The organism is Pedobacter sp. AC212, assembly GCF_979258625.1.
In genome coordinates, this window is record NZ_OZ409870.1 from 2,422,205 (window position 1) to 2,652,890 (window position 230,686).

Annotated in this window: 210 protein-coding genes, 1 pseudogene and 1 riboswitch (2 of these 212 cut by a window edge); of the genes and pseudogenes, 130 read left to right on the forward strand and 81 right to left on the reverse strand. The window is 38.6% G+C overall.

What is annotated here, in order from left to right:
• Positions 1–363, reverse strand: partial view of a 3'-5' exonuclease gene (locus tag ACZZZC_RS10475; RefSeq protein WP_463487122.1) — the 5' portion only. 351 nt of this gene lie to the left of the window's left edge; 363 of the gene's 714 nt are visible here — the first part of the coding sequence; it begins with the start codon at positions 361–363; its stop codon lies beyond the left edge, outside the window.
• Between the two features lie 109 nt (positions 364–472).
• Here ACZZZC_RS10475 and ACZZZC_RS10480 point away from each other — a divergent pair, with 109 nt between their 5' ends.
• A complete protein-coding gene (locus tag ACZZZC_RS10480) occupies positions 473–970 on the forward strand; it encodes a DUF1579 domain-containing protein (RefSeq protein WP_463487123.1) in 498 nt (165 codons plus the stop codon).
• A gap of 36 nt (positions 971–1,006) precedes the next feature.
• Here ACZZZC_RS10480 and ACZZZC_RS10485 read toward each other — a convergent pair whose 3' ends face one another.
• The 5 genes from ACZZZC_RS10485 to ACZZZC_RS10505 all read right to left on the reverse strand — a co-directional run bounded on the left by ACZZZC_RS10485 (position 1,007) and on the right by ACZZZC_RS10505 (position 4,744).
• On the reverse strand, positions 1,007–1,903 hold the full coding sequence (locus tag ACZZZC_RS10485) for a DUF72 domain-containing protein (RefSeq protein WP_463487124.1): 897 nt from the start codon (positions 1,901–1,903) through the stop codon (positions 1,007–1,009).
• A gap of 1 nt (position 1,904) precedes the next feature.
• Positions 1,905–2,270 (reverse strand): DUF5615 family PIN-like protein, encoded by a 366-nt coding sequence (locus ACZZZC_RS10490; protein ID WP_463485897.1) that lies wholly within the window; start codon positions 2,268–2,270, stop codon positions 1,905–1,907.
• Positions 2,251–2,463, reverse strand: a complete 213-nt coding sequence (locus ACZZZC_RS10495) for a DUF433 domain-containing protein (protein ID WP_463487125.1) — start codon at positions 2,461–2,463, stop codon at positions 2,251–2,253. Before ACZZZC_RS10495 ends, ACZZZC_RS10490 begins: the two co-directional genes overlap by 20 nt.
• Positions 2,464–2,576: 113 nt before the next feature.
• A complete protein-coding gene (locus ACZZZC_RS10500; protein ID WP_056850254.1) occupies positions 2,577–3,965 on the reverse strand; it encodes an arginine decarboxylase in 1,389 nt (462 codons plus the stop codon).
• Between the two features lie 416 nt (positions 3,966–4,381).
• Complete coding sequence (locus ACZZZC_RS10505) at positions 4,382–4,744, reverse strand: hypothetical protein (RefSeq protein WP_463487126.1); 363 nt, start codon at positions 4,742–4,744, stop codon at positions 4,382–4,384.
• Positions 4,745–4,925: 181 nt separating this feature from the next.
• On the opposite strand from ACZZZC_RS10505, the gene ACZZZC_RS10510 reads away from it, so the two are divergent.
• The gene (locus ACZZZC_RS10510; RefSeq protein ID WP_056850252.1) at positions 4,926–5,159 is read left to right on the forward strand and encodes a hypothetical protein; all 234 of its coding nucleotides are present in this window, start codon (positions 4,926–4,928) and stop codon (positions 5,157–5,159) included.
• A 3-nt stretch (positions 5,160–5,162) separates the two neighbouring features.
• On the opposite strand, the gene ACZZZC_RS10515 is transcribed toward ACZZZC_RS10510, so the two are convergent.
• Positions 5,163–6,110, reverse strand: coding sequence for an ion channel (locus ACZZZC_RS10515; protein ID WP_463487127.1), 948 nt, complete (start codon positions 6,108–6,110; stop codon positions 5,163–5,165).
• 282 nt (positions 6,111–6,392) lie between these two features.
• Here ACZZZC_RS10515 and trpD point away from each other — a divergent pair, with 282 nt between their 5' ends.
• The 4 genes from trpD (at position 6,393) to trpA (ending at position 10,255) form a co-directional block, all read left to right on the forward strand.
• Positions 6,393–7,379 (forward strand): anthranilate phosphoribosyltransferase, encoded by a 987-nt coding sequence (gene trpD / locus ACZZZC_RS10520; protein WP_463487128.1) that lies wholly within the window; start codon positions 6,393–6,395, stop codon positions 7,377–7,379.
• Positions 7,379–8,011 carry a phosphoribosylanthranilate isomerase gene (locus ACZZZC_RS10525; RefSeq protein ID WP_463487129.1) on the forward strand — a complete coding sequence of 211 codons (633 nt, stop codon included), beginning with the start codon at positions 7,379–7,381 and terminating at the stop codon, positions 8,009–8,011. The genes trpD and ACZZZC_RS10525 overlap by 1 nt, the downstream gene beginning before the upstream one ends.
• A 185-nt stretch (positions 8,012–8,196) precedes the next feature.
• Positions 8,197–9,378, forward strand: a complete 1,182-nt coding sequence (gene trpB / locus ACZZZC_RS10530; protein WP_200926404.1) for a tryptophan synthase subunit beta — start codon at positions 8,197–8,199, stop codon at positions 9,376–9,378.
• Between the two features lie 109 nt (positions 9,379–9,487).
• Positions 9,488–10,255, forward strand: a complete 768-nt coding sequence (gene trpA / locus ACZZZC_RS10535; protein WP_463487130.1) for a tryptophan synthase subunit alpha — start codon at positions 9,488–9,490, stop codon at positions 10,253–10,255.
• Between the two features lie 567 nt (positions 10,256–10,822).
• Here the strand turns inward: trpA and ACZZZC_RS10540 are convergent.
• A complete protein-coding gene (locus tag ACZZZC_RS10540) occupies positions 10,823–11,296 on the reverse strand; it encodes an N-acetyltransferase family protein (RefSeq protein WP_463487131.1) in 474 nt (157 codons plus the stop codon).
• A gap of 394 nt (positions 11,297–11,690) precedes the next feature.
• Here ACZZZC_RS10540 and ACZZZC_RS10545 point away from each other — a divergent pair, with 394 nt between their 5' ends.
• The 4 genes from ACZZZC_RS10545 (at position 11,691) to ACZZZC_RS10560 (ending at position 18,252) form a co-directional block, all read left to right on the forward strand.
• Positions 11,691–12,296: a TetR/AcrR family transcriptional regulator gene (locus tag ACZZZC_RS10545; protein ID WP_463487132.1), complete on the forward strand. Its 606-nt coding sequence runs from the start codon at positions 11,691–11,693 to the stop codon at positions 12,294–12,296.
• Positions 12,297–12,434: 138 nt separating this feature from the next.
• Positions 12,435–13,565 (forward strand): efflux RND transporter periplasmic adaptor subunit, encoded by a 1,131-nt coding sequence (locus ACZZZC_RS10550; protein ID WP_463487133.1) that lies wholly within the window; start codon positions 12,435–12,437, stop codon positions 13,563–13,565.
• Positions 13,566–13,661: 96 nt separating this feature from the next.
• Entirely contained in the window at positions 13,662–16,859 is a 3,198-nt protein-coding gene (locus tag ACZZZC_RS10555) for an efflux RND transporter permease subunit (protein WP_463487134.1), read from the forward strand.
• Positions 16,846–18,252, forward strand: coding sequence for a TolC family protein (locus ACZZZC_RS10560; protein WP_463487135.1), 1,407 nt, complete (start codon positions 16,846–16,848; stop codon positions 18,250–18,252). Before ACZZZC_RS10555 ends, ACZZZC_RS10560 begins: the two co-directional genes overlap by 14 nt.
• 214 nt (positions 18,253–18,466) lie before the next feature.
• On the opposite strand, the gene ACZZZC_RS10565 is transcribed toward ACZZZC_RS10560, so the two are convergent.
• On the reverse strand, positions 18,467–19,984 hold the full coding sequence (locus tag ACZZZC_RS10565; protein WP_463487136.1) for an ATP-binding protein: 1,518 nt from the start codon (positions 19,982–19,984) through the stop codon (positions 18,467–18,469).
• Positions 19,985–20,239: 255 nt separating this feature from the next.
• On the opposite strand from ACZZZC_RS10565, the gene mnmE reads away from it, so the two are divergent.
• Both mnmE and ACZZZC_RS10575 read left to right on the forward strand, forming a co-directional pair.
• A complete protein-coding gene (mnmE, locus tag ACZZZC_RS10570; RefSeq protein ID WP_463487137.1) occupies positions 20,240–21,598 on the forward strand; it encodes a tRNA uridine-5-carboxymethylaminomethyl(34) synthesis GTPase MnmE in 1,359 nt (452 codons plus the stop codon).
• 263 nt (positions 21,599–21,861) lie between these two features.
• Complete coding sequence (locus tag ACZZZC_RS10575) at positions 21,862–21,954, forward strand: DUF4172 domain-containing protein (RefSeq protein WP_463487138.1); 93 nt, start codon at positions 21,862–21,864, stop codon at positions 21,952–21,954.
• Positions 21,955–22,215: 261 nt separating this feature from the next.
• Here ACZZZC_RS10575 and ACZZZC_RS10580 read toward each other — a convergent pair whose 3' ends face one another.
• The 3 genes from ACZZZC_RS10580 to ACZZZC_RS10590 form a co-directional block, all read right to left on the reverse strand.
• Positions 22,216–23,019, reverse strand: coding sequence for an SDR family NAD(P)-dependent oxidoreductase (locus ACZZZC_RS10580; protein WP_463487139.1), 804 nt, complete (start codon positions 23,017–23,019; stop codon positions 22,216–22,218).
• A gap of 161 nt (positions 23,020–23,180) precedes the next feature.
• Positions 23,181–23,762, reverse strand: a complete 582-nt coding sequence (locus ACZZZC_RS10585) for an arylesterase (RefSeq protein WP_463487140.1) — start codon at positions 23,760–23,762, stop codon at positions 23,181–23,183.
• 3 nt (positions 23,763–23,765) lie between these two features.
• Complete coding sequence (locus ACZZZC_RS10590) at positions 23,766–24,734, reverse strand: SDR family oxidoreductase (protein WP_463487141.1); 969 nt, start codon at positions 24,732–24,734, stop codon at positions 23,766–23,768.
• A gap of 78 nt (positions 24,735–24,812) precedes the next feature.
• On the opposite strand from ACZZZC_RS10590, the gene ACZZZC_RS10595 reads away from it, so the two are divergent.
• The gene (locus ACZZZC_RS10595; RefSeq protein WP_463487142.1) at positions 24,813–25,181 is read left to right on the forward strand and encodes a DUF3253 domain-containing protein; all 369 of its coding nucleotides are present in this window, start codon (positions 24,813–24,815) and stop codon (positions 25,179–25,181) included.
• Positions 25,182–25,285: 104 nt separating this feature from the next.
• Here the strand turns inward: ACZZZC_RS10595 and ACZZZC_RS10600 are convergent, their stop codons facing one another.
• The 7 genes from ACZZZC_RS10600 to ACZZZC_RS10630 form a co-directional block, all read right to left on the reverse strand.
• Complete coding sequence (locus tag ACZZZC_RS10600; protein ID WP_463487143.1) at positions 25,286–27,523, reverse strand: xanthine dehydrogenase family protein molybdopterin-binding subunit; 2,238 nt, start codon at positions 27,521–27,523, stop codon at positions 25,286–25,288.
• A gap of 17 nt (positions 27,524–27,540) precedes the next feature.
• Positions 27,541–28,560 (reverse strand): FAD binding domain-containing protein, encoded by a 1,020-nt coding sequence (locus ACZZZC_RS10605; RefSeq protein ID WP_463487144.1) that lies wholly within the window; start codon positions 28,558–28,560, stop codon positions 27,541–27,543.
• Positions 28,553–29,068, reverse strand: coding sequence for a (2Fe-2S)-binding protein (locus ACZZZC_RS10610; RefSeq protein ID WP_463487145.1), 516 nt, complete (start codon positions 29,066–29,068; stop codon positions 28,553–28,555). Before ACZZZC_RS10610 ends, ACZZZC_RS10605 begins: the two co-directional genes overlap by 8 nt.
• Positions 29,069–29,217: 149 nt before the next feature.
• Positions 29,218–31,344: a xanthine dehydrogenase family protein molybdopterin-binding subunit gene (locus tag ACZZZC_RS10615; RefSeq protein ID WP_463487146.1), complete on the reverse strand. Its 2,127-nt coding sequence runs from the start codon at positions 31,342–31,344 to the stop codon at positions 29,218–29,220.
• Between the two features lie 9 nt (positions 31,345–31,353).
• Positions 31,354–32,340 (reverse strand): FAD binding domain-containing protein, encoded by a 987-nt coding sequence (locus tag ACZZZC_RS10620; RefSeq protein ID WP_463487147.1) that lies wholly within the window; start codon positions 32,338–32,340, stop codon positions 31,354–31,356.
• A gap of 12 nt (positions 32,341–32,352) precedes the next feature.
• Complete coding sequence (locus tag ACZZZC_RS10625; protein ID WP_463485921.1) at positions 32,353–33,135, reverse strand: (2Fe-2S)-binding protein; 783 nt, start codon at positions 33,133–33,135, stop codon at positions 32,353–32,355.
• A gap of 342 nt (positions 33,136–33,477) precedes the next feature.
• Positions 33,478–34,479, reverse strand: a complete 1,002-nt coding sequence (locus ACZZZC_RS10630) for an SDR family oxidoreductase (protein ID WP_463487148.1) — start codon at positions 34,477–34,479, stop codon at positions 33,478–33,480.
• Between the two features lie 475 nt (positions 34,480–34,954).
• Between ACZZZC_RS10630 and ACZZZC_RS10635 the strand changes: the two genes are divergently transcribed.
• From ACZZZC_RS10635 to ACZZZC_RS10645, 3 genes are all read left to right on the forward strand, one after another.
• Positions 34,955–36,031 carry a calcium:cation antiporter gene (locus ACZZZC_RS10635; RefSeq protein WP_463487149.1) on the forward strand — a complete coding sequence of 359 codons (1,077 nt, stop codon included), beginning with the start codon at positions 34,955–34,957 and terminating at the stop codon, positions 36,029–36,031.
• Between the two features lie 123 nt (positions 36,032–36,154).
• A complete protein-coding gene (locus ACZZZC_RS10640) occupies positions 36,155–37,345 on the forward strand; it encodes a glycosyltransferase family 2 protein (protein WP_463487150.1) in 1,191 nt (396 codons plus the stop codon).
• 1 nt (position 37,346) lies between these two features.
• Positions 37,347–38,162 (forward strand): glycosyltransferase family 2 protein, encoded by an 816-nt coding sequence (locus ACZZZC_RS10645; protein ID WP_463487151.1) that lies wholly within the window; start codon positions 37,347–37,349, stop codon positions 38,160–38,162.
• Here ACZZZC_RS10645 and ACZZZC_RS10650 read toward each other — a convergent pair.
• The 4 genes from ACZZZC_RS10650 to ACZZZC_RS10665 are packed head-to-tail and all read right to left on the reverse strand — an operon-like array spanning position 38,159 to position 42,765.
• Positions 38,159–39,208, reverse strand: a complete 1,050-nt coding sequence (locus tag ACZZZC_RS10650; protein WP_463487152.1) for a glycosyltransferase — start codon at positions 39,206–39,208, stop codon at positions 38,159–38,161. The two genes, ACZZZC_RS10645 and ACZZZC_RS10650, sit on opposite strands and share 4 nt — an antisense overlap.
• On the reverse strand, positions 39,208–40,539 hold the full coding sequence (locus ACZZZC_RS10655) for a PIG-L family deacetylase (RefSeq protein ID WP_463487153.1): 1,332 nt from the start codon (positions 40,537–40,539) through the stop codon (positions 39,208–39,210). Before ACZZZC_RS10655 ends, ACZZZC_RS10650 begins: the two co-directional genes overlap by 1 nt.
• Complete coding sequence (locus ACZZZC_RS10660) at positions 40,532–41,677, reverse strand: acyl-CoA dehydrogenase family protein (RefSeq protein ID WP_463487154.1); 1,146 nt, start codon at positions 41,675–41,677, stop codon at positions 40,532–40,534. Before ACZZZC_RS10660 ends, ACZZZC_RS10655 begins: the two co-directional genes overlap by 8 nt.
• Positions 41,674–42,765 carry a glycosyltransferase family 4 protein gene (locus ACZZZC_RS10665; RefSeq protein WP_463487155.1) on the reverse strand — a complete coding sequence of 364 codons (1,092 nt, stop codon included), beginning with the start codon at positions 42,763–42,765 and terminating at the stop codon, positions 41,674–41,676. Before ACZZZC_RS10665 ends, ACZZZC_RS10660 begins: the two co-directional genes overlap by 4 nt.
• A gap of 183 nt (positions 42,766–42,948) precedes the next feature.
• Between ACZZZC_RS10665 and ACZZZC_RS10670 the strand changes: the two genes are divergently transcribed.
• Entirely contained in the window at positions 42,949–43,284 is a 336-nt protein-coding gene (locus ACZZZC_RS10670) for a hypothetical protein (protein WP_463487156.1), read from the forward strand.
• A 9-nt stretch (positions 43,285–43,293) separates the two neighbouring features.
• Positions 43,294–45,006 (forward strand): ArnT family glycosyltransferase, encoded by a 1,713-nt coding sequence (locus tag ACZZZC_RS10675; RefSeq protein WP_463487157.1) that lies wholly within the window; start codon positions 43,294–43,296, stop codon positions 45,004–45,006.
• Here ACZZZC_RS10675 and ACZZZC_RS10680 read toward each other — a convergent pair.
• Together ACZZZC_RS10680 and ACZZZC_RS10685 are read right to left on the reverse strand one after the other, a co-directional pair.
• Positions 44,984–45,490: a CinA family protein gene (locus tag ACZZZC_RS10680; protein ID WP_463487158.1), complete on the reverse strand. Its 507-nt coding sequence runs from the start codon at positions 45,488–45,490 to the stop codon at positions 44,984–44,986. The two genes, ACZZZC_RS10675 and ACZZZC_RS10680, sit on opposite strands and share 23 nt — an antisense overlap.
• 34 nt (positions 45,491–45,524) lie before the next feature.
• A complete protein-coding gene (locus ACZZZC_RS10685) occupies positions 45,525–45,701 on the reverse strand; it encodes a hypothetical protein (protein ID WP_463487159.1) in 177 nt (58 codons plus the stop codon).
• A gap of 218 nt (positions 45,702–45,919) precedes the next feature.
• On the opposite strand from ACZZZC_RS10685, the gene ACZZZC_RS10690 reads away from it, so the two are divergent.
• The 3 genes from ACZZZC_RS10690 to ACZZZC_RS10700 all read left to right on the forward strand — a co-directional run bounded on the left by ACZZZC_RS10690 (position 45,920) and on the right by ACZZZC_RS10700 (position 49,694).
• Positions 45,920–46,180: a hypothetical protein gene (locus tag ACZZZC_RS10690; RefSeq protein ID WP_463487160.1), complete on the forward strand. Its 261-nt coding sequence runs from the start codon at positions 45,920–45,922 to the stop codon at positions 46,178–46,180.
• Between the two features lie 5 nt (positions 46,181–46,185).
• Positions 46,186–47,901: an alpha-amylase family protein gene (locus tag ACZZZC_RS10695; protein ID WP_463487161.1), complete on the forward strand. Its 1,716-nt coding sequence runs from the start codon at positions 46,186–46,188 to the stop codon at positions 47,899–47,901.
• Between the two features lie 158 nt (positions 47,902–48,059).
• On the forward strand, positions 48,060–49,694 hold the full coding sequence (locus ACZZZC_RS10700) for an ABC-F family ATP-binding cassette domain-containing protein (RefSeq protein ID WP_463487162.1): 1,635 nt from the start codon (positions 48,060–48,062) through the stop codon (positions 49,692–49,694).
• A gap of 97 nt (positions 49,695–49,791) precedes the next feature.
• Here ACZZZC_RS10700 and ACZZZC_RS10705 read toward each other — a convergent pair whose 3' ends face one another.
• Positions 49,792–50,568, reverse strand: a complete 777-nt coding sequence (locus ACZZZC_RS10705; protein ID WP_463487163.1) for a hypothetical protein — start codon at positions 50,566–50,568, stop codon at positions 49,792–49,794.
• Between the two features lie 382 nt (positions 50,569–50,950).
• On the opposite strand from ACZZZC_RS10705, the gene ACZZZC_RS10710 reads away from it, so the two are divergent.
• The 26 genes from ACZZZC_RS10710 to ACZZZC_RS10835 all read left to right on the forward strand — a co-directional run bounded on the left by ACZZZC_RS10710 (position 50,951) and on the right by ACZZZC_RS10835 (position 73,774).
• On the forward strand, positions 50,951–51,472 hold the full coding sequence (locus ACZZZC_RS10710) for a hypothetical protein (protein WP_463487164.1): 522 nt from the start codon (positions 50,951–50,953) through the stop codon (positions 51,470–51,472).
• Between the two features lie 15 nt (positions 51,473–51,487).
• Complete coding sequence (locus tag ACZZZC_RS10715) at positions 51,488–52,126, forward strand: hypothetical protein (RefSeq protein WP_463487165.1); 639 nt, start codon at positions 51,488–51,490, stop codon at positions 52,124–52,126.
• Positions 52,127–52,283: 157 nt separating this feature from the next.
• Complete coding sequence (locus ACZZZC_RS10720) at positions 52,284–53,048, forward strand: energy transducer TonB (protein ID WP_463487166.1); 765 nt, start codon at positions 52,284–52,286, stop codon at positions 53,046–53,048.
• A gap of 16 nt (positions 53,049–53,064) precedes the next feature.
• The gene (locus ACZZZC_RS10725) at positions 53,065–53,613 is read left to right on the forward strand and encodes a hypothetical protein (protein ID WP_463487167.1); all 549 of its coding nucleotides are present in this window, start codon (positions 53,065–53,067) and stop codon (positions 53,611–53,613) included.
• Positions 53,614–53,652: 39 nt separating this feature from the next.
• Positions 53,653–53,976, forward strand: a complete 324-nt coding sequence (locus ACZZZC_RS10730) for a hypothetical protein (protein WP_463487168.1) — start codon at positions 53,653–53,655, stop codon at positions 53,974–53,976.
• Positions 53,966–54,724, forward strand: a complete 759-nt coding sequence (locus ACZZZC_RS10735; protein WP_463487169.1) for a hypothetical protein — start codon at positions 53,966–53,968, stop codon at positions 54,722–54,724. Before ACZZZC_RS10730 ends, ACZZZC_RS10735 begins: the two co-directional genes overlap by 11 nt.
• A 99-nt stretch (positions 54,725–54,823) precedes the next feature.
• Positions 54,824–55,456: a hypothetical protein gene (locus ACZZZC_RS10740; protein ID WP_463487170.1), complete on the forward strand. Its 633-nt coding sequence runs from the start codon at positions 54,824–54,826 to the stop codon at positions 55,454–55,456.
• A 165-nt stretch (positions 55,457–55,621) separates the two neighbouring features.
• On the forward strand, positions 55,622–56,758 hold the full coding sequence (locus ACZZZC_RS10745) for a hypothetical protein (RefSeq protein ID WP_463487171.1): 1,137 nt from the start codon (positions 55,622–55,624) through the stop codon (positions 56,756–56,758).
• Between the two features lie 286 nt (positions 56,759–57,044).
• Entirely contained in the window at positions 57,045–58,067 is a 1,023-nt protein-coding gene (locus ACZZZC_RS10750) for a hypothetical protein (RefSeq protein ID WP_463487172.1), read from the forward strand.
• 377 nt (positions 58,068–58,444) lie between these two features.
• Positions 58,445–59,320 (forward strand): hypothetical protein, encoded by an 876-nt coding sequence (locus tag ACZZZC_RS10755; RefSeq protein WP_463487173.1) that lies wholly within the window; start codon positions 58,445–58,447, stop codon positions 59,318–59,320.
• Between the two features lie 114 nt (positions 59,321–59,434).
• The gene (locus ACZZZC_RS10760) at positions 59,435–59,764 is read left to right on the forward strand and encodes a hypothetical protein (protein WP_463487174.1); all 330 of its coding nucleotides are present in this window, start codon (positions 59,435–59,437) and stop codon (positions 59,762–59,764) included.
• Between the two features lie 72 nt (positions 59,765–59,836).
• Positions 59,837–60,427, forward strand: coding sequence for a hypothetical protein (locus ACZZZC_RS10765; protein ID WP_463487175.1), 591 nt, complete (start codon positions 59,837–59,839; stop codon positions 60,425–60,427).
• 5 nt (positions 60,428–60,432) lie between these two features.
• Positions 60,433–61,041 carry a hypothetical protein gene (locus ACZZZC_RS10770; RefSeq protein WP_463487176.1) on the forward strand — a complete coding sequence of 203 codons (609 nt, stop codon included), beginning with the start codon at positions 60,433–60,435 and terminating at the stop codon, positions 61,039–61,041.
• A 381-nt stretch (positions 61,042–61,422) separates the two neighbouring features.
• A complete protein-coding gene (locus ACZZZC_RS10775; RefSeq protein WP_463487177.1) occupies positions 61,423–63,207 on the forward strand; it encodes a hypothetical protein in 1,785 nt (594 codons plus the stop codon).
• A gap of 21 nt (positions 63,208–63,228) precedes the next feature.
• A complete protein-coding gene (locus ACZZZC_RS10780) occupies positions 63,229–63,693 on the forward strand; it encodes a hypothetical protein (RefSeq protein ID WP_463487178.1) in 465 nt (154 codons plus the stop codon).
• 8 nt (positions 63,694–63,701) lie between these two features.
• Positions 63,702–64,844: a VanW family protein gene (locus ACZZZC_RS10785; RefSeq protein WP_463487179.1), complete on the forward strand. Its 1,143-nt coding sequence runs from the start codon at positions 63,702–63,704 to the stop codon at positions 64,842–64,844.
• A 64-nt stretch (positions 64,845–64,908) separates the two neighbouring features.
• Positions 64,909–65,757: a hypothetical protein gene (locus ACZZZC_RS10790; protein ID WP_463487180.1), complete on the forward strand. Its 849-nt coding sequence runs from the start codon at positions 64,909–64,911 to the stop codon at positions 65,755–65,757.
• A gap of 218 nt (positions 65,758–65,975) precedes the next feature.
• Entirely contained in the window at positions 65,976–66,959 is a 984-nt protein-coding gene (locus ACZZZC_RS10795; protein WP_463487181.1) for a hypothetical protein, read from the forward strand.
• A gap of 10 nt (positions 66,960–66,969) precedes the next feature.
• The gene (locus ACZZZC_RS10800) at positions 66,970–68,625 is read left to right on the forward strand and encodes a hypothetical protein (RefSeq protein ID WP_463487182.1); all 1,656 of its coding nucleotides are present in this window, start codon (positions 66,970–66,972) and stop codon (positions 68,623–68,625) included.
• 312 nt (positions 68,626–68,937) lie between these two features.
• Positions 68,938–69,420 carry a hypothetical protein gene (locus tag ACZZZC_RS10805; RefSeq protein ID WP_463487183.1) on the forward strand — a complete coding sequence of 161 codons (483 nt, stop codon included), beginning with the start codon at positions 68,938–68,940 and terminating at the stop codon, positions 69,418–69,420.
• Positions 69,417–69,950 carry a hypothetical protein gene (locus tag ACZZZC_RS10810; protein WP_463487184.1) on the forward strand — a complete coding sequence of 178 codons (534 nt, stop codon included), beginning with the start codon at positions 69,417–69,419 and terminating at the stop codon, positions 69,948–69,950. The genes ACZZZC_RS10805 and ACZZZC_RS10810 overlap by 4 nt, the downstream gene beginning before the upstream one ends.
• A gap of 32 nt (positions 69,951–69,982) precedes the next feature.
• On the forward strand, positions 69,983–70,270 hold the full coding sequence (locus ACZZZC_RS10815) for a hypothetical protein (RefSeq protein WP_463487185.1): 288 nt from the start codon (positions 69,983–69,985) through the stop codon (positions 70,268–70,270).
• Between the two features lie 10 nt (positions 70,271–70,280).
• A complete protein-coding gene (locus tag ACZZZC_RS10820; protein WP_463487186.1) occupies positions 70,281–71,033 on the forward strand; it encodes a hypothetical protein in 753 nt (250 codons plus the stop codon).
• A 160-nt stretch (positions 71,034–71,193) separates the two neighbouring features.
• Positions 71,194–71,907, forward strand: a complete 714-nt coding sequence (locus tag ACZZZC_RS10825) for a hypothetical protein (protein WP_463487187.1) — start codon at positions 71,194–71,196, stop codon at positions 71,905–71,907.
• Positions 71,901–73,022, forward strand: coding sequence for an outer membrane protein assembly factor BamB family protein (locus tag ACZZZC_RS10830; protein WP_463487188.1), 1,122 nt, complete (start codon positions 71,901–71,903; stop codon positions 73,020–73,022). Before ACZZZC_RS10825 ends, ACZZZC_RS10830 begins: the two co-directional genes overlap by 7 nt.
• 41 nt (positions 73,023–73,063) lie before the next feature.
• Entirely contained in the window at positions 73,064–73,774 is a 711-nt protein-coding gene (locus tag ACZZZC_RS10835; RefSeq protein ID WP_463487189.1) for a hypothetical protein, read from the forward strand.
• A 100-nt stretch (positions 73,775–73,874) separates the two neighbouring features.
• Here ACZZZC_RS10835 and ACZZZC_RS10840 read toward each other — a convergent pair whose 3' ends face one another.
• Positions 73,875–74,105, reverse strand: a complete 231-nt coding sequence (locus tag ACZZZC_RS10840; RefSeq protein ID WP_463485965.1) for a hypothetical protein — start codon at positions 74,103–74,105, stop codon at positions 73,875–73,877.
• 198 nt (positions 74,106–74,303) lie between these two features.
• Here ACZZZC_RS10840 and ACZZZC_RS10845 point away from each other — a divergent pair, with 198 nt between their 5' ends.
• On the forward strand, positions 74,304–74,489 hold the full coding sequence (locus ACZZZC_RS10845; RefSeq protein WP_463485966.1) for a hypothetical protein: 186 nt from the start codon (positions 74,304–74,306) through the stop codon (positions 74,487–74,489).
• Positions 74,490–74,534: 45 nt separating this feature from the next.
• Here ACZZZC_RS10845 and ACZZZC_RS10850 read toward each other — a convergent pair whose 3' ends face one another.
• Complete coding sequence (locus ACZZZC_RS10850) at positions 74,535–74,708, reverse strand: hypothetical protein (RefSeq protein ID WP_463485967.1); 174 nt, start codon at positions 74,706–74,708, stop codon at positions 74,535–74,537.
• A gap of 239 nt (positions 74,709–74,947) precedes the next feature.
• Positions 74,948–76,180: a PQQ-dependent sugar dehydrogenase gene (locus ACZZZC_RS10855; protein WP_463487190.1), complete on the reverse strand. Its 1,233-nt coding sequence runs from the start codon at positions 76,178–76,180 to the stop codon at positions 74,948–74,950.
• Positions 76,181–76,472: 292 nt separating this feature from the next.
• On the opposite strand from ACZZZC_RS10855, the gene ACZZZC_RS10860 reads away from it, so the two are divergent.
• On the forward strand, positions 76,473–76,934 hold the full coding sequence (locus tag ACZZZC_RS10860; RefSeq protein ID WP_265800575.1) for a PA2169 family four-helix-bundle protein: 462 nt from the start codon (positions 76,473–76,475) through the stop codon (positions 76,932–76,934).
• Positions 76,935–77,012: 78 nt separating this feature from the next.
• Here the strand turns inward: ACZZZC_RS10860 and ACZZZC_RS10865 are convergent, their stop codons facing one another.
• The 3 genes from ACZZZC_RS10865 to ACZZZC_RS10875 form a co-directional block, all read right to left on the reverse strand.
• Complete coding sequence (locus ACZZZC_RS10865; protein ID WP_463487191.1) at positions 77,013–78,671, reverse strand: carboxylesterase/lipase family protein; 1,659 nt, start codon at positions 78,669–78,671, stop codon at positions 77,013–77,015.
• Between the two features lie 77 nt (positions 78,672–78,748).
• A complete protein-coding gene (locus tag ACZZZC_RS10870; RefSeq protein WP_463487192.1) occupies positions 78,749–80,578 on the reverse strand; it encodes a tetratricopeptide repeat-containing sensor histidine kinase in 1,830 nt (609 codons plus the stop codon).
• Positions 80,579–80,584: 6 nt separating this feature from the next.
• Positions 80,585–80,881: a hypothetical protein gene (locus tag ACZZZC_RS10875; protein WP_463487193.1), complete on the reverse strand. Its 297-nt coding sequence runs from the start codon at positions 80,879–80,881 to the stop codon at positions 80,585–80,587.
• A gap of 629 nt (positions 80,882–81,510) precedes the next feature.
• On the opposite strand from ACZZZC_RS10875, the gene ACZZZC_RS10880 reads away from it, so the two are divergent.
• Together ACZZZC_RS10880 and ACZZZC_RS10885 are read left to right on the forward strand one after the other, a co-directional pair.
• Positions 81,511–82,233, forward strand: coding sequence for a LytR/AlgR family response regulator transcription factor (locus ACZZZC_RS10880; RefSeq protein ID WP_463487194.1), 723 nt, complete (start codon positions 81,511–81,513; stop codon positions 82,231–82,233).
• 191 nt (positions 82,234–82,424) lie between these two features.
• Entirely contained in the window at positions 82,425–82,793 is a 369-nt protein-coding gene (locus tag ACZZZC_RS10885; RefSeq protein WP_463485975.1) for a response regulator transcription factor, read from the forward strand.
• Positions 82,794–82,827: 34 nt separating this feature from the next.
• On the opposite strand, the gene ACZZZC_RS10890 is transcribed toward ACZZZC_RS10885, so the two are convergent.
• Complete coding sequence (locus ACZZZC_RS10890; protein WP_056850180.1) at positions 82,828–83,346, reverse strand: RNA polymerase sigma factor; 519 nt, start codon at positions 83,344–83,346, stop codon at positions 82,828–82,830.
• Positions 83,347–83,589: 243 nt separating this feature from the next.
• Positions 83,590–83,790, reverse strand: coding sequence for a hypothetical protein (locus ACZZZC_RS10895; RefSeq protein WP_265800564.1), 201 nt, complete (start codon positions 83,788–83,790; stop codon positions 83,590–83,592).
• Between the two features lie 66 nt (positions 83,791–83,856).
• Here ACZZZC_RS10895 and ACZZZC_RS10900 point away from each other — a divergent pair, with 66 nt between their 5' ends.
• Genes ACZZZC_RS10900 through egtD form a run of 7 tightly spaced genes read left to right on the forward strand, consistent with a single transcriptional unit; the run spans position 83,857 to position 90,899 of the window.
• The gene (locus tag ACZZZC_RS10900) at positions 83,857–84,351 is read left to right on the forward strand and encodes a DoxX family protein (protein WP_463487195.1); all 495 of its coding nucleotides are present in this window, start codon (positions 83,857–83,859) and stop codon (positions 84,349–84,351) included.
• 54 nt (positions 84,352–84,405) lie between these two features.
• Positions 84,406–84,822: a DUF805 domain-containing protein gene (locus tag ACZZZC_RS10905; RefSeq protein ID WP_463485977.1), complete on the forward strand. Its 417-nt coding sequence runs from the start codon at positions 84,406–84,408 to the stop codon at positions 84,820–84,822.
• Between the two features lie 58 nt (positions 84,823–84,880).
• The gene (locus ACZZZC_RS10910; protein ID WP_463487196.1) at positions 84,881–86,263 is read left to right on the forward strand and encodes a mercuric reductase; all 1,383 of its coding nucleotides are present in this window, start codon (positions 84,881–84,883) and stop codon (positions 86,261–86,263) included.
• A complete protein-coding gene (locus ACZZZC_RS10915) occupies positions 86,256–87,209 on the forward strand; it encodes an ABC transporter ATP-binding protein (protein WP_463487197.1) in 954 nt (317 codons plus the stop codon). The genes ACZZZC_RS10910 and ACZZZC_RS10915 overlap by 8 nt, the downstream gene beginning before the upstream one ends.
• Entirely contained in the window at positions 87,202–88,776 is a 1,575-nt protein-coding gene (locus tag ACZZZC_RS10920) for an ABC transporter permease/substrate-binding protein (RefSeq protein ID WP_463487198.1), read from the forward strand. Before ACZZZC_RS10915 ends, ACZZZC_RS10920 begins: the two co-directional genes overlap by 8 nt.
• A complete protein-coding gene (gene egtB / locus ACZZZC_RS10925; protein WP_463487199.1) occupies positions 88,773–89,921 on the forward strand; it encodes an ergothioneine biosynthesis protein EgtB in 1,149 nt (382 codons plus the stop codon). The genes ACZZZC_RS10920 and egtB overlap by 4 nt, the downstream gene beginning before the upstream one ends.
• Positions 89,922–89,924: 3 nt before the next feature.
• Positions 89,925–90,899, forward strand: coding sequence for an L-histidine N(alpha)-methyltransferase (egtD, locus tag ACZZZC_RS10930; RefSeq protein ID WP_463487200.1), 975 nt, complete (start codon positions 89,925–89,927; stop codon positions 90,897–90,899).
• Here egtD and ACZZZC_RS10935 read toward each other — a convergent pair.
• Positions 90,896–91,969, reverse strand: coding sequence for an aminotransferase class V-fold PLP-dependent enzyme (locus tag ACZZZC_RS10935; RefSeq protein ID WP_463487201.1), 1,074 nt, complete (start codon positions 91,967–91,969; stop codon positions 90,896–90,898). The two genes, egtD and ACZZZC_RS10935, sit on opposite strands and share 4 nt — an antisense overlap.
• Positions 91,970–92,046: 77 nt before the next feature.
• Here ACZZZC_RS10935 and ACZZZC_RS10940 point away from each other — a divergent pair, with 77 nt between their 5' ends.
• Together ACZZZC_RS10940 and ACZZZC_RS10945 are read left to right on the forward strand one after the other, a co-directional pair.
• Positions 92,047–92,523: a DinB family protein gene (locus ACZZZC_RS10940; protein ID WP_463487202.1), complete on the forward strand. Its 477-nt coding sequence runs from the start codon at positions 92,047–92,049 to the stop codon at positions 92,521–92,523.
• A gap of 46 nt (positions 92,524–92,569) precedes the next feature.
• Positions 92,570–92,947, forward strand: a complete 378-nt coding sequence (locus ACZZZC_RS10945; protein WP_463487203.1) for a VOC family protein — start codon at positions 92,570–92,572, stop codon at positions 92,945–92,947.
• A gap of 48 nt (positions 92,948–92,995) precedes the next feature.
• On the opposite strand, the gene ACZZZC_RS10950 is transcribed toward ACZZZC_RS10945, so the two are convergent.
• Together ACZZZC_RS10950 and pta are read right to left on the reverse strand one after the other, a co-directional pair.
• Entirely contained in the window at positions 92,996–94,192 is a 1,197-nt protein-coding gene (locus tag ACZZZC_RS10950) for an acetate/propionate family kinase (RefSeq protein WP_463487204.1), read from the reverse strand.
• Between the two features lie 8 nt (positions 94,193–94,200).
• A complete protein-coding gene (gene pta / locus ACZZZC_RS10955) occupies positions 94,201–96,288 on the reverse strand; it encodes a phosphate acetyltransferase (RefSeq protein ID WP_463487205.1) in 2,088 nt (695 codons plus the stop codon).
• Between the two features lie 149 nt (positions 96,289–96,437).
• On the opposite strand from pta, the gene ACZZZC_RS10960 reads away from it, so the two are divergent.
• Positions 96,438–96,716 (forward strand): Rdx family protein, encoded by a 279-nt coding sequence (locus ACZZZC_RS10960; protein ID WP_463487206.1) that lies wholly within the window; start codon positions 96,438–96,440, stop codon positions 96,714–96,716.
• Between the two features lie 3 nt (positions 96,717–96,719).
• Here the strand turns inward: ACZZZC_RS10960 and ACZZZC_RS10965 are convergent, their stop codons facing one another.
• Entirely contained in the window at positions 96,720–96,938 is a 219-nt protein-coding gene (locus ACZZZC_RS10965) for a DUF6965 family protein (protein WP_463485989.1), read from the reverse strand.
• Between the two features lie 208 nt (positions 96,939–97,146).
• Here ACZZZC_RS10965 and ACZZZC_RS10970 point away from each other — a divergent pair, with 208 nt between their 5' ends.
• Together ACZZZC_RS10970 and ACZZZC_RS10975 are read left to right on the forward strand one after the other, a co-directional pair.
• Positions 97,147–98,223, forward strand: a complete 1,077-nt coding sequence (locus tag ACZZZC_RS10970) for a PAS domain-containing sensor histidine kinase (RefSeq protein ID WP_463487207.1) — start codon at positions 97,147–97,149, stop codon at positions 98,221–98,223.
• 89 nt (positions 98,224–98,312) lie between these two features.
• The gene (locus tag ACZZZC_RS10975) at positions 98,313–98,963 is read left to right on the forward strand and encodes a response regulator (RefSeq protein ID WP_056850165.1); all 651 of its coding nucleotides are present in this window, start codon (positions 98,313–98,315) and stop codon (positions 98,961–98,963) included.
• A 111-nt stretch (positions 98,964–99,074) separates the two neighbouring features.
• On the opposite strand, the gene ACZZZC_RS10980 is transcribed toward ACZZZC_RS10975, so the two are convergent.
• A complete protein-coding gene (locus tag ACZZZC_RS10980) occupies positions 99,075–99,440 on the reverse strand; it encodes a response regulator transcription factor (RefSeq protein WP_463487208.1) in 366 nt (121 codons plus the stop codon).
• 198 nt (positions 99,441–99,638) lie between these two features.
• On the opposite strand from ACZZZC_RS10980, the gene ACZZZC_RS10985 reads away from it, so the two are divergent.
• Positions 99,639–99,920: a hypothetical protein gene (locus ACZZZC_RS10985; RefSeq protein ID WP_463487209.1), complete on the forward strand. Its 282-nt coding sequence runs from the start codon at positions 99,639–99,641 to the stop codon at positions 99,918–99,920.
• Positions 99,921–100,100: 180 nt separating this feature from the next.
• On the opposite strand, the gene ACZZZC_RS10990 is transcribed toward ACZZZC_RS10985, so the two are convergent.
• Both ACZZZC_RS10990 and ACZZZC_RS10995 read right to left on the reverse strand, forming a co-directional pair.
• Positions 100,101–100,460, reverse strand: coding sequence for a hypothetical protein (locus ACZZZC_RS10990; protein ID WP_463487210.1), 360 nt, complete (start codon positions 100,458–100,460; stop codon positions 100,101–100,103).
• 275 nt (positions 100,461–100,735) lie between these two features.
• Positions 100,736–101,356, reverse strand: coding sequence for a DUF4142 domain-containing protein (locus tag ACZZZC_RS10995; protein ID WP_463487211.1), 621 nt, complete (start codon positions 101,354–101,356; stop codon positions 100,736–100,738).
• A 304-nt stretch (positions 101,357–101,660) separates the two neighbouring features.
• Here ACZZZC_RS10995 and ACZZZC_RS11000 point away from each other — a divergent pair, with 304 nt between their 5' ends.
• A complete protein-coding gene (locus ACZZZC_RS11000; RefSeq protein WP_463487212.1) occupies positions 101,661–101,861 on the forward strand; it encodes a hypothetical protein in 201 nt (66 codons plus the stop codon).
• A gap of 34 nt (positions 101,862–101,895) precedes the next feature.
• Here the strand turns inward: ACZZZC_RS11000 and ACZZZC_RS11005 are convergent, their stop codons facing one another.
• Positions 101,896–102,420 carry an RNA polymerase sigma factor gene (locus ACZZZC_RS11005; protein ID WP_056850159.1) on the reverse strand — a complete coding sequence of 175 codons (525 nt, stop codon included), beginning with the start codon at positions 102,418–102,420 and terminating at the stop codon, positions 101,896–101,898.
• A gap of 415 nt (positions 102,421–102,835) precedes the next feature.
• On the opposite strand from ACZZZC_RS11005, the gene ACZZZC_RS11010 reads away from it, so the two are divergent.
• Positions 102,836–103,840, forward strand: a complete 1,005-nt coding sequence (locus ACZZZC_RS11010; RefSeq protein ID WP_463487213.1) for an LLM class flavin-dependent oxidoreductase — start codon at positions 102,836–102,838, stop codon at positions 103,838–103,840.
• Positions 103,841–103,848: 8 nt separating this feature from the next.
• Here the strand turns inward: ACZZZC_RS11010 and ACZZZC_RS11015 are convergent, their stop codons facing one another.
• From ACZZZC_RS11015 to ACZZZC_RS11035, 5 genes are all read right to left on the reverse strand, one after another.
• Positions 103,849–104,487, reverse strand: a complete 639-nt coding sequence (locus ACZZZC_RS11015; RefSeq protein WP_463487214.1) for a DUF421 domain-containing protein — start codon at positions 104,485–104,487, stop codon at positions 103,849–103,851.
• Positions 104,488–104,658: 171 nt separating this feature from the next.
• Positions 104,659–105,063, reverse strand: a complete 405-nt coding sequence (locus ACZZZC_RS11020) for a GlcG/HbpS family heme-binding protein (protein ID WP_463487215.1) — start codon at positions 105,061–105,063, stop codon at positions 104,659–104,661.
• Between the two features lie 145 nt (positions 105,064–105,208).
• Positions 105,209–105,403 carry a hypothetical protein gene (locus ACZZZC_RS11025; RefSeq protein WP_463487216.1) on the reverse strand — a complete coding sequence of 65 codons (195 nt, stop codon included), beginning with the start codon at positions 105,401–105,403 and terminating at the stop codon, positions 105,209–105,211.
• Between the two features lie 142 nt (positions 105,404–105,545).
• Entirely contained in the window at positions 105,546–105,746 is a 201-nt protein-coding gene (locus ACZZZC_RS11030; RefSeq protein WP_265800528.1) for a hypothetical protein, read from the reverse strand.
• A 177-nt stretch (positions 105,747–105,923) separates the two neighbouring features.
• On the reverse strand, positions 105,924–106,643 hold the full coding sequence (locus ACZZZC_RS11035; RefSeq protein WP_463487217.1) for a DUF481 domain-containing protein: 720 nt from the start codon (positions 106,641–106,643) through the stop codon (positions 105,924–105,926).
• A gap of 153 nt (positions 106,644–106,796) precedes the next feature.
• On the opposite strand from ACZZZC_RS11035, the gene ACZZZC_RS11040 reads away from it, so the two are divergent.
• Positions 106,797–107,621, forward strand: a complete 825-nt coding sequence (locus ACZZZC_RS11040) for an ion transporter (protein ID WP_463487218.1) — start codon at positions 106,797–106,799, stop codon at positions 107,619–107,621.
• Position 107,622: 1 nt separating this feature from the next.
• Here the strand turns inward: ACZZZC_RS11040 and ACZZZC_RS11045 are convergent, their stop codons facing one another.
• Both ACZZZC_RS11045 and ACZZZC_RS11050 read right to left on the reverse strand, forming a co-directional pair.
• Positions 107,623–107,862 (reverse strand): response regulator, encoded by a 240-nt coding sequence (locus ACZZZC_RS11045; protein WP_463487219.1) that lies wholly within the window; start codon positions 107,860–107,862, stop codon positions 107,623–107,625.
• Positions 107,853–107,984: a response regulator gene (locus tag ACZZZC_RS11050; protein WP_463487220.1), complete on the reverse strand. Its 132-nt coding sequence runs from the start codon at positions 107,982–107,984 to the stop codon at positions 107,853–107,855. Before ACZZZC_RS11050 ends, ACZZZC_RS11045 begins: the two co-directional genes overlap by 10 nt.
• Positions 107,985–108,158: 174 nt before the next feature.
• On the opposite strand from ACZZZC_RS11050, the gene ACZZZC_RS11055 reads away from it, so the two are divergent.
• The gene (locus ACZZZC_RS11055) at positions 108,159–108,842 is read left to right on the forward strand and encodes a DUF4142 domain-containing protein (RefSeq protein WP_463487221.1); all 684 of its coding nucleotides are present in this window, start codon (positions 108,159–108,161) and stop codon (positions 108,840–108,842) included.
• 41 nt (positions 108,843–108,883) lie between these two features.
• On the opposite strand, the gene ACZZZC_RS11060 is transcribed toward ACZZZC_RS11055, so the two are convergent.
• The 6 genes from ACZZZC_RS11060 to ACZZZC_RS11085 form a co-directional block, all read right to left on the reverse strand.
• Positions 108,884–110,119, reverse strand: a complete 1,236-nt coding sequence (locus tag ACZZZC_RS11060) for a hypothetical protein (RefSeq protein WP_463486004.1) — start codon at positions 110,117–110,119, stop codon at positions 108,884–108,886.
• A 19-nt stretch (positions 110,120–110,138) separates the two neighbouring features.
• Entirely contained in the window at positions 110,139–110,627 is a 489-nt protein-coding gene (locus ACZZZC_RS11065) for a DUF4625 domain-containing protein (RefSeq protein WP_463486005.1), read from the reverse strand.
• A 6-nt stretch (positions 110,628–110,633) separates the two neighbouring features.
• Positions 110,634–111,344, reverse strand: a complete 711-nt coding sequence (locus ACZZZC_RS11070) for a DUF4625 domain-containing protein (protein ID WP_463486006.1) — start codon at positions 111,342–111,344, stop codon at positions 110,634–110,636.
• Between the two features lie 33 nt (positions 111,345–111,377).
• Positions 111,378–113,771, reverse strand: coding sequence for a TonB-dependent receptor (locus ACZZZC_RS11075; RefSeq protein WP_463486007.1), 2,394 nt, complete (start codon positions 113,769–113,771; stop codon positions 111,378–111,380).
• 114 nt (positions 113,772–113,885) lie between these two features.
• Positions 113,886–114,230 carry a hypothetical protein gene (locus ACZZZC_RS11080; RefSeq protein ID WP_463486008.1) on the reverse strand — a complete coding sequence of 115 codons (345 nt, stop codon included), beginning with the start codon at positions 114,228–114,230 and terminating at the stop codon, positions 113,886–113,888.
• 272 nt (positions 114,231–114,502) lie between these two features.
• On the reverse strand, positions 114,503–114,838 hold the full coding sequence (locus tag ACZZZC_RS11085; RefSeq protein ID WP_463486009.1) for a hypothetical protein: 336 nt from the start codon (positions 114,836–114,838) through the stop codon (positions 114,503–114,505).
• A gap of 179 nt (positions 114,839–115,017) precedes the next feature.
• Between ACZZZC_RS11085 and ACZZZC_RS11090 the strand changes: the two genes are divergently transcribed.
• Positions 115,018–115,518: a hypothetical protein gene (locus ACZZZC_RS11090; protein WP_463486010.1), complete on the forward strand. Its 501-nt coding sequence runs from the start codon at positions 115,018–115,020 to the stop codon at positions 115,516–115,518.
• Between the two features lie 9 nt (positions 115,519–115,527).
• On the opposite strand, the gene ACZZZC_RS11095 is transcribed toward ACZZZC_RS11090, so the two are convergent.
• On the reverse strand, positions 115,528–117,645 hold the full coding sequence (locus ACZZZC_RS11095; protein ID WP_463486011.1) for an HRDC domain-containing protein: 2,118 nt from the start codon (positions 117,643–117,645) through the stop codon (positions 115,528–115,530).
• Between the two features lie 414 nt (positions 117,646–118,059).
• Here ACZZZC_RS11095 and ACZZZC_RS11100 point away from each other — a divergent pair, with 414 nt between their 5' ends.
• The 5 genes from ACZZZC_RS11100 to glgX all read left to right on the forward strand — a co-directional run bounded on the left by ACZZZC_RS11100 (position 118,060) and on the right by glgX (position 123,096).
• Positions 118,060–118,374: a hypothetical protein gene (locus tag ACZZZC_RS11100; RefSeq protein ID WP_265802069.1), complete on the forward strand. Its 315-nt coding sequence runs from the start codon at positions 118,060–118,062 to the stop codon at positions 118,372–118,374.
• An 11-nt stretch (positions 118,375–118,385) separates the two neighbouring features.
• The gene (locus ACZZZC_RS11105; RefSeq protein ID WP_463486012.1) at positions 118,386–119,192 is read left to right on the forward strand and encodes a competence protein CoiA; all 807 of its coding nucleotides are present in this window, start codon (positions 118,386–118,388) and stop codon (positions 119,190–119,192) included.
• Positions 119,193–119,239: 47 nt separating this feature from the next.
• The gene (locus ACZZZC_RS11110; protein WP_463487222.1) at positions 119,240–119,686 is read left to right on the forward strand and encodes a VOC family protein; all 447 of its coding nucleotides are present in this window, start codon (positions 119,240–119,242) and stop codon (positions 119,684–119,686) included.
• A gap of 30 nt (positions 119,687–119,716) precedes the next feature.
• Positions 119,717–120,853, forward strand: coding sequence for a serine hydrolase domain-containing protein (locus ACZZZC_RS11115; protein ID WP_463486013.1), 1,137 nt, complete (start codon positions 119,717–119,719; stop codon positions 120,851–120,853).
• 116 nt (positions 120,854–120,969) lie between these two features.
• Positions 120,970–123,096 carry a glycogen debranching protein GlgX gene (glgX, locus tag ACZZZC_RS11120; protein ID WP_463487223.1) on the forward strand — a complete coding sequence of 709 codons (2,127 nt, stop codon included), beginning with the start codon at positions 120,970–120,972 and terminating at the stop codon, positions 123,094–123,096.
• Between the two features lie 34 nt (positions 123,097–123,130).
• On the opposite strand, the gene ACZZZC_RS11125 is transcribed toward glgX, so the two are convergent.
• Positions 123,131–123,331 (reverse strand): hypothetical protein, encoded by a 201-nt coding sequence (locus ACZZZC_RS11125; protein ID WP_463487224.1) that lies wholly within the window; start codon positions 123,329–123,331, stop codon positions 123,131–123,133.
• A 9-nt stretch (positions 123,332–123,340) separates the two neighbouring features.
• The gene (locus ACZZZC_RS11130; protein WP_463487225.1) at positions 123,341–123,562 is read right to left on the reverse strand and encodes a DUF3606 domain-containing protein; all 222 of its coding nucleotides are present in this window, start codon (positions 123,560–123,562) and stop codon (positions 123,341–123,343) included.
• Positions 123,563–123,766: 204 nt separating this feature from the next.
• Here ACZZZC_RS11130 and ACZZZC_RS11135 point away from each other — a divergent pair, with 204 nt between their 5' ends.
• From ACZZZC_RS11135 to ACZZZC_RS11160, 6 genes are all read left to right on the forward strand, one after another.
• Complete coding sequence (locus tag ACZZZC_RS11135) at positions 123,767–123,940, forward strand: DUF3606 domain-containing protein (RefSeq protein WP_463487226.1); 174 nt, start codon at positions 123,767–123,769, stop codon at positions 123,938–123,940.
• 10 nt (positions 123,941–123,950) lie between these two features.
• Positions 123,951–126,650, forward strand: coding sequence for a DNA ligase D (gene ligD, locus ACZZZC_RS11140; RefSeq protein WP_463487227.1), 2,700 nt, complete (start codon positions 123,951–123,953; stop codon positions 126,648–126,650).
• Between the two features lie 51 nt (positions 126,651–126,701).
• Positions 126,702–126,998: a Dabb family protein gene (locus tag ACZZZC_RS11145; protein ID WP_463486018.1), complete on the forward strand. Its 297-nt coding sequence runs from the start codon at positions 126,702–126,704 to the stop codon at positions 126,996–126,998.
• 384 nt (positions 126,999–127,382) lie between these two features.
• On the forward strand, positions 127,383–127,577 hold the full coding sequence (locus ACZZZC_RS11150) for a hypothetical protein (RefSeq protein WP_463487228.1): 195 nt from the start codon (positions 127,383–127,385) through the stop codon (positions 127,575–127,577).
• Between the two features lie 62 nt (positions 127,578–127,639).
• Positions 127,640–128,800, forward strand: a complete 1,161-nt coding sequence (locus ACZZZC_RS11155; RefSeq protein ID WP_463487229.1) for a DUF3095 domain-containing protein — start codon at positions 127,640–127,642, stop codon at positions 128,798–128,800.
• A gap of 178 nt (positions 128,801–128,978) precedes the next feature.
• Positions 128,979–129,908 (forward strand): NADP-dependent oxidoreductase, encoded by a 930-nt coding sequence (locus tag ACZZZC_RS11160; protein WP_463487230.1) that lies wholly within the window; start codon positions 128,979–128,981, stop codon positions 129,906–129,908.
• Between the two features lie 66 nt (positions 129,909–129,974).
• On the opposite strand, the gene mgrA is transcribed toward ACZZZC_RS11160, so the two are convergent.
• Positions 129,975–130,964 carry an L-glyceraldehyde 3-phosphate reductase gene (mgrA, locus tag ACZZZC_RS11165; protein WP_463488235.1) on the reverse strand — a complete coding sequence of 330 codons (990 nt, stop codon included), beginning with the start codon at positions 130,962–130,964 and terminating at the stop codon, positions 129,975–129,977.
• Positions 130,965–131,191: 227 nt separating this feature from the next.
• Between mgrA and ACZZZC_RS11170 the strand changes: the two genes are divergently transcribed.
• The gene (locus ACZZZC_RS11170) at positions 131,192–132,364 is read left to right on the forward strand and encodes an aldose epimerase family protein (protein WP_463487231.1); all 1,173 of its coding nucleotides are present in this window, start codon (positions 131,192–131,194) and stop codon (positions 132,362–132,364) included.
• A gap of 48 nt (positions 132,365–132,412) precedes the next feature.
• On the opposite strand, the gene ACZZZC_RS11175 is transcribed toward ACZZZC_RS11170, so the two are convergent.
• Entirely contained in the window at positions 132,413–133,075 is a 663-nt protein-coding gene (locus ACZZZC_RS11175) for an HAD family hydrolase (protein WP_463488236.1), read from the reverse strand.
• Positions 133,076–133,283: 208 nt separating this feature from the next.
• Here ACZZZC_RS11175 and ACZZZC_RS11180 point away from each other — a divergent pair, with 208 nt between their 5' ends.
• Positions 133,284–133,892: a Crp/Fnr family transcriptional regulator gene (locus ACZZZC_RS11180; protein ID WP_463487232.1), complete on the forward strand. Its 609-nt coding sequence runs from the start codon at positions 133,284–133,286 to the stop codon at positions 133,890–133,892.
• On the opposite strand, the gene ACZZZC_RS11185 is transcribed toward ACZZZC_RS11180, so the two are convergent.
• Positions 133,889–134,536, reverse strand: coding sequence for a phosphatase PAP2 family protein (locus ACZZZC_RS11185; protein ID WP_463487233.1), 648 nt, complete (start codon positions 134,534–134,536; stop codon positions 133,889–133,891). The two genes, ACZZZC_RS11180 and ACZZZC_RS11185, sit on opposite strands and share 4 nt — an antisense overlap.
• A gap of 68 nt (positions 134,537–134,604) precedes the next feature.
• Entirely contained in the window at positions 134,605–135,114 is a 510-nt protein-coding gene (locus ACZZZC_RS11190) for a PPC domain-containing DNA-binding protein (RefSeq protein ID WP_463487234.1), read from the reverse strand.
• 76 nt (positions 135,115–135,190) lie between these two features.
• Between ACZZZC_RS11190 and ACZZZC_RS11195 the strand changes: the two genes are divergently transcribed.
• Complete coding sequence (locus ACZZZC_RS11195; RefSeq protein ID WP_463487235.1) at positions 135,191–135,709, forward strand: very short patch repair endonuclease; 519 nt, start codon at positions 135,191–135,193, stop codon at positions 135,707–135,709.
• Here ACZZZC_RS11195 and ACZZZC_RS11200 read toward each other — a convergent pair whose 3' ends face one another.
• Positions 135,710–136,060 carry a hypothetical protein gene (locus tag ACZZZC_RS11200; protein ID WP_463487236.1) on the reverse strand — a complete coding sequence of 117 codons (351 nt, stop codon included), beginning with the start codon at positions 136,058–136,060 and terminating at the stop codon, positions 135,710–135,712. It lies immediately after the preceding gene.
• Positions 136,061–136,193: 133 nt separating this feature from the next.
• Positions 136,194–137,168 carry a Gfo/Idh/MocA family protein gene (locus ACZZZC_RS11205; RefSeq protein ID WP_463487237.1) on the reverse strand — a complete coding sequence of 325 codons (975 nt, stop codon included), beginning with the start codon at positions 137,166–137,168 and terminating at the stop codon, positions 136,194–136,196.
• A 269-nt stretch (positions 137,169–137,437) separates the two neighbouring features.
• Here ACZZZC_RS11205 and ACZZZC_RS11210 point away from each other — a divergent pair, with 269 nt between their 5' ends.
• From ACZZZC_RS11210 to ACZZZC_RS11290, 17 genes are all read left to right on the forward strand, one after another.
• Complete coding sequence (locus ACZZZC_RS11210) at positions 137,438–138,019, forward strand: hypothetical protein (RefSeq protein WP_463487238.1); 582 nt, start codon at positions 137,438–137,440, stop codon at positions 138,017–138,019.
• Positions 138,020–138,093: 74 nt separating this feature from the next.
• Positions 138,094–138,525 (forward strand): hypothetical protein, encoded by a 432-nt coding sequence (locus ACZZZC_RS11215; protein WP_463487239.1) that lies wholly within the window; start codon positions 138,094–138,096, stop codon positions 138,523–138,525.
• A gap of 249 nt (positions 138,526–138,774) precedes the next feature.
• The gene (locus tag ACZZZC_RS11220; RefSeq protein ID WP_463487240.1) at positions 138,775–140,379 is read left to right on the forward strand and encodes a tetratricopeptide repeat protein; all 1,605 of its coding nucleotides are present in this window, start codon (positions 138,775–138,777) and stop codon (positions 140,377–140,379) included.
• Between the two features lie 262 nt (positions 140,380–140,641).
• Entirely contained in the window at positions 140,642–143,419 is a 2,778-nt protein-coding gene (locus tag ACZZZC_RS11225; RefSeq protein ID WP_463487241.1) for a TonB-dependent receptor, read from the forward strand.
• Positions 143,420–143,442: 23 nt separating this feature from the next.
• On the forward strand, positions 143,443–144,705 hold the full coding sequence (locus ACZZZC_RS11230) for a right-handed parallel beta-helix repeat-containing protein (RefSeq protein ID WP_463487242.1): 1,263 nt from the start codon (positions 143,443–143,445) through the stop codon (positions 144,703–144,705).
• 1 nt (position 144,706) lies between these two features.
• Positions 144,707–145,783, forward strand: coding sequence for a phytase (locus ACZZZC_RS11235; RefSeq protein WP_463487243.1), 1,077 nt, complete (start codon positions 144,707–144,709; stop codon positions 145,781–145,783).
• A 669-nt stretch (positions 145,784–146,452) separates the two neighbouring features.
• Positions 146,453–149,587, forward strand: a complete 3,135-nt coding sequence (locus ACZZZC_RS11240; protein WP_463487244.1) for a SusC/RagA family TonB-linked outer membrane protein — start codon at positions 146,453–146,455, stop codon at positions 149,585–149,587.
• Positions 149,588–149,599: 12 nt separating this feature from the next.
• A complete protein-coding gene (locus ACZZZC_RS11245) occupies positions 149,600–151,429 on the forward strand; it encodes a RagB/SusD family nutrient uptake outer membrane protein (RefSeq protein ID WP_463486035.1) in 1,830 nt (609 codons plus the stop codon).
• A gap of 8 nt (positions 151,430–151,437) precedes the next feature.
• Entirely contained in the window at positions 151,438–152,118 is a 681-nt protein-coding gene (locus tag ACZZZC_RS11250; RefSeq protein ID WP_463487245.1) for a DUF3823 domain-containing protein, read from the forward strand.
• Positions 152,119–152,179: 61 nt separating this feature from the next.
• Entirely contained in the window at positions 152,180–154,102 is a 1,923-nt protein-coding gene (locus ACZZZC_RS11255; protein WP_463487246.1) for a family 43 glycosylhydrolase, read from the forward strand.
• A gap of 15 nt (positions 154,103–154,117) precedes the next feature.
• Positions 154,118–156,604, forward strand: coding sequence for a sugar-binding domain-containing protein (locus ACZZZC_RS11260; protein WP_463487247.1), 2,487 nt, complete (start codon positions 154,118–154,120; stop codon positions 156,602–156,604).
• A 59-nt stretch (positions 156,605–156,663) separates the two neighbouring features.
• Positions 156,664–158,649, forward strand: coding sequence for a glycoside hydrolase family 97 protein (locus ACZZZC_RS11265; protein WP_463487248.1), 1,986 nt, complete (start codon positions 156,664–156,666; stop codon positions 158,647–158,649).
• A gap of 220 nt (positions 158,650–158,869) precedes the next feature.
• On the forward strand, positions 158,870–162,940 hold the full coding sequence (locus ACZZZC_RS11270) for a hybrid sensor histidine kinase/response regulator transcription factor (RefSeq protein WP_463487249.1): 4,071 nt from the start codon (positions 158,870–158,872) through the stop codon (positions 162,938–162,940).
• Between the two features lie 56 nt (positions 162,941–162,996).
• On the forward strand, positions 162,997–164,652 hold the full coding sequence (locus tag ACZZZC_RS11275) for an alpha-L-fucosidase (protein WP_463487250.1): 1,656 nt from the start codon (positions 162,997–162,999) through the stop codon (positions 164,650–164,652).
• Positions 164,653–164,707: 55 nt separating this feature from the next.
• Positions 164,708–165,049 carry an L-rhamnose mutarotase gene (locus tag ACZZZC_RS11280; RefSeq protein ID WP_463487251.1) on the forward strand — a complete coding sequence of 114 codons (342 nt, stop codon included), beginning with the start codon at positions 164,708–164,710 and terminating at the stop codon, positions 165,047–165,049.
• Between the two features lie 121 nt (positions 165,050–165,170).
• Entirely contained in the window at positions 165,171–167,744 is a 2,574-nt protein-coding gene (locus tag ACZZZC_RS11285) for a helix-turn-helix domain-containing protein (RefSeq protein WP_463487252.1), read from the forward strand.
• An 89-nt stretch (positions 167,745–167,833) separates the two neighbouring features.
• Positions 167,834–170,170: a glycoside hydrolase family 31 protein gene (locus ACZZZC_RS11290; protein ID WP_463487253.1), complete on the forward strand. Its 2,337-nt coding sequence runs from the start codon at positions 167,834–167,836 to the stop codon at positions 170,168–170,170.
• A 138-nt stretch (positions 170,171–170,308) separates the two neighbouring features.
• Here the strand turns inward: ACZZZC_RS11290 and ACZZZC_RS11295 are convergent, their stop codons facing one another.
• From ACZZZC_RS11295 to ACZZZC_RS11315, 5 genes are all read right to left on the reverse strand, one after another.
• The gene (locus ACZZZC_RS11295; protein WP_463487254.1) at positions 170,309–170,674 is read right to left on the reverse strand and encodes a hypothetical protein; all 366 of its coding nucleotides are present in this window, start codon (positions 170,672–170,674) and stop codon (positions 170,309–170,311) included.
• A 184-nt stretch (positions 170,675–170,858) separates the two neighbouring features.
• The gene (locus ACZZZC_RS11300) at positions 170,859–171,836 is read right to left on the reverse strand and encodes a family 43 glycosylhydrolase (RefSeq protein WP_463487255.1); all 978 of its coding nucleotides are present in this window, start codon (positions 171,834–171,836) and stop codon (positions 170,859–170,861) included.
• Positions 171,823–173,238 (reverse strand): glycoside hydrolase family 28 protein, encoded by a 1,416-nt coding sequence (locus tag ACZZZC_RS11305; RefSeq protein ID WP_463487256.1) that lies wholly within the window; start codon positions 173,236–173,238, stop codon positions 171,823–171,825. The genes ACZZZC_RS11300 and ACZZZC_RS11305 overlap by 14 nt, the downstream gene beginning before the upstream one ends.
• 30 nt (positions 173,239–173,268) lie before the next feature.
• The gene (locus ACZZZC_RS11310; RefSeq protein WP_463487257.1) at positions 173,269–174,897 is read right to left on the reverse strand and encodes a sodium/sugar symporter; all 1,629 of its coding nucleotides are present in this window, start codon (positions 174,895–174,897) and stop codon (positions 173,269–173,271) included.
• 120 nt (positions 174,898–175,017) lie between these two features.
• Positions 175,018–176,025, reverse strand: coding sequence for a LacI family DNA-binding transcriptional regulator (locus ACZZZC_RS11315; protein WP_463487258.1), 1,008 nt, complete (start codon positions 176,023–176,025; stop codon positions 175,018–175,020).
• A 482-nt stretch (positions 176,026–176,507) separates the two neighbouring features.
• On the opposite strand from ACZZZC_RS11315, the gene ACZZZC_RS11320 reads away from it, so the two are divergent.
• From ACZZZC_RS11320 to ACZZZC_RS11350, 7 genes are all read left to right on the forward strand, one after another.
• The gene (locus tag ACZZZC_RS11320) at positions 176,508–177,395 is read left to right on the forward strand and encodes an inositol oxygenase family protein (RefSeq protein WP_463486048.1); all 888 of its coding nucleotides are present in this window, start codon (positions 176,508–176,510) and stop codon (positions 177,393–177,395) included.
• Positions 177,396–177,463: 68 nt separating this feature from the next.
• Complete coding sequence (locus ACZZZC_RS11325) at positions 177,464–180,505, forward strand: SusC/RagA family TonB-linked outer membrane protein (protein ID WP_463487259.1); 3,042 nt, start codon at positions 177,464–177,466, stop codon at positions 180,503–180,505.
• A gap of 11 nt (positions 180,506–180,516) precedes the next feature.
• Entirely contained in the window at positions 180,517–182,115 is a 1,599-nt protein-coding gene (locus ACZZZC_RS11330; protein WP_463486049.1) for a RagB/SusD family nutrient uptake outer membrane protein, read from the forward strand.
• 97 nt (positions 182,116–182,212) lie between these two features.
• Positions 182,213–183,193, forward strand: coding sequence for a purple acid phosphatase family protein (locus tag ACZZZC_RS11335; protein ID WP_463486050.1), 981 nt, complete (start codon positions 182,213–182,215; stop codon positions 183,191–183,193).
• Positions 183,194–183,242: 49 nt separating this feature from the next.
• Complete coding sequence (locus ACZZZC_RS11340) at positions 183,243–184,457, forward strand: acyltransferase family protein (RefSeq protein WP_463487260.1); 1,215 nt, start codon at positions 183,243–183,245, stop codon at positions 184,455–184,457.
• 1 nt (position 184,458) lies between these two features.
• The gene (locus ACZZZC_RS11345; RefSeq protein WP_463486052.1) at positions 184,459–186,678 is read left to right on the forward strand and encodes an alpha-N-acetylglucosaminidase; all 2,220 of its coding nucleotides are present in this window, start codon (positions 184,459–184,461) and stop codon (positions 186,676–186,678) included.
• Complete coding sequence (locus ACZZZC_RS11350; protein WP_463486053.1) at positions 186,675–188,975, forward strand: GH92 family glycosyl hydrolase; 2,301 nt, start codon at positions 186,675–186,677, stop codon at positions 188,973–188,975. The genes ACZZZC_RS11345 and ACZZZC_RS11350 overlap by 4 nt, the downstream gene beginning before the upstream one ends.
• A gap of 139 nt (positions 188,976–189,114) precedes the next feature.
• Here the strand turns inward: ACZZZC_RS11350 and ACZZZC_RS11355 are convergent, their stop codons facing one another.
• From ACZZZC_RS11355 to ACZZZC_RS11370, 4 genes are read right to left on the reverse strand one after another with little or no spacing between them, the layout of a single operon-like run.
• Positions 189,115–189,384, reverse strand: coding sequence for a Trm112 family protein (locus tag ACZZZC_RS11355; RefSeq protein ID WP_265801430.1), 270 nt, complete (start codon positions 189,382–189,384; stop codon positions 189,115–189,117).
• Between the two features lie 2 nt (positions 189,385–189,386).
• Complete coding sequence (locus ACZZZC_RS11360) at positions 189,387–190,043, reverse strand: thiamine phosphate synthase (RefSeq protein ID WP_463486055.1); 657 nt, start codon at positions 190,041–190,043, stop codon at positions 189,387–189,389.
• Positions 190,034–191,077, reverse strand: coding sequence for an AIR synthase family protein (locus ACZZZC_RS11365; protein WP_463486056.1), 1,044 nt, complete (start codon positions 191,075–191,077; stop codon positions 190,034–190,036). The genes ACZZZC_RS11360 and ACZZZC_RS11365 overlap by 10 nt, the downstream gene beginning before the upstream one ends.
• Before the next feature lie 6 nt (positions 191,078–191,083).
• Positions 191,084–191,800, reverse strand: coding sequence for a class I SAM-dependent methyltransferase (locus ACZZZC_RS11370; RefSeq protein WP_463486057.1), 717 nt, complete (start codon positions 191,798–191,800; stop codon positions 191,084–191,086).
• An 87-nt stretch (positions 191,801–191,887) separates the two neighbouring features.
• Positions 191,888–191,990, reverse strand: a riboswitch (TPP riboswitch).
• Between the two features lie 267 nt (positions 191,991–192,257).
• On the opposite strand from ACZZZC_RS11370, the gene ACZZZC_RS11375 reads away from it, so the two are divergent.
• On the forward strand, positions 192,258–192,791 hold the full coding sequence (locus ACZZZC_RS11375) for a hypothetical protein (RefSeq protein WP_463486058.1): 534 nt from the start codon (positions 192,258–192,260) through the stop codon (positions 192,789–192,791).
• 38 nt (positions 192,792–192,829) lie between these two features.
• Here the strand turns inward: ACZZZC_RS11375 and ACZZZC_RS11380 are convergent, their stop codons facing one another.
• Together ACZZZC_RS11380 and ACZZZC_RS11385 are read right to left on the reverse strand one after the other, a co-directional pair.
• Positions 192,830–193,534: a response regulator transcription factor gene (locus tag ACZZZC_RS11380; protein WP_265801422.1), complete on the reverse strand. Its 705-nt coding sequence runs from the start codon at positions 193,532–193,534 to the stop codon at positions 192,830–192,832.
• Between the two features lie 8 nt (positions 193,535–193,542).
• Positions 193,543–194,979 (reverse strand): sensor histidine kinase, encoded by a 1,437-nt coding sequence (locus ACZZZC_RS11385; protein WP_463486059.1) that lies wholly within the window; start codon positions 194,977–194,979, stop codon positions 193,543–193,545.
• A 223-nt stretch (positions 194,980–195,202) separates the two neighbouring features.
• Between ACZZZC_RS11385 and ACZZZC_RS11390 the strand changes: the two genes are divergently transcribed.
• The 9 genes from ACZZZC_RS11390 to ACZZZC_RS11430 all read left to right on the forward strand — a co-directional run bounded on the left by ACZZZC_RS11390 (position 195,203) and on the right by ACZZZC_RS11430 (position 208,830).
• The gene (locus ACZZZC_RS11390) at positions 195,203–196,612 is read left to right on the forward strand and encodes an alpha-L-fucosidase (protein WP_463486060.1); all 1,410 of its coding nucleotides are present in this window, start codon (positions 195,203–195,205) and stop codon (positions 196,610–196,612) included.
• A gap of 54 nt (positions 196,613–196,666) precedes the next feature.
• Entirely contained in the window at positions 196,667–197,800 is a 1,134-nt protein-coding gene (locus ACZZZC_RS11395; RefSeq protein ID WP_463486061.1) for a redoxin domain-containing protein, read from the forward strand.
• A gap of 20 nt (positions 197,801–197,820) precedes the next feature.
• Positions 197,821–199,527: a trypsin-like peptidase domain-containing protein gene (locus ACZZZC_RS11400; protein ID WP_463486062.1), complete on the forward strand. Its 1,707-nt coding sequence runs from the start codon at positions 197,821–197,823 to the stop codon at positions 199,525–199,527.
• 84 nt (positions 199,528–199,611) lie between these two features.
• The gene (locus ACZZZC_RS11405) at positions 199,612–202,854 is read left to right on the forward strand and encodes a SusC/RagA family TonB-linked outer membrane protein (protein WP_463487261.1); all 3,243 of its coding nucleotides are present in this window, start codon (positions 199,612–199,614) and stop codon (positions 202,852–202,854) included.
• A 9-nt stretch (positions 202,855–202,863) separates the two neighbouring features.
• Complete coding sequence (locus ACZZZC_RS11410) at positions 202,864–204,789, forward strand: RagB/SusD family nutrient uptake outer membrane protein (protein ID WP_463487262.1); 1,926 nt, start codon at positions 202,864–202,866, stop codon at positions 204,787–204,789.
• A gap of 13 nt (positions 204,790–204,802) precedes the next feature.
• The gene (locus ACZZZC_RS11415) at positions 204,803–206,071 is read left to right on the forward strand and encodes a DUF5000 domain-containing lipoprotein (protein ID WP_463487263.1); all 1,269 of its coding nucleotides are present in this window, start codon (positions 204,803–204,805) and stop codon (positions 206,069–206,071) included.
• Positions 206,072–206,080: 9 nt separating this feature from the next.
• On the forward strand, positions 206,081–207,289 hold the full coding sequence (locus ACZZZC_RS11420) for a DUF4998 domain-containing protein (RefSeq protein ID WP_463486066.1): 1,209 nt from the start codon (positions 206,081–206,083) through the stop codon (positions 207,287–207,289).
• A 121-nt stretch (positions 207,290–207,410) separates the two neighbouring features.
• Positions 207,411–208,343 carry a hypothetical protein gene (locus ACZZZC_RS11425; protein WP_463486067.1) on the forward strand — a complete coding sequence of 311 codons (933 nt, stop codon included), beginning with the start codon at positions 207,411–207,413 and terminating at the stop codon, positions 208,341–208,343.
• A 256-nt stretch (positions 208,344–208,599) separates the two neighbouring features.
• Positions 208,600–208,830 (forward strand): helix-turn-helix transcriptional regulator, encoded by a 231-nt coding sequence (locus ACZZZC_RS11430; protein ID WP_056850087.1) that lies wholly within the window; start codon positions 208,600–208,602, stop codon positions 208,828–208,830.
• Positions 208,831–209,036: 206 nt separating this feature from the next.
• Here the strand turns inward: ACZZZC_RS11430 and ACZZZC_RS11435 are convergent, their stop codons facing one another.
• Both ACZZZC_RS11435 and ACZZZC_RS11440 read right to left on the reverse strand, forming a co-directional pair.
• Positions 209,037–209,834, reverse strand: a complete 798-nt coding sequence (locus ACZZZC_RS11435) for a type 1 glutamine amidotransferase domain-containing protein (RefSeq protein ID WP_463487264.1) — start codon at positions 209,832–209,834, stop codon at positions 209,037–209,039.
• 6 nt (positions 209,835–209,840) lie between these two features.
• Positions 209,841–209,990, reverse strand: coding sequence for a hypothetical protein (locus tag ACZZZC_RS11440; RefSeq protein WP_463486069.1), 150 nt, complete (start codon positions 209,988–209,990; stop codon positions 209,841–209,843).
• A 174-nt stretch (positions 209,991–210,164) separates the two neighbouring features.
• On the opposite strand from ACZZZC_RS11440, the gene ACZZZC_RS11445 reads away from it, so the two are divergent.
• Positions 210,165–210,440, forward strand: a complete 276-nt coding sequence (locus ACZZZC_RS11445; protein WP_265801408.1) for a hypothetical protein — start codon at positions 210,165–210,167, stop codon at positions 210,438–210,440.
• A gap of 138 nt (positions 210,441–210,578) precedes the next feature.
• Here the strand turns inward: ACZZZC_RS11445 and ACZZZC_RS11450 are convergent, their stop codons facing one another.
• A complete protein-coding gene (locus ACZZZC_RS11450; RefSeq protein WP_463487265.1) occupies positions 210,579–212,531 on the reverse strand; it encodes a glycoside hydrolase family 97 protein in 1,953 nt (650 codons plus the stop codon).
• A gap of 448 nt (positions 212,532–212,979) precedes the next feature.
• Here ACZZZC_RS11450 and ACZZZC_RS11455 point away from each other — a divergent pair, with 448 nt between their 5' ends.
• The 9 genes and pseudogenes from ACZZZC_RS11455 (at position 212,980) to ACZZZC_RS11495 (ending at position 221,019) form a co-directional block, all read left to right on the forward strand.
• Complete coding sequence (locus ACZZZC_RS11455; RefSeq protein ID WP_463486071.1) at positions 212,980–214,107, forward strand: glycoside hydrolase family 88/105 protein; 1,128 nt, start codon at positions 212,980–212,982, stop codon at positions 214,105–214,107.
• A 145-nt stretch (positions 214,108–214,252) separates the two neighbouring features.
• Positions 214,253–215,361: pseudogene (locus tag ACZZZC_RS11460) on the forward strand (DUF2264 domain-containing protein).
• 15 nt (positions 215,362–215,376) lie between these two features.
• On the forward strand, positions 215,377–216,732 hold the full coding sequence (locus tag ACZZZC_RS11465) for a BNR repeat-containing protein (protein WP_463487266.1): 1,356 nt from the start codon (positions 215,377–215,379) through the stop codon (positions 216,730–216,732).
• A gap of 367 nt (positions 216,733–217,099) precedes the next feature.
• A complete protein-coding gene (locus ACZZZC_RS11470) occupies positions 217,100–217,360 on the forward strand; it encodes a hypothetical protein (RefSeq protein ID WP_265800997.1) in 261 nt (86 codons plus the stop codon).
• A gap of 437 nt (positions 217,361–217,797) precedes the next feature.
• A complete protein-coding gene (locus ACZZZC_RS11475) occupies positions 217,798–218,040 on the forward strand; it encodes a hypothetical protein (protein WP_463486074.1) in 243 nt (80 codons plus the stop codon).
• A 66-nt stretch (positions 218,041–218,106) separates the two neighbouring features.
• Positions 218,107–218,949, forward strand: a complete 843-nt coding sequence (locus ACZZZC_RS11480) for a cyanophycinase (RefSeq protein WP_463486075.1) — start codon at positions 218,107–218,109, stop codon at positions 218,947–218,949.
• 239 nt (positions 218,950–219,188) lie between these two features.
• Positions 219,189–219,854 carry a DUF6766 family protein gene (locus tag ACZZZC_RS11485; RefSeq protein WP_463486076.1) on the forward strand — a complete coding sequence of 222 codons (666 nt, stop codon included), beginning with the start codon at positions 219,189–219,191 and terminating at the stop codon, positions 219,852–219,854.
• Between the two features lie 366 nt (positions 219,855–220,220).
• The gene (locus ACZZZC_RS11490) at positions 220,221–220,757 is read left to right on the forward strand and encodes a DUF4142 domain-containing protein (protein ID WP_463486078.1); all 537 of its coding nucleotides are present in this window, start codon (positions 220,221–220,223) and stop codon (positions 220,755–220,757) included.
• Between the two features lie 73 nt (positions 220,758–220,830).
• Positions 220,831–221,019 carry a hypothetical protein gene (locus tag ACZZZC_RS11495; protein WP_463486079.1) on the forward strand — a complete coding sequence of 63 codons (189 nt, stop codon included), beginning with the start codon at positions 220,831–220,833 and terminating at the stop codon, positions 221,017–221,019.
• A gap of 145 nt (positions 221,020–221,164) precedes the next feature.
• On the opposite strand, the gene ACZZZC_RS11500 is transcribed toward ACZZZC_RS11495, so the two are convergent.
• Together ACZZZC_RS11500 and ACZZZC_RS11505 are read right to left on the reverse strand one after the other, a co-directional pair.
• Entirely contained in the window at positions 221,165–223,249 is a 2,085-nt protein-coding gene (locus ACZZZC_RS11500) for a CehA/McbA family metallohydrolase domain-containing protein (RefSeq protein WP_463487267.1), read from the reverse strand.
• Between the two features lie 157 nt (positions 223,250–223,406).
• Complete coding sequence (locus tag ACZZZC_RS11505) at positions 223,407–223,658, reverse strand: hypothetical protein (RefSeq protein WP_463486081.1); 252 nt, start codon at positions 223,656–223,658, stop codon at positions 223,407–223,409.
• A 176-nt stretch (positions 223,659–223,834) separates the two neighbouring features.
• Here ACZZZC_RS11505 and katG point away from each other — a divergent pair, with 176 nt between their 5' ends.
• From katG to ACZZZC_RS11520, 3 genes are all read left to right on the forward strand, one after another.
• Positions 223,835–226,108 (forward strand): catalase/peroxidase HPI, encoded by a 2,274-nt coding sequence (gene katG / locus ACZZZC_RS11510; protein WP_463486082.1) that lies wholly within the window; start codon positions 223,835–223,837, stop codon positions 226,106–226,108.
• 144 nt (positions 226,109–226,252) lie between these two features.
• On the forward strand, positions 226,253–226,468 hold the full coding sequence (locus ACZZZC_RS11515; protein ID WP_056850074.1) for a hypothetical protein: 216 nt from the start codon (positions 226,253–226,255) through the stop codon (positions 226,466–226,468).
• A 9-nt stretch (positions 226,469–226,477) separates the two neighbouring features.
• A complete protein-coding gene (locus tag ACZZZC_RS11520; protein WP_463486083.1) occupies positions 226,478–226,996 on the forward strand; it encodes a DUF421 domain-containing protein in 519 nt (172 codons plus the stop codon).
• Positions 226,997–227,007: 11 nt separating this feature from the next.
• On the opposite strand, the gene ACZZZC_RS11525 is transcribed toward ACZZZC_RS11520, so the two are convergent.
• Positions 227,008–230,686 carry the 3' portion of a chemotaxis protein CheB gene (locus ACZZZC_RS11525; RefSeq protein WP_463487268.1) on the reverse strand. Its footprint extends 1,148 nt past the window's final position, so only the last 3,679 of its 4,827 coding nucleotides appear in the window; the start codon falls outside the window, past its right edge — the gene reads right to left on this strand; its stop codon occupies positions 227,008–227,010.

Consider the following 230,686-nt stretch of genomic DNA (forward strand, 5'->3'; position numbering starts at 1 on the left):
ATCAAATTCTTTTCCATTATGGGCGCAAAAAGCCAATGTAGGCACTTGCCTGTTAATTAGGTTAGAAAATTCTGTTAAAATTTCTTTTTCGTCGTGGCCATAAAAGGATTTTAAACGTAAGGAATACGATTTGTTTTGATAGCTGAAAATTCCTAAACTGATACAGATGATCTTTCCAAATTCGGCTAAGATGCCGGCTCGTTCGTAAAATTCGTCTGCACTTTGTTCTGTTGTACGTTGAAAATGCGTTTTCTGCTCCCAAAGCTGTTGTAAATGAGGCGGAACATCACTGAAGGATGGATATTGAGGAACTGTTTCAATATCTAATACTACAACCTGACTTAAATCGAGCTTTTTTAGCATGAAACAAGATACTAATTTTATGAATAACCAAAAAGCAATACCCAATTTTCATTGAAACATCTTCAATTAATCAATCTAACAATCCGATAATATTTTTTTAAGTTTGAGTATGGCAAAAGGTAAATTTGAGCAATCGCTAGAAGATGGTGCTCACCAGAAACTAAAAAACATTGTTGGCAGTTGGAAAGGAACAGCTAAAACTTGGTTTGAAAGAGATGTATTAGCAGATGAATCTCCTGCCGAAGCTGAAATAACTTCGATTTTGGATGGGCGTTTCATTTCATACGACTATCAAAGTAGTTTAAACGGAAAGCCTTTGGAGGGTAAGATGATTATTGGTTTCGATATCCCATACCAGAAATTTACCTTCAGTTGGATCGATAGTTTTCACATGGGTACGCAGATTATGCAAGCAACGGGTGAAGCGACAGAAAAAGGCTTTTCTATTTTAGGTTCATGGGGAAACCCGGAATATGGTGACCAACTTTTTGGCTGGCGTACAGAACTGGAAATTGTTAGTGCAGATGAAATTGTTTTTTCTGCTTATAATATTATGCCAGGAGAGGAAGAGGCGAAAGCAATTGAGGCCGTTTACAAACGTATTTAACCTCGCAGGTTTTCAAAACCAGCGAGGTTTTTTCATTTAAAACAATAATGGAGGATTTGAATTAGCCATTACCGGAATTTTTAATTCTGTTCCTACAGCTTTATTCAGCTTTTCTGTAAAATAAGCTGAAAATAATGGGGATGAAAGCTCAACATTTTGGTGTACGAAAAAATAAAGATTTTCAAGGCCCTGCTTTTTCCATTCCACAATTCTGTCTATCCAGTCGTCTAAGCGTTTTTTGTCGATTACATCATCATTTGCCCCAACAAAACGAATAAAAGCGGTTGGTGTTGTCAACCTCATGTGCAGCATGTCTCTTCTACCAGCAGTATCAACAATGATATTGGCTACTTTATTATCTTCGAAAAGTGTAGCAAACTCGCTGGCAATAGTCGGGTTAGAAAACCACTCTGCATTTCTTACTTCAACACCTAACGGAATAACTTTCGGAAACTCTTTCACCACAATTTTCAATCGCTCAAAATCTTTCGGCTTGAAATTATCATGTAGCTGAAGAAAAGCCATGCCCAGTTTGTCTTCAAAGTTACTGATAGCATCAGCGAATTGTTCAACAGGTTCTTTAACGTTAATTAGCCTTTTAAAATGACTCACCGTGTTGGTTAATTTAGGGAAGAATTTAAAGCCAGCAGGTGTTTTTTCCTTCCAGGTAATCACCTGTTCACTGCTTGGCATTCCATAGAATGTAGCGTTAAGCTCAATTGAGTTAAACTGTGTAGCATAATAGGTTAACTCATCTTTTGTTCCCTTCGGATAAAATCCTTTTAAATCTGCTTTATTCCATTTAGCGCAACCGACATAAGCCTGAAAATTTTGTTGAGGTTTATTTGCTGCCAAGATTCCTGCTGTTTCAGGGGCATCTGCAGGGAGGGTGAAATCTATAATCGAAGGGTCGTCTACTTTACCGAATTGCATATTAATCTTTATTTATTTCAAATATATCTAAATCTCCATAGATAAGTTGAGGGATAGCATCAAAAATTTTAGCTCTTAATTTTTGGTAAAGAACCTTATTGGAACAATTCCCAAAAGCTAAGAAAATCAACTTGGGTGGAGTGCCTTTCCATGCAACTAGTTCACGAAAATCAATATCCTTTGAAATAATTATTACCTTACTTCTATTTTGAGCTAGATGGTAGATTTCGAGATCTGATGTATTGGCAAGCTTAAGAAAGTGAAATGAAATACATTTGATTTTGATTTCATCCATTAGCCATTTTGAAATTATGGGAGATATATTTTCATCTAGCCAGAATTCCCAATCATTCGCAGATGTATTCATCCCTAAGTTGTTTCGCACTAAAAAGCAACGCCGCCTTTATGTCATCAACTTCGAGGATGGGATGCTCCTCTAAAATTTGTTCGTGTGTCATTCCTGACGATAAAAGTTCGATAATATCGATAACTGTAAATCGATTACCTCTAATTGTTGGCTTTCCGCCCATTAGTCCAGGGATGAATGTAATTCTTTCCAATAATTTACTTTCCTCACTTTTCATAAATAAATATACAAAATATTAGGACACAAAAAAAGCACCAAGTATAAACTCGGTGCCATTTACAGAAACTTTTGTTCTTTGCGGTTAATTTAATAACCCAGTATCTTCAAAACCTGCTTGCTATTCTGTTCTTCACCAAAAACTTCGAAGTTGAAGCTTTCATCGCGGTTTCTGCGAATAAGCACATGTTTCGGACTGGGCAACAAACAATGATGTATACCGCCGTAACCGCTTAATACCTCTTGATAAGCTCCGGTGTGAAAGAAACCAAGGTATTGAACTTTACGTGTTTTCGGCATAAATACACTGTTCATGTGCGCCTCCTGATTATAATAATCCTGTCCGTCGCAAGTGATGCCTCCCAAGTTAACACGCTCATATTCAGCATCCCAGTTATTAATTGGAAGCAAAATGTATTTTTGATTCAATGCCCAAACATCCGGTAAATTGGTAATGAAAGAACCATCCAACATCAACCAGCGCTCACGATCATTTTGTTGTTTTCTGCCTAAAACTTTGTATAAAATTCCTGATGCTTCTGCAACCGTGTATTTACCAAATTCAGTAATAATATCTGGTTCCATTACATCATGAATGGCACAAATTTCTTTAATCCTTTTTACAATTTCGTTTACCATGTACTCGTAATCGAAATCGAAAACCAATGAATCTTTAAATGGCATACCACCACCAATATCAAGGGTATCTAAATCAGGATTAATCTTTTTAAACTTGCAGTAAAGCGTTACATACTTCTCTAATTCGTTCCAATAATATGGCGAATCCGTGATGCCAGAATTAATGAAGAAGTGCAACAACTTCACACGGAAATTAGGATTATGAACGATTTTGTTGTTATAAAAGTCGATAATATCTTCCATCCGCACCCCTAAACGAGAAGTATAAAACTGCGAATCAGGCTGCTCTTCAGCTGCAATACGGATACCAAGATTACATGGCGTATCAATGTCAACCTCATCATCGAAAAGGTTAAATTCCTCCTTATTATCTAAAACGGGGATGATATTGGTATAACCATCATGCAACATATCAATAATATATTGCTTGTACTGGTAGGTTTTAAAACCGTTGCAAATAATGGTTGTATCCTTAGTTAAATGACCTTTTTTCTCCAAAGCATCAACCATAGGCATATCAAACGCAGATGAAGTTTCAAGGTGAATATTATTTTTCAATGCCTCCTCTACAATGTGGCGGAAATGCGAACTTTTTGTACAGTAGCAATACTTATAGTCACCACGATAATTGTTTTTTAAAATGGCAGTTTGGAAAAGAATTTTCGCTTGCTGAATCTTCTTAGTTACCATCGGTAAGTAGGTGAAACGTAGGGGAGTACCGTAAGTTTCAATCATTTCCATCAGGTTTAAATCCTGAAAATATAATTCATCATCTATCACATCAAAGCCTTCTTGTGGAAAGCCAACGCTTAGATCGAGAAATTCTGAGTAACTCTGCATTTACTTTTAAATAATTTTTGCAAAAATGTAATTTTAAATCGAGAATTAATCCTTATTAAAAATATTTTTACTGTAGGGAAACGCTTTAGTTTTACACAGAAAATTTCGGCGGTGAGTTTCTAAAATATGATTTTAAGAAATGTGTTCTGTTATTTTTCATAAGAGCTCATATTTTTCCGCAGATTGAGGGGATTTGTGCAGATTTTAAGTCATTTATTTTGCGAGAATTATTTTAAATCTTCGGTAGAAAGCTTTTTTTGATTTGGAAAGCAAGACCTGATTTAATTTTAATGTTATTCCCGCTTTCCGTGTTACTCTCCCGATAGAAGAATCGGGATGCGTGTTCACTTTAATCGGATTTAGTACCATTCCGGTTGTAGAACTATTCACGTTCAAAGGCATCTTGCCAAGGAAAATTAAGGTATCAATCTCAATATGGTGCCATATTGTTTTTCTTTTATTTCAGTATCAGACAGAATTTCAAAATTGAACTTCATCTGATCCGTGCGGACCTGCAAGTTTTTGCTGCTAATCTTATAAGTTCCCCTATAAATTATATCCCCACCTGGTGCAATATCAACCACACCATCAGGTTTTAATGTTACGCCCCAGCCTCCATCATAGGGATTTGAAGGGTCTGGTTTGAAACCCACTTCCGCAAACCGCTTCTCTTCATTTATTATTAATTGATTTTTTTTGCAGCCACAGAAAAATATAGATAACGTTAAAATGAAAGCTGCGATGGGGAATATAGTGATTGAGAAAAATTTAGATTTCATGATTTTAGGGTTAATTTATAATTAAAACGATAACTGTCGTGGAGATGCTACATTCTTTCTAAGATTAATTTTAAGTATCAGAAGAACAATGGATTGAAATTATTTACATTTTTTTTAAAGTAATTCTAATTCTCATTCGTCTTTAATCCTGAAAACCTAATTGTACTTAAGAAATTGCCCTATGATCTCGATTTTTAAAACGAATATTCAAACAGGAGTTGAACTCAATAAAATCGCCCAGCATTTAAACAACTTACTCTCTGGAGCAACCTGGAGTGTTGACCTATCAGACGCTGATAAAATCCTCAGAATAGATTCAAGCATTGATAAAATTGGAGATGCGGTGTCTCTACTTACCAAATTCGGTTATGATTGCGAAAACTTGCAAAACTTTTATGCCCCACCGGTTTGGTAATAATCAATCAGCCTTTATTTTTTCTGTGTGATCAAATAAGCTGTAATCCATAACCGTTTTACCGGCATCGTTGTGGTAATGCATAATCTTAAATTTTGCATTCCATTCAATATCTTCATCCTGATAGCTGGTACGGGTATGGATTGTTTGAGCAAACGTATCGTCGAATGCTCTTAAAATCACAAAGATTTCTACTTCGGCTAACTTTAGTTCATCTAATGTTTTTTCGAAAATGGGGCTGTCTTCATTTATAGGATGTACCAAGGTCCAGTTCAACGAAAGAAAAGCAATTTTACTGCGCTCCAGTTCTAATGGATAAAAGCTACGTTTAAGTTTTCCATCAACGGTTTCATTAAAAGTCATAAACATTTGCGCTTCTACATCTATTAAAGAATTCTTTCTGAGGTTGGCAAGCCGACACATTAAACCCAGGCCGTTTTGGTAAGGTGCGATAACCATTTTTTTACTAAAAGTTACTTTCGAAGTAGGCCTACTAAAACGGCCGTAGAGCAATCCGGTAGCCAGTGCGAAAGCCAATAAGCCCAACATACTTTCGAAAGCAGCCAGAACGCTGGTAATAAAACCCTGAGGCGAAATGTGGCCATAGCCAACCGTAGAAATGGTTTGTGCGGAAAAGAAAAAGGCATCAAAAAATTGATCGCGGAGGGTTTTGCCGTTTGCTCCATTCAAATTTTCGATTCCAATAACGTTGTAAGCAACAGCGAATAAGGTATTTACAATAAGATAGGCAATGAGTATCACCAGAAAAAAACGTGGCCAACTCATGGTAACTAACCGAGTATACGTATCATCAAATTTAAACCAGGGCAAACCTGTACGTTCAATATTTGGCGTACCATCGGTATTTAGAACGCGTTGATTTTTGATTACGGGGCTTGAGCCGAAACCCAAATCATCATTAAACTGTACTTTTCGCTTAAAAAATGCCATAGATTGTTAAAAAGGTTTTGGAAATATAAAAAAGTATATCAATATTTGTTCTATATAAACATGATAATTAAAAACTTAAATAACAATTGGTGGTGGCATAACGAAATTCGTTAGGCAAATTCTGTTGTTATATATTTTAAAATATTTTATAAACGATGAAAAGGATTGCCCAAAAAGCAATCCTTTTTTTATGGGCTGTCGTCATGCTGAGTTTATTTCAGCATCTGGTAAAAAAAAGATTCTGAACCCAGTTTAGAATGACGAACGAGGGAAACAATAAAAATGAAAAAAATCTTAAATCATTTATTCGAAAATAAAAGTTTCAGTAGGGAAGAGGCTAAAAATATACTCATTTCCATTACACAGGGCGAATTTAATTCTTCGCAAATTGCGGCTTTTATTACTGCTTACGCCATGCGAAATATCACGGTTGATGAACTTCAGGGTTTCCGCGATGCCATGCTGGATTTGGGTATTAAAACAGATTTTTCTGATTATGAATTAATTGATCTTTGCGGTACCGGTGGAGATGGAAAAGACACTTTTAACATTTCTACGCTTTCCTCTTTTGTGGTTGCTGGTGCTGGGCATAAAGTGGCAAAGCATGGTAATTATGGGGTTTCTTCAGGTTGTGGTTCATCAAACGTAATGGAATATCTGGGTTATAATTTTACCAATGATCAGGATATTTTGAAACAGAACCTTGATGCCGCTGGAATTTGTTTTTTACACGCTCCTTTATTTAACCCGGCAATGAAGATTGTGGCACCGATACGAAAAGATTTGGGCATCAAAACCTTCTTTAATATGCTGGGGCCAATGGTTAATCCATCACAACCCAAATACCAAATGGTTGGGGTTTTCAGTTTGGAACTCGCCCGTTTGTATAATTATTTATATCAGGATACTACCAAAAATTACACAATTGTGCATGCGCTTGAGGGGTACGACGAGATCTCGCTCACTTGCGATGTGAAAACTTTCAATAATAAAGGTGAAAGTATTTTGACATTAAACGATATGGGTTTTGAAAAGGTTGCAGTAAATGATATCAAGGGTGGAGATACGGTAGAATCATCTGCAAAAATATTTATGGATGTACTTAATGGTGAGGCTACTGATGTACAAAACAATGTAGTGCTCTGCAATTCGGCATTAGCCATCAAAACAATCAAACCAACCGCCAGCTTTGCAGATTGTTTTTACGAAGCCGAAGAATCATTGGTAAGCAAAAAGGCCTTGGAAAGTTTTAAAAAACTAGTAGCCTGATGAGAAGTTTAAAGCTAAAGGTTTGCGGGATGAAGTTTGCAGCGAACATTGCTTCTGTCGCTGCACTACAACCAGATTATTTGGGCTTCATATTTTATGAGCAGTCGCCAAGATTTATTTCTGATGTATCGGCCGAATTGATAAAATATGTGCCTTCGCAAATTAAAACTGTTGGCGTTTTTGTAAACGAAGATTTGGAGGTTGTTAAGAAAAAAGTAAATCTTTATCAGTTAAAAGCTGTTCAGTTACATGGCAATGAATCAGCTGAATACTGTGCCGAACTGAAAGAGTCATTTAAAAGTGTGGAAATAGTTAAAGCATTCGGTGTGGAGGAGGAGTTTGATTTTTCTGTTTTGAATGTTTATGAAAATGTAGTTGATTTCTTTTTGTTCGATACAAAAACAAAAGCGCATGGTGGTTCAGGAAAAACTTTCGACTGGAAGATTTTGGAGGATTATAAATTAAACAAGCCTTACTTTTTAAGTGGCGGAATAGATTTAGAACATGCAGCAGCGATATCAAAAATTGAGAATTCGAGATTATATGCTTTGGATATTAATAGTCGGTTTGAGATTGAGCCAGGAGTTAAGGATGTAAAGAAGATTGGAGAGTTTATGATAGCAATAGAATAGATGAAGATTTAATTCGAAGGCAATAAGTATCTGCAAGCGGTGAAAAGCTATTGCTAATTATTAACAGATTCTTCGTTCCTCAGAATGACAAATGGCATAATTCGCCATTATTAACGAATACAGAGTAAATGAAAAATGATTCATTGCCGTCGGTTTTAAGCGACACAATATTGATTAAAGATATTATGAAATACAAAGTAAACGAAAAAGGATATTACGGAGATTTTGGTGGAGCATACATTCCGGAAATGCTCTATCCGAACGTGGAAGAATTACGCCAAAACTACTTGAAAATTATCGATGATGCCGATTTTCAAAAGGAATTTCATCAACTTATGAAGGATTATGTAGGGCGCCCTTCGCCATTGTATTTGGCAAATCGTTTATCAGCAAGATATGGAGCGAATATTTTCTTAAAAAGAGAAGACCTAAATCATACTGGTGCACACAAAATCAACAACACAATAGGCCAAATTCTTCTGGCCGAAAAGCTTGGAAAGAAGAGAATCATCGCCGAAACAGGTGCTGGTCAGCATGGCGTTGCAACGGCTACCGTATGTGCCCTGCGCAATTTGGAATGTGTAATTTATATGGGCGAAGTAGACATTGAGCGCCAGGCGCCAAACGTTGCCCGGATGAAAATGTTGGGCGCTAAAGTAGTACCGGCAAGTTCTGGAAGTAAAACACTTAAAGATGCCACTAACGAGGCCATGCGAGACTGGATCAACAATCCGGTTGATACCCATTACATCATCGGCTCGGTGGTTGGGCCACATCCTTACCCAGATATGGTTGCCATTTTCCAGTCTATTATCTCTGAGGAAACTAAAAAACAGTTGATTGAGCAAACCGGCAACGATCAACCAGATTATGTTTTGGCTTGTGTTGGTGGCGGAAGTAATGCCATGGGTATGTTTTATCATTTTATGGATGATGAAAATGTAAAATTAATTGCCGTTGAAGCGGCTGGAAAAGGTGTTTCAAGTGGTTTTTCTGCAGCAACAACTTATCTTGGGAAAGAAGGAGTTTTACATGGAAGCCGGAGTATTTTAATGCAAACAGATGATGGACAGGTGGTGGAGCCGCATTCGGTTTCTGCTGGTTTGGATTATCCGGGTATCGGTCCGCAACATGCCCATTTATTCAAAACTGGTCGCGGGAAATACGTTTCCATCACTGATGAGGAAAGTTTGGATGCCGGCTTGTTGTTAACACAATTAGAGGGAATAATACCCGCAATTGAAAGCGCACATGCATTGGCCTATTTAGAGAAAATGGAATTTAAAGGTGGCGAAAATGTGGTGGTTTGTTTGTCAGGCCGGGGCGATAAGGACTTAGATACTTACATTAAATATTTTAAATTATAAAGATAAGTCGTCATTGCGAGGTACGAAGCAATCTTATTGCTTTGGTTTATTAACCTCGCTATTGTTTTAGGATTGCTTCGTGCCTCGCAATGACGAAAAGTTGAAAACAATGAACAGAATCAAACAACTCTTCGAAGAGAAAAAAAATATATTGTCAATTTATTATACCGCTGGTTTCCCAAATATTGGCGATACGATTCAAATTGCTGAAGCCTTAGAAAAATCAGGTGCTGATATGCTGGAAATTGGATTCCCGTATTCCGACCCTGTTGCTGATGGTCCAGTAATTCAGGCCAGTAGTAAAAAGTCGCTAGATCAAGGCATGAACTTGAAGCTACTGTTTGAGCAGCTGAAGGGTTTGCGCAAAAGCGTAACTATCCCTGTTTTGCTCATGGGATATGTAAATCCTGTTTTGCAATTCGGTGTAGAGAATTTTTGTAAAGCTTGTGCTGAAGTAGGAGTTGATGGTTGTATTGTACCCGATTTGCCCATGGTAGAATACGAAGAATTTTACAGAGGCTGTTTCGAAGAACACAATCTTAGCAATGTATTTTTGATTACTCCACAAACCGCTGATGAGCGTATTCATAAAATTGATGGCTTAACAAACGGTTTCATTTATCTGCTTTCTTCTTCAGCAACAACTGGTAAAAACCTTGAAGTAGGCGATACCACGGAAAACTACTTTAGCAGAATTAAAAACATGAATTTAAAAAATCCAACCATGATCGGATTTGGGATTAGCGATAAGCAAACATTTGATAAAGCCTGTTCTTACGCAAATGGAGCAATTATTGGTACTGCTTTCGTAAAAGCTATCGAGAATGGGGATATCGAAGAGAATGTAAGTGAGTTTATGAAAAAGTTTAAAGGTTAACGTTTTTGACCAATTCTGGTCGTAGCGTCTCGCTACGATCTTTTGTTTTTTTGTCCTGGCCGGACTGGCTTTTTTCTTTTGACCGCAAAAGAAACAAAACTCCCGGCTGAAAATTTTTCTTTCAACGTTAGTGGTTTGGCTTGGATCTGCTAACCCGAAAAATTTGTTAGGCCGGATTAAAGTAGAACGGAGATGATGTGGTAAGGCTTAGTTGGGTGGAAAGACTAAATGGAGTGATAAATTCTGGAACTCGTTTTTCCGTGTCCTGACCGGACTGGCTTTTTTCTTTTGACCGCAAAAGAAACAAAACTCCCGGCTGAAAATTTTTCTTTTAAAGTTAGTGGTTTTGCTTGGATATGCTAACCCGAAAAATTTGTTAGGCCGGATTAAAGTAGAACGGGGATGATGTGGTAAGGCTTAGCTGGATGGAAGGATAAGTTGTATAAGCAGATTTTGATAAATAGTCATTTCGACCACAATGGAGAAATCTTTCCAATGAGTTGGTGGAAGATTCAAAGATTTCTCCATTGTGCTGCGCTTCATTCGAAATGACAGCTTTTTGGGTTTTTATCTTATCCAATCTTCATAACTCATTTCAAACTTTACTTCGCCTTTATTTACCATCCCGACATTTTTCCAGCCTTGTTTTTCGTAAAACTTTTCGGCTCTGGTGTTCGGTGCGGTTCCTAGCCAAACCATTTTTTTTGTTTGATTGAAGTACCAATCCATCATCAATCGATGGAGCGCTTTGCCGATTCCCTTTTCTTCAAATTCTGGCATTAAAAATAAAGCCCAAATATTGTTCTCCTTCAGATCAACGATAGAGAAGCCTACTATATTTCCATCAATTTCGCACACCCATCCTCGGCCACGTTGGGTTAAAAATTCCTCACAATCTGCATCGGTAACGAGTAAAGGGTTAGACAAGGTATTCTCCTTAACGGAATGTCGAACATTTTGGAGTTGAGGGATATCGGATATTTCTGCCTGGCGGTAAATCATAAAAACTAAAATATTGATTTTTTTTTCATAAATCGTCATTTCGACCGCAGTGGAGAAATCTTTGTCTTAGTGATCGGTAACTTCCCAACCACGTGGTAATGATCGTTTCGGTTGGTGAGACACCAACCGATAGAAAAAAGGAACTCTAAAGCAAGTTTGGCATAATTCAAAGATTTCTCAATTGCGCTGCGCTTCATTCGAAATGACGATAAGTTGCTTTCCAAAAAGAAAAACGTCTGCTTGTCAGGATTTTTGTGAGCGACCAAAATTCTTCCATAAAAATTAATTACTGCTAAAATCCTTGTTTAAACTATCTGTATACCATATTTACTATCGCCAAATTTCATTTGACAATTCAATGATTGTCAATTTCTGAAATGGTTCTACATTTGCTTAACGGTGTTAGATTATTTACACTTAATAAATTCCAGTCATGGGAAGCAAAGAAAGAATTCTACGTTTAAAAGAAGAAACCAGAACCAGTATTCTGGATGCAGCCTTGAATATCGTTCAAACGGAAGGGTGGCAAGCTTTGAGTATGCGTAAAATTGCCGACCAGATTGAATATACAGCTCCGATCATTTATGAATATTTTCCCAACAAGGAAGGTATCTTACTTGAATTAACTAGAAGAGGTTATCAGATCTTGGGTAAAGCAATCCGCGAAGCACGTGATGATCACGAAAAGCCTGAAGATAAAATGGAAGCCATGTGGGTAGCCTATTGGAACTTCGCTTTTTCTCACAAAGAATTTTATCAATTAATGTACGGTGTGGATATGGTTTGCTGTACGGTAAAAAATTCTATGCAAGAGGCTGAACAAGTTTCTGCCATGCTAGGCGATGTGATTGAATCTTTATTTACAAAAAAACCTGTATCTGATGATGATATTTGCATGAAGTACTACACCTATTGGTCAATCATTCACGGGCTGATCTCTATTAACTTAGTACGTCCAAATGGAAGAACTACAGACGAACTTAACCAACAAATTTTAAAAGACGCCATTAAAGGCATTACACTATCCATTAACAGCTAAAATTTTTTAATCTATCATTTAACACTGTTAGATTATTTATACACTTTAAATCCACAATAAATTATATTTCATATGAATGCTATCCATCGCCTGTTTATTCAACTTAACACTGTTAAACAGTTTAATAAAGTTAAGTCAATGTTAATTTTATTTACACTCTCTGTAGCTTTAGTAAGTTGCAAGTCATCGCCTGACCAAACTGCAGCTGCACCAGCACCGCCTGTTTTACCAGTAAGCATGATTAATGAAAGCACAGAAACTACTTTCATTGAATATCCTGCCTCTATTCAAGGTGCTGTGGATATTGATGTTAGACCACAAGTTAGTGGCTATTTACAAAGTGTTTTGGTTAACGAAGGCGCCTTTGTTTCAGCTGGGCAAACGCTCTTCAAAATTAATGAAAACCCTTACCGTGAAGCACTGAACAATGCAAAAGCAAGCTTGCATGCTGCTGAAGCTGCCATTCTTAACGCCCAATTGGAAGTTGATAAGCTAACGCCACTTGTTCAGAATAAGGTTGTTTCTGAGTTTCAGTTAAAAACAGCTAAAACAGCCTATAAAATTGCCCAGGCAAATGCCGAGCAAGCTAGAGCAAGTGTCGCTTCCGCAAAAATTAACCTGGGTTATACTAATGTTAAGGCAACGGTTAGTGGCTACATCGGCCGCATACCTAAAAAGCAAGGAAGTTTGGTATCGCCAACTGATCAAACTGCTTTAACTCAATTATCTGATATCCATGAAGTACATGTTTACTTCGCCCTTGCAGAAAATGATTTCAACAGCTTCAATACAAATTATCCAGGTAAATCTCCTGCAGATAGAATTAAACATCTTCCGGCTGTTGAGTTGGTTCTTGCCGACAATTCTATCTATCCGATCAAAGGAAAGATTGATATGATTGATGGTCAGTTTGATAAAAATACTGGTGCAATTACATTAAGAGCAAGTTTTCCAAATGCTAGCGGAACTTTGCGTTCGGGCAATACAGGTAAACTTCGCCTCGGTTTGAAACACGATGATGCCATTTTAATCCCTCAGTCTGCTACTGTAGAAATGCAGGATAAAGTTTTCGTATTCGCTTTGCACAAAGGCAACAAGGTAAGCAAGATGCCTATTACTGTTATCGGTAAAAGTGGAAATAACTACCTGATCAAAGACGGCGTAAAATCTGGCGACCAGATCGTATTAAGTGGCTTAGATCGTTTGCAGGAAGGACAAGTGATTACCCCTGAAAAAGCTACTGATAAAGCAGCGAGCTTGAAAAAATAGTCTTGAGTCGAAAGTCTTGAGTCGGGAGGAAAATTCTTTGATTTCGAGACTAAAAATTTAATGCATACAATAAGAAGAAAAAAATAAAAAAAAACAATGTTCAAGATATTTATACAAAGGCCGGTACTGGCAACCGTAATCTCCATTTTATTGGTGATTTTAGGTGTACTTGGTCTTACGAAGTTGCCTTTGCAACAATTCCCTGATATTGCGCCGCCATCGGTTTTGGTTACGGCAGTTTATCCGGGTGCGAATGCCGAAACGGTTTTACGTTCGGTTGCGCCATCGCTCGAAGAATCTATTAATGGAGTAGAAAACATGACTTATATGAGTTCTACTGCGAGTAATGATGGTTCATTAGCGATTACCGTTTTCTTTAAATTGGGTACAAATGCAGATCAGGCTGCGGTTAATGTTCAAAACCGTGTCGCACAGGCTACCAGTCAGTTACCTTCCGAAGTGGTACAACAAGGGGTAACCACGGCAAAACAGCAAAACAGTTTTATCATGGCCATTGGTTTATACACCGATGACGAGAAGAAATATGATCAGACTTTCATTGCCAACTATGCCCAAATCAACATCATTCCGGAGATCAAACGTATCCCTGGCGTAGGTTCGGCCGCTATTTTTGGTGGAGTAAAAGATTATTCGATGCGAGTTTGGTTAAACCCAACCCAAATGGCTACTTATCAAGTTACGCCAAACGAAATCATGAAAGCCATTCAGGATAAAAGTTTAGAGGCAGCTCCAGGGAAATTCGGCGAAAAAAGTAAAGAAGTTTTCGAATATGTAATCAAGTATAAAGGTAAACTAACCAAACCCGAAGAATATGAAAATATAGCTATACGTGCCAATGCCGATGGTTCTATTTTACATCTGAAAGATGTAGCGAGGATAGAACTTGGGGCTTATTCGTACAACAGTATCACCCGCATCAACGGTAAAAAAGCCATCGTTATGGGCATTATCCAGTTGGCGGGGTCCAACTCGAACGATATTCAGGTTGCGATTAACAAGCTGATGGATAAACAGGAGAAAAGTTTTCCAGCCGGAATTAAAAAGAATATTTTCTACAGTACAAAAGTTTCTTTAGATCAATCTATTGAGCAGGTAGAGCACACCCTTGTTGAAGCCTTTATATTGGTATTTATCGTGGTATTCCTGTTTCTGCAAGATTTCCGCTCAACCCTGATCCCAGCTATTGCCGTTCCGGTGGCCATTTTAGGTACTTTCTTTTTTATGCAGTTGTTTGGATTCTCCATCAATCTGTTAACGCTTTTCGCCCTCATTCTGGCCATTGGTATTGTGGTTGATGATGCGATTGTGGTGGTGGAAGCGGTGCATGCGAAGATGGAACATAAGCATTTGGGTCCGAAAGCGGCAACCCATGAAGCGATGCATGAAATTACTGGCGCCATCATTTCCATTACTTTGGTTATGGCTGCGGTATTTCTACCGGTTGGTTTTATGGAAGGTTCAACAGGCGTATTTTACAGGCAATTTGCCTTTACCATGGCCATCGCGATTGTAATTTCGGCAGTAAATGCGTTGACTTTAAGTCCGGCATTAGCGGCATTGTTTTTAAAAGATAATCATTCCACGCATAGCGAAAAGCCAGAAGTTAAACCAAACTTTAAACAAAGATTTTTCAACGGATTTAACCATAGTTTTAACTCCTTAACTAACCGTTATGTTGGCGGATTGAAGTTTTTGGTTCGACACAAATGGTTGAGCATGGGCGGTTTAGCGTTGATAACACTTGCAACGGTTTTCATGGTTAAAACTACTCCTGCAGGCTTTATTCCAACAGAGGATCAAGGTTTTATTGCCATTGCTGTAAACACGCCTTCGGGAACATCGTTGGATGGAACGCAGAAAGTAATGACACAAGCCGAGGATTTGTTGAGCAAACTTGATGCATCAAGAGATGTTACCGCGATTTCCGGCTTCAACCTTTTAACCAATTCTACCAGTCCATCATCGGCTGTAGTGTTTGTACTCTTGAAACCAAATGAAGAACGGGGTGCTGTAAAGAACATTGAAGAAATTATGAATCAAGTTCGGGGTCAGTTAGGCGCCATCTCTGGAGGAAGTTTCTTTGTATTCAGTTTCCCAACCGTACCAGGATTTAGTAATGTGGAAGCGCTGGATATGGTGCTTCAGGATAAAACAGGTGGTAAACTGGATAAATTTAGTGGCATTTCACAAGAGTTTATTGGCGAGTTGATGAAACGTCCAGAGATTGCGGTAGCTTTTACCAGTTTTAAAGCAGATTATCCACAATTACAACTGGATATTAATGATGAAAAAGCTGATCAGTTGGGCGTGAATGTGAAAGATATTCTGCAAACGATGCAAACCTATTTCGGGAGTGCACAGGCTTCAGACTTTAACCGCTTTGGTAAATATTATCGTGTCGTTGTTCAGGCTGACGTTCAGGATAGGGCAGACCCATCCACTATTGATAGGGTATTTGTGAAAAGTAACCGGGGCGAAATGGTACCGATTAACACGCTGGTGAAATTGAGTCGTATTTATGGTTCTGAAACTGCGTCGAGATATAATTTGTTTAACTCTATCTCTATCAATGCCATTCCAAAACCAGGTTTTAGTTCAGGACAAGCGATTAAAGCAATTGAAGAAGTTGCAGAGAAACAATTGCCTGCCGGTTACAGCTACGAATTTTCCGGACAAACACGTGAAGAGATTTCTTCAGGCGGACAATCTACCGTGATATTCTTATTGTGTCTGGTATTTATTTACTTCCTGCTTTCGGCACAATATGAGAGTTATATTTTACCATTGGCGGTAATTTTATCTATTCCTGCCGGAATATTTGGAGTATTTGTTGCGATTGGTTTAACGGGAATCCAAAATAATATTTATGTACAGGTAGCACTGATTATGCTAATCGGATTGCTCGCCAAAAATGCCATTTTAATTGTGGAGTTTGGTGTGCAACGAAGGAGGGCAGGACAGCCATTAGTGGCTGCGGCTTTAGAGGCTGCAAAATCGCGGCTACGTCCGATTATTATGACTTCCCTTGCTTTTATTGTTGGTTTAATACCGATGATGGGGGCAACTGGCCCATCGGCGCAAGGTAACCATTCGATTAGTATCGGCGCTGCCGGAGGTATGGTTTCGGGAGTAATCTTAGGTTTGTTCATCATTCCTGTACTCTTTGTCATCTTCCAGGCCATCCAGGAAAAATTTTCAAAAAAATCACAAGAGGAGGTTCCACAATATTATGAAGAAGCTCCTATAAATCATGAATTATATGAAACGGTTTAATATTTTTACCATCCTGCTCTTTGCCTTAATCTGGAGCGGATGTTCAGTTTCCAAAGATGTATCCTTGCCAAATGTTGTGCCGGGATTATTTAGAAACGCCATACAAAAAGACTCTTCCAGCGTTGGAGATTTGCCTTTAAAAAGCTTCATCAACGATCTTACGGTTCAAAACTTAATTGATACCGCTTTGGTTAAAAATGTTGATATGCAACTTGCTTTGAAAAACATCGATGCTGCTGAAGTTTTGTTCAAACAGTCGAAGCTGGGTTATTTACCTGAATTGAAGTTGCAGGTTGCGGCGAGTTCCAGCCGCCCATCTGATAATAGTTTGAATGGATTAAGTTTGAATCAGTTTACCGGCTCAACCCATATTGAAGACTACACGGCCAACCTTGCCGTACTTTGGGAAGCCGATATCTGGGGTAAAATCCGCAATCAAAAAGCTGGTGCTTTAGCCAGTTTTTTGCAAACCGAAGAAGCCCGTAAAGCAGTTCAAACAAGATTAGTAGCCAATGTTGCACAAGGCTATTATAATTTGTTGATGTTGGATGCGCAACTGGAAATCGCCAGGAAAAATTTAAAGCTAAATGATAGCACTTTGCGGATTATTAATTTACAGTTTGATGCCGGGCAGGTGACTTCACTGGCGATTCAGCAAGCAGAGGCGCAGCAGCTGAATGCAGCGCAACTAATTCCAAGATTGGAGCAAAATGTTACGCTACAGGAAAATGCTTTGAGCGTTTTAATCGGCACCTTGCCAAAGGCTATAGATCGTACGAGCCGTTTAGATAAAATGGCTATTCCACAGGATTTGAATGCAGGCTTTCCATCCTCACTGTTAAGTCGCAGGCCAGATATTAAATCTGCTGAGCTGGCCCTAAATGTGGCCAATGCCAAAGTTGGGGTGGCTACTGCGAGTTTATATCCTTCTTTAGTGATTAGCGCAAGTGGTGGGGTGAATTCTTTCAAAGCAAGCAACTGGTTTAGTATGCCGGCATCGTTGTTCGGTTTGGTTTCCGGAGGAATTACACAGCCGATTTTCCAACGGGGACAGCTGAAATCTAACCTGGAACTGGCAAAGATTGACCGCGAAAAAACGGTTATTCAGTTCCGCCAGTCGGTAATTAATGCAGTAGGTGAGGTTTCTGATGAGTTAACAAAAGTAGAAAAGCTGAAAGTACAATACAGCATTGCAGCGAAAAGAGCACAAACGCTTCAAAAAGCTTCGAAAAATGCAAGCTTATTGTTTAAAAGCGGTATGGCCAACTACCTGGAGGTAATTACCGCACAGGGAAATTTGTTGCAAAGTGAACTAGAGCTAACCACCATTAAAACAGAGCAGTTAAATGCCGTAGTTGGTTTGTACAGAAGTTTAGGCGGGGGTTGGAATTAGTCCCCATCCGCCCTGCGGGCACCTTCCCACTGAAAGGGGAAGAATAGCATGATTTAGAACAGTGAGATAGCAGAATTGTATGTGATATTAGCTATATCCTAAAAGAAACTAAGCACTCTTATAAATAAAGATTAAAAGCATAGCGAATGCTGATTATCATGATCAGTTTCTCTGTGCTTTTTTTAGAAATAAAGGTTAGTCTATAGCAAACTTTCTAAACTGACTTACATTTTTTCAACCAAAGCATTGCTTCATCTGCAGAATGGAAGAATGAAATTTCTGAAGTTTTTTCTTCATTATCTACACTTTTTTGTGCTGATAATTGGCTAAAGACACTGGCAGAGAAGATCCAGGCGAAGAATTTTAAGCCTGCAAGTTCCATTAATGGCAACCAGGTTTCTGCGGCCCAATCAGATGCTTCAGACCAGGTTCCTAAAACCAGGCGATTGTCGTTAAATACTTTTGAACGGGGATTCGCTTTTAAATATTCAATCATTAATGCGCCTCCATGTTTAACGGAACGCATGTCTTGATGGCCCACCCATTCGACGTACATGATGTCATCATTTTCGGGGCAGGAGATGGTCAAGTATCGGTCTTTATAATGATTTGTAGTTTTGATTTCCGGTACAATGGGGCGGCCAGGGTCTAAAGGTAATTTAAAGGAGAAAACGGAACCTTTTCCTAGCTCGCTTTCTATCCAAAAACTTCCACCATGGCGTTTGATGATCTCTGCAGAAATAAAAAGGCCTAAACCCAAACCATCGAAACGGGCAGAAGAATTGTCGGCCCGATAATAGCGATCGAATAATTTTCCCAGATGCGCTGTTTCGATGCCTATCCCGAAATCGGTTACGGAAACGATTACATTTCCGTCTTTTAAGGCTGTGGTAACCAGCACGCGATCTGCATGAGGCGAATATTTTACTGCGTTGGAAAGGAAATTCTGCACCACTTGTTCTAAGCGGTAATGATCGCCCTCAAATTGAAGCTCGAGCTGATTATCCAGAATAATCTCGTGGTTTGGCGAAAGTTGCTGCATGGCGGCGATGGCCTCTTGCAACATGAGCGAAAAATTGAAACTTTCGATGTTCAAGAGCATTTTTCCTGCATTGATTTTACTCACATCCAGCAGATCTTTAATCAATTTTTCGAGCCTGCTCAGCTGGCCTTCGGTACGCAAAAGATAGGGTTTAATGGCTTCGTCTTCCACTTTGCGAAGCAACATCTGGTTATAACCTTTTATGGAAGTAAGCGGCGTTTTGAGTTCGTGGCTAGCAATGGAAATAAATTCATCCTTACGGAATTCGATGTTTTTATGGTCTTGTATATTGGTGTTCGTACCCACCCAAATGTTGGGTTTACCTTCGCGTTTTACCAGTACGGCCCTGGCCAGATGCCAATAATAATGGCCATCGGCAAATAACAAACGGAACTCTGTGGTGTATTCTTTTTCTGTGTTGAGCGCTTCGTGCCAGATGTGTAAGCTTTCGGGAAGATCTTCGGGATGTAAAAATGATTCCCAACCGCTTTCGATGATGGTGGATTGTGCATGACCAAAATCGCGACAAATGGTATCATTTACATAATTGATGATACCCTCGGCGTTTGCTGTCCAAACCTGTTGCGGAAGCGCATTCAGGAGCAGCAGTGAGGTGAGGTCGTCCCCATTTGGATTGAAGTTTTCGGGGAATTTTTGCGCCTCATCCGGTGCATCACCAATGTTTTTCATCTTCAAATTTAACGAAAGGGCTAAAAATAAATGCTTCTTAATTAAAAAAAATGTGATGTGAAGATCAATCACATTTTTAATGCAGGCAGTTTATTTATACTTTTAATCTGGTGTTGCAAACCTGGATCTGTTTAATGTCTTCTGAAGAATGCAATAGGTTGGTTGAACGAAAGCGCAGGAGAAAAGCGAAAAAATTACCCTTTACCCACTTTATCCTGTCTAAATAGCCTTATTTTTGCGGTTCGAAAAGGAAACATGAACAATCAAGATACCATTATTGCTTTATCTACCCCATCAGGATCGGGCGCCATTGGCGTGATCCGCTTATCAGGACCGGATGCAATTAACCTTACTAATGCTGTTTTTGCTGGTAAAAACCTAGCGGAACAGGCTTCTCACACTTTGCATTTTGGTTTAATTAAGGATGGGGATCATATTGTTGATGAGGTGGTAGCTGGGTTATTTGTTGCGCCGAAATCCTATACGAAAGAAAATGTGGTGGAAATATCCTGCCATGGTTCCAATTATATTATCCAGCAAATTATCAACCTGTTGATTGCCAAAGGTGCAAGAGCAGCTAAGCCTGGCGAATTCACTTTGCGGGCCTTTTTAAACGGGGCTTTTGATCTCAGTCAGGCAGAGGCCGTAGCCGATTTGATTGCCTCGAACTCGAAAGCTTCTCATGATGTAGCCATGCAACAGATGCGTGGAGGTTTTGCCAATGAGTTGAAAGCCTTGCGGGAACAATTGATTCATTTTGCTTCGATGATTGAGCTTGAGCTGGATTTTGCTGAAGAGGATGTAGAATTTGCCAACCGGGAACAGCTCACCACATTGGTCAATAAAATTAACCATGTTTTAAGGCGTTTGATTTCTTCTTTCGAGATGGGGAATGTAATCAAAAATGGTGTTCCAATTGTTATTGCCGGTAAGCCAAATGTGGGCAAATCGACCCTTTTGAATGCCTTATTGAATGAAGAGCGGGCCATTGTTTCGGACATTGCGGGTACTACCCGAGATACTATTGAAGATGAACTGACAATAGGTGGCATTGTTTTCCGCTTTATTGATACTGCCGGCATCCGGGATACAGCCGACATTATTGAGGCTTTGGGAGTAGAAAGGACGCTAGAGAAAATGAAGCAGGCCAAGCTGATTATTTATATGGCCGATGTTGCCCAAAGCATCGCTGAAATTGAAGAGCAGGTGAGGGGACTTACCCAATTGGAGATTCCCTACCTGGTCCTGGTTAATAAGGCTGATTTAATCACCGACGGTCAGCGAAAAGCCTATGGAAATATGAATGTCGTTTTCCTTTCAGCTAAAGAGAAGCAAGGGATAGAAGAGTTGAAAGATACTTTGCTGGAACAGGTTAATCTTCATCATATCAACACGAGTGAAACTTTAGTGACTAATATCCGCCATGTAGAAGCTTTAAAACAAACCGAAAATGCTTTGCAACGTGTGCTAAATAATGTAGATAATCCTGTTACCTCTGACTTCTTAGCCATGGATATTAAACAGGCTTTACATTATTTAGGAGAAATTACGGGTACGGTTACTACGGACGATTTGCTGGAGAATATTTTTACGAAGTTTTGTATCGGAAAGTAACCATTTAAATTACTGCCTTCCTTTTCAAGCCTATGTTTATTTCTTCTTATTCTCTAGTTAAATCATTTTGCTGAGATTAATTTAATATTCTCCGCAAATTATGCGGAGAATAAATTGTTTTATGCGGAGAATAGCTTAATCAGTGGCCTAACTTTACTTGGGATACGTCGACTTTAGCACTGTTGCTTAGCGAAGTACACCTTAAGTAAGGTAAGTTATTGGGTGAAATGGAACAGTTAGGTTTCGATCTGCAAAATTAAGCCGTGTTGCAAACATTAACCAAGGATGTAGTCAAAACTAGTGAGATTGAAGGGGAAAAGCTAGACTATGACCAAGTGAGACCTTCTATTGCATGAAGATTAGGAATTGGGATAGGTGGCTTAAGTCCATTTGATCGAAATTTTGACGGTATTGTGGAGATGATGCTTGATGCTACACAAAATTATAATATCAGCACATGCAGCGTTTCCTATTGTGAATAATACATTAAAAAGATGCATTATTTATTATTCTGATTTTATAGAATATTACCCGTTTATCAATATAATGCACTTTCGCATCAAATAAACCGCCTAAACCCTCTCTTTCTTCAGCGTCTTTACGTCGCCCTGCCACATTTACTCCTTATTCTTCTCCGCTACAGGTTCCTGCATTTTTTCCATTTGCGCTGCCTGCATACTGTCAGGAGTGATGTTACCCATGGCTACCGTCATTTTGTTTTTGAAACCTGAAACCACCATATCCTGGCCAGCGAGCAGGGCTTCGTAACCATCTTTTGCTACTTTTGCAGCATCATCTAGATTACCTTCTTGCACAATTTTGGATTCAAGCATGTCAGCTTTGTTGAAGAAATCTGTATCAGTTGGGCCAGGCAGCAGTGAAGTAACAGTTACTCCGGTATCTTTCAATTCTCTTCTTATGGATTCACTAAAAGAGTGCACAAAAGCTTTTGTACCGTGATAAACCGCTTGATATGGCCCCGGCGCTTTACTGGCAATGGAGGCTACGTTCAGGATTTTGCCAGTTCCACGAGCAACCATGTCTTTTGCATAATATTTGGTAAGGGTAACCAGCGATGAAATGTTGAGCTGTACAATGTCCAATTCGCGTTGCAGATCATTCTCAATGAACTTTCCATAAACTCCCTGGCCGGCATCATTGACCAATACATCTACCTCATATCCTTTTTGTTTAATTTCTTCGTATAGATCAGTTGCTCCATCTGGCTGAAAAAGGTCTTTACTGATGCTGCAGACTTCGATACCATTTTGTTTTAGTAGGCTTTCGGCTTCGGCTAATTTTTCCTCCTCTCTTGCTACGATAATCAAGTTGTGGCCATTCTGAGCAAATAGTTTTGCCAATTCTAAACCGATGCCGCTACTGGCTCCGGTAATTAGTGTGAAAAGTTTTGTGTTTTCCATGTCTCGATTGTTGATATTAATTCAACATGGTGAAATAAAAAAAAGTTTTATCGGATTTTTTGAGGAGATCAGTCTTGGTTGCATCCATCGGTAAAACTTGGAGTAACACTTAATTCAAAGTGTGATTTAAACCCGCAACTCAGAAGAAATCTGAAATAAAACTATAATGTTTTAACCGCACTGTGTTTGGCGATCATTGATTTTAGTTTTGGCCAAATGTTATCGGCTATGATTTGATAACCTGCTGCCAGGGGATGAACCCCGTCAAACATATTGAGGTGTTTTTTCCCTTCTACGCCTTCCAATAAAAATGGGACCAGTTCGCAATTATTTTCCTGTGCAAGTTCCTGATAGATGGTGCGGTAACCCGGCGCCCGGTTCTCCGGAATCCATGCTGGAAGCCTCATACCTAAAATTAAAATGTCTGCTTTGGGATATTTAGTATTTACTTTAGTTAGGATTTGCTGCATATTGGCTTTCAGGATATGTGCTTGGTGGCCTCTGAGCAAATCATTGGCACCAAGCTCTAATACAAAAATGTCGATTTCCTGATTCAATACGGCGTCAATACGGTTTAAACCAGTGGTGGAGGTATCGCCACTCAGTCCGACATTGACGACCTGAAAGTTCCAGTTTTCTGCGGCAATTTTCTCGCTGATCCGTGCAGGCAAAGATTCATGCAGCGGATCTTTCAAGCCATATCCAGCAGTTAAGCTATCGCCAAAAAATAACATTACAGGCATTGTTTAACGTTTAGATTTATTCAGTATCATAAGCCCAGCAGTAAGGGCAAGTATCCCTAGAGAGAGATATTTATGATGGGATCGTGGTTTACCAGGTATTCCCCAGCCGCCATGTACAGCGTTGCCATATTTTACCGTATTGAAAATATTTCCATTAGTAGCTGGAAGCTCAGCCGCATTTTTTAAATATCTTGATATAACATAACCAGCTATTCCCCTTGTTAAGCTTGGGGCGAGTGCGTAGGCATAACGCAAAAGGATGGCTGTGCTGCCCATCATTGTCGATGGCTTTGGGTGGCGTGAAATTTTTAAAATGTCTGCAGCAATCCGGTTAGGATCGTATACTGGTGGTGCGGGTTTTAGCTGTTTGCCTGTATAGTTTGCGGCGTGCTGGATGCCTGGAGTATCAAGAAAGGCAGGGAAGGCATCACATATATGAATGTTTTTGAAAGCAGAAAGTTCCGCTTTGAGTGCGGCGCTAAATCCACGCAGGCCGAATTTACTGGCAGAGTAACCCACCCCATAAGGAACCGGTAAAAATCCACCTATGGATATATTGTTGATCAAGATGCCATAACCTTGTTTTTTGAAGTAAGGGAGGATGGCATGTGCGCCATTCATGTAGCCTAACAAGTTTGTTTTTATCACCTGCTCGGTTACTTCCATGGGTGTTTTGTCGAATTCGCCCACAGCAAGCACGCCTGCATTATTGATCCATACGTCAATCGTATTTCCAAAATCGGCCGCTGCCGCTGCCAGATTAATCACATCATGATATTGAGCGGTATCGGTTTGGATACATTTAACTTCCGCCCCAATAGTTTGACATTCTTCGGCAAGCTCTTGTAAGGCAGCCATATTTCTCGAAGCTAGGATGAGTTGATCGCCATTCGCCGCGAAAGTAAGGGCAATAGCTCTTCCCGCACCACTTGATGCGCCGGTAATGACAACAGTTCTTTTTTTATCGGTCATATCATTACAACCAGTGGCTTATATAAATTGTTTAGGAAATGGCTGCTAGGCATCAAAAAGCAAGAATACTTTGTTCAATTGAAAGCTTCTAATAAGGGGAAGATTAGCTTAAACCATTTACAGTTCGAAAAATATTCTGGGCATTTTAAAGCAATAGCCTCCTACATTTGTTATCCATTTATGGTGATGCTATCAGAAATATCGAAAACCATTTTAGCTGAGGCGGATAAACGTGGACCAGATAAAAGTACCTGTCCTTCGGAAATTGCCCGGATGCTTTTTGGTGATGATTGGCGGAAGGAGATGGGAAAGGTGCGGGAGGTGGCCATTGGTTTGCATCGGGAAGGTAAGGTAGTGATCACACAAAAAGGAGTACCTGTTGATGTGGACCATATCAAAGGGCCTGTACGCATCAAAATTAACCAAACGGAAAATATCAGCGACTAATGTGTGTTCGAGATTAATTACTGCAACTAGTAAAAGCTTCGTCCTTTCGGAGAAGCTTTTAATGGTTGAAAAGATATCGAAATCAGTTTCTTAGGTGAAATCCATTACATCAATTCATCAAAGTGAATGGGTAACTTATAGATTCTTTTGCCAGTTGCATTAAAAATTGCATTCGAAATGGCTGCGGGCATTCCTACCAGACCAATCTCACCCACACCCTTGGTACCAATTTCGTTAATTAATTCATCTTTTTCTTCTACGAAAATCACCTCCAACTGGCCAATATCGGCATGTACAGGAATATGGTATTCGCCGAGATTGGTGTTCATATACTTACCGAGGTTATGATCCATAAAGGTCTCTTCGTGCAGTGCTTTACTGATGCCCCAAACCATTGATCCAGATATTTGACTGGCAGCAGTTTTTGGGTTAATTATCTTTCCGGCGGCTACCGCGGTTACTGCTCTGGTGACCATTACGGTGCCAAGATCCTGATCTACCTCTACCTCGACAAAAGAAGCGCTATGGGTAGCCAAACTGTATTTCCGAAGTTTTAACATGTGCGGTTTGCCCATATTGGTGGTTTTAATGGGTTTGCCATTGTTAAAGGCAATAATGTCTTTTAGGGACACGAACACATTGGGCTGATTTTTTAAATGCATATTTCCTGCGCTGAAAAATACCTCCCCATCTTCCGAATTTTTAAAGGGAGAATCTGGCATTTTTGCCGCTTTTTTCAATAATTTTTTACGCAGTGCTTTTGCCGCTACCACAATGGCTACACCTGTAGATGAGGTAATGGACGAACCACCCTGAAACATCGAGAATGGCTTTTTGCTGTCGCCATAGTTGAAATCTACTTCTTCCAATGAAAGACCAAGCTCATCGGCTGCAATTTGAGTCATCACTGTTAGTGTACCTGTACCAATATCGGTTGTGGCGTTGTTTAGTACCATTCTTCCCTCTTTGGTAATCATGGCTTCCACCCGTGCAGGAAACTGAAAGGCATCCCAAATTCCTGTAGCCATCCCGTAACCTACCCATTTATTTCCACGCTTCGTAGACCGGGGTTCAGGATTTCGGTTGCTCCATCCAAATTTATCTGCGGCCTGAAGATAGCAATCGCGAAGGGCTTTGCTGGTGTAAGGTTTGTTGCTCGATGGATCGATCTCCGAATAATTAATCAGGCGAAATTCTAAGGGATCAATTTTAAGCTTGTGTGCCAGTTCGTCCATAGTGCATTCGATCGCATGCATGCCTGTGCTTCCACCCGGTGCCCGCATGTCAAGCGGCGTATACACATCAAGGGGAACCACTTTATGATCGAAAAGCGTATTTGGAGCAGGGTAAAGTTTATGGCTCCAGTTGGCAATCGCTTCTGTATAGTCTTCAAAATTGGAAGTTTCAGAAAAAACGCTATGGCCCAGGGCGGTAACGTTACCATCTACATCACTGGCGAAGCGCAGGTTTTGTTTCACCGGGGGGCGATGGCTAAAAAAGAACATTTGTTTACGCTCTAATACCACACGCACATTTCTTTTCAGGTGAAGAGCGGCCATCACACAAAGGAAAAGCTGATATTGCGGACGGAGGCCAGAACCAAAACCACCACCAACGAACGGAGCCAATACCCTTACGTCTTTATAGTGTAAACCGAAAATGTTGGCCACATAGAGCTGGTTATTAATCGTCCCTTGTGTTTTATCGTAAATCGTTAATTTCCCTTTTCCTTCGTATATCGTTGTTGTAGCAAACAGTTCGATCGGGTTGTGGTGCTCTGTACCATGCTGGAAAGTTGCGGCAACTTTTACAGGTGCCTGTTCAAAAGCAGTCTGGAAATCGCCTGTTGGTGGGGGTGGAGGCGGTTTCAAAGCTGTGGCAAATCCTTTTTTTGCAGAACGGCCATTTGGAATATTGCTTTCCAGATCGGTTTGGAAAGTTTCCTGCTCATACTCAAAAATAACTTGCGTAGAGGCGTATCTAGCCGTTTCGTAGCTCTCGGCCACTACCAAGGCAATAGGTTGTCCGTTGTAAAGAATATTTTCATCGGCAAGTGGCTTAAAAACAGTTCCTGGCGGCGCATCCATATCGGTATATTGTAAATCGAACCACGCCAGTTTTGTACGGTTTTTATGTGAAAGCACATCCACTACACCGGGGATAGCCATTGCTTGAGCAATATCGATATTGATAATCTTCCCTTTGGTTATCGGGCTGCTCACTACGTAACCATGAAGCAAATTATCTGCTTCATATTCTGCGGCATACTTTGCCTGGCCCGTCACTTTTAGTTTTCCTTCTAAACGGCTAACGGGCTGACCAACATTTTTGTTAAAATCCATTTTTGTTCATTTGTAGTTTAAGCAGATGGTTTTGCTCCTGGAAGCTGCGATTGAGGGTTTAAAGCCATGAGGCCATTGCGAATAATCGCTTTTTTAGCGAGGGCGATTTTAAAGTCGTTATGGCCATAACCTTTTGCATCTCGTAAAATAATATCAGCCGCGGCGGCAAAATTTGATTCATTTGCACTTTTATCCATCAGAAAATTTTCTGCTTCTGTTGAACGCCAGGGTTTATGCGCTACACCACCAAGTGCGATTCTTGCGTCTTTTATCATTTCTCCATCCAATTCTAATGCAGTAGCAACTGAAACGAGGGCAAAGGCATAAGAATGTCTGTCGCGAAGTTTGAGGTAAGAATAGTTTTGAGCGAAACTTTTATCAGGGAGATCTATTGATGTAATAAGTTCGCCAGGTTGGAGGTTATTATCCAAATCTGGCCGATCACCTGGCAGGCGATGGAAATCTGCAAAGGCAATGGTTCTTTTTCCTTCGGGTCCTTCTACATTAACCAGCGCATTTAAGGCGGCGAGCGCTACGCACATATCCGATGGGAAAACCGCAATACAATGATCACTCGTTCCTAATATTGCATGAATTCTGTTGTATCCGTCTCTGGCAGGGCAGCCGGAACCGGGATTTCTTTTGTTACAAGGCACATCAGGATCGTAAAAATAGTAACATCGGGTGCGTTGCAATAAGTTGCCACCATTACTTGCCATGTTTCTAATTTGAGCAGATGCGCCGGCAAGAATGGCTTTAGAGAGTAGGGGATACCTGTTCTCAATAATGGGATGATAGGCGGTATCGGCATTTTTGAAATTGGCGCCAAGTCTAACTCCTCCATTCGGCAGTTCTTCAATCTCTGCGAGACCATGAATGCGGTTGATGTCTATCAGTCCGCTTGGGTTGGTGATGTTGTATTTCCAAAGATCTAGTAAATTGGTGCCACCAGCTAAGTACTTCGTGTTATCTTGTTCACTGATGAGGTTAATGGCTGTAGCAATATCTTCTGCTTGCTTGTATTCGAAGTTATTCATGACCGCCTCCTGCTTTTACCTCCATAATGGCATCGATGATGCCAATGTTAGCGCCACAGCGACAGAGATTTCCACTCATCAGCTCTTTTACTTCCTCTCTGGTTTTAGCTTTTCCTTCTTTAATCAGTCCAATAGCACTGCAAAGTTGGCCGGGAGTACAGTAACCACATTGAAAAGCATCATGATCGATAAATGCTTGTTGTATTGGATGCAAATCGTCGCCATGGGCGATGCCTTCCACAGTAGTGATTTCGGAGCCGTTTTTCATTACAGCGAGAGTGAGGCAGCTTAAGATTCGCTTATCATCGCATATAATTGTACATGCCCCGCATTGGCCATGATCACATCCTTTTTTGGTTCCTGTTAAATTTAAATGCTCTCGTAAACCATCTAAAAGGCTTACCCAAGGTTGCACCTGAAGAATTTTTTGTTCACCGTTTACGGTCAGGTTTACCGTACAGTCGCCTTGCTTTAAATGGTTGAGGTTTTGCGTTTCGCTTCGCATCATGCTGAATTGTTAGTGGTAGGTACTCATTTGCTAACATTCAAAAACGCGGATAAGTTTGAGCTTTTTAAGTTTCTTTAACAATTATATCCTTGCAAATGGTCTTTCGATACTTTGAGCAGTACCAGATAAATTCCTCAGAAAAAGATTTTCTAAAGCAATTTATCTGGAGTAATCGGAAGTGAACGAATCCTTTTGCCAGTGGCATTGAAAACAGCATTTGCTACTGCGGCGGCTACTCCTACAATCCCCACTTCGCCAATTCCTTTTACACCCATTTTATTTGGAACGAAATCCTTTTCATTGATAAACATAGCGTCGAGATCACCAATATCGAGGTTGGTGGGCACGTGGTAATCTGCAAAAGAACGGGTTGCAAAATTTCCATATCGTGGATCGATAATGGATTCTTCGGTTAATGCCATACCAATGCCCCAAACAATACCCCCAATAATCTGCGATCGGGCAGTTTTAGGGTTCAGAATTTTTCCAGCACCTGTAACAGCTAAGAAACGCGTAACCTTCACCATCCCGGTCACGCTATTAACCCTTACCTCGGCGAAGTTGGCATTAAAGCTATGGGCAGAATATTTCTCTGCTTCGGCTGGTGCTTTAGAGTCTGACCGGGTTTGGAAATCGGCTATATTTTCTGAAATCATGAGCGCTGCTGCTGTCGGTCTTACGAAAAACTGTTTACCCGATTTCGCCAATAACTCATCGGTAATTTTGATGCAGGCATCGTTAACAGCGTTTGCAAAACTCGATGCTCCTACTGAACCTACTGAGCCTGCTGCGGGTGGCAAATCAGAATCACCAAGTTTCACAGTGATTTGCTTTACCGGCAAACCCAATCCATCGGCGGCGGTTTGTGCCAATATGGTGTTGGTTCCGGTTCCTAAATCTGAGGCGGCAATTTCTATAGTTGCATACACTAATTTATTTTTTAAACTGAGTTTGATTACGGCTGAGCTATCCCTTTGCCTGGCCGGGTAGGTGCCGCAGGCTACGCCATAACCGATCAAATCATCGCCAATTTTATTTGTGCCTGGTTCAGGTTTTCTTTTCGCCCATCCAAAGGCTTTTGCGCCTTCTTGTAAGCATTTTACGGTTGTTCTGGATGACCAGGGTTTGCCGTTGGAAGGGTCTTTTGCGGGTTCATTTTTTATTCTCAAATCAATTGGATCCATCTTTAACGTGTACGCTAATTCGTCCATCGCCGATTCGAGCGCAAAACTTCCTGTCGATTTTCCCGGGCCACGGGTATAAGTGGGCAAGATGAGGTTCATGGGAACCACGCGGTAACTGATTAAGCTGTTCGGAACTTCATACATCACTTTTGTACAATCTCCGCAGGGCTCGATATATTCACTATCTACCGCAGTGTGCGAAATTGTTTCGTGTGCGAGCGTTAGCAGCTTGCCTTCTTTGGTTGCGCCTATGCTTAGTTGTTGTATGTTTCTTTGGCGTAAACCTACAGAATTGAACATTTGTTGTCTGGTAAGCGCCAATTTTACTGGCCGGCCAACCATTTTAGCGGCTACTGCCGTCAGCACTAAGTTTGCCCACTGTCCACCTTTCGAACCAAAGCCGCCACCAATAAATGGAGAAATGATTCTGACCTGTTCTGGTTTGATATTTAATGTAGCTGCCGCAGCGGTTTGGGCACCGTTTATGATTTGCGATCCATTGTATAACGTTACTTGGTCGCCTTCCCATACTGCCACCGTAGCGTGTGGCTCCATTGGATGGTGGTGTTCAATAGGCGTTTCGTAGCTTGCCTCTATTTTGACTTCTGCATCTGCAAGTGCTGATTTTCCTGCCCCCCGTACTAAATCGGCCAATTCCTTTCCCTTAGGCATTTCAGGTGTTTTGGCGAGTTTGTCAAAGTCGATTTTTTCTTCTTTCTGATTGTATTCTACTGTAATTAAATGAGCAGCTGCAGTAGCCTGTTCAAAAGTTTCGGCTACCACTATTACAATGTGCTGGCCATGAAAAGTAATTTCTGGGCCTTGCAACAGCGCCCCACCCCGCAAACCTCCTTTGGTATTTAATGGCAGAATATTCTCATGGGTAATTATTTTGATCACACCAGGATATTTCTGCGCTTCTGTACTCCCGATACTTTTTATTTTACCTGCAGCAATGGTGCTTTTAAACAATACCGCGTAGGCCATATTCTTTGCGGGATAATCTGTGGCATACGTGGCTTTACCTGTAATTTTCAAAATCCCGTCGATGCGGTTTATCCCTTTGCCAATGGATTTGTTGCTGTCTTCCATATTCTACAATTAAATATTTCCTTTGAAAGCTGTTTCCAGCGCATTGATCAAAGCTTTTTTACCCATTTCTATTTTAAACTTGTTGTGTGCTAAAGGCTGTGCCAATGCCATTTCAGCTTCGGCAGCTTTTGCAAAGTTGGCGGCAGTTGCAGCTTTGTCTTTTAAATATGCTTCCGCATTTAGTGCTCTCCAGGGTTTATGTGCTACGCCACCCATTGCAATACTTGCTGTTTGAATGGTATTTCCGTTTAACGTTAAACCTGCAGCAACGGAAACCAAAGCAAAAGCATATGAATTTCGATCACGTATTTTAATGTAAGCAGAGTGTTCTGCAAAATCATTTTTGGGCACTTCAATAGCTGTAATCAGTTCACCATGTTGGAGGCTATTATCTTTCTCGGGGTGAGCCCCTGGAAGGATATGAAAATCTTGAAAAGGAATAGTGCGTTCCCTTTCACTGCTTATCACTTCAACATTAGCGTTTAAAGCGGAAAGGGCAATGGCCATATCTGAGGGATAGACTGCTACACAATCTCGAGTCCAGCCAAAAATGGCATGCATCCTGTTAAATCCTTCAAGCGCAGCACAGCCGCTTCCTGGATTCCTCTTGTTACAACGCATAGTGATATCGTAAAAATAGCTGCAGCGGGTTCTTTGCAATAAATTCCCTCCATTAGTAGCCATATTTCTAATTTGGGCAGAAGCACCAGCAAGTATCGCCATACTGAGCATGGGAAAGTTTTTACGAATAAGCGGATGGTTTGCTGTTTCGGTATTTTTGGCTAAAGCACCCAAAGAAATGCCTGAAGCGGTTGCTTTAATTTCTTTTAGCGAGAGGTTTCCAATATCAATAAGTTCATTTGGGAGGGCAACATGCTCTTTCATTAAATCGAGCAGATTGGTTCCTCCACCCAAAAAGGCAGCATCTGTATTTTTGTTGATTAAGGTAATTGCCTCAGCTGGGTTATTTACTGCACTAAATTTAAATGGTTTCATAACTGCGTCGGGTTAATCGGTAAATAGCCAGTTTTGCGGAACATTCTTGCCTGTTTGTGCTTCCTTTATTGCGGCAACAATGTTTGGATAAGCACCACATCGGCAAATATTGCCAGACATTCGCTCTGCAATTTCTTCGTCGGAGAGTATAATAGATTTTGGATCAGTACTTATTTTCTTCGTTGCAAAGCTTGCCTGTCCTTCTTTAGCTTCTTTCATCAATGCTACTGCAGAGCAAATTTGTCCTGGTGTACAAAAGCCACATTGAAAACCATCGTGTTTAAGAAAGGCCGCTTGCATTGGGTTAAGTTCGTTATCTTTTGCAAGGCCTTCAATGGTAATTACGGATTTTCCCTGGCAGGTTGCAGCTAGAGTGAGGCATGACAGAACGCGTTGGCCATCTACAATTACCGTACATGCACCACACTGCCCATGATCGCAGCCTTTTTTTGAGCCGGTTAAACCTATTCTTTCCCGAAGTGTATCCAGCAAGGTCATTCGCGAATCGACAAGTACATTGCGGGCAGTTGAATTAACTTTGAAATTTACCGTAACGCCATTTTCAATTGCTTCGGGTATCAAGTCAGGAATATCTTCCATTTCTACAGCCCTGGCAAAAAGTTGTTCGGCTCCTAGCGCATAGCTCGCTAACAAACCAGCTGTGGCCAGGCCCATTAGTTTTACAAAGTGACGGCGGTTAAATCCGGAGTGAAGTACATCTTCTAACTCTTCGGGCATGAGGTCGCCAAAAAGTCGGTGCTCTTCGGGGGTTAGCTTTGTTTTGTTATTTTTCATGTTGCTGTTTTCAGGTTAAAACAGTTGATATAGCGTTGATTAGACAACACCAATGAAGTTTAAACAGCAGTGTTGGATTATGGTTTTACTTCCGATAAAAAATGTTCAGTACTCTTAAGGCTAAAGTAATGTTGATGCCTCACCCTGTGAAGAAATTAGCGGTGATGCGAAATGCTGATAATAAGCAAGCAATATAATGGAATAACATCACGCCATAACGGAATGAAGTCAGGTTTTATTCTTTCGGGTTTAGGTTTATAACAGCTCAAAAAAACCTCTTCTTACAACCTGAAATATAACGGTTGCAAGAAGAGGTTCGAAACTTGAAAAGTTTAACTGGCTTTAAGGTTGCCCGCCGCCACCCATAGCGCCGTAAATTTGGCCAGTCGAGTAACTTGCGCTATTATCAGCTAGCTGAACATAAATTGAAGCAAGCTCCGCTGGTTGCCCAGGTCTGCCCATTGGGGTTGCTTTTCCAAATTCCTTTAATTTTTCGTTGGTGGCGCCGCCTCCAACCTGTAATGGTGTCCATATTGGTCCGGGTGCTACACCATTTACCCGCACGCCTTTTGGAGTTAAAAATTTTGCTAATGAACGTACCGTACTGGTGTTGGCTGCTTTGGTTTGAGCATAGTCAAATAATTCTGGTGATGGATCATTTGCCTGTTCGGAAGTAGTAACTATAATGCTTGATCCGGGTTTAAGATGTGGAATTGAAGCTTTAAGCAGCCAAAAAGGACCATAGATATTTGTCTTCATTGTAGCATCAAAATCTTCGGTACTAATATCAAGGATTGATGGTTTTGTTTGTTGACGGGCTGCGTTGCTTACTACAATGTCTAGTCCGCCTAAGCGTTTTACACTGTCATCCACTAACTTTTTACAGAAAGACTCTTCTCTTAAATCCCCAGGAATGGCAAATCCTTTTCTGCCAGCTTTAGTGATCAACGCAATTACCTCTTTAGCATCTTCTTCTTCTGCGGGCAAATAATTAATCACTACATCCGCACCTTCACGGGCAAAGGCAATGGCTGCTGCTCTACCCATCCCCGAATCGCCACCGGTAATGAGTGCTTTTCTTCCAGCTAAACGTCCTGAACCTTTGTACGATTCCTCGCCATGATCTGGTCTTGGATCCATTTTGCTGGCTAAACCTGGAAAAGGTTGCTGTTGCGGTTTAAAAGGCGGACGTGGATACTTTGTTGTCGGGTCTTGAAGTGCAGCTGCTGCAGTGCCTGTTAAAGCCACTCCGTCGGCACCGAAAACTGGCGAAACGGCCAGTCCGGCTAAGCCAACGCCAAGGCCCGTTACCGCCTGGCGCCTTGTTATTAATTCGTTTTTCATGTGATATATTTTAGGTAGATGTTTATGTTTTTAAATAAATTTTGGTACACTGAATTTCTTAAATTTCATTGCAATGGATTTTATATTAATGACACCGACTAATTGAAAAAGGTTTTATAAATGAAAACGTAATTCATTCTTGGTTGGAGTATAGGACGCTTTTAGCCATTTGCAGATTCAGATTAGCGTTGTTCATTGAAGAGTTGGGGCAGCCTGATTTAAGGTTAATGATAATTTTTACTCAAACCATAAAAGGTCTTATTTGTTGATACCAAAATTACTTATGAAGAAAATCGACCTACCCAAATGGACAATTGCGCTCCCAATAATTAGTGTCATCGTATATTTAGCTTTTAGCCATTTGCAGATTCAGATTAGCGTTGTTCATTGAAGAGTTGGGGCAGCCTGATTTAAGGTTAATGATAATTTTTACTCAAACCATAGAAGGTCTTATTTGTTGATACCAAAATTACTTATGAAGAAAATCGACCTACCCAAATGGACAATTGCGCTCCCAATAATTAGTGTCATCGTATATTTATTCAGCGGTAACGATTCAAGTGTCTATCTAAAAGTTGCTTTGGCCGCATTGTTAATAGGTAGTGTTCTAGCATCAGTTCATCATGCAGAAGTAATCGCCCATAAAGTTGGCGAGCCCTTTGGTACCATCATACTTGCCCTGGCCATTACTACCATTGAGGTTGGCTTAATTGTTTCTTTAATGCTTGCCGGTGGCGAACAAACCCGCTCTTTAGCGAGAGATACCGTTTTTGCCGCCGTAATGATTATCCTTACCGCTATCGTGGGCATCTGCTTATTACGGGGAGGAATCAAATTCAAAGAACAGCTTTATAAATTACAGGGTGTAAATGCCGCTTTAATTACGCTGGCGGCTATTTTAGTACTCACTTTAATTCTCCCAAATTATACCATTAGTGGGGCAGTAGGAGAATATACGGTAAGTCAGCTGGTGTTTGTTTCCATTGTTTCACTGGTTTTATACGGTGGTTTTATTTTTATGCAAACCGTGAGACATCGGGATTATTTTTTACCCAAAAATACCAGCTCGGAAGACGAGCATGTGGAAGCGCCCAATGGGATCACCGCAGGTAGCAGTATGGTTTTACTGGTGATAAGTCTGGTCGCCGTTGTGTTGCTGGCTAAATATCTATCGAAAGATATAGAAGTGATGGTGATTAGTTTAGGCGCTCCTCAATCTGTTGTCGGTGTAATTATTGCGGCAATTGTGCTTTTGCCAGAAGGAATGGCTGCTTATCGGGCAGTAAAATCTGATCGTTTGCAAACCAGTTTAAACCTCGCTTTGGGATCTGCTTTGGCAAGTATTGGATTGACCATTCCGGCAGTAGCTACCGTTTCTATTGTATTCGGCATGCCCATTACCCTCGGTATCGACATGAGTTCGACGGTTCTGCTTTTGCTGGCCATGATTACCATTATGTTTTCGTTGGCTACTGGTAAAACCAATGCACAGCAGGGTGTAGTGCTTTTAGTAATCTTTGCTTCCTATTTATTTTATATCATTGTTCCTTAGTTATTGCTGATAGATGCATCATCATCATTTAGAGTAGGGAACCGTATTAATCAGGATAGAAATACGCAGAACTTTATCGTTTCCATCATGTTGTAAATCTGACACTAAGAATTTACACCCTTTATGGATTCCATACTTCATCTAAAGTCCGAACTCTGCTTTCCCGAATCTCCAAACCCGTCTTTGCGATTATCTGTAATTGTTCCGGCAAAAAATGAAGCACAGTTTATTACTTCTACGCTTCATGCGCTTCGAAAACAATTTGATGATTTTGGAAATCCTGTTTCGCATCAGCTTTATGAGGTTTTAGTGTTGGCTAACAATTGCAGTGACGAAACATTCGAGATTTGCAAAAGGTATCAGCAGGAATTTCCAGAGTTTAACTTATATGTTCAATGTTTAGAATTGAATAAGGATGTAGCTCATATTGGTACGGCCAGACGGCTCCTGATGGATGCTGCATTTTCTCGTTTGAACCAAGTTGCCGGAAATAAAGGCATCATCGTATCAACTGATGCCGATAGTGAAGTTGACGGCTGTTGGATACACCATATCCTGACCGAAATGGAGCAAGGAGTAGATGTTGTAGGAGGACGAATTATTCCAAGCGATACACCCAACTTATCAAAAATTCATCACTTGAGAGATGTAACCTATCGGTTTTTGAAAACGAGGATGGAGGCAGAAATCGATCCTTGTGTGAAAAATCCCTGGCCAAGACACTTCCAATGTTATGGTCCGAGCCTGGCCGTTACCTGCGATATTTATGAAAGGGCTGGAAGAATTCCGGCTATTCCTTTTTTGGAAGACGAAGAGTTTAGAAAGGCACTTAAAAGGGTAGATGCCATTATGCGTCATTCGCCAAAGGTTCGCGTTTATACTTCTTCACGCTTGCAGGGCAGAGTAGATTTTGGGTTTTCCGTTCAGCTTCAGCAATGGGAAAATATGAGTTTGAAAAGAGAAGAACAAATGGTAGAATCGTTGGAAACGGTTATGACTAAGTTCTCCTTCAAAAAGGAATTAAGGCAATTGTGGGAAAATGCCAAAGCAGACAGGCAGGTTATTCGTGATATTAATTTAATGGCTTTTAAACTCCATTTCGATAGTGACGCATTACTGGCATTGATTAATGAACATCAATATTTCGAATCACTCTGGGAGCTAATGGAACAGCATTTAATCGAAAATTTTCCCGATTTATTAGTGTTGATCCCGATATCAGAAGCAATAGCAGATTTCAGAAATTATTTTGCAATACAAAGCACTGTTGATGGTGAGGAAACTGAACTGAATGATATAGCCATGGCAGTTTAAAATGAGCATATCTGTTTTAACCATAGTAAAAGGCCGAGCCGGTGCCTTGAACAATTTAATTAAAGGCTTGGCTGCGAATACTATTTTGCCTGACGAGCTTGTTGTTGTATTTATGAATGAGCCTGAGCGTAACCTTCCAGATGCGCCGTTTATTATTAAGCAGTTTTCTTTTTCACATCGTGAAGACTTGCCATTGGCCGCGGCCAGAAATTTTGCGGCTAAAAATGCAGCAGGAGATAGGTTGATTTTTTTGGATGTGGATTGCATTCCCTCATCGCTCCTCGTAGAAACGTATCTCAATAATTTTCAAGTGGGCTTTTTAGTCAATGGTGAAGTTCGTTATCTACAAAATGGCTTTGATAGACATGCAGATTGGTTTTCGGAGCTGGAGGCAAGCAGTGAACCAGATCCCATAAGGTTTGGAATAACAACATTACCACACGAACTATTTTGGTCGCTTAATTTTGGATGTCTTGCAGCAGATTACAGGAAAATTGGGGGTTTTGATGAAAGGTTTGCAGGTTATGGAGCAGAAGATACTGATTTCGCCTTTACCGCCCGGGAACAGGAAGTCGGTATGAAATTAATAGCTGCAGAAGCGTATCACCAATATCACGAGCAGTACAAACCACCGCTTAATCATTTTGATGATATCGTTCGTAATGCGAAAGTATTTTTTAAAAAATGGAAAAAATGGCCCATGGAAGGATGGCTGCGAAGCTTTGTAGATTTGGGTTTCATCAATTGGGATAACGATCAACTTCACATCCTCAGAAAGCCTAATCAACGAGAAATATTAAACGCTGAAAAAGTTTAAGATTTAAAGAATTTTTTGCCGGTGTTCACAATGGCTTTGGCCATATTATCTATGGCGTTTGGTAAAATTACATCGCTCCAATCTGGTTCCTCTCGAATAATTTGCTCAAAAATATCTTGCCATTTTGTGTGCCACAAGTCATCTCTACTAATAATATTAGTTCCTCGCCGCCCGGCTACTGCTTCTGCTTTTTGTTCCTGTTCGGCAAAAGGCCTCGATTCAGGAATGCCGATAAACCGTTTATTTAAGGTAGCCACTTCCATCACAGTGTTGTGACCGGTATTGCCAATAATAATACTGACAGACTCCAATAATTCTTGTGGATGATCAACTCTTCCATGCCAAAAAATGTTGGCGTTTTCATCATCTTTTATCTCCTCCCCAATAACATGGAAAATAAGAGCCGGAGATTGTTGAGCAATGTGTGTAATTAAATTGGCATTTATAGAAGTGCCTCCAGCACCGATGAGAATGGCGATTTCATTTTCCTTCACTTCATGTCTTCCATCAGGAATGAACCTGGAAAATCCGCCAGTGAACAATGTTTTATCGTATACCCAATTGCGCTCGCCAACATAAAGCGATTTGGAAAAAGGTGCGAGGATTAACGCTGCACTTTGAAATGCCATTAAGTGTGGCAAATCATTTCGCTTTCCATGCTGCGCCATTACGATGGTAGGGATGCCGCACAAACGGGCGAATAAAGTAATTTCTACCGAAACATCCACTACTAAAATCATCGGCGATTCTTGTTCAAAAACGTTAGCCATTATGGCCATTCTATTTTTTATGCCAGGTACATTCAGTGGCGCATAGTGAAAGGTTTCGGGAAGTGTATCTTCCGGCCCTTCGTCAATATTTACATCATTGAAATCTAGCGGTAAATGAATGAGCGTTACATTTGGTAAACTAGCAAGATCTACCCTTTGTAGAGCGCTTCCAAACAAGATGACTTTATAATCAGGAAGTGCTTTTACTATTTGCATGGTGCGCATCAAATGGCCTGAGCCATGATGGTGAACATAAAATGCGATGGTGAAGGGCATTAGTTTAATTTTTGTAACACGTCTAATCGATAATCTGTAGTGGCGCTGTGGTATAAGCGAGAAAATCCCTGATCTATAAAGCAATTGTGTACTTCATCTCCAGTTAAGGGATAATCGGCCACAAAATGTGTCCAGTGGACCAAAACCAGGATGCCATTCTGATTTAGGGCATTTGATATTTTTGCTCGTGTCAAGAGAAGATCCTCCATAGAGAGATAATAACCTACCTCACTCATTAAGATCAGATCGAAATTCCCTTCTGGAAAAGCTGTAGGAATGCCGCCCAATCGAAATTCGACATTCGAAGCAGATTTAAGGCGTTCTTTTGCTTGATTTAAAGCCGTATTGCTGATATCAATTGCCACAAGATGGTTGGAAAGTGTTGCAATCTTTTCGGTTAAAACACCAATAGAGCAACCAATTTCTAATGCTTTATTATAATTGCCAACTGGGATAGCAGCAATGGTAGCATTATATTTTTCTTCTTCATATTTACTTGTTTCAAAATTCCATGGATCCCGATTTTTCGAATACAGCTCTTCAAAATATTTTTCGGATAAGGTGGCTTCCGGATTGATCTTTTTACGCTCCATGAAATACTCTCGCTCCGTTAAAAAATTTTCTATCACCTCTGGTAATAGGATAAAACCATTTGGGTCATCATCGATTAAGTGGCTTACCTGAGATTGGTGCGCATTGATACATTTTACCTTAAGCGGTAAATAATTGCTCACCTCAAGGGCCAGCAATTCCCCTTTATCGAGCTTCGGTATATCTTCTTCCATGGCATTTTCATAAAGCCAAATGGGATATTCCCAGATTTTTGGGCGACCGATTTTCGATTGCTCAAGCGCAGAAATAAGCAGTTGATGCGTTGCTCTATGATCACAATGTGGGTCCAACTCATAGGGAACCAGGATCAGGTCGGGTTTAATTTGTGTCAAATCTGCAGCTAGCCGATCAACTAAATCTACAAATCCGGGCAATCCTTTTCCGGGCATTGCTGCATCTTCAGCACCATAAAACCGCCAGTTTTCTTCTTTTGTACCTAATAAAGTTAAGGCATTTTTAAGCTCTGATAGCCTAAGTTCAGCCAGTTTTTCTGCTGGATATTTTTGTGAATTTGGATGCGATTTGCTTCCATCTGTGGTGAGAATAATAAAAACTTCCACATTCAGGCTAATCAAGGTAGCTATAAGTCCGGCACAAGCCAAAGATTCATCATCGGGATGAGGGACCATCACCAGGCAAGTGCTATAGTTTTTTAAATCTTGTGGGGCTATGGAAATGGCAGTTTTCCAAAATTTTTGTTTATCGAAAGGATTATTCATGAAAAGCTGATGGATTATTGATGAAAAATTTTGCAACATTAAGTCGCGTTGCATCTGGAGCTGGCTGCCTTAAATAAAAGGTCAGGTCGCGGAAAATTCGACCCAGATTTCCAGTTTCCATCAACCCCCTTGCCCCAACACATCTGTTGCTGTTATCCATCACGGTGAGGCAAATTTCCTCAATATTTACCCTTGTCATATTGGCAAAGGCGATCAGGTCTTCATCATGATCACCTTCGTTTACCCAGCTATCGAAATATTTACCGGCTTGCTCCAGCCACAAACGACCCGACATCACCGCCGACATGATGGACGAAAGTCGTAATTGCTGGAAAGGATCGTCCGTTCGATTTAACTCTTTGAGGTAGTTAGTGGTGTGTTCGGCAATGGCTTCGGCTCCGCCCAGCTGTACGGCAGCAAAACGAATAGCTCCTCCATTAAAATAAGGCTGTTTTAAATAAATACCAGGTTCGCCCAATAGTTCCGAATCATCTAACTGGTAACCACTAAAGTTAACGGTATAACTCCCAGAAGCTTTCATTCCAAGGGGTTTCCAACTCTCTTTATCTATCTGATCCTTGGAAATTCGATCCATATCAATAATAGCCATCTGCCAACCATCTCTTTCAAAAGTCTTGATGTTGCCAGTAATAAGTGCTTTATTAACCAGCATTGCACCGGAACAAAATGTCTTACTCCCGGCTATTTCCAGCTGGCTATTTGTTTCATTGTATTGGATTCCATTCTGATTTTGCGTATTCCAAATGCCAAAAATATCGCCGTTTTCTATTACCCCATTGTACCATTTATGGCGTTGATGAGGAGTTGCATATAAATGAATAAGGTACAAGGTATTGATATGACCCTCAAAAATTCGCCCTACGGAAAGGTTTGCTTTGCCAATATCATTTAGCAGTTGCAATAAGGCTGGCGTATTTGGACGGCTGAAATCCAGGGCATGATCTGGTAAAACCAGCTCCAGTGCACCGCAGTGATGTAACAATTCAAATTCTTTTACAGGGCCGTTGGGGTCATTTTCAGTTTCAGTCGCCATGGCTTCAATTTCGATGAGAACTTCTCTAAACCGAAACCAATCAAAAGTTGTAGGTTCTGCTAGGGTATCATTCTCAAGTTTCATCCGGCGTATTTTAGGTTTTTCCTTTTTTCGGCTACTTCTTCCATAAAGCACACATAATTTGCTGTCATTTTATCGAAACTAAATTTTTCATTGGCATACTCATGAATGTATTTTCTATCTAGCTTCGTCACGTTTTTTAGGGCTTTAGCTAATGCCTCAGTATCCCCAAAATCAACTAAAATGCCCGTTTCTGGAGCAACCAACTCAGGCAATGCGCCCATTTTAAAACCGGCAATAGGAGTACCACAGGCCATCGCTTCTGCAACTACAAAACCAAAGGGTTCTTCCCAACATGGCGTAATCAGGCAAGCACTGGCCTGGCAAATTTCTTTACTTAATTGCTCATGATTCAATAGCCCAAGCAATTTGATATCATCACCTAAAAGCGGTTTAATTTCTTTGTCGAAGTATTTTTGATCGGCGATGCCGCCTGCAACATGTAATGGTATTCCGGCAGTTCTCGCCGCTGCAATAGCCAGGTGCAATCCTTTATCAGGATGAATTCTTCCGAACCAAAGTGCATGTTTTGCTATAGTGGTGCTTGGATTAAAAGGCCACTCAGCTAACTTAATTCCGTTTAATATGACGGCACAGTCTGATACTACATCACTCCAATTTCGGGCATTTTGCTGCGATACGGTGATGTAGTCAATTACTGGTTGGCGGCGCTCTGCTTCGATTGCCATTTTAAGTTCGTAAAAGGGAGGGGTATGTAAAACCGTTATCATCGGCGTTTCCAGCGTAGCAGCCATGGTGATGGGAATGTAATGGAGGCTATTGTTAAAAATAACGTCGAGTTCATAATCATCGATATGCATCATCAGGTTAAAATAAGCATGGTGCTCTGCGATATATTCTGAGGGAAGATCCCTTTGCTTTTTTCTAACTTTTGTTTTATTATCGTAATGTTCATCAGAATAAATGGGTTCTAAAGGCAAGGTATTATCTGATGCATCGCTGGCAAAAAGTATAACTTCGTGCCCCAGGGCTTGCAAGCTTTTAGTAACCTGATGAGTAAAAACTTCAAGGCCGCCAGCAAAGGGCGCAACAATAGGATGCTTGAGATGCGCTATGATTCCAATTTTCATAAATACAGGACACAGTTAATGTTTTGTATAAAGACTACATGAATAAAAGAAGAAAGTTTTCCATTTGCCACAATATCTTCGGTACAAACATTTGAGGAATATATTGAAACTGTTTGTTTGCAATAATTATGGTGTATTTTGCTAACTGCAAATCAATTTGGCCATAAACGATGTTATAACGCTATGATGAACCCGATGATTTCGCAAAATACCCGCAATTTGCAATTTCAACCAGGCTTAGCTATACTGGAAGAGCTTTTTTATCAATATGGAGGTGAAATCAATTCCATCCGGTTTCAATCGCCTAACCTTATTTCGCTCCATTTCAGATTCCTGATAGCACAAGGAGTTGATAAGCACATAAAAAAAATTGTCTTCGACATGCAGTTGAAGGCAACAAATAACTTTACTTTCGCTATTTACCAGGCGGAGGTTTTTCGTTTTCAGTTTTCAATTAATAATTTTGGTGATTCGGTTTATGATTTCGATACTTATCTTCCCAAAACCACTTATTTTTAGGGGAGAAGAATGCGCATGTTAATTGATTCGCCTATTTATCAGTTGGAGAAAGCAGATTCGAATCCAAATTTGGAAACATCCGTCAATACGACTGCAAATTCAAACACCAATAATCTTAAACTCACCAAAACCACGGTTGGATTATTGTTTTTTTTTGGCTTACTAAAATTTACGCTTCATGTATTCTTTCTTCCGCGGTACGGCTTGCATGCCGATGAGTTGTACTACATTCATTTAGGGAAAGATTTTCAATGGGGATTCCCAGATATTTCGCCATTGGTTACGTGGGTAGCGGGCCTATCGGCAAAATTATTTGGCGATAGTGTTGCAGCATGGCGCATTATTCCCACGTTGTTTTCTAGTTTCACGGTAGTGCTCACCGGTTTAATAGCACATTATTTAGGTGCTAAAAGGTTAGGGATCATTGTCGCTTGTTTGGCAATAATCTGGTCGCCGTCTTTTTTAGCCACCTCTTATCTGTTACAACCCGTAGTTTTTGATGAATTTTTGTGGACGCTTTTTGCGTTTCTGCTATTACGTTATTTCCAAACCCAAAAACCGACTTACTTATTGCTCTCTGGTGCGGTACTTGGCATTGGGATGTTAAATAAGTACACCATCTTCATGTATTTAGTGACGCTTGGCTTGGCCTCGCTTATCGTTTTTAAAGGACGTTTAAAGGAGGGGTTTCCTGCTCTGATTGGTGCGGCAATCCTTTTCCTAGTAATGATGATGCCCAACATTTTATGGCAGGCACAACATGGTTTTCCTGTTTTTAATTTTTTAGGCTTAGTTGGTCAACAAGCTTTTGTTTTAAACATCCCCGACTATTTATTTCAGCTCGTATTTTTTCATGGTGCCGGTGTCTCTGTTTGGATGGCGGGTTTTCTATACCTGCTGCTATCCAAAAAAGGTGGACGGTATTTGTTAATCTGGCCTATATCAACATTGCTTTTGGTGGTGGCTTTGGCCTTGTTGAAAGGCAAACTGTATTATGGCTTAGGCATGTTTCCTTTTCTATTTGCTGCGGGTGGATATTGCTGGGAAATCATGCTAACTAGGTTGAGCCGAGTGAAGAAGACCATCTTTCTGTTGATGATCTCATTATTTGGAATATTAAGTTTGCCTTTGGTCATTCCGATATTATCGATGGGGAATTGCCGAACATATATCAGGCAAATGGTGGCATTAACCAGTTTTTCTCGGCCTATGACTTGGGAAGATGGTTCTCAGGGGTCTATACCACAGTTTTTTGCTGATATGTCTGGCTGGGAAATCGCTGCAAATAAAGTTGGTTTAGCCGTAAATGAAATCGAAAATCAACCTGCAAAATATATCCTCACTGATGATTACGCTATTGCAGGCGCACTTAAACGATATATCAAGATCGATAATTTGAAGATTATCTCTGCAAGCAATAGTTTCATTTTAGAATCTCCACCTGAATTGGTTGGCACTTCGTTGGTTTACCTTTCTAAAGAACCCATTTCAAAAGTGGAGAAAATGGCCCAAGGGGTTAGTTTCATAGAAGCATTGGATGTGGAGAATTCACATTTGAAAGGGATTAATATTTACGTTTTAACTCGTGTCAACGAAAATTTTAATGAAGTTTACCAGCTGAAAAGAAATCAATTTTATCCTTATGCAGCTGGAAAAAGTCAAAGCCCCTATAAGCCCAACCTTGGCTTTTGGTTTTCGGTTAACAATTGGTTTGCCAACTAATCGATTGTAAATACCGATAAAGAAGCGTGGCGCAATGGCTCACTGTTGCAGCGATGATTTCTGATTTATTGCCGTCGAATTTTATTCGCTCTGAAAAAATGGATGCACCCTGAAAACTGCCATATATAAACATGGTGCCTACCGGTTTACTTTCACTTTCGCTCCCACCAGGACAAGTTAGGCCTGTTACTCCAATATGAATGTCGGCTTTGATAATTTTCCTTAAGCCATAGGTTATCGCTTCCGTAACCTCCATACTTTCTGGTGTATACTTTTCAATAAGCTCATGGTCAACGTGAAGCATGTCTTCTTTGATGCAGGCATCGTAACAAACTACACCACCTTTTAAAAATTTTCCAGCATCTTCAATTAGAGAAAAATCAGCTGATAATCTTCCGGCAGTGGCACTTTCAGCAAATGCAATGGTAAAATCATGCGATATTAACAGTTCGCCAATCTTCTCGTATAAATTTTTCTTGTCCATTTTTAAGTCTGAAAATATTCTTCCAAATTAAAAATTAGTATTTCTTAACAGAATCACGATTATCTAAATTGGTAGGCTTTTGAACCGAATCTTTCTTAACCGTATCCTCGGTATCTTTATAGTGATTTCCTTTCTCAGGCTTGTAGTTTGTGCAGGCTGTTAATATTGCTACTAAACACAAAACTACTGTCGATTTTATTTTCGTTTTCATAGTCGTATAAGTTGTCTTTATAAAATCCTATTGGTTAAAATTTTGTTTTGTTTTTTTAAAATTATTGGATTTTTTGCCACTCAACCTTTAGCCGTTTTTTACATGGGATGACATCATATCTGCTATCACAAAAATGAATTAGCTAAAACATTCTCTAAAATAGGAGGGTTGTTTTTAATTAGAATTGACGAAACACCCCAGCTAAAAAATATCATTTTATGAAACAAGTCATACTCATTTTTACATTAATCACATCAGTACATTTCACTTTACTGGCGCAGGTACCTACAGGAACCAGGCAACGAAGCACGAATGATACTTTGATAAAGAAACCTGTGCCTAAGGCAGGTAAGTATAATCCGAAAGCGACGAAGTGGCCAAAACGCGATAGCTTAAAAGCAATAGATAAACGGCAGGACTCTTTGACACGTAAAGTGGCCAGAAAAGATTCAACTAAAATACGTCCTATTAAAAATTAATGCTGATGAGCGGAGGAAGACATCTTAAGCACCTTATCTTACTAAAATTCACGTCGTTCGTCTGGGCTATTATTTTGCTCTTGGGCGCCTGTAAACAAGATCCCAAAAAAACCTCAGCTAAAGTAGCACCAACATGGTACAGAAACAGTATTATTTACAATCTGGATATAGATATTTTTAAAGATAGTGATGGAGATGGTATTGGAGATTTCAAAGGCCTCACACAAAAGTTGCCTTACCTCGATTCGTTAGGAGTAGAAGTCATTTGGCTTTCGCCATTTCAGCCTACTCCGGATCATGATGATGGCTACGACGTTACAGATTATTATGGAATTGACCCGAGACTCGGAACCATGGCCGATTTCGAAGCTTTCATAGTCGCCGCCAGGCAACGCAATATCAAAATCGTGATGGATATGGTCTTGAATCATACCTCAATTGAACATCCCTGGTATATAAAAGCCCGAACAGATAGCACAGGTAATTTTCAATCTAGATATGTATGGTCTGCAACCAAGCCCAAAGACTTTGACAAGGGTATGGTGTTCGAAGGTTTTCAATCTCAAACCTGGACTTATGATGAGATTGCAAAAAAGTACTATTTCCATCGTTTTTATGATTTTCAACCAGATTTAAACTATCAAAATAAGCAGGTTCAACAGGAGGCAATTAAAATTCTTCGTTATTGGTCGGCAAAAGGCATAAAGGGTTTCAGGTTAGATGCCGTACCCTTTATCATCGACGTACCTGAATCTGGTGCCGAAAAGCCAGCAAAAATGTTTGGTGTATTAGATTCGATTGTAACAGCTGCAAAATCTATAGACAAGGAAACCGTATTGTTAGGTGAGGCAAATGTTTCACCTAAAGAAAACATTGAATATTTCGGTGAGAAAGGCGACCGTTTACAGATGATGTTTCATTTTTATGCCAACCAACATTTGTTTTATGCAATGGCCGATGAAAATGTTTCGACGTTTAAAGATGCTTTGCATGAAACCCGAATAAAGCCTGAGCCTTCACAATGGGCTTATTTTCTTCGTAATCATGATGAAATTGACTTGGGCAGATTAAGTAAAGCGGAACGGAACAAAGTATATGAAAAGTTCGGGCCCGAACCCAACATGCAGCTTTATAACAGAGGCATTCGGCGACGACTGGCGCCGATGCTAGGTAAGCCCGAACAAATAAAAATGGCATATAGTGTTTTGTACTCGCTGCCGGGGGCGCCAGTTATCCGCTCGGGAGAGGAGATAGGCATGGGCGATGATCTTACCTTTGCCGAGCGCCTTTCGGTAAGAACACCTATGCAATGGAACAGAGCGAAAAATTCAGGTTTTAGCACCGCATCGAAAACAATAAGACCGGTAATTTCCTATGGAGATTATGCCTATCAAAAGGTAAATGTCGAAGATCAATCTAAAGACCCAAACTCGCTTTTAAACTTCATTAGAAAACTAATCACGTTAAGGCGTTCGCTACCCCAAATTGGCACTGCCGATTGGGAACTGTTGGAAGCAAAAAACAATTCGGTACTCGGCATAAAATATGTTACTCCGAAAAAAGAAATCATTGTTTTACATAATTTCAGCAAGAAGGCAACAACCGCTTCCTTCCCATTGCAAGGCAATGAAAAGGCATTGATCGGTAATTTTAAAGTGGTCAACAAAGACAAAATTCAACTCGCTCCCTATGCTCAGCTTTGGTTGAAGACAGAACGGTAGGGGATTGATATCTGGATCAATTTCTATTCATAGCCAGAGCTCATTTCGGGCTGTTGGTAGATTGCATAGGATCGAAAAAGTAAAACGTGATCTTTCAATAAAAAGGTTGCATTTATCTGCTTTCGTTTATCTTTGCAAAATCATTTAAAATTATAATTGTGATTAATGTAAATAACATTTCCGTTTCCTTTGGCGGAACAACTCTTTTTAGCGACGTTACTTTTTCCATCAACGAAAACGATAAAATTGCCCTGATGGGTAAAAATGGTGCAGGTAAATCGACCATTTTAAAAATCATTGCCGATGTTTCTAAACCTACCACTGGCAATGTAACTGGTCCGAAAGAAGCGGTAATTGCCTACTTACCACAACATTTGCTTACACAAGATAAGGTAACTGTTTTTGAAGAAACAATGAAAGCCTTTCAAGAGGTAAATCAGATGCAAAAAGAATTGGACGAGTTAAACGAGCAACTCACTATTCGCACCGATTATGAAAGCGATGATTACATGAAGCTTATTGAAAGGGTATCAGAGTTAAGCGAAAAATTTTATTCCATTGAAGAGGTTAATTATGATGCTGAGGTAGAGAAAGTTTTAAAAGGATTGGGCTTTGAGCGTAAGGATTTTACACGGCAAACTTCCGAATTTTCTGGAGGTTGGCGCATGCGGATCGAACTGGCGAAAATACTTTTGAAGAAGCCAGATTTGATTTTGCTTGATGAGCCTACCAACCACATGGATATAGAAAGTATTCAATGGTTGGAAGATTTTTTAATCAATTCGGCCAAAGCGGTAATGGTTATTTCGCACGATAGGGCCTTTGTAGATAACATTGCCAATCGCACCATTGAAGTAACCATGGGAAGGATTTATGATTATAAAGCCAAATATAGTCACTATCTCCAGTTAAGAGCTGATCGAAGGATTCATCAGTTGAAAGCTTATGAAGAACAGCAGCGTTTTATCGCAGATAATCAGGAATTTATTGATCGGTTTAGAGGCACCTATTCGAAAACGCTCCAAGTACAATCGAGGGTTAAAATGCTTGAGAAATTGGATGTTATTGAAATTGATGAAGTAGATACCTCAGCTTTGCGATTGAAGTTTCCACCTTCACCGCGTTCGGGACAATACCCTGTAATGGTAGAAGAGCTCACCAAAAAATATGGTGATCATGTGGTGTTTGAAAAAGCATCGATGGTGATTGAAAGAGGTGAAAAGATAGCTTTTGTAGGAAAGAACGGCGAAGGTAAATCCACGATGATTAAAGCAATTATGGGCGAAATTGATTTTGAAGGTTCTTTAAAAGTTGGGCACAATGCTAAAATCGGTTACTTCGCTCAAAACCAGGCCGCTTTGCTTGATGAAAGCTTAACTGTTTTTGAAACCATTGATCAGATTCCGCTAACGGATGGAACCATTAAAATTAAAGATTTATTAGGCGCATTTATGTTTAGCGGAGATGATACCACTAAAAAAGTAAAAGTGCTTAGTGGTGGGGAGAAAACACGTTTAGCCATGATAAAGTTATTGCTCGAGCCTGTAAATGTGTTAATTCTGGATGAGCCTACCAATCATTTGGATATGAAAACAAAAGACATTATTAAAGATGCTTTGAAAGATTTTGATGGCACTTTAATCTTAGTTTCCCATGATCGTGATTTCTTAGATGGATTGGCGACAAAAGTTTTCGAATTCGGGAATAAGCGGGTAAGAGAGCATTTCGAAGATATTAAAGGATTTCTAGCCAACAAAAAGATGAGCAGCTTAAAAGAAATTGAGCAACGCTAAACACAAGTTTTGATCCAATGGGTTAAATTTCTCAAACCTATTGGATCCTCTCTTCAAAATCTCACCACCGTATTTTCGATGCCCAGATCTTTCCGCCTTATTTATCAAAGTTGATATAAAGCTGTTCGGTAGTTACGGCCCCGTCTTTATAATATTCGTAAAACCAATTTCCTTTTTTCTTGAAAACAATGCCCGTTGTATTAATTGTATTGGCAATAAAAACATCTGTTAAAGAAGTTTTTAATAGGGTAAATATTTTTTTTGATGTGGCATCTAATAAATCGAAGCCAAGCGCATTGGCTTGAGGAATTAGCGTGGCCGCCGACGGTTTGTTTTCTTTGGCTGTAGCTGGCGAGGCTTCCTCTTTTACTGCCTTTACAGGTTCCGTTATTACCGCTGCTTTTACAGGTTCGGTTTGAGGTGCTGTGGCAATGGGTTTTGCCTCAGTTATTGGCGCTTTGCTAAAATCAGGGAGCGATGCAAAAGCTGCATTCAGCGCTTCATTGTAAGAAGCCTGGTAATCTTTTTCTCTGCTTTTTCCTTGCTTACTTTTTAATACTAAAGCGCCTTTACAATCTTTTAGTAAAAGGGTGAGGTTGGTAGAGAACATGCTGTTATTCTCTTCAATATCAACAGTTAAAGCCTTGCATTTATCGCTGGCAATTTCAGTTGGTAATTCTAAATTATCGTAATAAACGGTGAAACCTCGTTCTTCGAACAAGCTTTTCGTAAGTGCATTTAAATTGTATTGATTAACCTTTTTTAAGAAGCTAAACCTTTCAGGCACAATGATATATTTATAATTGTTCATGATGGTTTGTGCCTGCAAGGATAATGTGCTGGCTAAAAAAATGATTAGCAGAAATCTTTTCATGTGTTATAATACTTTAAGACTGTTCTCAATTTATGCAAAGCAAATTAGAAAATCAAATTTGAGGCATGAAGATTAATTATAACGGGTCATTTGTAAGCATTAATGTTCAACAATGGATTTTAAAAAACAATCAAATGACTACGAATTGTAATCGAAACCCAGCGAATTATAATTGGCGCTAGTTAAAACAGCACATTATATATATGTTTAACATGATAAACGTTTGGGCTCCGTAGCAATTAAATCTTTAAGGTCATTGCTACACGGTAGCACCGCTAGCATAACGCATAACGAATTTATCCGCAAGCAATTCAGCTAAAGCAACAAGTGAAAAGCTGAAAAATAATTGTTGAAATCATTTTATAAATAAAAATCAAGAACGATGTCAAACGTTACATTCTTTTTAACCAATAAGGAGCGATTAAAATTCTTGCTGAAATGCATCTTAATCGGTATGCCAATTCTACTCTTATCGGCCTGGGCGATAAATTCTTTTGAGGATAACGAAGCAGAGAAAGGGGAGGCCAATGATAAAGGTGGTATGAATTATTATTACCGCGAAGGTTCGGGGGCCGATAAATATCCCGAACCGGTGGCCAAACTATTACAAATGTATCCAGGTAGCCAGGCTACTTATATTAATGTATCAACCGATAAGAACAATGAATTGGAAGGAGATATCTATTCTTTTACATCTGATGATATCAGTAAAGTTTATTCCTTTTACAAGCAGGGTGCAACAGTTATTGATGATACTCCAGAACGGGTGGAACTGGAAAAAAACGGTCAAAATTTTGTGATTACCAAAGAGAAAGTTTTAGAAGACGACCCCATAAAAGGAGAAACAAAATTCGGTATTACTTTCTATAATAAGGCAACGGTAAATAAATATAAAACCAACTAATTGTAGGCAAGCAATATGACACGATTGATAGCTTTTTTGGTAATAATTTTTATTGCTGTTGGTTGCAATAATAAACCTAAAACACAAGATGCCGAACAGTTAAAAGCGGATACACTAAAATCAATTACGGCACAGGTTGATGAACCAAAACAAATGGTAGATACAACTACTACGGCTACGCCAATAACTGATAACGAAACAGTTGAAGTTGAGCCAAACTATTGGGATGCTATAAATTTTGAAAAATATGCTGTAGAGGAAGAGAAAAACTTTACAAAAGCACCCTTAAATTGGGCAGATTACCCAGAAGCAAAAGATTTTAAAACCAGAATTACCGAAGCGTACGAGCGAGATGAAGTTGATTTCGCAGGACATTATATTTTAGCAACTTTTGGTTGTGGTACCAGTTGTGTTATGGGTTTTATGATGGATGTTCGGGATGGGAAAATTTACGATTTGCCTTTGGGCGAAGAAAATTCATGCCTTTTTGCCGAAGATCGTGTAGTTTGCAAATCTACCAGCCGGCTATTTGTTGCTGGTATTTGTAAGGAGAAAATGGATGACGAGGCTGTTTATTATAAATCGTATTTATGGGATGAAGAAGAAAAGGAATTTAAAACCATCGACGCTAAAGAGTTTTTAAAGGAGCAATAAGCAAATTGTATGGTTTGGCTAAAAGCGCAAAGCTGTAGTTTATAAACCTGACAGGAGCGAGCACGAAACCCGCTTTTTAGGGTGAGTAAAGCGGATGCCAGGACTACACAAAGCTATAAAAAACTGAACTTTCATTTTCAAATTAAAAATCATAAACATGCACATCAAATTAAAAATAGCCCTCATCCTAAGTTTCGTTCTCGTTTTTAATATTTCGTTTGGACAAACGAAAAAGCTGGTTAAAGGTTTTAAGCTTGGTACGGTAAGTTATCAGTTGTTTGAACAGAAAGTGGCGGCGAAGCATCAAAAAGACACTACATTTTACCAGCTTTTTAGGGTGGGTAAATTAAAGCCAATAGCTAAAGAAATCAAGACGGTTTATGATAAAGGCAGTGGTGATACCATCGCATCAGCAAGCTATAAAATCAATCCAAATTCTATTGTTTTTTATCAATCTGCATCAAATGCATTTTATCATAGAATTTATACCCAGCAAAAAAGTGGGTCACTAACCTTCAAAAATAATTTTATAAAAACCATTAGTGAAGAGCGATTCTTGCCTGCCGCCTTACCCGCATCTGATTCCGGCCGTATTCGTGTTGCTTCTAATGAGTCGGGCAATGTTGATTTTCCTGCAGAATTTCCTGGCGGGATAAACGCCTTAAGGGCTTATATTGCTAACAATTTGCAGTATCCCGACGAAGCAAGAGAAGAGGAAATTGAGGGAAAGGTATTTGCCTCATTTGTTGTGGCTAAAGATGGGGTAGTTACCAATATTCAAATCGATAGAAAATTAGGTCATGGTTGTGATGAAGAAGTGATTAGGGTTTTGAAGAGAATGCCAAAATGGACACCTGCCAAGTTAGATGGCAAACCTGTAAATTATCGCTTCAGGATACCAGTAACATTCGCTTTGCAGTAACATCAACCCGAATACTATGGTTAAGAAGATTCTTAAAGTTATGCTTATTCTCGTCGCGATTGTGATAGCAATCTGTCTGTTATTGTTCGGGATAATCTGGGCTTCGATGGAATGGAATAGATATACCAAAGCAAAGGAAAAAATTCGTTATCAAAAAGAGGTTTGCGATACCATTACGACTGTAAATGAAACGGTTCAGTTGAAGATCTTCGGCTTTAAAGAAAAGGAATTAAAAAAGGTTCATTTTTATTTACAGCAGGGAAAGTTTTTAAAAAAAGATACCATAATGAAAGTAGATTTTAATCCGAAATATGCTGCACAAGATGTACTACTTCCTTTTAAATATTTTAACAAAAACGATCGGGTGATCGTAAAAGTAAGTGATCGATATTTTGTCTTATCTGGCATTAGGCACTATGCATCCTACAATTACGGAATGTTTGGTCCGGTTGGCAGCTGCGATTGTGAGATGGGGAATTTCGAATTCATCAATGGCAAAAAGGATAATTCTGCTATGCTGACAAAGGAACAAGGTTTCCTGAATGATCCGCTTTTAACAAAATAATAAAAGAAAAGGTTGAAATAGGTGTGGATAAACAATAAATTGAAAGTAGGCATTTGTTTTTTAATAGCTACCTGGTTATTTACGGGCATAAAATGTGATGATGAGTTTTATGAATACAGCTTGTTTTTAAAGTATCGGCCAACTTTTCAATATTATTTCGAATCGCCTTTGGGTATGCAAGATATGCCTGAAAACTACCCTAAAGAATTAGCAGTAAAAGAAGCCATCTACGATGAATTTATAAATGCAAAGCATTGGAGCGACAATAAATTTCTAAAGATAAGTACGTGTGGGATCTTAATATTAGGCTCATTATATTTTCTAAGCACAGGACTGATTAAACAATTTACATATGATAAATAAAGCAATAACGATGACCGGAGTTTTGGCTTTGGCTTTGTGTTCAATTTGCGCTTGCCGAAACGAAAAAAAACAGCAAACTATTGATACCGTTTCGGTCGTTAAGACTAAGGTTGACACGGTAAGCGTAAATACTAAACCTGATACTAAGCTAGAATATCCGGATCCCGATTTTCCTACAAGTGGGAATAAAATCGAAGAGTTAATTCCGCAATATTTCGATATCGATATGGAAGCAAGTGGCGATTTAAATCATGATGGATTGGAAGATAAGGTTCTTGTCTTAATCAATACGAGAGATACCACCGCTCTCCGCCCAACTTTGGTGGTGTTAAAAGTAGGTGACGCTTACAGTGTTGATGCTAAATCTTTTGCGGTGATAGAGCCAAAGTATCGGGAAGATGGTTATCAGAATTACGATTTTGAAGACGTAACCATTGATAAAAACGGAGATCTTCTTTTCTCCCAGCAAGCCACTGGACCTAACGGAACTTTAAATAGCACGTTTAAGTACATCAATAATGAGCTAGTTTTAACCGAGATTAGCAGCTTTGCCATGGGTGCTGGCGGGCAAACAGCACTCAAATTAGATTTGCTGAAGGGTATTTTTGAGCAAACGGATATCAATACCATGAAAGTGGATATGCCCAGCAAAACAACCACACAAAAATATAAGCTGGGTAAAGTTTTGTTTGCCGACAGCGATCCAAGGGAAATTATAATAAAAGCTTTTCAGGATAATGGGAAGTAGTTTTTTAATGCATAGCTTAATAATTGGTCAGATTATTCTTGAAAAATTTAGAATTTATGATCCATCAATGATTCGATCAGTTTTAAAAAGAGGAAGCAAATGAATACAGAACAACATGCTTTTTTAGCACATTATATGAGGAAGAACCAATTTGTTAAAAAGCTCATATTAATTTGCTGCTTGGCAATTTGCATAATTATTCCATTGGTTTTTTTTATTTATAGCGTTAACGAAACCAATGGCTTCGGAAAAGATTTGTTGGGTGCTGAAAGATATAACGACCGCATGAAAGATAGCTACTTATATGCTGCAGTAATGTTCATTGCTCTTTTGGTTGTGATTTTTCCATTTGCAGTTTTGCTACATCAGTTTTTTAATCGATATCTGATCATTTTAAACTCACTTGAGGCTAAAGATGTAGATAGGCTTAAAGCACTTACGGCTAAGGTTGGTATGATGGAAAAATATAATCCCTCTTGTATTTTCAAAAAAAATACAGTTACTTTTTTCACGCTCTTTAAAGCACACACAGTTTCTTTTTTTGATATCAACCGCATAAATATCACCCGAGCAAGTTATAAAGGAATTAGTTATATAATTTCCATCGAAACCGTATCTGGAACGCTCAACTACAGGTTTGGCGATTTAATGTTAACCAGAAGTTTGATTGATGAGGCTTGTTTGGCAAATCCAAGAATAGCCACCAATTCCTACAACAGTTGGAATTTTTAGCGGCGTAACCGTGGTTATTGGTATAAATAAACGATCATTCAAACCCAGCGACTTGCAAATTCATTTATAACGTTTAATTTAATAAAAGCACTTTCAGTATCAATAAAAAATATTGTAAAATCAGTCGTTGCAAATTCAAATATCACAGAGAAAGAACCATACACAATGAAAAATTATCTATTGATTTTAATCTTTTTAACTGCAACACCAGGATTCGCACAAATCGAAAATAATATGAAAAAAAATACTTCTGGCATGTACGGACAAGGGAGTCAAGGAGGCATTTACGTTTACGATGATGGTACTTTTGCGCTATTCGGTTATGCCACGCTCGTAATGGGAAAATATACGCTAACTGATAACCATATCAACTTCATTCCCGATATTCCAAAACAAGCATTCACCGTTTTGGGTAGAAAAAATCCAAATATCAAAAAGGGTGTAAAGTTTACTTTTACCCGAGCGTTTTTAGATGATGGCCCAACTTACCTCAAACTCGATAATGATAGTTTGATAAATACTTTTGAGGAAAATTACGATGGTGGAGCCTCAGATTATGTAAGCAACTTACCTTACCATCCGAAGACGATAAGCTTAGCACAAAACACGGTAAACCACTTATACAGATACAACACCAATAGCTTCAAGCTGGATAGTGCTTACAACGATTTTCTGTTTTTTTACCACCGAACGATTAGCGAGCAAAGGCCTTTTTCGGCAACCATTAAAACCGAAAAGGGTAAAACTGTACTTGAATCTCATTGGGGTGAATTTAGAAAATATGAATCGGGTAAGGATACAGAGTTCGAAACGTTTTTAAATAATTATAAAAGGCAAGCCATTAAAGATAAAGATGTTAAAGTGTTTTACTTTAACGATCAACTAAAAACAGCTAAAGGTTTCAATCACCTCTCAGAAGAATTTTCCATCTTCGATATTAATAATTATGTTTTAGATGAGGCTTCGAATAAATTTATCCGTAAGGATATTTATAAAAAAGGAATAGATTACAGCAATGCTTTGGTTAGCGATTATCATGACGAAAGTTACATCTTGAAATATGACAATATCGATGTAGATGAACAAACATTAACCGATTTTGGTGAAGTAAAAGTAGGTACGCAAGCACTTTTTAAAATTGCTGATCAGAACAAACAAACAGATGAAAATGGATTGGAAGAAAACGTTTCAGCGCCTAAACTGATGCAAACTACGGAAGTTCAAGGACAGCAACCCACAATAGTAGCGCCTGCAAAAGTTGAAAAGCCAAAGTTGAAAAAGAAAAAGCCATCGAATAAATAGACAAGAAGCCATGAAACTTGAGAATGATACTATTTCAACCTTATCCAAATCATAAAACAGAATGGCGAATTGGCATTTTGACTTGTTATGAATAGCTTGGTGATTTATGGCTGATCAATTTCGTTAGGGAAAGGTTAATAATTAATTTGAGAAATAAATGAATCTGGGCTAAATAGCTTTACATTCATCAAGCTTATAAAAAATGGATGTGGAATAATGGGAATTACAAATAGATGTTTGCTGAGGAGATACCCTTTTGTACACAAATTAACAAACCTAAAACAGGATGCAAATTAAAGAAGTAGGATTAAAAATTGGCTGTCTGTTTATCTTAGGCATTGGTTTTGTGTTGTTTTTAGGTTTAACTTTCAGTCGCATTCTCATTCCGTTATTCCCGGTTGTTATCGGCGTTTTTATATGGTATGTTACCAAAACGCAGCGCAAATTAATTAAAACAGCACCAACACCCATTTATCAAATTACCGAAGGTTGGGTTAAAATACAGGGCACGGTGAGTGCGGCCAAAGCTTTCGTAACCCCATATTTTAAACAAGAATGTATCGCTTACACTTATGAAGAAGGAAATATAAGTCACGACAGTGAAAGTGGCTCGGAGCATGTAAAAAATACATCGACAAGAAAAGAATTTCAGGATTTCTATTTAGTAAACCCGACGGGGAAGATCAAAATAATTTTAAAGGATTTAAATTTAAAGCTCTTAGAGGCCAAATCGGATACTAAACATAGCATTAAATATGCTGTTGATGATATTCGCTATACGGAGAGATCCCTAAAAAACGGCGATTTAATTAGTGTTTTAGGTTATGCTGTAAAGAACAGTAACTATGCTTACGAACTTACAGCGCAAGCCAATCAACCCTTAGTGATAGCCACGCCCGATTTTGAAGATAAAACCATTAAATCCTTCCGGGTTTTTAAATATCTGATGCCTTATTTGGTTCTGATGTATCTGTCTGTAAATTATTTTTTGTTTTTAGCACCCGCGAGACCACATGAAGAACAAAATACAGCATTTGCACTTTTGAGCTTTTTTGGTATCCCTATTTTAGGCGTTTTGTTTGGCGTTATTGGCGCCAAACTTTCAGGTTTTGGTAAAGATTTTTTCTCTTGCCTTGGTGGCATTTGCTTCTTTGTTGCATTATTAAGCTTCCCCTTGCTTTGCCTTTTATACATGGTCAAAACTAACCAATCTACCATCATTCGAGTTTGGGCAAGTATTTTTATCTGTACCAGCTTGGCGATGATATTAAATTATAGAAAGTTGGAAGGTGCTTTCGATAAAGATTAATCAATCTAGTTACCTTTCATTTTTTGCTAGTTAGACTTAGCATCTTTAACCAGAATTAGTTTCAATCTGCGTTACCTGCGTAATTAATCAAGATAGACTCTACAATTACGAGTCCCTCATCTAGCCCGGCTAGACAAGCATCTCAAGAAAACCTTTCTCAAAAGCTGCCGAAACCAATTATATTCTTCCTTCCAAAATCGCAAAAAGTGGTTCTTCATCTACGAATTATAATTCATCCCCAGCGAATTATAATTGGTTCACTTTAATGTTATTCGCTAGCGCTATAATTGCAGATCAAACAATTAAACAGAAAATTTCATCTAAGAAAAAATTCAAGGGTTTTTCGGATTGCTTATTATCAATTAAAATATAACTAAATGAAAATATACATCAGCATTTTACTGCTATTGGCAATGGTGGGCAAAGTTAGCGCACAAGATACCGTAAAACTTGCCGAAAAGGATTTCTATAAAATGTCTACCACTGCTTTTGGTAACGCAATTGTGTATAGTCAAAACAATGTACAACTTAAAAAAGCAGGTAACTACAAAGCGAGCACTATGGATGGCGATTTTAGCTTTACGCTGAATAAAAACTTTTATGTTGATGGGCCTTCTTCGAAAGTTTATAAAAATGGAAACTCTTATAAAGAAACTTATAAAAATGGCATCTTAACTTCGTCTATCGGGATTAATTCTTATCGTACAGAAAGCAAAAAGGTTGATGTAAAAAAGGAGAAAAACGATTACCTGATTACCATAACCCAAACTTTTAGACGAGAGAAACGAAACGACAGTACCATTATGGTATACCTAAATGAAGAACCTTTGCTTAAAGAAAAATTTAGTGATGGAAAATTGATTTTAAGGAATGATCGTAAACAGGAAACGGTAAACATTTATGATAGATATGGCAACCTGGAAGAAAAGCATTTCGGCGATGTTGAAGAAAAATACCTAAGCAATGGCGAGGTTTATTTTAAGAAAATGCTTCTTAAAAATAGAACAGAAGAATATCGGTCTGGTAAATTGAGCCGAACTTTTGATTTTATTAATAAGCCAAATAGTAATGATTTAGATAAAATAATTGTGACCGATTATGACAATGCTGGGAACAAAATAAAAGTTGAAGAAAGAATGCCTTGGGCTGAAGTGGCACCTGACTATATGATTTTTAATTTAAACAAAAATGAATTAGAAGGCTACAAGGCGATTGTTAATGAGGGAACTGTTAAGACTAAAGCTCAAAGATAAAGTTCAAAACCCATCAAGTTTTCGATTCAAAAAAGTACCGTATTGATTATTAAAATTAAGATAAACTCAGTTGGAAAATTGACAATAGAATATAATGATGTTTATTGATAAGCGATGAAGCAAGCAAATAAATGGAAATGGTTTTGGCGTATTAACTATGCCATCAGTTTTTATATATTTTTAAGTTTGGTTTGCACTGGTTTACAGTTAGGAGGTTTAGATACTAACTGGTTAAATGCCGTTTATAAAATTTTAAATCCAATTTGGATGCACTATTTTGGGCTTTACATTTTAACTTTCCAGCTGATTTTATCAGTCTTGCTTACCATTATCTTTAAAAGAGAACGAATCGATTTCTTCAACTATTTGTACATGAGTTTATTAGTCTTTACCGGGATATCACTCATTGGATTGAACATGATTCTTGGCGGTGTAGTAGGTTGATAAATGTTCAAATTAGCTGATTTTTAGTAAAGGGCTCAAAAAAAATACAGTTTTAAAGATTAAAATCGAAAAATGAACAGACTAATTGTAACGTGTTTTTTATTTCTTGCATCATCAGCTTCATATGCACAAGAAAAATTAGTCAAGGATCTAGATTTTGATGGCATTAAGGATACCGTTTATTTTGACACGGAGAAAAAGGTAATTATAGCGAAACTTTCGTCCACAAAATTTAAAGTTATATCAAGCAAGCCGATAAATATTGAATATTCATCAGATTATGGCATTCGCAACAATAGAAATGGCTTCGAGTTTTTTATCAATTATAGCCGCTACGGTAGTGTAAGCCAGTTTAAATTCGAAAAGAAGACCAATACAATTAGGCTTATCGGTATGCAGCATCGCGAAAGCGGTTTAACAGAATACGATGCCAACGGAGAGGCGAGTGTAAATTTGCTTCTTGGAAATTACATTGGCAACTGGGCATATAATGATGTAAAAAAAGAAAACTATCTGATCGAAATTCCAACAGTTAAGACGAAAATGCCTTTTAAGAAAATATATTTAACTGATTTCAGCGAGCGAATTTATGATAGCTTTTTGAGCAAATCTTCGGCCCTCTTTGTTAAGCATAAGGAAATTGCGATCAGTAAACAAAATTAGTTGTTATGAAAAAATACCTCATCATATTCGCGATTCTAATTTCTTACAATTCAGCTTTTTCACAGAAGAAATTGGTTAAAGACATCGATTTTGATGGCATTAGGGATACGGTTTATGTGGATGTGAAAACTTCAAAAATCGTTTGTCGATTATCCACTTTGAAATTCAAGAAAATTACAAGTAAAGGCAGCGAGACATCCACAGAAAATTCTATTATAGAACCTACAAAAAATGGTTTTGAGTACCGGGTCGATTTGATTCGTGCCGGTTATGCCAATCAATTTAGATACAATAAAAGCCTAAAAAGGGTACAGTTGATTGGCATGAGCCGATACGCTTTGGGTAATGCTGCTAATGATGGGAGCGGCGAAAGCAGTGTAAACCTGCTTACTGGAGATTACATTGGTGAGTGGAACTATTTTGACCCTTTAGCTAATAATGAACGTGGTGCATTAATTAAATTACCAGCCATTAAAACGAAAATGAGTTACAATAAAATTTTTCTGGAAGATTTTAGTGATGCCACATATGATAGTTATGCAGATAAGTGTAGCGAATTATTTGAATTTGCTAGGACAAAAAGAAAAAAGCTTAGAAACAATGGGAAATCCTAAACTTTACCTCATACTATCGATAGCGGCGGTAATTTTATCATGCCTTTCTTACTTTACGGAGCTTTCAGCTTTCAGTTTAACCTTATCCATTCTTATTTTGGTGCTAAGTAACAAAGAGTTAAAAATGCCGGTGGAGCGGTTTACGCCGCAAGACTTTCAAAATCTAAAAACGGCTAAACGGTTATCTATTATTGGAATAGTGATTTCGTCGCTAATCATTATCTATCTACTAATCATATTAGTTGTAATAACAATGGGTTTTTTTAGTTGGTGATAATACGTGTTTTTAATTTGATCAGGTGTTTTTAAACGAATTATAATTCATCTCCAGCGAATATCAATCGGAACGATTTATATGTTACTTTTTACTCATATTTAGGGATGAAGGTTCTAATTTTTACCGTATTCATGATTTTAAGTAAATTGGTTTTCGCTCAAAATACCATCACAGTTAGTGGCTTTTTTAAAGAAAATTATCGGGCAGTTAGGCTTAGTAATGAAGTAAATAGGTTACTCTTTATAAAAACCAAAGGCCATTTAAAACTTCCAGAATATGGTAACGGTTATTTTCTTAATCTCACCAAGGAAGATGCGGCTAGAGTCGGTTTCGATGATATTTTGGTCATTCCTTTAAGGTCAGAAATTTATCAAAGCGATAAAAATCTGGTGAAGCTAGATTTGGTGCAGTTAAGTGAAAATGAACCCTCGGTTTTTTATACCAAACAAAGTAAGGCTGATAGCAAAGCAACTTACGGGAATAAAATATTTGAAAATCCTTCGCTAAAAGATACTGTGGATTGGAATGAGATTACCCAATCTGATTTGCTATATACCAAACAATGGATTGATAATCTAGATAATGAGAAGCAGGTAACGCTAAAAAGTTATATCCTTTACGATACCGATAAGGGCAGCGGTTCATCGGTACAATTCTCGAAAATAATGATGAAAGAATTAGCGGAAGAACGCCTGCATCGTGTTAATAATTTATTTAATGGAGATAGAAGAGAATGGACTAAAAAACAATGGCAAGTCTGGTTTCAGAAAACCATTAACTATCAGGAACCAGCGCTTAAAGACTGCAACCCGAACCAACATAGTATCAGCCAAATTTATAAATATGATGATGGCAATACCATGATATTTGGTACAGATCATAGTAGTGGTAAAATTATTGGGGCACAAATGTTAACCTATAACGTAGATCAATATCAAGGTAGACAAATGGTGGTGATTGATAGTTCAAAGTATGCTAAATATGACTATTACACAGGGCAACAGAAGCAGGTTTCTAACATCAGAGCATTTGAAAGCGTAGATAAAAACTTATACTTTTTTGACTATTACGGGAATTGGAGCCTTTTTGAGTTCGATACCGCTGAAAATCAATATAAATTTAAAGCGAAAAAAGAAATCTCCATTCCAGAAAGTGCAGGCAGAAGAGCCGATAGTTACATCGAACAGCTACAAACTTGTAAGAAGTTAACTTATGCCATCACAAAAAATGACAAAACAAGAGAATTTTATGTCCTCGTTTTAAAAACACAAACCGGAGAAAACCTAATTACGAAGTCTTTGAAAGATATATTAGGCAATACTGCCATTGACTACCAGAAAAATTTTGAGCCGGTTAATCTGAAATATGGGTTAAAAAGTAGTAATGACTTTGTTTTCGGTATTAAGCAGGGCGATGAATATTATCTGGTAAAAACCGATGAAAAACTGGAAAATGTAAAGTGCATTAAAACAACGAAAGCCTTGCGCCATTCTACGTTGTTTGTTCATGATAAAACCATTGATGTATTGAAATCAGATAACAATAATCTGTTGAAGATATCCTTTGATAAAGCTTTAACAAAGCAATTAAGCGAGCAACATAAATTGATAGAAAATTGGTATTATGATGAAGATGGCTTAGTGGTTTATGATGGCTCGAACTATAAATTGTTTGCGCCATTTCAGCTCGAACAACATTCTGGTATCCAATTGCTAACCTTCAGCAGTGATTTGGAGATTACAAATAAGCAGTGTATTTATCAATTTCTTCCACTAGAAGAGCCTGAATATACCAACATGATCCATTTGCAATACGCAGCAAAAGTAAATAATGATTGGTGGTTACTGTTTCGGCAGGAGAGTAGTTTGAATTATGTAAAGGTCAATTGAGATTGTTTTGATGCAAATAAAATGAAATTAAGGATGTTAAATTGGAAATTATATCTATTGATTGTTGCGGCAGTCGTAATTACTTCGTGTAAAGAAAGAAAGAAATCAGAGCAAAAGCCTGTTATAGATACTATAGAAAATAGGCCGAGAGCAAAGGAGAAAGAAGCTGCAAATTCGAAGAAAGATTTGAGTCGCATCAAAAAACAATCTTTTGCGATTAGTTGTGGTTCTGGTTGTGCAATGACTTATAATGTAAAAGATATCAATCAACTTAATGCAACATCAATTAGGGTGGTATTTGACGTTGATACCTATATTGATGAGGAGCAGACTGAAAATTTAGTAGAGACCTACACTTTCGACTATAACAGTGAACATAACATAGAAAAAATTACCCGTGGGGGTGAAAATGAAAATGTTTTGGATAACCTAATTGGTGGTGCACAACAAACTTTCAAAGAGTTTGCGGCAGAACTAATTAAATAAAACTGGTAATGAAAGCGTTTAAAATTCTGCTCATATCTTATGCAACCTTCCTATTTCTTTTGCTGGGATTGTTTTCTTGGCTAATTGCACCAGAATATTTCGCATGCGAGAAAACAATGTTTGAAGGTGAGCAAGGGTTAACCATTTTTGGAGATCAGGTTAGCTGCTCAGGTGAAAATCAAGACGTTGGTGAAGCTATTTTTCAGGCATCGTTGCTCGTTTTAATTATTGGGTTTTTACTTCTAATTGTTGGTTGGTACTTCTATTCAAAGGGGAAAAAGAAAATGCTGATTAGCAAATCTTCTCCTACAAAACAAAGAAAATTACTAAGTCAAAGGCACCCATATTTGTATTTTTTGGCAATCTGGACAAGGCGAATAAAACGCCGGCTGGAATGGAGTTTCGATGGCAAAAAATATGCGAAGACGAAAACTGAAGATAAATTGCAATTCAGGATCAAAAAGCATCAATCGGTATTGCTCAAAAAGCTAGGTGAAAATAATGAGCAGTTGCAACTGAACAAAATTACCAACCTCAAAATTGCTGCTTCGCAAATCAACGGTATTGTTATTAAACCTGGCGAAACATTTTCTTTTTGCAAGCTGGTGGGTTTACCTACAAAAAGTAAAGGGTATTTACCAGGAATGGAACTTTCATTTGGTGAAGCAAAAGCAGGCATTGGCGGTGGAATTTGCCAGATTTCCAACCTAATCCACTGGTTGGTTATCCATAGTCCGCTTACGGTTACAGAGCGCCGCCATCATTCTTTCGACCCATTTCCAGATGATGGGAGAGTTCTACCTTTTGGCAGCGGAGCCACAGTTTTCTACAATTATATAGATTACCAGTTTACCAACGACACAGAACATATTTTTCAAATTAACTTATGGTTTAGCGATAAGTGTTTGGAGGGCGAGTTACGCATGAATTCCGAATTAAACTATGCTTATCATGTCGTGGAAAAAGAACATCAATTTTTGAAAATCGACGGTCAATTCTACCGGAAAAATGAAATTTGGAGAGATAAACTGATGAAGTTTGAGGGCGGTAAAATTGTTGAAACAGAATTGATAATGAAAAATTTTGCCCGTGTTACTTATGAACCAGAAAGCTATGAGGAAGTGGAGGATTATGAGGAAGCCTCTCATTGAATTTGCGCAAATACAAGAAAGGACTTGTGATAAATAAATCTAGATACCTCAAAAAACAAAAAAAATGGCAACAGATGGAGTAAAAATTATTAATAGTGATTTGGCCGAAGACCTATATGCTCACTTCATGGATAGTTTTCAAAAAGGCAGGAATGTTAGCCAATTGAACAAGCAATTTTTGGATAGCAAAGCTGAGTTTTCTGAGAACACGAAAGAGTATGAAATTTGTGTTACCGTTTATGGATTGGCTTTTTGGGAGATTGGCGCTTTAACAGAAATTATGCTCCAAGAAGTAGAAACGGTAATCAACCAAAAAAATACGGTTAATTATTGGGCAAAAGAAGTTGGAAAAGAAACTGCGGAAGCAAGACAAAAAGAACTAGATGAGTTGCTTGAAAAAATAAGTAAGCCCAATCTTAATCCAATTAAAAGAGTAAAAAAGCAGCCGAAACCCAATCTGTTCAATATCGGCGACGTGTTATCGTTTCAGTACCCTGACAGAAATTATGGAACAGCTTTTATAGTAGATATTTATAAAATGTCTGGCTTTAGTCTTTACTCCATTTGCCGAACCTGTGATATAACAGTACATAAGCCAAACATGCAAGATTTTATGCAGAGTACATTTTATGCATCAGGAACACCAACAGTGGATGATTTAGGTGCAATGACCACCAAACTATCTGTTTGGGTAAACCAAGCTGAAAGAAACGAGTTGGAAAAATTTTTCGACTGTTTCAGTAAGATTGGAAAAATTGATTTTACATTACCATGTGGGCAACCAATCATCACCAATGATTATCAAAAATTTTGTGATAATTCGATTTACGAATCACAAATTGCCTACTCAAATAGCTTGGGCAGAGCTGTAGATCAGTTCAAAACAGTCGAATATGCAAAGGTGCTTGAGTAAACAGCTACCCAATCCCGATTTTTTCTTCTCAATCGGGGCATGCTCCAAAAATTTAACTTCAACCTATCAAAGTTTGCGCATAGATTGCTTCGTTGCCAATAGCTGGCGACGCTAATTCAACCTATTTCTCAACGAATTATAAGCCAAACCCAGCGAATTATAATTGGCGAAGATTCTTTTTCAGCTAAATGGTATGTTTATATAAAACATCGCATTTTATGAAGACAAAAATATTTCTGTGGGCAGTTTTATTATTTTCGGGTTTGATCAGCAAACTTAGTGCACAAGATTTTTATCCAACAAATCTGACGGCTATCATTTATACCAATGACAAAAATGTAATTAAGATCAATGATAACTACATTAACCACAAAGGCTTTTTATGGCAAAATGATAGCACATATGCTAAAAAAGATTTGTCTGGAGTGATACAAGTTACTTCAATAAACAATAATAAATTTTTAGAAGTTCAGGTAAATTATTACCTCACAAATAAAAATTTGGACCGCTTTATAAAACGTGCCGCGAACAGTGGCCTAGATAAAACTGGTGTAGATAAATTCGAAAAAACCTATAAAGGAATTTATTATAAAATTGAGGTTAAAAGAGCAGTTTCTTTCGAAAATAAAACATACAATTTAATCAGTTTTACACAGCGTAATGAGTTAGATTCTGCAAAACTAGATAAAAATCAAGAGCCTAGAAAAAGGTTTGAATATGTTGAGAGTTATCCATTCCAGAACACCGTATGGTATTTAGACACCAAAAAAACTGAGGTTAAGAATAAAAATGAAGATATAAGCAAGTACGTAATCTCACTTACAGAAAATAAAACTACTGATGTTAAACTCGAGTTTCTGGATGATTTTAATATGAAACTAACCTATGGGCCTCCTCAGAAAAGACAGTATCTATTGGGTACTTATCATTTTTATAGAAACTCGATTGGTCATGGCCTTTACGAAAACAAAGTTCGGTTTGAAATGGCACCTGCAGTTCAAAAACCAACCAAACCTGGTTATAAAGTGCCTGAGTTAGTAGGTATGGTCGAAAGTGCTCCAAAAAATACAACAAATTATTTTAGATATTGGCTTAGTTCCTTTGATTATGAAGTTAAGTGGGGGACAGGGAGCAGCTTTAACCTGACTAGAGAAGTGGATAATAACACGCCAGTATATGCTGTTCCCACTCCTAAAAACTAACAAATTGGTGATGAACTTAGTCTTAAAATATTTCAGCGGATTAATGTTGCTACTCTCGCTTTCAACAATGGCTTTTGCTAGCGAATGTTATAACAATGGTACCAGCCCCACCTTTAAAATTTTGAAAAAATGTGATGGTATTTACTATCAGTTTACGCAAAAAGATCAAAATGGATTCAGCTATGTGAAACAGCAAAATGTGCTGCTAAAAGGGATTGATGCCTTAACATACAAGGCTACGGGCGAAGATGAACAAACGATAATGTTTGGCGATAAAAATGGTTTTTATATTCTTCCGAAGAGAGAACAATACGATAAAAACACATCGGTTTATTTTAAAATTCTTGGTGCAAACCCTAATCAGAAACATATAAATGGCAGGCTATTTTTATTAAACGGAAAATGGACTTACCTGGACGCATGGGAAAAGAGCATCACTAAAATTGTGTTAAACGAGTTACCGCAAAACATCACTAACATTAAAAGTTATGCCTATGGTTTTTATGTTAAAAGCGATAAAAATGTTTTTGTAGTCAGTGTTGATCAAGTCTCGTCGCCAAAATACAAGGTGGCTATTGTTCCTGATTTAAACCCTGCAACAACAGTTTATTATGCTTTTAACCCATTAAATAACGAGGATTTTCTTGCTGATGGGAGCCATCTTTATTCGATCAGGAGAGAGGGATCTGCTGATAACCTAACGCCTCAAATGCTGGCTTTGGGACTGAAAACCGATATGAATAAACTTACAATTGTCGATACTAATTTGCCATCGTGGTATTTAAATGGTCAACTGCTAAAAAAACGAGAAGGTACATCAACCACAGGTAGAGATCCAGTATCAGGTGAGGAAATCGATATCGATTACAGTTTTTCTTCAGGCAAAATTTTGCAGCCACTTTATGGTAAGAGTAATTACACGCTCTTTCGTGGTAAAATATATCCTATTTGGGATGATAATTTTAGTCAGCCTTATGAGGTGAAAACTAATGCGAAAAGCTTAAAAGCAATTGAAGAGAAACTATTTCGAGGGGATGATTTTTATTATATCGAAGGGGATGATGATTTCAAAATCATTAGTACCAATATCTCATCCGATGCAAAATTTTTTTCAAGTATTGGAAGCTACCTTAATTATTTGCCAAAAGCTTTAGTTGATGGTAAATACATCTATTTTATTGGCGACAGGTTTAATATCCACATGGAAAATAAAAAGGCGCTAACCAGTAAAATTGTAAAGCAGTTGGGAATGTTTTATTTGTTTAACCACTCGCTATATGATGGAGAAAAATTGTATCCGATTACCGCTGATGAGGAAACCTTGAGTTATTTAGGTTCGTTTGTCGAAGTTATAAATGAGTGCGCTGACAGTATGCCCAATTCACCATCGGTTAAGGTTAACTATCATAATTTTTTTAAAGATGCCAATCATGTTTATTATTTCGACAATGAGAAACATCACTTGCAAATTATACAGACTGCCGATGTAGAAAATACAAAAATAGATGACTACGAAACCCTCCAGTCACTTTATAAAATTAAGGATGTGAAAGGTTCGGTTAAAAAAAAAGTTAGCGAACCTTTGAACTATTATTTAATTGCTACCTGCGTGATGTTAGTGTTAGGAATTGGAGTTTATATCTTTAAAAGAAGAGATACTCATTAGGATGAATAGAAACAGCATATTTCACCTGCTAAAACGCATTCTTATTCCGATCATAACTTTCGGAATTTTGTTTGTTTTTATTTTGATTTTAAATCCAACTCTGTTCGATGTAAGCCCCAGACATAAACATGAACTTGTGCCTGCCAATCCAAGTCTAATACTCAATTTATTGGCATTTTTTTATGGTCTTTATTTGGCAGTAGAGATGGTTTTGCTTTTCGAGAAAAAAAAGAAAACATTGGCAGTTTGCAATTTCTGCATCTTGGTGTTATTCGCAATTTCATCATTAATGTTCCTTAATTTTTAACCAAAATGAAAAACAGAAAATGGTTTTTAATTGCTTCTGGGATAACCTTGTTAGTTAGCCTTTGCGTTATTTTTCCAATAGAAAAAAAGAGTGAGTTTATTTCAGATCTGGTTTACACCTTTATAACATTAGGTCTTGCAATGCTTCTAGGCATGTACGGCTTAATGGGAAAAAAAATCCTCGGTGGATTATTAATTCTTCTAATGAGCGTAATCATCAGTTTTATTAGTTGGTATATAGTTTTTTACAATGATTTTTGGGGGATAATACCTGCTATTTATGGGGGCATTCCATCAGGCATAGTTGCTGGGTTACTTTTTCTAATTACAGATGCTAATTTTTTAGCTGATGATAATAAATATAAACGCTTTATTAAACGACTTTCAACCTATTCGGTTCTTCTAATTATCATTTCCGTACTATTTGCAAAAGGTGGCGACTGGATTTTCGAGATTTCAGAATATTTTAAAAACAAAGCAGGGCGATGAAAAAACTAATTTACATAGCTTTCTTTTTAATTATTTGTACATCAAAGGTTTTCGCTCAAAAAACAGATAGCACAAAAATAAAATTGGTGGCTAATTATTACAAACTAAATAAAGTACAAAAGGAAGTCGCTCAATTTTATTTAATGTCGTTAAGGTTTTCGTTAACAGGGTTATATAGAAATTACAGAGCCAGGCCACAACTGGTTAGCATTGGCAAAGATGGCGAATTGTACAGTTTTGAGCGATACAAAACCCTTTATGATGATGCGAAAGAATACCAAGAAGATTTCAGTATCAACCTGTTTTATATGGAAAATGTACGCACAAATAAAAAGGGCGAAATTTTACTTGCTTACACTTTGTTAGAACCCCATTGGGATGATGCCCCAGAAGTTAAAAGTTATATCGGTAGAATTGATTTTGGTATTGAAAACAATGATTTTGAAGATTTAAGACAAATACATCGCCCGCAAAAAGTGAAAAAGCTGGGTAAAACATTTATCTTCTTCTATTGTAATAATTATGATTAGGAAAGACCAACGTAGAGAAAATTTTAAATGATATGAGGAGCTCTAAAGTCTTGCCTGTATCAATCGCAATATTACAGCTGCTAAGTTTGACGCATTTATATTACAGTTATAAGTACGGCAGCAGTCAATTTCCGGTAGCATTTATCGAGCTCAATATTTTGGGCTTGATTAATTTGCCTATATTAATTATGGCTTTGATTTATGCCAATAAGTCGAAGCAGAAATCGACAATATGGTTAATACCAGCAACGCTGGCTTTTATTGTGGTTTTGCTGCTTACTATTTGTTATATTGTAATGCTAGCAGATAAATACGATTAATCGAGATCCAATGCATAAAAAGATCATTGCAACATTAGCGGTTTCCTTGCTCTGTTTTATTGTAGCCGTTGTTCTGATGTTTTCCACCAGCGGTAAATATTATAAAACTTTCAGTCCGGATAGGCAGTATTCTGTTTATGCCTCCAAATACTTTTACGAACGTTTTTTATTCAAGATGCCTGGCGACTCTGGCGATGCTTCAGGCAAGGTTTACTTATACGATGAGATAAAACATCAGGTAATTAACAGTGCATCTGTAGCTATCATGTGGACGATCACCGATATCCAGTGGGAGGAAGATAAAGCCTATTTTGTTGGCGAAGACGCTCCGACCATATCAAATCCCTGGCTTTTGCCACGTGCCATAAAAATGCCTTACACCAAAACTGAAGAGCAGGATACCATAAAAACAGTGAAGGAATATAGTTCATTTGATAAAATACAGTCTATCACCATTCTTAAATCCATCAGTTCTTGCTGGAAACCATTAAGTTATCAAGCATTCGATGATACGGGTAATAAGATCTCCAGCTGGACAAAGCGTTATTTTCAATCACCAAATAGCACTTGCGATTTTACGCCGTATTTTATGCATGCTTTAGAATTTGACAAAGGGGCATTGGTTAAAGAGTATTCGTACAATGCGGCATGCGATGATTGCGAAACCTTTCCCTGTGGCACAGAAAGTACTTGGGATCATGATGGAAAAGTGATTGCAAAAAAGGTTTACAAAGGTTGTGAGATATTTAAAAGCAAACCTTAACCAGTTCTTTTCAGTTCATGCATCGATGCATTAGTTTCTTTCCGAAAAACAGTAAAAAGCCAGCGAATTATCATTTAACTCCAGCGAATTCACATCAGCTAAAATACTTTAATGCTGAAACTTTATTTTTAGAGTTATATTGAACTTAGCGACTAAAAAAATGCAATCAGTTCCTGGAAGAAAATCGAAATCAAAAAAAATATTGAAAATTGTTGGCCTATCTATCATAGGTCTAGTTGTTATCATTATTGGGATAGAATATATGTACAAAGACAGTTTAGAAAGTCCGATGTATAAGGTACAGCAATATTTAACCTATAGCAAAGAAGATTGGGCTAATTACGAAAATATGAAGCGTATGCAGGCCGAAGCAAATACGAGGCCGGATATGGTAGATGTGTTGATAGAGGCACCTCAAAGTCCTGTAGATACAACGATGTGGACGAATGCCATCAAAAATAAGGATTTCATTCCTGAGAGTGTATTGGAGGATATCAATAGATATAAAAAGCGAGATTTCTCTAAGCTCAAAATTGCCGAGGATAAACCAAGCGACGACGACGCACAACAGGCAATTGTTAGAAATTATCAGAATGAAGTGACAAGCTTGCTCTCAAAATATAAAGCCCATATAAAAATTGGTGTCTGTTATGCTGGCCCTTTACAAAAACTGGATGGAGATACAGAAATAGCCAGGGTAACCGCAATGGTTTCGGCATTCAATAAAGAGCAAGGAAACCTGGGTAATATTCAGGCGCCTTTAAATGTAATTTATGATTTTGTAAAGTATCAATCAGACCCTGCAACCTGGCACCTGGCCGATTTTAGCCAGAGCATTCCATATGATTATGTATTAAATAAAGACCCATGGTAAGATTTTCAATCCTTTCTTTGCTGATTCTGTCACTGCTTTCTTGCACTAAAAAAGAGCAGGATCAAGCCAAGAAAACACTGTATTTAACCATCAGCGCAAATGATGTATATGCATTTAACTTGGCAGAGAAAAAGTTATTGTGGCATGTTGAAGCCTTTAATAAGGCAGAAAATGATGAGGTTAACTTTTTTACCGTTGATGAAAAACATTTGACCAAAGCTTATATCGACGGCTCAATTATACAATACGATAAAAAAACGGGCAATAAGGTGTGGGAAATAAAGGATACTGATGGGCCGGACGCAAAGCTCTATAATTTTGATTTCAATGAGGTAGCATTCCGATTGTTTTACCAATACCCATTAGTGGTAAACGGCAATCTTATTTTTGCCAACAGCCACGGTGAAATAAAATCGATAAACATAGCCATTAAAAAAGTGAACTGGATTTATTACAATCCCAACATCATCTATTCGAGCCCTAAAGTGGTAAAAAACCTGGTAATGGTCAGCTTAAACGGAAGTATGATTGCGATTGATATCAAAACCGGCAAAAAAGTTTCCTCCGTTAACTATGATGACAACGAACCTGTTACCAACGAAATGGTGATCGATGGCGGTAATATTTTTACACTTAGTCAGAACAATTTGTTATCATCCTTTTCACCTGAATATAATTCTATTTGGGATTATAAAGCGGATAATACCTCGCAAAGTTCTACCCACAACATGCTTATAACAGACAAAGCCGTGTATTTTGGCGGCTCCACTTTATTTGCCGTAGATAAAGAAAAAGGGGAGTTGCTTTGGAAAACCGAATTGTATAAAGATGACAATGCATTGCTTAGTGTAGCCAAATGTGATGATGGCGTGATGGTGAGCACCCGAAAAGAGTTATTAAAGTTAGATGACGATGGTAAAATTATAGCTCGTAAAAAACTGGCTAGCGAAGCCTATGGCATCCTTTATCTTGCCAATAACAACTATTATTATGTTTGCCAAAACGGTGTAATGTATAGCATTGATGCAGGCTTGCAGCATGAAGCGGTTTTTTACAAAGGCATTAATATAGATCCCGAACACAGGGTGGATAATACCTATATGTTTGCAGAATAATAGGCTGCAGAAATTCTAAGAGCCTAATTCAATTACAACAGATGAAAAACTATATTTTGATAATTGCCTTACATCTACTTACCTCTTGCAATGCCCAGGAGGGGCCTAAACTTACTCCAACCGAAAAAAAGGAACTTCAGGACTTTTTTGGCATAAAAGAAAATGTGAAGGAAGTAAGTACTAGCATAGATGCATTAACAACCCTGGGTAAAAGACAATTTACTACAACTACAACGTTTTACAAAAACGGAGCGCCAAAGGAAACCAAAATGTACGAACATGGTAAATTGAAAAGCACTGAACCTTGGCGGGCGAGCGAAAAAAACGACGACAAAGGGTGGGAATTCATTGAGAAATTTGATGATAAGAAACGCGTAATAAAAACGATTAAATACAATTCTGGAAAGATTGTTTCTGAAATTGACTTTAAATATGATGCCTCAGGAAATAAAGTTGAAGAATTTGATAAAGTCAGTAATGTCAAAAAGAAATTTAAGTATAATAGTTTCCATAAAAGAGCCGAGGAAGTAGAATATCAGCAGCACGGCGAGTGGTACTCGAGAAAAAAATACAACTACGATGCGAAAAAGAACAACGTAGAAACTTTGGTTTACTACTATCCTGAAGAAAAGGTGCCCAATGGCAGACTAGTTTATCAATATGACAAAAATGGCGACATGATTAAATGTGTCACCTACGATAAAAGCAATGTAGTTATTGAAACTAAAATTCGAAAAATATCATATTACTAAGAGAATATCAGGGCAGGTTAGGATGAGTCAATTTAAAATTACTTGTTACCTGTGATATAATATATCCCCAAAAACATATTCGAATTTGGGGATATAAAATCTATGCAGCATGTACTACTTCGAAGCCACCGTACATGGCCATCTCTGCAGAATGCTTAACGGTTAATCTTAGTTTCATTTTTTCTATCAATTCTTTAGCTGCGGTAATACTTCTGTAAACATCGTTATTGCCTCGTATTTCTATCCCTCTGCTCAATAACTTAAACTTACTTGGCTGAAATTTTTCAATAAACTGTTGAAGATCGTTTGGTGGAGTAGTTGTCTTTTGCATATTATTCGTTTTTAGATAACAGTTAAAGGACTTACCTTAACTTTTGTTTGATCGATTTTTTCAACATCATCGGGTTTTTAACATTTTGGTAAGGATGTGCTTGATTACCTGTGATTTATTTAATTATATTTTTTCGATTTTAATTTTTGAAAACCTTATTCTTCTAGACACTGTTGTTTTGTTAAAAATCTATTTGTTATGAATACGGATCCAAAAGACAAAATTCAGAATGATGATCAGGATGATCAGCATAAGGAAACAGGCTATAAGCAAGAAACAAATGAAGACAACGATGTTCAGGAGGGGCTAACAGGCGAGACGGATGAGGATGAAGATGTAGCTGGAGATTTAGCTGGTAATGCCGCCGGAAACCCTGAAGACTAAATTTAATCTTCCACTATTTACAACTTTAGTAGTAAGATAATAAAGTTAGCTATGGCTATCGGTGCCCTGGCTAGCTTTATTAATCAGGCTCCAGGCAAATAGCGTCCAAATACAAATTACTGTACTAATTCCCAACTCAAAATCTGAAATCTTTTGTGAAACGAATACTGCAGCAGCAGATATCAGAGAAGAAAACAGGAAAAATAGGAAATTTTTCATAATGATCTGATTTAGTTGCTGTTAATTATCGTGAATATAGCAAATTGACTTTTCTTTCCCAAATATTTAATAATATATTTTATTAGTAGCCAATTATTTAGATACATTTTAGGCCGTTTTTGAGAATTTTCACTGTTGTATCTCAATTTTATTTAAAATCCAAAGCTTTAGTGCCAAAAAAAAGGTGCACCAGAATATTTCTAACGCACCGACTCAATAAGTTTTCGTAATTTTTGTTATTAAGATTTATCTATGCGATACAATCTTCCACCGTCAGTTATTGCATATAAGCTATTATCGCTTCCTTGCGTAATATCCCTAAACCTTTGATTCTCGCTCGCCAGCAATCGCTCTTCGCCAATTACCCTATTATTTTCGATGACCAGACGGACGATATGTGTACCGCTTAGGGCAGCAATAAATAAATTATTCTGCCATTCAACAATTCTATTGCCGGTATAAAAAACCATACCGCTTGGAGAAATAACTGGATCCCAATAATAGGTGGGTTGTTCCAGGCCATTTTGCTGTTGTATGGCACCGCCAATAGCGGCTCCGCTATATTCTATTCCATAAGTAACTGTTGGCCAGCCGTAATTTCGTCCAGCTTGCAACCTATTGATTTCATCACCACCACGCGGGCCATGTTCGCTTTGCCAAATTTCTCCAGTAGTCGGATGAAGGGCCAACCCTTGAGGATTTCTGTGTCCAATGCTGTACAGCTCTGGTAATGCTGCACTATTAGAAAATATCGGGTTTCCAGATGCAGGTTGTCCACTGGTATTAATACGGATAATTTTACCAAGTCCTGCAGTTACAGACTGTGCAAGTGGTCTTGTTGCCAGGTCTGACCGTTCACCCGTGCTTACAATCAAATTCCCTGTTCTATCGAAAAGGATTCTGCCGCCATAATGAAGAGTTCCGTTATAGGCTGGCCCAACTCGATAAATTACTGTTGCGTTTTCGATTGACTGTTCATTTTGTGCCAATCTTCCTTTTGCAACCGATGTTTGTGTGCCGCCGGTAACATTTTCTGAAAATACCCAGTATACCATTCTGTTGCTGGCAAATTGAGGATCGATACATAACCCAAGCAATCCACCTTGCCCAGCTGGATTAACTGCTGGTATACCAGTGATAGGTCCGCTGAGCGTACCAGTTATGGTTGAAATGCGCATCGTTCCGGCTTTTTGAGTGATTAACAATCTTCCGTCAGGAAGTGCTGCTATTCCCCAAGGTGCATTTAGTCCTGTACTAATGGCCGTACCTTGAAACGCAACTGTTGTCCGCACAGCTTTTACTCTGGTTTGGCCTGCAAAAGCAGGAGAGTAGCTGGTATTTGGAGCAGCAGTTTCAACACCCGGCCCATCGATAATACCAGGATCCACTTCTTCGAAATCTTCATTTTTCGAGCAACTAGCTAAGATCAATAGGGAAAATCCTATAAAAATGGAGTTGATTGTAAATCTCATAAGTATATATTTAGTTTGCTATTATGATTAACAGAGCAATAACTAATTGGTTTGCAAATATTTAAAAACTCCAATAGCCAGTATGTATAGAAAGCTATTTTCACAAAAAAAAGATCAGGCTGGGGAAGTCTAACCTTTACCTTGTTTATGTGATTTTATAGATAAAATTTCACATGAGTAGATATTCTACATTCCCTGTCTTAAAATTATGGAAGTATTTTTCAATTAATAAAACATTAAATGAACGACGTTGTTGTAAATCCATCTACCAATTATAGAATCATAATTTACTATGGAAAATCAAGAAAAAACAGTTGAGGTATTAAATGACCTTATTCAAATTAACAACGACAGAGCAGATGGTTTTGATAAAGCATCGAAAGATTTAAGCGATGAGAACATCGATTTAAAGGCGACTTTTGAGAAACTTTCTTCAGACAGTAGAGACAACGTGACCGAACTTGCAGGTCTTGTGGGTAGGAATAACGAAGATCCAGATACTGGAAACACGATCTTAGGTACATTGCACAGAGCTTGGATCGATATCAAAGCAAGTTTTGGTGGTGATGATCGCCATAGCATTTTAGCAGAATGCGAAAGAGGTGAAGATGCAATCAAAAAAGCTTACAGAGATGCACTTCAAGAAAACGAGTTGGGCGAAAATGTAAGAACTGTTTTGTTAAAGCAACAAGATGGGATTAATATTAGCCACGATGCGATTAAAGCATTAAGAGATGCACATAAAGCATTATAAAATTTAACCTGAAAGCCCGCTGAAAAATCTTCAGCGGGCTTTTTTTTTGTCATCTTTTTTGGATGAAGGTCTCTAATTTTACTCAGCGAACTTGATTCGCTGTAATAACAAAAATCTATTTCTTGTGGTGTCGCGTTCTATTTCTACTTTACTTGGCAAGCCAATTCGAAGATATTGTTGTTTTGCCCCTGCTGTTTGTTGCGGCCAATTCACAAGCGTTACATCTTCGCTCCCTATATTTGGATTACTGTTGTGGATAAAATTTGAAAAATAAGCCTGCATTTGTTCTGAGACCTGATAGTCTGCCGACTTCCATGCATAATTTTTCTGTACTTCTAAATTCCCTAAAGCATACTCAATTTCAGCTGCGTGAAAAGCAGAACCTGTAATAGCTCTATTAATCATTTTCTTAAGCAGCACCTGAAAAACGTTGCCATCTTTAATGGTTTTTGGTGTTAAACCAGGGTGGGGTTGGTCAAATAAATAACGATAAACAGGTGCTGTGCTTTTTGCATGAAGTTCTGCCAATCGCCAGGTGCCAAAATTAATAAGCCAATCGCTACCTACTTTTGCACCTGCTATTTTTGCCTCCTTCTTTGTTTTTACTGGATAATATTTTAGTACCTCAGCTGCATCTTCTCCGTAAATTTTTCGCACTCTCTTATAAAAGTTTTCTGGTGTAGCCCTTTTTAACCTGTAAAAAGCCAGGGAAGGTACTTCATCAGCATTCCAGCCAACAAGTAACGGAACTTTAGCTTGTTCACCAGCTTCAAAAACCTCCGTTGGGAATTTTGGTAAAAAGTAGCCATCAACCGTTGGCTTAAAGCGCCGTGGATCTCCTTTAGATGCAAGCTTGAGCAAAGTTTTTTCATCAATGGATCTCATTTCTTCAATGGAAGTGCTTTTGGTAAAAGTGGCAAAGTCAGTTCCCAGTTTTTCTGATGCTTGTTTTGATCTGATTAATCTTCTCGAATCGAGTAAAGAACTGCTTTGTGCGATGGCCGCAGAAAATAATCCTTTAGATAACGGCGAGGCCATATGAGCGCTTATAGATTGAGCGCCAACAGATTCGCCACCAATAGTGATGCGATTTGGATCTCCACCAAAAGCACTAATATTTTCCTTTATCCACTTCAATGCAGCAACCTGATCTAACAAACCATAATTACCCGATGCGCCAAATTGATTCTCTTTACCCAAATCAGGATGCGCTAAAAAGCCAAAAACACTTAATCGGTAATTGATGGAGATATAAATAATACCCTTTTTCGCCATGCTTTCGCCATCATAAGCGGGTTGAGATCCATCTCCATGAATAAATGAGCCGCCATGAATAAACACATAAACCGGATGTGGCTTATCGTCGCGTTTTGCAGTCGACCAGATATTGAGATAAAGGCAATCCTCACTCATGGTTTCTGATCGAAACTCATACAAAATACCAGATTTTTGAACTGGACGAGCACTGAAATCTGTCGCTTTGCGTATGCCAGACCAGTGGGCTAGCCGTTGAGGTGCTTTCCAACGTAATGGCCCAAGCGGTGGCGCAGCATAAGGCACACCTTTAAAAACAAATACATCGTTTTCAATTCTGCCTTGTAATTTTCCTTCATTAACAGTTACATAGGCAACAGATGAAGGTGAAGACTGCGCAAAAGATTTATTTAACGTAGTGAAGAAAATGAGAAGGACGATACTTACTTTAAGTATGTAATTAGGCTTGATGGGGATATTCATTTGTATCACAAAGATAGATAAACTCACCATCAGCAATAGCGTAGAAACGCAACAATCTTATTATCAATTTGTAATCATTATCCATCTAAACTTAATCTGCCTCGCAACTCTTGCTCTTCGAAAACCGGTAGGCATAAAACGGCAATTGCACCTTTTGAATCTGCTCCAGATTGCAGCGTAAAGCTTGCACAGTCATTATATTGTTTATTAATCATTTTGATTCTCTCTTTTATAGATGCCAGTCCTAGTGATTGTTCTTTTATATCCGCAAATCTCGAAGGTTTTTCTTTGTAATTCAATCCTACTCCATTATCGGCTACCGTAATGCAAATCCCGTTTTCAATCTTTTTAATGTTTACAGATAAATGGCCATCTTTTTTATCACTTTGTATCAACCCATGTAAAATAGCATTCTCTATTAAAGGCTGAATAAGCATAGGCGGGAGGTAAGTTGTTTTTAACTGAATACTCTCATTTACTTCAAAAGCATAAGTAAACGCACCAGCATATCTCATGGCTTCCAATTCGGTATATAACATTAAGGCTTTCCATTCCTTATCTGCCGTGACTAAGCTTTTGGTTGAATTTTCCAATATCAATCTGCTTAATGCAGCGAATTTTTGAATTAGGCGGGAAGCTGTTCTTTTATCATTTTCCATGATATAAGACTCTATGGAATTTAATACGTTGAAAATAAAATGCGGGTTCATTTGCGAACGAATTGATTTAAGTTCACTCTCTGAAAGTTGGTATTGGTGCATTAAATTAAGCGCATTTTGTTCGGCTTGTTTTTGTTGTAAGGTGTTTTTATACCTCAACTGCCTAATGCGGTAAATGCTGAAAATAAAAATTATAATAGCAATTGATGCAATTAATAGAATGATAAAATTTCGTTCTTTTTGGCTGGTTTTTACGTTCGCAAGTACCAATTTTTGCTTATTTATAAATAAACTGTCTTGCTTCTGGCGTAGCTCGTATTTTGCACCCATTTCAGCAATGGCGTTACCAATACTTTCGGTATTGATTTTATCCTTCGTGATATTTTCTAAATTTTTGAAGTAATATGCCTTATCGAATCGTTGTTGTTGGCCATAGACGTAAGCAAAATTGTGGTATAAAACAGCTTTGTTTGCATCGGTAATGTAAGGTGATAGATATTTTTCTGCCTTTCTTAAATTTTCAATACTCTCATCAAATTTATTCTGTTGCATTAGGCAATCGCCAATATTTGCGTAGGCAGCATATAGGCCAATACTATCTTTAACCAATGCTAAGCCTTTAATGGCTTGCTTGTAATTGGCTAAAGCACTACTATAATTCTTTTTTAAAGAATAAATATCAGCAGTAAATAGTAACGCCGTGTTTTTGGAGTTGTTGAATTTCGATGGATCTTGAGTTACTTTGTTGAAGTAAAAAAGTGCACTATCGAGTTTGTTTAAGCTTTTGAATGACAGCCCAATATTATTTAAGTTATCAAATAAGTAGGTGCTATCTTTTAGAATTTTGTCATAATAGAGCTGTTTCTTAAAGTAGCTAATTGCAGTCGGATAACGCTTTGCAAAGCTTAATTCGATGTTCCCTAGCCGACTGAATAAAAATGATAAGGCGGGATAATCTTTTTTGCTTTCACAAAATTTAATCGCTTCACCATAATAAAATATGCTCGAATCTATTTTGCTTAGCGATTCATAATTGTTTCCCAAATGCATGTTAATTCTTTCAGAGTAGTTTTTATCTATTCCTTTAAGTGCTTTGGCTTTAAATAAGAGATTAATTGCATCTTGATATTTGCCACTTTGGGTATAAAGCCTTGCAGAATCTACCAATAGCTTGTACTTACTTTGAGAAAACCCCAAGAAATGAATTAATAATAAACTGGCAATTAAATAATATCTCGGGGAAAGCATCGATAGCTAAAGTTTTATCTGATTAGCCTGTTTAAATTCAATCGTAGGGATAGGAGGTGGAGTTGGTTTTGGTTTCACTAGAATTACCTGCTCGCTTATAGGCACACCTTTTAAAAGAAACTTAGTGACAATATTATTCCCCTTGAAGGTGATTCTAATTTCACAATCATTAAAATCTACATCTTTTCCTACTACAAACTGGACTTTTTTTGCCGGATTTAGTTTCTCGAATAGTTTTGGTTTCGCAGTTTTGCCAGCCACTGAAGATTTGCCAATGTTGGCGTTTTTTTTAGGTGCGTTCATCTGAATTTGGGTTAAATTTTTGTAGTAAATTATTGTTTCATATCTCTGCAAGTTTATACTTATAAAACTGTGCAGATTTATTTATACCTAAATTAGGATAATAAATGTAAAAAGGAATGAATGTTCAATCATTAATTCTAGTATTCCAATCATTTTAAATGCCCTTCTATCAGTAGGTTAGTATTGATGCTCCGATAAAGAAGCTAATTATGCGGTGGTAGGATATTATTTCTATGTTTTGTGATTAGGAAATATAGCCCAAGTGAAAAGTGGAATTTAGTTTGCCACTGGCTTAACTACTTTATCAATTACGATTAAACGATTTTCTACATAGGTTTTCATCTAATCTCAAATCTCATACTTTTTGCATTTCATGCTTCCTGCTCGCATACGTAACTCTATTCAATTTTTTTACTCATTTTAAGCCTGTATTCACTCATCCACACTGCGCCTGCAATCATTATCAGAAAATGTGAAGAATAAGGGTTATAAGTTTATAGATGAAAAGCATCTAGCGTATCAATCTCGGTCAGATTTATCCGACTATGTTTAACTACCTTTCTATAAAATTTTGTTTCAAGTTGCTTCCAAAAAATAAATACCCGAAATTTAGTAAAAATGATAAATCGATGTTAAGAGCAGCAATTTTAGACGATGAAATTAGAGGAAGCAAATTGCTTGCACACAAGCTTGATGTTTTTGAAAATGAATTACAGGTGGTTGGCGTATTTAATGATGCTACACTAGCTGTTGATGCTATTGCTAAACTAGAGTTAGATGTGCTCTTTTTGGATGTTGAAATGCCAGGAATGAATGGCTTCCAGGTTTTGGAACGCCTGGGCACATTCAACTTTGAAGTAATTTTTACCACTGCTTATGACAGTTACACTTTGGAGGCACTCCGTTTAAGCGCTGTTGATTATTTAATGAAACCTGTAGATGAGGACGAGTTGAAAACGGCCATTAACAGACTTAAGAAAAGAGTATTCGAAAAAGCTTATAGCAAAGTTATTATACCAGAAAAAAAACCTAAGAATAAACTGGCCTTGCCCACTGCCGAGGGGATTTATTTAATTGATAAAGTAAATATAGTGCGGGTTGAGGCTATGAGTAATTATAGTGTTTTTATACTTGCAGATGCCAAAAAAATTGTGGTCTCGAAAACATTGAAAGAATATGAACCTGTTTTGGATGATGCCCAATTTATGAGGGTAAACCGTTCGGTGATCGTTAATTTAGATTATGTGGTAAAATATCGAAAAGGAGATGGAGGGACACTCGAATTATCAGATGGGGCAGAGATAGAGGTCTCGGTTCAAAAAAAGGAAATGTTGATGCAAAAACTGTTTTAATATTGATCTTCCGCACTGCTAACCACTTTCATTCCATAGAAAACTCTTAGCAAAATAAGATTTACCACCTTGTATCTTTCGATTTTTGTTTACATATGTCAATTTTCTGTTCTATAACTAAAACAATTTTGCATATTGGTGGTTTCACACAGTGAATACGCAATTGCAAACTATTTTTGACTTAGAATTATATGGGTAAGAAAATATGCCTGCTCGAGGATGATCAGGGTATTAAGGAGATTATTGAATTGATTTTAACTGAAGAGAATTATGAAGTTTTTGGATTTTCGAATGTAAAAGAGTTCATGGCCTTTGATGATAAAGGTTCTCAAGATTTATATTTGTTAGATGTAAAACTTCCCGATGGCAATGGAATTGAGGTGTGTGAGATGCTTAAAAAAGATCCGGAAACTAAAAATATTCCCATTATGATGATGAGTGCACATGCTGCGCTTAGCGAAATGAAGAAACAATGTGGGGCGGAAGATTTTATTGCAAAACCATTCGATATATTCGATCTTTTGCAAAGAGTGGGAGGGTTTGTCGGTCAACATAATTAGTCAACCGACAATAAAATTGCTAAGTTAAAGGCTATCAGATGCCATAACTTCCTTTATAATTTTTCAAGTACTTCTTTAGTTCTATACGTGCCTGATGGATGTGGGTCTTCACCGTTCCGATAGGTATCCCTAATTCTTCTGCAATCTCGTGGTATTTATATCCCTCAAAGTAACGTTGGAAAGGAATGCTGTAATTTTGTGGAATACTGGCGAGTGCTTTTTGAATATCACCCATGATGAACTTCCCTTCAGATGCGTTTTTAGAAGCACTTTTTAATAGATGCGCACTCGAAATATCTTCTTCTGTCGTAATTAGCTCGTTCCTTTTCTGGTCTTTTCTGTAATTATTGATAAAAGTATTTCGCATGATTACGTATAGCCAACCTTTAATATTGGTGCCTTCGTCAAAATTATGGCAGAATCTAATGCCCTTCATCAGCGTGTCTTGCACCAGATCTTTGGCTTCATCTTCATCTTTGGTAAAACGTATCGCATGCGAATATAGGGATGTAGCATGCCGATCGGCATTGTGGCTAAATTCTATTTGATCCATATTATAGGGATTTGGTTAAATATCTTTATCAATCACATGATTGATAATTTTCTTTATCAAATATTATAACATGAATGCTAGAACATGGTTTGCAACTTGGTACCAGAAACAGCCGTATTGATATTAATTACGTAATAAATACGGTTAAATTTTGTGGTTAATACAACTGATTCTCTATTTATTGGTTTAAAAGCTGAATTGACGCAAGTAAAAGTAGAAGCAAGGAATGGTAAATACCTAAAATTAACCTGTAGCTGAAAGCTGTTGATGATTATTTTCAATGGCTGTTAAATCGTATCTTTTATATTCGTAAGCTATAGCCGTTTTTCGAAGATCATTTATCTCTGATGATAGAAATATCGACTGGATATTAGTGTTTTCAGAGAGTTGTTTAAGTCTTGCTATAACTTTCTTGTAGTCTTGGTCGTTATTTATTTTGATCATTTGGTGTGTATTGAGTGGCTAATTTCCGGATGATAACAAGACATCAGGACAAAAAGTTTTAGATAAATGTTAATAAACAACAGGCTTATAGCATCAAACTTTTTTATTAATAAGTTTAACTTAGAAACCATTGCGACAGGAGTTTGTTATGGAAAGATGAAAAACAATACTGCTAAAAATATCGCCAGGATCATGTTAGGCACCGGACTGATTATTGCCGGCGTTGGTCATTTAACTTTTGCCAGGAAAGAATTTCAGGCACAAGTACCAGATTGGGTTCCGCTGAAAAAGGATGACACTGTTATTTATTCGGGCTTAGTTGAAATTGCAATGGGAACCGCATTGGTTTTTGCTCCAGTAAAATACAGAAGTACAGTTGGCCTTTTAGCAGCATCATTGTTTGTTGCCGTTTTTCCCGGGAATGTTTCTCAATACTTAAACAAACGTGATGGTTTTGGTTTGGATACTGATCAAAAACGGTTGATGCGATTATTTTTTCAACCTGTACTTATTTTTTGGGCAATAAAAAGTACAAAACAAAAGCGGTTAGCGGCTTTGTAATGTCGATGAATATTTTTATTTTCAATCTTACTTTGAAAATAAAACTCACGCTCCATGTTTAAAGACATTTTCTCTTTTTACGGTCGAATTCGCCGTACCGAATACTGCATTACTTTTCTTGCCTATTGGCTGTGTCTTTTTATCATTAGCGCTCTGGCTGAAAGCCCAGGAATGGAATGGGCAGGTATATTTGTTCTTTTGCCGGTTTTTATTTTAATCTCGCAGGGAGCGAAAAGATGTCATGATTTAGGCAATTCTGGTTGGTATTTGCTTATCCCATTTTATATTTTCGTAATGCTGTTTAGTGCTGGTGATTACGGCGCTAATGAATACGGCGACAACCCCAAAGGTGAAGGCAATGAACCCAATGTAGATCCTTTTGGTTATGATGTTAAAACAGGAACTTTTGCCGAACAGCAAACCACTCCAGATCCATTTCTTTCGAAAAGTGAAGATTCATTTACCAGCTAAAGGCGAAGCTTTCAAACAATGAACCGTTTTCCTCGTTTTACTGCTGTAATAACTTAACATGAAACACTACGACGTCATTATTATTGGAGCCGGACAGGCGGGGATTCCGCTTGCTAAAAAATTAGCAAATGCAGGGATGAAAACAGCGCTTGTTGAGAAAAGAATTGTGGGGGGTACCTGTATTAACGACGGTTGTACACCTACAAAAACAATGATTGCCTCAGCCCGGGCAGCATTCCAAGCCAAAAATGCCGGAAAACTTGGTGTTGTAATTGGAGATATTAAAGTTGATCTTAAAGAAATCAAAAAGCGGAAAGATGGAATTGTAAAATTATTTCAAGAGTCGGCTCAAAAAGGAATTGAATCAACTAAGGGCTTGAAGCTATATATGGGAGCCGCTACTTTCACAGGGAAAAAGGAACTCAAAGTGGAAATGAATGATGGAGGAAGCGAAAACTTATCAGCAGATTTAATTTTCATCAATACCGGTGCGAGTACGGTAATTCCAGATATTAAAGGTTTGAATGAAGTGGAATATCTCACTTCAACTTCTATACTAGATTTAACTGAAATTCCAGAGCATCTTGTGATCATTGGTGGCAATTATATTGGTTTGGAGTTTGGCCAAATGTTTAGCCGCTTTGGTAGCAAAGTAACTATTCTAGAAAAATCATCCCATGTTTTAGCAAGAGAAGATCATGATGTCTCGGATGAACTTTGCAAAGTTTTAGGGAACGAAGACATTAAGTTTTTGACCTCAGTAGAAGTGTCTGAAATTAAGAAAGTGAAAAGTGGGTTAACAATTGAAATAAAGCAAAAATCAGAAAATAAAACTATCAATTGTACTCATTTACTGGTTGCGGCCGGTAGAAAACCACAAACCGAAAATCTGGGGCTAAACTATTGTGGGGTAAAAACCAATGAGAAAGGTCATGTGATTGTGAATACGAAGTTAGAGACCAATGTTAAGGGTATTTATGCTTTGGGCGATGTTAACGGCGGTCCGGCATTTACACATATTGCTTATAACGACCATGTAATTATTTACCAAAATCTGGTAAAAAAGGAAAACCTTTCTACAAAGGGGCGTCCGGTTCCATACTGCATGTTTACTGATCCGCAACTCGCAAGGATAGGAATTTCGGAAAACGAAGCAAAGGAGCGAGGTTTAAATTACAAAGTTGCCGTGTTGCCAATGGCTAATGTTGCCCGAGGTATTGAAACCGGAGAAACATTTGGTTTGATGAAAGCCATAGTTGACGCTAAAACCAAGAAAATTTTAGGAGCTACAGTAATTGCTGCGGATGGGGGCGAAATTATGTCGGTTTTGCAAATGGCTATGCAAGGCGGTATTACCTATGATAAAATTCGATATGGCATTTTTGCCCACCCAACTTATACAGAATCATTGAACAATCTTTTTATGAAATTGGATGATTAGTGTTAATGGAATAAGTAAAAGTTTTGGCGGCAATGAAGCCGTTAAAAAGATTTCTTTTGACGTATTGCCAGGAGAAAGCTTGATTCTTCTGGGAACAAGTGGTTGTGGCAAGACAACTACCCTTAAAATGATAAATCGACTGATTGCACCAGATTCGGGACAGATAAACATTAACGGCAAAAATATTGCGGGAGAAAAACCAGAGATTTTGCGTCGAAGCATTGGTTATGTGTTGCAGAATAATGGCTTGTTTCCACACTACACGGTGGCAGAAAACATTGCCATTGTACCCAAACTTCTGGGCTGGGATAATAAAAAAACGATATTAAGAACTCAGGAAATTTTAGAAAAGCTCCATTTATCAGAACAGTATCTGTCTATGTTTCCAAATGCATTAAGCGGTGGGCAACAACAACGCGTTGGCTTGGCCAGGGCATTGGTAACCGATCCATCTATTTTATTGATGGATGAACCCTTTGGCGCTCTGGATAATGTAACCCGAACCAGCATCAGAAAAGAATTTAAGGCTCTAGAAGAACTTAAACGGAAAACAATGGTGATGGTGACGCATGATATTCATGAAGCTTTTGAGCTTGCAGACCGCATTTGTTTAATGGATAAAGGAAAAATTATCCAGATTGGCACACCAAAGGAATTACTTTTTAAGCCAGTAAATAAGTTTGCAAAGGATTTTTTGGCAGGCGAAAAGTTATCGTTAGCCTTTAAAGCTGTTTCATTAGATGATTTATGGTATTTTTTACCAACATCAGATATACGAACACCCAACGCTATTCCATCTACTGAAAGCGTATGGGATACAATGGAAAAGCTGCAAATGCAAAATAGTATTGAGGTTAAAAATCAATCTGGTAGTTATAAAAATATCGATTTCGATAAATTAACCGCGGCATTTAGTTTATATCAAAAAAGGAATCGCCATGAATGAGAACCAGCAAAGCTTGTGGCAATTCATGGCAGAACAGTCAGATAAGCTGTTCAATCAAACCCTCCAACATTTAGGTTTAACATTTATTTCGCTGTTTTTTGCGGTTTTGGTTGGTGTGCCTTTAGGAATTTTGATAGCCAGAAAACGGAAACTTTCAGGATCGGTTTTGGCTTTTGCGGGTGTTTTGCAAACTATTCCGAGCATTGCCTTATTGGGATTTATGATTCCATTATTAGGAATTGGTGCGAAGCCCGCTATTGTTGCGTTGCTCATTTATGCGCTTTTGCCCATTATCCGAAACACTTATACGGGCATTGTAGGCATAGATGCCAATGTACGTGAGGCTGCAAAGGCGATGGGAATGAGTGTGAAACAAATTCTTTTCAAAGTAGAGCTTCCGCTAGCCATGCCTGTAATTTTAGCTGGAATACGCACCGCTACCGTCATCAATGTGGGCGTCGCAACGCTGGCATCGTACATCGCTGCGGGTGGTTTGGGTGAATTTATTTTCGGGGGAATATCATTGAACAACACCAATATGATTCTTGCTGGTGCAATTCCTGCAGCAGTTTTGGCCATTTTATTAGATGCTTTACTGGCGCTACTTCAAAACCTAAATATCAAGAAACTAAAGCGGGTATTGATCATTCTTCCTATTGTGATTTTAATTTTGGGTGGCTTTTATTTGCTGCCTAAAGCTTACGGAAGTTCGCTCACTGCTGGTTTTACGCCAGAGTTTATGGGCAGGCAAGATGGCGATTTAGGGTTAAAATCCGTTTACGGTTTAAAAATCCATACGATCGTGATTAGTGATGCGGTAATGTACAAAGCAGCTTTTGAGAAAGAATTGGATGTAATTAGCGGATATTCTACCGATGGAAGATTGAAAGCATTCGACTTGATCATCTTAAAGGATGACAAAGGCATTTTTCCACCTTACTATGCAGCACCAATTGTTAGAACATCTTCCCTAAAAAAGTTTCCTGAATTAGAAAAAACACTAAATCTTCTAGAAGGCAAAATTAACGATTCTATTATGACTGATCTTAATTACAAAACGGATCAGTTACACCAAAGTCCGGAGCGGGTTGCGAAGGAGTTTCTGGTAAGTCAAGATTTGTATAAGTCGCCGCTAAATGGTAAGGGAGAAACGGTACGAATAGGTTCTAAAATTTTCGGCGAACAGTACATTTTAGCAGAAATGTATAAAATGCTTATTCAGGGAAATACAAACTATCAGGTGGCTACTAAAACGGGTTTGGGCGGCACAAAAATTTGCTTCGATGCCTTGGTTAACGATCAGATAGATGTTTATCCGGAATATACAGGAACCGGATTGTTGGTTCTGCTACAACCCAATGCAGATTTTGCAAAGAAAATTGCTCATGATAAAGATAAAGCCTACAACTACGTTAAAGATGAATTCATCAAGAAATTCGGAATTAAATGGTTAACTCCAATTGGTTTTAATAATTCTTATGCTTTAATGATGCGTCGAAAACAATCAAAAGAACTTGGTGTTTATTCTATCACAGATCTGAAGCAATATCTAGACAACAACAAATGAATTTAAGCGAAGAATACTTGCTAATTAGAAAGCATTCTGAAGAAATATGTGAGCCTTTGCAAACGGAGGATTATGTAGTTCAACCGATAGTTGACGTTAGCCCTCCAAAGTGGCATTTGGGCCATACCACCTGGTTTTTCGAAACCTTTATTTTGAAACCCTTCTCGCCAGAATATCAGGAGTTTAATCCAGATTATAATTACGTTTTTAACAGCTATTATGAAACCGTTGGCGCAAGGGTAATCCGTACCGATCGTGGTAATTTAAGCCGGCCAAGCGTGAACGAAGTTTATCAATATCGTGCTTATGTAGATGAAGCCATGGCTAAATTACTTTCTTGCCCTGTAGATGAGAAGTTAACAGAATTGCTGCATTTGGGTTTCAATCATGAGCAACAACATCAGGAACTTCTGCTAACAGATATCAAATATATTTTAGGTAATAATCCGTTGTTTCCAGTGTACAACACAAATTGGAAAGATAAAAGCTTACCGACATCTGAACCACAAATGATAGATGTTCCGGAAGGCGTTTATGAAGTTGGATACAGCGGTAATGGCTTTTGCTTTGATAATGAACTATCGAGACACAAAGTATATCTTCAGAATTTCGCCATAAGTACCGCTTTGGTAACTAACGGAGAATATTTGGATTTTATTGAAGCTGGTGGTTATAAAAATTTTAGCCTGTGGCATGCGGAAGGTTGGGATTGGGTAAACAACAATCAAATTGTAGCACCCATGTACTGGAGCAAGATGGATGATGCCTGGTTTAATTACACGCTTAATGGCTTGCAATCGATCGACCTCAAAGCGCCTGTAACGCATTTAAGCTATTACGAAGCTTATGCCTTTGCCAGTTGGAAGGGTTTGCGTTTGCCTACCGAATTTGAGTGGGAAATAGCAGCACAGCAATTGAATTGGGGGGCAAGATGGGAGTGGACTGAAAGTGCTTATTTGCCGTATCCAGGTTTTAGTAAAGCACCAGGTGCGCTCGGAGAGTATAACGGCAAATTTATGGTAAACCAAAAAGTACTTCGTGGTGCATCGGTTGCCACACCTCTAGGACATGAACGCAGCACTTACCGCAATTTTTTTCATCCACATTTAAGGTGGCAATTTACAGGCATAAGATTAGCAAAGTAACCTATGGATTCTATTATTACCAATCAGATTGCGTCAGTTAGTACATCATTTTTAACTGATGTTTTACAAGGATTGCAAAGTAAACCTAAATTTTTAAGCTCCAAATATTTCTATGATGAAAAAGGCGATCGCATATTTCAACAAATCATGGATATGGATGAATACTACCTTACCGATGCAGAGATGGAGATTATGGAGCAACAATCTTCAGAATTAGCAAGATTTATTGCTGTTAATGATCAACCCTTTGATTTGATTGAGCTTGGCGCTGGCGATGCGACAAAATCTATTCATCTATTAAATGCCTTGTTAAAACAACAGCTTAATTTTACTTATTTCCCTATTGATATTTCAACGCATGTAATCAACGATCTGGAAGAAAATCTACCTAAGAAACTTCCTCAGTTGAAAATGGAAGGACTTAATGGCGATTATTTTAAGATGCTTAAAAAAGCAAAGGAGATTTCCAGTCGCCGGAAAGTGGTTTTATTTATGGGCGCCAATATCGGTAATATGAACTTAAGCGATGCCGAGCAGTTTTGCTGTGATTTACGGAATGAGCTTGCCCCAAATGATTTACTGATTATCGGATTTGATTTAAAGAAGAATCCGAAACAGATTTTGGCAGCCTATAATGATCCTGCGGGGATTACGCGTTCATTCAATTTGAATCTTCTTGATCGGATAAATAATGAATTAGATGGTGATTTTGATGTTTCAAAGTTCGATCATTACGCATCATACGATCCTGAAACCGGAGCTTGCAAAAGTTATTTAATCAGTTTGCAAGAGCAGTGGGTAAACGTAGGCGATGAAACCATTCACTTCACCGCAAATGAATTTATCTACATGGAGATCTCACAAAAATATTCTCTTGAAGATGTAGATGCGTTGGCTAAAAAATCTGGCTTTAACCCAATACATCGATTTTTCGATCATCAGAAATATTTTACAGATGCCGTTTGGAAAGTAGATTAACTTTTGCCATCAAGCACATCAAGCAGTTTCTGTAAATCATCCTCAGTATTATAAAAATGGAACGAAAATCTCGTTCCAGCGCCCCTTGCTGAACATAGAATGTTAGCTTCAGCCAGTTTTTGCACCAATTTTTCTTCCAAAGGTAGGCTGATAATGGTTGATTGGCTTTCTCTCTCTGTGATCCAAACTGGGAGTAAACCTTTATTGTGAAATTCTAATCTCGCCTTTTGGCAAAGGAATTGGTTGTTTTTTTCGATGTGCTCAAACCCGGTAGATTGTAAGAAATTAAGGCTATGATAAAGCGAGCCGAAATTTAAGGTATCTAAATGGCCAGGTTCAAAACACATATCCAAATGACTTTTTCCAATTAAAAATGGCGCTGTTGGAAGTTTTTTATTCACTCGATCTTGATAGAGTTCGCCAATTAATTGTTCTGATAACAAAGTGAATCCATTTCCAAATCCAGAAAGTAACCATTTATAGCCACTCGAAATGAGTGCATCTAAGCCTGATTGTTTAAAGTTAAATGGTGTTGTGCCACAAAACTGTGTTCCATCTGCCAGCAACAAAATCTGCGGATAGGTTTGCTTGATTTTCTTGATGAAATCTTCTGATAATTTATAACCACTAATATATTGCACCATACTGAATGCAAAAGCCGTAGGCTTAAAGTCTTCAATTGCTTTAATAATATTCTGCTCCAGGTTTACATCAATATCAACCTCTGTAAATTCAAAACCTAAAGTTTTTACCGGATAGGCAAGGGAAGGATAATCTTCTTTTAAAAGCAAAAATCGATGGTTCAGATCCAGCCCATTGAGTAAGGTATTAAATCCAAACGAAAAGTTTGGGGTTAGAAAGATATGTTCTGCCTGATAAATTTCAGCAAGTTTCTTTCTTAAATCTTCGATTATCGTAGCCTGGTTTACCCTAAAATTGCTTCCTTCATTAAGGTACTCAACATCGTGTTTGTTGCGCCATTCTAATAGCGGTTTACCTAGAATGCCAGAATAAGCAGTATTTAGGTAGGTGCTGTGATATAAAACCGGAAATAAATCTTGAACGTTCATGATCAAAAGTAATAGAAAATAACCACCCAAACCATAAGCTTTCTATTTTGTTAATTCTTTACTATACCCTTTACCAAATGGAAAATCATACTTCAATTTTAATTAACGAACTTAAAAAATTATTGGGTGGCGGAGGAGCGCATGTAGGTTTGAAAGAAGCACTTGCAGATTTAACAATTGAGCAGGTTTCAAAAAAGCCTGATCTCCTACCTTATAGCATCTGGCAATTGGCAGAGCATATCCGTATGGCCCAATGGGATATGCTCGAATTTAGTAAAGATGGCAATCATCAATCTCCGAAATGGCCGGAGCAGTATTGGCCGGAAGAAGTTGCTCCAGAAAGTGAAGAAGCCTGGAATAAAACCATCGCCAGTATAGAAACTGACCTAAAAAAATTTATTAAATTAATGGAATCGGCAGATCTTTACAGCCAAATTCCACATGGGCAGGGACAAACACTGCTTCGCGAAGCGCTGCAAATTGCTGATCATAATGCCTATCACACTGCTGAAATAGTAGTGATAAGAAGATTAATCGGTGCCTGGAAGAGTTAACTAATACAAGCGCCCCAAATATTGTTTTACTAATTTTTATATGATCATGTTACAAACAAGCAAAGCATTTAGTTCATTCTCTGTAAAGAACATTGAAGAGGCAAAAGCATTTTATGAGTTAATTGGTTTGAAAACCAAAATAGGAGAGATGGGCATCTTGGAGTTGGCACTTGAAGGGAGTGAAAACATCATGCTCTACCCGAAAGATAATCATGAACCGGCAACTTTTACAGTATTAAACTTTCCTGTGAACAATATTGATGAAGCTGTGGATGAACTGATCTCCAAAGGAATAAAGTTCGAACAATACGATTCAGAATATCTTAAAACTGATGAGAAAGGCATCTCGAGAGGCGAGCAAGGGCCGAAGATTGCCTGGTTCAAAGATCCGTCAGGGAATATTCTATCGGTTTTGGAAGGGTAAATTTGAATTCATCAATCAGCTGAAAGGAGCTGATTGATGAATTTTTAATTAGGCCAATAGCCCAAAACATTGGTGGGCTATTTCGTATTCTTCATTGGTTGGGATCACCAGAATTTTTACTCGGGATTCGTCTGTACTTACATCTGCAATTCCGCCCGAATAGTTTAAGTTACTTTCGGCATCCATTTCAATACCGAGATAATTCAGCTCATCGCAAACGGAAGCACGCATTAATTTGTCGTTTTCTCCAACACCGGCTGTAAATACGATAGCATCAAGGCCATTCAAAATTGCTGCATAAGCACCAATAAATTTTTTAATTCGGTAAGCATATAGCTGGAGTGCTAAAATTGCACCATCACTACCTTCAGCAGCCAGCTTTCCAATGTCACGCATATCGCTCGAACCGCCTACGCCTAACAATCCCGACTGTTTATTAAACAAAGTGCTTAATTGATCGAGGCTATAACCCGCATGTTCTATTAAATGAAAAATCACCGAAGGGTCGATATCGCCAGAACGCGTACCCATCATTAATCCACTTAAGGGGCCAAAACCCATACTGGTATCTATCGATTTTCCATTTTGAACGGCAGTCATGCTGCAACCATTTCCCAGATGGATAGTGATAATTTTTGAATCTTTTTTATCCAGCCATTTAATCGCTTGCTCACTCACATACTTGTGGCTGGTTCCATGGAATCCATATAAACGAATTCCGTGTTCGTTGTAGTACCGATTCGGAATGGCATACCTAAATGCTTCCTGTGGAATAGTTTGGTGAAAAGCGGTATCAAAAACCGCAATCTGTTTAGCTTTTGTAAAGGTTTGTTCGGCAACTTCTATGCATTTCAAGTTAACAGGATTATGGAGTGGGGCCAGAGAAAAAAGTTTTCTAATCTGCGCCTTCACTTCTCCTGTTATTAACGTAGGTCCCGAAAAGTGTTCACCTCCATGCACCACACGGTGGCCAACGGCAGCAATATCATCTGGACTAGCAATAACCGCTCTTTCGCCCTCGCTTAGCAAAGCTAAAACTTGATTCAAACCTTCGCCGTGATCGATGATGAAACCATTTTTTTCGGTTACAAATTTCTCTCCGCCTGCGTAAACCGTATGTTTAATATAAGAGCCTTCAATGCCAATGCGTTCAACCAATCCACTACAAATTGGCGCCTGCACAGGCATTTTAAAAAGTTGATACTTAAGGGAACTGCTCCCAGAATTTATAACTAAAATATTCATGTTTTTTTTTATAGGTCTTGACATTGTATCGCGGTAATCACTACCGTATTAAAAATATCATCAACAGTACAACCCCGACTAAGGTCGTTAATAGGTTTATTTAATCCCTGCAACATTGGGCCAATGGCTAATGCGCCAGTTTCGCGTTGTACAGCTTTGTATGTGTTGTTCCCTGTATTTAAATCTGGGAAAATCAAAACACTTGCCCGGCCAGCAACTTCCGAGTTCGGCATTTTTTGCTTACCAACTATAGGATCTACAGCGGCATCATATTGGATCGGTCCTTCGATTTTAAGCTCAGGATATCTTCCCCTAACAATTGCAGTAGCTTCCCTCACGCGTTCTACATCTTCACCTTCCCCGGAAGTGCCGGATGAATAGGACAGCATAGCAATTCTCGGTTCAATGCCAAATTTTGCGCTACTTTCTGCTGATGAAATAGCAATTTCTGCAAGTTGTTGTGCAGTTGGATTGGGGTTTACAGCACAATCGCCAAAAATGGCTACCCGCTCGGGTAAACACATAAAAAATATTGATGACACTACGGAAACGCCTGGTCTGGTTTTTACAAACTGCAAGGCCGGGCGGATGGTATGTTGAGTGGTGTGCACTGCGCCAGAAACCATTCCATCGGCATCGCCCTTGTAAACCATCATCGTTCCAAAATAAGAAACATCTGTCATCATATCCCGAGCCATTTCCAGATTTACATTTTTGGCCTTTCTTAACTCGTGCAAGGTTTCCACGTAAGAATCGTATTGCTCGGAAAGCGCAGGATTGTGGATATGAATGGTGTTCAGGTCCAGGTTTAAGCCAAGTCGTTTGATAGAATTACTAATCTCCAATGGATCGCCCAACAACGTAATGTCAACAATATCCTGGGCAATCAATTTCTCAACTGCTTTCAAAATTCGCTCATCATTTCCTTCGGGAAGAACAATGTGTTTCTTTTCTCTTTTGGCCCATTTTACCAATTGATACTGAAACATGTGCGGGGTGATGCCCTGATAGCTGAATGTGATGATTTTATCATCAAGCGCTTTTAAATCAACATGTTTTTCAAAAATATCTATGGCTAACTCAATTTTCTTTTTGTTATCTATGGTGATTTTAGAATGAATCGAACCAATAGTTGTAGTGGTTTCAAATGTTCCCTTTTGAACCGCAATAATTGGGATAATGGTTTGCAAACCTTCGATAAGCTTAATCATTGGTTCATCGGGCAAACTTCCTGCTGTAAGTACAATTCCGGCAATTTTAGGGTAATTAGCGGATAAGTTGGCTTGCAACGATCCGATGATAATATCGCCCCGATCACCAGGGGTTACAATAAGCAGATTATCTTTAATGTGCCTTAAAAAGTTTGGCAGCATCATCGCACCGGTTACAAAATTATCAACCTGATTATCGAGCAAATCGGCACCGAATAAAATATCAGCATCAAGCGCAGCCGCAATTTCTTTCATAGTTGGGCTTTGCAAACCACTTTCAATCGGAATTACGGCTATTAATAATTCTGGCGGTAATTGATTGGTTAAGGCCTGTTTAATACGTTCTGCTTCTTCAGGATTAACCATGTTGGCCACCACACCCAAAACCTGCACATCTCTTAACAAAAAGTTGCGGTAAATATTGATGGCGCTTTTAAATAACTGACTTGCCGTTTTTCCCTTTCCTGATACTACAATCAACACCGGAGCACCCAGGTTTTTGGCCATCAACGCATTCGATTCAAATTCGAAGGCGCTGCCTTCACCTAAAAAATCGCTTCCTTCAATTACAGTGAAATCATAATTATCTTCTAATTTTTTATATTTACTGATGATCGTATTGATAATTGTGCCGCTATCTTCAGCCTGGTGAAGCATATCTTGTCGGGTAAAGGCAAAAGCATCTTCGTAACGAATCGGTAATGCGAAGTAATCAAGCATTGCTTCTACGTGTTCGTCTTTTTGATTTGGATCTTCTTGAGCAATGATTGGCTTAAAATAACCTACTTTTTGGGTTTTAGCCAGTAGCATGTTTATCATGCCAAATGCAATCACTGATTTTCCGGTATAAGGCTCTGCAGATGCTATAAAGATGTTCTTCGTCATAAAAAAAGGATAAGGCTGATTAGAATAACTAACTTTTGCCAATATAGTTGGAAATTTTTTAAATCTATATTAAAAAAGTAGCCCACCTAATTGCAGCTGAAAATTTGAAATTAAAAAGGCTAACAAAAAGATATTGATATATTGGTAAAATGAAACCTACAATCACCATTGAATATTGCCCGAAATGCGGATGGCTGTTGCGATCGGCGTATATGGCGCAAGAAATTTTGAACACTTTTACAGATGAAATTAAGGGAGTAATGCTCATCCCAAGCGAAATAGGTGGTAAATTTACCATCACTATTGATAGCCAAGTCATTTTTGACCGCAGTGTAATGGAACGTTTCCCCGAAATCAAGGAGCTGAAAAAATTAGTTCGAGATCATGTAAGTCCAGATAAGGATCTAGGGCATACCGATCGAAAATAACTGCTACGCGTTCGATTCGATAATCAATTTAAGGGTCTTAAGCCTATAAATAAGCGGCTGATTTACTTTGGATGTTAGGTTGGCCTTTAACGGCTGGAAATGACTTTGCAAAAAATGATCGTAATCTGTAATCTCTGTTGCTTGGTTCAAAAAAATAGGCACAGGTTGTTTTCCTGCTTTTGTAAAAAAATCTTCTAGCTCCTGAAGCTCCTGCATTGTCATGCCACTAAGTTACAAATGAAAATTTAATAGATTTCAATATCACTGGTTCATTTTATTATTTAGCTATCACTCAATACCTTTTATTTTACGGCCATGTTTTCAAAAGCTATCATATGGCCTCAAAACGCCGTTAATAAAATAAATAAAACCATATCGCATTATTTTGTGTTCATGAATTGCTTTTGATGCCTAATTAATACACCACCAAATGAAGGAGATAAGTACTGAATTATTTTATAAAATTGGGGAAAGTGCTAATGATGGATACTTCATCTACAATTTGCAAACTGAAGATTTTATTTACATTAATACTGCATTGGCCCATATTTGGGAAGTCGATAAAGAATCTCTTCTGCAGAAACCAAAATTATTTCTAGGCAAAGTTTACAGTGATGATGTAGAACATGTTATTTCCTGTTACGAAGAATGTTTGGAAGATATGGAACCTAAGAAATATGAATTTCGACTAGGTTTTGAAAATTCCAGAGAGAAATATGTAAAAGTGAGTTTGTATCCAATTAAAAATGAGGAAATAATCATTTGTGGCATAGTCGAGGATATCACTGTAGAACGCCACAATAAGTTGCTTGTTGATCAAATCAATTACAGGAAAAATATTACACTCGAAGTTTTATCACATGATTTAAAGGAACCTCTTGGCATGATGAAGTTAACCGCATCATCGATGGAGAAAGATGTAGCTAAAATTGGTGATAAAAATCTGCAAAAGTCGTTAAGCTTTATCGTAGATATGTGTGATCGAAATACGCGATTAGTGCGGAGTGTCATCAATCACGAATTTATAAAGAGCAACATCATAGAAATTAATAAAGACAGGCTGGAATTGGTGTGGGAGCTAAAAGATGCCTTACGTTATTATAGACGATCAAGGTTGAGCAATGTTCGTAATTTTAAGTTCAGCAGCAATCAGGATAAGATTTACCTGTCGATTGATGGAATGAAATTTCTGCAAGTGATCAATAATTTAATTTCAAATTCGATAAAGTTTACTGATGAAAATGGCACCATTGGCGTAACCGTAAATGATGTAGGGAATGCGGTAGTGATTTCAGTTTATGATAATGGCAGGGGAATACCGGAAAACATGAGGGCAGATTTGTTTGAAAGGGCAGAGCAAGGATTTCGAGCTGGCTTAGTTGGCCGGGATTCTGGTGGCTTAGGAATGGGCATTATTTACAACATTGTAAAGTTGCACAACGGACGAATTTGGTTCGAAACCGAAACAGGAAAAGGGACCACTTTTTTTGTAGAATTACCCAAATAAATACTTGAATCGTTGCTTTTACAGCCATATTCGCGACTAAGCGAAATGCCCCATTTTCTGAATCAATTTCCTTCAATTATATTTGGTTTATGATCAAAATAATCCTGGTAGATGACCATCACTTGATGCGTGAGTCGCTTACCGCACTTATGGATAAATACGAATCGGTTGAAGTTGTAGCCGATGTTGCCAATGGAAGAGAACTACTTAATTTAATTGATACTGGCATTCAGGCTGATATCATTTTATCGGACGTAATGATGCCCGAAATGGACGGTATCGAAATGATTCCGCTGGTAAAAAAGAAATCTAAAAACCTAAAAATTGTATTGCTTAGTGTGCTGGAGGATGAAAAATATCCTTCTAACGCTTTTTTAGCTGGAGCGAACGGCTATTTATTAAAAAGTGTAGGTGCCGATGAATTGATGTTTTGCCTTCAACATGTAATGAAAGGGCATAAATATATCTCGTCGAGTTTATGTATTTCTATATTGGAAAGATATAATAGTCAGCTAGTTATGTTGTCTCCTGAGCAAAATCATCGTCTTCAGTTTTCAGAAAGGGAGTTAAGTGTTTTAAAGTTGATAGGCGAGGGAATGACCAATCAGGAAATGGCTGATAAACTCTTTCTAAGTAGAAGAACAGTTGAAGGTTTAAGGCAAGCATTAATTGATAGAACAGGTTGCAAAAATACGGCAGCTTTAGTACGTTTTTCTATTTTGAACGGCTACGCCATCTAATCAAATGGCCAAATTTTGGAGCGAAAATTTGGCCTTTTTTTAAAATGAGTATATTATCGCGTACTAATACTTTTAGGGGTTAGTCTGTTAGCCCTCTATCAAATCAAACGTTTATTGGTTTTGAGTGAATTTTTTAGCTGTAGCAATTACTTCATCAATATCAAATGGCTTATAAATTATACCATCTGCTTTAGATTGGATCGTATCGATTTGATTGGGCGACATTGCAGAAATTAATATGATGGGTAACTTTTTAGCGCCTAACTGATCCTTAATTTTATTGCATAATAATCTCCCGTCATCGGCACCTAAATGAATATCTAAAAATAGAATATGAGGATTGAAAGTATTTATGGTTTCGAAAACGTTCAGTGCTGAATAAATGCACTTAGTTTGGTAACCTTCTTGTTCTAAAATCATGCAGAGCACATCTCCATTAGAGGGGTCATCATCCAATACCAAAATTCGATTGTGCATAAACTTAACTGGTTAAAACGATAAAGTTAACCATTCACAGTTCAAACGAACCCGAATAAATACGTTAAAAATTACGTTTAATAGGTTTTTAATGGCGTTCTAATGAGCAAAAGCCTTTGTAAAAAAGTTGTGGAGATGTAGTGTTTTCTAGGTAAAGCGGGATAGATTTGCTATTTTAAGACAATCAAATTCTTAATTATGGAAAGAAATTTAGAGTACATTAAAATTCCTAATTTCCTCAATCGTATTAGGAACGAATGGCCAGGAATGATTGATCGTTTCGAGTTTAAAACACCAACAGTGATTTACGTTCACTTGAAAGAAGGCATCTCAAGTATCGACTTTTTGGGGCGACTATCGAAGAAGGTAGAACGAATGATCGATTTTTCCATTCCAATCATTTTATACCACGTAGAACGCGACGGAATGAGTCTTCGATCTCATCCTATCAATTGGTATTCCACTATCGAAAACGCATAGAGAATCCCATCAATTAATTTTATATTTCATTAAAAAGAATAGTTTAAGTAAAACGGGAGTTGCAATGCTCCCGAAATTTCTTTGTCACTATCGCGATGCTCAGTTAAGCTGGGCATCACTTAGTAACTATTTCTGCTATCATAGAGAAATCGAATTGATGATATTTCTTCAGTATCTAGTCTATTTTACTGATCGATTTTTCGGCAAGCTAGCCTGATAAATTATGGCTGCCGCCAATATAGAGGTTAAAAAGAATCCTTCCACAATATTTGCTTTTTTGCTTTTTTTCAAGCCTTGGTAGAAGCGATAAACCGCTATTCCACCTAAACCAGCCAGCTCGAAAGTTAGCGGACTGGAAAATGCTCTCTCAGGCGAATGTGATAGCGTTTTATTAATGCTTGAATCAGCTAAATTTACACTTTTCGCTATTCTTTTTTCTATCGTTGGTCGCGGCAAATAAATTCCTAATCCCATGCCTATTGCACTAAGGCCATCAATGAGGAGATTGTAGGGTTTGAGTGTATTGCGTTTTGTCATCATTATTAACTTAGTATTAAAATAATATTAGAATATTTTTCTGTTTGTAAAACATTCTTTGGTTTTAATTGTCTTTGATCTACTATCCCTATAATTTATTCTTGATTTAACATGGAACAAGGCAGAAGACCTGATCAAATGGAATTTAGCTCCAAAGCTAGTTTCTATTGTATTTTAGCAGCATTTGTATTGGCAATAATTTTCTCCTTTATTCAGCCTGCTTTGAAAAAAGGCTTTCCAGAAATGAGCATGATTTTTAAAAATCATTAAGGAGTATTTTATTGCCTTGGGTCATTTCCTTGCCCTGTTTTCTGCGCTCTTAGCTCTTTCTCAAGTTTCTTGCTTTGTCCATATGTAACTTCCCACTTAGGCTTAGTAAGTGTTGCGAACGCCGCTATATCTGCATCTTTGGAAGTGGTTGCCTGTCCAAAACGATCTATTGTTTTTTGATATTCTTCAATAACCGACTGAAGAAAATATTCATTCCTATCTTCTTTTTCATAAGTATCTAGTTTTTTTACATTTTGAATTGGCGTTTGAGGAAGCGTTTGTGGCAATTGATAGCCTTTCTTCTTCGCTAAATTTTCCAATGAAACCTGATAGGCTTTATGATCGGAAACTAGTTCTTTCGCCAATGAAATTAGATTAGGTTTCGCTCCCAGTTGAATCATCTTATTTGCGAATTCGATAGTAGTTAAATTACTTAGTGCAACATTCTTTAAAAACTTTGTGTCGGTACTGTCTAACGTGATTGATTTGCTAATCTGGCTAATTCCGGTATCGGCAACTATAGTATCAGAAGCTAGTTTTTGACCGCTGTCGGATTTATTTTCTGAACTTGTACAGCTTGCTACAACCGTAAAACACAATGCCGCTAGTATATAATGGGTATCTCTCATGTTAATCCTTTAAAAAATCAACACCATTAATATTTTAATGTTTTGAGAATTTGAAAATGGTGGCTGCCGAAAATAGAAATTGATTGGTATCGCCTATGTTAACTAAAGCTGAAGCATTGATGCTAGTTCTTATTGAAAGCAAAGGAACTGCCGTTAGACAAAAATAATTAACACTGATTAAGCTGCTTGTTGCTCTGCGATAATGTTTTAAAACGAGCAGTAAGATAAGATTACAGCTAATAAAAATCAAAAACTTCAAACTTTTAGCTATTAGATTGATTGTTTAATAAGAAATATCAAGCTTATGAATACGGACAATCAAAAAAAGAATCATCAAGAAGAGGATGAAGACAAAAAAGATAAATTAGGAGTGATACCTAATGAGGAGTTGGATGGCAGTGATGCTGATAAAGCTTATGATGAGAACGGTGATTTTAACCAGTCAGGAGATGTTAGCACGGATCAAAGTGGTTCTGATGCTGATGCAGATGAAAAATCAACCTAAATAAAAAACCCCGATTTTCAGTCGGGGTTTTTTATTATGGCCTGTAGTAGGCATCTGTTTTATAATTCTTGAGGTTTTTCTTTAATTCAATTCTGGCCTGATGGATATGTGTTTTTACAGTACCAATGGGTAAACCCAATTCTTCTGCAATTTCATGGTATTTGTAACCTTCGAAGTAGCGCACAAATGGATCGCGGTAAGCTTTTGGCAATCTATCCAATGCACCTTGAATGTCGTTCATCATAAACTTGTTCTCAGCCACATTTCTGGTTGCGCTATGACTTAAATTTGCATACGTGATTTCTTCCTCCGTGGTAATCAATGCATTTTTCTTAGCAGTTTTACGATAATCATTGATAAACGTATTACGCATGATTACGAAGAGCCAGCCTTTTAAATTCGATCCTTCCTCAAATTTGTGAAAAAACCGGATAGCTTTCATCAATGTATCTTGAACAAGATCATTGGCGTCGTCCAGGTCTTTGGTAAATTGTAACGCATGAGAGCGGAGCGAGCTTGCATTGCTATTAACAATGCTGCTAAATTCTGTTTTATTCATGGGATAATGTTTTAAGGTGATTGTCTATCAACGGACAAACTTCATACCGCTAACATTAACTGTTATTTATTCGCGTATAACTACTCATGATGATTTCGCTAAATGCATTTTTATTAATAATAGCTTATTTGCATTACACTACCACTAGTTCCATTACGAGTACTTTTAATTGGATAAATACTGGAAAATCAGTTATTGTAAAGGATTTGATATACAAGATGATAACTTTCATGGTGACTGTAGCACACTACAAAAACTGATGAAAAAATACACAATTTGTTGCCGTCAGTGTATATTACTTACCTACTTCTTCTGTAAAATGACGCATTTGTATATTGAAGGTCAAATAACAATTGAGAAGATGCAAGCCATGTTTTTTAAAGATATTTTTGTGCTTTAATTACAAAAAGCGCACATGAATATCACTTCATTAAAACATATTCCTTATTCCGTTCTCGATTTAGCAACCGTATTAGATGGTTATACTGCAGCCGATACGTTTAAAACAAGTTTAGAAATTGCCCAACAATCAGAAGCTCTTGGCTATACCCGTTATTGGTTTGCCGAACACCACAATATGGCAGGCGTAGCAAGTTCGGCAACAGCGGTATTGATAGGTTTTATTGCCGGAGGTACCAAAACTATTCGTGTAGGTTCGGGCGGGATTATGTTGCCGAATCATTCTTCATTAATTGTAGCAGAGCAATTTGGAACGCTGGCTTCACTTTATCCAAATCGAATAGATTTAGGTTTAGGCAGAGCGCCAGGAACGGATCAAATTACTGCAATGGCGATTAGAGGAGAAAATATGCATGCTGCACATAACTTTCCAAAAGATATTGAGCGATTACAGCAACTGTTCTCTGCCGATAATCTTCATTCAAAAGTTCGTGCCATTCCAGGCGAAGGACTCGATATTCCAATTTGGGTATTAGGCTCTAGTACCGATAGTGCAAGATTAGCAGCAGAGAAAGGATTACCGTACGCTTTTGCCAGTCATTTTGCACCAGCATTATTTGAACAAGCAGTAGCTATTTATAAAAATAATTTTAAACCTTCTGTTTTTCTTGCCGAACCTTATGTTATCGCTTGCGTTAATGTGGTTGCGGCCGATACAGATGAGCAGGCTGAATTCTTATCGAGTTCGGTTAAAAAAATGTTTTTAGGTGTGATAACTGGTAGGAGAGAGCGACTTAAGCCACCTGTAGAAAATATCAATGCCCATTGGGATCAGCTGGAAAAAGAAGCTGTTGAGCAAATGTTATATTATTCTTTTATTGGCAGTAAAGAGACCATTAAATTAAACTTAGCCGCATTTGTTTCCAAATTCGGAGTGAATGAAATTATGAGTACTTCTCATATTTACGATCATCAAGCGAAGCTTTATTCAAACAAATTGTTCGCCAGTATATTTGAATAAACTTGCTGTTATTTAATCCTGCAATTATGAAGCGCAATTGCCCATTCCTCATGTTTACAATTTGGGCAAAGAAAGGTTGACTCTTCATTCACTGTTGTTACATGTCCACAAAATGTACAGGCATAGTTGGTATTTGGTTGAAGTATTTTGGTTTTTTTAGCAAATAACTCTGGTAAGATGGGCAAGCCAGGTTTTACTTGATCATCTGTGTAAAAGAATACGCTCAGTGTACCAGATGTTTCAAGGATTGCAGTATCTATTTGCCCTAAATGAGAAATACTTTGCTGCCTTAGTTCTGAGAAAAACTCATCTTGTGCAAGTGTTTCTTTCTTAAACTCTTCAATATTGAACTGTCCGTTTTTGATTAGATAAACAGGTTTGCCTTCTATCAGATCATCTAGTTTTTCGCTTTTTGCAGTTAAAAATGTTGTAAGCCGATAAGCGCCAACAATAATAAAAAAGATAATTACAGGTATTAAAAGCCCAACTTCTTTATAAAACATCGGGTCTCCGGCAGCAGAACCCAAACTAATAATGACCACTAGTTCAAAAACAGAAAGCTGCCTTACACCACGTTTTCCTAAAAGCCTTAACCCAACTAAAATTATAAAATACATAATAAAAGTTCGGAGTGCTATTTCTAACATAAACTCCCAGTTTTCTTCTCCAATGAAGAAATTTTTCCAGTCGATGTTTAAGATCATAGTAATACGTAGCAATAGATTACAGCAGTTAGGGAAGAATTGATTTTGGGATTTTTAAGATGTATTGGATGAAAAAATGTTAGATGCATGAGCGCATCTAACATTTATGGGATTTTAAAATTTAAGAGCTGCAGCTCCTGCACTTGCTACTTCATGGTCTTGCTCAACGCTTCCTCCAGAAACACCGATGGCGCCAATTACCTTACCTGATTCATCTTTCAAAACTACTCCACCTGGAAAGCTAATTAATCCTCCGTTTGAGTGTTCGATATTGTAAAGTGGTTGGCCAGGCTGTGATAACTTGCCGATTTCGCCAGAATCCATGTCGAAAAATCTTGACGTTTTTGCTTTTTTTATGGAAATATCAATAGATCCAAGCCAAGCATTATCCATTCTATGAAATGCTTTTAAGTTTGCACCTTCATCTACAACAGCGATGTTCATGGGAACACCAATTTCAGTTGCCTTTGCTTTAGCGGCGGCTGATATTTTTTCTACTACTTCTAATGTTAAACTCATAATTTTTCAAATTGGTTTTTATGATAAAGTTAACATTCAGAACTTGTTATTGTTCTGATTGGAAAATATGTTTCAGAAATTTATTGATTTTCGGAACGATATTATAAAAAAAAGCCCAGACAAATCATCTGGGCTTTCAGTTTATTTACCTCGGTGGTAATTTCCTTGTTGTATCTCTTTTCATTGTATCCCTTTTCATGGTATCTCTCTTTGAGGGATCTTTTTTATCTGGTTTCTTTTTAGGCCATTCAGTTTTCTTTTTAACGGTATCTGGCCGGGTTTGCGCAATAGTGCCCAAGCTAAAACTAGCAAGTAGCATTACAATCATTAACTTTTTCATAGGAATAATTTTTGTTTTAACTACTTGTAAAACAGCGCCGTTATTCCAAAGGTTTTGTCTTTTTTTTAAAAAAGACAGTTAAGAATGTATAGCCTCCAGATTAAGTTTTAAGAGTATCGAATTGGAATAATGAAACGCCTATCTAAAGTCTAATCTTTTTTGCTTTTGTCTCGTTTTTTTCTGGTATTTGTATAGAAAGGATGAGATCAATACTTTCCGAATTTGTTTCGTAATCAGCAGCTATCTTTTCCCATTTCGCTAACTCTTGTTGAAGGCTTTCGATTTCTTTGCCTAAAGATTCTATTTTACTTTGTATAGATTTTCTAACGTTCGTGTTTGCCATAACACAAAATTATAATTTGAATGTGAAATTGAAGTATCCAAATTTCGATAAAGATAAAATCACGAGCTTTTCATCTGTTTATCAATTATTTAAATCGGGTAAAAACTTTCAACATCTTCTATCATTCAATTAAATTTTGCTTTTCCTAATAAATGAGATGGGTCAGTTGATTTGAGGTCAAAAATATTTGTCTAAACTTAAACCGTAGGTGAAATTTAAATTTTCTCTTTCTGTGATATTCAATCTATTGTAGTTCAGCATAGTAGTGAGGCTAATCCACTTTCTTAGCTTTAAGCCTATTGTTGTAGATGATCTGATAATATAGTCGCCACCTCTTGAAAAAGAATTTTGTAAAAAATGGCTTCCATCTAGGGTTATAATTTCTTTAATTGCGAAATGGAATTGTAACCGGAGCGAATTACGTAAGGTATTATAACGCTCGCCAACCACTAAACTACTTTGATCGAATAGAATGCCGTTACTCAAATTGATGTAGGAATTCGGTTCATCAAGAAAACTGTAGGCAATGCCACCGCCGGCAAGTAATTGATTTTTTAGCTTTAACGAATAGCTGGTGTTGTAATTGATCAAACCCCAATAATAAAAATGTTCTGGTCCTTTAAATAGGTTGAAGTTAAGCGTACTCGAGAAATCATTATTGCTTAAGTTGTTGTTTTGTTTTCCATAAAGCCAACTGGTGTTAGAGTTTAAAACGAAGGTTTCCTTCTTCATTCCAAAGTTTAAACCATTGTTTAATAAATAAGCACGCTGATCGTCTGTTCTGTTAATTGAGCCTGTAGAGGAAAGCACAAGATGGTAATTCGTACTGTCGCTATATTGTGCCGATGCATTAAGAAATACGAAGATGAAATTGAAAAAGAGTAGAAGTTTCTTCATACTCAGGTTAACAGATTTACAACGATTAATGTTTAGTAAGCAATTTACAAACAGATTTTTTTCCGCTCCAGAGCCTGATCCGATAACTTGCTTCGCTTAATTGCTATCTCGGCAAATGTCTCTATTATTAGACCAAATGATTATTTTTACTGCATGAAACCAACAACATCTAAGCATTGGCGTTTCCGTTTGCACGAGGTGATCTACGAATCAAATACGCCTGCAGGCAAAGCTTTTGATGTGGGTTTACTCATTGCCATATTTACCAGTATCATAGTAGTAATGCTTGATAGTATTGTTAGCATCCACAACAAATATGGTAACTTATTTTATCATGTGGAGTGGGTGTTTACCGGCCTATTTACCATAGAATACATCTTGAGGTTGATCAGCATTAAAAAGCCAGTGAGGTATGTATTTAGTTTACTGGGGCTTATAGATCTTATCTCATTATTGCCCTCTTATTTAAGTATATTTTTCATTGGTGCACAATCGCTTTTGGCCTTCAGAGCATTAAGATTATTAAGGGTTTTTAGGATTTTTAAACTCGGAGAATTTCTAAGCGAAATTAATTTCCTTACGCAGGCGCTGAAAAACAGTTTTAGAAAAATTAGCATCTTCCTGCTTACCGTATTAACGATCACCGTAATTTTAGGTTCGATCATGTATCTGGTAGAGCAGCGGGAAAATGGTTTTTCGAATATTCCAGAAAGTATTTATTGGGCAATAGTAACGATAACCACGGTAGGCTACGGCGATATTTCTCCAATTACCCCGATGGGAAAATTTGTTGCCTCAGTGGTTATGCTTATTGGTTACGCCATTATCGCTGTACCTACAGGAATTATTACCCATGATATTGCTGTTGCTGCAAAATCTAAAAAGGAAATGCCTGAATCTTGCCCAAGTTGCAGCCTGGAAGGTCACGATTCGGATGCGCTTTTTTGTAAGCATTGTGGCTCATCGCTTTTTCGATAAACTAATTCGGTAAATAACGTTCTACACGACCTGCAAAATCATTCAAGTCGAATGGTTTGTTAATAAAATCTTCTGCCGTACATTTCGCTTTTACCGCGTTTAAGTGATTATTTGCCGACATCATCATCACCGGAATGTGATGGGTTTTGACATTAGCTTTCAATTGTGTACAAATCTCAATGCCATTTCCATCAGGCAACATGATATCCAAAATCACCATGTCTGGAATATTTAGCCGCATTTGTTTCCAAAATCGCTGGTATTGCTCCAAGCTTTTACTTCATACAATTCCTCCGTGAGCAAGAACTCGATAATCTCTCTGATATTGGGATTATCTTCTACTACAAATATGCACTTTTTCATAAGCTTTATGTTGAGTAATATATGCTTAACGTCTTTCATTTTCAGATGTTTAAGTTATTTCTTCACATTGCCTAAGTTATTAACTTCTTTTATTCACCGTCTATTTCAAATCGAATTTTTCGCAAACTTTTTTACGTTTTTTTAAGTTGATTAACTACATCAGCTATTAAAATTATGAGAAATCTTAAATCAAGCTTTGCATGCGTTATCGGCTTATCAATTGCAGTAAGCACTAATGCATCAGAACGTATTACGCCTTCAGTAAATGTGATCAGTCACGAACGAAAACAAAATGTTCTTCCGCCTGAAGTTTTCATGGCTCAAGCAATGCGGTATGGAATAAAAAGTTTACAGATGAGCGGCTTAGCCGCTGAAATTTCTAAAGATCAAAAAATTAGGAGTTTTTCAACAAGCGTTCTCGACTTGCATACTAAAGCAAACCAGGAGCTTTTAAGCCTGGCAAAAACAAAAAACATAAGTTTACCAACGAGTAAATTGCCGGAAGGACAAAGGCCCGATGGCAGAGTGGATTCGTCTCCTACAAATTTGTTGGATACCTCGCGAAATCAAAATCAAGGTGAAGCAGGGAATACGGGTCAGCCAAAAGGTGTTATGGTTGAAGGCTTTGCGATGCTTAGTGATGCTGATATGCAACAATCAATCACTAAACTTAACCAATTGAAAGGCGAAAATTTTGACAACGCTTATCTTGCAGCTAGCTTGAAGGATCATCAAAATGTGGTTGCACTTTTCGAGGCAGGGTCTAAATCATCGGATAAAGATGTGAAAAAATATGCCCTTAAATATTTACCGAAACTTAAAGCACATTTAGCTCAGTTGAATGCGATGATGAAATAAAAATAAGGAGGTAGCGATGAAATTAGCTACCTCCTGTAAAATTAATGCGAAGCGTTACTTTCAAAACCGAAAATCGTTAATCGAACTGGTTTTGAAGATACTTTGTATTTTGTGGAAACGGTGAAAGTGTCGAGGTCAATCTGATGCACTTCACCAGATCCTGGTAAAGCGATGTAGGCGAATTTTGCCGTCGCTTCTAAAACTGGCTTATAGGTGTCAGTGCTTGAGGTTGCTGAAATTACAGCACCTTCTTTTTTCAAAGCTCCAGTCGCTAAATCATAAACACGAAGTTTTCCATCCAAAGTTAACACTAACAAATTTTTTCCGGCATAATCAACTTTGCATTGAAATGCATCAGCACCGTTGTAAATAGGGGTGATCTTATCCCCAGCCAAATCAATTAAATAAGCCCCTTTGGTAGCCACGTAACCAATAAATTTCTTCGCAGATTCTGCATAATAAATGCTGCCCAACCTAAATGCGCCAAACCCATCGGGGTTTGGAATCAATCTTTGCTCGCCGTTAGATTTCACCACCAAAACGCCACCTGCAGTTGCAGCGGCATTGGTAAAACCACCGAAAACAGCATGAGTGCCATCAGTTGCGTTACCATGGATCGCCCCAATGGCTAAGGTTGAAGCAAATACGGTTTTGCCGCTTTTATCAATGATTAAAACCCTGTTGGGTGATGCTCCAGCTGTTGTTGTAGAAGTGACCGCATAGGTTCCGTTTGTAAATTGTGCCATTGCACCATGATGAGGTAATAAGCCGGCATTCACAGTGGAAAATCTTGCTCCTGTAGTATTAAAATCACTTTCCATAGCCCGGCTCAAAGTTCCATCGCCATCATTAAAAATTAAACTTTCATCGGCTTTCGATTTAAAGTGGGTTGGCTTTATGCCATTTGCAATAATACTGGCCCATTTTGGATTGTGCAATACATCAATATGATCTACATGTGATGACAGACCGCTGTCAAAAACCTCTGCTAAATTTTGCGTACCATAAAGCACTGCTGCATACCTACCAGAAGAAGTAGCATAAAGATTTGCCAGTGGATATTTGGCATCGAAAGATGAAACAGCTGCCGAAAATGGGTCAATTAAAGTCAACTTGTTCGAAGTTTCATCTGAGGTTAACAAACGTACATATTTAAACTCCTTTGCAACGTTTGTTGGTTCCTCTTCAGGTTGTTGATTGTCTTTTTTACAAGCGGTAAATGCTGCAGCAACGGCAACAAACAGGGCTGCTTTCTTAAAATTGTTTTTGGATAACATTGGGTTTGATTTTAATTGATTAATTAATTTTTATGCTGATTCCTTTGATCGTTTGCCATCCGGCTTTATCGGTGATTCTGATCAAAAAATGGTAATCACCTGGATCTATATCTGCCGGGACATTGATGGTTGCTGTGGCTTCATAATTTTTTTGCCCTGCCGGAATATTGATTTCTCTGATGAGTAGATACGGTTTTACTGGAGTTTTAGTCGCTTCCATATTGCAGCTGTTTACCTCAGTACTGTGAGAATGATGGTCGAAGTTGTGGTGGATATCAATGCTCATGGATCCAAGTGCTACGTTATCACTTACCTGAGCCTTAAAAATGAAAGATTCGCCACGTTTAATAATGCTACACTGTTGTGGAAAAGCGCTTGCACTCGCAACAATTTCGGGATAGCTGGTATCAATTTCTTCGGTTTCTTTTTTGCAATTGCTCAGCAGAAACACCATTGCGAAGCCTAAAATTAGATAGCCCGTTCTTTTTGGATTAAATTTATTTTTCATTAGGTTTTATTTATCAAAATGTTCTTCAAGTTCATTTTCTTTCCCCAGCTGATCGACGATCTTAAGGTGTACGTGGTAATGGCCTTTTGGTGCTGCGGTAACATCAAGATGTTTATGGAAATTGTAGTTGGTTAAACCAACCATCGAAACATCGGTGAACCAAAAGTCCTCTTCCCAGGCCGATCCATGTACTTCTACTTCAATTTTGGCAATTTTATTAATGGCAGAAACTGATGCTTCTACATGCAAATCATTGCCAGCAGTATTTAAGCCCACTTCAAAACCTGTCGCATTGGGCAGTGTTGGGTCGTATTTAATTTCCAAATCACTCACAACTACTGTCGATTTACCTAATACGTCGGTGACGGTAATGGTTACCAGGTAGCTACCCAAAGCAGCCGTAGTTGGTACATCAATGTGTTTATGGAAACTTGCATTTTTGATATTGACAAAACCGTCGGTATAGTTTTGACTAAAGTTCCAGCCCGAGCCAGATTTGGGCTTGATGGTTAACTGAACGCCGGCTAAATTGCTAGCCGAAAAAAGATCGGCCTCTAGGTGGATGTCCGTTCCTGGGTAAGCGGTTTTGTTGTTATTGGTGCCAATTTCTAAGTTTGTGATAGAAGGCGCATCTGGAATTACTTCTTCTTTTTTACAGGCTGTAAAAGTTGCTGCAATCATCAACAGTCCTAAAAAGGGCTTTCTAAATTTGTTCATAATGGGTGTTTTTAAGGGTTATAACTGATTATTTTATTTTGAAAAGGGGATTTTTACCGAGAGAATGAGGTTTCGTCCTGCTTCAGGAAGCTCGATAAGGCGATAAAAACTGGTATGATTGAGATATTTTGTGTCGAATAAATTCTGTGCCTGAATACTGACTTGAATTGGATTTTCGAAAAGTGATATTTTAGTTCCAATCTGGATATTCACCAGTTGGTAGCCAGGTGTTTTTTTCTCTGGAGGAACAATATTTTCCTGTTTACTGGTAATGCGGTAGTCCACCGAGAAATAGGTATTGCTCAACTTGGTATTAAGTTTAGGAGAATAGGTGAGGTTAAACAAGGCAGAAGCTGGTGGAGAAAATGGCAGCGTAAATCCCTTTTTATCTCCAGATAATTGCTTCGCCTGCAATATTTCTCCTAAAAAATGAGTGCTTAGATTTTTGAAAATCTCATATTCCAATTGAATCTCTCCACCAAAGCGCTGTACCCGACTCTCTTCATACTCGAATATTTGGTTACCTGCACCATATGAATAATCATGGCCGGAAGTCGGATTCAGGTAAATATAGTTTGGGAAATAATTGTAAAAGGGACTAAGTTGAACCGACCATTTTGCATCACTCCAGCCCAGGGTTAGATCTACTTGATATGATTTTTCAGCGGAAAGATTTGGGTTCCCTTTTTCGTAGCTGAAGTAATGATAGTTTACGCCATTTGCACCAAGTTCTTTTGCAATTGGCATCCTGAAACTTTTGCCAATATTAGCCTTTAAACTGAAATTCGATAGATTGTAATTTAATCCAGCAGACCATACCAAGCTGTTGAAAGTTCGATTCAAATTGGCAGCCCGTTGCAGATTTTGCTGTTCGAAATTGCCGTTTCTATTAACTTGCGATGGAAACCAGTCCTTGTATTCAAACATGTTAATTTGTGCTCTATCGTACCTTATCGCACCATGTAGCAATAAATTTTCGCTGATTTTGAACTTATCGTACGCAAAAGCGCCAATTGTACTTTGGTTAAATGCCGGAACCAGAAAGCTCCATCCGTTGATGTTGTTACGCTGCCATTCTGCATTTATTCCAACGGTTAATTCGTGAGCATCAATTTTGACTCTATCTTTTAGATTTGCCGAGTAAACTGATTTATCGAACTCCCTTTCTAAATCGCTTTGAATCAATAGCGATGAAGGATAAATAGGGGGCATAAAGCCATGATTGACGTATTGACTAAATTCTTGCCTAAAGTTTTTTTGATAACCTAATTCAGCTTCAATGTTGTGGTTTTCTAATTGAAAGCTAGATCTGTTAATGATTTTAAAATGGTTAACCGATTGATACGGATGTAAAATATCCCGATCTGAATTATCGTGGAGCTGCTCATCAACACGTCTCGGCTCTAGTCCGTGAGCATTGGCAAAAAAACCACTTTTGGTGTAGGTATTACTTAGATAAAATATCGATCTAAACTCATCACCAACAAAACCAGTGTTGAAATGAATTCCAGTTTCTTTTCCTGCGGTATTTCTTAAGCGATTGTTATTTAAATTTACTTCGTAATCATACACATAAACCTTGGTTGCAGGTACCCGGTAATCGGCGTAATTTTGGTAAGTAAATCGCGAGTCGAAAAACCATTTTTTGTTTCTGCCATAAAAATTTGTTGATGTTCCGTATAGATTGTTGTTACTTTTTCCAATTAAATCTACCGAACCCCCAAGACTATTTGGCGCCGGAATGGCAACGGGTAAAATGTCAATTACGCCTCCAATGGCATCAGACCCGTAAATAAATGAGGCAGAACCTTTAATTAATTCAATTTCTCCAGTGGCAAATTGATCAATTTCCAAACCATGATCGGCTCCCCATTGCTGCCCTTCATGTTTAACACCCTTCTCAACAACAACCACTCTATTAAAGCCCAAGCCTCTAATTAACGGTTTCGATTGTCCTGAGCCAATGCCGATGGTCTTAATTCCTGGCAAGCGCTCCAGGCTTTTCATCAGGCTTCCGCCCAAATTTCGTTGGATAAAATCCTGGTTAACAATTTCTATATTCAACGATTCCGCTTTACGGCGATTTTCTACATGTTTATCTTTTATGGTGACGTCAGCTAACTGCTTAACTTCTTTTTGAAGAACCACATTTTTGATAACAGCCTGATCGCTTCCTTCTATTGTGATTATTGTTTTGGAAAAGCCTACTGCACTAACGATCAGTTGATAAATTCCTTTTTCCAAAGCTGGAAATGTGAAGTTACCCCGATCATCTGTACGGGTTGAAATTGGCGACTGAACTAGCTGGACCGTAGCGTTGGAGATCGGTTTTAGCTCGTAAGAAACGGTTCCACTGAGTTGAAATTGTTGCGCATACACCTGCACAGTTCCAAAAAAGGAAAATATTAAAATTAAAAATTTACGCATTGCAGATGGCCTAAGCCAATAGTTAAAGGATTAGCATATGCAAAGCATTGGCATACTAATCATGTTTAAAAAATTGAGAAAATATTGGAGATTGGAAATGCCGATTACGGCATTCTAGGCAGAAATAGGCGGACCTTTATTGGTAAAGCCTTGAAGTGTAAATTTGTAGTTGGCTAAAAATGTGCCTGTATTAAGCAGATTTGCTTTTGGTAAAGGGTATGAAATAGAAAAGGGTAGAGGCAACAAAATCTCTTTCCCATGTTTATGTGCCAAATAATCGCACACCGAACATTTTTCGGTAAAAGAAATATTACCTTTTTGATTACCCACCTGCTCAACATCGTCAGTGTTGTGGTTGTGGATGATTTGAATTACAGAAATAAAAGAGAAAGTAAAGATGAGCAGTGCGCTCACTGCTTTCACTAAATCAATTCTTCTCTTCAATTTTCTGTTAATCATTTACGCCACAAAGTTGCATTTATTTTTGAAAATAACAATTGATTTTTCAAAAAATAAATATTTTGGGCTTATTGAGAAGATTAATTAGTTGTAATCGTTTGATAATTAAACTAAACGCTTAAATAGATGTTGTAGAAGCCATCTCAAAATTGCGAATTTAATATTTTCCAAGATTACTATTTTGAGAAATCTTGATGCCTGGGAACGGCGATATTCAAGATTTTTTTTGTCTTTTCATTTATCAAATTGATTTTGAGACAGCTTCAATTTAATTAAATCTGACTTGGTTCATCATCATCTTCTAACTCGTCATCTTCTAGTTCGTCATCTTCTAGTTCGTCACCTTCTAGTTCGTCATCTTGTAATTCGTCATCCTCTAGCTCATCATCTGCTAACGCCTCATCTCCTTCTTGCTCATCGATAACTTCATCAAGCTGAGTTCCTTCTCCATCAGCAAAAGGAATCTCATCTTCGGTGTAACTTTCATCATCATTTTCTTCCTCTGGGGCATGGCCTTCTGCCGCATTGCCGTTTGAGCGATCGACTTGAAATTGCGCTATGTTTGGAATTTCATCGTCTTTAATTGGTTCTTGATCTGGATTTTTCATAGTATGATTTTTATATAAACAACATTGATTTTTTAGCATAAGTTTTGATGAAAGATGATAACAACATGGAGGAATATCATTTTTCCCGCTCCAAATGTGCTATTCTGGCTTATTTTGCAATAAAACTTTCTGTTTAAATTATTTTTTGCTTTCTTGCCGAATAATTCACGTTCACCTAAATGAAAAATCTCTCCATAAGTTTAACTCCAGCTAAATGTGAGCTTTTGGACAATATCCTTAACGAATTTGAGGAGGAAGTTTACATCAAATCCGATAGGGTACTTAAAATATTTAGAGGAAATGGTACGCTGGCTTCTGATTATCTGGATGTCTTAGTTCAAATGAATCTCGTTATTTTAGTGGGACAGGTAGATGGCGTTCCATTACCTGCAATGGTGGGTAAACAAGCAGGTGTAGATATGTTTATTAGTGAGGGTGGTTTTAAACGGCGCTACGCTTTAAACAAATTAGAAGAAGATACCGGAAAAAGCATTTTCGATCTTAAAACTGAAAATTTAGACCTTAAAGAAAAGGTAGAAAAGCAAGAAATTTTGCTCAAAAACCTCGAAAAAAATATCACCCAACAAGGCCAAAGTATCTTAAACAAATGGCTTGCCCGTGTTGGTTTTATGTTTATCGGAATTGCGTTAACCGTTTGCTATTTTCTGTTTTTCAAGTAATTACAAAGGTTAAAATAATGTGCTGGCGCCCATAAAGCTGTTCACAATCTTCATAATCTCTCCTCCCAAATCAACGGCGTTACCAATTCCTACACCTCTAATGGCTGCGAGTTGATCGGTAGTTTTCGGTGGTTTCGATGCAATGTTCACCAAAGCAACATCAGAAAGGATAGTGTGTTCAGGAACGTTTCTTTTCCTACTCAAATCACTGCGCCAATCAAGTAAGCGCTGATAAAGTTTTTGATTGGTGATTTCTTTAGGAATATCAATTTTAGCTACAAATGTTTTCCTGGGAGTAATCTCGTATTTATTACTGGCGTCTAAAAAAGTTTTGGTGTAATCTGCAATCGAAAATTTTGCCCACGGGAAACCAAATAAGGCCAGTTTCACATTTAAGGTATTTAAAATTGATATCAGCGTAATCACCGTTCTTTCCGACTTTTCATCAGCCAAAAATTTTAGAGATGTAAACTTGGATATCTCTGCAATTACCTGATTTATCTTTGGTGTAAAATAGGTTGAAGCTTTACTTAATCGATCTAGAAATAGTTTCTCGTCAGCAACATCGGTTTCCTTAGAAATTTTGGCAACTTCCTGACTTCTAAATTTTGTGCCCACTCTAATCAGTTGAGCATCCAAAACGTCGGAAGTATTATTTAACATATTTTTAAAGGCCGCATTCTCATCGAAAGCATTAAAACTAACATCTTTTATCTTGGCCCAGCTTTCGCTTAAAGAACTGAAGTCGAACAAGTCTTCAATCAAATCCCAGGTGTATTTTTTAACATAGAGCGCTAAATTTTGATCAGTTGGTACCTGGGTCACCGCCTTTGATGTAAAACCGATAATTCTTTTATCGGTAATAATATTTTCCATCTTCACCGGGGTTTTCAAAATTAGGCCAGCCAAACTTTTGCACCTGCTTAACGCCACATAAGCCTGTCCATGGGTAAATGATGCGCTAATGTCAACAATTGCCTTTTCGAACGTTAAGCCCTGGCTTTTATGAATGGTAATTGCCCAGGCCAGTTTAAATGGATATTGAGAAAATGAGCCCGTATTTACTTCTTCAATTTTATTTTCTTCCTGATCCAGGTTGTATTTCAAATTCTTCCATTCCTCTCGCTCCGCTTCAAAATGAGCCGAATCATCTAAGAATTGCACTTTAATCGTATCATTGGAGATAGACACAACTTTTGCCGCCTTCCCATTGTAATACTGCTTTTTACCCGACGAATCGTTTTTGATAAACATCACCTGGGCACCTACTTTAAGCTGCAGTAGTTCATCAACAGGATAAGCATCTTTAGGGAAATCGCCTGTTATTTTTGCACTAAAGGTGTGAAGCTCACCATCTAATTTCTCAAGACAATCTTTGTTAATTTGGGTAACTAAATTATTGTGTGTGGTTAAGGTGATGTACTCATCTTTCCAATTATCTTCTAAACTTGGATCGTAATGTGAATTGAGTTTATCTAAAAGTGCTGGCGTTAAATCATTCTCTCTAATTCTATTCAAAATATCAATGAATAACGGATCGGATTGACGATAAACTTTTTTTAACTCAAAGGTGGTTAATGAAATTGATTTAAGAATATGGCTATCAAAAAAGTAAGGACTTAGGTAATATTCTTTCAAAATATGCCATGCATCATGTGCAATCGGCGATAGTTGATATAAATCACCAATCATTAAAACTTGTACACCGCCAAATGGCATGTTAGAACCTTTTACTTTTTTTAAAGATTGATCAATAAAATCGAGCATGTCTGCCCGAACCATACTAATCTCATCAATAACTAAAAGTTCCAGGCATTTCAAGAGCTTTATCTTTTCTTCATTGTATTTTACTTCTTTAAATTGCTGGTCGTTAGCCACAGAAATAATTGGTCCAAATGGCATTTGAAAGAACGAATGGATGGTAACTCCACCTGCATTTATTGCGGCAACAGCAGTTGGCGCTACTACAGCGAAATTTTTCTGTGTAGTTTCTTTAATTTTTTTTAGCAGCGTAGTTTTTCCGGTTCCTGCCTTTCCAGTTAAAAAAATAGGTTGATTTGTGAACTTTATAAAATCGAGAATAAGTTGGTTATCGGGAGTAGATTGATTAGTATCAGTTTCGTTCATCTTATGCAGGGATCCTTCTTAATTTATCAAAATATTTATGCAAAGATGCACAGAATGTCACTAATGCTTTGCCTGATTTCAAGCCGATTTATTCACATTTGTAGTTTAATCATGGCTTGCTATTTTCATGATTTCAAATACAATTTAAACCAATATGATGATTAGCCTGACCTCCAAGGAGATCAATTTAAAAGTTAATCTCTTTTGTCTGCTTAAATTTTCTTCCCTTATTAATTTTTATTCTTCTGTAAATCAATTGGTTTAAATTGATTGATGTTTAAGCGTTAAAAATAACTGTTTATATTTTTGTTTGCTAATTATTTTAGTATAAATTTGTTTAATTCGCTGCTGGCGATTCATTAAACAATTAAGGAAGAAAGCTGTTTATAAGGCTTTCAAACGAAGAGGAGTGATATGACTGTTACAGTTTTAGCAATATTAGAAACAGATTTTAAACCAGATCTTTCTTTAGGGAAAATCATGAATGAGCGATTGAAAAACGCAGCCGATGACTTAAGAGATATTCATTTGCAGGCTTTACAATCTGTGGGACAACGTACTGATGATGTGGTCGTTTATATTAGCTATAACCCAAAATATAAAATCCGTTGGCGCATAGTAAATGATGTACCAGATGAAGTGGAAGGATTTGTAGCAAAAGTTTGTGGCGATTTAGGATACATTCAATGGAAAACTGCCGTAATGAATATTTTTAAAGGCAACGAATAGTAACGTCAATCATGCAGTTTGCGTTGTTAAACGGAAATCGGGTTGAAGCTTTAAAAGGCAAAAGTGCCGTTTGTTTAGGTTGTGGGCAAAAAGTAATTGCAAAATGTGGTTCCATAAAAATCCATCATTGGGCACATGTTTTTCTTAGCCATTGCGATTCCTGGTGGGAAAGCGAAACTTTATGGCATCGCCAATGGAAAGAAGTTTTTGCACCCGAATTTCGTGAAGTAAGCTTTTATGACGAGTCTTTGAACGAATTTCATCGGGCAGATATCCATACGGCATCGGGTCTAACCATCGAACTTCAAAATTCGCCTATAACCACCGAAGAGCTTCAATCAAGAGAACGGTTTTATCCCAAGTTAATCTGGGTGGTAAATGGTTTGAAGTTTAAAGGTTTCAAAATCTTAAAATCCATTCCAAATCCGCTCAGCCCATTATTAGATCCATTTGAATTTTGTGCTTCTGAGCACTTATCGGTCATCCGTAAAATCGATGCTTTAGCTAAGAATCCTCAACCGGAAGTGCTTAATTTTTACCATAAGGAATTAAAATCAATCCCAGTCTCAGCTGATTTTTATTCTTTTAGTTGGCGCAATGCGCACAAAGCATGGCTAAATGCTTCGTGTCCAATTTTCATCGATTTTGGTGGCCATTTTTTATACCGATTAAGAAAGCGCCATCAAATCTCTATCGATTATAATTATTTACAGCTGATTAGTAAAACAGCATTTATCGCTAAATACAGTGAATTGGGAAAGGATGTTAAATTAGAAACAGCATCCGGCAAGTCTTTCAATGATATTGTTGCACAATAAAAAGTTAAATCTTTGCACTTGTTAAACTAATATTTTGATCTTTAGGTATGAAAAGAATAGCTTCAATCACATTCTTATTTTTAGCAATTATTGTATCAAAAACCATGGCTCAGAAACCAGCTGTAATTAATCACATCGCTGTTTACGTGAACGATTTAACGAAATCAACAAGCTTCTATCAAACTGTTTTTAGTCTAAAAGTAATTCCTGAACCATTTAAAGATGGCAAGCATACTTGGTTCTCACTGGGAAATGCTGGTGCACTTCATTTAATTGAAGGTCAAAAGGCCAATCAAATCTTTGATAGAAATGATCATTTGTGTTTCAGCGTTTCATCAATCGATGAATTTATTGCCGCTTTGAATAATAAAAAGATTCCATTTGAAGATTGGGCGGGTAAAGTTGGCGCCATCAACTTAAGGCTTGATGGAGTAAAACAGATTTATTTCAAAGATCCAGATGGTCATTGGCTGGAGGTAAACGACGCTAAATAAATATTTCTACGCTATTATAATTTCCAACTTATGATTAAGATTTTTTTAAAGATGATGTTCGTGTTTTTATTGATCAGCACGACTATTTATGCTCAAAATGAAAAAGCAGAAGCAGATTTTAGGGCTGTAATGCAAAAGTTTAATGCGGTAGGTGCTTCAGTGGCGGTAGTAAAAAACGGGAAAATAATTTATACACACTCTTTTGGACTAAAAGATTTAGATAAAAAAACGGAGCTGACCGATCGCGATATTTTTCGTATTGCTTCTATTTCAAAATCCTTTTCGGCAACGTCCATTATGCAATTGGTAGAGGCGGGTAGACTGTCGCTAGATGACGATTTTGGAGATTTAGTAGGGTTTAAGATCAGAAACCCGAAATATCCAGATCAAAAAATAACCTTGAAAATGGCACTTTCGCACACTTCGAGTTTGAATGATTCTCAGGGATACTTAAACCTCGATTTGATTAATCCGGACAAAAATCCAAATTGGGCCAAGTGTTACAATGATTATGCTCCAGGAAGTAAGTTCGATTACTGTAATTTAAATTTCAATATCATCGGAGCGATTATAGAGAAGAAATCTGGTGAGCGATTCGATAATTACGTTAAAAATCATGTTTTAAAGCCCTTGGGGCTTTATGGTGGTTACTGTGTAGATTCATTAGATAGCACCCGATTTGTTAAGCTTTACGAATACAACTCGAAGACGAGCGAATTTGCCAACGCAACAGCAGCGTATGCACCACGCAGAACTGAAATTCAAAATTACGTTATGGGCTATTCTACACCCATATTTTCTCCAACAGGAGGAATGAAAATATCGGCAACAGATTTGGCAAAATACATGATGATGCATATGAATTATGGTCAATCAAATGGAGTAAGGCTTATTTCAAAAAAGCATTCCAAATTAATGCAAACTGCTATTACGGCTGATGAAGGTTACGGATTAGCAATTAGAAGTGCCGATAATTTTATTCCAAATGTTAAGTTAAAGGGTCATACCGGATCGGCTTACGGGCTTTATAGTACGATGTTTTTCAATCCAAGAGAAAAATTTGGTTTCGTTATTATTACCAATGGGATAAATCCTACCTACACAGATGGTTTTCCTGATTTTAGTCGCGATGCCATCAATAGCCTTTATCAAAACTTTGTTAAATAAGGTATTCGCAATTTAGTTAGCTTTTTGTCGATGATAAATTTTCAAAACATTTTATAAGTCAAACGGATTGTTAAATCAAACACGAGTTTTGATTTACGAACGATCAGATTTATAGTATGGCTGAATATTTACAATTTCCGGGGGAAGCTTATCCTTTGGGCGCAACATGGGATGGAAACGGAGTTAATTTTGCACTCTATGCTGAAAGTGCAACCGCTGTAGAGTTGTGTTTCTTCGATCATGAACATGCTGAAGAAGAAACGGTGAGAATTAATATTCAAGAACGATCGCATCAAATCTGGCATTGCTATATTCCTGATGTAAAGCCAGGGCAGTTATATGGTTATCGGGTATTCGGACCTTATCGTCCATCACAAGGCCATCGTTTTAACGGCAACAAAGTGCTTCTAGATCCTTATGCTAAGGCCATTGCCGGCAATATAAAATGGAACGAAGCCCTTTTTGGATATCAGTTGGGATCAGAAGAAATGGATCTGAGCTTCAACGAAGCGGACAGTGCAGCATACATGCCTAAGTCTGTTGTGATTGATTCAAAGTATGATTGGGAAGATGATAAGCACCCAAAAATTAATTATAATCAAACGGTTATCTATGAAATGCATGTTAAGGGTTTTACAAAAACCCACCCTGATATCCCCGAAAATTTGAGGGGAACTTACGCAGGGCTTGCTCATCCGGTATCGATCAACTACTTAAAAAAATTGGGTGTAACGGCGGTCGAACTTATGCCTGTACATCAATTTATTTCTGATCATCATCTTGAAGAAAAGGGATTAACAAATTATTGGGGCTACAACAGCATCGGTTTTTTTGCCCCCGATTCTCGATATGCCTCTTCAGATATTCGGGGCGATCAGGTTCGCGAGTTTAAAGATATGGTAAAGGCTTTACACAAAGCTGGCATCGAAGTGATTTTAGATGTAGTTTACAACCATACAGGAGAAGGAAATCACCTTGGCCCAACCTTGTCGTTTAAAGGGATCGATAACAACTGCTATTATAGATTGGAAAACGATAAAAGGTATTATACAGACTATACCGGCACTGGAAATACGCTAAATTCAATGTTACCGAACGTGCTCCGATTTATTATGGATAGTTTGAGGTATTGGATTTTGGAGATGCATATTGATGGTTTTCGATTTGATCTGGCCTCCACTTTGGCCAGGGAATTACATGAAGTTAACCGGTTAAGTGCATTTTTTGATATCATCCACCAGGATCCGGTAATTTCACAGGCCAAGTTGATTGCCGAACCCTGGGATGTGGGAGAGGGGGGTTACCAGGTTGGAAAGTTTCCTCCTGGATGGGCAGAATGGAATGGCATGTACCGGGATGTAATGCGTGATTATTGGCGGGGCAACCCGAATATGCTTGGCGAATTTGCACAACGTTTTCTTGGAAGTCCGGATTTATACAAAGAAGATTATCGCCGCCCAACTGCGAGTATTAATTTTATTACGGCGCATGATGGTTTTACGCTTCATGATTTGGTTTCCTATAATCATAAACACAATGAAGCCAACTTAGATGATAACAATGATGGCGAAGACCATAACAAATCGTGGAATTGTGGAGTAGAAGGAGAAACCGATAACGAAGAAATTATCAACCTGCGACTGCAGCAAAAGCGCAATTTCTTGGCGACACTATTTTTATCACAGGGAATTCCTATGCTTGTTTCTGGAGATGAAATGGGAAAAACTCAACAAGGAAATAACAATACCTACTGTCAGGATAATGAGCTTTCATGGCTGGATTGGGCAAATGCCGATCAATCATTATTAAATTTTACACAAGAGTTGATTCAATTGAGGCAAAATCACCCCAGCTTAAGAAGGAGAAAGTGGTTTGTTGGTAAAGAAGTAGGTGAGGATGGCATAAAAGATATTGCCTGGTTTACGCCTGATGGAAATCCGATGAAAGGACATAACTGGGAAAAAGATTTTGCCCGTTCAATTGGAATTTACTTTCACGGTGAAGGAATACAAAGCAAAGGCCCGATGGGCGAAGATATCCTCGATAACCACTTTTTTATCATTTTCAACGCACATTACGAAGCTTTAGATTACAAACTTCCAAGAGAAGAATATGGAAAAAGCTGGAAGAAAGTGTTAGATACTGCGACTGGTGAAATTGCTAAAGATGGCTTGGGTTTATTCACTGCATCTGAAGGGTTAGAAGTTGCCGGAAGATCCGTAACCGTTCTCAAATCAGCATAAAAAGAAAGCAGGTTTTAAGGAACCTGCTTAGCATTTAAAGTAAATTTGATAAACCGTTTTTAGGATTAAAAACAGTTAATATATTAATTGTTGCTTTTGGGTTGCGAACAGCATTATCTGTAATTTTCTTAGAGAAAACGCTGGCTTGAGGGGGTAAATCAATCAAATGAGCACAATCTGTTATTAGGGCATCAGGTTCAACCTGATGTTTTCTAGCTTCAAATTTGTTATCCATTTCAAAATTTTAATGGTTAACGAAACGTTGGTAAGTGCTTGCAGATTTAATTTTTTCTAAGCTTAAATAATCCTTTAATTTAGAAAATTCCATGCTTTGTACCGCTTTAATGGCAGACTTTAATTTCTCGCTGCTTACGCCTAGTCTTGTTGCCCAGTAGTTACGATCTTGCTCATCGGCAATTTCAACCACTTCTTTCCTCGCTGTTGTCGAAATGTTTTGGTATATCATAGGTTTATAAATTGGTTAGTGATAATATATTAAAAACACTATCTCTGTCGCTTTAGTTTTGAGAAATGAATTTTTTTATCTGAGAAGTGATTATTTATGTTTTTTAGATGATATAAATGTCTAATTGAGATAGAAAGCTGGCTATGTGCGTTTAAAACTTTTTGGTTTAAAGCACTGTTTAATTGTTATCTAATCAAAATTATTATGGATGATAAAACTAAAATAGGTGGTGCTGATCGCAGCAGAATCAACATCAACGAAGGTTATGAGCTAGATTATTGGTCTAACAAATTTGCAGTGAGCAAAGATAAACTTAAGGCTGCAGTGGAAACGGTCGGGACATCAGTTAGCGCCGTTGAAAATTTTTTGAAAAAGTAAAATAATAATTATGAGCCTGGAAAAGTATGTAGCTAAACGAGATTTCTCAAAAACAACCGAACCGAAATCGGGTAGGAGTAAGAGTAAAACCAAATTGATGTTTGTGATCCAAAAACACGATGCATCTCGTTTACACTATGATTTTAGGTTGGAAATGGATGGTGTATTAAAGAGTTGGGCAGTCCCAAAAGGTCCTTCAACAGATCCAAAATATAAACGATTGGCGATGATGGTTGAAGATCATCCCTTTGATTATAGAAATTTCGAGGGTATTATTCCACAGGGAGAATATGGGGGCGGAACAGTAATTGTTTGGGATGAAGGAACCTACGAGCCTATCGAAGATATCAAAGGCAAAAAAGCACAAGAGAAACATTTACTCAAGCAATTGGAGGCTGGTTCGGTTAAAATAAAATTGAACGGCGAAAAGTTGAAGGGTGAATTTGCCTTAGTTAAAACCCATGGAATGGGAGAAAACGGTTGGTTATTGATTAAACATAAAGACGATTTTGCTTCAACCAAAGAAATTACAAAACAAGACAAATCGGTTTTATCTGGTAAAACCATTGAAGGAATGGAAAAATCTTCTGAAAAGGTTTGGAAAGATGGGAAGGAACAGACGCTAAAACCTGAGAAAAAAAATCCTGTAAAATCTAAAAAAAAGGAGACTAAAGAAGTCGGTCAAACCGTAGCGCTAGATCCGAAGGAAATCTTAAAAAAGGCACCAAAAACAGCAATCCCCAAAAATATAAAGCCCATGCTGGCCACGTTGGTTGATGAACCTTTTGATGATGAGGACTGGCAATACGAAGTAAAATGGGATGGTTATCGTGCTCTGGCCTTCATCAACAAGAAGCAGGTGAATCTTGTTTCGCGAAATAACAAATCGTTCAACGAAAAATTTTACCCAATATACGATCTGCTTCAAGAATGGAGCATCAATGCCGTTTTGGATGGCGAGATTTTAGTATTGAATGAAAAAGGGATTTCGAACTTCGGATCATTACAAAACTGGAGAAGCGAGGCTGACGGGGAGCTTGTATTTTACGTATTCGACTTGCTTTGGTATGAGGGTAAAAATTTAATGGAGTTACCACTTTATCAGCGGCAGGCTATTTTAAACGAAGTTTTGCCAACAGACGATGATCGGGTTCGCCTTGGTAAGGTTTTTAAGGCCAGCGGAATAGATTTTTTCGCTGCAGCTGAGAAAATGGGTTTGGAAGGTATAATTGCAAAAAAAATTGAAAGTACTTATGTGGCCGATCGCCGATCAAAAGATTGGTTGAAAATTAAAGTGCATAAACGCCAGGAAGTAATTATTGCAGGCTACACCAAAAATGAAGACACCTCTAAATCTTTTAGCTCTTTGCTCCTCGGTGTTTATGAAAATAAAAAGCTTCAATATGTAGGTAAAGTTGGGACAGGTTTTTCGGATAAACTGCAAAAGGAGTTAGTGAAGCAGTTCGACAAACTAATTATTGATAAAAGCCCTTTTGATGAATTGCCTGATGTAAACAAACCATCAAGGTTTCGCCCAAATCCTCCAAAAGCAAAAGCTACATGGCTAAAACCAGAACTTGTTTGCGAAGTGGCATTTACCGAAATTACGGATGATGGTGTTTTTCGTCACCCGTCTTTTCAAGGCATGCGTGAGGATAAAAAAGCGGCGGATGTGGTTAGGGAAACAGAAGTTCCTACTGAAGCGATCATAGATCAAGCATCAGATCAAAAAGAAACACATTCGGAAGCCATCAATCCACCAAAAGGAAAAGATAAAAAAACGCTGCTTAATCCGAAAGATGAAACACAAGTGCGGAAGATTAAAGGGCACGAGCTTAAATTTACCAACTTAAGTAAAATTTACTGGCCCGAAGATAAGGTGACCAAAAGGGACATGTTTAACTACTATTACCAGGTTGCCGAATATATTCTTCCATACTTGAAAGATCGGCCACAGTCGCTAAATCGTTTCCCAGGGGGTATTCATGGCAAAAGTTTCTACCAAAAAGATGTTAAGGGAAAAGCGCCTGATTGGGCAAAAACTTTTCCTTATGAAAACGGCGAAGGAGAGAAGAAAGAATATTTGGTGGGCACTGATGAAGCTTCCTTGCTTTGGATGGCCAGTTTAGGCTGCATTGAAATGAATCCATGGTTTAGCCGCGTTCAAAGTCCCGATAATCCAGATTATTGCGTAATTGATCTTGATCCGGATAAGCATTCCTTTGATCAGGTGGTAGAAGCAGCATTAGAAACAAAAAAGGTATTGGATGCGATAGATGTACCAAGTTTTTGCAAAACCTCAGGCTCAACGGGTATGCATATTTACATTCCGCTAAACGCAAAGTACAGTTACGATCAGAGCCAGATGTTTGCTAAAATTATTGTTAACCTGGTGCATGATCAAATACCGGAATATACTTCTTTAGAGCGCATGATTTCGGCCAGAAAAGGTAAAATGTACTTAGATTTTTTGCAAAACAGGCCAGGTGCTACCATTGCGGGACCATATTCACTCCGACCAAAAGTTGGGGCAACCGTTTCTATGCCTTTGCATTGGGATGAGGTTAAGCCAGGATTAAAGATGCAGGACTTCAATATTTTTAATGCAATAGATCGGTTAAAAGTAGAAGGCGATCTTTTTAAAGGCGTTTTAGGAAAAGGAATTGATTTAAAGAAAGCCATTAGCAAGGCTAAAAGTGTTTTCGGCTAAGTTTAATGATCATTCTGCAATTTATTATATTTGGGAAAAAAATAGAAAATAATGATATCCCACCACGTTTTATTTTGGCTTAAAGCCGATACCACCGAAGAACAGAAAACTGCATTCCGTAAAAGCCTACAAACATTAGAGAATATTGAAGTGGTTAAAAACTTCCATGTAGGTACGCCTGCACCTATCGAAAGGGCTGTTGTAGATACTACTTATACATTCAGTTTGATTTTGTTTTTCGAAGATTTAGCCGCACATGATGTTTACCAGGTTCACCCGTTGCATAAAGCTTTTCTAGATGAGTTCAAAATCTTCTTCGATAAAGTGATCATTTACGACGCACATTAAGATTTAAGAAAGTTGGATTGCAATTACCAATTCAGTATTTACTTTAACATTTAATTTGCAATTCCGTCATGCCCAGCTTGACTGGGCATCCTAATGCATTAAAAAGAATTTTTCATTTTTCATGATGCATTAAGATTCCCGCTTTCGCGGGAATGACGTTTTTTCAGATATCATTTTATTTTTTGAACTCAAAAATTGAATTTTACTTACAGCAATTTTAAGCCAACTTCATTTTCAGCTGCTTATCCCCCGAAGTTATAATCACGACAAGTTTTTTTACATAAATATCAATCTTTGTAAAATTAACCCTACTCAATAATAGGTAAACTTTAATTCCACAAATCCATATTACTTCGCTCAACGTAAATATTGAAAAGGGCAATCATGGATAAATTAAAACTCCTAAAACGAGCTTCAATAAACATTTTGCAGCTTGAAAATATTAAGATAGGCGATCTTATTGCTGATGAATTTGGTCATAGCGGAAAGGTTATAGAGATAGAAAAGATTAGTTGTAATAAGCAGTTTCACTTCTATTTTTATCTTCACAAACAACATACTATTTTGATGATTGTGTAAACTGTAAAATATTCAAATCCTTTTGCATCAGTTTCGTAAATTATCTCACTATATTGGGTTTTATGATAACAACCGATCAGGATCATTTTTATTCCAATCTTCAAATTCACACAACGCCTCTGCATCAACTTTTGTTGAGAAAGGATTTATTTAAAGAAGTTCCAACTGACTGGCACATTATCATTACTGATATTAAAAGTTCTACGCAAGCAGTTAATGCGGGCTTGCACGAAAATGTAAACCTTATTGCAACAGGAAGCATTGTTACTGTGCTCAATATCGCTTTTAAGGCAAATATTGCCATACCATTTTTCTTTGGTGGAGATGGCGCAACTTTTATTGTTCCTGCACTTATTGTAGATAAAGCAATGAGCGCCTTGCAGGTTTACAGAAGAAATACGTTGCAAAATTTCAATTTAGATCTTCGTGCAGGGATAGTTCCGGTCAAAGAAATATACGAATTAGGCCATCTATTAAATATTAGCCGATACAGCATCTCGAAAGTTTTCTCCATTCCCATCATTCTGGGAAACGGATTGGATTATGCAGAAAAAATTATAAAAGGAGAAAACTATTTATTTGCCAAGGATGATACTTTCGATGAAGAATTGGATTTGAGTGGGATGCAATGTCGCTGGGATAAAATTCAACCACCAGAAAATAGTGAGGAGGTTGTTACTTTGATCGCCGTTGCACGCAACTTTAATCGGCAAGCGGAAGTATTGAGCCATGTAATAAGGCAGCTGGATATCATTTATGGTACTCCGGAAAAGCGCCAACCGATTTCTATTCCTAAGCTGATTTTTAGAACAAGTTTCAACAATCTGGGTAGAGAAATGCGGCATCGGCTGGGTAAAATAAAGTTTTTCGAACTTATTAAAACCTGGTTCATTAACGTATATGGATACATTTACTTTCGAACGGAAAGCGGCAAGAAGTATTTAAATCAAATGGTCGAAATGTCGGATACCTTGGTGATCGATGGAAGGTTAAATACAGTGATTACAGGTACTAAGCTGCAACGGACCAAGCTTGAAAAGGCATTAGACCTCCTGGAGAAAAATGGCGAAATTTTGTACGGAATCTATGTTAGCGGCGAATCGGTAATGTCATGCTACGTACGCGATTTAGAAGATGATCATATCCACTTTGTTGATGGTGCAGAAGGTGGTTACACCAAGGCTGCGGCAGTTTTGAAGGCGAAAATTAAAGACATGCAATAATCTTTGTCTCGATAAAAAGGATCCTCCCAAACGATAAAGAAAAATTATCGAACACAATTTTTCGTACTTGGTTGTTAGAATTATAAGGGCTGAAATCGTATTAGTTTTTTTGCCTGATGTTACAGCAGTTTAAAACCTGCAGAATTGCAATCAAATAATTCATATTAAATAGCAACCTATGAAAGCGATTAGAATCCATGAATTTGGCGGTCCGGAAGTTTTATCTATTGATGATGTTGACATACCAAAGCCAGGTAAAGACGAAGTACTAGTTAAAATTCATGCTACAAGTGTTAATCCTGTTGACTGGAAAATCAGGGCCGGTTTAAGGAAAGAAAAATTCCCTTCTACCTTTCCACTAACCATTGGCTGGGATTTTTCTGGAGTAGTAGAAGAATTGGGCGAAAAAGTGGGAACATTTAGAAAAGGAGATGAGGTTTATGGTCGACCAGATTTAACAAAAAATGGAACCTACGCAGAATATGCTGTTGTCAAAGCCAATACCATTTGCATAAAGCCCTTAAGTATTGGCCATACCGAGGCAGCAGCAGTTCCGCTGGCTGGTTTAACTGCCTGGCAAGGTCTGTTTGATCACGGTTTATTAAAAGAAGGGCAAAAGGTTTTAATCCATGCAGCTGCTGGCGGTGTTGGAACCTATGCGGTTCAATTCGCTAAAGCGATAGGGGCGTACGTAATTGGGACATCTTCTGATTATAATATCGATTTTTTAAAACGTTTGGGCGCCGATGAGGTGATCGATTATAACATGGATGACTTTGAAAAAGAGTTAAGCGATATCGATCTTGTTTTCGATACGATTGGCGGAGAAACGCAACTTAAATCTCTCGATGTCTCAAAAGAAGGCGGCAGATTAATTACTGTTTTGGCACCCGAGTATGTGGCTGAAGCCAAGGCAAAAAAAGTTCACCTCATTGGTTTTACTGCTCAATCTAAGGCCAATCAATTGAAGGAGATTGGTGAAATGATAGACAATGGAAAAGTGAAGCCAATTGTGGAAACCATTTATACGCTAACCGATGCTAGAAAAGCACATATCGAAAGTGAAAATGGACATACCAGAGGTAAAATAGTTTTGCAGGTGATTTAAAATAAAAAACCTAAAACATAAAAAAGCACCAAATTGATTCAATCATTTGGTGCTTTTTCGCTAAAGTTATTTCAAAATTTCATCAATTAATTTAATCTCTTCATCGCTAAATGTAGTGTTATCCAAAGCTCTAATTGAATCTGTTATTTGTTCTGGTTTGCTGGCGCCAATCAAAACACTGGTAATCCGCTTATCTTTTAAGATCCACGAAAGTGCCATGTGCGAAAGTTTCTGACCACGAGATTTTGCCAACTCATTCAATTGAGTAACTACTGCTAGTTTTTCTGGAGTAATATTGGTTTCTTTTAAGAAAATCCCACTTGTGGCCACCCTTGAATCGGCTGGAATACCATGCAAATATTTATCGGTTAATAAACCTTGTGCTAGCGGTGAAAAAGGAATACAGCCTACACCATTTTCCTCCAATACGTCCAATAGGCCATTTTCTACCCAGCGCTCAAACATGGAATATTTCGGCTGATGAATGAGGCAAGGCGTTCCGTTTTCTTTTAAGATTTTAATTGCAGCAGCAGCCTCTTCTGCACTGTAGTTGGAGATGCCAACATATAGGGCCTTCCCTTGTTTTACCATCAGACTTAAAGTGTCCATGGTTTCCTGCAATGGCGTTTCAGGATCTGGGCGATGGTGATAAAAAATATCCACATAATCCAGTTTCATCCTTTTTAAACTTTGATCCAGGCTGGAAACCAGGTATTTTTTCGATCCCCACTCACCATAAGGGCCATTCCACATATGATAACCGGCTTTACTTGAGATTACCATTTCATCGCGATAGCCTTTAAGGTGTTGATGAAGAATTTTACCGAAAACCTCTTCAGCTGATCCCGGCGGCGGTCCGTAATTGTTCGCAAGGTCAAAATGTGTAATGCCGTTGTTGAAAGCGGTGTAAATAAGTTCTTTGCTGTTTTCGAAAACATTAACATGCCCAAAGTTGTGCCACAACCCTAAGGAAATTGCCGGCAGTTTCAATCCGCTATCACCGCAACGATTATATAACATTTTGTCGTAGCGATTATCTGATACAATATTGTTCATCATTTTTTAAGTTATTGGCAATAATAAACAGAATCTAAGTTTAATTTATAATTAAGTTTCGCAAACAAACCCAGTTTCATTAAAAGGGGAATTATGTTTCTTCTTTTTATATCACAATAGATACAAAAAACGATCACACTATATAAATCTAAATCGTTTTATTTGTAATAAAAGAAATATTAATTAAGCTTCTATTAGCCCATTATCTAACCCAATATTATTAATTGATGAAAATAAAATCTTTTACAGGTCTGTGTTTTCTTGCTATACTAGGTTTAACTTCCTGCCAGTCTGAAAGCGGAAAATCCAGCAAAGAAAATACACAAACTACTGATTCAATAACAGTTGTCAAATTAGTTGCAGATTCTTTTCAAAAAGAAATTGACGGCAAAAAGACTGGCCTTTATACCTTAAAAAACAAAAACCAAGCAGAAGCTATTTTTACCAATTATGGTGGGCGGTTAGTGAGTTTATTAATGCCTGATAAGGATAAAAAAATGGTCGACGTAGTAGTGGGATTTAAAAGTGTTTCGGACTATCAAAACTCCACCGAGCCCTATTTTGGGGCCACTATCGGTCGATTTGGCAATAGAATAGCCAAAGGGAAATTTACTTTGGATGGGAAACAATATCAGTTATTTACAAACAACGGGCAAAACACTTTGCATGGCGGTAAAAAGGGTTATCAGGATGTAGTTTGGGACGCTAAGCAAATTAACGAACACACCATTCAGTTCAATTATTTATCAAAAGACGGTGAGGAAAATTTCCCTGGAAACCTAAAAGTAACGGTAACTTATACCTTAACGGATGATAATGAACTGAAGATGGACTATCAGGCTAGTACGGATAAAACTACCGTATTAAATTTAACGAATCATGCATTTTTTAATTTAAATGGTGAGGGGAGTGGTGATATTTTAAATCATGAGGTTAAGATATTTGCCGATGAATATACACCTGTTGATTCTACACTAATTCCAACCGGGAAGATTGAAAAAGTTAAAAATACCCCATTTGATTTTACTACGGCCACTAAAATTGGTGCAAAAATTAAGGATAATAATGAGCAGTTGACTTTTGGCAAAGGATATGACCATAATTATGTGCTCAACAAAACAAAGGCTATGAATATGTTCCAGGCTGCAAGTGTAAAAGGCGATAAATCTGGAATTGTAATGGATGTTTACACGCAAGAACCTGGGTTACAATTTTACAGTGGCAATTTTATGCAAAGCAAAAATAAATTTAAAGGAGGAAGTAAAGACGATTTCAGAACCGCCTTTTGTATGGAAACGCAACATTTTCCTGATTCTCCAAATCAGCCGGGCTTTCCCTCAACGGTATTAAAACCTGGGCAAGTTTACAAAACGAGTTCTATTTATAAATTTTCAAATTAATCTGATTAGACCAAAAAAAAAGAACTGCGATTAAGCAGTTCTTTTTGTTTAAAATAAATCCTGCAAAGCAGGATCGTTATAATCTTCTATATACGCGATGATGTTGTTGTATGCCGAAAATTCATCGGCGGTATGCATTGTGGTCAAAACCACACAGCTCATTCCTGCATTTTGTGCAGCTTCTACACCTTTTGGTGCATCTTCAAAAACTATACAATCTTCAGCAGCGATGCCTAAAAGCGCAGCGCCTTTGCTAAACGTTTCTGGATCTGGTTTGCTATTTTCAACATCTTCTGCACTCACAATGGCTGAGAAATACGATCGAACATTCAAATTATCCAACACAAAATTAATGTTAAAGGGTATTGCTGCCGAGCCAATGGCCATCAATATTCCTGATTCTTTCGCCTTTTCTAAAAACTGATCTAAGCCAGAAATCAACGTTAAATGTTTTTTGTATGCGGCTTGATAACGGTGTTCTTTTTCGATTGATATTTGGTCGATTTGTTCTTGCGAAAAGTGACCAACACCAAAAACCCGCTCCAAAAGATCTTGATTTTTGCCATACATCTCTTTTTTAACAGCCTCGAAAGTAATACTCGCTCCCAAATCTTTCGTTAGGATGGAATGCCATGCATGGTTATGAAATTCCATGTCATTTATCATAGTGCCATTTAAGTCGAAAAGAAAAGCCTTCGGTTTTTGATTCATCATGGCCGCAAAATTATCAGAAATTTTTAAGGAATGTGTTAAATTAATTTAATCATTGGATTTTATTGGAAGAATTAAAATTTTCCAAAACGTTCATCTTCAAGAATATCTCCTAAATAATAGTTTAAGTCATCATATTTTGTTTGGAAAATCTACTTACAAATAATACATTGCAGTAGAATTACCCCTAACTCTAAATTTTGTTTCTATGAGCCATATTAAAGATGACGGCGAGCGCTTGATTGAATTTTTAAATAGCCTTCATCCCCTTAGTAAGAAGGTAATTGCATTGGCTCGAAAAAAAACCTTTCAAATTATTGTCAAAAAAAATGAGCTGATTCCGAGTATAAATAATACTGGTGAGGAATGCATTTTTATTGTCCTAAAAGGTATTGTTAGAGGATTTATTTTAGATAATGGAAAAGATATTACTACTGTAATAACTGATGAAAATAACATAGTAGGCCACGTTCGTAATCCTGGAATGACTCACTCTGTTTATGAGGAACAGTTTCAAGCACTAGAAAATTCTGAATTATTAGTTTTAGAATATTCTTTTATCGATGCACTTTACAAGAAATATCCCGAAACGAATATTTTGGCAAGAAAACTACTTGCGCTTCATTTCAACATGTCGCAAGAGCGCTCTATTTTGTGCAGAATACCGTCGGCAGAAGTAAGATACAATAAGTTTAGGCTCGGTAATCCGAAACTGAAAAACCGCGTGCCAGTCAAATTCTTAGCTACTTATTTAGGAATGCGAATAGAAACATTAAGTAGGATAAGGAAAAAGGAAAAATTGGAATCAGCTGCCTAATTCGGGTCTATACTTGTGTTTTCCTTTTTAAGATAGAAGTAGCACAATGGGAACAGGCATATTAAGCCTAGTAAAAATCCACCTAAGGTATCAGTAAACCAATGTGCACCTAAATATATCCTCGAGGGTGCAATAAAGATCATCAGAAATGCAGAAAAATAAGTGACAACGTTCCGGGTAGTTTTCGGAATAGTAGTCAGGCGGTCCATCAAAAAAATCAGAAAACCAAAAAACAGTACGTAAGACAGCACATGCCCACTCGGGTAACTTTGAAACCTATTTACCTCCACTAAACGAACATAGAATGCAGTAGGCCGTGGGCGGTTGATCAGATTTTTGATCGCCAGAATAATCAGCCCCGACACTAAAATAGAGGCGATGTACAAGCCTTCACGTTTATATTTTTGCCAATAAAAAATAGCTGCAACCACCAGAACAGATAACAACGACCAGGGCAATTCGCCAAAAAAACTGATAGCGAGCATTACCTTATCCAGCCAATCTGCTTGGTACTGCTGGATAAATAAAGAAGCCCGAGTATCAAATGGCAATATTGGGTTATGATCAATAAAAATACTTAAAATGGTGAAAGCCAGAATCAATAGAAATAAGATGATAAGACCTGTATTACGTTTTAATTGCATTTAAGATTGGTTGAATGTTTCAAAACTATCATTTTCCAATGATTGCCAAACACTTTTTATGCAAAAAGTTAATTACTCAGGTTTAAAACATTAGCACCCAGGGTTTCTTCTTTTACTCTTTCTAATTTCTGTTGGTGTACAGTGATAGTTATTTCTACCGATCCGGTTCCTACTGTGGCAGAGAGCAAATGCCCGCCATAGGCTTTAAAATCTTTTCCAGTTACCGTTCCATGAGTATGTAGTGAAGGTTTACCATTTTGCCAGGCTATGGAGCCACTCATGCTTGCCAATTCTACACTCTCAAATTCTTTAGGCTCATATGCCTTCGTTTTGAAGTTGAAGAAACCAAATTTCGCATTTACGAAACCCATTCCCGAATAACTTGCACTTGGAATGCTTTCTTTGAGGGCAAAATTCTCCAGTTGTGCCAATACATCATCACCCTGGCGCAGCACCATAAAAAACCCTGTAGGCGTTTTGATATATCGTTTTGTAGTATCCTGTTGCGGTTTTTGAGCGAAAGTGCTTGTACTTATTGCAAGTATAAGTGATAAGAATGAATAGATAAAATTTTTCATGGAACTGAATTTTATTAGAAACACATGCTATAAAGAGATTGTTTGCACCGGCTGTAGTAAACAATACCCTATAAAAATGAGTTTATCAGTTATGGATAGAAAGCCATACAACAATAAGGAAGCGATAAAAGTTCCTCGCTTTGAAGAAAGTGCAGGTTTTTACACCACGCCGGGCAGAAGCAAAAATATGGCGAAAATTGGTGCGAAAAACAGCCTGCCCGAATTGTTGTTACGTAAAGCACTTTGGGCAAAACACATCCGCTTTCGCATTCATCCCAAAAGTTTTCCTGGTAAGCCCGATATAGTGATTAATAAATATCGTTTGGCCATTTTTGTTGATGGTGATTTTTGGCATGGCTTCGATTGGGAGAATAGAAAAGCTGTAATTAAAACCAATAAGGGGTTTTGGATTCCAAAAATCGAACGAAATATACAACGGGATCAAGAAGTAAACGAACTGCTCAGCGCAAAAGGTTATACAGTAATGCGCTTTTGGGAGCATGAGGTTAAAGAGAAGTTATCGCTTTGCGTTAATCAAATCGCCTTATTTATTGAAGCTGCAAAATTGGGTGTGATTCCCATTATCAGTGATTAATTACTTCACAACAATTTGCTTGGGTTCAGTAACAACGATTTGATACTTGCCCTTAAATTCGGTAACCACACCCGTTACACAGATATTGTTGCCCATAAACATCGAAGCCGGTTCAGAAGTAAATTTGGCTTGGTCTTCTTTATTAACCACAATAGTTAACAGCTCTTTAGGGTAAGCACCGCCAAGATTTATCAGGCTTAACTTTTCCAATGCTTTTGTTCCGTACACAGAATCACACACGCTGACACTTTTACCCACATATTGTGCTGCATCTTTAGCTAAAATTAAGGTTTGGCTTTTTGCTTTGTAAGCAGTGATGCAGATGAATAAAATAAGAGATAAATTTTTCATAATAGATGGATGATTGGGTGGCAACAAGCTTTTAGCAGTTGTTTGGTAGCACAAAGTTAAATATCGGCAGCTTATAAAACAATGTGTTTGTGTAAATACCGCGATATACTATCGATAGGGCGATGGCTCATTTTTATTTCGATGTAAATCCGTCTAACAGTTCCATTGTTTTGATGGCTTCTTGGGCACTACATGGGTTTTCTGCTTGATCGAGAAAATAGGATACGACTTTTTCGATCATGGGTTGCTCTACATGTTGAAGCGCTTCGAATTTCAGTGTTTCTGTTTTTTCGTTGATAGTCAAATTTATCTCATGCCCAAACATTGGGAAGCTTATCTTTCCTTTTGATCCATAAATTTCGCAGATGTCTTCGTTCGCTCCGTTGGCAACCGTAAAACACCAAACGCCGGTAAATACAATGTCGTTTTCAAATAAAATATGCCCGGTAACCAAATCATCTACGTTTTCTTCTCCAGCCTGGTTAACTGAAATGCCATGAAAACTTTTGGTGTTGCCAAAATAGTAAAGCATTAAGTCGAGTTGGTGCGGCGCTAAATCATGGAATAAACCACCTCCTGCAACAGCAGGATTCAGGCGCCAATTTTCTTCTGCCTTTGCAATTAAATCGTTCTGTTTGGGTTGCAGCATTTTCAAATTAACAAAGCGGATATCACCGATGGAATGCTCTGCCAACAAAGATCTAATTTTTAAGAAGAGCGGCTGTTCTCTACGGTAATGTGCCACGGTTAATTTTACGCCATATTGATTAGCAGCGGCAGCCATTCTTTTAGCGGCCTCGGCATTTATAGCCATTGGTTTTTCTACATAAACAGGTTTTCCAGCTGCAAGCGCCTGAATGGTGTATTCCTCATGTTGAAGTGGGGGAGTAGCAATATACACGGCATCTACTTCGGGGTCGTTAATTAAATCCGTTGCATTGTCGTACCATTTGGCTACACCATGCCGCTTGGCATAATCTGCAGCCTTTATGGCATCTCTTCGCATTACCGCAACCAGCGATGAGTTCGGAACTTTATTAAAAGCAGGTCCGCTTTTTACTTCTGTCACATCGCCACAACCAATAATGCCCCATTTAATGTGTTTCATATTGTAAGAATGATTTGGGATGAAGATAAGGATTTAAGGTCAATTGATGCATGTAGATGATTTTATAAAGAAAATCAATAGGGGTAAAAATCCCATTAACGGTTAGGTTGATTAATGGAATTATGAGTATGGTTCGTTCACTCGAAGAAGAAAGTTGGACGCGAATATTATACCATATCCAGCGAATGATAAACCAAACACGTCAAATACCAATCATTCCGTAAATGGAAAATAATAATCTCCATCTTTAATCAAGATCTATGTAGCTAATGAAAAAACTCAAATACGCTCTTTTGTTTTTGGCGACGTTTTTAACATTGACCGTTTTTGCGCAAAGCACCCGGAAAATTGTAAAAGATTTTGATGGTGACTTAAAGAAGGACACTATCCGTATTGATGGTGACCGGAAAGCATTGGTTTTGCGGTTATCCACTCAGAAATATAAAATAGTAACTAGCAAACCTATTGACTACCTAAATTTTGGCAATACGTTAGTGGCTACCAGAAATGGATTTGAATTTTGGAACAACTATGACCGTTCAGGTTTCATCAGCGTTTTTTTATATAGCAAAACGGCTAAAAAAATGCAACTGGTGCTAATGCGTAGAACGGATGATGTGCTCGGCAGAGACCATCCCAATGAAGGGCTTTTTGAGTCTAGCATCAATTTGTTAACCAACAAATATGTTGGAGTAATTAAAAGAGACGTAAAAGGTAAAACATTAACGACATTGATAAAATCTGAAATTACCTATCCGAAAACTTATTTAGAGACGTTCGGCGACGCCATTAATTTCGACTATCAGGAACAATGCATTGCGAAATACGAGAAGTTTAATTCAAAGAAGTAGATTTTAGCTGCAAATTTAGCTTGAGCACACACAACTCATCAACATAAATATCAACTTTTAATCGATTATTTATTATGAAAACAGTAAACAAAATTTTTCTTTCGCTCGCCACTGTAGTTGCATTAAGCGCTTGTAATAATGATAAAAAAGCTCCAGGGAACGCTCCAAAAAACCCAAACACCGAATTGGAGGCGAATAAAGTAGATGTAGATGAAGCGATGAAAGGCATGCCAACATTTTCTTCACCTGAAATTCAAAAGGAAGCACAAGAATGGTTTACTTATTTCAAAGAGGGCATGAAAGAAGCACAGCAGAAAGCAAAGCTGGCTAATGGAGATCAGGCTAAAATGAAACAGATAGGGAAAGAAATGGCTGAGAAATTTGCACCATGGAAAGAAAAAATAGCGGCTTTAAAAATCAAAATGAATGCTGAAGATAAAGTGAAGTTTGAGCAATATGGAACTAAAATAGCACAAGACATCGTTGCGCAGGCACGACGAAATTAGTAAAAGCACATGATGATTTATTGGCTGCTGCAATACTAAACTGCAGTGCGCCAGTAAATCATTAAAAAAACTAATTCTACGGCGATTCCATCAATTGTAAACTATCTATCTCAGGCAACAACAATATTTCGTAGATTGGATACCAGATTCCAATATTTACGGCGAATCGCTCCATTCAACCATATTTTCTTTTCCGTATTAATCTTAATTTAACACAGCTGATCGTTCTTTGTCGAAAAATCAATCAGCATGAAAATTTACTTTGCTACCTGCCTCCTGTTACTCTGTTTTTCGCTGGGTGCTTTTGGGCAAGATGTAGGATTCGACAGCATCCGAGATACCATTCCTCAAAAACCAATTGAATCGCTTACAGAACTCAAAAAGAGATATGCTGCATCCATCGAGCAGCATGATGTATTCTTGGAAGGAGAATGCTTACAACAAATGGGCAGGATATGTTATCGACAAGGACATTTTAGACAAGCATTGGACTTTTTTTTAAAAGCAGAGAAAATCTTCAATACCAATAATAAACCTTTATCACTTGCAGATAACCTGAGTGATATGGGTATTTTGTATTATTATCTTAAGCAGCCAGAAAAAGCCATGAAGAATTACACCTTGGCGCTGAATATTTATAGAAAGCAGCATTACGCTAAAGGTCAGGCAACGGTATATGGCCATATTGGCCAGCTTTATGAAAAGCGTAGGTACTTTGATAGCGCATTTATTTACCAGAAACTGGCGCTAAAAATCATTGAAAAGACAAATGATATCAGCGGAGCGGCGAAGATTTACGAAAATCTGGGTAGCATTTATGAAGATCTCGAAAAATATGATCTGGCGGGTAGCCAGTTTAAAAAATCGCTCAGTTTGTATCAGCAGGATCGAAATGAATTGGGCAGTATTGAAGTGATTAACAACTTAGGAGATATCCTGCGCAAAACCGGGCGATATAAGGAAAGTATTGTGGAAACCAGGGTGGCGATGCAACTTGCCGGCAAGTTGCGGAATGCTTATCAGCTGGCTTCTTGCTGCAGGGATATGGGCAAAGCATATGAGCTGTTAAACCAAATGGACAGCGCTTACCACTATATTCAGTTAGGCTATAAGTACACTTTGGACCTATATTCAGAAGATGGTGCCAAACAAGTTGCTTTTTTACAGGTGCTTTATGATATCAATAAAAAATCGGATGAGATTAATCAATTGCAGGCTGATAAAAAGATCAACCGTATCCTTGCTTTTTCTGCAACTGTAGTCATACTGTTACTTGTTGTACTTGGATTTGTTATTTTTAGCAGGCAACGCTTTAAATTAAAAGATCAGAAAATGCTAGCCAGGCAAAATCAAATTGAGCACGATTTGACCAGCCTTGAACTTAAAAATCTTCAGCTGGAAGAGCAAAATTTAAAACAGCAACTGGAAGTAAAAAGCAGGGAGCTATCTACGCATACCCTAAACCTGATTAAAAATAATCAGTTCCTCGATAACCTTCGCAATACCTTGCAGGCGATGGTAAAAGACGATAAGCGAGATCAGAAAAAACAGATGAACCAGATCTTGACTGAAATTAACCAAAGCTTCAATCATGAAAGAAATTGGAAGGAATTTACGGTCGCTTTTGAGCAGGTTCATCATCAGTTTCTGGAAAACCTAAAGAAGTTTAGCCATGAACTTACTTCAGCCGATATGCGTTTAATTGCCTTGCTGAGAATGAATCTGGATTCGACTGATGTAGCCAGCTTACTGGGTATTTCCACCGATAGCTTACGAGTTTCGAGATATCGGTTGAGAAAAAAACTAAATCTGGCGCAGGGCGATAATTTATCCGCATTTATACAGGCACTTTAATCGTTACATCAACGGTCTGAAAAATTATGTTTTGAGCTGATTTTCTCTGCTTAACAATTTGTTAATGTAACGGTAATAAAAGCATAACGGCGTTTTGGGTTAGTGTTATGTATCTGATTAACAGTTATTTGTATTATGGTGTTGCTTTTTTATATACGCTGTTGTTAACGGTGTTGCCTTTATGTAACCCCGAAAGTTTTTCTGTATCGAAGTGTGTACACACCTTTGCTCCGTCAAGAATAAAAAACACTTGACCAAACAAATGAATAAACTTTTACGAATTCTGTTTTTACTCCTTATTTGTGCCGGCACCGCTCAGGCAACTAAAATAAAAGGGCACGTTTATGATAAGCAAACCGGAGAAGCAATAGTTGGTGCCACAGTAGTGCTTGAAAACCCGAGACGAGTAACCAACACCGGTTTGGATGGAACATTTGAGTTTAAAGGAATGGTAACGGGTTCGGCTAAAATTAGCGTCAGTTACATCACCTATCAAACCATCACGAAAACAATTATGGTGGAGAAAGAAGATAATGAGCATTTGAAGTTCTATATGGAAAGCGATTCAAAAGCCCTTGACGATGTGACCATCAAATCCAATGTGGTCAGTTCTACCGATCAGGGTGCCCGCAGATTGGAAAAAAATGCAACCCAAATCATGAATATTGTTTCTGGAAGAGCAATTGAGATCTCGCCTGATTTAACAGTGGCGAATGTGATGCAACGGGTTTCTGGCGTTTCCATTGAACGGAACAGTAATGGAGATGGGCAGTATGCCATCCTTCGCGGGATGGACAAGCGGTATAACTACACTTTGGTAAATGGCGTGAAGATTCCAAGTCCAGACAATAAATACCGTTATGTGCCTCTTGATTTGTTTCCTTCAGATTTGCTTGATCGTTTGGAGATTTACAAAACCTTAACCCCAAATTTAGAAGGAGATGCAATTGGTGGCGGTATTAACATGGTGATGAAGAACGCACCTGGTAAATTTCAATTGAATGCCAACATTGCATCTGGCTATAGCCAACTATTTATCGACAGAAAATTTGCCAGTTTTAATTCCTCAGATATCAACTATAAATCCCCTTATGAGTTGAACGGAAAAAATTATAACGCTACGCAAAACGATTTTACAAAGGCTACACTGGACTATAAATATAAAAACCCGGCACCTAATTTAATTGGTAGCCTATCTTTAAGTCAGAGATTTTTAGATAATAAGCTGGGTGTGGTACTGGCCGGAAGTTATCAAAATACCTACCGCGGAAGCAACAGCACTTTTTACAATACAGCCGTAAACGGGACCGACGCCTTTGCAGTGATTACCAATAAAAGCTACAGGGAATTCTCAGAACAGCAGCAACGCACCGGTTTACATGGAAAAGTCGACTATGTTTTCAACAAAAATCACCAGTTAAGTCTTTACAATGTGTACGTTAATTTGAAAAACCAGCAGCTTAGAGATGCAGTGACCACAACCTATAATGGTGTTTACAATCCAACTGCAGGAAATGCCGAACTGGTTTACAATACCCGTAGCCGTTTAACCGAGCAACAAATTTATAACAGTACACTTCACGGCGACCACAAATTTTTTGATGAGAAATTTAAAGTTCAATGGTCAGCGGTTTATTCATCTGCAAAAAATGATGTACCGGAAAATACCAGTATCAGTTTAAATGGCATACAGCAAAATTTCCAGAGCCGCCGTTTGAGTTTGGTGAATACCTCGCCTGTCAATCGCAGATGGGAACGCAATACCGACGAGGATTTAGCAGGATACCTGGACTTAGGCTACCGTTTTGATATCGGTGCTGACAAATTAGAAGTTATGGCTGGTGGTTTATACCGGGATAAACAGAGAAGTAGCTTTTTCAACAATTATACTTTGGCCCCAAATGCTGCCGACGCAAGTAAAGTTTACGGTGTTGATTATCAAAACTACACCGAGCTTAATTTAGTGGTCAGCAACCCAACAGGTGCGGTGGCCAATCCACTTACTTATGATGCAACCGAAAAAATCTCAGCAGGTTATGGCATGTTTAAGTATACAGCGGCTAAGTTAGAAGTTACGGGAGGTGCAAGGGTAGAACACACCAATCAAGGCTATAATCTGCTTTTCCCTGCCGGCGAGACTTTTCCAAAAGGGCAACAAGTTTATACAGATGTGTTGCCTAGCTTAACGGCTAAATATTTTTTAACAGATAATGCACAGTTGCATGCTTCCTATTACAAAGCGCTTAATCGCCCAGGCTTTTACGAAATTGTGCCAGGCAAAGTAGTAAATGAGGAATTTCAGGAACGTGGAAACCCTGATTTACAACGTGCGCTTGCCGATAACTTTGACTTACGTTACGAACTTTTTCCGGGCGCATCAGAACAATTGCTTGTAGGCGCATTCTATAAACGCATAAAAAATCCGATTGAATACACCTTCCGGGCAGATGCTGTTCGCGGACAGGACATTTATTACACTCCTGGCAATTTTGGAACCGCTAAAAACTATGGTGCAGAGGTAGATTATATCAAATACTTCAGTAAAATAGGAGTAAAGGCAAATTACACTTATACCCATTCAAGCATTACCACACCAAAAACAACCAGAACGATTAACCCTACCACTGGCGATATACAGGCACTTTCGGTTGACCAGAAACGTCCACTATACGGTCAATCTGAACATATTGCCAATGCTTCTTTACTATTTAAGGATACCAAAAAAGGCTGGGATGCGCAGATTGCCGGAGCTTATACAGGTCCGCGGATCAACACGGTTTCTCAGTTTTTAAACAATGATTTATGGCAAAAAGGCTTCATCCAGATGGATGCTTCGGCCGAGAAAAGGTTTAAAAGCGGCATTAGTGTTTTCGTAAAGGCAAACAATATCTTAAATACGCCAACGAAGCTATTCATCAAAGGAACCAATCCTGAGAATAACAAGATCAATGAAGATTTGGTAAAGAATGGAAATACATTGGTGAGAAGTGATTATTACGGCCAGAATTATCTGATCGGCTTTAGATACAAGTTTAATTAAGCTAAATTTTTAAAAATAAAAACATGAAATCAAATCAGATTTTTAAATTGTTAATGCTTGCCCTGCTGGCACTTGCCGGCTGCGAAAAAGCAAATATCGATGTGGATACTACAGTTGTCGATGGTTCGGCGATTGGAGAAGTTTCAGGCGTATGGGCAAAAGGAAGTACCCAGGTAATTAAGGGTGATATCGTTATTCCGGAAGGAAAATCGCTCACCATTGAAGAGGGGGTAACGGTATTGATGGATACCCTTGCTAAGCCGGAAATAATAGTAAAAGGTAATTTGTACGCCTTAGGCACTGCCGAAAATCCAATTAAGTTTACGGTGAATGAATTTTATAAAACTGCACAGAAGAAATTTGGTAAACTCTGGGGAGGTATTTTAGCAGGCCCAACCTGCGAGGAGCTGGTGTTGGATCACGCCGTTATTGAATATGCAGGTTCAATCACTTCTGATGCATCAACATCAGTAAAAATGGGATTATACAAGGCAGTTGCCGGAGAAAATTTACCAGCGTTATGGTTCTCTAATGCAAAAGGAAAGCTAGTGGTGCAAAATACTGTGTTCAGAAATCTTCAGGAAGATTGTACTTACATTGAGGGCGGAAAAATCATTTTCGCGAATAACGTATTCTACACCACAGGGGTTACCGGTGGCGAAGCGATGAATTTCAAATCTGGTTGTTTAGCCGATATCGCTTATAATCTGGTTTATAGTACAAATACCAATGCACTGAAACTTTCGAATACCGGAGATAAGACGCCACAAACCTATATCATCATTTACAATAATACTTTGGTAAATACAGGCTGGAGAAGACCAACAGCCAAAGGCGGTTCTGTTTGGGTGGAAAGCACCGTTCGTGCCGATTTGTACAATAACCTTTTTGCCAATACCCGTTTTGGGATAAAAAGAGATCCTAAAAAACCTGAAGATGCCCGCTCTGCTTACAGCAATAACTGGTATTATGGTTTTGATCAGGTAACGGTTAATCAGTTTCAGCCAGGGAGCAATGATGTAATAGGAGGAAAAAATGATGTAATTAGTAAGGTAGCGGGAGAAAATGATCCCAAATTTGTGAATTATCCGCTAAATACAGCGGTGAACAATGCTGATTTCAATACCTCATGGGATTTCCACCTGCAAGGTAATTCGCCGGCATTGGCAAAAGGCGTTACCAATTTTACCCGTCATCATGCGGCAGGTATCGTAATGAAAAACGGTATCACTTACATTTCACCAGCACCATCTACCTTTGTTGGCGCATATGGAACTAAAAATTGATATGAAGAAAACGAATATCATAAATGTTGCTACAGCCGGCCTTTTATGCCTGATCCTTTCCTGTAATGGAACCGCCCAACAGGTAGATCAGGATGCAGTAAAGCCGCTCTATATATCCGATCCTGTTGATTTTGATACCGACGATCCTGCGATCTGGGTGAATGCGAAAGACCCGGCGCAATCGTTAGTTATTGGAACAGATAAAGATACCAAAGGGGGCTTATACGTTTTTGACCTCAAGGGAAAAATTATCCCTGCAAAAACTGTTAAAGGTTTAAAAAGACCTGATAATGTAGATATTGCTTATGGACTTGATCTCGGTGGGAAAAAAACTGATATCGCGATAACTACAGAGCGTTATACACATAAGCTGAGAATTTACAGTCTTCCAGATATGAAACCAATTGATGGTGGAGGAATACCAGTTTTCGAAGGAGAAACCCAGGCTGAGTTCAGGGATTTAATGGGTATTGCAATGTATACTAGCGCTGACGGGAAAATTTATGCGGTTGTTGGCCGAAAATCAGGGCCAAAAGAGGGCGGTTATTTGTGGCAGTATTTGTTATCAGATAATGGTAAAGGAAAAGTAAAAGCAACCTTGGTAAGAAAGTTTGGAAAGTACAGTGGTAAGAAAGAAATTGAGGCCATTGCGGTAGACAATGAGCTTGGATATATTTATTATTGCGATGAGCAGTTTGGTGTGCGTAAGTATTATGCGGATCCAGCAAAGGGAAATCAGGAACTTTCCTTATTTGGGCAAGGCGATTTTGCTGTGGACAATGAAGGGATTGCGATTTATAAAACCAAAGGGAACAATGGCTACCTTTTAGTTTCAGATCAAGGTGCCAGACAGTTAAAAGTTTACAACAGAACTGGTCAGGCTGGCGCTGTGAATAAACATCCGCTAATAGCCACCATTAAATATGCTGCAAATCAAACTGATGGAATTGATATAGTTTCAGTACCATTGAATGCCGACTTTAAACATGGGCTTTTGGTGGCGATGAGCGATGATAAAACCTTTCATTTTTACCGATGGGAAGACCTTGCAGGGAAAAAGTTGGATGTTAATCCTTAGATATTTTTACTCATCATGTGATAGTGGATTCGTCGAATTTCAGAAATTGAAAGATAAGACGATAGAATTTTTAAAGTACCGTTTCTATTAAGAACAAGGCAGGTTATTTACAAAAATAACCTGCCTTGTTTTTATAAACGAGCTTTGGTTTGAGAGGATGGTTCGCAAAGGAATATTACGCAGCTATACAATTAACTGATCCTGTAACCAAAAATGTATTAACGACAGGTCAATACGTAAGTAAACTCCAGAAATCGATCTGTCATCAAATGTGATGAAACCCTTATATCACATTTGCTTCTCTATAAAAACTAATTTGAGAATCGAAAGCAGATTTTATTTATAAATATTGCTAAAACAATCCATACAGTGCTTTTTGACTCCTTTTGACGAAAAATTAAATGTTAATTGACGGATATGTGTATGTCCGTGCCTGATTAAATCAGTTAAGTTTGATTTCGAAAACCAATTATAAATCCTTTCATTGATGAGCAGCTATCCTCCACAACTTACGAGGCTAACTCACCTTTTTTGATTTGATATTTCCCAAGGGATTATCAAAACGAAAGAAATTAATTTGATCGTTTCTCGAAACGAATTCGAATGTCATCAACTGTAACCGGACGAATAATCGCTATTCAAACGCTTATACTTTAAACCAAATATAATATGAGAATCCTGAAAATTTTCTTTTTCTGCGTAATGTTATGGGGTATTCCCACATATTCATTTGCACAACGTAAGATTTCCGGACAAGTACTAACCGAACAAAATGAGCCTCTTCCGGGAGTAACTATTTTGGTAGAAGGTTCTGTTCCGAGAGAAATCACAACTACAGATGCCGATGGCCGATTCCAGCTTACGGCAACCAAAGGTACCTTACTGGTAACGTACATCGGGTACAAAAATCAACGCATTACGCTAACCGACAAAATGCAATTAAATATTGTGTTGCAAAGCGATGATCAGGGTTTGGATGAGGTTGTTGTAGTGGGTTACGGTAAACAATCTAAACGGAACATTACAGGTGCGGTAAGTAATATTAAAGCTGAAGATATTGTACGTACTTCTTCTACCACTGCTGCTGGTGCGCTTGCCGGAAAAGTACAGGGTGTATCGGTTCGGGCGAAAGATGCTCGTCCGGGCAGAGGCGCAAGTATCGAAATCCGGAATATGGGTAACCCATTGTATGTAATTGATGGGGTAGCTTATGGTGGTGAAGGTGGTACGGATTGGGTTGGTACCCAGAATGCATCTGGTGCCGATATTTTTAACGCTTTAAACCTGGAAGATATTGAAAGTATTTCTATTTTAAAAGATGCTGCAGCAGCTGTTTATGGCTTTCGTGCAGCAAAAGGTGTAGTTTTAATCACTACAAAAAAGGGCTCGAGAGATGAAGTAGCCAAAATTAACATTAACGGCTACCAAGGCTGGCAAAACCTAACGCGTTTTCCTACCATGGCCAACGCAGCGCAATATACCCGAGGATTGGTAGAGGCGGCTCAGAATGATCCGAACGGCAACCCTACGCAAGTATATACACGTGAAGAGTTGGCGAAATGGCAAGCCGGAACCTTACCAGGTTATCAGGGTTATAATTATGAAGACATTGTACTTCGTAAAAATATCCCTCAACGTTACATCAATGCAAACGTATCTGGTGGTGCCAAAAAATCAAACTATTTCCTTTCTGTTGGTCACTTAACGCAGGATGCCGTAATTAAAGATTTTAACTACAAACGGACCAATCTGCAAGCCAACATGGAGGCGACTATTTTAGAAGGTCTTACTGTGGGGGCACAAATTTCTGGCAGACAAGAAAATACGCAAGATGTTGGTTTGCCTGGTGGCGACGGTTATTTTTCATCGATATTGTCCATTTTCAAAAACAGACCAACTGTTGGCCCGTATGCCAACGATAATCCACTGTATCCTAATCAAACAAATGAATTTGCCTATAATCCTGCTATTTTTAGTAGAGATATTGCAGGTTATAAAGACAATAAGTACTTAAGTGGAAATGTGAACTTAACTACATCTTATAAAACTAAGTTTGGTTTATCTGCTAAAGGAACGGTTTCGTATAATTACACGAATAATAAGTTCGATGGCTTCCAATATACTTATGACGTATATCGCTACGAAAACAACAACTATGTTCGAAGCAATGGAACCAACTCTGGCTGGAGATACAAAACTGACCGTGTTGCAGTATCACGCTTCGCCCAATTTCAGTTAGATTATACCAAACAAATCGGAGATCATAATTTCTCTGTAATGGCTGGTTACGAACGTTCTGACTGGGACAGAACCTACAATGCGATTGGTTCAAATCCAACCAACAACTACATTCCTTTGGTTAATCAGGTTGCAGAATTAAACAGCATCGCTGATGGATGGTCGTACGAGGCGAGAGCAGGATTTATTGGTCGTTTCAATTATAACTACAAAGGCAAATACCTTGTTGAGGTTTTGGGTCGTTATGATGGATCTTATTTATACTATGAAGGTAAAGAATGGGGTCTTTTCCCAGGCGCCAGTTTAGGATGGAGAATTTCTGATGAGCCATTCTTCAAATCAATAAAAAATGTAGTTAACGATTTAAAATTGAGAGCTTCTGTTGGCCAAACGGGTTTAGAAGAGGGTGTTGGAATGCTTGATTATTTATCTGGTTATAACTTCGGTTCGGGAAGCGCTATTTTAAATGGTACTTTTTATCCAGGTATTCGCCCAAAATCACTTCCGATAAGAAATTTATCATGGGTTAAAAACACCAATTACAATATCGGTATTGATGTAGGGATGTTCGATAATAAACTAACCATTACTGCTGATGCCTTTAAGATTATCCGTACCGGCTTCCCTGGAAAAAAATATGATGTTTTATTGCCAAGTGAAGTAGGTTATGAGTTGCCAAACGAAAATTTAGGTAAAAATGGCTACTACGGTGCAGAGGGTATCATTACTTATAGTAGCAAAGTTGGCGACTTAAATTATGTAGTGAGTGGTAACGTTACTTTCTCGAGGTTCAAAAACCTTGAATCGTACAAACCACGTTTCAGCAACTCTTTGAATGAATACAGAAACTCTGCCGAAGATCGTTGGGGTGGTGTATGGTGGGGCTACCAGGTAATTGGTCGTTTCCAATCAGAAGAAGAAATTCGTAACTATCCGGTTAATAATGATGGTAATAATAATAGAAACCAATTGCCGGGCGATCTTATTTACAAAGATGTTAACGGTGACGGAATAATCAACGAAATGGATGAGCGTCCGATTGGTTATCCAACAGGATGGGCACCAATGATCACCTTTGGTGGAAGAATCGGTTTAAACTACAAAGGAATTGATTTGAATGTTGATTTTGCTGGTGGCGGCATGCAGTCGTGGAACCAGGATTATGAATTGAGAAACGCTTTCCATGGTGGAGGTAATTCGCCGGCCTATTTATTAGAAGATAGATGGCACCGCGAAGATCCTTATGACAGAAACAGTAAATGGATTCCGGGATATTATCCTGCAATACGTAATGGAAATAGCGGTCCAAATGGTAGAAATAGCGATTTCTGGTTAACGAATGTACGGTATTTACGGGTTCGGAATTTAGAATTGGCTTACACACTGCCTCAAACCATTTCGCAGAAAATTAAAGCGCAAAAAATCCGCGTTTATGTAAATGGCTCAAATCTGATTTCTTTCGATAATGTGAAAGATTACCAGATTGATCCGGAAATTGAAGCAGCAGCGGCGGTAGTTTATCCTCAGCAAAGAGTATTTATGGCTGGTTTTAATGTAACCTTTTAACAAAGCAAAAAGATGAAAAAATTATATATAGGTATTGTGGTTTCCTGCTTATGGCTTAGTAGCTGCAAGCACGATGAATGGTTTCAACGCGAATCTAAAACAACCATCACCGATGAACAATTGTGGAACGACCCTAAACTTGTTACGTCGCAATTAGCAAATTATTACGATCGTTTACCATCCTTACATGGCGTGTTTAACACTGGCGGTATGACCGAGATTGACGATGCCATGTGGTCTGGCACACGAGATCAGAATGGGAAAAATGATTTTCAGTACGGAAGTGATTATGGCCGCTACTGGGATTATGGGCTAATTCGTGATTTGAACCTTTCGCTTGAAAGCATAGAGCAGTTCAGTATCAAACTTACTCCTGAACAGAAAAACCTTTTCAAAGCAGAAATGCGCTTCATGCGGGCTTTTGTTTATTTCGAGATGGTGAAGCGGATGGGTGGAGTGCCTTTGGTTACCAGACAGCTGATTTACGATTTTAGTGGTGACCCGACGCCTTTACAAACTCCAAGAGCTAAAGAACATGAAGTTTACGATTTCATTTACAGCGAAATGGAAGCGATTAAAAATGATCTGGCCACCAATAATGGGATCAAAACCCGGGCAAACAAATATACTGCGCTGGCGCTAGAAAGCAGAGCGATGTTATATGCGGCGTCGATTGCAAAGTACAACAGCTTGATGGCTGCGCCAATTAGTACTCCTGGTGGCGAAGTTGGCATTCCAGCTGCTATGGCTACAGATTATTACAACAAATCGTTAACGGCCTCAAAAGAAATTATGAGCGGTCCTTTTGCTTTGTTTAATGAAAACGCAGATAAGGGCGGTAATTTTTATGACATGCTGAATAAAAAAACCGGTAGTGAGGTAATTTTTGCTAAAGACTTTGCGGTTGGTTTAAAAGTGCATCGTTTTACTTACGATAATATTGTGAAAAGCATGACGGAAGACAATGAGGCTTCTTCAGCAATATCGCCTTCTCTAAGTCTGGTAGAAAGTTTTGATTATCTTGATGGAACCAGAGGAACTTTACGTGATAAAGATGCAAATGGAAATTACATCGCTTACAGTAACCCTATGGATATTTTTGCTGGAAAAGACGCCCGTTTATTTGGAACAGTAATTTACCCGGGTACTACATTTAAAAGCAGTCCGGTAAGGTTACAGGCAGGTGTTGCCGTTTGGAATAACACTTCCTATCAACTATCTACTTCGGCCGAGCTGGGTAAAAACTATACCGATGGCCAAACCTGGACAGGGTTTGACGGGCCGAAAGATGACGCTGTTGACGTAAGTAATACAGGATTTTACATTCGCAAAATGGTTAGCGATGCGCCAGCTGCAAGCACCAGAGGTACATCTGCAGCAAATTGGTGGCCTTGGTTTCGCCTGGGCGAAATTTACCTGAATGCTGCAGAAGCTGCTTTTGAATTAGGCAGACCAGAAGCCCTAGGGTATGTAAACTCAATCAGGGCAAGAGCTGGTTTTCCGGCAAATAGCCTTAGCGCATTAACCAATAACATCATCCGTAACGAACGCCGTGTAGAGCTTGCTTTTGAAGATCACCGTTATTTTGATTTGAAGAGATGGCGTATTGCCCACCTGGTTTGGGATGGCTCAGAAACTGATCCAAATGCAGTGGTTATGGGCTTGTATTCTTACCGGGTTATACGTCCTGGGCATCCAGATAATGGCAAATACATCTACGCAAGAGTACGACCAACACGTTTCAGACGGGCAAGGTTTTTCCGTATGACGAATTATTATTCATCAATTGCACAAGATGTTTTAAACAACAATCCAAAAATTGTTAGAAATCCTTTCCAATAACACAAATTATGAAACTAAAATTTTTAATCATATTTACTGCAGCTTCCAGCCTGTTTCTGGCGGGCTGCGGATACGATAATTTCGATGCGCCAGAGCTTACCTTATCGGGTCGTATAGTTTATCAAGGTAGTGCTCTGAGTGTAAGAAATAATGGACCACAGCTCGAACTTTGGCAAGATGGCTTTGCGCTGCGTTCTCCCATTACGGTTTACATGCAGCAGGATGGAAGCTTTTCTGCTAAACTGTTTGCAGGTCAATACAAATTGGTACGCCGGGCAGATGCGCCATGGTTGCAACAGGCAACAGATACTGTTCGCGTTAACCTGACTGCTAATATGAATCTTGATGTTCCGGTAACACCATATTTTACCATAACAGGAGAATCTTTTGAGAAATCAGGAACCAGTATTATTGCAAAATTAGTTGTGAATAAGGTGGTGCCTACAGCCAATTTAGATTTTGTACGCCTATATCTAGGCAAGTCGATTTTAACCGATCAGGTACAACGGGAAGTAAGGGTAGATGCCAGTTTAGGCAATGTAGTTTTAGGGCAGCAACTGCAAATTTCGTCGGGCGCTTTGCCTGATAACTTAAAAAATCTCGACTTTGTTTATGCCAGAGTAGGGGTTAAATCTACCTCGGCTGGAGAATATATTTATTCGCCGGTACAAAAAATTAGCTTAAAATAAATTAAATTAAGTGCTGGAAATACTCCTCCTTGTATTTTCAGCACTTTCTATTGAAAAATTGATGATATCCCACAAACTACAATTCCGAATCTTCTTTGTTGCGCTGCTGCAGCTTTTTTCACCATTCAATCTTTTTAGTCAACAGTACAAGGCAGGGCCTGCCGATAAAGATTATGCAGGTTATTTGTTTGTGTATTTTAAAGGCAACGCCGTAAACGACGAAGCACTTTGTTATGCCATCAGTACCGATGGATATAACTATAAAGCTTTAAACAATAATCAACCGGTACTAGCGTCTGATAAAATCAGTTCTACTGGTGGAATCCGAGATCCTCATATTCTTCGCGGCGTAGATGGTAAAACCTTTTATATGGTGCTTACCGATATGACTTCTTCAAAAGGTTGGGATTCTAACCGGGCAATGGTGATGCTTAAATCAACTGATTTGGTGAACTGGAAACATTCCATTGTTAATATTCAGCAACTTTATAAAGGACAGGAAAATTTAAAACGGGTTTGGGCCCCACAAACCATTTACGATCCATCAAAAGAAAAATATATGGTTTACTGGTCTATGAAACACGATCAAGGACCTGATATCATTTACTATGCCTATGCCAATGATGATTTTAATGGCTTCACTTCAGAACCAAAAGTGCTCTTCACGCCGAAAAATGGTAAGTCTTGTATCGATGGAGACATCACCAATAAAAATGGTTTATTTTATCTCTTTTACAAAACTGAAGGGAATGGAAACGGGATAAAATTGGCCATCACCGATTCGTTAACGAGCGGGAAATGGATTGAGCAGGATGGATACAAACAGCAAACCAGAGATGCGGTGGAAGGTTCGGGCGTTTTTAAACTAAACAATTCTGATAAATATATTTTGATGTATGATGTTTATGGAAAAGGGAAATATCAGTTTTGCGAAAGTTTAGATTTGGATAAGTTTAAAGTAATCGATCATGAAGTAACGATGGATTTCCATCCAAGACATGGTACCATTATTCCACTTTCACGTCAGGAAATGCTTAATGTTACTGCCCGTTGGGGAACACCGAAAGGAATGGAATTGGCTTTTCGTAAAAATCCGATATTAGATGGTTTTTATGCTGATCCAGATGTAATTTATTCTAACCAGACAAAAAAATATTACATCTATCCAACCAGCGATGGCTTTGATGGATGGGGCGGATCTTATTTCAAAACTTTTTCATCTCCTGATTTAAAAACCTGGACAGATGAAGGCGTTATTTTAGATTTGAAGAAAGATGTGAGTTGGGCAGACCGAAATGCCTGGGCGCCAACAATAGCCGAGAGAAAAGTGAAAGGAAAATATAAATATTACTACTACTTTACCGCTGCGCAAAAAATTGGTGTTGCCGTTGCCGATCATCCTGCTGGGCCGTTTAAAGATTCTGGAAAACCATTGGTAAACTTCAAACCAGAAGGCATCAAACGTGGTCAGGAGATCGATCCGGCGGTATTTACTGATCCAAAAACAAAACGAAGTTATTTGTACTGGGGAAATGGCTACCTGGCTGTAGCAGAACTTAACGATGACATGATTTCGTTAAAGCCCAACAGCATTAAAACCTTAAACACCGATAAGACTTTCAGGGAAGGTTGTTATGTATTTTTTAGAAAAGGAACATACTATTTTATGTGGTCAGAAGATGACACGCGAAGTGAAAATTACCGTGTTCGTTACGGAACATCTAAGTCTCCACTTGGACCTATCGAGATCAAAGAAAACAATCTGATTCTACAGAAAGATCCATCAAAAGGCATTTACGGTACTGGCCATAACTCGGTGCTCCAGGTGCCTGGGAAAGATGAATGGTATATCGTTTACCATAGATTTAATTATCCAAATGGGATCACAATGGGCGATGCAGCAGGTTTTAATCGCGAAGTTTGCATCGATCAGATGTATTTTGATGCCGAAGGAAATATTATACCAGTGAAGCCTACACTATAAACAATAATGAAACTAATGAAAAAATATACCATGTTTTTTTTGGCTGCAATCCTGTTGAGCCTGAATACTTTTGCCCAGCCAGGTTTCGGAAAAGCTGAAAAAATTAATGATAACTGGCGGTTTCATCTTGGAAACATTGATGACAAAGCAGCCTTGGAAGACAATGGGAAATCGTGGAAGAATGTACAGCTGCCGCACGATTGGAGCATTAAACAACCATTAAGCCCAACGTTGGCCAGTGCTACCGGTTATCTCCCGGGAGGCTTGGGCTGGTATCAGAAACAGGTTATCATTACCAAAGAAGATCAGGGGGAAAAGTTTTTCATCTATTTTGAGGGGGTTTACAATCGAAGCGAAGTCTTTATCAACGGACAATCAGTTGGTAAACGTCCTAACGGCTATATTTCATTTGCATACGAAATAACGCCGTTTTTAAAATTCGGCCAGGAAAATAAAATTCAGGTTAAAGTAAATCATACACAAGATGCCGACTCTCGCTGGTACACCGGCTCTGGCATTTATCGTGATGTATGGTTGGTAAAGGCGAATCCGGTTCATTTGGAGCAATGGGGCGTTTATGCCTTCGCCACGGTGCAAGGCGCTAACGGAAATTTGAAAGTGCAAACCACGTTGAACAACGAAATGCCAACAGCGGCCAAAGTTACCGTGATTAATGAGTTACTTAACCAGAACGGTGCAGTGGTGGCTAAAAAAGAAGCAAGGGCAAATTTAACGGGACAATCCAACCTCGAACTGTCGGTTGATTTGAAAGTTAATCAGCCAAAAATATGGAGTATCGATGAGCCAAACCTTTACACCCTTCGAACCACGGTAGTTCAGGATGGTAAAACAATAGACCAAACCAGTACTATCACTGGCTTTAGAGATATTCGTTTTAATCCTGATCATGGCATGACGCTAAATGGTAAGGCACTTAAGGTAAAAGGTGTTTGTCTGCATCACGATTCAGGCGTTTTAGGTTCAGAAGTTTACCCCGAAGTTTGGCGACGCAGGTTGCAAACTTTAAAAGGTCTCGGTGTAAATGCCATTCGTACCAGTCACAATCCACAGGCTTCATCGCTTTACGCATTATGTGATGAGCTAGGTATTCTGGTTTTGAATGAAGCTTTTGACGAGTGGGAATTCGCCAAGAGAAAATGGTTGCAGGGCTGGAATGTCGGTACTCCAGGTTTCCAGGGTTCTTTTGATTATTTTAAAGAATGGGGCGAAAGAGATTTAGCAGATATGGTAAAACGCGATCGGAATCACCTTTCTATCTTCGCATGGAGTATCGGCAACGAGGTTGATTATCCTAACGATCCATATTCTCACCCGATTTTAGCCGGTGCAAAAGAAGGTGGATTTACACAGCCCATTTTTGGAGGCTACAAAAAAGACGCCCCTAATGCCATGCATCTGGGTGATATTGCTAAAAAGCTTGTTGCGGTGGTTAAAAAATACGATCCATATCGTCCGGTTACAGCGGGTTTGGCTGGCGTAGCAATGTCTAACGAAACCGAATATCCTGGAGCGCTTGATATTGCAGGATACAATTATACCGAAAGCCGTTACCAAACCGATCACCAACGCTATCCGAAACGTGTTCTTTTTGGTAGTGAAAACCGTCATGATTTTGAAGCTTGGAAAGCCGTTCGTGATAATGAACATATTTTCGGTCAGTTTTTATGGACGGGTATCGATTACCTTGGCGAATCTGGCCGTTGGCCTGCCCGTGGTTTTTATTCGGGTTTGGTTGATTTTGCCGGTTTTGTTAAACCACGCGGATATTTCCGCCAGGCGCTTTGGTCTAACAAGCCAATGGCTTACCTGGGTACTTATCCGCTTAAAGATGGTGGAAATGCTCAAGATGCCTGGTCGCTTTTGGAGTCTGGCCAGGGAGCGAAAAAAGATATTGCACCATCAATGGATGCCTGGCCAATCTGGAATTACCAGGAAGGGCAGCAAATTCGGGTGGTTTGTTATACCAATGCTAAAAAAGCAAAATTAGAACTCAACGGCAAACAGATTGGAGAAACCAAGCCATACGATGATAAATATGGGATCATTTATTGGGATATACCTTATGCAGCTGGTCGTTTAGAAGCGGTAGGGCTTGATGAGAATGATAAAGAAATCAACCGGCACGAATTACAAACAAGCAAAAACCCATACGCCATCAAAATCCTACAAGGCTCAGAAATGAAGGTTAAAGGAAATAAAGGAGTTGCGCAAATAGAAATTCAAATTGTTGATGAAAACGGCGTCGGCGTAGAACTGTCGGATAATGAAATTACCTGTCAAATTGTTGGCAATGCAAGGTTATTAGGGATGGAATCTGGAAACAATAGCGATATGGGAGACTATACCGACAACCGCCAAAGGGTTTTTCACGGTAAAATGGTTGTTTATGTACAAGCGACTGGAAAAGCTGATGATGAGGTATTGGTGAGGTTTAGTTCTCCATGGCTTAATAAAGCCGGCGTTAAAGTTAAAGTATTTTAGAATAACTATAATTTAATTGTAGGTGATTAGGTATAAACCGCTAAAAATCAAAATTTTAAATGAATTTATATAAAAGTAAAGTGTACATCTTCAATCTTAGGTTTTCTGCGTTATTGATGTTAAATTTTTTATTGGGACTAACATTTATTCATGCGCAGAATAAAATTGTTCAGCGAAGCCCAGATCAGAAACTCAGCCTTGAGTTGGAGATAAAAGAAGGAAAACCGACCTATCAAATTACCTACAACGATAAAGTTTTTATGGGCAAATCTCCGCTCGGATTAATTACCTCTATAGGAGATTTTACCCAGGGTTTAAAACTCAAAAGTCATCAGGTGAAGCAAATTAAAGAGCGCTACAATTTATCACATTCCAAAGTAAGCAATGTAAATTATAACGCAAACGAATTAAGTTGTTGGCTGGTAAATTCGAAAAACGATGCTATTCAGATTATTTTTAGAATCACTAACCGAGACGTGGCTTTCAGCTATTACCTGCCGAAAAGCAAAAATGGCGGAACAGATGCAACAATTGAATCAGAAGCCACAGGTTTTCATTTACCAAATGGAAGTACAACTTTTATCAGTCCGCAGGCACCAGCTGGAAGCGGTTGGGAAAATACCAAACCCTCTTACGAAGAAGCTTACACCATTGAAGAGCCGATTAACACCAAATCTAAATACGGATTAGGTTACACTTATCCGGCGCTTTTCCATCTGGGCAACTCAGGCTGGATGATGATTTCTGAAACCGGAGTGGATCAAAATTATGTCGGAACGCGTTTAAGCGATTCGAAGGATGGACTTTACAAAGTTTCATTCCCTCAGTCAGGAGAAAATAGAGGTGTTGGTGCAAACACAGTTACGGCCAAATTGCCTTTTCAAACCTCCTGGAAAACAATTACCCTTGGTACAAATTTGAGTGCGATTGTTGAATCAACAGCAGCTACGGATGTGGCTAAACCATTGTCGGCACAAACAAAAATCTTTAACCCAGGAAGAGCAACCTGGAGCTGGATCGTTTGGCAGGATGCCAGCTGCAACTACGATGATCAAGTGACATTTATCGACCTTGCGGCTACTTTAAATTGCGAATACATTCTAATAGATGCTTTATGGGATACCCAAATTGGAAGGGAAAAAATGGCTGAACTGGTAAAGTATGCCAGTAAGAAAAATGTAGGCGTACTGCTTTGGTATAACTCTAACGGCAGTTGGAATAATGCACCACAAACACCAAAAAATTTAATGAACACTGCTGAAGCCAGACAAAATGAAATGGCCTGGTTGCAAAAGATAGGTGTTAAAGGCATGAAAGTGGATTTCTTTGGTGGCGATAAGCAGGTGACGATGAAGCTTTACCACGATATTTTAATGGATGCCGCGAAATTTGGATTAAGCGTTAACTTCCATGGCACAACCTTACCGAGGGGATGGGAACGCATGTATCCTGCGTTTGCCACAAGTGAATCGGTAATGGCATCAGAAAATTTAGTTTTTGAACAAAGTTTTGCCGATCGTTATGCACAAACGGCAACCATCTACCCGTTTACCCGAAATGCGGTTGCATCTATGGATTTCGGTCCTGTTTTTTTAAATGATAGGTTAAACCGAGACCCTAAAAAGGGTACCATACGCAAAACGACCGATGCCTTTGAAATTGCGACTGGCGTCTTGTTCTTTTCTGCAATACAGCATTGGGGAATTACACCAGAAAATCTAAAAGAAAAGCCATCTTTCCTGTTCGATTTCTTAAAGGTTGTTCCAACCGTTTGGGATGAAACAAAACTGATTGACGGTTACCCGGGGAAGTTTTGCATTCTGGCCAGACGGAAAGGTGTGAAATGGTATATCGCCGCTGTTAACGGAGAAAATACTGCAAAAAAAGTGAAAGTGACATTACCAATGCTAGCTGGTCAAAATGCAATAATTATCAGCGACGGTATTGGAAAGGACGTTAAATTAGATACTAAAAAGTTTGATCAGAATACGGTGTTTGAATTCGATCTGGCGCCAAATGGTGGAACAGTAATTTACATGAAATAAGTAATTGCTGGCTGCATGAATTTGAAATGATAGTTGGGTATTTGCTAAAATAAAATTAGGGAATAGGCCGAAAATAATTCCTTAAATTAAAAGACTAAAATCAGTCCATTTATAAATGTTATTTTAACGGTTATTGCTATATTTGAAAAGACCAAATATATCGCTGATACTATTTTTCCAGTTTTTCGCATGGAAACAGAATAGTCTCAACACAAAAGCTATGAATAAGAAAATCCACAAAAGTTTTATTAACAGACTGAAAGATTGTGGCTTTTTGAGTGGTCTTATTCTGGTGTTGCTATTTTACGTGTCCGCTCCCTCGTTTGCTCAGGAAGGAAAAACGAAATACCTTTCTTTACAAGATGGATTATCAAATCAGCAGGTTTTGGATGTCGTTCATGATCACGATGGATTTATTTGGGTAGCAACTGAATTAGGATTGAATCGTTTTTCGAGCAATTCGTTTAAACACTTTTACAAAGCGGAAAAGCCGGATGGTAAATCGGTAAATAGTAGTGAAATAAATACGCTTTTGTACGATAACCAAAAGCTTTATATTGGCACCCGATCTGATGGTTTAAACGTACTGGATTTAAAAACGAACACCTTTTCCTATTTTGTACATCACCCCAAGGATGAAAGTTCAATTTCGACGAACGACATTACTGATATCATCAAAAGTAAAAATGGAAAACTTTGGTTGGCTACATTTCACCAGGGGGTTCAACAATTTAATACGGCTTCAAAAAAGTTCCTCCATTTTAACCAGAAAAGTGTTCCTGCAATGCCAGAGAATAGTGTATGGTCGCTTGCTGAAGATAAAAACGGTCTCTTGTATATTGGCCATGTAAATAAAGGGGTTTCGATATTAAATCCGGTAACCAAAGAACTTCAACTGCTGGATGTAAAAACTACGGGTGGAATTCTGCCAGATAATGAAGTGAAATCGCTCTTTTGTGATAGCAAAAATAACATCTGGATTGGCACGAGAAAAGGGCTCGCTGTTTATAACCCGGTTTCAAAAAAACTGAATCAAGTTAAACTCAGGAGTAAGTCGATTAAACGTAATGAACCGTTTATCTTTTCCATTAAAGAGGTACAACATCAAATTTGGGTGGGGGCAGAGTCTTCTCAGTTATTTGCTTTAACGCCTAATTTCAATATTAATAATGATGAAATTTCTTACAGCGTGTCGCTGCCGTTGGCGCTTACTCATGGAAGCAATACCTCTGTCCAAAACATCGATCAGGATCAGTTTGGGAATGTTTGGTTAGCCATTTATAGTGGTGGTTTGGCCTTTTCCTCTCACCTAAAACCGTTTTTTTCTATTCTTCCACAGCAAGAATCTTCGAGCGAAAGAAATAAAACGGCTACCGTTACAGCCGTCATTAACGATCAGCAAAACAAAACCTTGCTGGCTACTACCGGTGAAGGTATTCTACAGATAGACAATAATGGCCGTGTTGATCATATCAATGCCAATAATAGCTTGCTGGGAGATGATTTCCTTTTGTCGGGTTTTGAAGATGAAAGCGGCAATAAATGGTTTGGTTTACAAAAGGGAGGCGTTTCCTGTTATCAACCAGCTAGCAATAGCTGGAAGAAAATTGATGGCGGAAAACGGATGTCGGAAGTTAGGGCAATTATGCAGGATAGCCGAAAAAATATTTGTTTTGCCGCTCAGGAAGGCCTATTTATTCTCGCTCAGGGGATAGACACGCTGCGGAAAATCATCATCACCACGCCGATGATGGGCGATTTTTCTCCACGAACTTTGGTCGAAGACCATCTTGGTAATATGTGGGTGGGCACTTATGGCCAGGGGATTTATATTTACGATCGAAACTGGAAACTAATCAAACGCGTCAGCAAAGCGGAAGGATTGGTCAGTAATACCATCAACCATGTGTATCGCGATTCGGAAAATACGATTTGGATTGCGACAAATGAAGGTTTGTCTTATCAATCATCGGGCAATCAGCTGGGGAAAATTGAAACTCTTCCACTTCATCTCGGAGATGCCTGGCTAACGATCAATTCCATCACGGAAAGCCCGAAAGGAAATATTTGGTGTGCAACGAAATTGGGGTTAATCCGTTACCTTCCGGCTCAAAAAAGGCTTTTAAGCTACGATCAGGCCTTTGGATTGCCACTCGGCGGCTTCATCAACAACAGCGTATCCAAAGATAAAAACGGACGACTCTTTTTCGGAATGCCGAGTGGTGCTTGTTATTTTGATCCAGTAAACATCCCGTTAAAACTTCCTTCATCACCAATTAACATCAGCCGACTGATGGTTTTCAACACGGATGAACGCAGGGCACAAACTGAAAAATTTCCAGATGCTGAAGAAAGAATTCATCTGAAGCACGGCGAAAACAGCTTCCGCATAGAATTGGCTGTGATGGATTATGCCATGAATGATCTTTTGGAATTCAGTTATAAGTTGCAGGGCTTTGATAACAAATGGATTTCTCTCGGTGATGAAAAAAATATAGATTTCCGCAGTATTCCCTACGGCAGTTATGAACTTAAAATCAGAACCAGACAAAAAAATGAGCAGTGGTCTGAAGATTATGAAAGCCTCCACATCACGATTAAGCCGCCTTTTTACCTAAGCATATTGGCCATTGCATTTTATATCGTTGTGGTTTTGGCCACCGTAATTGCATTCTTTTTCTTTTACATTAAACGAATAAATGCAGAAGCGCAACTCAGTTTAAAAAAGCAGCAACTGGAACAAGAAGGAAATTTGCATACCGAAAGGATGAATTTCTATACCAATATTACGCATGAATTACGCACACCGCTAACATTGATTTTAGGTCCGCTGGAAGATCTTTTGCATGAAAACCAACTGTCGCCTAAACACCGGGAACGCCTTTCAATTGTTCAAAAAAGTGCCACCAGGCTATTTTCAATGGTTAATCAACTGTTGGAATTTAGAAAAGTTGAATCTCAACATAAACCACTTGCTTTGCAGCCTGGATTTTTAAGACAACTTTTAGAAGAGATTGTTCAAAAATATGTTGAGGCTAGTCAAAGCAAAAATATCAACATCAGTTTAACGGCCAACGGTGAAGATTTTGAAACCATGTTCGATCGAGAGATTGTACAACTCATTGTCGACAACCTCTTATCAAACGCTTGCAAACACACAAAGGCTGGCAGCGTAATGGTTTCTTTAGATTATGAACAAAATAGCCAGGGAAACTGGGCAGTTATAAAAGTGAAAGATACAGGTTGTGGAATAGCGTCAGCACATCTGGAAAAAATATTTGAAAAGTTTTATCAGGTTCCTCAAAATACAGGCGATGGCGCTGGTGTCGGTTTATCACTGGTGAAACAGTTGGCCGCCATCCATCACGGGCAGGTGAGTGTAAAAAGTGAATTGGATTGGGGAAGCGAGTTCAGTGTCAGGTTATTGACTAATCCGGTATCGCCCCAAATTCCTTATCTATCCGAACAAAATGCGGTGCTTGATGAACAAAAGACACCACAGATAGAATCATTGCCAATGGTTTTGCTGGTAGAAGACGATGTTGACTTGCGGGCTTATTTATCTACTTTATTAGCATCAAAATACAATGTGATTACTGCAGAGAATGGTAAGCAAGGCTTTCAGCTAGCAAAAAGCCATGTTCCGGATATCATTGTAAGCGATTTAATGATGCCTGAAATGGACGGGTTTGCCATGCTACAGGCTTTGAAACTGGAACGCGAAACCAGCCATATTCCAACAATTTTACTCACTGCAAAAAGTTCTGAAACGGATAAACACCGTGGCTACGAGTTGGGTTTGGATTCCTATCTCACCAAACCGATTAGCACACAATTGCTTTATGGAAGGATAGATAATTTGCTTTCCAAACGGAAAAGTTTATATGACGAAGTTCTGTCTCAGTTATCTAATCAAATAAAAAGTGCAGAAGTTATAGCTGCTGAAGTGGAAACCGACCCCTGGCGTGAAAACGATTTTGTTAAGGAGTTTGCAAATTTAGTAGAAAGATTAATGCATCAGGAAGTTTTGGACGCTGCTACTTTGGCCGAAAAGATGAATATGAGCCAATCGACTCTGTACAGAAAATTGAAAGCGCTAACGGGAAAAAACATTAATCAACTGGTAAGAAAAGTGAGAATGCAAAAGGCAGCTCAATTGCTTGATTCGGGGAAATACAACATCAACGAAGTATCGTTCATGGTGGGAATAAACAGTTCCATATATTTCAGGCAGTGTTTCAAAGAGGAGTTTGGTCAGCTTCCTTCAGAGTATCAAAAAAATAAAGTGTAAACAAGGAATAATATCGAAGACGCTAATCAAATATTATCCTAAACCTATAAATCACAATGAATAGACGAGATTTAATTAAGCAGCTTGCCATTGGAGTGCCGGCTTTAGCATTGGGAAAAAATCTGAATGCAGCCCAAAACATTTTCAATGCACCAGGAATAGGATACCTGCCGGGTCCGTTCAAGCCGACCTGGGAATCACTTTCTGCCTACAAAACACCAGATTGGTTCCGCAATGCAAAGTTTGGAATCTGGGCACATTGGGGTCCGCAATGCGAACCTGAGTATGGAGATTGGTATGCCCGGGAAATGTATATGGAGGGGAGCAAGAAGTATAAATACCACCTTGAAAAATATGGACATCCTTCTAAATTTGGTTTTAAAGACGTAATCAATGAATGGAAAGCCGACCAATGGAATCCGGAGGAGCTGCTAAGCTTGTATAAAAAAGCAGGAGCAAAATATTTTATGGCGCTCGCCAATCACCACGATAATTTTGATCTGTATAAAAGTACTTATCAGAAAAAATGGAACGCCACCCAAATTGGCCCAAAGAAGGATATTATAAAAGGTTGGGAAAAAGCAGCCCGGGCAAATGGAATGTATTTCGGCGTGAGCGTTCATGCAGCACATGCCTGGACCTGGCTAGAAACTGCCCAGCGTGCTGATTTGAAAGGTGATTTAGCGGGCGTTCCTTATGATGGAAAGCTAACAGCTGCCGATGGAAAAGGGAAATGGTGGGATGGTCTCAATCCACAGGATTTGTATGCTCAAAATCATCCGCTTAGCGAAGATAGTCAGGATAACGATGCTTCTGGCAAACAGTGGGATTGGGGTAACGGAGCCGCTATCCCTTCCAAAGCCTACTGCGAAAAGTTTTACAATCGTACCGTAGAACTGATTGATAACTATGGTCCTGATCTTATTTATTTCGATGATACTGCCTTACCACTCTGGCCAGTGAGCGACGTCGGATTGCGTTTAGCGTCTTACATGTATAATAAAAGTATTCAGAAAAATAACAAACTTGAAGCGGTCATTTTCGGGAAGATACTGGATAAACAGCAGCGTAAATGTATGGTTTGGGATATTGAACGCGGCCATAGCAATGAAATAGAACCTTTGCCATGGCAGGCCGATACTTGCATCGGTTCCTGGCATTACGACAGAACCATATACAATAAAAAAAGCTATAAAAGCGCAAAAACCGTAGTGCAGATTATGGCCGATGTAGTGAGTAAAAACGGTAATTTTCTGCTGAGCATCCCTGTGCGTGGCAACGGCAGTATTGATGAATTGGAACGAGCCATTGTAGAAGAGGTTGGAGAATGGATGCAAGCCAATAGTGATGCGATTTATGATACCCGGCCATGGAAAGTTTTTGGTGAGGGACCTTCAACTGAAAATAATCAGGCTTTAAAAGATCAGGGTTTTAATGAAGGTAAAAGTAAGCCTTTTACCCCGGAAGATATTCGTTTCACCACCAAGGGAAATGCAATTTATGCCGTGGTGATGGCCTGGCCAGAAAATGGTATCGTACAGATAAAATCGATGAAACAAGGAAGCAGTTATTTGGAAAAAGCGATTAGCAATGTAGACTTATTAGGTACGGGGCAAAAGCTTTCGTTTAAACAGAATGAAAATTATCTGGAGATCGACATCAAAGATTATAAACCTAAACTTGCTTACACCTTTGCTTTGAAAATTGTTTAATTAAGCCAAGAGGCAGATAACTATTGGGTTATTGATGACATCACAATTTATAGCTATGAAAAAATATGCACTTGCGCTTGATCTGGTAAACGATGAAAAACTGATCAGTGAATATGAGGAATACCACAAAAATGGCTGGCCGGAAATCACCAAAAGTATAGTAAATTCTGGCATTACCTCAATGGAAATCTATCGCATTTCGAACCGTTTATTTATGGTGATGGAAACAACAGATGACTTTACGTTTGAAAATAAGAAGATGATGGACGAAGCAAATGAGAAGGTATTGGAATGGGAAGCGTTGATGTGGAAATTTCAACAACCTTTGCCCGGGTCGGCACCAGGGGAAAAATGGCAATTAATGAAACAGGTTTTTGAGTTAAATCCAAATAAATAATACTGCAAACGAAAACCGCATTGATGTTTGAATAATTGCTAAACCTATTCACTGATAGCTGCGACTTAATTTCAGCATTTAAAACGAAATCTTTAAAGGCAACAAAACTTAAATCCTATAAATGAAGCCGATTTTACTGACCATTGTATTGCTGCTGAATTTAATGCCAAAGCTATTTGCTCAGGATTTCGTTTTTTCACCTCTAACCGTTTCACAGGGACTAAGTGATAACCAAATAAGGTACATCATCCAGCTTCCAGACGGCCGAATGGTTTTTAAAACCAGTGGGAACCTCAATATTTTTGATGGTTCGCGTTTTACCTATATTCATGATAAAAGTAAGCAAGGCTATGCGTTGAAAAGTTACGATGGTTTCTATCGGATTTACCAGAGTGGGGATTCCATTCTCTGGATAAAAGATCATCATAAGTTAATGCGGGTTGATTTGTATGAAGGAAAATACCAATCAAACCTTAACCGCTATTTCGAAATTGCTGGCTTTAACGGCGCAATTGATGATTTTTTTCTAGATTCAGATAGTAGAATGTGGCTTCTTAACAACCAAAAGTTACAGTCGAAAAATCATCAATATTCAATAGATCTAGATCATAATGTTGGGCTACTGCAAGATGTGAGTAATGAAAGAGACGATTTATTTCTTTTTTACAGCACCGGCGAAGTAATTTGCTACAATTTGAAAGCAAAGCGCCAGCAATTTAAACTGGCTGCATATCCTGCTGCTCAACAGTCTAAATTTCAAAGTACATCACTTGTGGTGAAGGCGAAAAATGGATTTTATCAACTTCGGAATGGGAGTAATGGTGGCTGCTTCTTTTTTGATATCCGTAAACGCGATTGGAAAAAAGTATTGGAAACGCCATATCACCTCAATACTCTGGTGGTAGATGGGGATGGAAAAGCAACCATCAGCTGTGCGAATGGAGTTTGGATTGTGGATGTAAAGCATAACAAAAGCCAGTATATTCCAGTTATTGAGCAGGCAGATGGAACTAAACTCAATACAGAAATAAGTACGCTATTATACGATAAACAAGGTGGTTTATGGCTCGGAACTGCTAATCAAGGATTATTATACCATCATCCGCATCGGTATTTATTTAACACCGTAAAAAAATCTTCGTTTCCTGGTAGTACTTTTAAAGAGGTGATGGTTCAGTCATTTACCGAAGATGATCTCAGCAACATCTATGTTAAAACGCAGTCTGGAGTATATTTGTACAAGCCCGGAGTTGGAAACGAAGATTCGCTACGACCTCCGCCCCCAAAGTTAATTCCTTCTGGAGTAATTAAAGGTTTGAAAAAGGAGGTATTAAACTTGCCTGGCAACCAAACAGCCAAATTTAAAGATAGTAAGGGTTGGATTTGGACGGGCACCACAGATGGTTTGAGTGTATTAAATCCTGTTACTGGTAAGGAACAATTTTTCTATACTCAAAACGGGCTCTCCAACAACTTCATACAATCGATTTTTGAAGATAGCCGTAAAAATATTTGGATTGCCACAAGTTATGGAATTAACCGGGTGCAACTTAGTAAAGCTGCAAAAGATATCACATTTATCAACTACGATGCTTCGACAGGTGCCTTGGAAGGCGAATACTTGCGAAATGCTGTATTTGAAAGCAAAAATGGAACACTTTACTTTGGTGGCGTAAATGGCTTTTCGGTTTTAAACCAAAATATTGCACAGAATGATAAATTACCATTTAAACCGGTTTTTACTGATTTTTTGGTGCATGGAAAGAAGATAGATGTTGAAGGGGATAATAATATCTTGGACAAAACGGTGCCTTATACTAGCGGCTTAGTTTTACTATACGACCAAAATTTTCTCACCTTCCGTTTTTCGGCACTTAATTATCAAAATCCTGCCCAAACTTACTATCGTTACAAACTGATCGGTATAGACCAGGAGTGGAGAGAAAACCGAAGTGCACAGGGAAACGATTTTTCTGGAAGGGATGGAGTGCTCACAATAGCTTACACTAATCTTCCGCCAGGAAAATATGAACTTCAGGTAATGGCTTCTACTACCAATTTGGAATGGCCAGGAGAAATCACCACAATCAACCTAACCATTAATCCTCCATGGTGGCGAACTACGGGGGCATATTTTTGCTATTTTGGTTTAATGGTTGTAGCCATTTGGCTTAGTATTAGGTTTTATTTGCGTAACGCTAGAAAAAATGCAGAACGAAATCGGAGGGAAGATCTTCTCCTGCTCAGAATTAGGAGCTTAATTGATCAGCAAAATTTATTAAGTGGGAAACTCGAATTTGCAAATCCTTCTTCCCCGCCAAGAACAGAAATTCCTCAGTCCACGGAAAACATGAACCCGATGGAAGCTGCGTTTTTAAAGAAAGCAATGTTGCTGGTCGAGAATAATTTAAATGTAAGCGACTATTCTGTTGAGCAGCTTAGCAGCGATTTGAATATGGACCGCACCGGGTTGTATCGCAAATTGATTACCTTACTTGATAAATCTCCCTCGTTATTTATCCGCAACATCAGGTTGGAAAAAGCTGCAGAATTACTTCTTGAAGGAACCCTTAATATTTCTGAAATTGCCGATCGTGTAGGCTTTAGCAGTTCGAGCTATTTGAGCAAATGCTTTCAGGAACGTTATGGCTGTAAACCTTCTGAATATGCTCAAAACGTGAAAAAATCAACCTAAATACCAAAAAATTCAACATTGGTGTTGTCTCTATCGAGGTTATTGAATCTATTTTTGCTGTCATCAAATACCAAATATAAACCTATAATATGAGAATTTATCAAAGGCTTTATTTTATGACGGCAGTGCTAATGCTGACTTTCTCGGGAGATTTAAACGCACAGTCAGTTCAAAAACTTCCGCAGGGAATTTCCTTTTCCACCCAGGGGATGGATATTAAAATTGAATATTATTCGCCGAGCATTGTGCGTGTGTTTAAAACGCCTGGTGGAAAACCTTACGACAAAAAGAGCCTCTCTGTGGTTGGTAAAGCGGTGAAAACCCCGGTTGAATTTTCTCAGATGGGAAAAAATACGTTGATTAAAAGTGATTCAATTCAGGTAGAAGTAAACGTAGAAACAGGTGGTATTTATTTTTCAGATCGTTCGGGAAATAAATTGTTGAATGATAAAGATTATGGAACACAATTTTCTCCCGTAGATGATGCTGGTACACCATCGTTTAAAGTTCGAAATGGTTTTTTGCTGGATAAAGATGAGGCGATTTACGGCGTAGGACAAGTTCTGGATAACAAGTTTAACCGCCGCAATTCTGCTCATCACATGCAAAATGAAAATATGTCAACCTATTCGCCGTTTTTTCATTCGGTAAAGGGTTATGGCGTTTTTTGGGATAACTATTCCATTTCAGAATTTAATGATAATCCTCAGGAACTTTCTTTTGAAGGTTTAGGTCACTGTTCAGATTACTATTTTATGTACGGTAAAAATGCGGATGGCGTAATTTCAAAAGTGCGAACTTTAACGGGGAAAGCTCCCATGCTTCCATTGTGGGCATATGGTTTTTTTCAGAGTAAGGAGCGATATAATAGTCAGGATGAAAGTTTAAATGTGTTAAAAAAGTATCGCGATTTAAAAGTTCCGCTTGATGTAGTAATCCAGGACTGGCGTTACTGGCCCGAATATAACAAAAGTGATAGCGCATGGAACTCTCAAAGTTTTGATAAAGAACGCTTTCCAGATCCAAAAAAATGGGTGGATCAGATTCATCAGTTAAATGCTAAACTCCTTATCGTTACGTGGCCTGGCTTTGGTCCAAAAACGGATCAGCGCAAAGAGTTCGATAGTAAAAAGATGATCATTAATTTTGATACCTGGCCACCAAACAGTGGGGCGAGGCCTTACGATGTTTTCAACCCTAAGGCATTAGATATTTATTGGAAATATCTGGATAAAGGTATTTTTAGCTATATCGGAAACGATGGTTGGTGGCTGGATTCTACAGAGCCGGATCACATCAATAAAAAAGAATCTGATTTCGATTTGCCCACTTACCTTGGCAGTTACCGAAGTGTAAAAAATGGTTTCAGCCTGATGCATAATAAAGGGATCGCAACCCATCAGCGGGAAACGAACAACCAGAAAAGGGGCGTCATTCTCACGAGATCTGGCTTTATCGGTCAGCAGTTGTATGGTTCTAATACCTGGAGTGGCGACGTAAGTTCTACCTGGGATATGCTCGAAAAACAAATTCCTGCGGCTTTGAATTACACGCTTATGGGCATTCCGAACTGGAACAGCGATATAGGTGGCTTTTTCGCCGGTCGCTGGCGTAATGGAGGTGGAAATAAAAATCCCGAATTTCAGGAACTTTACGTTCGCTGGATGCAGTTTGGAACTTTTAGTCCTATGATGCGTTCTCATGGAACAGACTTGCCAAGAGAAATCTGGAATTTTGGCGACCGCGGTACCTGGTGTTTTGATGCACAGGAAAAGTTTATCAAGCTCCGCTACAGCTTGTTACCTTACATTTATAGCACTTCGTGGGATGTAAGTAAAAATGATGGAACCTTTATGCGTCCGCTGGTGATGGATTTTGCTGCCGATAAAAAAACACATGAAATCGGTCATCAATATCTGTTTGGCCGATCGATTTTGGTTGCTCCGGTAACGAAATATCAGGCTAAAAAATGGCCTGTATATTTGCCAGAGGGAAGCGGTTGGTATAATTTCTGGACTAACCAATATTACAACGGTGGGAGAGAGGTAAACACTGATGCGCCAATAAACGTCGTTCCACTTTATGTTAAGGCTGGATCAATTATTCCAATCGGGCCGGATGTGCAATACTCAACAGAAAAAAAATGGGATAATTTAACTGTTCGTGTTTATGGTGGGGCCGACGGTGAATTTGTATTGTACGAAGATGAAAATGATAACTATAATTATGAAAAAGGAAAGTTCTCTACCATCACATTTAAATGGAATAATCAAGAAAAAACATTAAGTGTAGGCGATAGAACCGGTAGTTTCAAAGGGATGTTAGGTGCCAGGAAATTTAATGTGGTATTAATTGCTGATGGTAAATCGGCTGGGCGTTCGAAGTCGATTACCTACAATGGAAAGTTGATTAATATGAAGCTTTAATTCGAGGCTAGCCAATCTCGACTGCACAAATAAAAGTAATTTGAAGGGTTAGCAATTCAGAATGTTGCTAACCCTTAAGTTTTGATCTATTTGCTCTGACTCTTGTGAATTTTCTTGATAATAAGAAATAACACTGCGCTAATAATTGTCTACCAGTTGTTCCGGTTGCGGGCTGATGATCAGTTCCTGGTCTGGGACCCAATTAATATCACAGTCAATAAGTTGAACGTAGTTTGCAATAATATTCATCAGCTTGTAATACTCTGCATTAATTTGCGGTTGCAATTTCCCAAAGCTGATTACAAGGGTGTTTTCAATCAATAATGATTGAACATTGAAAGCAAAAGAATCATTTTCCAACCATTCAAAATTCTGATCAGATAATAAGGCTATCGAACAGTCAACTTTCCATTTCCGGCGAGACGCTGTTACGTGGTAAGTTAGCTGGAAATCTAGTATTCCATCATTGGTCGAATCAAAAAGTATATTAACCTTCTTTCTCATTTAACGTTTACAGTAAGCATGTTTCCATATTTAAAAAGACCCCTAAAAAATATTGGGAAGAATTAATTTTAAATTATGGCTGGCTTGATGTCTATTGTAAATTGTAAAAAAAAGACGTCGGTTTACTAAATCTGAGCTACTTTATTTGCGTAAACGTTTACGTAAAAACTCCCATTTGCTTAGCTCAATTAATACGCTTCGTTTTCACCGGAACAACCTTCATGAGTTGGTTTTTATTGTCGTATTTAAGGCTATCCAAACAAAGTTCTCTAAGCACATACTTTTCCTTTTGCGGAACAATGCGATGGTATAAAACGTAATCCTGTTTTCCTAAAGTGACTACGGTATGATGACCGGGGCCAATTGTTGCTGTACCAGGTATAGTTGAAAGAATTGGACTATTTTTTCCTTTTAGAAAAGGACCAAAGGGCGTTTTGCCTACTGCATATCCTATTCGATAGGTTTCATCAATTGCTTTTCCTTCAGAAAACATCAGCAAGTATTCGTTATTTCTTTTAATCAGGTGTGGTGCTTCGAAATAACCTGGTGGTGTTACCTCCACTGGCTTATTTACAAAACTGAACATATCTGGCTTTAACTTTACAGCCATGCATTTTCCATTAATCCAGTTAAATCCTGAACCCCAGTAGAGAAAAGCATCGCCGTCATCGTCAATAAAACAATCAGCATCAATGTTATGAACGGCAGGAAAATCCTTCGCAGCAATTAGCGGCGTGTTATCTTTTTTAAGGTTTTTCCACGGCCCCAAAGGCTGATCACTTACTCCAGCCCAAACCTCGCTCCCGACAGATACGTACATGTAAAACTTCTTATCTTTACCTCTTACAACAGAAGGTGCCCAAACCATCGAATTATTGGAGGTTGGGCTGTTACAGGCTTTTTTGGTTGGCCAATTTAAATGGTGGCGTGTGAAGTTAACAAAGTCTTTCGTTTCAAAAACAGCCAGTTCATCTCCGCCCCATGGATCAATAGTGGCATAAATATAATAGGTGCCATTTTGCTTTACAACCGTTGGATCGGCAAAATACCCGGGGATAATAGGATTACTTACCTGCTGCGCCATCGATGATAGCGAAATAAGCATCAGCATCAGCAATGCTGAAAAACTGCCAATATTTTTGTTGTTTCTATTTATCCGCATCTCTTTCTGTAAAATTAACTGATTTAATTTTAGTTACATTCTTTGTTTCCAATGCTTTACCTGCATAAGAAGGTTTGGCTTTACCCCAGATTACTTCGCTGTTTTGTAAACTGATGTAGCCTGTATTTTCGAAATAAAAACCAGCAATATCACTTTTTACCAACCCCTCTACATTGCTTGGCCTGCGGTCATAAACTCCGCCAGGCTGCTTAGTTGTTTTCTCCATTGCAACAGTTACCTGATCAAAATAAATGTTCGAAATCTTGTCAGGATTTTCGCCGCTAATGTAGACCCCACCTTCTCCAGTGCATCTAATATTGGAGAAATAAATGTTTGTTACACCACCCACACGGCCTTTTGTTTCACCTTTCGGTAACCGCCAGCCCGCATCTTTGTTATTGCTTGTTGCTCGTGGGTACGCGGTAATGTAAATAGGCTCGGCTTTGCCCCACCATACATCTGAGAATAATTTGGATTCGATAACCAGATTTGAAAAAATTACATCGCTTACCGTTCCTTCATCTCTGTTTTGAATGCCTATGCCTCGATTACTATTAACAATATTACAGTTGTTGATCAGTACTTTACTAATGCGGTCCATATTCTCGGAGCCAATTTTAATGGCGCAAGAGCTGGAAGTCATGGTACAATTGCTAATAACAATATTTTCGCATGGATCATATTTTTCAAATTCGCGTCTGTTTTTTAGGCAGATACAATCATCTCCCGATTCGATATAACAATTGGTAATCCGTACATTTTTACTATGATCGATATCGATACCATCGCTATTTCTAATTTTGATACTGTTGAGCAACGTGATATTTGAAATCGCAACATCATCACAACCTATTAAATGAACGGTCCAGTAAGCAGAGTTTTTAAAAGTAACGCCATCGATATTTAATTTTTTGCAACCAATTAAGGTAAGTAGATGTGGCCGTGGATCGACAACATTAAAAGGTTTGAGCACATAAGAATCGTCTAGTTCTTCTCCCATAAATGAAATGCCATTTCCGTCAATTTCACCGCTACCCGTAATACTTACCTGCTGTAAATCTTTTCCACCAATCCATACGGTTCCTTCACCTTTGTTATCGCCAAAGGCACTTTCCGTATAAAGTTTTTCATCCGGACTTGCTAAAATTTTGGCTCCGCCTTCTACTCTTAACTCTACAAATGATTTTAAGTTGAAGGGCCCCGAAAGATAAACATGCCCGGCGGGAACAACTACCTGGCCACCGCCAGCTTTTGAACACGCATCGATAGCTTTTTGAATCGCCACTGCATCATTGGTTTTGCCATTGCCAACGGCACCATAGGTTTTAATATTGAATTTCGATTGCGCATTGGCAAAAAAGCCCGAAAGAAGGAAGATTGCTAGAATTAATTTTAACTTCATCTATATTATATTTAGCGTACTATTTAATTTTTACCAAAAAACTGTATAAAGGGCGGCCATAATGCCTACAATAATTACAGATGCAACCATAAATGCCGGCGTAACTTTAAACATCGTCTTATCAATCTCTAAGCCCTGCGGATTGTTCTTACTTTTAGGATCGGTAAGTGTGATTACCACCATCACCACGATGATAGTCACAAAAACCCACGACATTCTATTCAGAAAAGGAATATCAGCAATTAAACCCTGACTTATTGAGGGCAGGAATTTGAAGAAGATGGAAAGAGGAATGGTTAGCAGTGCGGCACAAAGTGCTGCCCTTGATGTTGTTCGTTTCCAGAAAAAGCCAAGTAAAAAAATGGCAAATACACCCGGCGAAATAAAACCGACATATTCCTGGATAAACTGATATACCTGATCAAAGCTTCTTAACGCCGGAGCAACAATAATGGCAATTACCGATGCGATGACCACTGACCATCGCCCAACGGCAACCATCCGTGTTTCGCTTGCAGTTGGGTTGATATATTTTTTATAAATATCTAAGGTGAAAATGGTGGCAATACTGTTTGATTTTCCTGCTAGCGAAGCTACAATAGCTGCCGTTAATGCTGCAAAAGCCATTCCTTTTACGCCAATAGGTAATAAGTTCATTAATACCGGATAGGCATGATCTGGTTTGAGTACGCCTGAACTATCTAGCATTTCTGCCTGAAAATAGCCACGCTGGTAGAGCACAAAAGCAGCAATACCCGGAATCACTACGATAACCGGAATTAGCAATTTTAAAAAGGCAGCGAAAATCAATCCGCTTCTTCCGGTTTTTAAATCTGCCCCCAAAGTCCTTTGAACGATGTATTGATTGCAGCCCCAATAATTTAGGTTGTTAATCCACAAACCGCCAACCAAAACAGCCACACCTGGAAGTTCGTTGTAAAACTTATCGCCCTTTGAAAATATCATGTGAAAATGATCAGCAGCCTCGGTGCGTAACATCGGCAGCGCACCTAAAACGGTATCTACATTCAGTTTTTCCGACACCAGTTTGAGTGCCATGTAGCAAGTGATTAATCCGCCGATAACCAAAACAAAAACCTGTATGACATCTGTATAGCCAATCACTTTCATCCCCCCAAGGGTAATTAATGCAGAGAATATGGCCAGAAAAATGATACAGGTACTAAAAGGAATTCCTGTAATGGTTTCTATGGCGATAGCACCTAAAAAAAAGATAGAGGTAAGGTTAACAAACACATAAACCAGCAACCAAAAAACAGCCATTAATGTACTTACGGTATTGTTATACCGGGTAGATAAAAACTGTGGCATGGTATAAATTTTATTTTTAAGGTAAATTGGAAGGAAGAAAACCGCTACAATAATGAGCGTTGCTGCAGCCATCCATTCGTAACTGGCGATGGCCAGTCCCATGGCAAAGCCAGAGCCAGACATACCGATAAAATGTTCTGCAGAAATATTTGAAGCAATGATGGATGCTCCAATAGCCCACCATGTCAAAGATCCTTCAGCCAGAAAATAGTCTTTAGTATCTGTTTTCTTTTGTTTCTTAGATCTATAAACATAATAACCGTAGGCCGAAACGATAACGAAGTACAAAAAGAAAACGGCACAGTCAAGCGCTGAAAGGTGATTCATAGCGTTGTAATATATTTGGTTTTTTTAAAAGTCAGAAAAAATCCGAATCAAAGCGGATGAAAGAAGGTATTTAATTACGTAAACGTTTTCGGGTTTTAACCGATTTTAAGCAGGTTTTTCTTAGCAACCAGTTGATTCTCTTTTGATGAGCACCGATTTGAGCACAATATTTTGATCATCTCCAATACCACGTTTAGTTAAGATTTTAAACAGGCATTTAGCAGCCTCAATACCTATTTCAAATGCAGGTTGGGTAATAGTTGTTAAAGAAGGATTGAGCAACTTTGCAGAACTCAGGTTAGAAAAGCTGATAATTTTTACGTCACCTGGAATTTTAAGTTTTAATTCCTTACAAGCAAGGTAAGCTGGAATTGCAAATTCTTCTATCGAGGAGAAAATTGCATCTGGCTTATGCGATTGGAACAAATTGATAATGTTGGCCACATTCTCATTTTCTTCTGGCTGATAGTGTAAAATAAGGTTTTCATCGATGCTGATACCATGTGCCGCCAGTGCATCTTTATATCCGGCAAATCGCGTTCGGCCGGCAGGTAGTTTTTCCAAACCGTATAAATAGGCAATTTGAGTACAGCCACACTCAATTAAATGTTCGGTAGCATTAAAGGAAATCTGGTAATCATCAGTGGTAATTTTAAAGGCATCTAAAGATTCATAAACCCGATCGAAAAAAACCAGCGGAATTTTTTTAACCAGATCGCGGTAATAATCATTATTGTATTCGTTGCTTGATACAGAGGTCAAAATGCCATCTACCCGGCCGTTAAGTAAACTATTGGTGAATAACATTTCCATCTCAATATCTTCATGTGTTTGATAGATGAGCACATGATAACCATATTGCCTGGCAATTTCTTCTATTCCTTTGATGGCCAGGGAAAAGAAGTTGTTGGCTATGTTCGGTATAATTACCGCAATGGTTTTAGTTTTGTTGCTACGTAGATTACTGGCCGCAGGGTTTGGAGTGTAGTTAAGTTCTTTTGCTAGTGTTAATACCCTTGTTTTTGTTTTTAAGCTAATTTCGTAGCTATCATTAAGTGCTTTTGAGACAGTTGCTATCGACAGGTTTAACTCCTGCGCAAGTCTTTTGATATTTACCTCTCCCGACATTTGGTTACTCGTTTTGTTAGTTAATCTGGATAACCAAAAACATTTTTCATCTCGTAATGATGATCATTTCAGCTGGATTTACAAACCAAAATTGGAAGATATGTATCCAATGATAATATGCCTTGTTTCTCCACGACTCACTTACAGGGATGATTGTCTGGTTATCAAAAACGAATTTGAAAGTTGCATGCAACGTAACAAATTCGTTGCTACTAAACTAAGGAATTATAATAACAATTTGCCTACCTGCTTTAGTTATTTAGGTGCCAGCATTCTTGGTTGCTTAATAAAACCCAACGCTGCATCAATCTGTACAGAGTAAAATTGCAAGATATTATTAATCAGTGATTTATATTAAAATATCACGATTTACTTAATCGTTTACGTAAATAAAAATCCCAAATCATAAAAATCTAAGGTTTCAAAAACTCAACTTTAGATCATCAAACAAAGCATATTTTAACCAAATTATTTCTAGCCTTATGAGAAACGAAGAAATATTTTCGAAGGAAGATCAGAATCCATTGAAGAATATTGATCAATGGGAAGAGGATTTATTAATCCGTTATCCAGACCCGTCCAATATCAATTCAGACAAAAAAGAAGAACAGTTTAGAAACTACGACGAAACCGAAAAAGATGGTGTAAAAGAGTTTTATAAACTGAACCACACTTACCAAACTTATGATTTTGTTCAGCAGAAAAAAGCTGATTATTTGAAGTTTGATAAGGAAGAAATGCCTGTATGGAGTGCTTTTGATTTTCTGAACAAATTAGTTGATGATTCTGATCCGGATACAGATTTAGATCAAATGCAACACCTGCTTCAAACATCAGAAGCCATTAGAAATGATGGTCACCCGGACTGGATGGTGCTTGTTGGTTTAATCCATGATATGGGAAAAGTGCTTTGCCTTTACGGTGAGCCTCAATGGGCAGTTGTGGGCGATACATTTCCAGTTGGTTGTGCTTATTCAGATAAAATTGTTTACCCGGAATTTTTTGAACTGAATCCTGATTTCAAGAATCCAGAGTACCAAACTAAATTGGGTGTTTACAGTCAAAACTGCGGCCTCGATAACGTTCATATGTCTTGGGGGCACGATGAGTATGTTTATCACATGATGAAACCATATATCCCTGAACCGGGATTATACATGCTGCGTTATCACTCGTTTTATTCGCAACATAAAGAAAATGCTTACGATCATTTAATGAGTGAGAAAGACCACGAAATGTTTAAATGGGTAAGATTATTCAACCCTTATGATTTATATTCTAAAAATCCTAATCAAAAAAGCTGGGAAGAATTAAAGCCTTACTACGAGGCGCTTGTTAATAAATACCTACCGGCAACCATCAAATTTTAACACAAAAACAAAACATATACATTAAACAAATTTAACTAACCATTTATGAACCTAAATCTACAAAAATCATGAGGTTTAATTTTACGAGCATAAAGTATGGCGGCTTTCTTTTGCTGTTCTTACTTATCGGCCAGTCTTTCAATATGGCATTTGCCCAAACAGAAAGAAAAGTCTCCGGTAACTTAATAGATAATACCAAACAGCCTATCATAGGTGCTTCGGTTTCTGTAAAGGGAACCAGCAAAGTTACCTCAACAGGTGCAGAAGGATCTTTTACGATCTCTGCAAAAACTGGCGACAAAATCCTTTTTAGCTTTTTAGGTTATCAAACCAAAGAACTAACGGTAGAGGCCGCTTCAACTTATCAGGTAACCATTTCAGAAGCAACGGCATCACTAACTGATGTTGTAGTGGTGGGTTACGGTAAAAGCACCCGAAAAGCGTTAACAAGTTCAATATCAACCGTTAAAGGCGAAGATTTAAATAAAGGCGCCATTAGCGATGTTGGCCAGATGTTACAGGGTAAAGTTCCGGGACTAAATATTAGCCGTAGTGGAGATCCAAACCGTAACGCCGCGATTATCATGAGAGGTGCATCTACACTTCGTGAAGGCGCTCAATCTCCTTTATTCGTTATCGACGGTGTAGTTGGCGCAGATATTTCAATTATTGCACCAGATGATGTGGCTTCTATTGATGTATTAAAAGATGCAGCTGCAGCGGCTATTTATGGTAACCGGGCGGCAAACGGTGTAATTATGGTGACTACTAAAAAAGGCGTGAGTGGGCAAACACAAATTTCATATAACGGCTATTTTGGAATTGAAAATGTTTCCAATCGCTATGATATGATGAATGCCGACCAATTGCGGGCTTTTTTAGCGAAAACAAACTCTGCTTTAACACCAGCAAATGATAAAGGTGCAAATACAAACTGGCAGGATGAAGTGCAAAGAAGCGATGCCATGTCTCAAAACCATAACGTTTCATTAAGTGGTGGTACCGAAAAAACAACCTATAATGCAAGTGTTAACTATTTCAATCAGCAGGGGATAATTAAAACAAGCGGATTAGATCGGTTTATTGGTCGTATTGGCGTTGAGCAAAAGGCTTTCAATGATAAATTGAAAATCTCTTTCAACTTAAGCAACTCTGTAAGTAATGCAGATCTGGTTCCTTACAGAAACACGATATTATCGCAAATGCTTACTTATTTGCCAACTGCACCGGTAAGAAATGCCGACGGTAGTTATTTTGATAACTTGGTTCAAACCAGTTATTATAACCCGGTTTCGATGTTGGAGAATGCGAAAGAAAATTTAAAAACTAAAAATATCTTAGGGAACTTGAGTGCTAACTTAAAACTTCCTTTTGGTTTTACATATGATGTAAACGTATCTTATCAAAATACCCAAAATGTGTATGGTGCGTTTTACAACAGCATTTATACTTCTCGTTATAACAACGTAAGAAACACGCCAGATCCGCCAGCAAACCCAACTTTCGTCTCTTTAGTGGGTCAGAATGGTGTAGCAGTAAGAAATGCTTATCAAAACACAAATAAGATTATAGAAACTTATCTTACCTGGAACAAAAAGTTTGGCGATCATGATATTAATGCGGTGGTTGGTTATTCTTATCAACAATCTTTAAATAACGATGGTTTCCAATCAACGTCTACTAATTTTCCTGTAAATGAGGTGGGTTATAACAACTTAAGTTTAGGTAATCCTTACGCGGTAACCGATTTCAGGGTAGATTTTAATCCTGGTGTTACCTATCAGGAAATTCTGTTGATTTCTGATTTTGCAAGAGTAAACTATAATTATAAAAACAAGTATTTACTTCAGGGATCGATTAGGAGGGATGGATCTAACGTGTTCGGTATAAATGAAACCTGGGGTTACTATCCATCAGTTGGTGCAGCATGGAACCTTGACCAGGAAAATTTCATGAAAAATCAAAACGTAGTTAGGTCATTGAAATTACGTGGAAGTTATGGTATTGCCGGGAATTCATTGGGTTTTGCGCCACTAACAACCAAATTGATTTATGGTCAGGTAGGTCAGTTTTATTACAATGGTTCACCTAGAGAGGGTGCATATGGCGCCATCCAAAATGAAAACAAAGATTTACGCTGGGAAAGAACAGCAACCACAAATTTAGGTGTTGATTTTGGCTTATTCGGTGGTAGAGTAGGAGGTTCGGTAGATTGGTATAACAAAAAAACTACTGATTTAATTTTAACGTTCGATGTTGATCAAAACCTTTATCCTTCTGGTCAGCTTACCGCAAATGTGGGCAAACTAAGCAATAAAGGTATAGAGGTGGTTTTAAATGGTACGCCGGTAATTAGCGATAATTTCAGTTGGACAACAGCCATCAATCTTGCCAGAAACGTAAATAAAATCATTACCTTATCTGATACTCGTTTCAATATCGATAACAGATTAACCGTAACTCCTGATGGCGCAGGTCAAAGTGGTGCATCATTACAAATTTTAGCACCAGGCCAGGCGATTGGAACATTCTATACTTTTAAATATGCAGGGAAAGATGCCAACGGTGTTTCGCAATATTACGATGCGGCAGGCAATATTAAAACGCAGGGTTTACTAAATAGAACTGACTATTATATTTTAGGAAATGCACAGCCAAAAGCATTAATCGGTTGGAGCAACAATGTTCGTTACAAAAACTTCGATTTAAGTATTTTTATGAGAGCCGTTTTGGGTAACAAAATCATGAATGTAACACGTGCCGATTTGTTCCGCCCAAGCACAGCACAGTTCACCAATATCCCGGTTGAGGTAGAAAACGAATCAGCATCAGATTTTAACTCCTACAAATATTCAAGCCGCTTTTTAGAAAACGGTAGTTACTTGAGGCTAGATAACGCCACCCTGGGTTATACATTCAAAAAAGGACTGATCCCAGGTGTAAACTCGTTGAGGTTGTATACTACTGCTAACAATCTTTTTGTGATCACTGGTTACAAAGGCATCGATCCGGAGATTAACCAGGGCGGTATTGCTCCGGGTGTAGATACCAATAACTTTTATCCTAAAACCAGAACATTCTTGTTCGGCTTAAACGTATCATTTAATTAAAATCAAAAAAGATGAAAAGTCTTATTAAATATATCGCAGGTGCAGCTTTAACACTAGGTGTGTTAAGCTCTTGCCATAAACTGGATTTAAAAGTTGAAACTCAGTTAACCCCAGAAACATTTCCGCAAACGGCGCAACATTTTGTTCAGCTTACTGGCCAGGTGTACGTACAGCTTCGTCAGGGTTGGAGTACCGATTATTTCTTCATGCAAACGCTAAGTACCGATGAGGCGATTATGCCTGCAAGAGGTGGTAACTGGTATGATGGCGGAACTTATGAAATGCACCATAAACATACCTGGACTAAAGATAACGGACATGTTAGTAGTGGTTGGGGATGGCTTTCGGGTGTGATTAGTAAAGCAAACCAGAGCTTGTTTTTACTAAAAGATGCACCAGAATCACCTGCGAAAGTTACCTCAATAGCCGAGCTTCGTGCAACAAGAGCTTTAGCCCTTTTTATGATGATGGACTTGTGGGGCAATATCCCTATTGTAACTTCATTCGGCGAAACAACTTCTCCAGAAACCAAACCGAGAGCAGAAGTATTTACTTTCATAGAGGCAGAACTAAAAGATATATTACCAAGCCTAAGCATAGCTACAGGTGCAGCAAATTATGGCAGACCGAACAAATACACCGCTTATGCGATTTTGGCGAAGATGTATCTTAACTCTGAAGTGTATACCGGAACTGCCCGTTATAATGAAGCCGTAGCCATGTGCGATTTGATTACAACGGCAACAGGATCACCTTATAGTTTAGAATCTGATTTCAGAAAGATGTTCTTTATTGATAACGGACCTCAAACAAAAGAATTTATTTTTGCAATCCCTTACGATCCGGGATATAGTAACGGTTTTATGATTTATTCGAGGTATTCTTTACCAAGATCATTGCAGGCGAAATATAGTCTTAAACATACGCCAAGTGCACCAATGAGTACTTTGCCAGAATTTTATGCAAACTTCAACGATCCTAATGATAAAAGAAATGCGCAATGGATCAGAGGTTTACAAACTTTTTATGATGGCCGCCCGGTTACTGTAGCTACAACCAAAAAAGGTTACGACCAGTTTTACACTGGTGCAGATGCTTCCGCTCCAATTACTTATCAGGTCGATATTACACCTAATTTAACCTTGAGAGATGCATCGAGACCATTCGACGTTGGAAATGATGAAGTGGCCTGGAACATGGGTTACCGCAACAATAAATTCTATTGCGATAGTACTTCCTCAAACAGAAATCAAAATAATGATGTGCCCATTTTCAGGTTGTCAGATATTTTGTTGATGAAAGCAGAAGCGATATTAAGAGGCGCTACTCCAACACAAGGTCAAACTGCATTATCATTGGTAAATCAGTTAAGAGCAGTGCGAACCACTTCACCAGCGTGGACTTCTGTAACATTGGAAGATATATACAAAGAGCGTTGCAGAGAGCTTTCGTGGGAATGCTGGCACCGCAACGATATGATTCGTTTTGGTAAGTATGAAGGATCTTGGGGTTTCAAAACCGATGCACAAACTTTCCACCGCCTGATGCCAATTCCTAATTCGGCAATGATCTTAAACCCGAAATTAAAACAGAATCCTGGTTACAATTAATTGGGATAACATGAAAAGAAATTTCTCTAGGCTTATCTTTAGAGAAATTTCTTTTTTAAAATTTTATCCATTTCATTAAAAGACCCAATTCATTTTCATGAATAAACGACTACTATTTCTTCTTCCACTTATTTCTGCAGGATCTTTATTTGCGCAAATAATCACAAAAAATCCTTCAGAAACGGTTACTGCAACAAAAACCCTCAAAAAAGAAATTGGTACTTTAAATTTTATTGCCATGGGCGATTGGGGCAGAAATGGTGCCGATCACCAGAAACAGGTAGCGAAACAAATGGGAATTACTGCTGCAGATGTCAAGGCTCAATTTATAATCTCCACAGGTGATAATTTTTACCCTAGCGGTGTCATCAGCGAAAAAGATCCGCTGTTTAAATATTCTTTTGAAGATATCTACACTGATTTTTCATTGCAATGGGACTGGTATGTTATTCTCGGTAACCACGATTATAAGTCAAATCCCGATGCTCAGGTTGAATACTCAAAAATCAGCAGACGCTGGAAAATGCCTGCAAGATACTTTTCAAAGAAATTCCCCATCAATGGAGATCTGAATAATCAGGTTTTAATTGCTTTTATAGATACCAATCCATTGATTCCTGAGTTTTACAAAAACGCCGAATACGGACCAAATGTGAAAGGTCAGGATACGACGGCTCAAAAAAAATGGCTCGAAAAAACACTTGCCGAAAAAGATTCCTCCATTAAGTGGAAAATTGTGGTAGGCCATCATCCAATGTTTACCGGTGGTAGCCGAACGGAAGGTTATGATACCAAAGCCATTAGAAATTCATTGAAACCACTGCTAGATCGCAATGGGGTTGATGTATATTTAACCGGGCACGAGCATAGTTTGCAGTATATTAAACCTGAAGGCAAAACGCATCATTTCATTTCTGGTGCAGCTTCAGAGAAAACGCCGGTTAAACTGATTCCTGATGCCCAGATGGTCGCATCAGAGTATGGCTTTATGCTGTTTTCTGTAAGCAATAACAGCCTAAATGTTCAGGTGATTAACGACGAAGGCTACGTGATTTATCAAACTGCAATAAAAAAATAGTTCCTGCGGAAGCAAAAATTAATCAATAATCTTCACCACCAACATTTAAATGAAATTAACCGCCAGGATCGATTTGCCAGTAAGTAAACCAAAAAGATTAATTTCTTTGGATGCCTTGCGTGGTTTCGACATGTTTTGGATTATTAGCGGCGAAGGGATTTTCCATGGTTTAGCCAACGCCGTAAAGCAAAAGCATGGCCTTGCTCAAAACCATCAAGACTGGCAGATTATAGCTACAGAAAATTTGTCACTTTTAGAGCGAATGATGGTCGGTATCAGCAATCAGCTGCACCATTCTCCATGGAACGGCTTTACTTTCTACGATTTGATCTTTCCCTTGTTTATTTTTATTTCAGGTGTATCAATGCCTTATTCGTACCAAAAATATCTTGAAAATAGGGCGAAAGACAAAAGCCTTTCTAATCAGGTTTATTATTCGTTGATCAAACGAACCTTGATTTTAATTGTACTGGGTTTTATTGTGAATGGATTATTGCAGTGGAATGGTTTTGAAAATACTCGATTTGCCAGTGTACTCGGACGAATTGCTTTTTCTACTTTTTTCGCTGCTCTGATTTATCTGAACTTCTCGCTACCTAAACAAGTCATCTGGTTTTTAGCCATCCTTTTTGGTTATTATTTTATCATGATGTATGTTCCGGTTCCTCATTTTGGTGCTGGCGTGCTAACACCTGAAGGAAATTTATCAGCCTATATAGATCGGTTACTTTTGCCAGGGAAACTCCATCGAATTGTTTACGATCCGGAAGGAATTTTAAGCAATATTCCTGCAATTTGTTCTGCGATGATTGGTATATTTACTGGTACTTTTATTAAATCCGAATCAAGCTCATCCAAGCAAAAAGTATTCAAATTATTTCTTGCAGGTATTGCATGTATCGCTTTAGGTTTACTTTGGTCGATCATTTTTCCCATTAACAAAACCATGTGGACCAGTACTTTCGTATTATTTGCTGGCGGATGTAGCATTTTGTTATTTACCCTATTTTATTATGTTATTGATGTGCAGTCGATTAAAAAATGGTGTGTTCCATTTCTGTGGATTGGCAGCAACTCCATCCTCATATACGTTTGTGCCCATGGCCTGATTAATTTTGAATCTACGGCGGTTTTTATTTTCGGTGGCTTAGTTCAAAAGATTCCGGCAATCTGGCAATCGGCACTTTTGTGGACTGCAATCCTCGGCATCCAATTATTTATCCTTAAATTTCTTTACGATAAGAAGTGGTTCTTAAAAATTTGATATGAAATTGAAATTCCTTTTTGTTCTTGCAATCTGTTTATTGGGCTACGGCAAATCGTGGTCGCAAGATTATTTAAAAACATCAAACGAACTTATTGCAAGGGTGGTTCCAAAGCATCAATCGTATTTTCTCACGGAAAAACTGAACGCCAAAGATGGAAAAGATATCTTCGAAATTGAAAGCAAGGGCAACAAAATCCTATTAAGAGGTTCAAGCGGCGTGGCCATCGCTTCAGCATTTTATCACTATTTAACTGAGTACGCACATTGTCAAATCACCTGGAACGGCACTAATTTAAAACTGCCTGCTACGCTTCCAAAGGTACCAGCCAAAGTGCGAAAAGAAACGCCTTACGAATATCGTTACTATTTGAACTACTGTACATTTAACTACAGTATGAGTTGGTGGGACTGGGCCAGATGGGAAAAAGAGATTGATTGGATGGCTTTACACGGAATCAATATGCCACTGGCAATTACCGGCGAAGAATATACCTGGTATCTTTTATATAAAGAAATGGGTTTTTCTGATGAAGAATTAAGTGGCTTTTTTACTGGTCCGGCATATTTCTCATGGTTTTGGATGGGCAACATCGATGGATGGGGTGGTCCTTTACCTGTTTCATGGATGAAAGAACACTTTGATTTGCAAAAGAAAATTTTACAAAGGGAGCGGGCACTTGGTATGAAACCTGTGCTTCCGGCATTTACTGGTCACGTTCCTGCCGCCTTTAAGGCAAAATACCCGAATGCAAAATTAAAAGCAACCAACTGGACCAATGGTTTTGCAGATACTTATATTCTGGATTCTGAAGATCCGATGTTTGCCCAAATAGGTAAAAAGTTTCTGGAGAAGCAAACGGAACTGTTAGGAACGGATCATCTTTATTCTGCAGATACCTTTAATGAAAATGAGCCACCATCATCAGCACCTGATTATTTAGGTAAACTGAGCGCAAGAATTTATGATGGAATGTCTCAGGCCGATCCAAAAGCCGTTTGGGTGATGCAAGGATGGCTTTTTTATAGTGACAGAAAATTTTGGAAAGAGCCGCAAACCGAAGCTTTGTTAAAAGCAGTTCCGGACGATAAAATGATTTTATTGGATCTGGCTACAGAAATTGAACCCGTTTGGAAACGAACGGAAGGCTTTTATGGTAAGCCCTGGATTTGGAATATGCTTCACAATTTTGGCGGCAACACCAATTTATTTGGTCGCATGGATGTGGTGGCAACCGCACCCGCCGAAGCGCTGGCCAATCCAAAAAGTGGTAAAATGAAAGGTATCGGTTTGAGCATGGAAGGGATAGAACAAAATCCGGTTTTATATGAATTGATGATGGCCAATACCTGGCAAAAAACACCAATCGATTTAAATAAATGGCTCCCTAAATTTGTTAACAACCGTTATGGAACCAAGGATCAGCATGCACAAGATGCTTGGAAAATTTTACGGAAAACGGTTTACAATGTACCTGCTGACAAATATATCAGAGATGGTGCAGAATCTATAATTCAGGCCAGACCAACTTTAGATTCCCTTTCACGATGGGCGAAAACTACGCTGAACTATCATGAGAAGGATTTACTTCCAGCATGGGATGCGTTGATAAAAGCCAGTAAAAATTGTAAAGCCAGTGATGGTTATCAATACGATATTGTTGATTTAACCCGCCAGGTACTCGCCAATTATGCCTTGCCGATTCAAAGAAAATTTGTTGCTGCATATGAAAGAAAGGATCTTCAGGCATTCCAGATCGAGAGCAAAAGATTTTTAAATTTGATTGATGACATGGACAAACTATTAGCCTCAAGACAAGACTTTTTACTTGGTCCATGGGTAAGCGATGCGAGAAGATGGGGCAAAACCGAAAAAGAAAAGGCGCTTTACGAAATGAATGCGAAAGATTTAATCACCCTTTGGGGCGATGCTAAAAGTCCGCTAAATGAATATGCTTGCCGCCAATGGAGCGGATTATTAAGTGATTTTTATAAACCACGCTGGCAAATGTTTATTGCTAAAGCGAGTAATGCGATCATCCAAAATAAGAAACTGGATGTTGCAGCCATTGAAGCTGAATTAGCAGATTGGGAATGGAAGTGGGTGAACAAACGCCAGGATTATCCTACTAAAACAGTTGGAAATCCGGTAACACTTTCCATTGAGATGTATAAGAAATACAGAAAAGAAATTGGAGAAGCCCATCAGAAAAAACAATGATTCAATCGATTAACACTAATTACTCGACAGATTTGGCCGAAAAAGCAGTTACTGGTTTTTTTAAACATGAGTTTGCATTCTTCGTGAAGATTACGTTGATCATTTGCCTGTTTTTTAGTTCTTCTTTTGCGCAACAAAAGGATTTGATTCGATATGTCCAGCCATTTTCTGGAACTTCTGGCAGTACCACGAAAGCAAGCCAACATGTTGAGGATAAAACGGAGCGCTTGGCGAATACCATTCCGGCAGTTGCACCGCCTTTTGCAATGACGCAATGGACACCGCAAACACAGCTTAGCGAGAAAAAATGTCTGGCACCATATTATTACAATAACGATAAGATTTTTGGTTTTAGAGCCAGTCACTGGATTAGTGGTTCTTGTACGCAGGATTATGGCAGTTTTACCATCATGCCAATTTCCGGAAAATTGAAAACTGCCGCCCATGATTATGCCGAAAATTATAGTCATCAAGGCGAGATCTCGCAGCCGGATTATTATAAGGCAGTGTTTCAGAAATATCGGTTGGAAACAGAAATCACGGCTACGCTCCGCAGTGGTATGCTTCGGGTAAAGGCATTAAAAGCAGACAGTATTTATCTGTTAATTAGCCCAAATAGCGATCAGGAAAAGGGTTTCATTAAAATTGATCAATCAAAGGGTGAAATCTCTGGCTACAATCCTGTTCATCGTATTTATCAGGGATGGGGAGAGCCTGCTGGTTTTAGCGGCTACTTCTTCATCAAAATTAATAGAAAATTTACTAGAAGCGGTACTTTTAGCGAAGGCAGAACGGATACTGCAACATCCATAATCAATAAGAAAAACATTGGCGTTTATGCTGGGTTCAAACTGGAAAACGGCGAGCAAATTGTCATATCTTCCGGAACTTCTTTTACCAGTATAGCAGCTGCAAAAGCCAATCTGGAAGAAGAAATTGGCTCATTAAGTTTCGAGGAGGTGAGAAGCAAGACCAGAAAAAGCTGGTCTGAATCGCTTTCACAAATTAAAATTGTAGGTGGGGATGAGAAAAAGAAAAAAATATTTTACACGGCACTTTATCATGCCCAGCAACATCCAAGGCTTTTTAATGATGTTGATGGCGGTTACCCTCGTTTTGCTGGAAACTATCAACGCGAAATAGCTAAGGGAAATTATTACGATGATTTCTCCATGTGGGATATTTACCGGGCTCAGCTTCCTTTGGTGGAATTGTTGCAGCCAAAGCTGGCCAATGCCTTTGTTCAATCGTTAATATCAAAAGGCGAGCAGGGTGGATGGTTACCTATTTTTCCATGCTGGAATAGTTATACTGCTGCGATGATTGGCGATCATTCAACTGCTTTCATTGCTTCTGCTTACAACAAAGGGATTCGTGATTATGATATCCAGAAAGCTTATCAACTCATGAGGAAAAATGCTTTCGAGATGCCAGATTCTGCAGATTATCTAAATGGAAAAGGCAGACGGGGAATAAACAGCTATCTAAAATATGGCTATATCCCGATGGAAGATAGCATTCCGAATGCGTTTCATAAAAAGGAGCAGGTTAGCCGAACGCTAGAATATGCATTTGATGACTATGCATTGAGTACAATCGCAAAAGATTTGGGTAAAACAGAAGATTTTAATGCGCTAGATAAAAGGGCATTAAACTATAAAAATGTTTTCGATACAAGTGTCGGGATGGTGAGAGGGCGTTACAAGAATGGAACTTGGTTCGAACCGTTTCTTGCCGATCACCGTGAACCTTATATCACAGAAGGGACGCCGAGACAGTATAGTTTTTATGTGCCTCAAGATGTACCAGGTTTGGTTAAGTTAATGGGTGGACCTAAGAAACTAGAGAATGAATTAGATTCTTTGTTTAACAAACAGGAATATTGGCATGGAAATGAGCCTGGTCATCAAATACCTTTTCTGTACAATTTTACCGCTTCGCCATGGAAAACCCAGCTGCAGGTTAACAAAATCCTGAATGAAGAATACGATGAGGGAGCAGGTGGCTTAAGCGGAAACGATGATGCTGGCCAAATGTCGGCCTGGTACGTTTTTGCCTCACTCGGATTTTATCCGGTAGATCCGGTTTCAGTATTTTATGAAGCAACTACACCCTCATTTAATGAAGTATTGGTGCGCTTCCCAAATGGTAAAACCCTAAAAATAAAAAAGATATCAGGGCAGAAAAGTAAAGGCTACATTAAAAAAATAGTACTCAATGGGAAAGCTATAAAAGGCTATCGATTAAATCACGCAGATTTGATTAGGGGTGGTGAATTGATTTACTACACGTTCTAATTTCGTTCTGCGGTCAGTCCCGATTTTCCTCGAATGCAAGTCAATTTCATCATGATAAGAAAGCTTGCTACAGGTGACATTGCCTACATCAAGCTCATTTTTGTATAGTTGAACAAGATGTAGGCAAAATGAAAATGTTTTAACTTTGATCGATTTGGCCGGGAATAAGGCGGATTTCTTCCAGTCCGTGTTCAATCTTCCAGTTTTCTATAATGGGCTGTTCGAGCTCAATCTGCCGATATTCATCAGGCGACATAATGGGCACACCATGTACAATGGGATAGTTTCTTTGGCATGCTGAGCAGGATAAAATGCCTTCCAGTACATTCAAGTTGGTGTCTTTTACAAAAATTTTCAATTGAAGATCCGCCTTATCAAAAGGACAGCATAACTTATTTATGGTTTTCATTCTCATATCTTATTCTTTTGGTTATTTAGTGCAAGTTGAAAGGCCTTTGCTTCCTTTTCGGGATTGCTCGCTCCAAGTATTCCTGAAATTACAGCAACACCATCAAATGGTATTTTTAGTTTTAACATGGCGGTGTTCTCTGGAGTCATTCCACCTGAAACGAAAAATGGAATATTGGTAATCGCTCTGGCTTGTTGTACCGTTTCTGGCGAAACGATATCACAGCTCCCAGCTGAGCTTGATGGAAACATGGCGCAAAAGGAGATATAGTCAATGTTGTACTGGTTTGCGCTGTGGACGGTATCCAGATGGCCCGAGCAGGTTACTCCGATAATGATTTTTCTTCCTACAGCCTGTCTAATGTTCAGCAGGTCACCTGGTAGTTGATCAAAATGTACGCCGTCGAGGTGATCGGTTTCAAGTAGCAATTTCCAATCCTCATTAATCAGTACCGGAACAGAGTAGGGGGCGCAAAGCCTGGCGATGTCGCTAATGAGCGACAACTTATCAACTTGCGCAGGCCAGTTGTCCCATATTTGTACGATGTTTATTCCTCCAACTAATGCCAATTCAATGCTTTTGAGTAATGTTTCCCTTTCCAAAGCAGGATCCACTACCAAATAAATGCCGCCCTCGATTGTTTTTTTTACTATTTCCATCCTTTTTGTTTTGAAGTAAAAAATGCATTCCAATAAGGGTCAGTAGAAAAGTAGGGTAAGTCGGTAACGTCGCCATTGGTAATGAGCTTGTACCCACGCTCTCTTGATGTAAACTTTCCAATGATAGTGGCCTGAATATGCTGGTCTGCTAACTTTTTTATAAGTGCATTTGCCTGAAACTTATTTACTGCCATAACCATGCTGCCGGTACCTACAGTGAATCTTGGATCAAGGCCAAACAAGTCAGAAATTTCCTGTACCGTTTGGCTTACGGGAATTGCACTGTTTTCGATTTCGACCCCGTTACCGGAAGCAATGGCCATTTCATAAACCGCTCCTAAAACTCCACCTTCAGTTACATCATGCATGGCGCTAACAGCATTGTTCCCAAATTCTTTCGCTATTAAAGCCTCAGCCAAACTGGATGTTTGATAAAACAAGTTACAAGCCAGATCATAATGTTCCTTTCCGATAGCATTCTTCACCGTTTCGGGGAAACTCATCGCCAAAATTGCTGACGAAGATAACGCACAGGCTTTGGTTACCAGGATCAGGTCGTTTTGTTGTGCATATCGGCTTAACAAAATGCTCTCGCGAGGGGCATAAAGCATCATTGTACCACCTCCGGAAATCGTGGAGTTCTGTCCTTCAATCCTTCCGGTATGCCCGCCCGTAATGGCTACGCCAATCGAGCTACAATATTGATGCACAAAGGTCCAATAGGTATTGAAATCCTGTTCGCTGAGTGAAGTGGGCAGATTTAAAACCATCTGTGCGTACATGGGTGCAAAGCCGGTGGTAGCCATGTCGTTAGCCATAAGATGTACCGATAACCAGGCCGACTCTTGCAAACCGAGGGAGGGGATGAGCGTAAGTGGGTCACTGGTCATGGCCAAAGCCAAACCATTGGGCAAATTCACAACAGATACATCTACTCCGAAAGCTGGTCCACAGTGTATTTCGCTACGGTCTTTTCCGGTTTTTTTCAAAATGATATCCTCAAATTCCGTATTGTTGATTTTTCCTGAGCTCATATTCTATCAGTCATTAAATCGAACATATAAACCGAAAAAATCACCAATCGGCAAGCTCCACTGTTGCATAGGAAACCACTTCGGAAGTCCTGTACAGGTCCATTCTATGGTATATTCACGTCCTTTTAACGCTTCATGAATCTTTTGGCTGAGCAACTTTGGGGTATAAAATGTTGCGGTAAGATAAAAGGGGTTTTGGCCAAAGATTTCCTGAATTCTTCTTCTCAACACTTTTGGTGAATTTCTATTCATCATTCCGAATGCAATTCCTTTTTTGCCTACCCGAGCAGCCTCCCTGATCACCTGAACGGGATCGCGATAGTATTCGAATGTGGTAATGAAGGCCACGGCATCAAAGCTGTTGTCTTTGAAGGGCATAAAGTGTGAATCGGCATTGACCAGATCGCCATCAAAAAGATGAACTGCCTGCCCCAGCATAAATGGCGAAAGATCGCCGCCAGTAGCTTCGATCCCTATTTCTTTCCACCATCTAGTAAAGCGGGTTGTGCCACAGCCAAATTCCAATAACTCGCTAATGTTTTTATCCTTCCCCACAAGTTCAGCCATCACCTTTTTTTGCCAAACTTCGGCACGTTTGTACCGGCCTTCATACCACTGTTCGTAGGTGTCGGTATGTTCACGGTTAAAAAACCATTCCTTTCGGCCCTGCCAGTTGCTAAGCTTTTCGGAAAGTACATTGAAACTTTTTTGTTCTAATTGCATATGCTTGAAAATTTTAAACGCCTTACTGTTTACCGGATTTCGGATAGTGAACAGCGCTTAAATTCAAACAGCCGGGTTGGCCGCAATCTATTTGAGCAGGTGCATCCCTACGCCGGTATTATCCGTGTCAGGTTCGCGGGTATTCATCTCAGCCTTTAACATTTTGTTAAAAGCACCCCGTGCAACAGCAGCAAATATATAAATTCTGGTTAAAGTTGAAATAATTTTCTGTAATCATTTAGTGGATTACTGTATTTGCGTTCTTGTTTTCAATTTCAGGATTTCAAAACAACATGCTTGATTCCTGCAGGAAAAAAATAAAAATTTTAAACTTTAAAAAGCCTGGGCATGTTTACTCTTAACAGATTTGATCGTCATTTTGGGTGATGACGAAAACAATTATCCTTGAAGATTTTAAGAAATATTAAACCATCACAAAACATATTTAATGGGCAGATTGATTAGTAAACAAATTTCTCTAAAAAAAAGAACAGGTGTTTTTGGACTTCTTTTGTTGATTGGAATGTTCATCAGTGCCTGCCATAAAGAAGATGAAAAAGGCTATGTGATGGATGGCAAACAATTTGCCATCTCTGTAAAACAGGAGCATCTTTATCAAAACGATATATTGGCTAGGTTGGAAAAAAGCCAGGGAAATCCTGCACTTGCTGACCTTGTGAACAAAAGGAGATTATCTTCCACCGCTTATAATAACGATCTGGCTAGCTTTGATTTTTTAAAGGATACGGATACTTTCAATCTCTCAGAGAAGCATGTCTTTAACCTGGAGAATGCCGATAAAAAAATGGGAGAGGAGCATTTGCGTACGCTCTTGACAATGCTTATTGATTCTGATCAAACCCTGATCGGACTCCATGTAAAAGCTTCATCTAACCAGGGTGTGCAGGATGAACGACTGCGGGTTTGGGCAAGAGAAAAGATTTCTTCGTTACGAGACAATCTCAATGAGGTTCAAAAGATAAAATTATAACCACTTGAATATTGTTGAAAAGGGATTTAGTTTCAATTTTATTTCACCTTTAAGATATAACCGAGTCCATAAACATTTTCTATACTCACCTGGGCAGAAGCTTTAAAAAGCCTCCTTAGCCGGGAAATAAAAACCTCCAGACTTTTGCCATTAAAGTAATCATCATTGCCCCATAAAGCCAAAAGCAAGTCTTTTTTCTTTACCACCTGATTGATATTTGCCGATAGATGATCCAGAACTTCGGCTTCCCTCACTGTCAAAGAGATTTCTTTCTCATCAGGTAAAAGCACAAAAAGCTGATCTTTTTGATAGCTGATGTCGCCAATTTTAATGATGCCGGCCACCTGCGTTTTGGAGATAATCGTGGTATCTGAGAACTTATTTACGATATTTCCAATCCTAAGCACCAGTTCCTCAATTTCAAATGGTTTGGAAATGTAATCAATGGCGCCAATTTTTAATCCGCGTAGGCGATCCTGTTTTTCATTATGTGCCGTTAAAAAGAAAAATGCCTGGTTGGGGTTAAGCTTCATAATTTCTGTACTCAAATCAAAGCCGTTCATATCAGGAAGTTGAATGTCTACAATCATGAGTTTATTGTCGAGTTGATGCTGGCGGTAATGTTCAAGTGCTTCGGTAGCGGTTTTAAACCAGAGTACACTAAAACCCCGAAGTTTTAAATACTCCGAAATCACATTTCCCAAGTCAACCTCATCTTCAATAATTATGATATCATATTTCATGTTCAACTTTAGTTTACGTGCTCATTTGTGTTAACAGGATTTTTGGGGATGTGTACCATAAATTCGGTGCCTGAACCGAGATGTGAATTTACTTCAATATTCCAACCATGCAAATCAAGGCACTGTTTAACATAATATAGTCCCAAGCCCAAGCCAGAAACAGTTTTTTCACGGTCTGCTCTAAAAAATTTATCAAATAGCTTTGGCTTGCTACTTTCTTCTATGCCTTTGCCATTATCCGCGATGTGGAGGGTATAGTCATTATCATTTTCAGTAATAAAAATGGAAGTTTTTTTAGCGGTACTTTGATTGTGTTTAAAAGAGTTATCGAGCATGTTTTGCAGCATCGTTGTAAAAACAAATGGGTCGATTACTAGCAAAATTTCATGGTGATAGGGATCAAAAGTAAGGGAATGTGGTTCTTCAACTTTGATACTAAAATCGTTAACAATAGTGAGCACCATATAATTCAGATCGGTTTCTTCCAGGTTGATGTTGTTGTTTATTTCAGAAATTTCGAGCATCTGATTGATGTGAGAATGCAACCGCATTGCTTGTCGTTCCACAATATGAACCAAAGCTTTTACCCGGCTCCTGTCGTTTAGCACTTCCTCTTCATCCAGGCTTTTGCTGGCTACTAAAATGGTCGTAATTGGGGTATTAAACTCATGTTTGATGCTGTTTAAAAAGTCTGATTTTACCTCAGCCTCTTTCTTCTGGCGCATCCAATTGATGTAGGTGTAATAATTTATCCCCACAATTATTACAATGCATAAGGCCACCAGCAAGAACGTTGGAAGCATTTCCATCGCCACTTTTAATGGTCTACCTGGAGCATCAACAAACAAATTAAAGGTAATGCGATAATCGTAAACCAATGTTCCGCTCACAGAGAGATTAGTTACGCGATTTTGGCTATTCGGGCTAGCGAGCGTGCCGTCGATAATTACCCCAAAAGGATTTACAGCTGGGAGTAAAGTTTCATTGTCGCTTTTCTGTTTAAAGATGAACACGTTTCCCATTTTCTTGGTAAAAGTAAGTTCAATGGATTCGAAAGTAAGCAGATACTGAAGGTTAGCATCTAAGCCGTTACGCTTAACAATTGATTTAAAGATGCTATCCATCGAGCTATTTGCTCTCAGGTTCAGCAATAACGTATCACTCACTTTTTGTGATAAGGCTTTAAATTCATTTTTATTGGCATAGTAGGCAGATTTAAGCCGCGACATATTCCTGGATAAAATGGTATCGATGATCTTTCCGCCGCCAGGATACAACTTATCATCAGAAATACTCCGCCCATATTCATCATTAATCAAAGTTTTATCCTTGATGCTGTATTCTCTATCGCGAAGCATGTAAGTATTGTAGGTTAATCTCAGCTGAACCAAAAGCAGGATGAGAAAACTAACCAATACGACGGATTTATAGATGCGATCTTTCATTTTATGCCTAAAAATAGGTCTATTATTCCGAAATATTATGCTGTTAAGTTTTTGTTAGGCTTTTGTTAGGTTTCCGTTAGATAAATTATTGCCTTAGCCACACTAGCTTTGGATTATAGAAACATCGATTGCTCCTGTGCGTTGATTTACAGTGAATTGTAACCGATCAGTTGTTTCTTAAATGAACCTTTAAAAACCCTACAAACCTAAATTTCCAGTAAAGATGACTATTAAAAAAATCATAGCGCTTCTCCTTTTCGTTTCAGCACTGACTTCTGTTGAGCAGGTTTCTGCCCAACAAAATGCAAAAAAGAAAAACTTAACCGATTTACAACAAGATTTTGTTGATCTGGGTTTAGGCATGTTCATCCACTACGGTATGCCAACTTTTATGGATCAGGATTGGTCTGATCCAGATGCAGCGCTTAATTTGTTTCAATCGCCAAAGCTTGATGCCGATCAATGGGCGAAAGCGGCAAAGTCTGCAAATATGACTTACGGTTGCTTAACTACCAAACATCATAGCGGTTTCCCAATCTGGAATACCAAAACAACCAGTTACAATGTGATGAATACGCCACTTAAACGCGATGTGGTTAAGGAATATGCTGATGCGTTTCGGAAGAATGGCTTAAAAGTGATGTTGTACTATTCTATTTTGGATACCCATAACGGTATACGTCCAAACCAAATTACGCCTGCCCATATCAAATTAATTAAAGAGCAGATTACGGAGTTGTTAACCAATTATGGAGAGATTACTGCACTGGTTATTGATGGATGGGATGCCCCATGGTCGAGAATATCTTATGATGATGTTCCTTTCGAAGATATCTACTATCTGATTAAATCTTTACAGCCAAACTGTTTGGTAATGGATTTAAATGCAGCTAAGTACCCAACGGAAGCACTCTTTTATACAGATATCAAATCTTATGAGCAAGGAGCCGGACAGTTTATCTCTAAAGAAAGCAACAAATTACCTGCTTTAGCTTGCCTTCCTTTACAACAAAATTGGTTCTGGAAAACATCATTTCCAACTACGCCTGTTAAAGATGTAAATGAGTTGGTTAACAAATTCATTATCCCATACAATGGTGCTTATTGCAACTTTATTTTAAATGTTGCTCCGAATAAAAATGGTTTGATCGATGATAATGCCCTTGCCGCATTAAAAGAAATGGGAAAACTTTATAAGCCTTCTGCTAATCCACCAAAATTGCCACAACATCCGGCGCCAATTATTTCAAGCAACATTGCAAAAGGCGTAATTAGTAACAGTACCTGGAGTGATGATATGAATATCATGGATTTTGCAAACGACGATAATTTCAGGTCGAGCTGGTCTTCTAATCCTACTGTTAAAGCACCATGGTACGAGGTAAAGTTTGAAAAATCAATGCCTTGCAACATGATTGTGATTACTGCGGGTAATTCTTCTGGTGCCAGATATGATCTGGAATACTTTGCAGATGGCAAATGGCTACCACTAAAAGCACAAGCAGCTGGAGAGAAAAAGGTGAGCATTTTCAGATTTGAGAGAATCTGGTGTGAGAAAATCAGGGTGAACCTTTCTGGTTTTAAACATGCGCCGGCAATAGCAGAGTTCGCCGTATTTAATGAACGCAATTAAGTGCCAACCCTCCAATTTACCTCAATATTAAATTACGCTTAATACGCTATACTCATGAAATTTAAAACGCTTTTATTACTGTCAGGATTCTTGCCCTTGTTTGCACTTGGGCAAGCAAACGACTTCACGCTATCCGGCAAAATTGGAAACCTTAGTAAGCCTGCAAAAGCTTACCTAGATTATATGGATAACGGCGTGAGCCACGAAGATTCGACCGAAGTGGTGGATGGAGCCTTCCAGTTTACAGGGCCGCTTTCAGGAGTGGCAAATGCCAGACTGGCGTTGGATCATGATGGTGGAGGAAAGCAAAAAGCAATCTATACCGGCGACGTGGTTTATATCTACTTCGGTAAGGAAAAGGTTGTTTTCACTTCAAAAGACTCTTTACAAAATGCTGTTGTGAGTGGTTCGAAAGTTTACGATGAATTTGTAGCGTACAACAAACAAATCGGCGGAACCATCATGGCGCTAACAAAAGCTGTAAATGCAGATTTTAATAGCGGTACGCCAGAACAACAGCGAGACTCTGCTTACATTAAAGCGGTAGATGCCCGTTTCAGGAACAACATCAAAGCTAGAGAGGCAAAGCAGTTCTTATTTGCCAAAACACATCCAAATTCATATTTCGGTTTAGTCGCTTTGTCCGAATCAGCTGGAACCAGTGTAGATGTTGCCAAAGTTTCGCCGGTTTATCAGGCACTTGCGCAAAACCTGCGAGATACGGATATGGGAAAAGAGTTGGCCCAGCGAATTGCTGCAAATAGCGCCACCGCAATTGGTTCATCTGCACCCTTATTTTCTCAAAATAATGTGATTGGCAAACCCGTATCGCTTGAGCAGCTAAGAGGAAAAGTTGTCCTGCTAGAGTTTTGGGCAAGCTGGTGTGGTCCATGCAGAGCAGAAAATCCCAACCTGGTGAAAGACTATAGTAGATATAAAGAAAAAGGTTTCGAAATTCTTGCGGTATCGTTAGATCAATCAAAAGAAAACTGGTTAAAAGCCATTGAACAGGATGGGTTACCATGGCTTCATGTTTCCGATTTAAAAGGCTGGAACAATGAAGTTGGCCGATTATACGGAATACGGGCAGTACCAGCCAACTTCCTTTTAGATAAGTATGGAAAAGTGATCGCCAGCAATTTGAGGGGCGAAGATTTGAATAAGAAATTAGCTTCACTATTTAATTAATTCCTGATAACGAGTTTATTATGCGATTCAAGAGTATTGTGCTTCTTCGTTGGTTTTCGATCTTTGGTCGTGTCGCTTTATGCTGCATCCTGAGTACCCTAACAAGCTATGCACAAAAAAATGGCGCAAAAGTATTGGAACAGCATGTTGCATCAGCGGTGGATAAAGCTTACTCGGCAAGTGTGCGAATTTGGGGTTTCGATACGGTAAGAAATGAACGTACTTCCGCACAGTTTAGCGGGGTTGTGGTAAGTGGCGAAGGCTATATTCTAACCGCCGCACATGTTATTCAGCCAGGTAAAAGTTACAAAGTTTTCTTCCCTGATGGAAAAGATGTTATCGCTGTGGCACTCGGAAGAATAGATGTGAAAGAAACTCCAGGCATACCAGATGTTGGCATGATGAAGATTACAGGTAATGGAAATTGGCCATACGCTGCAATGGGATTTTCGTCCTCGTTGAAGAATGGTGAAGCTTGCCTCAGCATTTCTTATCCCGAGAGTCTTAATCAGGAATTGCCCACTATTCGTTTCGGGAAGATTTTAGATGTAAAAAACCAGTATGGATTTGTACAGTCGTCTTGCAAAATGGAACCTGGCGACTCTGGCGGACCATTATTTGACCTTGATGGAAAAGTAGTTGCGATTCATAGTGCCATTGACGTTTCGGAAGATATGAATTTTGAGATACCGGTAGATATTTACCGGAAATATTGGTCGGCCCTGAAGTTAGAAAAAAATTACAGTGCATTGCCAGCTACTGCTGATAACAGCACCGAAAATTCTCCTCACCTCAGCCCAAACAAAAAGTACGCTTTTAACGAATTAGGTACAGATCAAAATGCTAAGCAAGCATTTCTGGTGGTTAATAGTTTTATAGACGGGGAGCAGCTGGAGGTGTCAGCGAGTGTATTTAACCTAAGAAACAATCTTGGTAAACCGGTGCAGATTTTGGTGAGCAAGAGCAGTATGATTGGCGATTCTGCCCATCTTGTTTACGAGGGCAAATTTTACGACCTGAACATTTTAGCCCGTGATCAAACCAATGATCTCGTCATGCTAGCGACTACCAAACACTTTAAGCATGGAGTAAAGTTGGACAGTAACTACAACGTTAATAACCCGAAGTTGAAGGGCAAATTTGTTTTTACAAAGCAGGCAGATGGTAAAATGGTGGCCAGCATCATCGGAAGCGAGGAGATCACTTTGCCCAAAATAATGAGTCAGCCACTTTTGGGTGCAATGGTGGTGTATGAATCTAGTCCGGCGGTTTTTTCACTGATTAAACAAAAAAGCCCTGCGGCAGCACTGGGACTTGAGGTAGGTGACGAGCTGGTGAGCTTCGGTGGGCAGGAACTAAAAAGTAGCAAGGAATTTGCAGCTGCGGTTTCTCACTACTGGCCTGCTGATCAAGTGCCAATAAGCTGGAAAAGAAAAGAAAAGCTTTACAATGGAACGGTCACTTTTGCATGGCAGGCACAAAATGTTTCGAAGCATCTGGTAGATCGGTTTGCCGGCGGGAAATCAAAAAGGAGAGATGGTTTTGATTCCGTTTATACTCATGACTTAGCGTTGTTGCCCCAACAAATAGGAACTTCTGTTTACGATTTAGAAGGGAATTTTGTGGGAATTAACATCGCAAGGTTTAGCCGGGCTTCCACATTGATCATGCCTTCCTATAAAATTGCAGCTTTCATTCATCAATATAAATTTAAAACCCACTCCTAATTGCAGCCTATGATGTAACCATTACAAGTAACCAATTAACTGTGCTGATGATTCAGTAAAAATAAACTATAACCAACCAAACTTATGAACCAAAATTTTACTATTCGGGTAAGGCGCAGGCCTTATTCAGGAAACCTGTGGATACTATTTGCCATTCTCGGCATCGGAATTCTACAACTTATAAACCCTGCGATGGCGCAACAGGGCACCTCATTTAAAATCACGGGAACCGTTAAAGATTCTCTTGGATTGGGTATACCAGGCGTAAGCTTGCAGGTAAAAGGACAAAGCAATATGGGTAGCGTTACCGATGGCGATGGAAAATTTACCTTGAACGCCATTGCCAATGCAACAGTCGTGGTGTCTTCAGTAGGTTTTAAAACCAAAACATTTATCGCCAGTGTGGATAAAACTAGGGTAGACCTGATTTTAAGCAGCGATGATAATAACCTGAGCGATGTTGTGGTCACTGCTTTCGGAAAGAAAGAACGCAGGGAAGCAATGGTCGGATCGGTAACCAGTATCACGCCATCTAAACTAAAAATTCCATCAAGTAATTTAACCAATGCAATGGCCGGACAAATTGCGGGTGTAGTGGCTTATCAGCGCAGCGGACAGCCCGGCCTTGATAATTCGTCATTTTTCATTAGAGGGGTAACTACTTTTGGATATAAACAAGATCCCTTGATTTTGGTAGATAACGTAGAACTTACTGCCAATGATCTTGCCCGTTTACAGGTTGATGATATCGCTAGTTTCTCTATTCTGAAAGATGCCAGTGCAACCGCACTATATGGCGCCAGGGGTGCGAACGGAGTAATATTGGTCACCACCAAAGAAGGTGTGGAGGGCAATGCAAAGGTAAATGTGAGGTTCGAGAATTCTATTTCACAATCCACCCAAAACCTGGATATTGCTGATCCGATTACATTTATGAAGATGTATAACGAAGCAATTACCACCCGTAATCCGCTGGGCGTTCCTCGTTTTACCCAAAATGATATCTTTAACCGTGAGCAAACCATTAACAATGCTCCGGGAAGCAATAAATATGTTTATCCGGCAGTAAACTGGATTGATGAATTATTTAAAGAAAGTACAAATAACCAGCGTTTAAACGGAAGTGTGAGTGGTGGCGGCAAGGTAGCCAGATATTATATAGGAACATCTTATAACCGTGATAATGGAATTTTAAAGGTGAGTCCAGTCAACAATTTCAATAACAATGTGAAGCTGGAAAATTATCAGCTGCGCTCTAACGTGAATATCAACGTAACAAAAACTACCGAAATTGTGCTGAGGCTTTCGGGTACTTTTGATGAGTATAACGGTCCAATTACAGATGATGGCTCATTCTCTGCCGATCTGTACAAAAAAGCGTTGCATACCAGTCCGGTACTTTTTCCAGCATTTTACCCTGCTGATCCTTCGACAGGTATCGACACGCACATCTTGTTTGGGAACAGCTCAACAGAAGGCACTGGTAACACCGTGGGTTATTCAAATCCTTATGCAGACATGATGAAAGGCTATAAGTCGTTTTCAAGATCCAGAATGTCGGCTCAGCTTGAACTTAATCAGGATTTAGGATTTTTAACAAAAGGCCTTTCGTTTAAGGGTATGTTTAATACCAACAGATATTCGTATTTCGATTTAACAAGACAATATTCTCCGTTCTTTTACAATGTTGCCTCTTACGATAGAATCAGCAATCAATATTCGTTAAACTGGATCAATAATCAGCCAGGGCAGGCCTCAGAATATTTGAGTTTTGAGCCAGGCTTTAAAGATGTGAACACTTTTGTTTACATGCAGGGGGTGATAGATTATTCGAGACAATTGGGTAACAAACACAATATCAGCAGCACAATTATTGCCACCAGGCAACAACGGCTATATGCGAACGCAACTGATCCGCAAACTAATTTACCAAGTTTACAATATTCACTTCCTTACCGAAATGTGGGCATATCTGGTCGTTTAGGCTACTCTTATGATAGCCGTTATTTCGCCGAATTCAATTTTGGATACAATGGTTCAGAGCGTTTTGCCGAGAAGAACAGGTTTGGTTTCTTTCCGACCATTGGCGGCTCATGGGTAGTATCAAACGAAGCATTTTGGAATGCCGATGTTAAAAAGGTGATGAATAAGTTAAAGGTTAGGGCCAGTTACGGTTTGGTGGGTAACGATGCCATTGGTGCACAACGTTTTTTCTATCTCTCGAATGTGAATTTAAATGGCGGCAATCCAGCTTTCTTTGGTCAAAATAATGGCGTTACCCGCCCGGGTGTAAGCATTACAAATTATGCGAACGATGCGGTAACCTGGGAAACTTCTCGCCAAACGAACATTGGTTTAGAGATGAGCTTTTTTAATAGCCTGAACATTATCGCGGAGGTTTACAAACAACATCGTTATAATATTTTAATGGAAAGAGCTTCTATTCCCACCAGTATGGGTTTAGAATCAGCAGTGAGTGCAAATTTGGGTACAGCTGATTCGAGAGGGATAGATTTCTCTGCCGATTACAGCAAAACTTTCCGCGGTGGCTTTTGGATGTCGGGCAGAATGAACTTCACGTTCTCGCAAAACAAATATGGCCAATACGAACAACCGGCTTACCGCGAACCTTGGAGAATACTTTCCGGTCAAAAAATCGGCGTACGCTGGGGTTACATAGCCGAACGTTTATTTGTGGATGATCAGGAGGCAGCGGCATCGCCGGCACAGCTTTTCGGTTCAGGCGCTTCTGCACCAAAAGGTGGAGACATTAAATATACCGACCTGAACAATGATGGAAAAATTACCGAGGCGGATCAGGTTTTCCTTGGTTTGCCGTCTACACCAGAAATTGTGTATGGTGCAGGTTTATCTATGGGTTTCAAAAAGATCGATTTGTCGATGTTTTTTCAGGGCGTAGGCAGAACCAGCTTTTTTATCAATCCATCTGATGTGAGTCCGTTTTTACAAAACCGCCAGGTGCTACAGGTTTTTGCCGATAGCCATTGGACAGAAGAAAACCAGGATTTATATGCTAAATATCCACGTTTAGGTACAACTGCACCAGAGATTAGCAACAATTTGCAAACGAGCTCGTGGTGGATGAGAGACGGTGCTTTTATCCGTTTAAAATCGGTGGAAATTGGTTATACCTTCCCTGATAAACTGGCGAAAAAGGCTTTCCTTTCAAACTGCAGAATTTACTTTAATGCCTTGAATCCATTTACATGGAGCAGGTTTAAAGATTGGGATCCGGAGTTGGCTTCGAACGGCTTTAGCTATCCTATCCAGAAAGTATATAACATTGGAATCAACGTAAATCTTTAAGCAGATCACATGAAACTCAATTATAAAATAATCATACTTATCGCAATTGTTGCGGGTATGGTGCAATCCTGCAAAAAATACCTCGATGTTACGCCAGATAATGTGGCCACCATCGATTACGCTTTCAGAAATAGAAATGAGGCGGAGAATTATCTTTTCACCTGCTATTCTACCTTGCAAAATATGGTGCCATCTAACAATGATGCGGCCTTTACCACTTCTGGTGAAATTTATTTTCCAAACACGCTTACCGAAGCTACTTTAGGGAACAGGGAAGCAGAACAAGGTTTCCATTTAATTAGAGGGGTACAAAATACCGACAATCCATCGCTCAATTACTGGGATGGGGAGCAACTTGGCCAACCTATTTTTAAAGCGATTAGAAGGTGCAATATATTTTTAGAAAATATTAGCAAACCAAAAGATTTACCGCAGTTTGAGCGAAACAGATGGATTGCTGAAGTGAAATTTTTAAAAGCCTATTATCATTTCTATCTGTTGAGAATGTATGGTCCTATTCCTTTGATAAAAGATAATTTGGCAATTGATGCTGGAACAGAAGAGGTGCGGGTAAAGCGTGAACCAGTCGATGCCTGTTTTCAATACATCACCTCGCTATTGGATGAGGCCACGCCAGATTTACCAAGAACAATACAGGATCCGGCACAAAGTTTAGGCAGAATTACGCAACTAATTTCTCTTACTTTAAAAGCGGAGATTCTGACCACTCAGGCAAGTCCGCTTTTTAATGGAAACCGTGATTATGCCAGTTTCAAAGATAAAGACGGCGTAAATCTTTTTCCTGCAGCTTTTCAGGCAGAAAAATGGTCGAAAGCGATGTTGGCGTGTCAGGAAGCGGTAAAGGCATGTGAACAAAGCAATATGTCCCTTTATCACTTTGTTTCTCCGGGTAATCTTCCAACTATTCCTGCGCCGCTAAAAACGGTTATGGATATCAGGCAGAGTATAACCGAAAACTGGGAAAAAAATTCGGAGGTGATCTGGGCGTTAAATTCAACTTTCAACCTGCAATCTATGGCAATGCCAAGATTAACAGCTGCGATGGTACAGAATATGGGCGGAGCGCCTGGAAACTTTGCCGTGCCTATTGGGATGGCTGAACTTTTCTATTCAAAAAATGGCGTTCCAATTAACGAAGATCCAGGTTACGATTATCGCGGAAGGTATTCCGTTGCAACAGTTGCTGCAGATCATAAATATTATATGAAAAGCGGTTATCAAACCATTAAAATGCACATGGATAGAGAGCCGAGATTCTATGCAGATTTATCTTTTGATGGAAGCTGTTTCTTTGGAAACGGTCAAACCGATCCTGAAGATATGTTATTTGTTCAAGCCCGTGGCGCAACCTCTATCGCTGGCCCTAAGGATAACATTCGAGTAAATGTATCGGGTTACTGGCCAAGTAAACTGGTAAACTATCAATCCGTTTTCGGAACTGAAGTTACTCAGGCAGGTTTTAAACTGCCGCTGATGCGCTTAGCTGGCCTGTATTTACTTTACGCAGAAACGCTTAATGAAGTAAACGGACCATCGGCAGAAGCCTATAGTTACATTGATAAAGTTCGTGCCCGTGCTGGTTTAAAAGGTGTTCAGGAATCGTGGTCGTTATATTCATCAAATCCGGGTAAGGCGGCTTCTAAAGATGGTTTAAGAGCTATCATCCAACAGGAGAGAAGAATTGAGCTCTGCTTCGAAGGACGTATCGGCTGGGATCTTCGCCGCTGGAAAATTATTCAGGATGTTTTAAGCAAACCATTGCAAGGCTGGAACATTCAGGATGCTACGCCTGAAGGTTATTACAGACAGCGAAATCTCGTGATTCCATCCTTCGGCCTTAAAGATTATTTATGGCCAATAAAATATAACGACTTAATTGTCAATCCAAATCTTGTTCAAAACCCTTACTGGTAATTTAAAAACTAAGATGATGAAAACGAATTCAATAAGATATATTGGTTGGAGCATGGTGCAGCTTATGGCTGCCCTGCTTCTTCTATGCTCGCTTAATGCGTGTAAAGAAACAGAAGGTTTTAACGATGTGGTATCTCAGGATATGGCGAAACCGGGCATCATTACCGGTGTGCGGGTAGATAACCAGGCTGGAGCGGCAGTGCTTTCTTATCAGCTGCCCAATTCTGGAAACCTACTTTATGTACAGGCAGAATACCGGATCAATTCGCGTACAGTACGCCAGTCTAAAGCTTCTTATTACAGCGATACCTTGAGGGTAGAAGGTTTTGAAAAAGCCGGTGATTATGAAGTAACGCTTTACGCAGTATCGCGTGCGAATGTTAAAAGCGATCCTGTTAAAGTTAATGTAAGGCCAACCACCCCGGCTTACCTGATGGCTTATCCCACTATCCAACTTCAGGCCGATTTTGGTGGTGTAAATATCTCGGCCACTAATCCATCAAAAAAAGCAATTGGGGTTATTGTTATTTCTAATGATAAAACTACTGGAAAATTATTGCCTGTAGAACAGTTTTACACAGAAGCTGAAACCATAAATTTCAGTGTACGCGGTTTTGATACGTTAAAGAGAGATTTCGGCGTGTACGTTACAGATAGATGGGGAAATATTTCTGATACGCTGTACAAGTCTATCAATCCTATTTTCGAAACGCTTGTTCCAAAAACAAGGTTTAGCGAGTATCGCCTGGCTTCAGATTCTCCTTTAGGTGCTACCAGTTTGGGATGGAATACCACCAGGTTATGGGATAACAATACCAGCGACCCTGGCTGGCATACCGAGGCTGGATTTGGTAAGCCTTTACAGCTTTGTACTTTCGATATGGGCGTTTTAGCTAAGTTGAGCCGATATAAGTTATGGGAGCGGGGCGAAGCTTATGGAAATGATTATTCTTATAATCATGGTAACCCAAAAACGTGGACACTCTGGGGTTCATCTAAAACGGCTCCTGTAGATACAAATTTACCAACTACCTCTGCAAAAGGTACCGTAGTGGGTGACTGGGTAAATCTCGGCAACTTCACCTGTCCGCCGCCGCCTTCGGGCAATGCACCAGGGCAAACCACCCCTGCAGATTTAGCAGCCGTAAAAGCTGGTTTCGAGTTTAATATCAGCATTGATGCGCCGAAAGTTAGATTTATCAGGCTAGCTGTAAACAGTACCTGGGGCAATGCAGATTTTGCTCACGTAATGGAACTATCATTTTGGGGAAATACCAATTAAAAGGAAAACATGGCAACTAAAAATATAACGCGGATTTTATTAGCCTTTGTGGCTATCGCATTTTTTTACGGATGTAGTAAAGATGCGCTTGATTATAAAGATTATTTAGACGGTAAGGAAAAAATTTATCCCGGTTTCCCTGAAAAGGTAACCGCATCACCAGGAAACTATCGTATTAAGCTTACCTGGAAGGCCAGTCCTGATCCAAGTGTAAGCCGCTATATGATTTATTGGAACAATGCACAAGATTCACTGGCATTGCAGGCGCCAGACCGGTCGGTGACTAACGTTTCAGTAATCATTTCAAATCTGGTAGAATACAATTATTCATTTACCATTTACTCATTTGATAAAGCTGGAAATAAATCCGTTCCGGTTCAGATTAACAATGTTAAAGTGTATGGAGATAGCTATAAAACCAGTTTAACCAATCGTTTCCTGGTGGCTAGTGCGCCTTACCAGCTTGATGACAATGGCATCACTTTGCAGTTTGAACGCCCCGATACGATCAACATCAGCACCGAAATCCGATATACTTACAAAGATGGAACCGTTCGCCAGGCAAAACTTGGGCCTGATGCAAATTCGATACGTTTAGCAGATTACAAGGTTGGCACCAAAGTGTATTTCAGGTCATCATATGTTCCTGTTCAATCTGCTATTGATACCTTTTATACCGCAGGTTTCGACTCTTTGGCTAATATCATGGTCCCGGTAGATAAATCGTTGTTTAAACCCTTAAAACTGACTAATGATGTAGGTACGTATAGCAGTGAAACTTCATTATCGCAATTATGGAATGGAAATAAGGCGCCAACAGGTTACCCTGATATTTTTCATAGTGATGATAGCACACCATTGCCTCACCACTTCACTTTTGATATGGGAAAACAGGTGGCAAACCTTGCCCAGTTTGAAATCATTGGTCGTGATTGCTGTAACAACCCAACTAAATTTGAAATCTGGGGGATTGCCGATTTAACAGGCGCCCAAACGCAATCGCCGGCAGATTCACCGGGATGGACCGCCGAATCTAATGGTCGCGGCTGGAAATTACTTAAAACGGTTGAACGAAGCGATGACGGATCTGCGCCTTTCAAAGTGGCCTTTCCTGATGGATTACCAACGGTAAGATATATTCGAATCAGGGTAATCTCTGTTGCCAGTGGCGATGCTTACTACAGCAACATTAGCGAAGTTTCTTTCTGGAACAAATAAAAGAAAGGGTGGGCACATTGATCTGAATGATCTTGCCCACCTTTATTTCTCATTGGATTATTGTTGGTCTTTTCACCAATTAATCCTCATCTCTGTCATTCTTTAAACACCTATTTTATACATGAACATTTTTTCTAGCGGAAATCATTTCTATTTCGTGCTGCTCCTTACTTTATTTTTTTCTTCAAAAGAAATACATGCCCAACAGTTAGCTGCTGATGTCTCTTCTACCAGTCAAAAGCCCCTCGATAGCCTATGGCAGGAACATTGGTTTGAGCATAAAAAGCAACTTGAGTTGGTAGGAAGTAATGATGATGTTGCGGTTTACTATGACGAGCAGATGCCAAACTCCGTACGCTGGCCAATAGGGGTGATGGGTAAGTGCTGGGCGTATGTAAAACAAAATTATGGTGCTTTTGGCGCTGATCCAAAATTATACATTATCCTCCATCAGGTAAATGGCAAAGATTATGGTGGTGGGCATCCTTCGCCATTTTTTGATCGAAGCCATGATTATAAAAACGTAATCGATTGTGGGCTTGGAAACTGGACTAATCCCGTAGGTGAGCAGATTGGTATGCCTATTCACGAAATGGGCCATATCGTTACCAGTGCCAGTCATGGTGCAAAAGGTTCGCCATCTGATGCGCTTTGGGGCGACAGTAAATTTATGGAAATCTTCAATTACGATGTACTGTTAAATATTGGAATGAGAGCAGAAGCGGAAAAAGTGTTTACACAAATGCAATCACAGTATGATGATTTTCCAAGAGCCGGAACGCAATGGTTTAAAAATTGGTTTTATCCGATCTATAGCGGTTATGGAAAGGGCAAAGTTTTAAACAAATATTTCGCTTTGCTGGCACAGCATTTTCCAAAAGGTAGGGGTAACCGCTTTCAACGTGATTTAAACTATGGGGAATTTGTTCATTTTTGGAGTGGGGCTGCGGGCGTGGATTTAAAGAAAACCGCTGAAAAAGCTTTTGGCTGGCCAATGGAATATGAACTCCAATTGCAACAAGCTAAAAAAGAGTTTTCAGGGGTGATTTATTGATCGTTTTCAGATCTTAAATATTCCTGTCAGTCAGTGAATTAGAAAAAGGTCTATCACATTTGGTCGACCAGTACGGTATTCGCGGTTGAAACGGTCTCAAAAAATGATCAGTTGTCTACTTTTTCGATCTTACTTTGAATGTTAAATATTACAAATCCATACGAATAATGATGATAAATGTCAAAAAAAAGCCTGTTTTGTAGTTGTAAACAGTCATTTTAGCTACTAAACGTTTAATTTTTTTTAAGTTTGAGACATGAACCGAGAAAAAGACGTTGTACCAAGTATTATGGGTATTGATACCCAGGATATTAAAATGATCGAATTAATTGCTGAAGGACGAACTTATAGTGAAATAAGCGAGGAACTTAAAGTAAAGCCAAGCAAAGTTGAAACCCTAAGAAAGCTTCTGATCAGCAAAACAAGAACGAGAAATACCGCTTCCCTGGTATCGTTTGCATATAGATATGGGTTACTAAAGGTATAACAGTTGAAAAAGTGTGGTTTAGTTTGTTACCAACAAAACCTTACTTCAAAACGTTACTTTTCTATCTGGAGATCAACCACTTCAACAATAGATACTTGAATATAATACGATACCTAATCTCAATCGAAATCATTTTCTTTCCATCAATAAATAAAGGGATTTATTTCATCAATAATCCCTTTATTTATTTACAAAATATTCCTTGTTTAATTCAAATCATCAGGTTTCGCCGCGATATATTGTTCAGCATTTTCTTGCCATTGCTTTTGCTCAGCTAACGGAGTTTCATCATCTTTAATCTGCTGATTTGCCGTTGTGTTATTTTGGTTAAGGAACTCAATAAGTGCTTTTGCGGTCGGGCCAGCGGATAACGGATTTTGACCTGTAATGAGCAAACCATCCGTTTCCACATGCGATAAAAACGGAACCAATGCCGTTTTAACTGCCGCACCTAGTTCCTCGAGTTTTGATTGCAACAAAAAAGGAACATTTCCACTTCGACCCACCATCGTTTCTTCGGTATTGCTAAAAGCAGAAATAGTTTTCCCTTTCAAAAAGCCTGGGCGTTGGTTTTCTGCGCTAATTAAAGCAGCTGGGCCATGGCAAACAGCAGCAACAGGTTTACCTGCATCAATAAAATCAAGAATCAAAATTCCGCTGTTGTTATCTTTAGCTAAATCCCAAATCGGGCCATGGCCGCCAGGATAAAACACGGCATCAAAATCCGAAGCATTCATCTGATTTAGCGGCTGCGTATGCGAAAATGCAGCTTTTGCAACCTCATCCTCTTGAAACCTCCTGTTTGCACCCGTAATATTTTCGGTGAGCTCACTCATAGGGTCAACCGGTGGTCTTCCGCCTTTTACACTCGCAAGGGTAACGTTAAATCCAGCATCAATAAATTCGTAATAGGGATCTGTAAATTCACCCAACCACACGCCTGTCTTGCCATCGGTATTTTCCATCTCGCTGTGCGAGGTTAGTATCATCAATATATTTTTCATCTCTCTTTATTTAATATCTTCTGCATCCAGTTCGTTTCCTTCCTCATCTATACGCTGATGCTCATCCCAATTCGTTTCTTCTTGTTTAGCTTGCGAATCACTAGGTTGCGTTTGTTCGTTCTCCGCCTCGTTGTTTTTGTCTTTTGGGTCTATCATAATTTTTAGTTTTAGTACATGAATAACAGTGCATAAGCTTCAAAGGTTCGCAAAAGTTTAAAACATGACAATTCTAATTGAGTCGATATATTTTTCAACATCAGTTTAATTGGAAAGATACAACCTGCAAACTTTTTAGTGGATTGGAGAGTTTAATGAGGTAAATATTAAATCATGATGAGCGAAATAAGCAAAGAAACGCAGGCAAAATTTGATCAAGGTGTTGTAGAATCAATATGGAGTGAAAATGGCGAACTGAGCTATGTAATTAAAGATGGCCTTAACATTGAAGAATATGCGATAGTGATTAAGGAGGTTTTGGAGTCGCAAAAAGAAATTGCTCATGACTTTGCTGGCACGGTTACAAACGAAAGTAGAACAGCATTTGCCAAATTCGAATATAAATCTGGCTGGTTTCTGGAAGGCTTGGCTGATGGCGAAATCGAATAATCAGTTTTGATAAAAAGATAAGACGATCAAATGCAGAGCAGAAAAGCTGCTGCATAGGTCGATTCTCTTCAGTTGTTATATGCGACGATAAGCTAAATGATAGATTTGCTTGAATACGAAAATTTTTGCTTTCAAAATTTACTTTCCGACCAATACCGTACCGCCATCAGGCAGTAGTTTAATTTTGATATGGTTGGTGCTGTTTAACAAAAGTTTATTGAGTTGAGGTTCACGATTTGTGCCATCACTATAAACTTGCAGACTTTTATTCGTTAGCATTGGTAAGGTAATATCAATTTCTTTTTCAGTTTTTTCGGCGTTAATAGCAGCAATGTACCAGGTATCTTTATGGCGACGGGCGAGCACTACAAATTTGCCGGGATAACCATCCAGGAAAATCGTTTCATCCCATGTGGTGGGTACGTTCTTCATAAAATCAATTACATGGGCAGGCATATCCGTCAAGTTATTTGGAGTGATACCAAAATTTTGCACAGGTGTTTGAAACAAGATAGCGGTTGCCAGCTGAAAGCTTTCAGTAGTTTTGCGTATTTTCCCTCCGTTATTCTCTTTGTTATGAAATTTATTCAGCAACACAGGACCAAAATCCATGGCGCCTACAGCATTTCTAATAAATGGATGTAAACTGGCGTTAAATGACTCATTATCATTTGCTGCTTGCGTAAAAATTAGGTTTTCTGAGGCCAATACTGCCTCACTCCCTACAAAATTCGGATACATCCTTTCCCAGCCACGCGGCAAGGTACAGCCATGAAAAATTACGCTAAGCCCATAAGTATTGGCATCTGATAAAATATCTTCATAAAGCTTCATTGTTTCCTGCTTGTCGCCACCAAAGAAATCCACCTTAATTCCTTTTATCCCAATACTTTGCATCCAGGCCATTTCCTTTTTTCTGGCAGAAGCACTGTTCATTTTGTTTTTTGGTGTCTGCGGCGCATCGTTCCAAAAACCATTTGAGTTGTACCATAAACAAACACCCACGTTTTTACCTTTGGCATATTTTGCCAGCGCTTCAATTTTTTCTTTGCCGATTTTGGCATCCCACCAATTGTCTACCAATACGAATTCATAACCCATAGCAGATGATAAATCAACAAACTTTTTCTGGTCATCGAAATTGATGCTGTTATCTTGCCATAGTAACCAGCTCCAGGTAGAACGGCCGAAGCTGTAGTTTTTTGAAGCCTGATATTGGGGTTCTACTACATCAAATGGGATGGTCGTTTCTACAATCGGCTTCAAATCGGTGCCAACGGTAATGGTTCGCCATGGCGTATAAGCTGGAAGCGACATTGCTGGTTTAGCACTTCCTAATCCATTATTTTCTCCCATTTCCGGGAAAGCGATTTGATACAACCCATCTTTGGTACCCTCGCTAAGTTTTGATCCGCAGTACAAACTGTTTACGCCAGTTTCCGATATCAGCACCCAGCCTTTATTGCCCAAGTGAAAAAGACCAGGAAAGGTATATCCAACGCCATATTTGGAAGCTGTCCCCATCGGTTGATCGGCAATATATTCTTCCTCGTAGCTGGGTTTGGTTTTCATCCAGCCAATCATTGGGCTGGCTTGTGGTGTTAAAAATGTTGTGGTAGCTGCATGGAAGTTGAAACCGCTCAATTCTTTTTCTACTGTAAAATTAGCGGGTTCGCCAACCTGCGGAATGTAGTAACGGAAAGCTATATTGTTATTGCTCACCTGAAAAATTACCTGTAGTTCGTTTTTATTCGCGGTTGCAAATTTGCAAGTAAGCTCATTGGCCTGGTACCTAACAGTGCTTTTTTTGATTTTGGCTTCCGAATAAGTCTCGTCAATAGAACGCGACTGCTGGCTTACAAAATTTAAGCCGGCAGACAAATCTACTTTCGTACCCTTTAAACCCAAAGGAGATTTTTCAAGCATTTGTGTGCCTGCAAAGTTCACTTCGTAAAAAATTTTTCCATCTGTTAAAGTAAGTTTAACGTTAAGTTTTTTATCAGGACTAGAAACCATTAGTTCTTGAGCTGATGATGCTAAAAAACTAAATAGAAGTAAGCATGCACAAGAAATTTTTTTGAACGAAGTCATAAAATATTCGATTAGATAAAATTGGTTAAACCAAACACTAAATGGTCAGCTTTATAGCAATTGCTTACCCTTACGCGAAAATTGATTTGAACAAAATCGGTTTTTAGCGCTTGTCTGGCTGGTTTTAATATTTGGTTTTATGGCAGAAAAAGTACGGATAATTTTTTAAATGTCACTAACACGTTTATAATTACCTGATTTTTAATGCAGAGCAGCTGATAACTTTGTTGTGATTTAATCCTATTTGCTGATTAATGTATTGATAACAAGTATTTTAGCTGTCTTTTAAGGCTTAGCTTTAAAGAAAAATCGATAAAAAAAACTTCCATAACATAACTAAAAACTCATGGATTTGATCGATCTTCAACAAATTAATATAGATAAGACATAGATCTCAAATTGAGTAGTAGAAAAGCTTGATAGCCAAATAAAATGATCAACCAAAACAATGAGAAAAAATAAAACCATCAAGCTGATTTTGTTCCTGGTGCTTTTTGCGTTGGCGTTTACCCATGCCCAGGAAAGTGAAACGGTTCTTGCTCAAATAAATTTGGCTAATCAGTATTGGCAAACCAATAACAAACCGCAGGTAAGAGCATTTTGGGACCACGCGGCCTACCACACGGGCAACATGGAAATTTATCAACTCACCAAAAATGAAACTTACAGGAAGTATTCGGAAGATTGGGCTAACCATAACAATTGGATGGGTGCCAAGTCAACTGATAAGTCTCAATGGAAATATACATACGGTGAAAAGGATGAGTATGTGCTTTTTGGTGACTGGCAAATCTGTTTTCAAACCTATATCGATTTATACAATATTCAACCTGATGAACACAAAATAGCCCGGACGAAAGAGGTAATGGGCTATCAAATAAACACTGATAAAAATGATTATTGGTGGTGGGCCGATGGATTGTATATGGTGATGCCGGTAATGACCAAACTTTATAAGCTTACGGGAGATAAAAAATACCTGGAAAAACTCCATGAATATCTCACTTATTCAAACGGTATCATGTACGATAAGCAGGCGAAGCTTTACTATCGTGATGCCAAATATGTATATCCAAAACATAAATCGAGCAATGGCGGAAAGGATTTCTGGGCCCGAGGGGATGGATGGGTTTTCGCTGGATTAGCGAAGGTGCTTAAAGACTTACCTAAAAATGATTCTCACCGGAAAGAATATCTTAACATTTATAAAGGTATGGCCACCGCTATTCTTAATTCGCAACAAAAGGAGGGCTATTGGACTAGAAGCATGCTTGATCCACAACATGCACCAGGACCAGAAACCAGTGGAACCGCATTTTTTACTTACGGCCTATTGTGGGGCATTAATAACGGCATATTAAAAGAAAAACAATTTCTACCATCCGCTAAATTAGGATGGAATTATCTCTCTCAAACTGCGCTTCAAAAGGATGGAAGGGTTGGTTTTGTACAGCCAATAGGAGAAAAAGCCATCCCGGGGCAAATTGTTGATGCAAACTCTACAGCAAATTTTGGAGTTGGCGCATTTTTACTTGCTGGCTGTGAATATTATCGTTTTCTAACCAAACACAAATAAATTTTCCATGACTATAAAAAGTAAATACCTGATTTTGCTCGTTCTGAGCATGATGACTTCCATCACTTTTGCGCAAAAGAAAACCAAAATTAAACAAACCTCAATGCTTACCGACCGTCAGTTTTGGTTGGCCCAGATGGATAAGATGGTTCGGCCTGTAATTTATAATCTGGCCAAAGACAGTTTACGCATAGCCATGCCGCAGGTAACCTCCATCCATGTCGATAACAAGGCAAATCGGATTAAAGTTCAATATGTTGAAGTTTTAGGTCGCGTATTAAGTGGAATTGCACCCTGGTTACAGCTAGAAGGGGGAGCAAGCAAGAAGTTGAACTCAGAAATCACTATCGGGAATGGGCCTTGCAAGGTGTGAAAAATGCTTTGGACTCTAGTGCAAAAGATTTTATGACCTTTGATATTAGCGGACAACAACTTGTAGATGCTTCATATTTGGCCATTGCATTTACCAGGGCGCCATGGCTTTGGGAAAATTTAGATAAAAAGAATCAGACATTATTGGTTAAATCAATCGCGACGACGCGAAGGTTTAAACCAGTTTTTTCTAACTGGCTCCTTTTTTCTGCGATGAATGAAGCTTTTATGGCCAGGTTCGGCTTTGATTGGGATCCGATGCGTGTTGATTATGCACTACAGCAGATGGAACAATGGTACACTGGCGACGGCATGTACACGGACGGAACAAGTTTCGCTTTTGATTATTACAACAGTTATGTCATTCATCCTTATCTGGCAGAGATTGCCGATATCATTGGTAAAAAGACCAACGCTTACAATGCGATGTTCGAGAAAATTCGCAAGCGAAATGAGCGTTATGCCATTATACAGGAGCGTTTAATTAATGCAGATGGAAGTTATCCTGCTACGGGTCGATCTATTATTTATCGTGGTGCAGCTTTTCATCATCTGGCCGATGTTGCGCTAAGAAAGGCTTTGCCGAAACAGCTTAGTCCTGCGCAAGTTAGAGGTGCATTAACTGCGGTTATCAAGAAAACTCTAGAAAGCCCAACGACCTACAAAGCAGGCTGGTTAACTATCGGATTGTATGGAGCACAGCCTTCGTTGGGCGATTTCTATAACAATCAAGGTAGCCCTTACATCGCTACTAACATATTTCTTCCATTAGGATTATCAGAAAACGATCCCTTTTGGGCAAGTCCTGCAGAAAAATGGTCGGCACAAAAGATTTGGGGTGGAGAAGACTTTCAGAATGATCATAGTGCGAGTTTGAAGTAATATATATACAGTAACATGGATTTAAATTTCACTTTTCCTGCTTGCTTGAAGACCTTAATGAACAAACAATTGTTTATATGTGTTTTAATGCTGTCTCTATTGGCGAGTTTTGCTGGTGCACACGCACAAGAAATCAGCACGATTGCTTCCAATGGTTGGGCAAATAACTCTATCAATGCAGTGATTTTTAGGAAAAATTCGCTGGTAACCTTTAACGGAAATCAATATGCCGCTTATTACGATGACGAACAATTTTTGGTTCTAGCTAAAAGAAAATCCGGAGGTCAAAACTGGACTATCGAAAAAACTCAATACAAGGGCGATGCTACAGATGCTCATAAATCCATTAGTATAATGGTTGATGGTGCGGGTTTTTTACATGTAGCCTGGGATCAGCATAACAATGCCTTAAATTATGCAAAGGGTATTTCGTCAGGTTCGATCAAGCTTGGAGAGAAGCAAAGCATGGTTTCGAAAAAAGAAGGAAAGGTGAGTTATCCTGAGTTTTACAATTTGCGTAATGGCGATCTTCTCTTTTTTTACAGAGATGGCGGTTCTGGGAATGGGAATTTGATGATTAACCGATATAGTGTTACGGATAAAACCTGGAAGCGTATTCAGGATGGAATGATAGATGGCGAGAGCAAGCGAAATGCATATTGGCAAGTAGCCATCGATCAGGCTGGAACCATACATTTATCCTGGGTATGGCGTGAAAGCCCGGACGTGGCCAGTAACCACGACCTTTGTTATGCAAAATCGAAAGATGGAGGAGTAACCTGGGAGAAATCGACAGGTGAGTTGTATACCTTACCGATAAAGGCAACTAATGCCGAATATGCGGTTAAAATTCCTCAGAAGAGTGAATTAATTAATCAAACGTCAATGTTTGCTGATGATGCCGGCAGAGTTTTTATTGCCAGTTACTGGCGCAATGCAGCAGATAAAGTTCCTCAATATCACATCGTATTTAACGATGGAAAACGCTGGGCAGTGAACGACCTAGACTTCAGAAAAACAGCTTTCAGTTTGAGTGGAGGTGGAACAAAAAAGATTCCGATTTCACGTCCGCAAATTATCACCTGGAAAAATGGCAAACATCACGCTGCTGGCCTCCTTTTTCGAGACCTGGAAAGAGGTAATAAAGTTTCGATGGCGGTAAATAATGATATCATGAGCCGAAACTGGAAAATTAATGACTTAAGCACCGAGTCGGTTGGAGATTGGGAGCCCAGTTACGATACTGAGCTCTGGAAAAGTAAAAAAGTGCTCAACCTGTTTTTGCAAAACGTGGTACAGGTTGATGGAGAAGGTAAAACAAAAGCGGCGCCAACTGCTATACAAGTTTTGCAGTGGAAACCTGATAGATAACTAACTATAATTAGCCTGCGTCTTATTTCTCATATCATTATTGATTATAGCTTTTCGAATAATTAAAAACCTGATGCAGGTAGCATCAGGTCAATCTCAACCAGAAAGTGTCATCCGTCCAAATTAAGGTTGGTTAAAATAGCATAATTAATTATGCGCTAAATACTGAAAATACTATTGCTACGCTGCGCTAAATACCTAGCCTAACTAATCGATAAAGTAATTTTATCTAGAGATTTGCCGCGATGATTTGTAAATAGGCAATTGTGCTTTTAATGCTGTTTTAGAGCAGTTTATAGGGTAGGAAAAACCACAATTATTAGGTGTTTGGCACGGTTTTGGGTTTAAGTATATAAACAAATTAATTATGGAAAGAATCTTAAATGCTGAAAAGGTTTTGTTTAATCAATTACACCTTTTATCAACTAGTTTTCCAAACATAAACTTAGAATTGAACAGCGATGCGATTAATGGGTTAATATCAGCAATGAACATCCATACTTTGCAATACCTAAATCCTGTAAAAGATTTACTAAAGCAATTATCGAAGTTGAAGCATATTGATTTGCCAATAGATGAAATAAATCATTTGCAGGATACAATTGCGACGTTTTTTAATAAGCTATAATAGCTAGAACCAATTAGGCACAATCGCTCATTTCGAAATTTCAATATCCAGGCGCCCTTTGAAGGGCGTTTTTCAGTTAACACAAAAGCCTTCAATATTATTGAAGGCTTTCTAACGTAAACTAACCAAAGTATATGTTTGTCATAGGTAATGACGTGTTAGTAACCATTAATTTATCTTTTTGTTTGAGAATTTCTCATTTCCCGATAAAAAATTTTTAGAAGTCGAGGTTTGATGCTCTTTTTCAGCATTTTGATTTACAATCAAGCAAGCTGTCGACTGACTTTATATGTATTCCAATCTATTTTTTCTTGTAAAAATATGCTTTTGGTAGTTATTTCATCTCAGACCTTCATTTACCATTAGCCAACAATTTTTTTTCTGACAAAACCGGGCGACCTTTTCTAATGTTGTTATCATGACCAAAAAAAAGGAGCATGATGAACAGCGCAGAAGGATGGTTTGCGGATTCCACACAACGTCAAGAGTTGCTTCATACGGAGGTTAATAAGATTTTAAAATTAACTCCTGTTACGAAGAAAAATCCGTCTTTGGCCAGGGAAAACGCCCTAACCCAGACAAAGTGTCTAAACAAAGAGACCAGCAGCAAGATGATCAGCGGTAAGTTTAAACCATTGATCACTTTGGCAACAGTAAATGGTCTTCGAGGGCTACTTTAAAGGCGTGGGCGGCGAGACTGCCCATGTTTTTTATTAACTGCAAATTGATTTTCTAACCAAATGCGTATGAAGAATAATACTACCTCGGCCCCGGTTCCTAATGGCAAGCTGATGGTCATCGGCGGTGCAGAGCAAAAAGAAAGTAATAATCGACCGGAATCACACAAGGATCTTTTACTCCACTTTTTAGAGTTGTGTGGAAAATCCAAACACATTGAAATTATTACTACGGCTGGTACAGAAGAAATAGATGAAACATATAAGCAATACGATGACTGTTTTCGGAAACTAGGTGCAAAATCAACCGGCCACATTCATCACGATTTGAGAGAGCAGGTTAGTGATGACCTTTTGGGGCGAATAAACCTTGCAAACGGGTTCTTTTTTACCGGTGGAGATCAGTTAAAATTGACCTCTATTTACGGAGGAACTAAAATGATGAGTCAGCTTAAGCAACGCTATATCGACGATAAAATCATTATTGGGGGAACTAGTGCAGGCGCCATGGCCATGTCGACGCCAATGATTTTTGCAGGAAGTGGCGAGACTGAAATGGTAGCGGGGGAGGTGAAAATTACAACTGGTTTCGAATTTTTGAAAGATGTTTGCATTGATACTCATTTTGTACATCGAGGTCGTTTTGTTAGAATGGCTCAGGTTATTGCAACTAACCCGGCCTGCATTGGGATAGGGATAGAAGAAAACACCGCAATCATCATCAACGAAGGATTGAAAGCACAGGTAATGGGCTGTGGGGTGGTCATTACTATCGATGGCGAAAGGAGCAGGGGTAGTAATATTACCAGGTTTGACGAAAACAGAAAAATAACCATTCGCGATCTGAGGGTTTCCATCCTTTCCGATGGCGAAATATTTGAGCTACCGGTAAGAAATCCTCCGCATTTGTAAATAGTCTGAGCATGTTCAAACTCGGTGACTAAGGTTCATTCGCTTTTTAATAAAATCTAAACTCAACATTTACACATCAAAAATTTTAATAGAGATGTTCAGAAAAAAAACAAATCATAAAAAATCCGGAAATAAAAAGAGTGATACAGTGGCGGTTTTGACAGCGAGAAGTTCAAGCGTGTCTTTTCCCGTTTTTGATCTTAAACAATTACTCACCTTAAGCCAAAACTCGAATTACGATGGCCAATAAACGCAGGTCTTTTTTGTACAAGAACGGGCTTAGTATCGTTTTTATATCGCTATTTTTAATTACACTGGTTGCACAAGCATTAACCGGCTGGAAACAGCATAACCAGGAACTGATGGAGTTGAAGCAAGATCAGCTTGCGTTTTCAGTTTATTTACAAAGCGGACACTTTATTTCGGCCACTTTTGAAAATTTCGAAAGCGAGTTTTTGCAGATGGCATTATATGTGCTACTTACGATTTTTCTTCGGCAAAAAGGGTCAGCCGAATCCAAAAGCCTGGAAGACAAGGAGGAAGTTGACCGCGAGCCAGTTAACAGGCCAGATGCTCCATGGCCTGTAAAAAAGGGCGGATGGGTGCTAATGTTGTATAGAAATTCTCTTTCCATCGCCTTTGGGATTTTGTTTCTGTTCAGTTGGGCAATGCATCTTTATGGAAGTTGGGAAAACAACAACATTGAACAGCTTGCGAAGAACCTTCCTCAACAAAGTGTTTTCCAGTACCTCACAGAACCTGAGTTTTGGTTCGAAACTTTTCAAAATTGGCAGAGTGAGTTTTTATCTGTTTTTTCAATCGTATTTCTTACCATTTATCTGCGGCAAAAGGGTTCGCCCGAATCTAAGCCTGTAGATGCACCTCACATAGAAACTGGAAAATAAGTTTTTTCTAAATGTGGTGATGGCCTCATATAAGCGAGAGTAGCGTTGATTTGTCTTCAAGCCAGCACATCTGTGTGGTTATAGAATCTGGTTTAGCATTAAGTTTAAGGTATTTCCATTCATCCATTGATCCTCATGCAATGCCTTAAATCCCGTATCAAAAAAGGTATTTATGCGGTAAACCAAGTCATTCTCATGCTTGTTTTTAGTACAGGCAGTTCCAATGATCCATTTGCAGGGAGATGTCCATTTCATTTAGCTGCCAGACAATAAAGCAGTTCAGTGGAAACAGTTTGCGATGCAGAATGCAGTTATGGGACTGTAAAGAAAAGGCTAAATGATTTGAAACAAGATAATACAATCACTATGAAAACAACAAAGACCAACACCCGCCGGGATTTCCTGGCAACATCGATCAAAACAGCAATGGTGCTGGGTGCCGGTGCATCTATTCTAGGCAATGCTTTAAATCCAATTGCAGCCTTGGCTCAAAGTGCCGATTTGACCTTACAAGCGAAGATTGCGGTATTGGGTACAGCATCGCTTCAAACCAGTCAGCTTGCGTTAACCAAAGCATCTAATCCCGATGTGAAGCTCTTCGCTAAATTCGAGGCTGCCGAACAAGAGGTGATGGGCAAGATTTTGAAGGACTTGGGAACGCCAACACCTGCACCAAGTGAAGAGGGAAAGGCGATGCTCTCCAAACTACAAACATTAAGCGGGGCTGCTTTTGATAAAGCATTTATGCAAGGACAGGTAGACACCCATAAAAAACTGAAGGATGCCGTAAGTGCACTGATGAATGCCAGCAGCAATAAACACATCAAAAATGTAACGGCGCTTGCTTTGGCAACTATTCAGGAACATACCGAAAGAGGGCAGATGCTTTTGGGTAAGCTATAGGGGGATTTTGCTCAGTCTTTGCCCGGTGCCATTAGCTACTTCACAATTAAGGTCTCTATCAATAAAAAATTAAATGAAAAAGCAGATGAATGATGAAAACGAACAGACTCCGGAGCAAGAGAAGGAGCTGGCAGAGGAACCTGATTATCGTGGTATAGCCGGATCAGGTAGTTTAAATTCAACAAAAAAGAAAGTCCATTTGGATGATATTGAACATGAGCCTAACCAAGATCAAGAGAACCCGCTAACCCGTGGAATTTAGCATTAAGACAAAAATTAGCTCGGCATTTTAGTTAAGGTATGCAATAGGTTCCAGTAAATCGACGATCACTTTAGCCGTGTTAAACCATAATGAACTCTCGTTTCAATCAACGAAAGCGAGAGTTCATTCAAAAGACTTTATCTTATTAGTTTTCTAACCAAACCATTTGGGTATAGGCGCCATTGGCAGCAATATCCCAGGCTTCAACCCTTATCCATTTTCTGCCCGATAAGTTTATTGGCCAGCTAAATTGTTGTTTTCCAAATGCTCGTGTATAAGATAAATCAATTCTTTCCCGATAAATTTCCTTTCCGTCGCCAGAGACAATATCCACGTGATTTAAAGGAAAAGTCCAATCAAGATTCATATTCACTTTTACATTTCCACCCTTGTTTAGGCTTAACGTTTCTCCAGATTTTTTTCCATTTACATTGAAAGCTGGAATCAATACTTCACCAGTTGACACGAAGAATTTCCCCTTACGAATAGCATCCAATACGCTTTGCCATCCTTGCTCGTAATTTGGCAGTTTATCCATTTCCAAATAATTCACATTTAGGTGGGCATACATTTCATTTTGATGCGTGATGGTAAATATATCCGCCTCGGAAATTACATGCTTTTTCAATCCCCAATTGGCCATGTCATCCATTAATTTAAGTACCCGTTGACTGAGCGTTGGAATCGAAAGGTCTGCTGGAATAGCTTTCCAGGCAGCTCCAAGAAACGTTTCTGATTTGAAGAAGTCTTCGTCTTTGTAGGCGTCGGGATATCCGGTAGAGGCTTTAGTTCTGGCGTGAGCGGTCCAGGCTAAACCTTTTTCCAATTCCAAGAGTTTCAACATTTCTGCTTTATCCCCGATGTGATACACTTTTCCTAGTTTAGGATCATTCATCACAAATTGCTCATTTCCCTTTCGCGACATCACCCAATACACTGGCTTAGGAAAAAAAGCAAGCCAATGGCCTCCGTAAAAGTTATTTGCCTCTTCACCCGGAAGCAGTAAAAACTTATTATCTGATAATCTTTTGGTTTGCTCAAATAATGCTGTTAACTCTTTCAATCGATCATTATCTGGTCCTTTTGGATGCCCCGGTCCATGAAATTCTGCCAATTTCACAATATCTAACCCATGTTTTTTAAGTACATCAACAAATTCGGGTTTTTCCGGAATAGGTTTTCCCGCAAGTACCACATCAGATATAAATTCATTATGGAAATGTGTAGCCATTGTTTTATATCCGGAAACTGGTTTGTAAGCATCATCGTGGGTAAATTTTTTCACCTCTGCCAACGCAGATGCTGCATTTCCTAAATCAAGTAAGCAAAAGAAATTTAATCGCTGCTGGGTTTTCGGTGGCGCATTAAACCATGGTACATATCTGTTATCACCGTAAGGATCCTGGCGGATACCCATCCCAAAACCTGGAATCAAATTATGAAAGTTATTTCCGTACCAGGTAAACTTCAAATTAAAGGCTTCATCCAATGGATAAAAATACTGATGTGGCGCTGGGAATAACGCCAGGCTACCTGTAGTATTCTCCCCGATAATTGTGCGGTACTTTACTTCCAGATTCCGACTACTATCTGCCGCTTGTGGCGTAGCTTGTTGCAGCTCATCCTGAACGTTTGCCCAAGCCATCTTTTTCCAAATCGCCTTTTTATTCACCAATCCGGCATCGTATAAAATTGCTGTAGAATCTATGTCGGTCGCCATTACCGCGGCAACATTAAAAAGCGGACTTCCATTATACAGCGTAATTTCAACAGTACCTTTAAAACGATCAGCACTTGCGCCATCTATGGTAATGATAGTCCTTTGCCCTTTCGTGCTTACCTTAGCGTGCTGCTTGTCTATCGTAACCGGGTAAGATTGAAATGGTTTCTTTGGTACCCGATCAAAAAAAACATCCCATCCTCCGCTTGATGGACTTAAAGAACGTTTTCCGATGGTAAGTACAAATGCAGGATCCAGATCAGCTCCGATTTCCTTAAAAGATTTATTATTTCCCAACTGAACGCTCTTTAGCATCGGGCGGTCTTTCTCTAAGTCGATAAGCATTTTGCCAGTGAAATTGTTTCCGGCAGGCCATGTTAAAGTAATTACTTTTTGGTTAACAATAACTTCAGAGCCATTTTTTTTAAATGCAGAAAGATCTACGGATTTGGTTTGTGCACAAACTTTAAGAGAAAAAATTAGTGCACAAATAAGGAAAGGTTTTCTCATAATAAACTAAAATAGATAAAATATAAAACAGATAAGATTACCTCGTGTAATAATCTTATTATACAGTTTTAATACTTCCTAAATCGTTTTTATGAGTGATTTTTGGCCGAGATAAATTTGTCCATTCAGGGACGATATTTAAGTCTGCGAAATCAGCTTACTCTTCTTTTTCGTTTCCTTGCTCATAACGCTCATCTCCTTTTTTATCTTCATGTACAATAAGAGAATCTGGAGCTGCGGCCGCATTATTTGAGCCAGTTCCTGAAGTTTTTGGAGTGCTCAGGATGTCATTGTCGCTCTGATCTAGTTGATCATTAACATCTGTATTACCTAATGCTTTTTGGCTCAATTGCTCTTGATCTGATCTTTCATTTTTAAGATCGACATTGTTTTTATTATCGTTTTCCATATTGATAAGAACAGTTGGGAAAAGTTAAAGTTTCAGAAAACCTTCAATCATTATAATAGATTTTGGCTATCAAATTATAGAATTAAATGATTGGGATTATCAGTGTTAATCCGTTACTTTTATAATACTATCAAAACAAAGGTAGTTAGACTGTAAAACCTTAATGTATTATTATAATGGAGAATGACTCAAACGACATCAGTAAGTGCCCTTTTCATAATGGCAGCATGAAGCAAAATGTAGGTGGCGGCGGAACCAGAAATCGCGACTGGTGGCCAAATCAACTGAAAATTAATATTCTACGTCAGAATTCTTCTTTGTCTGACCCACTAGGTAAAAATTTTAATTATGCTGAAGAATTTAACAGCCTCGATTTAGAAGCGGTTAAACGTGATCTTCATGAGCTGATGACCGATTCGCAAGAATGGTGGCCAGCAGATTTCGGTCATTATGGTGGTTTATTCATCCGGATGGCTTGGCATAGTGCAGGTACTTATCGCGTTGGCGATGGCAGGGGAGGCGCAGGTGCAGGGCTACAACGTTTTGCGCCACTAAACAGCTGGCCAGATAATGTAAGTTTGGATAAAGCCAGAAGATTGCTATGGCCTATTAAGCAAAAATATGGTCAAAAAATCTCTTGGGCCGATTTAATGATTCTTGCTGGTAACATGGCGCTAGAATCAATGGGTTTTAAAACTTTTGGCTTTGCTGGTGGACGAGAAGATGTTTGGGAAGCCGACGAATCTGTTTATTGGGGTTCGGAAAAAACCTGGCTTGGAGGCGATGTTCGTTATGCGCATGGATCTGAGGGCGTTAAGGATGAAGGCGTTTTGGTTAGTGATGATAATGCGGATGGAGATGTGCATACCAGAAACCTGGAAAAACCTCTTGCTGCAGTTCAAATGGGCTTAATTTATGTTAACCCTGAAGGACCCGATGGCAACCCTGATCCAATTTTAGCGGCGAAAGATATTCGCGATACATTTGGAAGAATGGCTATGAATGATGAAGAAACGGTTGCTCTAATTGCAGGCGGACACACGTTCGGCAAAACCCATGGGGCTGCATCATCAGATCATGTAGGTAAAGAGCCAGAAGCTTCTGATATCGAGAGCCAGGGATTTGGCTGGCATAATAGTTATGGTTCAGGCGCTGGTAAAGATACCATAACAAGCGGTTTAGAAGTAACCTGGACCACCACTCCAACGCAATGGAGTAACAATTTTTTCGAAAATCTATTTGGGTTTGAATGGGAATTGACTAAAAGTCCTGCAGGTGCACACCAATGGATCGCAAAAAATGCAGATGATATTATTCCTGATGCCTTTGATGCGACGAAAAAGCACAAACCTACCATGTTAACTACAGACCTTTCTTTGCGTTTCGATCCTGCTTATGAAAAGATCTCCAGAAACTTTCTGGAAAATCCTGATCAGTTTGCGGATGCTTTTGCAAGAGCCTGGTTTAAATTAACGCATCGCGATATGGGTCCGGTTGCAAGATATCTTGGTCCTGATGTTCCAACTGAGGAATTACTTTGGCAAGACCCAATTCCAGCAGTTAACCATGCCCTGGTAACTGAATCCGATGTAGAATTATTGAAATCGAAAGTATTGCAATCTGGCTTAAGCGTTTCCGAATTGGTTTCTACAGCCTGGGCTTCAGCCTCAACTTTTAGAGGATCTGACAAACGGGGCGGCGCCAATGGTGCACGTATTCGTTTGGCGCCACAGAAAGATTGGAAAGTGAATAACCCGGCGCAACTGCAAAAAGTATTGTCTGTTTTAGAGAATATTCAAAGAGATTTCAATGCTTCACAGGTTGACGGTAAAATAATCTCTATCGCCGATTTAATTGTTTTAGCTGGTTCGGCTGCTGTTGAAAAAGCGATCAGCGATGCTGGCTTTACCAATAAAGTACCTTTTACTGCAGGGCGGATGGATGCTTCTCAGGAACAAACTGATATAGAATCGTTTGGATACCTGGAGCCACAAGCAGATGGTTTCCGTAATTATAGCAAAACGCGTTTCACCGTTTCTACAGAAGAGTTATTAATTGATAAGGCGCAATTACTTACGTTAACAGCGCCAGAGTTAACCGTGTTGTTAGGCGGTTTAAGATCACTGGATATTAATTTCGATGGATCTAAAAACGGTGTTTTAACGTTAAAACCTGGTCAGCTAAGTAACGATTTCTTTGTGAATTTGTTGGATATGAATACCGCATGGAAAGCAGTTTCTGATGATAAGGAAGTTTATTTGGGTAGCGATAGAAAAACTGGCCAGCCAAAATGGACGGCTACACGTGCCGATCTTGTTTTTGGTTCAAACTCAGAGTTAAGGGCAATTGCCGAAGTTTACGCTGGTTCGGATGCTAAAGAACGGTTCGTTGCTGATTTTGTGGCAGCCTGGACTAAAGTAATGAATCTAGATCGTTTTGATTTGGTTTAAAATAATGCTTATACTTATAATTAAGGGCACCATTCAGGTGCCCTTTTTTGTTTTATAGAGATCTTATTATCGGTGGAATATCACTAACCTTTCGAGATTATTACACTTGAAATTCAGATTATAATAAACATTTTTTCGTTCATTATGTTAGAAATATTAATCAAAACATTTTTAACTATGGATATCAATCACGAGAATCACTACAACAATAGTCAGGAAAATGAATCAGTTTCTAATTCACACAATAAGGAACAAAACCGAACGGTTGCAGGTATTAACGACATCAGTAGAGCATTTTGGGATGAGATTAACAACGAAATCGCATCAAATGATTTGCCGCTCTGGAGAATGTGGCGCTAAATTTTATGCATGGAACATTTGTTTTTTAAAGATTGGCCAGCTGTATTTCACATCATCATCTGTGCAGTAATATCATATATTGTTCTTTTCATCTTTATCCGGATTTCAGGGAAAAGAACACTTGCCAAGCTTAATGCATTTGATTTTGTGGTAACCGTTACACTTGGTTCCACATTATCGTCGATGATTTTAAAAAAGGTACCGCTTGTCGAGGGTTTTGTTGCCCTAATCACCATTATTGCCTTACAATATCTCCTGGCATTCCTGGCTAAAAACTCTTCAAAAATGGAGGATATGATCAATTCTACTCCTACACTCTTGTATTATAATGGAAAGTTTATTCTACCCGCCATGAAGAAGGAAGTGATTACCGAAGAGGAGATTTACTCTGAAATCAGAAAATATCGGCTTGAAAGTCTGGAAGATGTTCAAGCGGTGGTAATGGAGTTAAATGGAACTTTTACGGTAGTTAAAAAATCAAATAAAGTTGGCCCAAGTTCGCTTGATGATATTGAACTTGAGCACTAAAGTAACCTTCATTAAAGAGGGATTTCAAACCAAAATTCTGACCCTTTATTTTCTTCGCTAATTACGCCAATCTCGCCTCCATGTCTTTCAATAATTTCTGCCGAGATATATAATCCCAAGCCCAGTCCAGAGAATAAGTGTGAAGATTCTTCGACTCTAAAGAACCTGTCGAAAATATAATCGGCTTTGTCTTTCGGAATTCCAATACCAAAATCTTTTACAGCGACCCGTAAACTGGCTTCTTTTAGCTCTGTTTTAATAATAATTTCGTCTGAATGTGGCGAATATTTCAATGCATTAGAAAGGAAGTTAGAAACCACTTGCTCAATTCGGTTCTTATCAGCATGTACAATAACATCTTTTTCCATTTCCATGGTTACCGAATGTTTTCCCAAACTTCCTTGCATGCCATCAACTGATTCTTCAATTACCTCATTGATATTAAAGTCTGAAAATGTAAATACCATTTTCCCAGCTTGAATCCGGGTAACATCCAGTAAATCATCAACCAGCGAAGTCAATTTGCCTATTTGTTTAGTGGCCTTATCAATAAAACCCGAAATATGTTCGAACTTTTCTTGTTGAGCCATTTTAAGCGCAAATTGTAAATAACCTTTAATGCTGGTGATAGGGGTTTTTAATTCGTGGCTGGCAATACTCATGAACTCATCTTTTTTGTTCATCAGATCTTTAGTCGCCTCTTGCGCAATCATCAAATCGGTTACTTCGAAAGCAAAAAATGCTACACCATCAATTGCACCATTATCAGAGAAAACAGGGTTAAGGATAATATCGAACCAACTGTCTTTTATTGCTCCGGTGTTTTCGTCCTTTTGCTGAAGTTTGTAGGAGTTCGCAATAAATGTTTCTCCGGTAGCTAATACCTTCTTTTCAATATTTTTAAGCTCTTCAGTTTCAAATTGCGATCCTTCCTGGAGTTGTATTTTTCCAATGTAGTTACTGCCCCCGTCAAATTGAATAAAAGCTTCGTTTACAAACTCATAAACTAAATCTTTACCTCTTCTGATGGAGATTAAAGCAGGAGCTTTTTTGAAAATACTGTAAAACTCATCCTGCTGCTTTTTGATTAACTTTTGAAGTTCGTTGCGGCGTTTCTCATTGTGCTTTTGCTTGCTAATATCGATAATGTAAGAAACAGCATCTTTTCCATCTTCATCATCTAAAATGGCAGAGCCTACCAATACATCGATCGTTTTACCGCTTTTAGTAATGTACTGCTTTTCAAATGGCGGACAAAAACCTTCGTTCTTAACCATATCAGCCGATATTTTGCTAATCGGAATAAAATCAGGAGGGGTAATGTCATTCCATTTGATTATACCTTTCTCTAAATCCTTAGAAGTATAACCGAGCATATCAATGAAAACTTTGTTAGCTGTTTCAATTCTTCCGGTTTTAACATCAGAGAAGATCATCCCGATTACGTTCGAATCGAAAATTTTGCGGAATTTCTTTTCTGTTGAGTTCAGTTTTGTTTCTGTGTCAATTAAAACAGTAATATCCAATATAGAGCCTACCATTCGATATGGAACTCCGTTATCATCTAACAAAATGCTGCCCCGGTCGAGAATGGTAGCATAGCTTCCATCGGCTTTTTTAAGTCGATATTGCGAGGTCCACTGCGTTTCAGAATTATTAATGGCTTCGTAAACACTGTCTTTTACCCGTTTCCTATCATCAGGATGAATGTTTTCGAAGAAAAATGAAATGTTCTGACTACCTGGATTATTTTCATAACCAAACATTGTGGCAAAGTTATCGTTCCGCCACATGGTGTTATTGGCCAAATCCCAATCCCAAATGGTATCATTGGTGGCCTGAGATACGAGATTGAAACGCTCTTCGCTTTCGGAAAGCCTAACTGTACGCTCCAGAATTTTTTGTTCCAGTTCTGTATTTAATTCTTTTAAGTTTTCTCTGGTGCCTAATAACTCGTTATAGTTGCGTTTTAACTTTTCTTCTGATAGTTTCTGTTTTGTGATATCAGTAATGGTGGCAGCAAAACCGTCAGCCATTTTCACAGCAACAATTTCTAACCAAACCTTTTCGTTAAGTTTTAACTCAAACTGTAAAGATGTGCCTTTCTCTACTACATTGATGTATTTATTAAAAATATTTCCTTCAGCAATTTCAGGCAAATGTTCGAGAAGTTTTCCACCAGCAAGTTCTTTTTCATTCTTGCCAAGAATTTTTAAGGAAGCCTCATTAAAAGATAAACATTCAAAATCGGTAATGAAATGTTGTTTATTTCGTACTGCTTTAAAAGCAATTACACCATTTAAACTGGCATTAAAAACTGCAGTAATGATGTTACTTAGTTCAGTTAGTTTCGAGATATCAACAAATGTAATCACCACACCATCAATTTTTTTGTCTTTTCTGATGTATGGCATAATCCGCATCAAACTGCTGTTGCCATTTTTAATGTGGATTTCTTTTTCTACAATCTTGCCTGTTTTGATAACCGAATCTATATCCCTATTTAAGTTGTCCGTTTTAATGTTGTTAGAAATATGTTCAATTGAACGACCTATATCAGCCTCAATTAAATTCACCATACTAATCGCAGCCGCATTAAACTTGCGGATATACATCCCCGAATCAACGAAAATCTGCCCGATATCGGTACTTCTGAAATAGTTATCCAAGTCATCATTGAGTTCAATTAACTCCTTTATTTTAACCTGATGCTCGGTATTTAGGGTATGCAATTCTTCGTTTAATGATTGTAATTCTTCATTACTCGATTGCAATTCCTCATTTGCAGAAAGCAGTTCCTCGTTGGTAGATTGAAGCTCCTCATTGGTGGTTTCCATTTCTTCAACCGCCAATTGCAGATTGTTACGGGTTTCGTTCAGCTCTGCCTCCAGCTCAAAAATATACTCATTTTGATCGCCGGTATGGTAATTTACTGAGCCTAAATCATCTTTATCAGGAATAGTTTCTAAAGTGCTTTCTCCAAAAACTACCAGGGTGAGGGTATTGGTATCTGTAGATTGTGGCGGTTGTACCGAGATGTTTAAATAGGTTTCTTTGTCGTTTGAAGAAAATCTAACTCTTTTTAAATGGGTAATTTTGTTGTCTTTCCAGGCGCTTCTCAAAGCCGTATTTAAAATGATAGAAATTTCTTTCGGTACCATTTTCAATATGTTCAGCTCCAGTTTATCTTCAGGGAGAAAAAGAAATTTGCGATAATCACCAATAGCATCTTGCATCAAGTACGATTTATCGATGTAAATGCCCACGTAGCCTAAATCTCTTGTTAAAAAGTTATTGAAACTTTTTTCAATTGGGCTAACGGCAAAATCGCTGGAGCTGCTTTTCTTTTTGCCTTGATCTGAAGTCTGTCTCGATCCGGTGTTGTAGGTATTATAGCTGGAATAGTTGATCACTCCAGTTTTCTGGTAAATTTTCCATTTGCTCGAAACCTCGGTTAATCCAGCTCGCAAAGATGATGCAGTTTCACTTGAGCCCAGCATTAAATAACCGTTCGATACCAGGGAAAAGTGGAAAATGGACAGTATTTTTTCCTGTAAAACACTATTCACGTAAATCAGCATATTTCGGCACGTAATCAAGTCATTCTTAATAAAAGGAGGCGACTTAATTACATCGTGCTTGGCAAAAACAACTTGCTTCCTAATGCTTGGAATTACTCCATAGAACTTG

Bases quoted from the DNA above. Each gene is read 5' to 3' on its own strand.
- ACZZZC_RS11150 (WP_463487228.1), top strand. From the start codon at position 127,383: ATGGATAAATTAAAACTCCTAAAACGAGCTTCAATAAACATTTTGCAG.
- ACZZZC_RS11480 (WP_463486075.1), top strand. From the start codon at position 218,107: ATGAAGAATAATACTACCTCGGCCCCGGTTCCTAATGGCAAGCTGATG.
- ACZZZC_RS10840 (WP_463485965.1), bottom strand. From the start codon at position 74,105: ATGCAAAAGACAACTACTCCACCAAACGATCTTCAACAGTTTATTGAA.
- ACZZZC_RS10805 (WP_463487183.1), top strand. From the start codon at position 68,938: ATGAAAAACAGAAAATGGTTTTTAATTGCTTCTGGGATAACCTTGTTA.
- ACZZZC_RS10650 (WP_463487152.1), bottom strand. From the start codon at position 39,208: ATGCCCTTCACCATCGCATTTTATGTTCACCATCATGGCTCAGGCCAT.
- ACZZZC_RS11090 (WP_463486010.1), top strand. From the start codon at position 115,018: ATGAAAAATCTCTCCATAAGTTTAACTCCAGCTAAATGTGAGCTTTTG.
- ACZZZC_RS10880 (WP_463487194.1), top strand. From the start codon at position 81,511: ATGTTAAGAGCAGCAATTTTAGACGATGAAATTAGAGGAAGCAAATTG.
- ACZZZC_RS10485 (WP_463487124.1), bottom strand. From the start codon at position 1,903: ATGCAATTCGGTAAAGTAGACGACCCTTCGATTATAGATTTCACCCTC.
- pta (WP_463487205.1), bottom strand. From the start codon at position 96,288: ATGACGAAGAACATCTTTATAGCATCTGCAGAGCCTTATACCGGAAAA.
- ACZZZC_RS11225 (WP_463487241.1), top strand. From the start codon at position 140,642: ATGAATAAACTTTTACGAATTCTGTTTTTACTCCTTATTTGTGCCGGC.
- ACZZZC_RS10585 (WP_463487140.1), bottom strand. From the start codon at position 23,762: ATGCCTGTAATGTTATTTTTTGGCGATAGCTTAACTGCTGGATATGGC.
- ACZZZC_RS10630 (WP_463487148.1), bottom strand. From the start codon at position 34,479: ATGAAAAACGAATTAATAACAAGGCGCCAGGCGGTAACGGGCCTTGGC.
- ACZZZC_RS11025 (WP_463487216.1), bottom strand. From the start codon at position 105,403: ATGAAAAAGTTAATGATTGTAATGCTACTTGCTAGTTTTAGCTTGGGC.
- ACZZZC_RS11295 (WP_463487254.1), bottom strand. From the start codon at position 170,674: ATGAGAAAGAAGGTTAATATACTTTTTGATTCGACCAATGATGGAATA.
- ACZZZC_RS10685 (WP_463487159.1), bottom strand. From the start codon at position 45,701: ATGAAAACGAAAATAAAATCGACAGTAGTTTTGTGTTTAGTAGCAATA.
- ACZZZC_RS10915 (WP_463487197.1), top strand. From the start codon at position 86,256: ATGATTAGTGTTAATGGAATAAGTAAAAGTTTTGGCGGCAATGAAGCC.
- ACZZZC_RS11320 (WP_463486048.1), top strand. From the start codon at position 176,508: ATGAGAAACGAAGAAATATTTTCGAAGGAAGATCAGAATCCATTGAAG.
- egtB (WP_463487199.1), top strand. From the start codon at position 88,773: ATGAATTTAAGCGAAGAATACTTGCTAATTAGAAAGCATTCTGAAGAA.
- ACZZZC_RS11160 (WP_463487230.1), top strand. From the start codon at position 128,979: ATGAAAGCGATTAGAATCCATGAATTTGGCGGTCCGGAAGTTTTATCT.
- ACZZZC_RS10905 (WP_463485977.1), top strand. From the start codon at position 84,406: ATGTTTAAAGACATTTTCTCTTTTTACGGTCGAATTCGCCGTACCGAA.
- ACZZZC_RS10675 (WP_463487157.1), top strand. From the start codon at position 43,294: ATGCGCATGTTAATTGATTCGCCTATTTATCAGTTGGAGAAAGCAGAT.
- ACZZZC_RS11520 (WP_463486083.1), top strand. From the start codon at position 226,478: ATGGAACATTTGTTTTTTAAAGATTGGCCAGCTGTATTTCACATCATC.
- ACZZZC_RS11450 (WP_463487265.1), bottom strand. From the start codon at position 212,531: ATGACTTCGTTCAAAAAAATTTCTTGTGCATGCTTACTTCTATTTAGT.
- ACZZZC_RS11440 (WP_463486069.1), bottom strand. From the start codon at position 209,990: ATGATAGACCCAAAAGACAAAAACAACGAGGCGGAGAACGAACAAACG.
- ACZZZC_RS10555 (WP_463487134.1), top strand. From the start codon at position 13,662: ATGTTCAAGATATTTATACAAAGGCCGGTACTGGCAACCGTAATCTCC.
- ACZZZC_RS11170 (WP_463487231.1), top strand. From the start codon at position 131,192: ATGAAAATAAAATCTTTTACAGGTCTGTGTTTTCTTGCTATACTAGGT.
- ACZZZC_RS11020 (WP_463487215.1), bottom strand. From the start codon at position 105,063: ATGAGTTTAACATTAGAAGTAGTAGAAAAAATATCAGCCGCCGCTAAA.
- ACZZZC_RS11130 (WP_463487225.1), bottom strand. From the start codon at position 123,562: ATGATATACCAAAACATTTCGACAACAGCGAGGAAAGAAGTGGTTGAA.
- ACZZZC_RS11330 (WP_463486049.1), top strand. From the start codon at position 180,517: ATGAAAAGTCTTATTAAATATATCGCAGGTGCAGCTTTAACACTAGGT.
- ACZZZC_RS11245 (WP_463486035.1), top strand. From the start codon at position 149,600: ATGAAAAAATTATATATAGGTATTGTGGTTTCCTGCTTATGGCTTAGT.
- ACZZZC_RS10720 (WP_463487166.1), top strand. From the start codon at position 52,284: ATGCACATCAAATTAAAAATAGCCCTCATCCTAAGTTTCGTTCTCGTT.
- ACZZZC_RS10600 (WP_463487143.1), bottom strand. From the start codon at position 27,523: ATGGATTTTAACAAAAATGTTGGTCAGCCCGTTAGCCGTTTAGAAGGA.
- ACZZZC_RS11495 (WP_463486079.1), top strand. From the start codon at position 220,831: ATGAAAAAGCAGATGAATGATGAAAACGAACAGACTCCGGAGCAAGAG.
- ACZZZC_RS11380 (WP_265801422.1), bottom strand. From the start codon at position 193,534: ATGAAATATGATATCATAATTATTGAAGATGAGGTTGACTTGGGAAAT.
- ACZZZC_RS11080 (WP_463486008.1), bottom strand. From the start codon at position 114,230: ATGATTAACAGAAAATTGAAGAGAAGAATTGATTTAGTGAAAGCAGTG.
- ACZZZC_RS10940 (WP_463487202.1), top strand. From the start codon at position 92,047: ATGGAAAATCATACTTCAATTTTAATTAACGAACTTAAAAAATTATTG.
- ACZZZC_RS11210 (WP_463487238.1), top strand. From the start codon at position 137,438: ATGAAAAAACTCAAATACGCTCTTTTGTTTTTGGCGACGTTTTTAACA.
- ACZZZC_RS11115 (WP_463486013.1), top strand. From the start codon at position 119,717: ATGATTAAGATTTTTTTAAAGATGATGTTCGTGTTTTTATTGATCAGC.
- ACZZZC_RS10980 (WP_463487208.1), bottom strand. From the start codon at position 99,440: ATGCACAATCGAATTTTGGTATTGGATGATGACCCCTCTAATGGAGAT.
- ACZZZC_RS11205 (WP_463487237.1), bottom strand. From the start codon at position 137,168: ATGAAACACATTAAATGGGGCATTATTGGTTGTGGCGATGTGACAGAA.
- ACZZZC_RS10890 (WP_056850180.1), bottom strand. From the start codon at position 83,346: ATGGATCAAATAGAATTTAGCCACAATGCCGATCGGCATGCTACATCC.
- ACZZZC_RS10505 (WP_463487126.1), bottom strand. From the start codon at position 4,744: ATGAAATCTAAATTTTTCTCAATCACTATATTCCCCATCGCAGCTTTC.
- ACZZZC_RS10525 (WP_463487129.1), top strand. From the start codon at position 7,379: ATGAGAAGTTTAAAGCTAAAGGTTTGCGGGATGAAGTTTGCAGCGAAC.
- ACZZZC_RS10560 (WP_463487135.1), top strand. From the start codon at position 16,846: ATGAAACGGTTTAATATTTTTACCATCCTGCTCTTTGCCTTAATCTGG.
- ACZZZC_RS10715 (WP_463487165.1), top strand. From the start codon at position 51,488: ATGACACGATTGATAGCTTTTTTGGTAATAATTTTTATTGCTGTTGGT.
- ACZZZC_RS11050 (WP_463487220.1), bottom strand. From the start codon at position 107,984: ATGAAAAAGTGCATATTTGTAGTAGAAGATAATCCCAATATCAGAGAG.
- ACZZZC_RS11455 (WP_463486071.1), top strand. From the start codon at position 212,980: ATGAGAAAAAATAAAACCATCAAGCTGATTTTGTTCCTGGTGCTTTTT.
- ACZZZC_RS10610 (WP_463487145.1), bottom strand. From the start codon at position 29,068: ATGATGCGAAGCGAAACGCAAAACCTCAACCATTTAAAGCAAGGCGAC.
- katG (WP_463486082.1), top strand. From the start codon at position 223,835: ATGGAGAATGACTCAAACGACATCAGTAAGTGCCCTTTTCATAATGGC.
- glgX (WP_463487223.1), top strand. From the start codon at position 120,970: ATGGCTGAATATTTACAATTTCCGGGGGAAGCTTATCCTTTGGGCGCA.
- egtD (WP_463487200.1), top strand. From the start codon at position 89,925: ATGGATTCTATTATTACCAATCAGATTGCGTCAGTTAGTACATCATTT.
- ACZZZC_RS10580 (WP_463487139.1), bottom strand. From the start codon at position 23,019: ATGGAAAACACAAAACTTTTCACACTAATTACCGGAGCCAGTAGCGGC.
- ACZZZC_RS11005 (WP_056850159.1), bottom strand. From the start codon at position 102,420: ATGAATAAAACAGAATTTAGCAGCATTGTTAATAGCAATGCAAGCTCG.
- ACZZZC_RS11410 (WP_463487262.1), top strand. From the start codon at position 202,864: ATGAAACTCAATTATAAAATAATCATACTTATCGCAATTGTTGCGGGT.
- ACZZZC_RS11040 (WP_463487218.1), top strand. From the start codon at position 106,797: ATGAAACCAACAACATCTAAGCATTGGCGTTTCCGTTTGCACGAGGTG.
- ACZZZC_RS11275 (WP_463487250.1), top strand. From the start codon at position 162,997: ATGAATAGACGAGATTTAATTAAGCAGCTTGCCATTGGAGTGCCGGCT.
- ACZZZC_RS11105 (WP_463486012.1), top strand. From the start codon at position 118,386: ATGCAGTTTGCGTTGTTAAACGGAAATCGGGTTGAAGCTTTAAAAGGC.
- ACZZZC_RS10885 (WP_463485975.1), top strand. From the start codon at position 82,425: ATGGGTAAGAAAATATGCCTGCTCGAGGATGATCAGGGTATTAAGGAG.
- ACZZZC_RS10760 (WP_463487174.1), top strand. From the start codon at position 59,435: ATGAAGCAAGCAAATAAATGGAAATGGTTTTGGCGTATTAACTATGCC.
- ACZZZC_RS10970 (WP_463487207.1), top strand. From the start codon at position 97,147: ATGAAGGAGATAAGTACTGAATTATTTTATAAAATTGGGGAAAGTGCT.
- ACZZZC_RS11230 (WP_463487242.1), top strand. From the start codon at position 143,443: ATGAAATCAAATCAGATTTTTAAATTGTTAATGCTTGCCCTGCTGGCA.
- ACZZZC_RS11125 (WP_463487224.1), bottom strand. From the start codon at position 123,331: ATGGATAACAAATTTGAAGCTAGAAAACATCAGGTTGAACCTGATGCC.
- ACZZZC_RS11430 (WP_056850087.1), top strand. From the start codon at position 208,600: ATGAACCGAGAAAAAGACGTTGTACCAAGTATTATGGGTATTGATACC.
- ACZZZC_RS11195 (WP_463487235.1), top strand. From the start codon at position 135,191: ATGAGTTTATCAGTTATGGATAGAAAGCCATACAACAATAAGGAAGCG.
- ACZZZC_RS10645 (WP_463487151.1), top strand. From the start codon at position 37,347: ATGAGCATATCTGTTTTAACCATAGTAAAAGGCCGAGCCGGTGCCTTG.
- trpB (WP_200926404.1), top strand. From the start codon at position 8,197: ATGAAATACAAAGTAAACGAAAAAGGATATTACGGAGATTTTGGTGGA.
- ACZZZC_RS11515 (WP_056850074.1), top strand. From the start codon at position 226,253: ATGTTAGAAATATTAATCAAAACATTTTTAACTATGGATATCAATCAC.
- ACZZZC_RS11095 (WP_463486011.1), bottom strand. From the start codon at position 117,645: ATGAACGAAACTGATACTAATCAATCTACTCCCGATAACCAACTTATT.
- ACZZZC_RS10750 (WP_463487172.1), top strand. From the start codon at position 57,045: ATGCAAATTAAAGAAGTAGGATTAAAAATTGGCTGTCTGTTTATCTTA.
- ACZZZC_RS11470 (WP_265800997.1), top strand. From the start codon at position 217,100: ATGGAAAGAATCTTAAATGCTGAAAAGGTTTTGTTTAATCAATTACAC.
- ACZZZC_RS11010 (WP_463487213.1), top strand. From the start codon at position 102,836: ATGAATATCACTTCATTAAAACATATTCCTTATTCCGTTCTCGATTTA.
- ACZZZC_RS10615 (WP_463487146.1), bottom strand. From the start codon at position 31,344: ATGGAAGACAGCAACAAATCCATTGGCAAAGGGATAAACCGCATCGAC.
- ACZZZC_RS10680 (WP_463487158.1), bottom strand. From the start codon at position 45,490: ATGGACAAGAAAAATTTATACGAGAAGATTGGCGAACTGTTAATATCG.
- ACZZZC_RS11465 (WP_463487266.1), top strand. From the start codon at position 215,377: ATGGATTTAAATTTCACTTTTCCTGCTTGCTTGAAGACCTTAATGAAC.
- ACZZZC_RS11340 (WP_463487260.1), top strand. From the start codon at position 183,243: ATGAAATTAACCGCCAGGATCGATTTGCCAGTAAGTAAACCAAAAAGA.
- ACZZZC_RS11000 (WP_463487212.1), top strand. From the start codon at position 101,661: ATGAATACGGACAATCAAAAAAAGAATCATCAAGAAGAGGATGAAGAC.
- ACZZZC_RS11180 (WP_463487232.1), top strand. From the start codon at position 133,284: ATGAGCCATATTAAAGATGACGGCGAGCGCTTGATTGAATTTTTAAAT.
- ACZZZC_RS11135 (WP_463487226.1), top strand. From the start codon at position 123,767: ATGGATGATAAAACTAAAATAGGTGGTGCTGATCGCAGCAGAATCAAC.
- ACZZZC_RS10920 (WP_463487198.1), top strand. From the start codon at position 87,202: ATGAATGAGAACCAGCAAAGCTTGTGGCAATTCATGGCAGAACAGTCA.
- ACZZZC_RS10800 (WP_463487182.1), top strand. From the start codon at position 66,970: ATGAACTTAGTCTTAAAATATTTCAGCGGATTAATGTTGCTACTCTCG.
- ACZZZC_RS11110 (WP_463487222.1), top strand. From the start codon at position 119,240: ATGAAAAGAATAGCTTCAATCACATTCTTATTTTTAGCAATTATTGTA.
- ACZZZC_RS11155 (WP_463487229.1), top strand. From the start codon at position 127,640: ATGATAACAACCGATCAGGATCATTTTTATTCCAATCTTCAAATTCAC.
- ACZZZC_RS11270 (WP_463487249.1), top strand. From the start codon at position 158,870: ATGAATAAGAAAATCCACAAAAGTTTTATTAACAGACTGAAAGATTGT.
- ACZZZC_RS11215 (WP_463487239.1), top strand. From the start codon at position 138,094: ATGAAAACAGTAAACAAAATTTTTCTTTCGCTCGCCACTGTAGTTGCA.
- ACZZZC_RS10850 (WP_463485967.1), bottom strand. From the start codon at position 74,708: ATGAAAAATTTCCTATTTTTCCTGTTTTCTTCTCTGATATCTGCTGCT.
- ACZZZC_RS10500 (WP_056850254.1), bottom strand. From the start codon at position 3,965: ATGCAGAGTTACTCAGAATTTCTCGATCTAAGCGTTGGCTTTCCACAA.
- ACZZZC_RS10755 (WP_463487173.1), top strand. From the start codon at position 58,445: ATGAAAATATACATCAGCATTTTACTGCTATTGGCAATGGTGGGCAAA.
- ACZZZC_RS11370 (WP_463486057.1), bottom strand. From the start codon at position 191,800: ATGCAATTAGAACAAAAAAGTTTCAATGTACTTTCCGAAAAGCTTAGC.
- ACZZZC_RS11185 (WP_463487233.1), bottom strand. From the start codon at position 134,536: ATGCAATTAAAACGTAATACAGGTCTTATCATCTTATTTCTATTGATT.
- ACZZZC_RS11265 (WP_463487248.1), top strand. From the start codon at position 156,664: ATGAATTTATATAAAAGTAAAGTGTACATCTTCAATCTTAGGTTTTCT.
- ACZZZC_RS10515 (WP_463487127.1), bottom strand. From the start codon at position 6,110: ATGGCATTTTTTAAGCGAAAAGTACAGTTTAATGATGATTTGGGTTTC.
- ACZZZC_RS10780 (WP_463487178.1), top strand. From the start codon at position 63,229: ATGAAATTAAGGATGTTAAATTGGAAATTATATCTATTGATTGTTGCG.
- ACZZZC_RS11475 (WP_463486074.1), top strand. From the start codon at position 217,798: ATGATGAACAGCGCAGAAGGATGGTTTGCGGATTCCACACAACGTCAA.
- ACZZZC_RS11345 (WP_463486052.1), top strand. From the start codon at position 184,459: ATGAAATTGAAATTCCTTTTTGTTCTTGCAATCTGTTTATTGGGCTAC.
- ACZZZC_RS10985 (WP_463487209.1), top strand. From the start codon at position 99,639: ATGGAAAGAAATTTAGAGTACATTAAAATTCCTAATTTCCTCAATCGT.
- ACZZZC_RS10830 (WP_463487188.1), top strand. From the start codon at position 71,901: ATGGTAAGATTTTCAATCCTTTCTTTGCTGATTCTGTCACTGCTTTCT.
- ACZZZC_RS10910 (WP_463487196.1), top strand. From the start codon at position 84,881: ATGAAACACTACGACGTCATTATTATTGGAGCCGGACAGGCGGGGATT.
- ACZZZC_RS10775 (WP_463487177.1), top strand. From the start codon at position 61,423: ATGAAGGTTCTAATTTTTACCGTATTCATGATTTTAAGTAAATTGGTT.
- ACZZZC_RS11420 (WP_463486066.1), top strand. From the start codon at position 206,081: ATGGCAACTAAAAATATAACGCGGATTTTATTAGCCTTTGTGGCTATC.
- ACZZZC_RS11200 (WP_463487236.1), bottom strand. From the start codon at position 136,060: ATGAAAAATTTATCTCTTATTTTATTCATCTGCATCACTGCTTACAAA.
- ACZZZC_RS10785 (WP_463487179.1), top strand. From the start codon at position 63,702: ATGAAAGCGTTTAAAATTCTGCTCATATCTTATGCAACCTTCCTATTT.
- ACZZZC_RS10745 (WP_463487171.1), top strand. From the start codon at position 55,622: ATGAAAAATTATCTATTGATTTTAATCTTTTTAACTGCAACACCAGGA.
- ACZZZC_RS11075 (WP_463486007.1), bottom strand. From the start codon at position 113,771: ATGCGTAAATTTTTAATTTTAATATTTTCCTTTTTTGGAACTGTGCAG.
- ACZZZC_RS10545 (WP_463487132.1), top strand. From the start codon at position 11,691: ATGGGAAGCAAAGAAAGAATTCTACGTTTAAAAGAAGAAACCAGAACC.
- ACZZZC_RS11280 (WP_463487251.1), top strand. From the start codon at position 164,708: ATGAAAAAATATGCACTTGCGCTTGATCTGGTAAACGATGAAAAACTG.
- ACZZZC_RS11415 (WP_463487263.1), top strand. From the start codon at position 204,803: ATGATGAAAACGAATTCAATAAGATATATTGGTTGGAGCATGGTGCAG.
- ACZZZC_RS11390 (WP_463486060.1), top strand. From the start codon at position 195,203: ATGACTATTAAAAAAATCATAGCGCTTCTCCTTTTCGTTTCAGCACTG.
- ACZZZC_RS11175 (WP_463488236.1), bottom strand. From the start codon at position 133,075: ATGAATCAAAAACCGAAGGCTTTTCTTTTCGACTTAAATGGCACTATG.
- ACZZZC_RS10860 (WP_265800575.1), top strand. From the start codon at position 76,473: ATGGAAAATCAAGAAAAAACAGTTGAGGTATTAAATGACCTTATTCAA.
- ACZZZC_RS11490 (WP_463486078.1), top strand. From the start codon at position 220,221: ATGAAAACAACAAAGACCAACACCCGCCGGGATTTCCTGGCAACATCG.
- ACZZZC_RS11360 (WP_463486055.1), bottom strand. From the start codon at position 190,043: ATGGAAATAGTAAAAAAAACAATCGAGGGCGGCATTTATTTGGTAGTG.
- ACZZZC_RS10480 (WP_463487123.1), top strand. From the start codon at position 473: ATGGCAAAAGGTAAATTTGAGCAATCGCTAGAAGATGGTGCTCACCAG.
- ACZZZC_RS10870 (WP_463487192.1), bottom strand. From the start codon at position 80,578: ATGCTTTCCCCGAGATATTATTTAATTGCCAGTTTATTATTAATTCAT.
- ACZZZC_RS11045 (WP_463487219.1), bottom strand. From the start codon at position 107,862: ATGCGGCTAAATATTCCAGACATGGTGATTTTGGATATCATGTTGCCT.
- ACZZZC_RS11015 (WP_463487214.1), bottom strand. From the start codon at position 104,487: ATGTTAGAAATAGCACTCCGAACTTTTATTATGTATTTTATAATTTTA.
- ACZZZC_RS11035 (WP_463487217.1), bottom strand. From the start codon at position 106,643: ATGAAGAAACTTCTACTCTTTTTCAATTTCATCTTCGTATTTCTTAAT.
- ACZZZC_RS10795 (WP_463487181.1), top strand. From the start codon at position 65,976: ATGAAGACAAAAATATTTCTGTGGGCAGTTTTATTATTTTCGGGTTTG.
- mnmE (WP_463487137.1), top strand. From the start codon at position 20,240: ATGAACAATCAAGATACCATTATTGCTTTATCTACCCCATCAGGATCG.
- ACZZZC_RS11400 (WP_463486062.1), top strand. From the start codon at position 197,821: ATGCGATTCAAGAGTATTGTGCTTCTTCGTTGGTTTTCGATCTTTGGT.
- ACZZZC_RS11085 (WP_463486009.1), bottom strand. From the start codon at position 114,838: ATGAAAAATCCAGATCAAGAACCAATTAAAGACGATGAAATTCCAAAC.
- trpA (WP_463487130.1), top strand. From the start codon at position 9,488: ATGAACAGAATCAAACAACTCTTCGAAGAGAAAAAAAATATATTGTCA.
- ACZZZC_RS11060 (WP_463486004.1), bottom strand. From the start codon at position 110,119: ATGTTATCCAAAAACAATTTTAAGAAAGCAGCCCTGTTTGTTGCCGTT.
- ACZZZC_RS10875 (WP_463487193.1), bottom strand. From the start codon at position 80,881: ATGAACGCACCTAAAAAAAACGCCAACATTGGCAAATCTTCAGTGGCT.
- ACZZZC_RS10510 (WP_056850252.1), top strand. From the start codon at position 4,926: ATGATCTCGATTTTTAAAACGAATATTCAAACAGGAGTTGAACTCAAT.
- ACZZZC_RS10895 (WP_265800564.1), bottom strand. From the start codon at position 83,790: ATGATCAAAATAAATAACGACCAAGACTACAAGAAAGTTATAGCAAGA.
- ACZZZC_RS10935 (WP_463487201.1), bottom strand. From the start codon at position 91,969: ATGAACGTTCAAGATTTATTTCCGGTTTTATATCACAGCACCTACCTA.
- ACZZZC_RS11505 (WP_463486081.1), bottom strand. From the start codon at position 223,658: ATGGAAAACGATAATAAAAACAATGTCGATCTTAAAAATGAAAGATCA.
- trpD (WP_463487128.1), top strand. From the start codon at position 6,393: ATGAAAAAAATCTTAAATCATTTATTCGAAAATAAAAGTTTCAGTAGG.
- ACZZZC_RS11250 (WP_463487245.1), top strand. From the start codon at position 151,438: ATGAAACTAAAATTTTTAATCATATTTACTGCAGCTTCCAGCCTGTTT.
- ACZZZC_RS10950 (WP_463487204.1), bottom strand. From the start codon at position 94,192: ATGAATATTTTAGTTATAAATTCTGGGAGCAGTTCCCTTAAGTATCAA.
- ACZZZC_RS10710 (WP_463487164.1), top strand. From the start codon at position 50,951: ATGTCAAACGTTACATTCTTTTTAACCAATAAGGAGCGATTAAAATTC.
- ACZZZC_RS11300 (WP_463487255.1), bottom strand. From the start codon at position 171,836: ATGCGGATAAATAGAAACAACAAAAATATTGGCAGTTTTTCAGCATTG.
- ACZZZC_RS11325 (WP_463487259.1), top strand. From the start codon at position 177,464: ATGAGGTTTAATTTTACGAGCATAAAGTATGGCGGCTTTCTTTTGCTG.
- ACZZZC_RS10770 (WP_463487176.1), top strand. From the start codon at position 60,433: ATGAAAAAATACCTCATCATATTCGCGATTCTAATTTCTTACAATTCA.
- ACZZZC_RS10900 (WP_463487195.1), top strand. From the start codon at position 83,857: ATGTTAATAAACAACAGGCTTATAGCATCAAACTTTTTTATTAATAAG.
- ACZZZC_RS10725 (WP_463487167.1), top strand. From the start codon at position 53,065: ATGGTTAAGAAGATTCTTAAAGTTATGCTTATTCTCGTCGCGATTGTG.
- ACZZZC_RS10490 (WP_463485897.1), bottom strand. From the start codon at position 2,270: ATGAATACATCTGCGAATGATTGGGAATTCTGGCTAGATGAAAATATA.
- ACZZZC_RS11315 (WP_463487258.1), bottom strand. From the start codon at position 176,025: ATGTCGGGAGAGGTAAATATCAAAAGACTTGCGCAGGAGTTAAACCTG.
- ACZZZC_RS10705 (WP_463487163.1), bottom strand. From the start codon at position 50,568: ATGAAAAGATTTCTGCTAATCATTTTTTTAGCCAGCACATTATCCTTG.
- ACZZZC_RS11500 (WP_463487267.1), bottom strand. From the start codon at position 223,249: ATGAGAAAACCTTTCCTTATTTGTGCACTAATTTTTTCTCTTAAAGTT.
- ACZZZC_RS11445 (WP_265801408.1), top strand. From the start codon at position 210,165: ATGATGAGCGAAATAAGCAAAGAAACGCAGGCAAAATTTGATCAAGGT.
- ACZZZC_RS10865 (WP_463487191.1), bottom strand. From the start codon at position 78,671: ATGAATATCCCCATCAAGCCTAATTACATACTTAAAGTAAGTATCGTC.
- ACZZZC_RS10655 (WP_463487153.1), bottom strand. From the start codon at position 40,539: ATGAATAATCCTTTCGATAAACAAAAATTTTGGAAAACTGCCATTTCC.
- ACZZZC_RS10945 (WP_463487203.1), top strand. From the start codon at position 92,570: ATGTTACAAACAAGCAAAGCATTTAGTTCATTCTCTGTAAAGAACATT.
- ACZZZC_RS10855 (WP_463487190.1), bottom strand. From the start codon at position 76,180: ATGAGATTTACAATCAACTCCATTTTTATAGGATTTTCCCTATTGATC.
- ACZZZC_RS11260 (WP_463487247.1), top strand. From the start codon at position 154,118: ATGAAAAAATATACCATGTTTTTTTTGGCTGCAATCCTGTTGAGCCTG.
- ACZZZC_RS11145 (WP_463486018.1), top strand. From the start codon at position 126,702: ATGATATCCCACCACGTTTTATTTTGGCTTAAAGCCGATACCACCGAA.
- ACZZZC_RS11385 (WP_463486059.1), bottom strand. From the start codon at position 194,979: ATGAAAGATCGCATCTATAAATCCGTCGTATTGGTTAGTTTTCTCATC.
- ACZZZC_RS11235 (WP_463487243.1), top strand. From the start codon at position 144,707: ATGAAGAAAACGAATATCATAAATGTTGCTACAGCCGGCCTTTTATGC.
- ACZZZC_RS11255 (WP_463487246.1), top strand. From the start codon at position 152,180: ATGATATCCCACAAACTACAATTCCGAATCTTCTTTGTTGCGCTGCTG.
- ACZZZC_RS11030 (WP_265800528.1), bottom strand. From the start codon at position 105,746: ATGGCAAACACGAACGTTAGAAAATCTATACAAAGTAAAATAGAATCT.
- ACZZZC_RS10975 (WP_056850165.1), top strand. From the start codon at position 98,313: ATGATCAAAATAATCCTGGTAGATGACCATCACTTGATGCGTGAGTCG.
- ACZZZC_RS11365 (WP_463486056.1), bottom strand. From the start codon at position 191,077: ATGAGCTCAGGAAAAATCAACAATACGGAATTTGAGGATATCATTTTG.
- ACZZZC_RS10825 (WP_463487187.1), top strand. From the start codon at position 71,194: ATGCAATCAGTTCCTGGAAGAAAATCGAAATCAAAAAAAATATTGAAA.
- ACZZZC_RS11100 (WP_265802069.1), top strand. From the start codon at position 118,060: ATGACTGTTACAGTTTTAGCAATATTAGAAACAGATTTTAAACCAGAT.
- ACZZZC_RS11355 (WP_265801430.1), bottom strand. From the start codon at position 189,384: ATGAAAACCATAAATAAGTTATGCTGTCCTTTTGATAAGGCGGATCTT.
- ACZZZC_RS10640 (WP_463487150.1), top strand. From the start codon at position 36,155: ATGGATTCCATACTTCATCTAAAGTCCGAACTCTGCTTTCCCGAATCT.
- ligD (WP_463487227.1), top strand. From the start codon at position 123,951: ATGAGCCTGGAAAAGTATGTAGCTAAACGAGATTTCTCAAAAACAACC.
- ACZZZC_RS10690 (WP_463487160.1), top strand. From the start codon at position 45,920: ATGAAACAAGTCATACTCATTTTTACATTAATCACATCAGTACATTTC.
- ACZZZC_RS11435 (WP_463487264.1), bottom strand. From the start codon at position 209,834: ATGAAAAATATATTGATGATACTAACCTCGCACAGCGAGATGGAAAAT.
- ACZZZC_RS11190 (WP_463487234.1), bottom strand. From the start codon at position 135,114: ATGAAAAATTTTATCTATTCATTCTTATCACTTATACTTGCAATAAGT.
- ACZZZC_RS11240 (WP_463487244.1), top strand. From the start codon at position 146,453: ATGAGAATCCTGAAAATTTTCTTTTTCTGCGTAATGTTATGGGGTATT.
- ACZZZC_RS11405 (WP_463487261.1), top strand. From the start codon at position 199,612: ATGAACCAAAATTTTACTATTCGGGTAAGGCGCAGGCCTTATTCAGGA.
- ACZZZC_RS10670 (WP_463487156.1), top strand. From the start codon at position 42,949: ATGATGAACCCGATGATTTCGCAAAATACCCGCAATTTGCAATTTCAA.
- ACZZZC_RS11220 (WP_463487240.1), top strand. From the start codon at position 138,775: ATGAAAATTTACTTTGCTACCTGCCTCCTGTTACTCTGTTTTTCGCTG.
- ACZZZC_RS10605 (WP_463487144.1), bottom strand. From the start codon at position 28,560: ATGAATAACTTCGAATACAAGCAAGCAGAAGATATTGCTACAGCCATT.
- ACZZZC_RS11335 (WP_463486050.1), top strand. From the start codon at position 182,213: ATGAATAAACGACTACTATTTCTTCTTCCACTTATTTCTGCAGGATCT.
- ACZZZC_RS11425 (WP_463486067.1), top strand. From the start codon at position 207,411: ATGAACATTTTTTCTAGCGGAAATCATTTCTATTTCGTGCTGCTCCTT.
- ACZZZC_RS10625 (WP_463485921.1), bottom strand. From the start codon at position 33,135: ATGAAAAATAACAAAACAAAGCTAACCCCCGAAGAGCACCGACTTTTT.
- ACZZZC_RS10845 (WP_463485966.1), top strand. From the start codon at position 74,304: ATGAATACGGATCCAAAAGACAAAATTCAGAATGATGATCAGGATGAT.
- ACZZZC_RS11350 (WP_463486053.1), top strand. From the start codon at position 186,675: ATGATTCAATCGATTAACACTAATTACTCGACAGATTTGGCCGAAAAA.
- ACZZZC_RS10790 (WP_463487180.1), top strand. From the start codon at position 64,909: ATGGCAACAGATGGAGTAAAAATTATTAATAGTGATTTGGCCGAAGAC.
- ACZZZC_RS10665 (WP_463487155.1), bottom strand. From the start codon at position 42,765: ATGAAAATTGGAATCATAGCGCATCTCAAGCATCCTATTGTTGCGCCC.
- ACZZZC_RS10540 (WP_463487131.1), bottom strand. From the start codon at position 11,296: ATGACGATTTATGAAAAAAAAATCAATATTTTAGTTTTTATGATTTAC.
- ACZZZC_RS10835 (WP_463487189.1), top strand. From the start codon at position 73,064: ATGAAAAACTATATTTTGATAATTGCCTTACATCTACTTACCTCTTGC.
- ACZZZC_RS10660 (WP_463487154.1), bottom strand. From the start codon at position 41,677: ATGAAACTTGAGAATGATACCCTAGCAGAACCTACAACTTTTGATTGG.
- ACZZZC_RS11305 (WP_463487256.1), bottom strand. From the start codon at position 173,238: ATGAAGTTAAAATTAATTCTAGCAATCTTCCTTCTTTCGGGCTTTTTT.
- ACZZZC_RS10635 (WP_463487149.1), top strand. From the start codon at position 34,955: ATGAAGAAAATCGACCTACCCAAATGGACAATTGCGCTCCCAATAATT.
- ACZZZC_RS11285 (WP_463487252.1), top strand. From the start codon at position 165,171: ATGAAGCCGATTTTACTGACCATTGTATTGCTGCTGAATTTAATGCCA.
- ACZZZC_RS11065 (WP_463486005.1), bottom strand. From the start codon at position 110,627: ATGAAAAATAAATTTAATCCAAAAAGAACGGGCTATCTAATTTTAGGC.
- ACZZZC_RS10565 (WP_463487136.1), bottom strand. From the start codon at position 19,984: ATGAAAAACATTGGTGATGCACCGGATGAGGCGCAAAAATTCCCCGAA.
- ACZZZC_RS10590 (WP_463487141.1), bottom strand. From the start codon at position 24,734: ATGACCGATAAAAAAAGAACTGTTGTCATTACCGGCGCATCAAGTGGT.
- ACZZZC_RS11070 (WP_463486006.1), bottom strand. From the start codon at position 111,344: ATGAACAAATTTAGAAAGCCCTTTTTAGGACTGTTGATGATTGCAGCA.
- ACZZZC_RS10765 (WP_463487175.1), top strand. From the start codon at position 59,837: ATGAACAGACTAATTGTAACGTGTTTTTTATTTCTTGCATCATCAGCT.
- ACZZZC_RS10995 (WP_463487211.1), bottom strand. From the start codon at position 101,356: ATGAGAGATACCCATTATATACTAGCGGCATTGTGTTTTACGGTTGTA.
- ACZZZC_RS10820 (WP_463487186.1), top strand. From the start codon at position 70,281: ATGCATAAAAAGATCATTGCAACATTAGCGGTTTCCTTGCTCTGTTTT.
- ACZZZC_RS11485 (WP_463486076.1), top strand. From the start codon at position 219,189: ATGGCCAATAAACGCAGGTCTTTTTTGTACAAGAACGGGCTTAGTATC.
- ACZZZC_RS10960 (WP_463487206.1), top strand. From the start codon at position 96,438: ATGAAACCTACAATCACCATTGAATATTGCCCGAAATGCGGATGGCTG.
- ACZZZC_RS10735 (WP_463487169.1), top strand. From the start codon at position 53,966: ATGATAAATAAAGCAATAACGATGACCGGAGTTTTGGCTTTGGCTTTG.
- ACZZZC_RS11395 (WP_463486061.1), top strand. From the start codon at position 196,667: ATGAAATTTAAAACGCTTTTATTACTGTCAGGATTCTTGCCCTTGTTT.
- ACZZZC_RS11310 (WP_463487257.1), bottom strand. From the start codon at position 174,897: ATGAATCACCTTTCAGCGCTTGACTGTGCCGTTTTCTTTTTGTACTTC.
- ACZZZC_RS10740 (WP_463487170.1), top strand. From the start codon at position 54,824: ATGAATACAGAACAACATGCTTTTTTAGCACATTATATGAGGAAGAAC.
- ACZZZC_RS11290 (WP_463487253.1), top strand. From the start codon at position 167,834: ATGAGAATTTATCAAAGGCTTTATTTTATGACGGCAGTGCTAATGCTG.
- ACZZZC_RS11055 (WP_463487221.1), top strand. From the start codon at position 108,159: ATGAGAAATCTTAAATCAAGCTTTGCATGCGTTATCGGCTTATCAATT.
- ACZZZC_RS10990 (WP_463487210.1), bottom strand. From the start codon at position 100,460: ATGATGACAAAACGCAATACACTCAAACCCTACAATCTCCTCATTGAT.
- mgrA (WP_463488235.1), bottom strand. From the start codon at position 130,964: ATGAACAATATTGTATCAGATAATCGCTACGACAAAATGTTATATAAT.
- ACZZZC_RS10815 (WP_463487185.1), top strand. From the start codon at position 69,983: ATGAGGAGCTCTAAAGTCTTGCCTGTATCAATCGCAATATTACAGCTG.
- ACZZZC_RS10810 (WP_463487184.1), top strand. From the start codon at position 69,417: ATGAAAAAACTAATTTACATAGCTTTCTTTTTAATTATTTGTACATCA.
- ACZZZC_RS10620 (WP_463487147.1), bottom strand. From the start codon at position 32,340: ATGAAACCATTTAAATTTAGTGCAGTAAATAACCCAGCTGAGGCAATT.
- ACZZZC_RS10695 (WP_463487161.1), top strand. From the start codon at position 46,186: ATGAGCGGAGGAAGACATCTTAAGCACCTTATCTTACTAAAATTCACG.
- ACZZZC_RS10965 (WP_463485989.1), bottom strand. From the start codon at position 96,938: ATGACAATGCAGGAGCTTCAGGAGCTAGAAGATTTTTTTACAAAAGCA.
- ACZZZC_RS10550 (WP_463487133.1), top strand. From the start codon at position 12,435: ATGTTAATTTTATTTACACTCTCTGTAGCTTTAGTAAGTTGCAAGTCA.